The following is a 227,545-nucleotide window of genomic DNA, read 5'->3' as shown; positions in this document are numbered from 1 at the left end:
CCCGAAGAAGTCCACCTGGTGCTGCTGGACAACGGACGCAGCCAGGCGTTTGCCGACAGCGAATTGCGTCAGACGCTCAACTGCATTCGCTGCGGCGCCTGTATGAATCATTGCCCGGTGTATACCCGAATCGGTGGCCATACCTACGGCGAGGTCTACCCCGGCCCTATCGGAAAAATCATCACACCGCATATGGTCGGCCTGGCAAAAGTACCGGACCATCCCAGTGCGTCTTCGTTGTGCGGTGCTTGTGGAGAAGTGTGTCCGGTAAAAATTCCGATCCCGGCCTTGCTGCGCCGTCTGCGGGAAGAGAACGTAAAAGCGCCGGATAGCCCACACCCCGTGATGCGCGGCCAAGGCAGCAAGTATTCGCGCCAGGAGCGGTTCATCTGGAACGCCTGGGCCAAGCTCCACAGCTCACCGACGCTGTACCGCCTGTTCACATTCGCCGCCACGCGCCTGCGCGCCCTCGTACCGAACAACGTCGGGCCATGGACGCAAAACCATAGCGCGCCTAAACCCGCTGCCCGTTCGCTGCATGACCTGGCACGCGAGCATTTGGCCAAACAGGGAGCGCGTTGATGAGCGCAAAGCAAAATATCCTCGGCAAATTGCGCCACAGCCTGACGGGCACAACACCAGTGCCCGACAACTTCGATGAGACCCTGGTCACACAGATCTACACCTACCCGCCAGAGCAGCGCATCGCACAATTGCGCAAGCTGATGGAGGCGGTGCATACCGAGATCCACCTGACCCGCGGCGCCGAATGGCCAGCTTTACTCGCGCAGCTGCTGCAAAAACGCGAGCTGCCCAGCCTGCTCATCGCGCCGACAACCGAGCATGGGCGGCGCATCGCCGAACACTGGTCGAACCATCCGCAATTGCCGCAGCTCAAAGCCTACGACCGCCCTGTGGAAGAATGGAAAGCCGAGCTGTTTAATGACACACCGGCCAGCCTGACCACGACCCTCGGCGCCATCGCCGCCACCGGCAGCCTGATTCTGTGGCCCACGCGGGAAGAACCGCGACTGATGAGCCTGGTGCCGCCGGTACACTTTGCACTGCTCAAGGCCAGCGAGATTTACGACAACTTTTATCAGGTCCAGCAGCAATTCGCCTGGGCCCAAGGCATGCCCACCAATGCCCTGCTGGTGTCCGGCCCGTCGAAGACCGCTGACATCGAACAAGTTCTGGCTTATGGCGCCCACGGTCCGAAGGACCTGGTGGTGCTGATCCTGGAGGACCAATGAGTCTGCCTGCCGCTTTCCTTGCTGACGTCGCACAGCTGATCCCGAAAATTCGTCGCTTCGACGACCCACTTTCCACCTTGGCATTTGGCACAGACGCCAGCTTTTACCGACTGATCCCACAGCTGGTGATTCGCGTCGAGTCGGAAGACGAAGTCGTGGCGCTGCTGAAACTGGCCCAGCGCGATCATGTTCCGGTGACCTTCCGCGCAGCGGGCACCAGCTTGTCCGGGCAGGCCATCAGCGATTCGGTGCTGATCGTACTGGGGGACAACTGGAACGGCCGCGAAATTCGTGGGCAAGGCACGCAGATCCGCCTGCAACCCGGCGTGATCGGCGCCCAGGCCAACGCCTGGCTGGCGCCATTCGGGCGCAAGATCGGGCCGGATCCGGCGTCGATCAACGCCTGCAAAATCGGCGGCATCGTCGCCAACAATGCCAGCGGCATGTGCTGCGGTACGGCGCAAAACACCTACCACACCCTGGCCGGGATTCGCCTGGTGCTGGCCGACGGCAGCCGCCTGGACACCGAAGATGCCGCCAGCGTCGCGGCATTTCGTCAGCAGCACGGCGCGCTGCTTGAACGCCTGGCCACACTCGGGCGGGAGACGCGGGCAAACGCTGAACTGGCCGCCAAAATCCGCCACAAATACCGTCTGAAAAATACCACCGGCCTGTCACTCAACGCCCTGGTGGATTTCGATGAGCCGCTGGATATCCTCAGCCACCTGCTGGTGGGCTCCGAAGGCACCCTGGGCTTTATCAGCGCAGTGACTTACGACACCGTCATCGACCACCCGAACAAAGCCTCGGCGCTGATCGTATTCCCCGATGTCGAGACCTGCTGCAATGCGGTGACCGTCCTGAAAACCCAACCGGTCTCAGCGGTTGAGCTGCTCGACCGACGCAGCATGCGTTCGGTGCAGGACAAACCCGGCATGCCCGCCTTCGTACAACATCTATCGGAAAATGCCTGCGCACTGTTGATCGAATCCCGTGCGGCATCGCCCTCTTTGCTCCAGGAGCAACTGGCGCTGATCATGGCGTCCCTGGCGGCGTTCCCAGTGGAAAAACAGGTCGACTTCACCGAAGACCCGGTGGAAAACGCCCGCCTGTGGGCGATCCGCAAAGACACCTTCCCCGCCGTCGGCGCCGTGCGCAAAACCGGCACTACGGTGATCATCGAAGACGTGACGTTCCCGGTCGAGCAGTTGGCCATCGGCGTTAACCGTTTGATCGAGCTGTTCGACAAACACCACTACGACGAAGCCATCCTTTTCGGACACGCTCTGGAAGGCAATCTGCACTTTGTGTTCACCCAAGGCTTCAACAGCAGCGAAGAAGTCGCACGCTACCAAGCGTTCATGGACGACGTCGCCCAACTGGTGGCCGTAGAGTTTGGCGGCTCACTGAAAGCCGAGCATGGCACCGGCCGCAACATGGCGCCGTTCGTCGAGCTGGAATGGGGCAGCGACGCCTATCAACTGATGTGGCAACTCAAACGCCTGCTCGACCCCAACGGTATTCTCAACCCGGACGTGGTGCTCAGCGAAGATCCGCAGATCCACCTTAAACACCTCAAGCCGCTGCCTGCCGCCGACGAGCTTGTGGATAAGTGTATCGAGTGCGGTTTCTGCGAGCCGGTATGCCCGTCGAAAGGCCTGACCTTGAGCCCGCGCCAGCGCATCGTGATCTGGCGCGATATCCAGGCGAAGAAACGCGCCGGCATCGACACCACTGAACTGGAAACGGCCTACCACTACCAGGGCATCGACACCTGCGCCGCCACCGGGTTATGCGCCCAGCGCTGCCCTGTGGGAATCAACACCGGCGACTTGGTGAAAAAACTCCGGGCCCGCGACGCCGACCATACGAAAACCGCCGAATGGTTGGCCACCCACTTCGCCACCGCGCTGCAAGGCGCGCGCTTTACCCTGCACGTCGCCAACGGCGCACGCATGCTGTTGGGCGCGCCGCGCCTGGCCAAGTTGTCGGCCACAGTGAGCAAGTTGTCCAAGGGACAAATCCCACAATGGACCAACGCCATGCCGCAACCGGAAAAAGCCATTCGCTTCAGCCCGGCAGTGACCGATGAGCGGCCACGCGTGGTCTACCTCGCGGCATGCGTCTCACGCGCCATGGGCCCGGCGGCTGGCGATAAAGAGCAAACGTCGCTGTACGACAAAACCCGCGGCCTGCTGGAAAAAGCCGGCTACCAAGTCGTCTTCCCCGACAACCAGGACAACCTGTGCTGCGGCCAGCCTTTCGCCTCCAAGGGCTATGCCGAACAGGCCGAACACAAGCGCCAGGAACTGATCGGCGCCTTGCTCCACGCCAGCCGCGGCGGCCTCGACCCGATCTACTGCGACACCAGCCCCTGCACCCTGCGCCTGGTGCAAGACCTGGGCGAAACACGCCTGGACCTGTACGACCCGGTACGATTTATCCGCACGCACCTGATGGACCGCCTCGACTTCACACCGCAGGAAGCACCGATCGCCGTACACGTCACTTGCAGCACCCAGCACCTCGGGGAAAGCCAGGCCCTGATCGACCTGGCCCGCCGCTGCGCGAAAACCGTGGTGATCCCGGAAGGCATCCACTGCTGTGGTTTTGCCGGCGACAAAGGCTTCACCACCCCGGAACTCAACGCCCACTCCCTGCGCTCGCTGAAAGACGCCGTGCAATATTGCAGCGAAGGCATCTCCACCAGCCGCACCTGCGAGATCGGCCTGAGCCAGCATGGCGGCATCGATTACCACGGGCTGGTCTACCTCGTGGACCGCGTAACCCGACCGAGGGCGCACTAATCCTGCATAAAAACAGAACCCCAGCGCAGCGGCGTAGTCATCTGCATAGGCCTCGGCGATCGAGGCTCATCAGTGATGTCGCTGGCAGCCCTTGAACGCCAGCAGCGTCGAGCCCTTTTTCGCAAGGAGATACCCTTATGAAGCATTCCGCTCTTGCTGGCGTGTTCATTACCGCTGCGATGCTGGCCTCACCGGCGTTTGCCGCCGGAAAAACCGACCAGCTTTGTCAGATTAATCTCGACAAAATCAACAACGGCAAAGCCCTGCTCGCCACCGACACCACTGGCAAAAGCGGCGAAATCGACACCGCCGTGTCTCAAGCCAAAGCCGCCCAAGCAGCAGGTGATGACAAGAGGTGCATAGAGATCACGTCCAAAGCCCTGCAAGACCTACAGAACAGCGACAAAGGCGCCAATCAGTAACACCCCGACGCTCATGGCCAACCTTCGGGTTGGCCTTCTGTGACCGTTTGGCGTACACTGCACAGGCTTGTCACTCACTAAGAAACAACGAGTTACAAGCACGGGGCCGTTTAGGATTCGACGCCGGTCGCGAAACTTTAGGTGCATGCCGAGTTGGTAACAGAACTCGTAAATCCACTGTTGCAACTTTCTATAGTTGCCAATGACGAAACCTACGGGGAATACGCTCTCGCTGCGTAAGCAGCCTTAGCCCTTCCCTCCTGGTACCTTCGGGTCCAGCAATCATCAGGGGATGTCTGTAAACCCAAAATGATTGTCATATAGAACAGAATCGCCGTGCAGTACGTTGTGGACGAAGCGGCTAAAACTTACACAACTCGCCCAAAGCACCCTGCCCGTCGGGTCGCTGAGGGTTAACTTAATAGACACGGCTACGCATGTAGTACCGACAGCGGAGTACTGGCGGACGGGGGTTCAAATCCCCCCGGCTCCACCAATTAAAACACCAGAGAAGCCCGCCCAGTGCGGGTTTTTCTGCATCTGTAGAATGATAAGTTTGACGGTTGTTGTGGACTGATGTGGATTCTCGCAAGGTTCAGCGGCTTTTCAGCCCCCCCCCCCCCCGGCGTCCTGCCGACTGAACACAAAGCCACAAAAATATCAGCCCTGACACACCTCGCGTTCGCTTATAGAATCCGGGCCGTTATCAATTTGCCCCAGGTCACGCGGAGAAAGAGAAGTCATGCAAGTCAAAACTCAAGCCTACAGGCCTGATACTGAGTTTTGACAAGAACTCCGGTTTCATTAGAATTGCGCACCTCACAATGCCAGATCGACCAAATGGCATGCGACTTCAAGGAAGGAGCGCTATCAGATGACCGATGTCCCCACCGCGTCCCCCCCACCCGAAACGCCAACTGAGACATCGGGGCCTACTAGCTACCGGCAAGCGCTGTCTGGACTGCTTGCTGATATCAAATGGTGGTTTCCCCTCGCAGCGACATTAATTTCAATTTCACTTCTAACCAAGTATTTGTGGCTTATCCATCACCCAGAATTGATTCTGAGCTCTCTGGGAAACCCATCAAACCTCGTAGCTTGGTTGTTTTTTGCTTTACTCGTTCTAGCTTCGCTGCTGCTAATCGTATCAGTGCCGTCGCTAGCCTTCATGATGTGTATTACGCAATGTTCGCCTGGGAGGGAGTTGGAAAAAACGCTCGCCTTTCGATTTAGTCTTATTGTCGGTGTAGGGTATGGACTCCTCTCGCTTAACCTACTGGGATCAACCTTTGATATAACCTTTGCTCATGGGTACTTTTTCATATTTGTGGCATTCGCTGCCGCTTGGGCCGCGTGGCATGTCCTCAGCAGCGAAGCGTCACTCAAGAGAAAGGTACTTGAGCTGTCACCTGGGCCTCGTAAACCTTGGCATAGAAAAGTCTATTGTACCGCCAGACTTGGCTGGCTCGGTGTATTGCTCGCTTTTACCTCAATGAGCGGAGTGTTTCCGGCTCAACTGGGCATCATGGCTTGGCGCGGCGGAGAGAACGGCTGGGAAGCGCGTGGAGCGATCGGCGTTTGCTTGTTGATCATGTGTCTTTACCTAGCTCCTGTTATGTTTTTCTATTTATCGGAAGGCACCGTGCTCCAACGCACTGGTCGAGCGGCTCTTGCTCTGCTGGTATGCGTTTTTGCCAATGCCGTTTTACTTCCTGCCATCTTAGATGTGTGGGTATATTCGGCTGGCAACCTGATTAAGATCAGGGACAATACCGAGCTGAGCTATGTTTTGGACGAAAAGGACTACCCACAGGAGATCTTTAAAAAACACCTCTGGCAGCTGGAGGCTTATGGAGGGCCCAATGGCCTGTACAGCGTGAGGGCATTCCGTCAGTTTCGCTTCGGGGACATATTGTTGATTTGCCCTGGCCGCTACAGAAATGTCAGTCTGAAGGAGATCGGTAACTACGCGCATCTGTGCGTTACGTTGTCTGATGCCAAGGTGAAAGTGGCGGCGCCTGTTGTCGGCAAGGACATCGCATTGCTCCCCAAGCCGGAGTGCACTTTGGCGGTTCAAACGCCTACACGTCCTCCGCTGCTGATTAAAAACACAGGGACGTGCCTGTACAGAAGTTTTTATAGGTAAACGTATCCGCCATGCGAATCAGGTACGAGTCGGGGCTCTGGCGTCAGCTTTAATCAGTGTCTTTCGCCTGATCTCAAGCTATTTTGTTGACGCTCGCCGTATTAAATTGCTTTCTACTGGTTTAACACAACCATACATATAAACCTTTATGAACCTCGGTCGATGTACATTTTGTACGGAGGGGCATTAACCACCGAAATCCAATCTTCCCCCGTGCCACTATCAAACAAGGTACATTTACGCCCATCGAGCATGATCAGCAGTGCCGGAATGGAGCGACCAGGCCGGCTTGAAAGGGAATTGGGGTTATGGACAAAAAGTCGCTTTCCGAGCGGGATATCTGCAGCAAGTACATCGCCCCAGCCGTTCAGCAAGCTGGATGGGACATGCACAAGCAGGTGCGCGAGGAAGTCAGCTTTACCAAAGGCCGTATTATCGTCCGAGGCAAACTTCACAGCCGTGGCGAAGCACGCCGCGCGGACTTCATCCTCTACCACCAGGTCAACCTACCTATCGCTGTGATCGAGGCAAAGGACAACAAGCACTCTATTGGCTCCGGTATGCAGCAAGCCCTGGGCTATGCAGAGGCGCTGGACGTACCGTTCGTGTTCTCCAGCAATGGCGATGGTTTCCTGTTTCACGACCGCAGTGGCACAGGCAGTCAGGTAGAAACCGAACTCACCCTTGATCAATTCCCCAGTCCTGCCGAACTTTGGAACCGCTACTGCCAGTGGAAGGGGCTGGATACAACAGCCCAACACAAGATCGAAGCGCCCTACTACGACGACGGCTCCGGACGCATGCCGCGCTACTACCAGATGAATGCCATCAACCGCACCGTCGAGGCTGTAGCGCGTGGGCAAGACCGTATCCTACTGGTTATGGCCACGGGCACCGGCAAGACCTACACAGCTTTCCAAATCATCTGGCGACTGTGGAAATCGAAACAGAAGAAACGCATCCTGTTTCTGGCTGACCGCAACATCCTGGTCGACCAGACCAAGAACAACGACTTCAAGCCCTTCGGCCAGGCGATGACCAAAATCGCCAGACGCCAGATTGATACCTCCTACGAGATCTACCTGTCGCTCTATCAAGCCGTCACCGGCACTGATGAAGAGATGAACATCTACAAGCAGTTCTCCCGCGACTTCTTCGACCTGATAGTGATCGACGAATGCCACCGTGGCAGCGCCGCCGAGGATTCCGCCTGGCGTGAAATCCTCGACTACTTCTCCAGCGCTACCCATGTTGGCCTTACCGCCACACCGAAGGAGACCAAAGAGGTATCCAGCATCACCTACTTCGGTGAACCGATTTACAGCTACACCTTGAAGCAAGGCATCGAAGACGGCTTTCTCGCCCCCTACAAAGTGGTGCGCATTGACTTCGACAAAGACCTGCAAGGCTGGCGCCCGCCCAAGGGCATGCTCGACAAAAACGGCGAACTGATCGAAGACCGCATCTACAACCTCAAGGATATGGACCGCACCCTGGTTATCGAGGCGCGCACCCAACTGGTGGCGCAGAAGGTCACCGAACTCCTCAAGGCCACCGATCCGTTTCAGAAAACCATCGTCTTCTGCGACGACATCAACCACGCCGAGCGCATGCGCCAAGCCCTGGTCAACCTCAACCCCGAGCGTGTGGCCGAGAATCGCAAATACGTCATGCGTATCACCGGCGATGACCAGGAAGGCAAGGCCGAGCTGGATAACTTCATCAACCCGGAAGAGCGCTACCCGGTGATTGCCACCACCAGCAAGCTGATGACTACCGGCGTCGATGCTCAGACCTGCAAGCTGATCGTGCTCGACCAGCACATCAAATCGATGACCGAGTTCAAGCAAATCATCGGTCGAGGTACTCGCATCAACGAGGAGTACGGCAAGTACTGGTTCACAATCATGGACTTCAAAAAGGCCACCGAGCTATTTGCCGACCCGGCCTTCGATGGAGACCCTGTGGTGATCTACGCGCCAGAAGGCGATGACTCCCCCGTACCGCCTGATGACCCGCTTGCCGATGAAGATGGCATCAGCGCAGGCAACGATAACGAGGGTGATGACCTGGATTTTACCGGCGAAGATGAGGGCAAAAAACGCATCAAGTACGTCATCGACAACGTCCCGATTTATGTCATCGCCGAGCGTGTGCAGTATTACGGCCCGGATGGCCGACTGATCACAGAATCGCTCCACGACTACACCCGCGCATGTGTGCAAAAGCAGTTTGCCTCGCTGGATGACTTCCTCCGGCGTTGGAGTGATGCCGAACAGAAGAAAGCCATCATCGAGGAGATGGCCGTCCAGGGCGTGATGTGGGAAGCCTTGGCCGAAGAAGTGGAAAAGAAACAGGGCAAGCCGCTCGATCCGTTCGACCTCATCTGCCACGTCGCCTTCGATCAGCCTGCCTTATCACGGCGTGAGCGAGCCGAGCAGGTGAAAAAAAGAAACTATTTCGCCAAGTATTCTGGCGCAGCACGCCAGGTGCTGGAGGCGTTGCTGGATAAATACGCCGATACCGGGATCGAGCATATTGAGGACATCAAAATCCTCCAGCTCGACCCTTTCAGCCAGTTCGGTGCGCCCATCGAGCTGGTCAAGGCTTTCGGTGGCAAGGCTGGCTACAACAAGGCTATCCACGAGCTGGAAGACGAACTTTACGCAAGCTAACGGCCAACTGCCGACGACCTGCCAAAGCAGCCGCCCCCACTATCCTGTAGAATTTCGCCCCCCTTGCGGTACGCGTTGAGAGAACTTCATGTCCATTAGCTCCACCATCAAGTCCATTCAGGACATCATGCGCAAAGACGTTGGCGTAGACGGCGACGCCCAGCGCATTGGCCAGTTGGTTTGGCTGCTGTTCCTGAAAATCTTCGATGACCGCGAGCTGGAGTGGGAGCTGATGGACGATACCTATCGTTCGCCCATTCCCGACAGTTGCCGGTGGCGTACCTGGGCTGCCGACCCAGAAGGCATGACCGGTGATGGGCTGAAGGACTTTATCGACAACAACCTGTTCCCTCAGCTCCAGAACCTGCACGAGTACAGCAACACGCCGTCAGCCTTCGTGGTGCGCAGCGTGTTTGAAGACGCCTACAACTACATGAAGTCCGGGCAGTTGCTGCGTCAGGTGATCAACAAGATTCAGGAAGGCGTGGACTTCAATAAAGCCCAGGAACGCCACGAGTTCGGCAACCTTTATGAGCAACTGCTGCGCGACCTGCAGAATGCCGGCAACGCTGGCGAGTTTTATACCCCTCGCCCGGTCACCGAATTTATGGTGCGCATGGTCGACCCCAAGCTGGACGAGAAGGTCATGGACCCGGCCTGCGGCACGGGTGGTTTCCTCACCTGCGCCATAGAACACAAACGCAGCCGCTATGTAAAAACCGCCGAAGACGAACGCACCCTGCAGGCCAGCATTTTCGGTGTGGAGAAAAAGCCGTTACCGCACCTGCTGGCCACCACGAACATGATCCTGCACGGCATCGAGGTGCCCAGCCAGATCCGCCACGACAATACCCTGAGCAAACCGCTGATCAGTTGGGGGCCGAGCGAACGCGTGCACTGCATCGTAGCCAACCCGCCGTTCGGCGGCATGGAAGAAGACGGCATCGAGACCAACTTTCCCGCTGCCTTCCGCACCCGGGAAACCGCCGACTTATTTCTGGTGCTGATCATGCAACTGCTCAAAGACGGTGGCCGCGCCGCCGTAGTGCTGCCCGATGGCTTTCTGTTTGGCGAAGGCATCAAAAGCCGCATCAAGGAAAAGCTGCTCACCGAGTGCAACCTGCACACCATCGTTCGCCTGCCCAACGGCGTGTTCAACCCCTACACCGGCATCAAAACCAACCTGCTGTTCTTCACTAAGGGCACGCCGACCAAGCAAGTGTGGTTCTACGAGCACCAGTACCCGACCGGGGTAAAGAATTACTCCAAGACCCGCCCCATGCGTATCGAAGAGTTCGCCGTCGAGGAAGCTTGGTGGGGCAGCGAGGCCGACGGCTTTGCCGCACGAGTGGAGAATGAATTTGCCTGGAAGGTCCGCGTCGAAGACCTACAATCGCGCAACTGGAATCTGGACTGCAAAAACCCGCATATCGGCGAGCAGATCAGCCACGACCCGGATGAACTGCTGCGCAACTACGCCAGCCTGCAAGGCGAAATCAGCGACCTGCGCGACCAGCTCAAAGCGGTACTGGCCGAAGCCCTGGAGCGCGATGTATGACGGCGTTACTCACAGACAACCTGCCACTGCTGGCCGGAGCGCCCAATGGCATCAAGAAGCTGCGCGAGCTGATTCTGGAGTTGGCGGTGCGTGGCAAGTTGGTGCCGCAAGATCCGAATGAAGAGCCGGCCAGTGAGTTGCTAAAGCGGATTGCCGAAGAAAAGGCACGGCTGGTAGCTGATGGGAAGATTAAGAAGCAAAAGCCGCTGACCGAGATTTACGAGGGAGCACAGCCATTTGAATTGCCAGCAGGTTGGAAGTGGAGTTCATTAGCGCAAGTGGCATTTGTTAACCCCCGCAATGCTGCAGCAGACTCACTTGAAGTTTCGTTTGTGCCTATGACTTTTATTGGCACACGCTTCGATGATCAGCATGCGCAAGAGCCCCGATTGTGGGGTGAGGTGAAGCAAGGTTTCACGCACTTTGCCGAGGGCGATATTGGTGTGGCGAAAATCACACCTTGCTTTGAGAACAGCAAAGCATGCGTCTTTTCCAATCTCGTGAGTGGTTTGGGTGCGGGTACGACTGAGCTGCACGTTGTTCGTCCTGTTACCGAAACTCTTGATCCTAGGTACGTACTGGCCTATCTGAAATCTCCGCAGTTCTTGCTTGTTGGAGAAAAAAAGATGACAGGGACAGCAGGTCAGAAACGATTGCCCAAAGACTTTGTTGAAGCAAATCCGTTTCCACTGCCCCCACTCGCCGAACAACACCGCATCGTCGCCAAAGTCGATGAGCTTATGGCCCTGTGCGACCGCCTGGAAACCCAGCAGGCCGACGCCGAAAGCGCCCACGTCCAAGTGGTGCAAGCGCTTCTGGACAGCCTGACCCAGGCCTGCAATGCCAAGGAATTTGCGCAGAACTGGCAGCGCTTGGCCGAACACTTCCACACCCTGTTCACCACCGAGCCCAGCATTGACGCCCTCAAACAAACACTGCTGCAACTGGCAGTGATGGGAAAACTAGTTTCGCAAGATCCCAACGATGAACCGGCGATAAAACTGCTCAAGCGCATTGCCGACGAAAAAGTGCGATTGGTGGCCGAAGGCAAACTCAAAAAGCAAAAGCCGCTGATGGAGATCGTTAAGGGTGAAAAATCGTTTCCGTTACCTGAGGGCTGGGAGTGGATTCGACTAGAGGAAATAGCGCAAGTAGGAACGGGTGCAACACCACTTAGGACAAATCCTAAGTATTTTGAGCCCGCAACGATTAACTGGGTGACTAGCGGGGAGACATCACAAGACTTTATCCATCAGACAGAGCAGATGGTTTCTTCTCTCGCGCTTAAGGAAACAAACCTAACCGTTTACCCACCGTATACATTGATCATCGCTATGTATGGCCAAGGGAAAACACGAGGGCAGATTTCTGAACTTTTGATAAATGCCTGCACAAATCAGGCGTGTGCTGCAGTTCAGTTGTTTGATCAAGATGAATCTCATCGACGTTACGTGAAGTACTTCTTCGTTAAAAGCTATGACGACATTCGCTTGCTTGCGGCTGGTGGGGCGCAGCCGAACCTAAATTTAGGGAAAATTAAAGAAACTGCGCTCCCGCTTCCCCCGGCAGCCGAACAACACCGCATAGTTGCCAAGGTCGATCAGCTAATGGCCCTCTGCGACCAACTCAAAAACCGCCTGACGCAAACCCGCCAGTTAAACGAACAGCTGGCCAGCACCTTGGTCGAGGGTGCGCTAGCCAAAGATGTCCGGCAGGCGCCCATCGCCACGGATCGTCAAGCAGCCCGCACCCTCCTCGCCGCAGAAGTCACTGATCGGCTGCATAGCCAACGCACCTTCGGCCAACGCAAGCTGCAGAAAGTGATTTACCTCGCCGAGCACGCGGCCAGGCTCACCGCCATTCAAGGTGCCTACCTGCGCGACGCCGCAGGCCCTCACGATCGCCAGTTGATGAATAAGGTCGAAGGCGAGATGCAAACCCTTCGGTGGTATGAGCGCATCGACCGCGAGACGGTTGGCCACGCCTATCGCCCACTCTCCCAAGCAGGCCAGCATAGACAGGCATATAACAGCGCCTGGTCGACCACTGAGCGCGCCACCATTGAAAAGGTGATCGAGCTAATGCGAGATTGGGATACAGATCGTTGCGAGATGACCGTGACGCTCTATGCAGCCTGGAACGATTTTATTCTCGAAGGCCGCCCAGTTTCCGATGAAGCCATCGTGGAGGAAGTCATGCATAGCTGGAACGACACCAAGCTGCGCTTTAGTAAAACCGGATGGTTGGCGGTACTCGCAGAGATGAAGAAGCACAAAATCCTGATGCCCTCAGGCTTTGGCAAACGCACCACAGGCGGCATGCTGTGCTTGCCCGGTTTCGAGTAAACAGATACTCCTCTGGGTAACTGGAGAATCAGGTTAGCAAGGCTGGTTTCCGACAGAGAAAACCACTTACCCGAACACCACGCAGGGCTTGCTTGCGGTGGATGGCTAATCGTTGTCTGGCGGGATCCTTACGCGATTTCGTGCCGGCTTACGCTGTCAACCCCGAGCTTTCTTGGCGCACAAAAATCTGCCCCATTTTTCCACTTTTCAAAGCAGCGACGACACTTACGACAAGCCCAAATTATGCATGCGGTCATACAACAGCGATGGCAGCGAAACAATCCATGACCGTGACAACTAAAACATTGCTATAGCTTTTCACTGCGCATCTGAAAAACCGTTCTGATGCCAATCTGATTATTACCAACGTACTAGCCAACCAACATGGAAGCGATTACAAAAAGTCTAGAAGTGCCACTCAGACACTAAATCGCGCCTCATAATAAATTTCGGGAAGCCTAGAAAGTCACCAATTTACTTCCAAAGCAAAGCATAACTTTTACAAGAAAACTTATACGGAAGCACCCATCTAGACATCCGACATAAATCAAGTTCGACGTGGCAGTTCCTGCACTATACTTTTCACATTCCGCGCCTTACTTCTCCAATACTCAATTTATCACTTAAGAAATTTTGCTGGACATCACAAGGCCTACCGTAGAATAATTTTACGCTGTCGTCACATACTCTCTAAATACGTCCCAGAAGGCACCCCATGACTTATTGCGTCGCTTGGAGAACACAAACCGCCACTTTCATCATTACAGACAGCGCAGCAACCAGTCTTAACCCTTTCGCTTATGAGCAAATGGGCAGCCACACTTCGTTTGGCGAGTTACAAGGAAGTGTCACAAAGAAAAACGAGTACGTATCAGAAAGCGCCTTTAAAATCTACACACATGAAAGCACGGCCATTTGCCTATCGGGAAATTCAAAGTTCGGCCATACTTTTATAGTTCTTCTGATTGATCATCTAAGATATGGAGCCACTCACCAAGAAGCTCTCGATCGTACAATCAACAACTTCCAAAATATTAGAAACGAACCGCAAATCAAGATCGCCATAGCCTTCCATTTAAACACTCCACAACTGATAATATTTGACAATAAACTTGAAGACTGCATTCAAACAGATATGGCGTATGTCTCTTTCGGCTCGCCGCCCGATGATCTAAAAAACTACACCAAGAGTTTCTGGCAGAGTTTCAAAAAAACCTGGTTCCAAGAGCAGCATCTTGGCGCTGAAGCCGATGAGCGCTTCTTGATGCGAATGCTGGGATTATTGCAAGTTTATGGAATTCACAACCCCACCATTAGCGACCGTATAGGCGGGGCTTACACCGGCGTTTATGTTTCACTTGATGGACTAAATACCCAACCTGATGTTTGTTATTTAATTTCCGGTGAGACTTTGGCGTTTGAAGCTCAACGCGTAGTCTCCATATGCGTAGAAGCAGACCACTTCTGTATAATCAGCAATGGCGAGCTCAACTTAATAATCACAAATAATACATGCTGCCCCAAGCAAGACGAGCTCAAGCTATCTGAATCTTTCGCCAACGCTGTTGATAAATTTGACAACGGAAAATTTGGCTACGTTATTTTTCTCAACACTGCGCGACACTCAGCAAGCATCGTACAAATGAACGACAACATTCATCATCAGTTGCTAAGCATTGACATCCACGGCAATGATCCGGAAACTTTAGGCTTCATCATCAGTGAAGCGCTGGTTAAGATAAATAACGACTACCACCAGCCCGTTGAGACACCGAAATACGCACTCATCACCCTCACCCCATACATTTCAATTTCCGCAGACAAGCTTAGCCTTGTGGAGGCCCAGTTAGAGAGACTGCGCGTCGAAAAAATCCATGGCGAAGCGATGGATACTCTCAAGTTCATAACCTACAAAAACTCTCAACCTAAAGAGTGGTTTTTTGGTACTCCAACGACATTATTACCTTTCATAAACCATTACAAAAATTCTGAGCTAATTAGGGTGGTTGACTTATCTTCTGACTGTGTTGTTCTCGAATATAGCTCGGGGAAAATAATCTTTCCCGAGCCTGAACTAGACCTAAATAACATCTTCGAAAAAATTGTAAAAAAAACCAGAAACGAAAATCTTTATCTCTTTGAAGTATCACCAACGCAGACCATCCAAGAGAGCTACGAGCTGAGTGTATTTTCATCAACTTTTGAAGGTGCAGAAGAGAAAGCCATACAACAAGCCAGCTTTAACTTTGATCACTTCAGTCTAACATTCATCGGCGTACGATTTTATCACCCTGCCTATGTTTTCTGACTATGTTGGAGGGTGAGTTTTTCAATTTAAAGTCCCCCGCCAGGCATTAAAAATAACCTGCATGACGATCATGACGTGTGAAAACCTGACTTGGACTCTCATTTAAAAACGACAAACGCCATATCGGCGCCTGTTTTCACCTTGCGTGCTTGCCATTTGGCAATTTTTCGTACAAACACCATACACCTGTACCAATCCAGTCAACGGGGGCATTCCAAATGGTATTCCAGGAAAATATCGAACTTGCCATTCCTTTTTACTATCAGCAGGATAGATATTCGATTCAACTTACCCCGGCCCACCACTTCATCATCTAAAGACGTCCACAGACGTCTTTTTTTGCACCTTAAACCCAACAAAATCAAATCCCTATAGGCCATCAGCATCCCTAGACATCCGCCCCCCCCCACATTACCGGGTACTCCAAATAGTACCAGTGGTCATTTTTGGAACACCAATTAACGCCATGGAACACCTCATGTGCGCCCAAGCCCCCGCCTCTCTGACCGCCAGCTCAAAGCGGTGAAACCGAAAGACACGGACTATCTCTGCGCCAAGACGCAGCGCGCGGGTGATTTGGCGACCATTAGCCCAGGGCCAGAATCTTCCATTTTTAAACTCATGCACCGGTTTTCGGGGCAGTTGGGTCAAGATTATTCAGAGACTTCAAAAACGGCCTTCTGTTTCAACATGGCCAACAACCTTTCAGCGGCAACTGACAGTTGCCGACCCGCTCGGACCATCAGGTGTGCCTCGGCACTTTCGAATACTTCGCTGCGGGTCCTGAGCGCTACAAGCGTACCTTCTGCGATTTCATTGGCTACTGCGTGCGAGGACAGGAAGGTCACCCCGAGATGGGCTTTTACATAGCTCTTGAGGGTGGCGATTGAGTTGGTGACCAGATTGGATTCGAATTGAATGCGATCGTGGAATTGCGCCAGCTTAACCAGATTGCTTAAGCCAAAGCCGTTGGACATCAAGCCCACCGGATAGGGGCAAACATCACTCAATGCCAGTGGCTGCGGCTTCTCGGTAAGGGGATGGCCGGGCCAGGTGATGACGCACATTGGCTGTTTGCGCAACATCACCGTACGCACGGCGGGATCGATAGGCGGACGGTAGGCCAAGCCGATGTGAGCCTGATCACTTGCCAGCATCCGCACTGTGTCGACGGCATTGGCGAACTCCAGCGTAACCACCAGCTTGGGGTGCTGCTGGCTGAAGTCCTGAAGCACCCAGCGGACTAATTCCTCGCGGAAACCCTCGCCCGCAACAATGTGAATCTCACCTCTCTCCAGACCCTTGAGTTCGGAAATCTGAGTCAGCAGCAATGCTTCGCTTGATCGCCGCTCACGACAATGGTTGATCACCAGTTTGGCAGCTTCCGTAGGGACGATACCCCTGCCGTGGCGCTGTAGGAGTTGCACCCCCAACTCGCTTTCCAACTGGTGGATTTGCCGGCTGACAACTGAGGGCTCGATATTCAGACGATCCGCTGCGCCTCGGATCGAGCCGGCTTCTGCGACCTCTGAAAAATAGTGAAGTCGCCGTTCATTAAGGCCGATTTTTTGCAATTAGGGCTCTCCTGTCTGTTGACTTAAAGTCAACACTCGCAAGCGAAGATCGCTATTGTTTGAAGTTTCTGCGCTCCCCATACTTTCTGTCAATTGGGCGATGCCAAGCTCATTTAATAGACACAATAAAAAAATGCGGAACTTGTGAGGACTTCACTATGGCTCAGGCCGCAATACTGATTACACCGACCTCCCCCGATGACCTCGCCCTACGCAAGATGTATCGCAAAATCAGTTGGCGCCTATTGCCCTTTCTGTTGTTGTGCTACGTCCTCGCCTATTTAGATCGGGTCAATATCAGTTACGCCAAGATTGCGATGCAGCAGGAATTCGGTCTGACCGATGCAGCTTATGGATTGGCGGCAGGGATTTTCTTTATCGGTTATGTAATGTTCGAAGTGCCGAGCAATCTCTGGCTGGCGCGGGTAGGAATACGTAAGACGCTCAGTCGCATCATGTTGTTGTGGGGGGTGGCTTCAACCTCGATGCTGTTTGTCCATGACAGCACTACCTTTTATGTCCTGCGGTTTTTTCTAGGGGTGTTTGAGGCTGGATTTGCTCCGGGCATGATCCTCTATCTGACCTTCTGGTTTTCAGGTAAGCGTCGCGCTCAAGTAATGGCGTGCGTCCTGTTGGCAGGGCCAGTCTCGAACGTCATCGGTGGACCATTGTCGACCTGGATTATGGGGACTTTCGCCGACATTCATGGTTTGGCGGGATGGCAGTGGATGTTCATCCTCGAAGGGGCGCCTTGCATTCTTTTGGGTATCGCGGCGTTCTTCTTTTTGAGTGACTCGCCGGAACAGGCCCAATGGCTGAGCAAAGAAGAGAAACGGCTGCTGGCGAATGATCTGGAGCAGGTGCAGGCGTCAAAACAACATACTTTCGCTGCAGCCTTGAAAGACTGGCGAATTTACCTGATGGCCCTCATTTACTTCTGTCTGATCTGCGGTCTGTATACCGTCAGTTTCTGGCTGCCGAGCATACTGCGGGACGCTGGCGTAAAGAATATTTTCGAGATCGGGCTCTATTCAATGATCCCTTACAGCGCCGCCATTTTCGCGATGCTGATCAATGCTCGGAGTTCCGATCGCCTGGGCGAGCGCCGCTGGCACGGCGCAGTACCCGCCTTTCTGGGCGCAATCGGCTTAGTGCTGACCGGTTTCAGTTCCGGCAACCTGACGTTGGCGCTGTGCAGTATTACCCTCGCAACGCTATCCACATACTCGGCCTATGCCGTGTTCTGGGCTGTGCCCTCCAGCTACCTCAAAGGTACTGCCGCCGCTGGAGGCATAGCCCTGATCAACAGCATCGGTGCCTTCGGTGGCTTTGTCAGTCCTTCCATCATCGGTGCTCTGAAGACCTTCACCGGCTCGTTCGCTGCGGGGATGGCCGTAATGGCCGTCCTTTTAGTGATCGGCGGTCTTTGCACGTTGGCACTGCGTTTACCGGCCCAGGCTCAACCGTAGGAGCCGGGGATGCATCCCAACTGACGGCACTCCTGCACTCCATTATTCACCGCTAGGAACTCACTGTGATGAAGACTGAACCTCACTACTGCAAAGTCGATGATTTACGCCCTCAAACTGAGGAGCTGACACGTATTCGCCGCCATATTCACCAGCATCCGGAAATGGCCTACGAGGAGTTTCAAACCGCCAAACTCGTTGCAGAGCGCTTACGGGCCTGGGGGTTCAGCGTAACCGAAGGCGTTGGTGAGACCGGTGTGGTAGGCAGCCTGACGGTAGGCGCCGGCAAGAACATTGGCATACGAGCAGACATGGATGCTCTGCCGTTGACCGAGCAGACCGGCTTGCCTTACGCCAGTGTCCATCAGGGAAAAATGCATGCCTGCGGCCACGACGGCCATACCACCATGCTGCTTGGGGCCGCTGAATATCTGGCGCGCACACGAAACTTCCGCGGAACGGTGCACCTCTATTTTCAACCCGCGGAGGAGAAGGGCTTCGATAGCGGTGCGCAACGCATGGTAAATGATGGCTTGTTCGAACGCTTTCCCTGTGATGCCGTGTTCGGAATGCACAACCACCCCGGCGAGGCTCCGGGCACCTTCCTGTTTAGAAGCGGACCGTTCATGTCGGCGAGCGACAAGGTCGCGATTACCATTCATGGTCTCGGAGGCCATGCGGCTCGCCCACACCTTACGGTAGATCCGGTTGTGGTGGCGTCCAGCATTGTCATGTCGCTGCAGACCATTGTCGCGCGCAATATCAACCCTGTTGAACCCGCTGTAGTCACGGTCGGCTTGCTTCAGGCGGGGGTTGCTAACAATGTGATTTCCAGCAGTGCCTACCTTGAGCTGAGCATCCGCTCGTTCAGCAAGCGGGTCCGTAGCCAGTTGAAAGAGCGCATCGAAGCACTGGTCCACGCCCAAGCAAACAGCTATGGAGCAACGGCCACGATCGACTATATGGAAGGTTACCCGGTGATCGACAACGACCGAGCGCAAACCGAATTTGCTCTGCAAGTAGCACGGGAACTGGTGGGTGATGAGCATGTGATTGCCCATGCCGATCAGCTCATGTCCAGCGAGGACTTCGCTTACATGCTTGAGCAGCGGCCAGGTTGTTTTTTACGCCTGGGCAATGGCGTTGGCGAAGATGGTTGTATGGTTCATAACCCGGCCTACGATTTCAATGACAAAAACTTGCCAATCGGTGCTGCCTACTGGGCGCGCCTAGTGGAACGGTATCTAAACTAAAGCAAAAAACCAGCCCCTCGTCTTGGGCGATCCAGACTCGCCCAAGCCCGGTAAATCTATAGCAAGTCGCCGCGGCGGCTTAAATCACGTATTCATGCTGTTCACTCGTTGTAATGCGTTGGAAGCTTGAGCATGCAGCGCAATGCTGCCCACACATCAATGACCAGCGACCACTTGGCTGGACTGCCTGTCACCTTGCGCAAAGCCGTGGACCCGCGCTCTAGATGCGATGAACAGACTTAGGAGTAGCAGTATCAATAACACCCAGGGAAAGGAACCCACTCCCCACTGGCCGAGTAACACGCCACCCAAGAGTCCCCCGCCAGCGACAGCGCTGTTCCAGACGACGACGTTCATGGAGAGAGCAACATCGGCGCCCTTGCCTGCGGCGTCGGCAAGCGCGGTTTGTAGAAGCGTCGCGGCGCCACCAAAGGTCAGGCCCCAGATAAAGACACCTAGATAAATCGCCACGGCAGAGCCTGAAAACAAGCCGAAGAAAACCGAAACGGCTGCGAAGGTTGCGAGACTGGCCAACACTGTCTTGCGCAGATGCCGATCAACCAGCCGCCCCGTTATCCAGATGCCCGCCAAAGCGGCAACACCAAATACCAGCAGAACCAAACCAACCTCATCGGCCAACCCAGCCCTGGAAACAAACGGCGCGACGTAGGTATAAAGAATGTTGTGAGCCAGCATCCAGGTGAAGACGACCCCCAGCACCGAACGTACACCAGGTGTGAAAAAGACCTGACGCAACGCCATGCGCTGTGAGGAGGATTGGCCAGGGTAGTCCGGCACCTTGATCAGCACCCAGACAATCAACAGCAAGGTCATCCCGGACATCAATCCGAACGCCATGCGCCAGCCCATGAATCCCCCCAGCCAGGTTCCCAAAGGCACGCCCAGCGACAATGCGATGGGCGTTCCCACCATCGCGACTGCCAATGCGCGTCCCTGCAATTGTGGAGCAACCATCCGTCGCGCATAGCCCGCAATGAGGCTCCAGGCCAGTCCCGCAGAAACGCCGGCAAAAAACCGCGCAATCAAAGTAAGCCAATAGTGGGAAGACAGCGCCGTGAGGGTATTGAATACCAGGAAGCCGACAACTGTTAGCAGCAACACCGTCCTGCGGCGCCAGCTTTGCGTGGCAATAGTCAGCGGAATCGCTGCCAGCAGTGACCCCAAGGCATAAACGGTCACCATCTGCCCAGCCAAAGATGCCGAAATACCAAGCCCGCTGCTGATCTCGGGCAACAAACCCGCGGGCAATGTCTCAGTCACAATGCAAATGAAACCTGTCATCGCCAGTGCCAGTAATGCTCCAAGCGGAAGTTTCCCGCTCTGCGGCTCATCTGTAGTCATTCGATCACTCCCACTAATATACTGATCGGTATAAATATAGGGAGAGGCCGCAGGGTAGTCAATAACTTATGTATCGATTAGTATTTAAGTAACTCTGGAGGAGATCCGACATGGCACAGATGGGACGCCCGCGCACGTTTGACCGTGACCTGGCAATCACTCAGGCACTGCATTTATTTTGGGAGCATGGATACGATGCGACATCCCTGAGTCAGCTTAAGGCTAATATTGGTGGAGGCATCACCGCGCCGAGCTTTTACGCGGCGTTTGGCTCCAAGCAAGCCTTGTTCAACGAGGTAATGGAGCGCTACCTCACTACGCACGGTCGGGTCACCGACAGCCTGTTTGATACGACCCTGCCACCCAAGGAGGCGATTGAACTCACCCTTCGCCGGTCAGCGAAAATGCAATGTGAGCCCGATCATCCCAAGGGCTGTCTGGTGTCGTTGGGCCTGATGAGCGCTTGCTCGGACGAAAGCAAGGCCATTTCAGAACCTCTCGCACAGGCCAGGCGCTTAACCCGCGCAGGCATGGTTGCCTGTATTGAACGTGCTATCGCTGAGGGCGTGCTACCGGCGACCATTACCCCAGACACCCTCGCCGCGGTGTTCGACAGTTTCCTTCTGGGCTTGTCTACATTGGCGCGCGATGGTCTTCCACATGCCACACTGGATGCCGCAGTGACTCAAGTGATGGGGATATGGGATAGCCTGTGTATTGTTCCCGACGGTCAATGAGCCAGACTCTCAAACGTCAGGAACCTTCCACGTGGTGATGGGCAACTTCGCCTGCAACTGAACACTTAGGTTCTGCTGACCAGCTTCAATTCATAACCGCCTGCGCAACAGGTGTGGACGTGTCCAATTCCCGTTACGTGCGGTCCCGTCACCAGCATGTCCTCCTGCGCGAGCCGCTCCAGCAATCGAACTCTCGTGTCGAGGGCCTGGACTGGGTCCATGTCAAAACCGATGCTCCAATGCGGATAGCGCAATTGCAAGAGTGTCGAATGTATGACATCTCCCCAGATCAGCACACGCTGGCCACCGTTCTCAATCTGGATGCCACTGTGACCTGGCGTATGCCCGTGAAGTGGGATCAAGCTGACGCCAGGAATGACGTGTGCATCGGCAGGTAGTGCCTTGATACGTGGCGCATAGGCCGTCAATGCCGAGTTTGCCAATTTGAACAGGCCAGCCTGCGACATCTGAGGATGTTTTTCAGGAGCCGTCGAGTCGGTCCAGAACGCCAACTCCTCGTGCGAAAGAAAGAGCGTCGCGTTGGGATACAACGCACTACCGTCCTCTTTGATAAGACCGCCAACATGGTCCTCATGCATATGAGAAATAATAACGCCTTGAATCTGGTCAAGCGCGTAGCCAGCAGACAGCAACGCCGCCGATGCTTTTCCGAAGCGAGGTCCCAGCTCGCGACCACAACCGGCATCGATCAACCAAAGCTCGTCGTTTTTCTTCAAAAGGAATGCGTTGATCGGCTCAGGAACCGGCCCCGATGCGGGGAGACCTGCACTTTTGAATAATGCAGCCCCCTCTTCCGAGGCCGCGGCTTTAATCATGTCCGTACTGCATAGAAAAATTCCGTCCAGTAACGTGACTAGTGTGAATTCACCGATAGTGTGCTCTTCAATCATTTCTTTATTCTCCAGATTGACCAGGGTAGGTACGCCGCAAGCGTCTTTACGCTCGCGCTCCAACCTTTGAGTGGTGGGTAAATTGCACGAGCAACGCAGCTGCGGAAGCGATCAAGGCCATGGCCATCACCGCGGTCCAGCCGCCGGACTGCCAGCCGATGCTGCCTGCGGCGGAACCGATGGCGCCGAAGGCGAATTGGGAAGCCATGAAAATGGTGTTGAAGCGGCCTCGGGCGGTGCCGGCGAGTGCGAGGATTCGCGACTGGTTGTAGATAAGAGACATCTGCAAACCGGTCGTCATCAGAATGGCTCCGACGCTAAGCCCCACCAGATTCACGAACGCGATCATTACGACAAAGCTCGCCACGACAAGGCCGATACCGACGTGACCGGCGTACTGGCCAGCAAGGCGCAACCCCAGTGGGGCAAGCATCACCCCGCCGAGTGCCACCACGCCGAAGAGCCCCGCAGTCCCACTGTTCAACCCAAACCCAGGGCCTTGCAGCAGGAGCGTGAGAATTGTCCAGAACGCACTGAAGCCGAAGAAAACGAGGCTTTGCACCAGTGCGGCCTGGCGAAGTTCAGCGCCATCGCGCACGACCCCAAACAATGAAACAAGCAACTCAATGTATGAAGCGCGGGATTGCGGTTGGCTGGTTGGAAGTTTCGCCGCGAGCCCTGCAAGCATCATCAGAGAAAGCACAGCGCCCAAGAGGAACATCGCGCGCCAGCTGAAATAGGCGCCCACGAAGCCGCTGATCACCCGAGCCAGCAATACCCCAACAAGCAGCGCGCTGGTGATTGATGCGAGAACTCGTTCCCGACTGCTTGGCGGGGATAATTCAGATGCGAGCGGGATGATGTGCTGGGCAATCGTCGCGAACACTCCAATCATGATGGACGCCATTGCAAGGCTATACAGCTCGGGGGCCGCGCTCGCGCAAAGCGTCGCTACCGTGAGCCCTATGCATTGAATGAGGATGAGCCGTCGACGGTCGATCTTGTCGCCTAGTGGCACCAACAGAACCAAGCCCAACGCGTAACCAATCTGTGTCGCAATCGCGACGAGACTGACCTTGGTACCTATCCCGAAGCCGGCCGCAATCAGTCCGAGCAAAGGCTGGTTGTAATACTGGGTGCCTACTGACAAGCCGGTCGCTGCGGCAAGTAACAGTACAAGCCCCCGGCTCATGCCTGCGCCCTCAGTTTCCTGCTTGAGCTCTATAGATGGGGCGTTCATAACATGATCCTCCAGGCAGCGGGGTGCCATTACCTGAGGTAAAACTCAGGCAAGCAAAAATTCGGGGTATGTGGATTGTTGCGCTTACAGCCTTAGCGGCGGCTGAGAGGCATGCCGAACAAAACTCGTTTGTCCGCAGGATTTATCGATACATCATCAAGGCCCAGGTCAGTTCCGGTGCGCCACTCGCGCGGCCGCCCGTCGCACTGATCAGGACGCCCTGCCGCAACGCGGCCTGCCAATGGGTCCTGGAAGACTGTGATCGGCCCTCGCTGCGACTTCCGACCAATTCGTAGCGGACAGCGCGACGCCTTGGTAATCGTCAAGAATTGCTACTTTCATCACGTCACGTTCCTATATCCGATTTGGTCCGCAAGTACGCCTAAGCCAAGGCTCCATACCAACGGCTGGGTGCGATGCGTGAGATATTGACCGATCGATACATATCTGACAAATTGCTGTTCGTGATGGCATCTATCTCTGCGAGAGATGTAAATGACAACCCTTCGGACCCTCGATCTAAATCTCCTGCATGTGTTTTCCGTGCTCATGGAGGAGAAAAGTGTCAGTAAGGCCGCTGCACGACTATTTATTGGCCAACCGGGTCTTTCGGGCGCGCTGCGACGCCTGCGAGAGACGTTGGACGATGAGTTGTTTGTACGTGTTGGACGAGGTCTGCAGCCAACGCCCAGGGCACTCGCGATTGCACCGGAGATCGCCAAGGCGTTATCTACCATCGAACACGCAGTGCGGGCGCCAGGGGTGTTCGATCCCGCCACATGGGAAGGTGAATTCCGCATTGGCATGTGTGACAACTTCGAGGTAGCACTACTTGGGGCCCTCGCGGCTCGAGTCCGCGAACTCGCACCGCGCTCGCGCGTATTGGCAGTCGCTTCGACGAAGCGCGATTCGGTTCAACTTTTAGAGCAGGGCGCTTACGACGTCAGCGTTTCCGTTCACGAAAACCCACCTTCGTGGCACATGTGTGAGTTGCTATTCCAACAACGTCTTGTCTGCCTTTATGACCCCAGGCAGCTAAAACTGACATTGCCGCTGAGCATCAAAAGCTACGCGAAGGCCCAACATGTCATCGTGTCGTCGGAAGGCGACGGCGCGACAAACTTGGACAGTGTGCTCAGCACTGCCGGGGTCAGGCGCAACATCGTCGCAGGCGTGTCGAGGCACGCGTCAATTGCGCCGTTATTGCTGTCGGTACCGGCGATTGCAACTGTTCCCGAGATCACGGCTTATTGCATGGCGCCGCTTTACGGCCTTGAGGTCACCGCCGCGCCCTTCGAACTGCCTATGGAGCAAATCTCGATGTTGTATAGGCGCACTGATCAAATGGATGGCCGCTCTATTTGGTTCCGGAATATTCTTAAAGAGGTCATATCAGAGACATTAACAAGTCGCACGACGCTGGATGCAGTCGTGCGACTGTCTCGACTTGATCGTCCCCTCTGGACGTGCAAGGACGCGTATCACGATGTCTGAGCATTTTCTCCCTAAGCTCTTGCTCAAAGGTTTGTGATAGCTGCCAGCCATCCGGCGATGGTTGGAGAGTATCTAGAAAACCCGGGGCGATTCAGACCTCACCAAAACCAATACGGCAAAAACTTGGGTGTCGGCTCATTGGCCAACTCCAAATGGTAAGTAACGGAGTTAAAGAAAAACATGTCCAATATAAGGAAGGCGACAGCACCAAAAGAGAAAATCACAAATTCACAATGTGGATGCACGCTGAAACGTGTCACCATCCAAGGCTTAACGGCAACAAGGGCAATCAACCCCATGGACGCACCGAGATAGTTCGGCTGAAGTGGAGTCGTCGCATACAGACCATGAATAAACGCGAGCAGTAACACTCCCAGGCCAACCACTGGCAGGTTTAAGCAAAACCGCAGCAGTTTGTCTCGGATACTTGCAAAGAGAGCGCTGCGATCCACGAAGATGTAGGCAGCCAACAAGGAAATAGCGGGTGTAATTGAAAGTATGTAACGCGCCTTCTTGGAGCTTGGAATCGTGAACAGTACGATCACCACAAGGAGCCAGCCCGAGAGATACAAGAGCATGTTCGTGGCTGGATCAGGTGAGCGTTCAAAAAAGCACTTCCCCTTCTTGGCGATAACGCTCAAAGCGATAAGAGCTGTTACGCCATAGGTCAGCAAGCCGGCAGAGAAATAGAAGTAATAACGAGGCGCGTGGTCACTGCCAAACCGCCCCAGCCCTTGCATGATCAATACCTCTTGTAGAAACGCGTCTCCACCTTGTACGTAGGCAGCCCATGTCAGCACCGCAATGCCTGTGGCCAGGACCAAGCCTGCCAGCAAGCAAAACACAACCAGCATGCGCCATTGCTTGCTCAAAAAATAATAAGCGGCGACCACACTGGCGGGGCCGATCAGACCAATGGGGCCACGAAATGCAAAGCCCAGCGCAAGGCCTGCGAGCACAAGCAGCAAGCGGAAACGTTGTTTGTATACCTCTCCCGTGTAGGCCAGATAAAAACACACCACTGTAAAAAGCGCGGGGTATATATCCAGTGCCAAGGAGTTCACGCCGTCCAGAAATGACCAGGTGAACAGGGCAAACACAACACCATATGCGCCCCATTTTTTCTCATGCAATGCACCGAGCTTGTAAACAAACACCAGCATCAAGGCCGCGGCAACACAGAAGGGAAGGCCCATTGAAAGAATCGATACACGACCAAACGGCAAAGAAACCAGATAAACAAGGAGCGTATTGATCACCGTGTAATCGGGATATGGCCGCAGATCATCCGCAATTGGAAACAGCGTCACCCCATGCGCGAGCATATATTGAGCAAAATCGACAAAGCGCGTTGTGTAATTGAGCACAGCAGGCTTGTATTGCAGCACTGCAAACACGAGAAATGTCAATATAAAAATAAATGAGCATGGCTTTTTTACAGCCATTTCCTTTAGCACTTTCATGTGGACCTGCTATCCCAAAAAACTCGCAGGCTAGCATTTTGCTTTTTGCGCCATCCAGACAAAAACAGTGAAAACTTGTTAAACACATGCGACCTATTGACTCAACTAATCAACTAGCATGCGAGTTCTGAACATCAGCTGAACACACTCTAAAAACATGCAAACAGCCCAGCGCCGGTATTGACTCTCTCACCAATAAACTCTATGGATTCGCCAATTTCGAACTATCGAGCACGGACTAGCACGTACATCGGCGTCATGTTGCATCCAGGGAAATCCCCCGCCGTCGGGTGATATTCGTCATTGCCCGTGTTGTAACCCACCGCACGGTCTATGGCAGCGCCGACCACCGTGGGCTCCAGATCATCAAGATAGAACGGGCCCTCCAGGCCAATGCATCACCAGTTCACAATCATCGGCAACCCGGGACGGAAATCGTGTGCCTGGCCGCTGGCGCCATGATCGATTTCCAGTAAGAGCAGGTGTTCATCACCCTGAACAATTTCAAATCCTTTCAGCTGGTTTGCGCAGGTGGCAGCGGTCGAAAACGCGTGGTGGTCGGGCGTGATAACGCGCAACGATGTCATCTCGCGAAAGCCGTTGGGATGTTCAAACGGCTGCGCTCGCTCAGCAGGCGCCTCATCTGGCCTCTTGGCAAACGAAAGAAAAAACCACATCGGTATTAATTCCCTTTAATCCCAGGCGTTGATTGCCCAACCATGCGGCCACAGGTTAACAACCTCACTCGCCCGCTGCATCGGGTCAACTCATGTCCAGTTCGAGCAATTGACTGGCCATGTTCAGGAAGTTGGCAAGCGTCGGTGTCGTATCGTCGCGTCGGTAAACCAGGCCGGTTTCCAGATGTGGCGCATTTTCCTCCAAAGCGAGATAGCACACCCCCGAGCGAGCGAGATGGCGCAATGACGCCGGCACCAGCGCGATGCCCATGCCTGCCGATACCAAGCTAATGATCGTCTGCATCTGAATAGCGTGCTGGGCAATATGCAGGCTACCGCCGCACGCGGCGTAGTAGCCGGTGACCAGGTCATAGAACGCCGGTGCCGCACGCCTGGGAAAGACCACCAGCGGGCAAGATATCATCGCGTCCGAAGATAACCGGCCCTCCACATCGACCAGGCGCCCGTCCGCCATCCACGCTTGCGGCACAGCGGCAATCAGTGGCTCGACGACCAAAGACCGGTAGGCCAATTGATCGGGGATCGTGGCCCACGGGTTGGCAATGACAATGCCTGCGTGCCCCTTGCCCTCGAGCAGCGCAGCGATCTGAAGATCACTGGTAGCCTCCATCAACGAAAGCTCCACCGCCGGGTACAGGCTGCGGAACCGTTGGACCAGCACGGGAAGAATGCTGTAGTCAGCGGTACTGACAAACGACAGTTCCAACCCGCCGGCATCGCCGCGAAGGATGGCTTGCGCTGTATGACCCAGCGCATCGATAGCCCCCAGCGCGGCCCGCACCTGAGGTAGCCATTGCTCGGCGAACGGGGTCAGCGCCACGCTGCGTTTGGTCCGTACAAACAGCGAGGCACCGACTTCGCGCTCCAGCGCCATGATCGACTGGCTCAACGGCGGCTGGGTCATGCACAGGCGTTGCGCTGCCAGGCTGAAATGCAAAGTCTGGGCGACAGCGACAAAATGCCTGAGCTGGCGAACATCCATTTCTTATACCTCCAGAGACTTAATAATCATTAAATAATATATTTCACAGCCTTCCAACCGATCTTTAGCCTGAGTCCATACCGTCAGCCCAGGAGGACTCAATGCCCGCTTATCGTTCGAGAACCACTACCCATGGCCGCAACATGGCCGGTGCCCGCAGCCTGTGGCGCGCCACAGGCATGACCGATGACGACTTCGGCAAACCCATCATTGCCATCGCCAACAGCTTTACGCAGTTTGTTCCAGGCCACGTACACCTCAAGGACCTCGGCCAACTGGTTGCCGGCGAAGTGATGGCGGCCGGTGGCGTGGCGAAGGAGTTCAACACCATCGCCGTCGACGACGGTATCGCCATGGGCCATGACGGCATGCTTTATTCACTGCCCTCGCGGGAACTGATCGCCGATGCCGTTGAATACATGGTCAACGCGCATTGCGCCGATGCGCTGGTGTGCATCTCCAACTGCGACAAAATCACCCCCGGCATGTTGATGGCTGCCATGCGCCTAAACATTCCGACCGTGTTCGTTTCTGGCGGGGCGATGGAGGCTGGGAAAGCGGTAATCAAAGGCACGCGCCAGTCTCTGGACCTGATCGACGCGATGGTGATCGCCGCCGATGACGCCTATAGCGACGAGGAAGTCGCCGCGGTCGAACGCGCCGCCTGCCCCACCTGCGGTTCATGCTCCGGCATGTTCACCGCCAACTCAATGAACTGCCTGACGGAAGCGCTTGGCCTGGCATTGCCCGGCAATGGCACGGTGCTGGCGACTCATGTTGAGCGTGAGGGCTTGTTTCGCCAGAGCGGGCGGCTGATTGTCGAGTTAGCCAAACGTTGGTATGAACAGGACGACGCACGCGCGTTGCCGCGCAACATTGCCAACCGCGCGGCGTTTGCAAACGCCATGAGCCTGGACATCGCCATGGGCGGCTCGACCAACACGGTCCTTCACCTGTTGGCAGCTGCGCGCGAAGGCGGCGTGGCGTTCAACATGGCCGACATTGACCGGCTGTCTCGCCAAGTCCCGTGGCTGTGCAAAGTCGCGCCCGCCTGCAGCGATGTACACATCGAGAACGTGCATCGCGCCGGTGGCATCATGGCGATACTTGGCGAGTTGGACCGCGCAGGCTTGATCGACACAAGCCTGCCGACAATCCAAGCGCCCACCTTGAAAGATGCGCTGGATCGCTGGGACATCGCCCGTAGCCCAGACCAGCAAGTGCAGACATTTTTCCGCGCAGCGCCAGGCAATGCCCTCACCCAGCGAGCCTTCAGTCAGTCAGCGCGCTGGGATGACCTGGACACAGACCGGTCAACGGGCGCGATCCGATGCGCTGAACAGGCTTTCAGCAAGGACGGCGGCCTCGCGGTGCTGTTTGGCAACCTGGCGCCGGAGGGCTGTATCGTCAAAACAGCCAGCGTCGCCCCCTCCATGTTGGTGTTCGAAGGCAAAGCGGTGGTTTTCGAAAGTCAGGAGGCGGCGGTGGCTGGCATCCTTGGCGACCAGGTGGTGCCTGGCGATGTGGTGGTCATCCGCTACGAAGGCCCCAAGGGCGGCCCTGGCATGCAGGAAATGCTCTACCCCACCAGCTATCTCAAATCCAAAGCGCTGGCCAAGTCCTGCGCGCTTTTGACCGACGGGCGATTTTCGGGCGGCAGCTCGGGCCTGTCCATCGGCCATGTCTCACCGGAAGCGGCGGAAGGTGGACTGATAGGCCTGGTGGAAACAGGGGACGTGATCAAGATCGATATTCCCAACCGTTCCGTTGAACTGAGGGTCGATGAGGCAACGTTGAACCAGCGTTACCACTCGATGGATGCCAAGGAAGGGCAAGCCTGGCAGCCCGCCGCACGGGCGCGAAAAGTGTCGGCGGCACTTCAGGCCTACGCGGCACTGACATCGAACGCGGCTCGTGGTGCGGTCAGGGATGTGACGCAGGTTCAGCATCGAGCTGGCGGCAGGCGAGCATCCCCCCCTGCCCCACCGCGAATCGCAACACTACCGCCAACCGTTTTTCTCGACAGGGACTGAAACAACCGACGGTTCGACCGGGGGACGAATAAGCGTACAGGTGTACGCTTTCTGGCGGGCGCCTATCGTTAGTCAGCGAGATGTCCGTATCCGGCTGCACGGGTGAAGTCGGCCAAATGCCAGATATCACCGTTCGCCCCCCACGTTCCGTCGACAACCTCCTCGATCTGTATCGAGCTCAGCAACCGGCGCTGATCCCCCGCCGCCAGGTTCGATTGTAGGGCGCCATGCAGTTCACTCACGTAGCGCTGGCGCATCGGTGCATCAAGGACGCCGGCGGGCACCTTGACGATGACCATGCACGGGACAACCTGGGCATGAGGAGCAACGCCTCCGCACAGCCATTGATCGGCCTGCACTTCCTCAATCAACACCCAGCACAACATACGTTGCTGAGGGGCATCGCCCATGTGTTCATTAATCATCGCCACGTCGCTCACGCTTCGAAGCAACTGGTGGCGCTGTGGCAGGTTGAAAGCGCCGGTAGGCACCTTGATCAGGATGTTTGGCATGGCGAAACCTCGCGGTTAACTGGAGGCGCCATTGGGCCAGTTATCCCTTCCCTCGATAAGTGACCGATTCGTCTTCTTTCGGGCATAATCGGACAATGTACGATTTCACTGTCCTCGTCTTTCCCGGGGCGTTCGCCTCGAGCGTCGCAGCCACCCTGGACATCCTCGGCACCGCCGCAATACTTGCGCAGCGCCGCGGCCTTGCCGTGCCGCGCTGGCGCGTGTGTGGGCCGCAGCCAGGGTTGAGTACGCTGGGCCAAGGCATGCTGCTGCAGGTTGACGCGCTGACCACAGATGTCGAGGACAACTCCTGCTGGGTCATTCCGGGCCTCGGCATCAGCGACTTCGACGTGCTGCGGCAGCGGCTTGAGGAAGACGTGGTCCTTCAGACCCTGCCAGCGCTGAAGGCACATGTGAATCAAGGCAAGGAGATTGCCGCCTCATGCTCGGCGGTCTTTCTCCTGCATGCCGCCGGGTTGCTCACGGGGCGACGGGTGACGACTTCCTGGTGGCTCGCCCCTTGGCTGTCGAGCATGGCGCCTGACTGCATTGTCGACCCCAACGTCATGGTGCTCCGCGATCCGCCGCTGACGACCGCCGGTGCAGCCTTCGCACAAACCGACTTGATGCTGCACCTGCTGCGCAGACGTCTGTCGCCGGAACTCGCCGACGCGGTGGGCAAGGCCCTGCTGCTCGATGGCCGGCAATTGCAGTCCCCCTTCATCAACCCGGCAATCATGGCCCAGGGCAATACGCTGGTCGCCAACCTCACCGCCTACATCGAAGCACGCCTGCCCCATCCCCCCAGTGTGCCGAGCCTTGCGGCATACGTCGGCATGTCTGAGCGAACGCTGTCGCGGCACCTTCGAAAAGCAACCGGTCTTTCAACTCGCAATCTGATCCAACGCGTGCAATTGAACAGAGCCCGCGTGCTGCTGGAAACCAGCAGGCACTCCGTTGAATCTATCGCCGCGCAGGTGGGATACCAAGATGCCACGGCCCTGCGGCGACTCATGCGCCGCCTGTTGAACGCCTCGCCAAAACAACTGCGCCAGTGAGTTCTAACCGCTGGCAGCCCTTGAGTGCCGCACTCCTCCGCTGCATGGCGCCTTACTCAATCCGGTCAGCCATGCACCCAAACCGCTGACGCATGCCCGCGCTGGCCGCGGGTCCGGCCTGCACGCTGCACTGGTCCAGGGGCACAAGACGGCCATCGGCGATATCCGCCATCACCGGCAGCACCGGCCGCCCCGTCTCCCGCTCGACAATCTGCACGCTTTCCCCTTCTGGCGCGTAATGGCGATTGCCCCAGGCCACGAAGGCCATGAGCACCACGCGGAAATCTTCGCCCTTGGCCGTCGGCACGTACTGGTAGCGCAACGGGCGCTGACTGTAAGGCTGACGCTCGAGCAGGCCCGCCTCCACCAGCGAGTTCAAGCGTCTGGTGAGCATGTTCGGGGCAATATCCAGGCTGCGGGAAAACTCCTCGAAGCGTCGCAGGCCATGCAGGGCGTCGCGCATGATCAAAATGCTCCACCACTCGCCAACCCGTTCCAGGCTACGGGCGATCGGGCATTCGGCATGAATGAGGGTCTTGCGCTGCATGACAGTTCCTTACGGGGTTCGAACATTTGGTGGCCAGGCATGTTACTTTCATAATGATAGTGACGTCCATATGTCGTTACCCCTCCCTTAAGCACAAAGAACTGGATCATCATGAACAAACGCATCGTCGTTACAGGCATGGGCGCGCTGACCCCACTTGGCTGCGGAGTCGAGCAAATATGGCAACGCCTGCTGGCAGGGCAGTCGGGGATCCGCCGGTTGCCACCGGAGCTGATCGGCGATCTGTCGATCAGCATCGGTGGCCAGGTTCCCGACCGCATCCAAGACCCGGAGGCCGGCTTCGATCCGGATCTACTGCTGGCCCCCAAAGAACAGCGCAAGATGGACCGCTTCATTCTGTTCGCCCTGGCAGCGGCCCATGAAGCGTTGACACAGGCCGGCTGGGCGCCGCAAACCCCAGAGGCGCAGGAGCGCACCGCCACCATCATCGCTTCGGGCGTGGGCGGGTTTCCGGCGATTGCCGAAGCCGTGCGGACGACTGACAGCAAGGGGCCACGGCGCCTGTCACCCTTCACCATCCCGTCATTTCTCAGCAATATGGCCGCCGGTCATGTCTCCATCCGTCATGGTCTCAAGGGGCCACTGGGGGCTCCGGTGACCGCATGTGCGGCGGGCGTCCAGGCCATCGGCGACGCTGCACGGATGATTCGCGCGGGGGAAATCGACGTAGCGCTCTGCGGCGGGACGGAGGCGGCCATTCACCGAGTCAGCCTGGCTGGCTTCGCTGCCGCACGCGCCCTCTCGAGCGATTACAACGACACCCCGGAGCGCGCCTCGCGCCCCTTCGATCAGGCCCGCGATGGTTTCGTCATGGGTGAAGGCGCCGGCCTGTTGGTCATCGAAGAGTTGCAACATGCCTTGGCACGCGGCGCCACACCCATCGCCGAGCTGGTGGGCTATGGCACCAGCGCCGACGCGTACCACATGACCGCCGGGCCCGAAGATGGCGACGGCGCCCGCCGCGCCATGCAACAGGCATTGCGCCAAGCCGGCGTGGACGCATCCCAGGTTCAGCACCTGAATGCCCACGCCACCTCGACCCCGGTGGGCGACAAAGGCGAACTCGCGGCAATCAAAGCCCTGTTCGGCACAGACAGCGGCCTTGCGATCAGTTCGACCAAGTCCGCCACTGGCCACCTGCTGGGCGCTGCGGGGGGGATCGAGGCGATCTTCACCGTACTTGCGCTGCGCGATCAGGTAGTTCCGGCGACACTCAATCTGCAAACTCCGGATGCCGCTGCCGAAGGCCTGAACCTGATTCGCGGCCAGGCCCAGCACCTGCCCATGGAATATGCGCTGTCCAATGGCTTCGGTTTCGGCGGGGTCAACGCCAGCGTGCTGTTCCGACGCTGGATCTAAAACCGGATATTGCGTCCGGCTTCAGTGTGGTTGAGGTCTCGGCACCGAGAGGTCGAGACCTCAACATCGGGTGTCGCCAAGCTCCCCGCTGAGCGCTGGATGGCTATGCCGCAATGGTGAACGAAGCTCAGCTCGTGCGAAACTTCACCGACTCACGAATCACGAACGGTGTTGAAATGGTGCGTTTGCTTGCTGTCTCGGGAAGTCTGCGTCAGGCCTCTTCCAACTCAATTTTGCTACGCGCAGTTGAGCATCTATGCCCCGAAGGGGTACAGGTCGCACATTACGAAGGCATCGCTGAATTGCCTCACTTCAACCCGGACCTGCTCGAGGATCCCCCCGAGTCAGTCTTGGCGTTGCGCGCAATTATCGGGCAGGCGGATGGGCTGTTGGTTTCGTGCCCCGAGTACGCTCGAGGTATTCCCGGCGCATTCAAGAACATGCTCGATTGGCTGGTGAGCAGTGAAGAGTTTCCGGGCAAGCCTGTCGCGCTGTTCAACGCATCGCCCAGAGCCAGCCACGCGCAAGCGGCATTGCGGCTGGTCCTGGAAACGATGTCGGCGAGCATCATCGAGCAAGCGTCAATCACGGTTAACCTCCTGTCCAGCCAGTCGAGCGCCGAGGGCATTGCCGCCGACCCGGTGATGGGCCCGTTGATCACTACTGCGCTCGGCGCGTTTAAACGGCGTCTCGAAACTCAGGAGCCTTGAGGCTCCAACATCGCTTGTCGAGTGGTTGCCCGCACGCGTTGATTGCCAACGCTGGCCGCCAGTGCATTCACTGGCTGGCTCTGGCGTGAACCCACGCGTTTATCGTTTCAAGGGCGCCTGGGGCGTAGGCAAGACGACCTTCCATGAGGAACCTCATCGTGGTGAACCAGGACCACTCGCTGGTGAGTTGCGTGTTGTAAGCCGCCGCCTTGAGCAGCCCATGGGTTGCATCCGGTATGACTTCAATCCGGTTGGCGGGATGGTTGCCGCCGAGCGCCTTTCGGTAGAGGGCTGCGCTGGCTTCGGGATCGACATTCAGATCGTCCGCGCCCCACAGCGCAAGCAGTGGAATGTCGAGTTTTTCCAAGGCACCGGTTGCATCTTCGTGAAGATTGCGCCGCACAAACGCCCATCGCTCTGCACTCATGCCGTCCAGAAGGGCAACCGGCGGCACCTGTGCAGCGGCAAACAAACGCTCATCGGCGGCGGCGATCCGAGCCATCGTTGCGTCGATGTCGGGCTCGGACATCCCCGTGCGTTGCAACCGTGTCCGCGTGTAATAGTCACCTTGCCGTTGCCAGGATACCGCGCCCCCGACAAGCACCAGAAAGTCCGCATCCCCCGACGCCAGGCGGGGCAGTACCCAGCCGGCTTGTGAAAACCCAAGCGCACCGACAGGGATTGCTGGCAACTTACTGCGCAGGGCAGACAACGCGCTGCGCACGTCCACGTAGCGGTCCGTCATCGACTGGCTGAGCCAATTCCCCGGCGAATCCCCAATGCCCGGTTTATCCCACGAAACAACCGCAATGCCGGCATCGAGAAGCGCGTTGATGAGTGGATCGTAACCCTGCTGCGACGTGCGATCCTGGGGGCCATCCCCGTGAACCAGAACCACTGCCGCTGTTGCTGCGTGGTCGGGCAGCCAGAGCGTGCCGGCCAGGCGCAGTCCATTTGCGTCGAATGCAAACGGTTCGCTGGCTCTGCGATCCAGACCATAAGTGTCAAGCCGCGCGAGAACAAGCAACGCGATAGCCACGATAAGACAAACGACGGCAATCAACTTTACGCGGTAACGTTTCATCCAGATTTCTTTATGCATAGTCACTCCTTTTTTCCTTTAAAGAGTCCCGGCTGACAGGCCCGAATCTCAGTGCCAATCCCTGACGCAGTGCATGCATTTCGCAACGCCCCGTAGCGCCCTAGCGGCGCTGCTGGCTTCTCGGACGATTAACTGAACTGGCTCGCAAGCATTTCCCTGACGGCCCCGACCAAGGGCGATTCGCCAGGGCGAGGGGGCAACAGGCTAAACTCAACATCCGGCAATCCCGGTAAATGGTGCGCCGACTGGCAGACCTGCGCGCCCATCGGTACTGCGGACGCATTCAGACAAGCGACGCCCAAACCTGCCAATAACGCTGATTGCAGCCCCGCGACGCCGGACGCCGAATGCGCAACCACATAAGGCACCTCGTGAGCCTCCAAGGTCTCTCTGGCGAGGCGCTGCAGGCTGCATCCCTGCGGCAGTACCAAAAGTGGCAACGGGGTGTTTCCCTCCCGCTCAGCCTCGAACCCCGCGACCGACACCCAACGCAACGCCTCCTGTCGCACCGGCAAGCCCTCAGGCAGGCTGCGCCCGTCGAGAATTCGCATGGAAAGGCCGATATCGAAGTCGCCTGAATCTGCCCCGCTCTCGATGTGCATGCTCTTGCGTACCGACACATGCAGGCGAAGGTGCGGATAGCGCACTCGCAGTTTCTTCAACAGGTCGGCGATCGAGCTGGGCAGAAAGTAGTCGGTGATGGCCAGCCGCAACTCGCCGACAAAGGTCACGCCACGCACGCTTTCAAGGGCACGCTCACTCAAGGCAAGCATGTCGCGTGCGTGGACCAATAAGCGTTCGCCAGCCGGTGTCGGCCTGACGCCTTTTTTACCCCGCTCCAGCAACGTAACCCCGGTGAAGGCCTCGAGCTTGCGCAATTGCTCGCTTAACGCCGACTGCGACCGACACAACTTAGGCGCCGCCTGCGCGAGGCTGCCCGACTCCATCGCAACGGCGAAGGCTCGCAAAAGTTCCAGGTCAAAGGGGCGCATGCTCATCCTGCCGTTTTTCCGAAGGATACGATCATATCTTCCGGCTTTTCAGCACTCAAGCCACTCCTTACTCTGAGCCAGACATTTACTCCCGACGAGGACTCCAACATGCCCGGCATCACACTCAAAATCTCTGGCCAACCTGACCTTGCGCGAGTCCAGGGGATCGTTTCCCAGCTCACCGCGCTAACCTGCGATGTGCTGGAGAAACGCCCGGAGCAGACGCTGGTGATGGTGCATTTCGTGCCTCATGAGCAATGGTTCATCAACAGTTGCTCGCTGGCCGAACTGGGTTACAACTCGTTCCGGCTGGAGGTCACCATCACCGATGAGACAAACACCAAAGCGCAGAAGGCGCGCTTTCAGCGTGAGGCTTTCGCGCTATTGGCCGAGGAAATCGGCAACCTGCATCCACACTCCAACATCCACCTCATTGATTGCAGGGCCAGTGCGTATGGGTATGGCGGCGTGAGCCAGGAATACAAACATCACCATCCCTGAGCCCCAAACCCGCGACACCGGGAATGACGCGTGACCGAAGACGAGTCTTCCGATCGGTTGAGGCCGTTGAGCATCACGCGGTCTTTCCTCGTACTTCTAGGCAGCCCCGAACGCTCCCGGCGCCTGCCGAACTGACACGACTCAACCTCGTACAGTTCGGCAATCGCTCGTGGATCAGTGCTCAGCAATGGAGGGCGCGTTCATAGGCGGCCAACACGGCCTCATGCATGGCTTCGGACATCGTCGGGTGCGGCAGGATGCTTTCGATCAGTTCGGCCTCGGTGGTCTCCAGGCCTCGCGCGATGGTGTAGCCCTGGATCATTTCGGTGACCTCCTCGCCGACCATATGCGCGCCGAGCAACTCGCCGCTGTCTGCGTCGAACACCACTTTGACGAAGCCCTCCGTGGCGCCCATGGCAATCGCCTTGCCGTTGGCGGCGAAGGGGAACTTGCCGACCTTGAGGGTCTTGCCGGCACTGCGCGCCTGGGCTTCGGTGTAGCCGACACTGGCGACTTGCGGGTGGCTGTAGGTACAGGCCGGCACGCTGCGGGGGTCCAGTGGGTGGGGGTTCTGACCGGCGATCTTCTCGACACAGATCACGGCTTCGTGGCTGGCCTTGTGCGCCAGCCACGGCGCCCCGGCCAGATCACCAATGGCGTAGACACCCGGCTCGCCCGTGCGGCAGAACTCATCCACTAACACATGGGTGTGCTGCACCTTGACCCCTGTGCCTTCCAACCCCAGCTCCTCGACATTGCCGACAATGCCCGCGGCCACCAGCACCACGTCAGCCTGCAGCGTCTCGTTGCTGTTGCCTTCGAGGCGCAACTGCACGGCGCCCTGCTCCACCTTGCTACCTTGCAGCGCACAGCCGGTGTACAGGCAGATACCGTCGCGAACCAGGGCCTGCGCCACATGGGCGCTGACCTCGTGGTCTTCTACCGGGAGGATCCGCTCCGCCATTTCCACCACGCTGACCTGGGCGCCCAGCGCGTGATAGAAACTGGCGAACTCGATCCCGATCGCACCGCCGCCGATGATCACCAGCCGCTTGGGTACGCTGTCCGGCACCAACGCCTGACGGTAGCTCCAGAAATGCTTGCCATCCGGCTCCATGCCCGGCAGCACTCGGGCCCGGGCCCCGGTGGCGAGAATAATATGCGGCGCATTCAGGCTCAGCTCGCCTTGCTCCCCACTGACTTTCAGGCGCTGCGGCCCATCCAGCCGCGCATGCCCATTGAACACCTGGATGCGGTGCTTTTTCATCAACCCGCTGACCCCACGGTGCAACTGGGCGGCGACATCGCGGGAGCGCTTGACGATGGCCTTCAGGTCCGGCCTGGCCGGCCCGACTTCAATACCAAAACTGCCTGCGCTGCCGATCAGGCGCAACACGTCGGCACTGCGCAACAGGGCCTTCGTCGGAATGCAGCCCCAGTTCAGGCAGACCCCACCCAGTTGCGCCTTTTCCACCAACGCCGTGCGCAGCCCCAACTGGCTGGCGCGAATGGCCGCCACGTAACCGCCGGGGCCGCCACCGACGACGATCAGATCAAATTTCATTTCGCTCATGGGTACTCTCTCAAATCAGCATGCCCAGCGGGTTTTCCATCAGGCCCTTGAACACCGCCAACCATTGCGCAGCGAGTGCGCCATCCACGGCCCGATGATCCACCGACAACGTGCAACGCAGTACCGCACCGACCTTCAGCTCACCGTTTTCAACCACCGGTTTTTGCTGCGTCGCACCCACCGCCAGAATCGCGGCGTGGGGTGGATTGATGATCGCGCTGAACTGCTCGACGCCGAACATCCCCAGGTTGCTGATGGTGAAACTGCCGCCCTGGTATTCCTCGGGGCGCAGACGTCCGTCGCGGGCGCGCCCGGCCAACTCCGCCACCTGCGCGCTGATCTGCGAAAGGGCCTTGCTGTCGGCATTGCGCACCACGGGGGTGATCAGGCCGCTCTCGGTGGACACCGCCACGCAGACATCCGCCTGGTGGTAGCGGCGCAGCGCCGTCTCGGTCCAGGTCACATTCATCGCCGGTACTTGCTGGAGGGCGACAGCCGCCGCCTTGACGATGAAGTCGTTGATCGAAATCTTCCTCGCTGCGGTCCGGTTGACCTGCTCGCGCAGGGCCAGCAGAGGTTCCATCCGGCATTCCACATCAAGATAGAAATGCGGGACCGTGGCCTTGCTCTCCACCAGGCGGCGGGCAATGGTCTTGCGCATGCTGCTGTGGGGGATTTCATCAAAGTCGACGGTCGACACGGGCGTCGGTGCGGCCACCGCAGCGGCAACGGCGACCGCCTCGACGTCGCGTTTGACGATGCGCCCGTTCGGCCCGCTGCCCTTGAGGCTCGCCAGGTCAAGCCCCTTGGCCGCTGCCAGGCGGCGGGCCAGAGGGCTGGCGAAGATCCGCCCGCTGTGCGCGTCAATCGCAGGCGCCACCTCGGCCCGAGGCTGGAGCACCGGTGCGTCATCCACCACCGGCTCATTGGCCGCCGCCAGCGCACCGGCCTTGGCCAACAGCGCGGCAATATCGACATCGGTTTCGCCTCTGGCAAACAGCACCCCGATCGGCGCGCCCACTTCCACTTCGCGCCCCGGTTCGACCAGGATCTTGCCCAGCACCGCATCTTCCTCGGCGGCCAGTTCGACCAAGGCCTTTTCGGTCTCGATCTCGGCAATGCAATCACCGGCGCTGATGGTGTCGCCTTCCTTGAGGGTCCAGTTCTGGATCGCGGCGTGGGTGGCGTTGGCCGACACTTCCGGCATATGTAAGAGCTTGGCCATCAGGCGCTCCTGTCGCTGAACAGATCGGGACGGTAGGCGGCGATATCGGCGTACTCCACCAGTTCCAGCACGTTGCCCTCCGGGTCGCGGCAGAACAGCGCCTTCACATCGGGGCGCAGTTGGATCGGGGCAGCCTCGGCGCAGAAGCTCGCACCGGCATTTTTCAGGTCGTCCACCAGGCTGGCGATGTCTTCGACGATGAACGTCAGGTAACTCGCATTCTGCCGGTCGAGAATCAGCCCCGGTTCAGGCCGGACCGGCGCCCGCTCAGGCGCCAGCAACTTGATCCGTTCACCGTAAGGCGTCTGCAGGCGCACCACGCTGTAGCCGCCTTCGCTCAGGCCCACCAACTGCGCGGCGGCGGCCGGCATTTGCACCTGTGCGACAAAGGTGAAACCCAGCACGTCCTGATAGAAACGGCTGAGGGCCGGGAGATCGACGCAGCAAATCCCCACTTCCATTGGAACCAGCATCTTCACGCTCATTGGTGTGCCCCTTTTTCACGGATGACCTGTTGCAGGCCTTCGATCACTTCCTCGGTGCGGGCACAGGCGGCGCGCTCCAGGACTTTGGAAATACTCGGTGAGCCTTCGCCACCGGTCACGCGCTGGATCGGCTGGTCGAGCCAGTCGAAGCAACGGCGCTGCAGTTCATCGGCCAGCCAACCGCCATAGGACGTCCCTCGGGCGCCCTGCTCGACGATCAGCACATTATTGGTCTTGCGAATACTCGCCTCGACCGTGGCCCAGTCGAAGCTGGCGCGGTCGAGGAAACGCAGGTCAATGACTTCGGCATCGATGCCGGTCTGCTCCACGGCTTCCAGGGAGTGTCCGACCATGCTCAGGTACGTGAGGATGGTCAGGTCACGGCCTTCTCGGCGCACGGCGGCGGTCCCGAATGGAATCTGATAGTCCAAGTCGTCCACCGGCACTTCGCCGCTGTGGCTGTACAGGTCGACGTGCTCGATCACCAGTACCGGGTCCTTGCAGGCCAACGCGGTGTTCATCAGGCCGATGTAGTCGAACGGCGTGGACGCGGCAACGATGCGCCAGCCCGGGTTGGTGACGTAGATGCCGGCCGGGTCCATGGAATGCTGCGAGCCGTAGCCGGTGCCCATGGCGATCTTGGTGCGCAGCACCAGCGGCACGTCACTCTGCCCGCCGAACATGTGCCGCGCCTTGCCGATCTGGTTGAACACCTGGTCGGCGGCGACCCACATGAAGTCGGGGTACATGAACTCCACCACCGGTTTGAAACGCCCGTCCAACGCCATGCCGCCACCCAGCCCGCAGAAGGCGTTCTCGCTGATCGGGGTACCGAGGATGCGCTGCGGAAAACGCTCTTTCAGGCCGCGCGTGGCGCCGTTGGTACCGCCCTTGAGACGGTGTACGTCCTCACCCATGACCACGATGCTGTCATCGGTTTCCATGCGCCGGTTCATCACGTCGGCGATGGCATCGATGAACTTGCGTTGCTGCAGGCCGCCGCGATAGGTCGCCAGTTCACAGGTCCGGGCCGTGGCCAGTTCACTGAGGTCGCCACGAATCCCGACATCGCGAAAGTCCGGCGAAGGCCACAACTGGGGACGGATCCGTCGCTTGCCCGGTTTGCCCGCCGGGTCGGCTTCAAGCAATTCAGCCGCCGCCTGGGCCATGGCCAGCTTGATGGTTCCACGCAGATCGGCCAGGCCGGCGTCGTCGATCAGGTCGCGCTTTTTCATTTCGCGGGCCAGGCGTTCCAGCGGATCACGGGCGCGCCAGCTCTGCTCTTCTTCCTTGCTGCGGTAACCGAATGCGCTGCCGGGAAACGGACCGTTCTGATGGAAGAACCGGTACACATCGGCCTCGATGACGGTCGGTCCGTTGCCGGCGCGCATGTGCGCCAGGGCTTGCTGCATGGCCAGGTAAACCGCCAGCGGGTCCATGCCGTCGACCTTCCAGCTCGGAATATTGAAACCCAGCCCGCGTGCCGACAGGCGCGGCTCGGCAGTGGCTTCCTCAACCGTGGTGGACACCGCGTACAGGTTGTTCTCGATGAAGAAACACAGCGGCAGTTTCCAGGCCGCCGCCAGGTTCATGGTCTCCAGCACCGAACCGATGTTCACCGCGCCGTCACCGAAATAGGTGACCGCCACGGTGTCGGTCCCGGCATGCCGGTGTGCCCAGGCGGCACCGGCCGCCAGCGGCACACCACCGCCCACAATGGCGTTGGTCCCCAGGGCGCCGGCCTCGGCCCACTGCAGGTGCATCGAACCGCCCCGGCCTTTGCAGAACCCTTGGGCCAGGCCGAGAATTTCCGCCAGGGTACGTTGCAGCAGATCCTGGATGGGTGCAGTGACCGGCGCTTTCGGGTCGATACCCTCGGGCATCAGGTAGACCAGCGCCTTGGCCAGGAACTGGTGATGACCACGGTGCGAGCCGTTGACTTCATCCGCCGCGCCCAGCGCAACGATCGAACCTACCGCGCCCCCTTCCTGACCGATGCTCGAATGCGCCGGACCATGCACCAGGCCTTCTCCGGCCAGTTCCAGCACGGTCTCCTCGAAGGCGCGGATCAGGTGCAACTGGCTGAGCATCGTGCCCAGCAACGCAGGGTCGGCCTGCTTCCAGTCGGCATCGGTGGAACTGAGCTCGACCCACGGCGAGGCCGGCGACAAGGCAACACTTTTCGGCATTTCACTTCTCCACAAAGAACTCGAATCGACGGGCCACGGCGGGCCGCCACAACGAAGGCGAACTAGAAACCGTTGGCGGTCCAGCCGCCGTCCGACACGTAGATCTGCCCGGTGATGAACGTCGCGCTGCTGGACGCCAGGAACAGCGCCAGCTCGGCCATCTCGCCCGGCTCACCGAGGCGTTGCAACGGCGTGCGCTTGCGCAGGGCCTCGACGTCCAGGCGTCCGGCCCGTTGCAGTTCTTCCACCAACGGTGTGCGGGTATAGCCAGGGCCGATGGCGTTCATGCGGATGCCATGGCGGGCCCATTCCACTGCCAGGCACTTGGTCATGGAGACCACGGCGGCCTTGGTCGCGCAGTACGCCGTGCGATCGGCGGAGTGGGACACGCCCCACATCGACGAGGTGTTGATGATCACGCCCGCCTGCTGCTCGATCATGTGCCGGGCCGCCGCCTGGGCGCAGAAGAACACGCTGTTGAAGTTGATCTCGACGGCCCGACGCCATTCGGCCGGGCTGATATCGAGCGACGGTTTGTTGATCGATACGCCGGCGTTGTTAAGCAGCACGTCGATACGCCCGAAACAGGCCTTGGCGTGGGCAAAGGCCGCTTCAACCGCGTCTTCGTCAGCAACCGAAGCCTGGAAGCATTCGACTCGACTATTGGGGAAGGCTTCCTGCAACTCGCCCTTGGCGTCGGCCATGGCTTGAGCGTTGATATCGATCAGCAGCAAGTGCGCGCCGTTGCGAGCAAAACCTTTGGCGAGTGCCAAGCCGATACCGCTGCCACCACCGGTGACCACCACCACCTTGTCGTGGATGCCGGCATAGGCGCTGTGCTGGAAAACAGCCGTTTCAGGCTGTGGTTGTACGGACGCAGGTGCTGAGCTATCTGAGTAGGACATGAGGTTCTCACTTATTTTTGTAGCTGGTCATACATTTAAAACAACTTGTCTGACCAGCTCAGAAAAACTAACCCGCACTGCGGGGTCTGTCAAAGGAAATTGTTACCGGAATAGTCGGCATATCGATCAGAACAGCGCCAGGCTGTAGCTGACGATGAGTCGGTTATCGTCGACTGACGGACCGAAACTGGAACGCACCATGGCGTTTCTCCAGCGCAGGCCCAGGTTCTTCAGCGCGCCGCTCTGGATCACATAGGACACGTCAAAATCGCGCTCCCATTCCTTGCCGTCGTTGCTGCCCGCCACCAGTACGTTGTCGCCACTGACGTAACGCACGAAGGTCGTCAGCCCTGGCACCCCCATGGCGGCAAAGTTGTAGTCGTATCGCAGCTGCCAGGCTTTCTCTTGGGCGGAGGCGAAATTGCGCACCTGGATATCACTGGGCAGCACGGTGGTGGTCGGGCTTAGCCAGATGGTCCCGTCTTCGCCGTACATGCGCTGCCAGGCGGCCATCAGCGTGTGCCCGCCATGTGCCGCGCTGAGGGTGCTGTAGAACGAGCGGTTGTCGATTTTGCCGGCCTTGGCCTGGCCTTGTTCCTCGGAGTCGAGCAGGCCGACGGTGGTCCCAAGCGTCCAGGCACCGACCGGTTGCTTGTGGGCGAACTGGACTAAGCGTTGGCGATAGATATCCTCCAGTTCTGCGCCCCAGAGGCCGAGCATGGTCCGCTCCTGGTTGAAGCGGTACTCGCCACCCAGGTAGTTGTAGCGGTCGGACGTGGCGAACGAGCGGCCATCAATAAACAGGTCTTCGCGGTTACTGGAGTTGCGCTGAGTGAATGAGCGCATCTGCCCGGCATTGAGGGTCAGCCCGGTGATTTCTTTCGAAGTCAGCATCGCCCCCTGAAAGGTTTGCGGCAGCAACCGCGCATCGTTGTACTGGAGGATGGGCAGGCTCGGCAGCAGCTCCCCGACTTTCAGCTCGGTCTTCGACAGTTTCAGTTTGAGCGCAGCGCCCAGGCTGGAAAAATCATCCGCCGAGCCTTTGCCGTCCGCCGGCAACAATAGGCTGCCAGCACGCCCACTGCCGCTGTCGAGTTTGACCCCGAGACGGCCGATCAGATCGACGCCGACACCCACGGTGCCTTGGGTGTAGCCGGACTGTGCGTTAAGCAGAAAGCCCTGCGCCCACTCCTCGCTCTTGGCCTGGGCGGCACCGCTGTCGCGAAAGTCACGGTTGAAGTAGAAGTTGCGCATCAGCACGTTGGCCGTTGCGCCTTCGATAAAGCCCTGCTCCTGGGCCAGGACCAGGCCCGGCAAGACGCTGAGCAACAGCAGGGGTTGTACGGTGATGTAGTTAGGCAGGCTCATTTTTATTGTTTTTCCCGGTGGATTTAAAACGCAGAACCCCCTGGCAAGCACACGTGCTGCCACACAATCGGGGGGGAAATTGGCAGGCGAACCTGCCGGGTTGAACACGCTGGCGGTCGGTCTAGACCGCCAACCATTCCTTCATCAAATTCGCATCGTCGGTCAGCGCCTGCGGCGTGCCCTCGAAGACAATCCGCCCATGCCCCATCACGCAGACTCGCGACGAGACCTTAAGCGCGATGGTCAGCTTCTGTTCCACCAGCAGGATCGAAACCCCACGTCGGTGGATCTCGCGAATAGCCTCGGCGACGACGGCCACAATCTTCGGCGCCAGGCCTTCGGTGGGTTCATCGATCAGCAGCACTCTGGGGCAGCCCAGCAACGACCGGCACAGGGTGAGCATCTGCTGTTCGCCCCCCGAAAGGTTGCCCGCGCCAGTGTTACGGCGCTCGCGCAGCCGCGGGAAAAACTCGAACATCTGCTCGACGGTCCACGCCGTGGCGCCGTCGGTGGGCGCTTGCTGGCCCATGCGCAGGTTTTCCTCGACGCTGAGGTTGGCGAAGACCTCACGTTCCTCCGGGACGAACCCGATGCCGGCACGGCTGATGCGATAGGGGCGCAGCCCGGTCAACTCGCGCCCGGCCAACTGCACGCTGCCGGCACTGGGCGGCACCAGGCCCATGACCGCTTTCATGGTGGTCGAGCGCCCGGCGCCGTTGCGCCCGAGCAGGCTCACCACCTCGTTGTGACCGATGTGCAGATCGACCCCATGCAATACATGGCTCTTGCCGTAATGCACATGCAGGTCGCTGATCGACAGCAGGTTTTGCGAAGTAGGGTTCATGCACATTGCTCCTCACCCAGGTAGGCTTCCTGCACCCGACGATCTGCGCGGATCTGGTCCGGTGTACCGGTGGCGATGACTTCGCCGTAGACCAGCACACTGATGCGGTCGCACAGGGAGAACACCACGTCCATGTCATGTTCGACGATCAGCAGCGAACGCCCCTGGGTCACCTCGCGGATCAGGTTCAGGGCGTAATCGGTTTCTTCATGGGACATGCCCGCCATCGGCTCGTCGAGCAAGATCACCCGAGGGTCACAGGCCAGGGTCATGCCGATCTCCAAGGCGCGCTGTTCGGAGTAAGAGAGTTCGGCCGCGCACACCGTTTGCTTGTCCTGTAGCCGCACCTGTTCGAGCAATTGCTCAGTCTGCTCGCGCACCTCGGGGTAACGCTGGACGGAGCGCCAGAAGTGGTATTGCATCCGGTGCTTGCGCATCACCGCGATGCGCAGGTTTTCGAACACCGAGAGCCCGGGAAAAATGTTGGTGATCTGGAACGAGCGCGACAACCCCAGGTGATTGATGTGCTGTGGCGAGTAGCCCTGGATCGCTTCCGCGCCCAGGAGGATCTGCCCGCTACTGGGCTGCAACTGCCCGGAGATCAGATGGAACAAGGTCGATTTGCCGGCCCCGTTGGGACCGATCACCGCATGACGTTCACCGGCACGCAATTCAAGCTGCGCACCCCGAATGATGTGAGCCTCGCCAAACGACTTATGCACATCGCGTAACTGCAGGATCGCATCGCTCATGGTTGTTCTCCTTCGACCCGAGGCCTGAGTGCGGCGGCGTTGACCACCGGTTCGTCGTCCAGCAGGCGCAGCCATTGGTGCCGGGCCAGTTTCAAGACCAACAGCCCGGCCACCCCCAAGAGCAACGGCGTGGCCCAGGTCAGCAGCGCGCCCGGCAGCCATTCACGGCCGAACAGACTGATCGCCGGCCAGGCTTGGTCCGTCATCAACAGGGCCTGATAGTCCTGGCTGAATACGCGTTGCAACGTCTCGATCAAAAACACCACCGCCAGGCTCAACACCCCAGCGCCAAGCAGCGCCGAGAACGCCGCCGGGATGATCGCCAGCCAACCGCGCCGACGGATCTGCGCACTCCAGCACAGCACCAGCCCGGCCAGGCCGCTGGGCATGAACATCATCACCAGTACGAACAACAGGCCCTGATACAGCAACCAGGATTGCGTGAGGTCAGAGGCGGCGTTGCCAAAGAACGTCATCAGGGCAGCGCCGAGCACCGGCCCGAGGAACACGTTGACGCCGCCGATGTAGGTGTTGAGTACCACTTCGGCAGAAAAACGCATGTCGAACAGCACGTAGTTGGCCGACTCCAGGTTCAGTGCTTGCAAGCCACCGGCAATACCGGCAAACATCGCCGACAAGGCAAACACCAGCACTCGCAAGCGGTGAACGTTGTAGCCCAGGAACTGCAGGCGGTGGCCGTTCTCGCGCAAGGCGAACGTCAGGCGCCCCATGGGCGTCAGCGTGAAGGCGTAGAGCAAGGCAATCGACAGCACCACCCAACCCAGCGTCAGGTAATACACTTGGGTCGCGTCACCGAAATCCAGGCCCCAGGCAGGGGCGCGCATGGACGAAATACCCGCCTCGCCGCCAAACAGCGTATTCAGGTGCGGGGCCAGGGAATGCAGCAACTCGGCCAGCGCCAGGGTGATCATGGAGAAGTAGACGCCCGCCCGTTTAGTGGCGAACCAACCGGCGCAGAGGCCGCAGATAAAGCCGCCCATGGCACCGATCAGCGGCAGCAACGGTGTCGGCAGCAGGCCTTGACCATTGAGCGCACTCATCGCATGCAATGTAGCGAACGACCCCACGCCGAAGTACGCCGCATGACCGAACGAAAGCATGCCGCCCTGCCCGCACAACAGGTTGAAGGCACAGGCAAACAAGGCCGCGATAAGCATCTGGATGGCCGCGTTGACCATCGCCGCCGGCAGGATGGCGGGCAGCACCAGCAGGGCCAGCAACAGCACCGCCAGGAGGATATTCGTCAGTTTCATGGTTTACCCCTTCTCGCCCATCAACCCGGACGGCCGGATCAGCAAAATCAGCAGCATCAGCGCAAACGGAATGGTTGCCGCCACACTGGATACCTTGAGGGTCATCAACCCGCCCATCTGCTGCGCCCAGTCACCTGCCCCCAGCAAACCCAGGAGTGAAGCCAGGCTGAGGTCCACACCCACCGCGAACGAAGAAATCAGCCCGATCAGCAGCGACGCGATCATGGCCCCGGCCATCGAACCCAGGCCGCCAACCACCACCACGACAAACACGATGACCCCCAGCTCCAGGGCCATGTTCGGGTTGGTGGTGTAGAACGCCCCAGCCAGAGCCCCGGCCAGGCCGGCCAGTGCCGCGCCGATGCCGAACACGGCCATGAACACCAGCGGGACGTTGTGCCCCAGGGCCTCGGCCATTTGTGGACGATGAATCGCCGCCCGCACCACGATGCCGACCCGAGTGCGGGTCAACAGCAGGTAGATCAGGCCGAACACCAGCAGCGAGACCACGCCCATCAACAAGCGATAGAACGGATAGTCGGTGCTGAACACCTGGAAGGCGGCAAAGTTGAGGAACTCTGGAACTCGGTATTCGACGGAAAAGTTGCCGTAAAACAACTTGATCAGTTCAGCAATGATGAACGTCAGGCCGAAGGTGAGCAGCAGTTCATGAGCATGGCCATGTTTGTGTACGCGGCGCAGGAAGAAGCGCTCGACGATCACGCCGAGCAGGCCCACGAGCACGGTCGAGAGCACTACCGCAGTCGTGAAGCCGACAACCTTCTGCAGGGTGTAGGCCAGGTAGGCGCCCACCATATAGAAGGAGGCATGGGCGAAATTGAGCACGCCCATCATGCCGAAAATCAGCGTCAGGCCGGCGGAAACCATAAACAGCAGCAGGCCGTAGATCACGCCGTTAAGCAGTGAAACTGTGAGAAATTCCATAGGCGACTCCAGCGTTCGCGATGGGCAGGAAGGCGTGCCGCTCGGCACGCCAGGCGGCGTCACTCGGGTCGTTGCATCCGGCAGGCATCCTGGACAGGCGCTGCGGCTTGATCGGCACTGAACGACTTGATCGGCACAAAGCCCATGTCGGTGCCGTCAACCTTGTAGCGCGCCTCCTTCGACACCACCGACACCACGAACGGCATCAGCAGTTGGTGATCCTCGGCACGCATCCGCACGTCACCCAATGGGTTGCGGTCGCTGGCCTGTTCCAGGGCCAGGGCGAAACTGCGGGTATTGAGACGGCCATCTTCGGCCGGCAGCTTCTTCAGCACATTGCCGACCATCTGCAAGGCAAATACCGTCTGTGGCTCGATGTAGGCTGGCAGGTGCCCGGTCTTGGCCTGATACTCGCTGGCAAATTTTTCGCCCTGCTCGCCCGCCGCCTCAATGTTGAACGGGTGGGAAACGTAGTGCCCCAGCGCGACATCGCCGGCGTTGGCGAGGTTGCCCGGCTGATCGAGAAAGGCCGTGCCGAAGCGCAGCTTCAGGCCGGCGGCGCGGCTGGCTTTCATCAGCAGCAACAGGTCGTTGCCCCAGTTGCCGGTCAGCACGGTTTCTGCGCCGGAGGCCTGGATGCGAGCGATATAGGGCGAAAAATCCTGCACCTTCTGCGTGTCGTGCAGGCTTTTACCCACCAACTGATAACCGCCAGCCGCGGCGTTTTCAGTGATGGATTTTTCCATGTCCTGGCCCCAGCTGTAGTTCTGGTTCATGGAATAGACTTTGCTGCCCAGGGTGCCCGCCTCTTTCATTGCCGCGACCAGGGTCTTGACCCGGATCGGTGCGTTACCGTTGAAACGGAAGTGATAGAAGTGGCATTTGCTGCCGGTCAGTTCAAGCGCTTCACCGCCGACGTTGAGGAACACCACCTCCTTGCCCTTATTGCGCAGGTTGTACTTGCGCACGTCTTCGGTGATCTGCCCGGCAGCCACTGACGAAGCCCCTTGGACAATCATTTGCGCGCCGCTGCCAATGGCGGCCTTGAGTTTCTCGGAGGCGCCCGCGGGGGTCCCCTGGCTGTCGAACTCGAGGAGCTGGATCGGTTCGCCGTTCCAACCGCCCTCGGCATTCAGCCGTTCGATCTGAAAACGCGTGGCGGCGCGGAACATTTGCCCGGTGGCGGCCGACGGCCCCGACAGGGTCTCGACCAACGCCACTTTCAAAGGATCAGCGCAGGCGATACCGGCGAACAGGGTCGTGCCGAGGGTGAGCAGACGCAGCGTGGTCTTGGTGTGCATGGAAACCTCGAATTTTTATTGTTATTTGCAATCTGGTAGTACATCAGCAAGTACATGTCTGACCAGTTGGCGAAAATTACGTCAAGCCTGCCGCGAAGTCAAAGCACTCCTACCACGATTTATGCATTTATTTTTTATAAATGCACCTGCGGGCCTTTAAAACAGACAACTCCACCCTGGATTATTTTTTCAAACACTTGTAAGACCACAGCTCAATCCGTCACTATCAACAGCTCATCACATCAATGCCCGCACCCGTGCTGCCCCCTGGCAGAGGACCGAACCATGAAAAGCGACAACGCGCACCCCAACCAGCCCCTGCCCATGGAAATCGTTCACTGGCTCAGTGGCGAGATCCAATCCGGGCGGCTGGCCACTGGCGATCAACTGCCCAGCGAACGGCAACTGTGCGAACAGTTTTCGGTCAGCCGGGCGGTGGTGCGCGAAGCCTTGTCGCAGCTCAAGTTCGAAGAGCTGATCACCACTCAGCAAGGCAAGGGTGCCTTCGTCGCCAAGCGCGGCGAGCGCCATGCGTTTCGCTTGAAAGCAGTCTCGCTGGGTGAAGGGGACGCATTGCTGCATATCCTCGAATTCCTGATCACCATTGAAGTGGGCGCCACACGCCTGGCAGCCTTGCGCCACACCCCCGAAGACCTGAAGAAGATTCGCCAGGCACTGGTTGGTATGGAATACGCCATGGTCAATGATCAACTGGGGGACGAAGAAGACTATGCCTTCCACCAGGCGATTGTCGCGGCCACGCACAACCCGCATTTCAAATCGCTCAACGAGTACCTCGACCACAGCGTCCGGCGCCTGATTCGCGAAGCTCGCAGCAACACCGCCGAAATCTACAACGAGCTGATCCAGGACGTGCAGGACGAGCACCAGGCCATCTTCCAGGCCATCCAGGCCCGTGATCCGGTGTTGGCCGGCGAAGCCGCCGAGCGCCATCTGCGCAATGCCGCCAAGCGGATGAACATGTACCTGCAGGCCTGATTCCCGGCAGCACCCTTGACACCGAAAAGCGAAGCCTTCTACCATCCTGTCAGACAACAATAAAATATGTCAGACAGGTTACTGCTCATGAGTTCTATCAGCGCACTGTTACAAGCATTGGCTTCATTGATCCGCACCTCCGACACCCCTCCTGCCCTCGGCACGACCGCCCACCCCGCGGTATTCCAGCTTCCACTCGATCCCTTTTTCGGCCCGGCTCTTTATGAGAAGCGCCTCGGCACGACCGCCCGTACCCACTCCTACCGTTGAGGTTTCCCATGCACATCAGTGGCCAGACGCAACTGATCGGCATCGTTGCCGATCCGATCGCCCATGTAAAAACCCCGCAAGTGATCAACCACAGTGCTGCCAACCAGGGCCTCGACCTGGTCTGCGTGCCGCTGCACGTGCAAGGGTCGAACCTGCACAAGGTGCTGCTCGGCGTATCCGGCATCGCCAATTTGCACGGCCTGGTAGTGACCATCCCGTACAAGGAAAGCATCGTTGAATACTGCGACGAACTGACCGAGACCGCACGCCAGGTCGGCTCGGTCAACGCGGTGCGGATCGACCCCGAGAGCGGCCGCTTGATCGGTGGCAACTTCGACGGCGAAGGCATGCTCGCCGGGCTGCATCAGCAAGGTCATAGGCTGGAAGGCAAACGCGTGCTGCTGGTGGGCGCCGGGGGCGCCGGCAAGTCGATCGCCGCAGCGATTGCCCGGCAGGAACCGGCACGGCTAGCGATCTACAATCGCTCCCCTGCCCGCGCCGAAGCGCTGTTGGAACGCCTGAAAACGCAGTTCCCCAAGGTCGAGCTAAGCACCAGCGACGGCAATGCGCAGGACTTCGACGTGATCATCAACGCCACCTCCCTGGGCCTCAAGGACGACGATGCCCTGCCGCTGGACCCCAGCACTCTGCGGGCTGATGCCCTGGTCTGCGAAGCCGTGATGCGCGCCGGCGACACCCCCCTGTTGGCCGCGGCTCGACTGCGCGGCTGCCGCGTTCACCATGGGCAACACATGATCTATGGCCAGATCGTGCAGATCTGTCGTTTTCTCGGCGTTGACCTGCAACACGAACATCTGGCGCGCATTCTCGGCCCATGAACCCAGGCACTCTTTCGGAGACAACGACCATGTACGATTTCAACAATCGCGTCCTGCTGCTGACGGGTGCCAACGGTGGCATCGGCCGCGAAGTGGCAAGGCTGTTCTATCAGTACGGCGCCTCGATGGTGCTCGCCGACCTGGACGGCGACGGCCTGGCGGATTTCGCCCGGGAACTGGACGCCAGCGGCGAGCGCGTCGCCACCCTACGGATGAATGCGGCCGACCCTGCCGATTCGGCCAAGGCTGTGCAACTGGCCGTCGAACGCTTCGGCGGCATCGACTTCCTGGTGCCATCGGCCGGTTTGTACCAGTCGCAGCCGATTCGCCAAATGACCGATGAGCAATGGCGCCAAACGCTGGGCATCAACCTCGACGGCGTGTTCTACCTGTGCCAGCGGGCAATCCCGGTACTGCGTGCCAACAGCGCAATCGTCAACCTAACCTCGGTGGCCGCACATCGGGGGGCGTTCTCTAACGCGCACTATGGCGCCTCCAAGGGCGGCCTACTGAGCCTGACCCGCGCTCTGGCGCGGGAGTTGGGGCCGCAGACCCGGGTGAACGCGGTGTCCCCCGGGATCATCGAAACCCCGATGACCCAGCACCTGATCGCGAGCCGCGGCAGCGATTCGGTGGAGCAGACCCCGCTCAAACGCCTGGGTCAACCGAGCGAAATCGCCTCGGTGATCGCCTTTCTATGCAGCAACGGCTCAAGTTTCATGACCGGCGAAGTACTGCACGTGAACGGCGGGCTGTACATCGCCGGATGAGCCTTGCGCGCCTCGTTTTTTTGCCCGTTGAGCGGTCAAGCGAGAAATGAGCGCGCGCCCTTCAGGGGCGCGGGCTCATGGGGCCAGCGGCCGCACTTACGCGCTGGCAACCTGCAAAGAGCTACGCACCTTGCCTGGGCTGCTGCCGGTGATGCGCCGAAACCAATGACCAAAGGAATCCCCCGACGCAAATCCCAGGTGCTGCGCCAGGGTCTCGTTGGAGTGTTCGCCTGCCAGGCCTCGGTATGCCTCCACGAGGAGCAGGCGGTTGTGCCAGTCCGTGTAGCGCAATCCGGTATCCTTGCGAAACAGCCGCGCCAGCGTCCGCTCCGTAGCGCCTACCTCGTGCCCCCATTCGGTCAGGCTCTTGCGCATCCCAGGCCTGGCGATCAGTTGCTCGGCCACACGCTTGAGCCGTGCGTCGCTCGGCAAAGGCAGGACCATGTTGCTGGGCACCCGCTCTTCGATCTCCTCGAACAACAACTGCAACATGCAGGCGCGCCGTTGTTCGCAAAGCGGTCGAGTGCCCTGCTCGGCCAACCGCTCGCACAGGGCGATGATCAGCGGGGATGCATCGATCAGCTTGACGCTCGGGGAGATGTGTTTGCACAGGTCAGGGTCAAGGTACAAGACCGTGAGGTCCACCGGGTTATACGCCTCGCCCGAGTGCAAGGTCTGTGGCGGAATCCAGACCGCCATTCCCGGTTTGAGCAACCAGCGTTGCTCGATGGCGTTGCCATGAAGCACACCGTTTTTGACTAACACAAACTGCCCGAAGGGGTGTTGATGAGCATGACGCTCCGCCTCGGGCAGCTTGGTTAACTGCCGTTCAACAACCAGTGCGGTGTGATCCAGGTCGACGAAACTCATTGCGACTCTGCTTACCCTTTCTGCGGTCCACCGCGCGCAGGCAGCTTGAAGGCAAAGAGTAAACCGAGTGCCATCAAAAGACCAAGCAACAGGAACGTGTCCGGGTAGGACTGGTCTGGCGGCAGGTACAACGCAACAGCCACCAGTGCATTGACGCCAAACGCCGCGCCAAGGTTGCGCAGAAACTGCACCGTGGAGGTATAGGCTCCCAACTGATCAGGCGGGGCGCTGTTCTGTGCGAGTACCAGGGTCGTTGTGGCTGTAAAGCCCATACCCAGCCCGACCAGAATCTGACCGATGCCCATCAGCAGCCACTGCGAGCAGTGCAACCCCGCAGCCACCCCCAGACAACCGAGCATCAGCATGGCCATCCCAACGATAGCCATGGACTTGAACCCGACATTCGCCAGACGCTTGCCACAGACGGTGGCACCGCCTACCCAGCCCAACGCGGCCAGCATGATCAGCCCGCCGGTCGACAATGCGCTGCCCGGCGAATGGCTCAGGGCAATTGGCAACACGCTGACCGTGGCGTACAAGCCGATACTGGAGATCACCACCAACGCCATGACCGCTCCCAGTGCAGGCCGTTCAAAGAAACCAAACGGCACTGGGCTACCGGCAGGTACCTGACGCACGCGAGCTATCAGCGCGACCAGACTGATGAGCACCACAAACGCCAGCGTCGCTATCGGGTATGGGATCATATCCAGACGCTGACTGCTCAACATGAACAGCCCCGCACAAGCAGCAATGGCCAAAAGGCCCTGCGCTATCGGGTCTACCGTCCTGGTCGATTGACCTCGACCGATAGCAGGTGTGAAACACAACACCGCCAATGCCAAACAGCCCAGCGGCAGATTGAGCCAGAATACCCAGCGCCAACTCAGGGTGTTGCCCAGCACCGTACCGGCAACCGGGCCCAACACAGCCGCCAGCCCCCAGACACTGCTGAGCATGCCCTGCATGCTGGCACGCTTGGGCCCGTCGAAGAGCGACGCCAGCATCGAGTAGGAAAGAACGATGATGCCACCCGCCCCGACGCCTTGCAGCGCTCTGCCGGCAATCAGCATGACCATGCTCTGGCTAGCGGCAACCAGCGCCGACGCGGCGATGAAGATCAGCAGGCTGACCTTCATCATCGACGAAACCCCGAACCGATCCGCCAGTGCGCCAGCCAGCGGGGCAATGAGTGCCAGGGGTAGCAGGAAGCCTGAGACCACCCAGGGATAGAGCGTCGCGTCCTGCATTTGCGCATTGATCTGCGCCAGTACCGTGCTGACAGCAGTACTGTCCATCGCCGCGAGAAACAACACGACGAGCACCGCCAGAACGCTCAGCGAGCGTTGGCGCTGCACATGATCATTCTCATCTCGCAAAGAGGCGCGAGTAACACTCTTCATAACCGATCCCTTCACGGCATTTACCTGGGATCAGGTTACGTAACCGCCTGGATGAGCGAAATGTTCCGTCAAGACAACTCATCGACTGAAACGGACGAGAACCATCAGCGGTGCCTCTTCGCGATCCGCACTACGACGTTGTCAGCTCGCCCTTTGATGCGTGCCGACGCAGAGGACTTCGAGCAATACCTGCTCCAGAATGTCGAAGAAACATCTGATGTGCGCCTGTTTCAACGCCTGAGGCCGGGTTACCAGATAGACCTCCATCTCTGGAAGTTCCAGCTCCGGGAACAACTCCGTCAGGCCCTTCGCCAGAATACGCGGCAGTACAGCCACGCCCATGCCTTGCCGCACCGACTCCAGTTGGACGGCGAACGAGTTCACGCTGATTTGCGCACGGTCCAGGCCCGCAGCCTTTGCGGCACGCATTTGAGGCAACATATCCAGCGGAGGAAGCAAGGCGATGTTGACCGCCGTAGCCAGGGTCACCCCGGGAGATCGCTTCAGGTACCCGGCCTCAGCGAAGACGCCATAGGCGAGCTTGCCGATGGGTCGATAAATCAACGATGGCTCGCCCAGGTGCGCTGTGCGTATGGCGATATCCGCCACCCCGCGGACGATCTTGTGAAAGTCGGTGGCGACCAGTAACTCCACGGAACAGCGCGGATGCAGGGCCGTAAACCGGCTCGCGGCGTCCAGCACACAAGAAGAAAACCCCTCGCCGGCACTGACCAGCACGCTGCCACATAGCGCTGCATGTTCCCCGGACAACTCCGCCGCCGTCTGACGCCTCAAGCCCGCCTCTGCTGCCACCGCGACGTCCACCAGGGCTTGGCCCCGCGAGGTCAACCAGCAGCCTTCAACGCCGCGTTCAACGAGCGGCTCACCCAGGGCCGCTTCCAGCTGGGTCAGGCGACGGGACACGGTAGACGCCGCGATCCCCAGCAGTTGGCCGGCTTGAAGAAAACTGCCACGCCGCGAGACCGCCAACAGCAGACGAAGATCGTCCCAATTTGCCTGCAACGCCATACCTCCCATCCTCCAGGGTTTGCATATATGCAAAGCCATTATGCAGTAGTCGCTGTTTTTCAGGCGCAGCCTCAACGGTATATCTACCGGCCTTCGAAACGACTGGAATGAAATGTATGACTATGGACCCCATGCGCAACGCATTCGTCACTGGCGCAACCGGCTTGCTGGGCAACAACCTGGTGCGGGAACTGGTCGCACACGGCTACGCCGTCAAAGCCCTGGTCCGCTCACGGGCCAAGGGTGAGCAGCAGTTCAACGACCTGCCGAGCGTGGAACTGGTCGTTGGCGATATGGCCGACACCGACGCGTTCGCAACATCGTTGCAAGGCTGCGATACGGTGTTTCATACCGCAGCGTTCTTTCGCGATAACTACAAGGGCGGCAGCCACTGGGAAGCGCTCGAAAAGATCAATGTCGCCGGTACGCAAGCCCTGCTTCACCAGGCCTATCGCGCGGGGGTCCGCCGCTTCGTGCATACCTCGTCGATTGCCGTGCTCGACGGAGCCCCCGGCACCTCTATCGACGAGACATGCCTGCGGGCCGAAGCCGATGCGGATGACTACTATCGCAGCAAGATCCTCGCCGAGCGTGTCGTCTTGACGTTCCTTGAAACCCATCCCCAAATGCATGCCTGCATGGTGCTGCCCGGCTGGATGTGGGGCCCGGGCGATATGGGCCCGACTTCCTCCGGACAATTGGTCAAGGACGTGATCAACGGCAAGTTACCCGGGCTGATCCCCGGCACCTTCTCCGTGGTCGATGCCCGCGATGTGGCATGTGCCCAGATCGCCGCCGCCAAACATGGGCGGCGAGGAGAGCGCTACCTCGCGGCCGGTCGCAACTTGACCATGCGCCAGTTGGTACCTGTGCTGGGGCGTATCGCGGGCGTCAAAACCCCTGTTCGGCAACTGCCAGTACCCGCGCTGTACCTGTTGGCGGCGGTGCAGGAGGTTTACGCGCGCGTTACCGGCAAGCCTATTTTGCTGAGCATGGCGACGTTGCGCCTATTGATACGAGAGGAGCACCGTACCTGTTTTAACCACCACAAGAGCGAACAGGAGCTTGGCCTGAGTTTTCGAGTGCTGGAGCAGACTGTTTCTGACACTGTGGCGTGGTATCGGAAACATGGCGTGGTTAAGCCAAACAAGGACGAAAACACACGATGAGCAAAACCATCATCCTGATGCGTCACGGCCAGCCCAAGATGGCCGCGCGCGAAAGAATCTCGATGTTCGAGATGAAAGACTGGATCGAGCAATACAACCAATCCGAAATCATCCGCCATCCGGCTCCGGACGCCAGCCAGCAACTCGCCGCAGCCGCCACCCTGGTTGTTTCAAGCAGCGCGCCTCGTGCGCTGACCTCGGTCGAGGTGCTCGGGCTGAAGCCTGCTGTCGTCGACGCGCTTTTCTGCGAAGCGCAACTGCCTTATGGCCGTTGGCGATTGCCCCGGCTATCGCCGTTTACCTGGGCATTTATCTTCCGGGTCTTATGGCTGTGCGGTTACTCACGCAATATCGAATCCGCTGGCGCCGCAAGGTTGCGCGCCAACACGGCCGCTCAACGACTGCAGTCCCTCGCCGGTGAAGGGCCGGTTCTGCTGCTCGGTCATGGCGTGATGAATCGAATGATCGCCAAACACCTGCTCGCAGACGGTTGGACCCGCCAACAGCACAATGGCAGCCAATATTGGAGCGCGACGGTGTATCAATACGCTGGTGTATAGACGGTGATCGGCTGAGCGCACGCAACCGTCCAGGTGGCACACCGCCCTGATACAGTGTCTTTGCTACGCGTGTGAAGTGCAGTGCTTCGGCTACGGCCAAAAGGAGCCTCACTCTCAGAAGCGCGGACAACGCTCCCGTTATGCCTGGAACGTGAATAACGCGGCTTCACGCTCTATGGTGGGATGCGAACAAGGACGTCATCGAGGCGGCCGAGGGACTCAGGCACTCTTTCAAGAGGATCACGCGCATGGCATTCACCACCCTGATACTGGACGCCCCTGGCCCGCCGCTGCTATTTGAGGAAATCGACCGATTCCTTGAACTGGGGCTGGCCGTCACCCTGAACCTTCATTATTTCACCGACCAGGACAGCATCAGGAACCACTACGGCGAGCGCATTCAATACGCCCAGATCAATTGCCACGACAAGTCCGCCTTCATCGCGGCGGTAATCCAGGCCGGGGGCTACAGCGTGTTCAAGACGCGCCTGAACATCCCCCTCGATGGCGAACTGATCAGCGCCGCCGCCTCCCCTGCCTTGGCAACACCGTTGCGCGCCATCGCCCAGGCAGGCGTGGGGCTTAACCACATCGACCGGCAAGAGGCCGAGCGCACTGGCGTGACGATACTGAACACACCAGGTTCCAACGCCACGGCCGTCGCTGAATACGTGGTGGCCCAAGCGGTGTTTTTATCCAGGGACCTCAGCCACTACAACACCGAAACCCATAAAGGCCACTGGTCCAAGGGCAGCCTACCTCCCGGCCAGGAGTTCTCCGAGCTGACGCTGGGGCTGGTGGGCACTGGCGGCATTGCCCAACAGGTCGCTCGCAAGGCGCGGGCACTCGGCATCAAGGTCATCGCCACCGGTTCGGAGCGCTTTACCGATCAGGTCGCACGGGACCTTGGGCTTGATCGAAGACCAACCCTCTCGCAGTTGCTCGGCGAAGCCGATGTCGTCTCGATCCATACACCACTCACGCCGCTCACACGGGGCCTGTTCGGCAGTACAGCGTTCAGCCAGATGCGCCCGGGCTCGATCCTGATCAATACCGCCCGCGGTGGCATCGTCGACGAGGACCAACTGGCAGCGTTCATGACCCGCTTTCCCGGGCATATCAAAGCAGTCGCCATCGATACCTTTGCCCAAGAAAAGGACCGCTTCAACTCACCGCTGGCAGGCATTGCCAACGCACAACTGACGCCGCATATCGCGGGCAATACCGCAACGGCAATCAGGACGGCTTCACGCCAGATCGTCGACAAGATCCACGCGTTCAGCCTGTAGCTGTCGACGCCTAGCGCCGCGCCACACACTCCGCCAGCGCTGCCTCCAGCCAACCGGCCGCGCGCATTTTCAGGGCTGTGCTTCCGCATTTCGGACAGCTCGCGAACCAGTCGCCGGGCATCAGCGCGTCACTGCGCGGCGCAATGGTTTTCTTCCACTTGCAGTCTTCACACACAAAGGTGAAGGGTCTGGGTTTTATCGGCATGAATGGGTTCTCCTGGATGGCGATACTGCGGATTATTCTGTGACCGGGAGCAGCGCTTGCAGCAATTCCAGCTTGCGCTGCAACTGCGCGACGTGTTCTCGCTCGGCGCGCAACGCCGACCGCAGCTCGCGGTTTTCCATGTCCAAGATCTGCGCCAAACGCAGATCCTTCTGATAATGGGCAAGCATTTTCCAAAGCTCGCTCAACTTCAAACAATGCTGTACCAGCACCAGCAGGATGATCCCCATCACCGCCAATGCCCCCGTCGAAACCACTTCCGACATACTCATGTTCACATCCTTCCATCCCTTCGAGATATTCCGAAGACAGCGACACGATATGTAGTGATTTACGACAGGTCTAGAATGTAGACTTATACAGGTAAAGTATTCACGCACATGGAGCAGGTATGAAACGCAAGCAATCCATCGAACAAGTGCGCTGGGACCTGGCACTTCGCTATCGTTTGATCGAGACCGTCGCCTGGTGGGAAGGCCGCCTGACCACGGGGCACTTGATCCAGAGCTTCGGCATCAGCCGCCAGCAAGCCTCCAAGGACATCAATACCTACATCAATGAACATGCGCCCCGAAACTTGACATATGACAAGCAACGCAAGGGCTATGTACCGAGCAAACACTTCAAGCCGCTGTTCATCGATGACAGCGCCAGTGCCTACCTGCACCTGCTTTACCAGAACAATGAACGGGCGCCGCACATCGAAGGCCTGGCCCTGGCATATGCCCATACCAAGGTGCTCGAAGTGCCGGACCGGCCGATCCGGCCAGAGATCCTGCGCCCCTTGCTCGCGGCATGCCGCGACGGTCTGCGCCTGGAGACCGAGTACGTATCGCTCAATACCCCGAACGTGGAAATCCGCCTGATTGCCCCTCACACCCTGGTGTACACCGGGATGCGCTGGCATGTGCGCGCTTACTGCGAGAAGAATCGGCAGTACCGCGACTTTGTGCTGAGCCGCCTGCGCGGTGAGCCGGACCTGCTCGACGCGTCGCAGAACACACGGGAACTGGACGAAGACTGGAATACCGAAGTGCCGATCATCTTCGCCCCCGATGGCCGCTTGAACGCGGCGCAGCAGGCCATCATCGAAACCGACTTCGGCATGACCGACGGGCAACTGGTGGTGTCCAGTCGCAAGGCACTGGTGAAGTACGTCTTGCGCCGCTATCAGGTCGACCCGCGCAACCAGGCGACCAACCCCGAGGCCCAGCAGATCGTGGTCACCAATCTCAAAGAGTTGAGACCGTGGTTGATGCATGATTGAGGCGCATGTCCTGCCAGAGGCGCAGCGCACGCAGGCAATTGTCGATCTCGGCCGCGAGTAAGCGCTGTGCCAGTTCATGCTGGCCGTTGAGCAGAGCAATATTGCGCAGCGTATTGCCCTGGTGATTCTTCGCGCCCAGATCAAGACCGAACGTCATGGCGCGGTCGATGAAGTACCGCGCGGCCTTCAAGTGACCATTGAGCAGCAGCCAATGCAGTGGCGTGTTCCCCAGCCCATCGCGGTCATTGAGGCTGGCACCCAGGCGGTAGCGGGCTTGCAGGGTTTTGACATTGCCGTATCGCGCAGGCAGGTGGATGTATTTGTCGTGGGGCATGAAGCTGCCCAGGCCGGCCCAGCCGCGAATCTGCGGGTTGCCCTGGGCGCCGAGTGACTCCAGCGTGTCGATCAGGCCGCTGCGGTTCAGCCGGTAAGCCATGTCCAGCGGCGTGTCACCCGCCAGGTCGCGCTGATTCAAGCCGGACGGATCGAGAGGCGGCGCCTCATCGAACAGCACGCAGAGGTGCCAGTCGCTGAGGCCAAGCTCGGCGCGATCATCGATGCGCTCAAACAGAGTGATCGGCCGCCCCCCACACAACGTCGTGAGCGTCACGCCTCGAGCGAACATGCACCGAAGAAACGCTCGAAGAGCGGCGTAGGCAAATGCTTGTCGTCCAGCAGACCGAAGTGCTTGCCCACGTTGCGCCCCAGGGCCATCAGTGTGTTTGCGCTGTTTTTCGTGCCGGCGTACCCGGCGCTCAAGATCGACTCGACGCGCGCGTCACCGGTCGACTCTCGCTGATACGCCCGCCCCGTGATCATGACGTCTACCAGACACACGCTGACGCGCTCATCGCCCATGGTGAAAGGCTCCAGCGCCTCGCTCGCCAAGACGGCACGCAAGCCGTCCTCGCCACCGGCGACAATCCGCTCCAGCGCTTCAAGGGAGCGGTCGAAGAGGTCGAACTCCTGCATCGAAAACGCAAAACAGTAGTCCTGAGCGGTAGCCCGCGAGATCGGACGCGCGTGGTGCGGATGAGTCGACAACCAGTCAACGAACGAGGCTTTATCGCTTTTTCCACCCTGGCGACGGAACAGCAGATAGTCGTTGATGACCTGACTGAAAGGGTTCCCCGTCGGCACCCAGCCCGTGCTGTCACGTTCTTCGGGTTCCGGCAGGTCAACCACCGGCACGGCTGACTTAGGTGTCCACCCAAAGCACCGCAGGTCATAGCCAAGCACAAACAGGCTGGCCTCGAACGCATGGCACCGCGCAGGCAGCGCGCCTTGCTCGGCGAACCAGCCGGTGCGCTCGAGCACGGCGCGGATAATCCAGCCCAACCGCACTTGCCAGCGGGCCCATGTCTCATAGCTGATCGAAGAGAACTGAGGCGCGGCCAGGCCGTTCAAAAATGCTCCGGGGTTGCGGATCTGGCTGCCACGAGCGGCTCCGGACGGGAAAGCCAGCAAGGGTTTGCCGCTCCCGGTCCATTGCTGGCGAAACAGTGAATACAGCATGCCTATCGCTGCGCCGACACGGCTGTCATAGATGGGGGAGCCCGACGAATCAAACAACGCATGAATCTTGGTCAGGCCCGCATCGAAACGCTCGACGCTGATCGCATCGAGATCATCCAGGTCATTTTTGCCGTCGAGCGACATCAACCCGGCCATCTTTTGCAGATAGCTCGACAGCTTGCCGTTTGCGGCCAGCCGGTGCAAAAACGGAATGGCGCCCCGCACACCGCCCCAACGAAGAATCTGCAGGCAGGCCTGAAGCGCTTGCTGGTCATTCCCCTGATTGACCGCACTCGTCAGCCATTCGCGAAGTTGCCCGAGAGAGCGTTGGGTTTCAGCCCAGGTGCGTGAATCCACCGAGCATTGGTGAGCATCCTGCCAGCTTGCCTTCCAGCGATAGTGCCCCAGCACCTGCTCGATGCCCTGGACATCAGCCGTCAAACCGCCAGGCACGAATTTGCTCGACTTGAAGCGCAGCTTGAAGGTCAGCGTCGGCAAATTCGCTGCAAGCCATGCGATGAAGGACTCAATTTCAGGTTGCGCCAGGAACTGTTCGCGCTGCATGCAGACCACCTTGCCAGTAATATCGAATGGCCACACCCTAAGCAAAATCAGCGACCCCGTCCACGATGTTTGTCCGTACAGGTAAACAAATGGAGCAGGTTCTCAGGCCCAGGCTAGACACTTCTCGACCATCGCCAGGGTTCGGCCGAAACAGACATATGAACGGTTCAGACACCCCGCTTCTGTTTACACGCGGCCCATCGACTTATGCATCGGCGTGCCTTTGCAACGCATGCGCGAGATCGATGTGCCCGGCACCCGCAAGGATCATCAGCGGCGGTCATGCCTCGACTCCGACTTGGGCTATATGAATTATCGAATGTTGCAGATCATCTAAAACCTTCGATCTAAATCATTCTCAACAATAACAAACAATAAGTTAGCCAACTAAGCATTTAAAACAACTGTGCGAAAAGACATTCACCTGACTTCATATCGTTTTAACGACAAACCCTGGCATTCTTTTATTTTCACATATATTTTACATCCCCCTACATATGCTAATGTCATTACGACATCAGCGCTGTTCAACCAGGTTTAAGGAGTGTGTATGACCGGTGTACTGGCCTCCGTTAACAGCCGCACACAACTGGTCGGGCAGAACAGGCTTGAACTGTTGCTGTTCCGTTTCAACAACCACCAACTGTACGGGATCAACGTATTCAAAGTTCGTGAAGTTATCCGCTGCCCGAAGTTATCTTCGATACCAAAGTCGAATAGCAACATTTGTGGCGTGGCCAATATCCGAGGTGTCTGCATCCCTATTCTTGACCTGGCCATGGCAACGGGACTGCCCGGAGTCGAGGATCAGGAAAGCGCTTTTATAATACTTACGGAGTACAACAATCGCGTTCAGGGTTTCCTCGTCTACGCGGTCGAACACATCGTCAATCTGAACTGGGAAGACATCCATCCGCCGCCCAAGGGCAGTGGTGAGAACAATTACCTGACGGCCGTCACCCGCACGGACGACCGCCTGGTCGAGATCATCGATGTTGAAAAGGTGCTGACAGAAATATCGCCATCGTCCGAGGAAATATCCAGCGGCGTAATCGATCACGAAGTCACCCAGCAGGCGCGACACCTGCGGGTGTTGACCGTGGACGACTCGATGGTCGCGCGCAAACAGGTGACCCGCTGCCTGGAAACCGTGGGCGTCGAGGTGGTGGCCTTGAACGATGGCCGACAAGCGCTGGACTACCTGCGCGCCATGCTCGACGAAGGGCGCAAGCCGGATGAGGAGTTTCTGATGATGATCTCCGACATCGAGATGCCGGAGATGGATGGCTACACCTTGACCGCCGAGATCCGCAACGACCCGCGCATGGCCAACCTGCACATTGTGCTGCACACCTCGCTCTCGGGGGGCTTCAACCAGGCCATGGTCAAGAAAGTCGGGGCCGACGACTTCCTGGCCAAGTTCCGCCCCGATGACCTGGCCGGCCGCGTCGTCTCACGTATCAAAGCCGTCAACACGAACTGACGCTCTACGACAACAACACTCAAGCCAAGGAGGCTGCAAGGAAACGAATAAGAACAAAATCAACAGAGGGCAAATCATGTTGAAATGTAATGAGCTCTATCATCTGGCGCCAGACAGCAGCGAGGCCAGGCCCTTCTGGCAAGGCCGCGCACGCGACACGCAGGCGGATATCCAATGCGCCATGGGCTGCGGCGCGCAACTACCCGAGACACCCCAGTCAGCAGAGCCGTCCCCTGCGCCCGCAGCGGCGACGATCACTCCCACCTGCATGAACGACGAGCTCGTTGCCGCCCAGGAAATCTGTGCCCGCGCCAAGACCGCCGTGGTCGAGATGTTCAGCCATGTCCGCATGGGCCGCGCCCTGGAGTTGGAGAATATCAGCGCACTGGTCGACGACATTTCCGCGTCGATCGCCCGCCATCCCAACGCCTTTATCAGCCTGGCACGCCTGAAAAGCCTCGACGATTACACCTATATGCATTCGGTCGCCGTGTGTGCATTGATGATTGCCCTGGGCAACCAGTTGAACCTGCCCGCCGTGTTGATTCGCCGGGTCGGGATGGCCGGCCTGCTGCATGACATCGGCAAAATGGCCATACCGGGCGCGATCCTCAACAAGCCCGGGCGCTTGAGCGGTGACGAATTGCAACTGATACGCACGCACCCGCTGGAAGGTGAGAAAACCCTGCTGGCGACTTCGCAGATGTGCGACATGGTCGTGGATGTCTGCCTGCATCACCATGAGCGGGTGGACGGCAGCGGCTACCCCCATCAGTTGGTCGGCGACCAGATCAGTCTTTTTGCGCGAATGGCCGCCGTTTGCGATGTCTACGATGCAATCACCTCGGATCGTTCCTACAACCAAGGCTGGGACCCCGCGGTCGCCATCCAGCAAATGTCGACATGGGACGGGCATTTCGACGACGAGGTGTTCCGCGCGTTTTTGAAGTCCGTGGGTATTTATCCGGTGGGGTCTATCGTTCAGTTGAAAAGTGGCAGTATCGGCGTGGTGATCGAACAACACCCCGACTCTTTATTGACGCCAAAGATTAAGTTGTTCTTCGTGCCGGTGTTGAATATTTATATCACCCCAAAAATAATCGACCTGAGTGATCCCGAACAAACCGATCGCATCATTGCGCGCGTGCCGTCACAGCGTTATGGCTTTAAAAACACCGAACGTCTCTGGCTCGACGATGAGGCGTCCGAGCAGAACTAAGCGACGCCCCAGCTGTACTGCATTTATATGCTCAAGCAGCCCATGATCAAGCAGTAAGCCTTGCGAACAAAAAAAACTGAAATGCCGCCATCCAATTATGTCGGCAACTACTAGCGTGGGCAGGAAATACCATGAAATTCAACTCATTACAGACTCGGATTTGCTTCACCGCCGGACTCTGCCTGTTAATCTCTTGCGCAAGCCTGGTGTTATATGGGTTGTACTCCTCAACCGCCAATCAAGCCTACGTGGGCACCGAAGTTTCAACATTGATCGAAAGCGGCACCATTCGCGAAGTACAAAACCTGGCGGAGTCCCGTGCCAATGCGATCAGGGCGAAACTGCAAAATGCCTTGGACTCGGCACGCACGCTGGCCAATACGCTGGGCGCGAGTAAAAGTGCGCAAAGCCCGCTGGCACTGGGCCGCGATCAAATCAATACAATGTTGCTCAGCGTGCTCAAGGACAACCCCGACTTCAACGGCACGTATTCGTGCTGGGAGCCGGATGCGGTGGACGGCCAGGACCAAGCGTTTCGTAACAACGAAGGCGGCAACAACCCCTTGACCGGCCGCTTCACGCCCTATTGGACACGCGGCTCGGACGGCCATATCGCCGTGCAACCGCTGGTCGAATACGACTCCGATGCCCGCCACCCCAATGGCGTGCTCAAGGGCGGCTGGTACAGCGGCCCCCGGGACACCCTGAAAGAAAGCGTGCTCGACCCCCTTCCCTACGTGGTGCAAGGCAAAAATGTGTGGCTGACCACGCTCTCGGTGCCGATCACCGCCAATGGCAAGTTTTACGGCGTGGTCGGCGCAGACTTCGACATCTCGTTTATCCAGAAACTCAGCGAGCAAATGTCCGCCGACCTCTACGGCGGCAAAGGTTCGGTGTCGATCCTGAGCAACCAGGGCTTGGTGGTCGCCGACAGTAAACGGCCGGAACTGATCGGCCAGTCATTGAAGGCATTGCTACCCGACACCTGGGACAAGGTGCTGGCCAATGTGCAAAAAGGCCAGGGCGACAGTCGCCTCAACCAGGACTCCCAGGAAATCGAAGTACAGATGCCGATCATCCTGGGCCGCACCGAAAAACCCTGGGCCATCTTGATCCACCTGCCCAAGACGGTGGTCATGAGCCAGGCGATTGCCCTGGAGAAGGAACTGCAATCCCGTGGCGTCAGCAGCAGTATCTGGCAGGTCTCGGTCGGCCTGGGTATCTCGGTACTGGCATTGCTGGCGCTGTGGTTCGCCACCGCAAAAATCGTCGGGCCGATTCGTGAAGCCGCCGCCTTGGCTGCCAACATCAGCCTGGGGGATTTCTCGTGTCGCCTGGTGCAAAAATCCGACGATGAAGTCGGCCAGTTGTCCTTGGCCTTGAACGAGATGTCCGAAAGCCTGCAGCGTCAGGTCCGTGTGGCTGAACGTATCTCCGAAGGCGATCTGGACCTGGAAGTGCGTTTGTCCTCCCCCAACGACACGTTGGGCAAGTCCCTGGAAAAAATGGTCGGCAACTTGAACACCTTGATTTCCCAGGTGCAGGCCAGCGCCACGCAAATCACCGGCAGCTCCGCACAGGTCACCGAGTTGAGCCAGTCGTTGTCCGATGGTGCGTCCAACTCGGCGTCGTCCATCACTGAGATCAGTGCCGTCATGACGCAAATGGCCGCGCAGACCACCGACAACGCCGCCAACGCGAAAAAGGCCGACGAACAATCCCAGGCCTCACGCGCCGACGCCGGGGAAAGTGACAAGCTGATGAGCGAACTGATCGCCGCCATGACCGAAATCGACAACTCGGGCAAAGACATCACCGCGATCATCACCACCATCGACAACATCGCCGCCCAGACCAACCTGCTGGCCTTGAACGCGGCGATCGAGGCGGCACGCGCCGGCGAATTGGGCCGTGGCTTTGCCGTCGTCGCCGATGAAGTCAGGAGCCTCGCCGCCCGCAGTGCCGAAGCGGCCCAGCAAACCGCGGCGCTGATCGCCGACTCGTCGACCAAGACACAGCGCGGCATGGTCATCGCCGGTCGCACGGCCGACTCGTTGCGAAACATCGTCACCGGCACCAGCACCGTTTCCAGCCTGGTGTCGCTGATCTACCAAGCCTCGAGTGAACAGGCGTCCGGCTTGCAGCAAGCCAGTATCGGCCTGGAGCAGATCGACGAAGTCACCCAGCAGAATCAGGCCAACTCCCAACAATGCGCGGTGGCTGCCCGCGACCTGTCGGAACGGGCCAGCTCCATGCAACAAGGGTTGAGCCGGTTTAAAGTCAAAGCGACATAACCCCCATCCGCACTGAAGCCGGGGCGGAAATAAACCACCGCCCCGGTCCCCCTGCACAAACCTCGTACCCATTCATGAAATATTAAGAATCGCCCCCCTATACTCACCGATTGCGAGCCGTTCCCTCGAACGGCCCCCTGCCCCGGTAACCAGCCCCCATGACGCGTCCCGTTCCTCTGCTGCTCCTGCTTGCTGGCCTGTTGTTCTTCTTCGCCCTTGGTAACCATGAACTGCAAGGCTCCACTGAAGCCCGCGTCGGCGGGATCGCCATGGCCATGCACCTGGACAACGACTGGGTGGTGCCACGGCTGTTCCGTGAGCCGTTCCTGGAAAAACCGCCCCTGAGCCTGTGGCTCGACGCCGGCGCGATCCGCCTGTTTGGCGGCACGCCCGGGGCCGTGCGCCTGGCCTCGGCGTTCGCCGGGTTGTTCAGCGTGATGCTGCTTTACGGGATGCTGCGCACGTTCGGGCGGCCAAAGACACTGGCGTTCTGCGCGGCGCTGATCCTGGCGACCATGGCCAGTTACTGGAGCAATGTGCGCGGCGTCGGTGAAGATGCATTGCTCAGCCTGGGTGTGACCACCGCGCTGCTGGCGTTCTACCAGGCCATGCGGCCGGCGGCCGAGCGCCAGGGCTCAACCGCCTGGGCGTGGGCCCTGTTCACGGCCGGGATGGTGATCGCCACCCTGAGCAAAGGCGTGCTGGGCCTGGCGATGCCGGGCATCGTGATCTTTGTGTACCTGGCCTGCACCAGTTGGATGGACAAACGCCTGCGCATCGGCGACTGGCTGCGGCCGGCACTGTTTACCCTGCTGGCCTTGGTGCCACTGCTGATCTGGCTGGGGTTTCTGTTCCAGCGCGGCGGGCTGCAGGCGGTGGGCGAAGTGCTGTGGACCAACAGCGTCGGGCGGTTCAGCGGCTCGTTTGTCGAAGCCGGGCACTACGAACCCTTCTACTACTACATCGCCAAACTGCCCGAAGCCTTTTTGCCGTGGAATATCCTGGTGTACCTGGGGTTGTGGCACTTCCGTAAAAGCCTGGTGCGCAACCGCTACCGTCTGTTTTTCTGCGTCTGGCTGGTGGCGCAATTCACCCTGCTGACCCTGGCTTCCAGCAAGCGCACCGTATACCTGATGGCGCTGACGCCAGCCGCCGCCGTACTGGCTGCGGAATATGCGCAGGTGCTGCTGCACTGGCTGAAAGATCACAAACCGGCGCTGTATAAGCGGCATAAAATCGTGATTGGCGGCGTGTTCACCGTGCTCATCGCCTGCTACCTGAGCGCTGCTTTCTGGTTCGCGCCAAAAGCCGACAAAAAACAGTCCTTCGTGCCCGTGATGAGCCAGATCCAGGCGCTACAGGCCGAAGGCAAAAAGGTCGCGTTGTTCCGGCCCAACGAGCGCATCGACGGCGCCAGCGTGTTCTATCTGCAGGCCTACTTGCCGATTCTGCAAACCGAGCCCGAACTGCACAGTTACCTGGCCGCCGCCCCCGGCAACGTCGCGCTGCTGGATAACACGGAGCAACTGACCGGCAAGGTCACGGTGATCAAGGAGATGGCAATCAATCGCCAGCCTTACTACTTCATCGGGCAGTAAGGCCGGCGCGGGGGATCAGTGCTTGGTGAGCTTGTCCAGGTAACCCATGGCGAACGCCGAGACCACAAAGGTCATGTGGATGATCACGTACCACATCAAATGCTGTGGATCGACGTTCTTGGCATCCATGAAGATGCGCAGCAGGTGGATGGAGGAAATCGCCACGATGGAGGCGGCCACTTTCATCTTCAGCGAGGAAGAGTCCATGGTGCCCAGCCAGTTGAGCTTTTCCTTGTTTTCATCGATGTCCAGCTGCGAGACGAAGTTCTCGTAGCCGGAGATCATCACCATCACCAGCAGGCCGCCGACCAGTGCCATGTCGATCAACGACAACAGCAGCAGGATCACTTCCGATTCGAGCATGCTGAAGATATTGGGAACGACGTGAATGATTTCCTGGAAGAATTTCAATGCCAGGATCAACAAGCCCAGGGACAACCCCAGGTAGATCGGCGCCAGCAACCAGCGCGAGGCGTACATCGTATTTTCGATAAAGCGTTCCATTGAATCTCACACAGCGTGGTTAGAAATGACGGCGAGTATACCAGCCGCTACCCAACACCTGTGACCGCGAGAAAACTGACCTGAGTGGCATCTGTAAGAGCGTTTTTCTGCTAGTGTCGAGGCCATCAACTCGGCTCAAAGACGTCGGACAGGAAAACTCAAGATGATGGATGTGCGTTCCCCTTGGGCCAGCATCGGCCTGTGTGCGGCATTGCTGCTGGCCGGTGGCTGTTCTCCCAGCGACGAGCAAAAGCAGACCACCCTCGAAGAGAAAACCAAGCAGTTCGAACAGTCGCTCGACAGTATCCAGGACCCCAAACTGCGCGACGCCATCGCCGACCTCGGCGGTTCGCTGTTGTTGCTGGAACGGGCGCGGGTCAAGCTCGCCAGCAAGCCCATCGAAGCCGAATACGGCGAAGACAGCCTGGCCCTGCTCAAGCACTACCCCACGCCCCAGGCCCTGGTCGACACCTACATCAACGGCCTGTTCGTGCTGCGCAAGACCTCCCACTCCGACTACCTGACCGATCTGCAGCCGGTGTTCCCGTTCAACTTCAACACCCCCGACCAGTTCCCGTTCCCCCACGGCCTGGAATGGCAGTCGGTGACCTTGAGCAACAGCAAAGTCATCCCCTTCCAGCCGGAATGGTCGGAAACCGATCCCGGCATCCAGTTGAGCCCCAGCAGTTCCAACCTGACCAACCCCGATGACCTGACGGTGACCTACCCGTTCATCGACGGCATCGAGACCGACAACAAGAGCCAGCCGCAGCCCGTCAGCCTCAAAGGTACAGTCGAGGTGGTCGCGCCGGGCAAGGTGCTGACGTTCGACCTGTCGAAAAAAGACCTCGGCCACCCACGCACCGAGGGCAATATCACCCTCAACCTGCTGAGCCTGGAAAAAAACTACGCCGAGATCGAACTGACCAACCACGAACCGCTGGCGGCGGAGGTCGGCGACGAATCACCGGACCCGTTGCTGGTGCAGGCCCGCGACAGTACCGGGCAGTTCCTCACGCGCTCGGGCTCGATCAACGAAAATGCCGCGCAGGTGGCGTTCTACGAGAAACAACTGGCGCAGATGCAAAAGCAGAAAGCCTGGTCGGACGCGTTTGAGAAACAACTGACGGACGAGCAGAAAGCCTTCGAACACCAGCAAAGCAGCCATTACGCCAAGGTCTACTTCAATGGCCTGATCGACACGCTGCAGGTCGACGTGCTGGACTTTTCCAAGGCCACGCTGACCCGCAAGGACCTCGACCTGCCCGTATTGCGCTTCGACAAGAACAGCCTGCAGAAAACCGTGCAAGCCTTGCCGATGGCGGTAACGGTGTACGACGACAGCACCGCCAGTTGGCTGAAAACCGCGACGATGACCGAGGACCAGCTGAAAAACAGCGTGACCATCAGCCAGTCCGTCGAAGATGCCAGCGCCGCGCATATCGTGTTTGACCACCCCTACACCTTCAACGACGAATTGGCGGGCACCGAACGCAACAGCGACGAAGCCCCGGTGACGTTTTTCACAGCCAATGAAAAAGGCGAGCGCGGCGAGCCCATCGAGTTGCCGAGCGAAGCCTTCGAGCTGAACCCTGCACGCGGCACGCTCACCTACGACCTCAACCTGTTCCCGGAGAACCCGGCGTTTGTGGTGGGCTCGATTCCGCTGTTCCTGGCCAGCATCGACCAAGCCACGATCGACGTGGCCAAGCTGCCCAAGGGCCTGTCGCTCAAGGACAACGCGCTGATCGTCGACCAGGCGCAGTTCCCGTCCGACAGCTGGCGCTTCTATGCCAAGGACGCCAGCGGCAACTACCTCAAGGAAATCCTCGGGGTCAGCCACCACGCCGAGGAATACGGCACGGCGTTGTTTGATGTGCACTACTTCTACGGCCAGCCGACCCAGCTGGAAAGCTACCAGCGTACCAACCTGAGCACCGTGCAATACGGCTTCGAGGTCAAGCTGGACAAGCCCGAAAGCAAATAACCGGGCCTACAGGGCCAGGCATTCCTGCCCGTTATTGAGCTGGCGCAGGTGGGCCTGCAGATGCAGGCACCAGATCTGCGGCTCCTGCGCCAGCTCGTAGCCTTGCTGGGTCAGGTTTTCGACGATCGATTGCAGGAAGGTTTCGGCCACGAACGGCCCGGGAAACGGTCCCTGGGATTTGATGGTCGAAGGCTGCTCACCGGTCATTCCAGCGGCAAACAACAACGTCCACATCCCGTTATCCCCCGCAAGAGGGCGAATGGAGCATTCGATGCGAGTGCCCAGGCCCAGGCACTGGCGGGTCAGGCAAAGGTTGCGCGGCATGGCGGCGACCCTCGGTAGATCGGCGTTCAGCCTCAAGCACGGCGAGACTGTTTCTATCCTGCGACTCCGGTGGATATCCCTAGTGCTCAGAATAGAAGAAAAACGCGATAAACCAAGGTTGTAGGGACCAACGGGCGTTGGCCCCCAACCTGGAGTCAATTTAGTGGCGGGCTAACCGATCAGCTCGGTTTGGCTTCCGCCTGCGCGTGCAGCGCCAGTTCCTTTTCAGCTTCCTTCAAGTCTTCCTCGCTGATCATCTCGGCAATCGCGCGCAAACGCTCGACCACACGCGCATTCACCGTGCCTTCGGGGAATTGCCCTTCTGCGTCCGGCTCACCGGCCGGCTCGCCGACCAGCAGGCTCAACGCCTCATCCGCCTGGCGCACCGCATAGATATGGAATTGCCCGGCGCGCACGGCCTGCAACACCTTCTCATCGAGCATCAGCGTGGCGACGTTGGCCTGCGGAATGATCGCGCCTTGTTCGCCGGTCAGCCCACGCGCTTCGCAGAGGCGGAAGAAACCTTCGATCTTCTCGTTGACCCCGCCCACCGCCTGCACTTCACCAAACTGGTTGATCGAACCGGTGATGGCAAAACACTGTTTGAGCGGGGTTTTCGACAAGGCCGAAATCAAGGTACAGGCCTCGCCCAGGGACGCGCTGTCGCCGTCCACATAACCGTAGGACTGTTCCAGCGCGATACTCGCCGAGATCGCCAGCGGGAATTCCTGGGCATAACGGCTGCCCAGGTAACCGGTGAGGATCATCACGCCCTTGGAGTGAATCGGCTGGCCGAGGTTGACCTCACGCTCGATGTCGACGATGCCGCTGCCGCCCGGGTACACCGTGGCGGAAATCCGCGCCGGCACGCCGAACGCCGAATCGCCGACTTCCAGCACCGTCAGCCCGTTGCACTTGCCGACCGCCGCGCCGGCGGTGTCGATCAGGATCACCCCGGCGAGCATGTCGTCGAGAATCCGCGCCGACACCCGCCCGGTGCGCGTGGCCTTGGCCTTCAGCGCACGTTCGATGTGGCCGGCGTCGGTCATTTCGTCGCCCGCCAGGTGGCGAATGAAATCCGCCTCGCTGACCAGCTGGAACAAGTCGCCAATGCGCGCCGACAACCGCCCCTGGTGTTCGGCCAGGCGTGCGCTATAAGTGGCCAAGCGCGCCACCGCGTCCGAGGTCAGCGGCGCCATGCCCTCTTCCGAGGTGCGGGTTTTCAGCAACTGCGCGAACTGCTCGAGGCTTTCGTCGACCATCGGGATGTCTTCGTCGAAATCCACCAGCACGCGGAACATTTCCTGGAAGTCCGGATCGGCGTCCTGCAACGCGTAGTACAGCTGGCGGGAGCCGATGATGATCACCTTGACCTGCAACGCAATCATCTGCGGGTTGAGCGTCACCGTGGCCAGGCGGCCCAGTTCGCCCAGCGGCGACTCCATCTTCAGCTTGCGCGACTGCAGGGAACGCTTGAGGGCGTCCCACACAAACGGCTCGCTGAGCATCTTCTCGGCTTCGAGGATCAGGAACCCGCCGTTGGCCCGGTGCAAGGCGCCCGGACGCAACTGACGATAGGTGGTGTAGAGCGCGCCCTGATCGGTGCTGTATTCGATCCGACCGAACAGGTTGTCGTAGGTCGGGTGCGGTTCAAACACCACCGGGGCGCCGCCGTTGACCGGATGGCCGACCACCAGGCTCGGGCAGTACTGTTCTTCGAGCAGCTTGCGGGCCTGGGCGTCGGTCTTGGCGTCGTCCACCAATTGCTCGACCACGGTTTTCAGCAAGTACACCTGCATGGCTTGCAGGTAACCGCATACAGCGGCGTTTTCTGCATACTTTTCCGACAACGGTGACAGCAATGGCTGTAGGGCCAGGGTGATGGTTTCTTCGTTGAACTGACGCAGTTGGTTGTTCGACTCACGCTTCCACTGCGGCAGGCTGGCCAGCTCTTCGTTGAGGCGTTCTTCCAGTTCGGAAATATCGGGTGTGGAAGCGCTCGCGATCGACTTCCGGCAGCTGCGAGAACTCGGCCTCGTCCAGCGCCTTGCCGTCGAGCATCGGGGTGAACGCGATGTTGGAACTGTCGCGGTACAACGCCACGTCCTTTTCCAGGGCCAGGCGTTCGATCACGTCCAATGCCTTGTCGTAACGCTGGTTGAACGCGCGGTCGATGGCGCTTTTGCGTTGTTGATACGTCGGGTGTTCGAACACTGCCGGGAAGGTCGCCACCAGGTTGTCGATCAAGCCGTTGATGTCGCTGATGAACGCCGCGGCGCCGCCTGCCGGCAGTTCCAAGGCGCGGGGTTCGCGGGGCTCATCGAAATTATTCACATAGACCCAGTCCGACGGGGTCTGCAGGCGTTTGCCTTCGGCCTTCAGGTAGCGTTTGACGAACGAAAAGCGGCCGGTGCCCGGCTCGCCCATGACAAACACGTTGTAACCGGGGCGTGGCATGGCCACACCGAACTGCAAGGCTTCAACCGCACGTTCCTGGCCAAGCACACCGCGAAAGGGCTCCAAATCATTGGTGGTCGAGAAGCTGAACTGTTCAGCGGAGAAAGGGCGAGTCAGCGCTTCGGGCGCTAGACGCAAGCTGGCAGCAACAGGATCAGGCATCGGGCTTCCTTACATCAGGCGGGGCAGATGGCGGCATTCTGGCTCTCTGTTACGCGCTCTGGCAAGGCGCGCCTGAGGTAAAGCATAGACACGGGCTGCGTCCTACAAAAAAATCGAGATATCTCTGATTGTTTTATTAAAAATCACGGAACCCCTGGAACCTGCCTAAACTCCAAACTGCGCGGGCTGGACTAATAACCAGCCCCTAAGGCACGTTACTGCGCCTGAACCCTTGTCCATTGGTTTGCACACAAAGAGAACAAAGCTATGAAACGGATCCTTCTCGGTACTCTCTTCACCGTCGTTTCCCTCAACGCAATGGCTGAATCACCCGGTGGCCCGAACTGCGGTTGGGGCAACATGCTGTTCGAAGGCCAGCGCGGCACGCCGGCGCACTTCCTGGCGTCCACCACCAACGGCACCTCGGGCAACGCTACCTTCGGCATGACCTCGGGCACCAACGGTTGCAGCACCAACAGCGCCCTGACCTACGGCGGCAAATCGTGGATCGCCATGAATGGCATGATGAACGAGCTGTCCGAAGACATGGCCAAAGGCAATGGCGAGGCGCTGACCACCTACGCCGTGGTACTGGGCGTTGCACCAGAAGATCGCGAGCACTTTGCTGCCGTGACCCACGAGCACTTCCAGCAAATCTTCAGCAAGGCCGACGTGACCGCTGACGATGTCCACAACAACACCCTGGCTGTACTGAAAAGTGATGCCCGCCTGGCGAAATACGCAACCCAGGCTTAAGCTCGAGCCGCCCGCGCCCTCCAAGGCGCGGGTCTTATTTTTGGACCCGCCTCCCCGCTTGGGTCTCACTTTTTCCGACTTAAGTTGCCCCTATGCTCAAACGCCTTGCCTGGATGGCACTCTTCGCCTGCGCCCCGTTGTATGCGGCGCCGCATCTTGATGATCAACGTTTGCAGCAATTGGCCAACGATCCGTTCTGGTTGTCCTTGGGCCATTACGAAGCCGGCAAAGTCAGTGGCTGGCGCAGCTATGTCAGCGACAAAAAATTCTTCCTCGCCGCCGATGGCGCCCATCACCCGGATGCCGAACTCAAGGCCACCGTCGACGCGCTCTACGCGCCGGCCAGCCTGGGTGAAAAACACGCACAATGCGTTTACCCCGCACGTACCCGCTGGCTCAAGGACCGGTTGCAACTGACCGACCTGCCCGCCGTGGGCTGCAACGAATTCAAGCAATGGTTCAAGGACGTCGCGCCCCATAGCGCGGTGATGATCTTCCCGGCGGCCTACCTCAACAGCCCTTCATCGATGTTCGGCCACACCCTGCTGCGCATCGACCAGGCCGACGTGCAGAGCAACAACACCGCGCTGCTCAGCTATGCGATCAACTTCGGCGCGTACATCGAAGGCTCGGACAACAGCATCCTCTACGCCTGGAAAGGCCTGATGGGCGGCTACCCCGGCCTGTTCGCCCTGGTGCCCTACCAGGAAAAACTCTCCGAATACCGCAGCCTGGAGAACCGCGACCTGTGGGAATACCGCCTGAACCTGACCCAGGTCGAGACCGAGCGCATGGTCGAGCATGTGTGGGAACTCAAGCAGATCCAGTTCGACTACTTCTTCTTCGACGAAAACTGCTCCTACCGCCTGTTGGAGTTGCTGCAAGTGGCCCGCCCCGGCCTGCGCCTGACCGAGCAATTCCCGCTCACTGCGATCCCCACCGACACGGTCAAGGCCGTGAAAGACGCCGGCCTGGTCGAGAAGATCGACTATCGCCCGTCCCGTGAGCGCGAGTTGCTGGAACGCGCCAAACCGCTGGACAGCGACGAGCAGCAATGGGTGCTGAAAGTCAGCGACGACCAGAAACAATTGCAGGCGCCCGCGTTTAAAGCGTTGCCGCGCGAGCGCCAGGCGCTGATCATCGACGCCGCCTACCGCCTCGGCCGCTACCGCGCCAATGGCCTGGAGCGCGACACCGAACGCTCCCAACGCAGCTTCGAACTGCTGCGTGCAATCAACCAGAACCCCGCGCCCGACCTGAAGATCACGCCCCCAGGCCTGCCGGAAACCGGCCATGAATCACGCACCTGGCAAGCCGGCATCGGCACGCGTGGCGACAAAGCCTTCGGCGAATACGGCCTGCGCATGGCCTACCACGACCTCAACGACAACGCCGAAGGCTTCCCCCTCGGCGCGCAGATCGAGATCCTGCAAATGAAACTGCGCCAGTACGAAGGCAACCACTGGCAACTGCAGCAACTGGACCTGGCCACCATCCGCTCCCTGACTCCGCGCAACGCGTTGCTGCAACCCTGGTCATGGCAAGTCACCGGCGGCCTGGAACGCGTGCCGGGCAAACACGACGATGAAACCCTGGTCGCCCACGTCAATGGCGGCGCCGGCGGCACCTGGCAACTGCGCGACGACATGCTCGGCTTCGCCCTCGGCACCGTGCGCGTGGAACACAACAACGACTTCAGCGAAGCCATCTCCCCCGCCGCCGGTTTCAACACCGGCGTACTGTGGAAAAACCCGCTGGGCAACCTGAGCCTGGAAGCCAAGGGAGATTTCTTCACCAATGGCGAAGTACGGCGCAGCATCAGCCTGAACCAGCAGTGGGAATTGTCGCGCAACCTCGGCCTGCGCCTGAGCGCCCAACGCGAGTACAGCCACTTGTCGACGCCGGTGAATGAGGTAATGCTTGAGATGAAGTGGTATCACTACTGACCAAGCCCAACCAGAATCAGGAGTTCACTCAACATGGCCGTTACCTGCACCACCCTTGAAGAAGTTCGAAACAACATCGACCGCCTCGACCAGCAAATCGTCAGCCTGTTGGCCGAACGCGGCCACTACGTTTCCCAGGCGGCACGCTTCAAAAAAGACACCGACGGCGTCAAGGCACCACAGCGCGTCGAACAGGTGATCAGCAAAGTGCGCGACCTATCCCACACGATCGGCGCCAATCCCGACGTCACCGAACAGGTGTACCGCGCGATGATTGCGGCGTTTATCCAGCAAGAATTGGCTGAGCATGCTGCGCTGGCAGGAGTTGACAGATCATCCGCCTAGACTATCCGTCTACCTATCCAGAGTTTTCAGACTTTTTGTCCTGCACACACAAATTTGTCGCACACCTGCAACCTATTGATAAATAGATAAGAAATTTACGAACTTTTTTAGCTTTTTTTCAATTAAAGACAAACAACCTCTTACCGCATTTTCTTTATGGTTTTTTGTGTCTAGTATCAGATGGCTGTCAATTTGCCACCACATCTATACACGGAACCGAATAGGTAAGAGGTTTATATGGAATTTTTTGAAAAGCTCACCAGCCTGGCAGCCAAAGTTCGACTGCAAGGCCCCGCCATCCAAACAGAAGAAGCTACAAAAAATGCTTTTGTAATGCCTTTTATCAACACGGTGCTGGGCTACGACGTGTTTGATCCACAGGAAGTGATGCCAGAATTTGTCTGCGATGTCGGGACAAAGAAAGGTGAAAAAATCGACTACGCCATCATGAAAGACGGTGAGGTTCAGATACTTATCGAATGCAAAAAAATCGGTGAGTCATTGAGCATCAATCACGCCTCTCAGCTTTTCCGTTACTTTCATGTCACAAGCGCAAGAATATCAATTCTCACCAATGGTCAGGTCTATAGATTTTTTACTGACCTAGACGCCCCGAACAAAATGGACGAGAAACCATTTTTAGAATTGGATCTGCTAGACATTGATGAATACTCCGTGCCGGAGCTGATAAAGCTGACTAAGTCGGCCTTCGACGTCGACTCAATCATCAACGCCGCGGGAGAGCTGAAATACGTTAGCCAAATCAAGAAACTCATCGGCGCTCAAGTCAGCAAGCCAGAAGATGACTTCGTAAAATTCTTCGCATCCCGCGTTTATGAGGGAGTAATCACGCAGAAAGTGCGTGAGCAATTTTATGAGCTGACTCGAAAAGCCTTAGCCCAGTTTCTAAATGACCAGATCAACGATCGCCTGAAGTCAGCGATGAGCGGCACGATCCAACCGATAATGACATCGATGCCCGTCACAAACAGCGCAAACGCAGATACGCAGGATAGAGACGAGTCAGGAGACAAGATCCTGACTACGCTGGAAGAACTGGAGGGTTATCACATCGTTCGGGCCCTTGTCCGATCAGTAGTCGATGCCAAACGGATTGTTCAGCGAGATACCCAAAGCTATTTTGGGATATTGTTGGATGACAACAACCGCAAACCAATTTGTCGTCTTCACTTCAACCGAAGCCAGAAGTACCTCGGGATTTTTGACGAAGAAAAAAACGAGACCCGTCATGCGATCTCCTCCATTGATGAGATATACGAGTACGCAGATCAGCTGAAAAAGACCGTGGGTTATTACGCTTGATGGTTGCAGGGTGATAGCGGGAAGCCTCTTACAAGGCTATCGATAAACCTGTGGCAAGTGGGGTTACCCGCTCGCCATAGGAACAGTGTCTACCTTTAGGCTGCGGGCGTTAGCGCCTGAGTCAGATCGTCCACTACAGCCTTGCCCATCTCACATAAAAAATGCGCAGCCCAGGCATATTGTTCGCCACGGACATCCATGGCGGCTTCCATTGCAAGTTTCTTAGAGTAGTAAAGCAGGGTGGAGGCGTGCTCTAGCGCTTCATCAATGGGCATGCCGGCATTGACGCGAAACAACGGTTTTTCGTTTTCGCCGTAGTCGCCGAACGTAACGACGCCTAGGGTGGTGATTGAGGACTGTGGTGGATCGGGCACGACTTTAGTCATGATGCACCTCTAAGTGAAATAAAGGACCACCACAACACGTCGCTAAACATGAAGGGGTGGCAGCTGTACGCAGGTTAGCGAACCGGTCACCTAGACACCCGGCAGATCCGAAGATCTCCCACGCACAGCCGCCATAACACGATATCGACGAACGTAAAAACCGCCTGCCTAATGTGTACAGAGGATGCGTCTCGGTGGTTCGGGTCGCTAAACCCGGTCACTGTTTTCACAGCGAAGTCAGGAGGCTAGTGATCCAAACCCTAAGGCGCAATAGGGCAGAGATTCTCTAGGAATCGTCCTGCAATTTAAAGAGAATCGTCATTGATGGCCCTTTAACCCAACACCTTTCTCACCCCCCTTTCACATCCCCCCGACGAATCCCCTTCTAAACTTCCCCTATCAGCCGTGAAACGGCCAGGGAGCAAGTAATGTGGCGGTATGCAGTAATGCTGTGTGCGGTGCTGGGGTTGTCGGGTTGCCAATCGACCCATCAGGAGTTGCTGGCCAAGGGCTATCCACCGGCGTTTGCCGATGGTTTCGATGACGGTTGCAGCAGTGGTCGCCAGGCCGCGGGGGTGATCACCGGGGAGTTTCGCAAGAATGTGCCGCGTTATCTGAAAGACCGCGTATACGCCGAAGGCTGGGAAGATGGCTTTCGCCAGTGCAAGGCCATGCGCGAAAACGAGGAGTTACGCGATTACAAAGATCATCACTGGGACGAGCGCGAGCGCGCCTGGCAGCAGGAGAAGGATCGCGACGCAGCCAAGGCTTATCGCTCGCAATAGGTCGCTTTCAGACATTCGTCGAAACTTAAGTGCGGCGAACATGGCCCAAACGCTTATAGAGGGAGCCTGTCATGAGCCGAGCTTTTGTGAATGAAGACAGCGCCGCCGCCCAGGCCGACCCACCGGTCGAGCGTCAGGTCAGCGAGCAACCCAATCGCCTCACCGCGCGCGGGTTGGCGCAGTTACAGGCCAAGGTCGCGCAGTTGCAGCAGGAATACAGCGTCGAATCCGCCAAGGGCGAACAGGCCGACAAACAGCGCCAGGCCGACCTTGAGCGGGATTTGCGTTACTTCAACCAGCGGCTACAGAGTGCCCAGGTGGTGGCGCCGGCTGTGTCCACCGACAAGGTGCAGATCGGCAGTTGGGTGACCTTTGCCAATGAGCAGGACGAGCAACAGCGCATTCAGTTGGTCGGTGAAGACCAGGCCGATGCCGGTGCGGGCCTGATCAACTGGGGTTCGCCCCTGGGTCGGGCGCTGCTCGGGGCGCGGGTGGGCGACGAGGTGCTGTGGCAGCGCCCCGTCGGCGATCAGTTGATCGAAGTGCTGCGCATCGAGGCCGAGACCTAGACGATGCCTTGGGCCAGCATCGCGTCGGCGACTTTGACGAAGCCGGCGATATTCGCGCCTTTCACGTAGTTGATCCGGCCGTTTTCCTCACCGTAATGCACGCACGCGTGGTGGATCGACTGCATGATGTTGTGCAGTTTGCTGTCCACCTCACCGGCGGTCCACAGCAGGCGCATGGCGTTCTGCGACATTTCCAGGCCACTCACCGCCACGCCGCCAGCGTTGGACGCCTTACCCGGGGCGAACAGAATGCCTGCGTCGATAAAGATATCCACAGCCTCCAGGGTGGTCGGCATGTTGGCGCCTTCGGCCACGCAGAGGCAGCCGTTGCGCAACAGGGCGCGGGCAGCGTCGGCGTTGAGTTCGTTCTGGGTGGCGCATGGCAGCGCGATGTCGCACGCCAGTTCCCACGGGGTTTTACCGGCGCGGAACTCCAGGCCGTAACGGGCCGCCAGTTCGCTGATGCGACCGCGCTGGACGTTTTTCAGCTCCAGCAGCGCCGACCATTGCTCCTCCGTCAACCCGTTTTCGGCGTACAGGGTGCCTTCGGAGTCGGACAACGAAATCACCTTGCCGCCCAGGTCCATGACCTTGCGCGCCGCGTATTGCGCCACGTTGCCGGAGCCGGAGACCGCCACGCGCTTGCCCTCGACCCGCAGGCCATCGCGCTTGAGCATTTCTTCAGCGAAGTACACGCAACCAAAACCGGTGGCTTCGGGGCGGATCAAGCTGCCGCCGTAGGTCATGCCTTTGCCGGTCAGCACGGAGGTGAACTGGTTGCTCAGGCGCTTGTACTGGCCGAACAGGAAACCGATCTCGCGGGCGCCCACGCCGATATCGCCGGCCGGGACGTCCACGTCCGCGCCGATATGGCGGTACAACTCGCTCATGAACGCCTGGCAGAAGCGCATCACTTCGGCGTCGCTCTTGCCCTTGGGGTCGAAGTCCGAGCCGCCTTTGCCGCCGCCCATGGGCAACGAGGTCAGGGAGTTTTTGAAGGTCTGTTCGAAGGCGAGGAATTTCAATACGCCCAGGTTGACCGACGGGTGAAAGCGCAGGCCGCCCTTGTACGGGCCGATGGCACTGTTCATCTGGATACGGAAACCGCGGTTGACCTGAACCTTGCCGTGATCATCGACCCACGACACCCGGAAAGTAATCGCACGTTCCGGCTCGCAGATGCGCTCCAGGATGCCCGAGGTCAGGTAGTGAGGATTGGCTTCAAGAAACGGCCACAGGCTGCGTAGGACTTCTTCTACGGCCTGGTGGAATTCCGGCTGGTCGGGGTCGCGTTTCTTCAGGCGGGCAAGGAAGGATTCAACGGATTCGATCATGAAAAGTCTCGGCAAATTTATTGTCGTTAAGGGCGATTGAGCCGGACTTTATCAATTCATGTCGCACCGCGACAGGGCAAAATGTCGCCTTTGTGAATTTAAATGGTGCATTGGATATAAATAAACCTGAAAAACAGGCATTTATCGCACCTAAAAGGGGATTTCAAAACGGCGCCATGCACCAACTGAAAAACCGCTATCGGAGGCAAGCCTCCTCCCACATTTGATCGATGTTCGTCAGGAAGTCATGGGCAAAAAAAACGGAGCCCGAAGGCTCCGCTTTTCCAAACCGACCCGAATCAGGCCAGTTTCTTGTGACGTACACGGTGCGGCTGGGCAGCGGCTTCGCCCAGGCGTTTCTTGCGATCCGCTTCGTACTCGGTGTAGTTACCTTCGAAGAACACCGCCTGCGAGTCATCTTCATACGCGAGGATGTGGGTCGCGACGCGGTCGAGGAACCACCGATCGTGAGAGATCACAATGGCGGCGCCCGGGAAGTCCAGCAGGGCTTCTTCCAGGGAACGCAGGGTTTCAACGTCGAGGTCGTTGGACGGTTCGTCGAGCAGCAGGACGTTGCCACCCTCTTTCAGGGTCAGGGCCAGGTGCAAGCGACCACGCTCACCACCGGACAGGTCCTTGACGAACTTCTGCTGGTCGCCACCCTTGAAGTTGAAACGGCCGACGTAGGTGCGCGACGGGATTTCATAGTTGCCGATACGGATCTGGTCGGAACCGTCGGAAATCTGCTGAAACACAGTTTTGCTGCCGTCGAGGTCTTCGCGGCTTTGGTCCACGCAGGCCAGTTGCACGGTTTCACCGACTTCGATGGTGCCCGAGTCCGGGGTTTCCTTGCCCATCAGCATGCGGAACAGTGTGGATTTACCCGCACCGTTACCGCCGATAACGCCGACGATCGCGCCTTTTGGCATGGAGAACGACAGATTGTCGATCAACACGCGGTCGCCATAGCCTTTGGACACGTTCTTGAATTCGATGACCTTGTCACCCAGGCGCGGGCCGGCCGGGATGTAGATCTCGTTGGTTTCGCTGCGCTTCTGGAATTCCTGCGACTGCATTTCTTCAAAGCGTTGCAGACGTGCCTTGGATTTGGACTGGCGGGCCTTGGCGCCTTTGCGCACCCACTCCAGTTCTTCCTTCATGGCTTTTTCGTGGGCCGATTGCTGCTTGGATTCGGCAGCCAGACGGTCGGACTTGGCTTCGAGCCAACCGGAGTAGTTGCCCTCGTAAGGGATGCCGGCGCCACGGTCGAGTTCGAGAATCCAGCCGGCGACGTTGTCCAGGAAGTACCGGTCGTGCGTGATCGCAACCACGGTGCCCGGGAAGTCGTGAAGGAAATGTTCCAGCCAGGCGACGGAATCAGCGTCCAAGTGGTTGGTCGGTTCGTCGAGCAGCAGCATGTCGGGAGCCGACAGCAGCAGGCGGCACAGGGCCACACGGCGCTTCTCACCACCGGACAGGTGTTCGACCTTGGCGTCCCACGCCGGCAGGCGCAGCGCATCGGCGGCGACTTCCAGCTGGCGATCGAGGTTGTGACCGTCGCCAGCCTGCAGGATGGCTTCGAGCTTGGCCTGTTCGGCGGCCAGCTTGTCGAAGTCGGCATCCGGTTCGGCGTAGGCGGCGTAGACTTCGTCCAGCCGGGCCTGGGCGTCCTTGATCACGCTGACGGCTTCTTCGACCACTTCGCGCACGGTCTTGGCCGGGTCCAGGATCGGTTCTTGCGGCAGGTAGCCGATGTTCAGATCGGGCATCGGGCGGGCTTCGCCTTCGAACTCGGTATCGACGCCGGCCATGATTTTCAACAGGGTGGATTTACCCGAACCGTTGAGGCCGAGCACGCCGATCTTGGCGCCGGGGAAAAAAGACAGCGAAATGTTTTTCAGGATTTCCCGCTTCGGCGGAACAACTTTGCCCAGCCGATGCATGGTGAAGACGTATTGAGCCATGGTGAACCTAGCGTCAGTGACTGATGAATTGAGCGGGCGAAGCCCGTGCCAGACCATGCGCCGCGCGGGCCGTTGACCTTGATCAATGCCTGCGAGCGGAAAAAGCCTGATTGTCTGGGGCTGGAACGCCCCCGCGTAACCGGCAAAGCTACCTGAATGCGCCAGGGCAGTCCAGCCAGGCAGGACTGGCACTTTGCCACAAGTCAAGGCATGCTAGCCGCCCTCCGGGCGTCCGGCTTATAGTGCATGTCGCGCGCCAGTCCAGCCAAACCGCAGGATCACAGTTTGTCCAACGTCACGCCGCCTACTCCCCTGCGCGCCGCTCACATAGCGCCGGGAGCGCCCCTGCACGGCACCCTCAAAGGCGCATTGGCGACGCTTGTCCTCATGTTGCTCGCGTTATTGTTCTGGCAACTGCTCGACCAACTGCAGCAGAACCAGAAAAACCAGCAGCAATACACCATCGACTACAGCGCCGACCTGGCGGAACAGATCAGCCTGAACATGGCCCTGAGCGCACAGATCGCGCTGAATCTGCTGCCGATGGTCGAGCCGCCGCGCAACGACGAACAGCAACAGGCGTTGATGCTCAGCTTGCAACGCTCTCTGCCGGAACTGCGCAGCTTCGCGCTGCTCGCCCCCAGCGGCGCGATAATCCGCGACACGGCCAAAGACAGCCAGGACAGCGACTTCCTCGAGGAACTGGTCAAGCGCAGCCATTCCCAGCCCTACTACCTGAGCAACGACAACAACGGCACCATCATTTATCTGCTGCTGCATCAGCCCAGTGGTGATTCGAAAATGTACTGGGCGCTGCGCCTGGCACCGAACTACCTGGCCAACCTTACCCGCCAGGATGGCCAGGGCCAGAGGCCGATGTGGGCCGTCGAGAATCGCCTGAACCACCACGTGGTCAGCCGTGACAGCGGCATGCCGACACAATTGGCCGCAGCCCTGACCCCGGACGAGTTGAAAAAAAGCGTGCTGGTCACGCCACTGAGCAAAAGCGACTGGCAACTGCGCGGCCTCTTCGACCGTAACGCCGTGCTGGAACAATTGCTGCCGGCGTTTATCGGCAAGTGCCTGCTGGGCCTGGCCTTCTCGTTGGTGCCGGTGATCGTGCTGTTGAATATGCGCCGCCGCCAGCGCCAGGTGAACGAAGGTCGGCGGCGTTATCAGGATATTTTCGAAGGCACCGGCGTGGCCCTGTGCGTGCTTGACCTGTCGGGGCTCAACGCGTTCTTCGACAAGGCCAAGATCCGCACGCGCGAGCAATTGCACGGGTGGCTGCAGGGCAACCCCGAAGCGCGTCGCCAGTTGCTCAAGGAACTGCGCGTCACCGAGGTCAACCAGGTGGCGGTGCGCCTGTTGAACGTCAGCTCGTGCGAGCAAGCCTGGGAACGCCTGATCGATGACTGCCCACGCAACGCCACGGCCATCGGCTATCAGGTGCTCGAGGCGGTGCTGACCCAACAGAACCAGTTGGAACTGGAAATCCAGCTCAACGATGTGCTCGGCAACAACCAATACCTGTGGCTGGTGATGCGCCTGCCGGAACAGCGCGACGACTTCAAGGCGGTGATCCTCAGCATCAGCGACATCACCAGCCGCAAGCTGATCGAACTGTCGCTGGTGGAGCGCGAAAGTTTCTGGTCGGACGTGGTGCGAACCGTGCCCGATCACCTGTATGTGCAGGATGTGATCAGCCAGCGGATGATTTTCAGCAACCACCACCTGGGCCACACCCTCGGCTATAACAAGGCCGAATTGCAGCAAATGGGCGAGTACTTCTGGGAAATCCTGCTGCACCCCGAGGACGCCGAGCATTACCACGACTTGCGCCAGCAGCAGCGCCAGGCCGGTTATTCGAGCCAACTGCAATGCCAGTTGCGCTTTCGCCACCGCAACAATCAATGGCGCCGCTTCGATATCCGCGAGCAAGCCCTGGCCGGGGACAAGACCGCGCAGGTCACGCGCATCATCGGTGTGGCCAAGGACATTACCGATCAGATCGAGGCCAGCGAATCCCTGCGTGACAGCGAACAGCGCTACCGCATGCTGGCCGAAAGCATCAGCGACGTGATCTGCTCCACCGACAGCCGCCTCGCCCTCAACTACATCAGCCCCTCGGTCAACGCCGTACTGGGGTATGACGTGGACTGGGTGTTCAAGAATGGCTGGCAGTCGATCATCGCCAACCCGCAGCAATTGGCCGGCATCTACAGCCTGGTCGAGCAAGTCAGCCGGGCCTTGGGCGACGCCGAGGCGCTGGCCAAGCTGCGCGATGACATCCACACCCAACTGTACCTGTTCGACTGCCTGCGCGCCGACGGGCGTAAAGTTCCGATCGAGCTGCGCCTGGTGCTGGTGTGGGACGAGCACGGCGCCTTCGAGGGCATCCTCGGCGTCGGCCGCGATATCAGCCAGCAGCGCCGCGCCGAGAAAGACCTGCGCATGGCCGCCACGGTATTCGAGCACTCCACGTCGGCGATCCTGATCACCGACCCGGCCGGCTATATCGTGCAGGCCAACGAGGCGTTCAGCCGCGTCAGTGGCTACGCCGTGGCGGACGTGCTCGACCAGTTGCCGAACATGCTCACCGTCGACGAGCAGCAGGAAGCCCACCTGCGCTACGTGCTCAAGCAGTTGCACCAGCACAGCACCTGGGAAGGCGAAGTGTGGCTCAAGCGCCGCAACGGCGAGCATTACCCGGCCTGGGTCGGCATTACCGCCGTGTTCGACGATGAAGGCGACCTGGCCAGCTACGTCTGCTTCTTCAGCGATATCAGCGAGCGCAAGGCCAGCGAACAGCGCATCCACCGCCTGGCCTATTACGACGCCCTGACCCACCTGCCCAACCGCACGCTGTTCCAGGACCGCCTGCACACCGCGCTGCAGTCGGCCGAACGGCAGAAGTCGTGGGTGGTACTGATGTTCCTCGACCTCGACCGCTTCAAACCGATCAACGACTCCCTGGGCCACGCCGCTGGCGACCGCATGCTCAAGGAGATGGCTACCCGCCTGCTCGGTTGCGTGGCCGAAGACGACACCGTGGCGCGCATGGGCGGTGACGAGTTCACCCTGCTCCTGCAGCCGCGGATCAGCCGCGAAATGGCGCTGAACCGCGCGATTCACGTGGCCGAGCAAATCCTCGCCAGCCTGGTCAGACCGTTCGTGCTGGAAGGCCGCGAGTTTTTCGTCACCGCAAGTATCGGCATCGCCCTCAGCCCGCAGGACGGCAACGAGCTGAGCCAGTTGATGAAAAACGCCGACACTGCGATGTATCACGCCAAGGAGCGTGGCAAGAACAACTTCCAGTTCTACCAGGCCGACATGAACGCCAGCGCCCTGGAGCGCCTGGAGTTGGAAAGCGACCTGCGCCACGCCCTCGACCAGAACGAATTCGTGCTCTATTACCAGCCGCAATTCAGCGGCGACGGCAAACGCCTGACCGGCGCCGAAGCCTTGCTGCGCTGGCGCCACCCGCGCCGTGGCCTGGTGCCGCCAGGGGACTTCATTCCAGTGCTGGAAGAGTTGGGCCTGGTGGTGGATGTGGGCGACTGGGTGATCAGCGAAGCCTGCCGCCAGCTCAAGAGCTGGCACCAGAACAAGGTGCGGGTGCCGAAAGTCTCGGTGAACATCTCGGCGCGGCAATTCTCCGATGGTCAGTTGGGTGAGCGCATCGCCAGCATCCTTGAGGACACCGGCCTGCCGCCGGCGTGCCTGGAGCTGGAGCTGACCGAAAGTATCCTGATGCGCGAAGTCAACGAAGCCATGCAGATCCTCGCCAGCCTGAAAAACCTCGGCCTGAGCATTGCGGTGGACGACTTCGGCACCGGTTATTCGTCGCTCAACTACCTCAAGCAATTCCCCATCGACGTGCTCAAGATCGACCGTACCTTCGTCGACGGCCTGCCGTCCGGCGAGCAGGATGCGCAAATCGCCCGTGCGATCATCGCCATGGCCCACAGCCTCAACCTGGCGGTGATCGCCGAGGGCGTGGAGACCCATGAGCAACTGGACTTCCTGCGCGAGCATGGCTGCGATGAGGTGCAAGGTTATCTGTTCGGGCGGCCGATGCCGCCGAATCGGTTCGCGGCGCAGTTCAGCAATGATGCGCTGTTCATGTTCGACTGAGAGTTTGTGGTGAAGCCGGCGGCCTCATCGGGAGCACGTCGAATCGTCGCACCGCCCCTCCCACACTTCGATTTGTGAATACATTCAAATGTGGGAGGGAGCTTGCTCCCGATGGCGGCGGCACAGTCCCCCACGCCAGATGAACACCACTTGTCCGCGACATGACGTCCTTTCATATGCCATCTAAAACCCATTAGGTTAGAATGCCTTCCTTTTCTGCCCCCCGATCCTTGAGGACCGCCATGTTCAGCCGTGATTTGACCATTGCCAAGTACGACGCCGATCTCTTCGCCGCCATGGAGCAAGAAGCCGTGCGCCAGGAAGAGCACATTGAGCTGATCGCTTCGGAAAACTACACCAGCCCTGCGGTAATGGAGGCTCAAGGTTCGGTTCTGACCAACAAGTACGCCGAAGGCTACCCAGGCAAGCGCTACTACGGCGGCTGCGAATACGTCGACGTGGTTGAGCAACTGGCCATCGACCGCGCCAAGCAACTGTTCGGCGCCGACTACGCCAACGTCCAGCCACACGCCGGCTCCCAAGCCAACAGCGCCGTGTACCTGGCCCTGCTGCAAGGCGGCGACACCATCCTGGGCATGAGCCTGGCCCACGGCGGTCACCTGACCCACGGCGCCAGCGTTTCGTCCTCCGGCAAGCTGTACAACGCCGTTCAATACGGTATCGATGCCAACGGCCTGATCGACTACGACGAAGTCGAGCGCCTGGCGGTCGAGCACAAGCCAAAAATGATCGTGGCCGGTTTCTCTGCCTACTCGCAGATCCTCGACTTCCCACGTTTCCGCGCCATCGCCGACAAAGTGGGCGCGTACCTGTTCGTCGACATGGCCCACGTGGCCGGTCTGGTCGCCGCTGGCGTCTACCCGAACCCGGTGCCGTTCGCTGACGTGGTCACCACCACCACCCACAAGACCCTGCGCGGTCCGCGTGGCGGCCTGATCCTGGCGCGCGCCAACGCCGAGATCGAGAAGAAGCTCAACTCTGCGGTATTCCCAGGCTCCCAAGGCGGCCCGCTGGAACACGTGATCGCCGCCAAAGCGGTCTGCTTCAAAGAAGCCCTGCAGCCTGAGTTCAAGACTTACCAGCAACAAGTGGTAAAAAACGCCAAGGCCATGGCCGAAGTGTTTATCGCACGCGGTTTTGACGTGGTATCCGGCGGGACTGAAAACCACCTGTTCCTGCTGTCGCTGATCAAGCAGGACATCTCCGGTAAAGATGCTGACGCCGCCCTGGGCAAAGCCTTCATCACCGTGAACAAAAACTCCGTGCCGAACGACCCACGTTCGCCGTTCGTCACCTCGGGCCTGCGTTTTGGCACCCCGGCCGTGACCACTCGTGGCTTCAAGGAAGCAGAGTGCAAGGAACTGGCCGGCTGGATCTGCGACATCCTGGCTGACCTGAACAACGACGCCGTGATCGACGCGGTCCGTGAGAAGGTCAAGGCCATCTGCAAAAAGCTGCCGGTGTACGGCGCTTGATTGCAGTTGCTTGAATAAAAAGCCCGGCTCTTGAGCCGGGCTTTTTTATGCAGATCAGGATTTGGAATACCGGCCAATGTGGGAGGGGGCTTGCCCCCGATGGCGGTGGGTCAGTCGACACATGTATGGCTGACACACAGCTATCGGGGGCAAGCCCCCTCCCACATTTTTGATCGCATTTCCAAGTTAGGCTTGATAGACCTTCGCAAAACCCTCGCGAATCTTGTCTTCCGGCAACTCATCGGCAATAAACACGATCACACTCTCTCGCGTTTCGCCCTCGGCCCATTCGGTATCCCAATCGAAGCCGTAGAGCTTCAGCACGCCCTGGAACACCATGCGCCGGTCTTCCCCGGCGATGTTCAGCACGCCCTTGTAGCGCAGCAGTTGCTTGCCGTGGTCTTCCAACAACTCGTTCATGAACTCGCTGAGGCGGTCGATATCCAGCGGCTGTTCGGTGCGCAGCACCAGGCTGGAGATGCGGTCGATGGACGGCGCGGTGCTGACCGGGCGCAGGTTCATGCCGGCGTTGAGGTTGAAGCCGCGCACGTCGAGCAGCTCGGCCAGGTCGATGGCGCCGTGGTCGACCACGCGAATCGGCGCGCGGCGGTTGATGCGGGTCAGGCGCTGGCTGAGGGCATCGAAGCTGGCGTCGTCCACCAGGTCGCGCTTGCTCACCAGCAGGCGGTCGGCAAACCCGATCTGTGCCTGGGCGATGGTTTGGGTCAGGTGGTGCTCGGCGTGGGCCGCGTCCACCAGGGTGATGATGCCGTCGAGGATGTAGCGCTCGCGCAGCTCTTCATCGATGAAAAAGGTCTGGGCCACGGGGGCCGGGTCGGCCAGGCCGGTGCATTCGATCACCAGGCGGTCGAAGGCGATTTCGCCGCTGTCCAGGCGCTCCAGCAGCAGGTACAGGGCTTTGGTCAGGTCGGTGTGGATGGTGCAGCACACACAGCCGTTGGACAGGGTCATGACTTGCACGGGCTCGTTGCCCAATAGCTGGGTGTCGATACCGGCGTCGCTGAATTCGTTTTCGATCACGGCGATTTTCAAGCCGTGCTCGGCTTTGAGCAGGTGACGCAGCAACGTGGTCTTGCCGGCGCCGAGGAAACCGCTGAGGACGGTGACGGGAATGGGAGAGGACAAAGACAGTTCTCCTGAAAATGGGGAGGTAAAAACAACTGTAGGAGCGCGCTTGCTCGCGAAGAACGTCAACGATAACCCGTGCTATCTGGATGCACGTGGTGTCCTTGCGTTGTTCGCGAGCAAGCTCGCTCCTACAGGTAAAGCGGTTTTACCAACTTAGCAGCACTTGGGCCCACCCTTGCCGCCGTAACGGGCTTCCTGGCGTTCCCGGAAGAACGTCTTGTAGTCCATCATCGGCTTGTCCGGGTGTTTGGTTTGCATATGCTCGACGTAAGTGTCGTAGTCGGGCATGCCGACCATCAGGCGCGCGGCCTGACCGAGGTATTTACCGAGGCGACTGATGTCATTGAACATGGCTGCAATCCTCGATCATGCGTCCGGTACGGCCTGGAACGGGGCTTCTTTATCCGTGCGCTCTTTGTTGCCCCAGGCGGCGACGCCGACTTTGAGCGCATAGAACAGGATACTGAAGACCACGAACAGGAACAGCGCCGTCAGCGTTGCGTTGGTGTAGGCGTTCCAGATCACATGCTGCATCTGGTCGATGCTCTTGGCCGGGGCGAGGATCTGGCCGTTGGCCAGCGCATCGCTGTACTTCTTCGCCAGCGACAGGAAGCCGATCGCCGGGTTGGCGTCGAACAGCTTGATGAAGCCCGCCGTGGTGGTGCAGATCAGCAGCCAGACGGCCGGCAGCATGGTCACCCAGATGTAGCGTTGACGCTTCATTTTGATCAGCACGACGGTCGCCAGCATCAGCGCGATACCTGCCAGCATCTGGTTGGAGATACCGAACAGCGGCCACAAGGTGTTGATGCCGCCCAGCGGGTCGATCACGCCTTGATACAACAAGTAACCCCACATCGCCACACAACCGGCGGTCGCGATCAGGTTGGCCGTCCAGGACTCGGTGCGCTTGAGCGCCGGCACGAAGGAGCCCAGCAGGTCCTGCAGCATGAAGCGCCCGGCACGGGTACCGGCGTCGACAGCCGTCAGGATGAACAGCGCTTCGAACAGGATCGCAAAGTGGTACCAGAACGCCATGGTGTTTTCACCCGGCAGCACACTGTGCAGGATCTGCGCGATACCCACCGCGAGCGTCGGCGCACCGCCGGCACGAGCCAGCACGGTAGTTTCGCCGATGTCATGGGCAACGGCCGACAGCGCCTCAGGCGTAATCGCAAAGCCCCAGCTGCTGACGGTTTGAGCGACGGTAACCACGTCCGAGCCGACGATCGCCGCCGGGCTGTTCATGGCGAAGTACACACCCGGCTCGATCACCGAAGCGGCAACCATCGCCATGATGGCCACGAACGACTCCATCAACATGCCGCCATACCCGATGTACCGGGCGTGGCCTTCACTGGCCAGCAACTTCGGCGTGGTGCCCGAAGCGATCAGCGCGTGGAAGCCCGAGACCGCACCGCAGGCAATGGTGATGAACAGGAACGGGAACAGACCGCCCTTCCACACCGGGCCGGTGCCATCGATGAACTGGGTCAGCGCCGGCATTTTCAGGTCGGGCATGGTCACCAGGATACCGATGGCCAAGGCGACGATAGTGCCGATTTTGAGGAAGGTGGACAGGTAGTCACGCGGGGCCAGGATCAGCCACACCGGCAGTACCGCCGCGACGAAACCGTAGCCGATCAACATCCAGGTGATCTGGATGCCAGTGAAACTGAAGACCTTGGCCCAGACCGGGTCGGCGGCAATCTGCCCGCCCAGCCAGATCGAACCGAGCAACAACAGCACGCCGACGATCGAAATTTCACCGATGCGGCCCGGGCGGATGTAGCGCATGTAGATGCCCATGAACATCGCGATCGGGATGGTCGCCATCACCGTGAAGATGCCCCACGGGCTTTCGGCCAGGGCCTTGACCACGATCAGCGCCAGCACCGCGAGGATGATGATCATGATCAGGAAGCAGCCGAACAGCGCGATGGTCCCGGGAATGCGACCCATCTCTTCGCGGACCATATCCCCCAGGGAACGGCCGTTACGACGGGTAGACAGGAACAGCACCATGAAGTCCTGCACCGCACCGGCCAGTACCACGCCGGCGATCAGCCACAGGGTTCCGGGCAGATAACCCATTTGCGCCGCCAGCACCGGGCCGACCAAGGGGCCTGCACCGGCAATCGCCGCAAAGTGGTGACCGAAAAGGATGTGTTTGTTGGTCGGTACGAAGTCCAGACCGTCGTTATTGACCACTGCGGGGGTGGCCCGTCGTGGATCGAGTTGCATCACGTTGTTGGCGATGAACAGACTGTAGTAGCGATAGGCGACCAGATAGATCGCCACTGCTGCGACGACGATCCACAAGGCATTGATCGCCTCGCCGCGGCGCAAGGCCACTACGCCCAGAGCGCACGCACCTACTATGGCCAGTACCAGCCAGGGTAAGTGGCGTAGCAGGCTATTATTATTTTTCATTTTTTGTATTCCAGCCAGGGTGGACAGAAAGGACAACCAGCTCGAGTTTAGCGCTACTGGCCTTAAAGGCCAGCCCCCTACATTGGTCTAGAGCCTTCCCATGGCAAAAAAAGCAGAAATAAAGCCTCAATAATGGCGTAGGGCTACAATCCCTTCATCCACAGAGGGTTTCACCATGACCGAGCATGCGTCTGATCGTCGTCGTTTTCGCCGGATCGCCTTTGATGCCAAGACCAAACTCCGGCAGAACGGTCGGGAATGGTCGGTGCAACTGGTGGACTTATCGCTGAAGGGCTTGTTGGTGCAGAAACCGACGCCCTGGCTCGGCATCGGTACTGAGTCGTTCGATGTGGATATCCACCTGGATGCCAATACCGATGTGCAGATGCGGGTCAGGCTGACCCATGACCAGAACGGTCACCTGGGGTTTGAATGCGAGCACATCAGTCTGGAATCGATCAGCCATTTGCGCCGCTTGATCGAGTTGAACCTGGGAGATCAGGCAGAACTGGAGCGGCAGTTGGGCGCGCTGCTGGAGCACTGACCACCGGTGGGAGGGGGCTTGCTCCCTCCCACATGTGTACTGCGGTGTTGCGGGCTACTCGAAAAGTGCATCCAACGCCTGCTCCAGCCGCGTCACTGCAATCACCTGCAACCCCGGCGGCGCTTCCTTCGGCGCGTTGCCCTTGGGCACGATCGCACGCTTGAAGCCGTGTTTGGCCGCTTCTTTCAAACGCTCCTGACCGCTGGGCACCGGGCGCACCTCGCCCGACAGGCCAACTTCGCCGAACACCAGCAGGTCGTGGGGCAGCGGCCGGTTGCGCAGGCTGGACATCACCGCCGCCATCAACGCCAGGTCGGACGCGGTCTCCAGCACCTTGACCCCGCCCACCACGTTAAGGAACACGTCCTGGTCATGGGTCGGGATGCCGCCGTGCCGATGGAGTACCGCAAGCAGCATTGCCAGGCGGTTCTGGTCCAGGCCCAGGGTCACTCGACGTGGGTTGGCCAAATGGCTGTCGTCCACCAGCGCCTGGACTTCCACCAGCATCGGGCGGGTGCCTTCCCACGTTGCCATCACCACACTACCGGGGACTTCTTCCTGGGCACGGGTCAGAAAAATCGCCGAGGGGTTGGAGACTTCTTTCAGCCCGCGGTCGGTCATGGCGAATACGCCCAGCTCGTTCACCGCACCGAAGCGGTTCTTCACGGCGCGCAGCAAACGCAAACGGCCGTCGGACTCGCCTTCGAAATACAGCACGGTGTCGACCATGTGCTCCAACACCCGTGGCCCGGCCAGCGCGCCTTCCTTGGTCACGTGACCGACCAGGAAAATCGCCGTGCCGCTCTGCTTGGCATAGCGCACCAGCAGCGCCGCGCTCTCACGCACCTGGGACACGCCGCCCGGGGCCGATTGCAGTTGTTCGGTGAAAATCGTCTGGATCGAGTCGATCACCATGACCTTGGGCTTTTCGATCCGCGCGGTGGCGATGATGCTTTCGATGCAGGTTTCGGTCATCACCCGCAGTTGGTCCTGGGGCAAGCCCAGGCGGCGTGCGCGCATGGCCACTTGTTGCTGGGATTCTTCGCCGGTGACGTACAACGCCGGCATGCGGCTGGCGATGCTGCACAGGGTTTGCAACAGGATGGTCGACTTGCCGATACCGGGGTCGCCGCCGATCAGCACCACCGAACCGTCCACCAGGCCGCCGCCCAGCACCCGATCGAGCTCACCGGACGCGGTGGAGAAACGCGGGACTTCCTCGACGCTGACTTCGGCCAGGGTCTTGATCTGCGCCTGTTGCCCGGTCCAGCCGGCACGGCCGCTGGGGGCCGCGGCGCCGCCGCTTTCGATCATGGTTTCGGTGAGGGTGTTCCACGCCCCGCACTCGGTACACTGGCCGGCCCACTTGGGAAAGGTCGCGCCGCACTCGGTGCAGCCGTACATGCGCTTGGCCTTTGCCATTTGAGAAACTCCAACCGAAAAACCGCGATGATAGCTCAGCGCGGCGCCGGGGTCCGGATTTCACCGCTGGCCAATCGTGAAGCACTGTTGCCGATCGGGTCTTCGGCATTCAGGTCGGCGCCTTTGGCCTTCAATTCGTCGAGCAGTTCGAGACGCTTGAACAGCCCGGCGTACATGGCGGCGGTCTGCCCGGCGCCGTTGCGCTGGTCGGGGTTGCAGTCGGTGGCCAGCAGGCGCTGGGCAATCTTCAGCTCGCCCTTGAAAATCGCGCCCATCAACGCAGTGTTGCCGCGCTTGTCCTGCACACAGGCATCGGCGCCGGCGGCGAGCAGACGTTCAACGTAGGCGCTTTCGCCATGGTAGGCGGCGAGGATCAGTGCGGTGTAGCCCTTGTCGTCCTGGGTATTGAGGGGGAAGCCGGCGTCGATGAAGGTATCGAGCATGGGCAGGTCGCCGCGACGTGCGGCATCGAAATAGTAGCCTTGCAATTGCGCCTTGAGCGCCGCTGCGTCATTGGGCGCAGGCTGCCCGGCAACCCCGCTCAGCGACCAGCAGGCCAGCAGCGCGCCGATGAAGGTACGCATTGATTCAACTCCTCTACAAAACCCTTGTAGGAGCGAGCTTGCTCGCGAAAAACGTCAACGATGACGCGTGCATCCTGGATGCACGCGTTGCCTGGCAGATCTTCGCGAGCAAGCTCGCTCCTACAGGGGGGGTGGGGTTAGTCGGTGAGTTTTTGTGCCAGCGCTTTCACGCGGGCCAGGTCACCTTTGGCGACCTTGGTCACGCCGGCGCCGTATTCCGGGTCGGCTTTATAGAGGAAGGACAGGATGATGTGCTTGCTCTCGTCGTCGGTGGTGGCCAGGGAGCCGCCGAAGTTGTCGATCAAGTCCTGACGTTCTTTCTTGCTGTAGGAGCGATACAGATCACCGGCCTGCTTGAAGTTCTGCTCACGCTGGATCTTCGCCTGCTGGGTACTGCCCGCCAGCGGCGACTGGCTGTAGCGCGCGGTTTGCGGCTCTTCCCGTGGCAGCAGGCGGCTTGGCTGGTAGTTCACGCCGGTGCTGGTCTTGCCGGAATTCATCGCGCCGTCCTGGTTGCCGTTGTTGACGGTGACCCGTGGCGCGTTGATCGGCAGTTGCAGGGCGTTGGCGCCCAGGCGGTACATCTGCGTGTCGGCATAGGAGAACACCCGGCCTTGCAGCAGGCGGTCTTCCGACGGCTCGATGCCTGGCACCAGATTGGCCGGGGCCATGGCCACTTGCTCGGTTTCCTGGAAGACATTGGCCGGGTTGCGGTTCAACACCATCTGCCCGACTTTGCGCTCGGGTATGCCGGGCCAGATCTTGGTGGCGTCCAGCGGGTCGAAATCGAACTTGGCCAGTTCCTCAGGTTTGAGCACCTGTACGTACAAGTCCCACTTGGGGAAGTCGCCCTTGTTGATATGGGTGACCAAGTCATTCGTCATATGGCTGTAGTCACGGCCCTGTACGTCGGTGACTTGCTTGGGATCAAGATTCTTGATGCCTTGCAGGCTCTTCCAGTGGAACTTGACGTAATGCACTTCGCCCTTGGCGTTGATCAACTTGTAGGCATGTACGCCGTTGCCGTCCATTTCGCGGTAACTGGCCGGCGTGCCGGAGTCGGAGTACAGCTCGGTCAGGGTGCGGGTGGCTTCGGGAACATGGGAGAAGAAGTCGAAACGACGCGAGTCATCATCCAGGTTAGTGCGCGGGTCGGGTTTGAAGGCATGGACCATGTCCGGGAACTTGATGGCGTCTCGGATAAAGAACGTCGGGAAGTTGTTGCCGACCAAGTCCCAGTTGCCGTCGGCGGTGTAGAACTTGGTGGCGAAGCCGCGAGGGTCGCGCAGGGTTTCCGGGGAGTGATTGCCGTGTACCACCGCCGAGAACCGCACGAATACCGGGGTTGCCTCACCGGCGGCGAAGACTTTGGCCTTGGTCAGGTCGCTGAGGTTATCGGTGACGGTAAACGTGCCGTGAGCGCCGGTGCCACGGGCATGTACCACGCGCTCGGGGATGCGTTCGCGGTCGAAGCGTTGCAGCTTCTGAATCAGTTGCACGTCTTGCAGCAGCACCGGGCCGTTGGCGCCCGCGGTTTGCGAGTTCTGGTTGTCGCCGACGGCGGCACCATTGTCGCGGGTCAGGTTGGCGGCCTGCACAGACAGCGAAAGCAGACTGACGGTTGCCAGCACCAGCGCATGTCGCGCCAGAACGGGCGCGCGGCTCATTGGGTTGTTCATCGAGGTTTCCTCTGGTTTTTTTTAATGCACATTCAGTTGTGCTTGCCAGAGGCTAGTGACCCGCGAGTCAGAAGATAAATAGAAAAACCCCACCGGGTCGATTGAGAAAATAATCTGGTAACTCACTGAAGTCGCGGGTATTTCGCGCGCGATTGATGGCACTTTGCAAACTATTTGCGATTTAATGTGTCGATAAAAACCGACAGTGTTAACAGTTGTGTCAGGCAAGCCCGCTACGACTGACTTACACTGACTTCCACCCTTCTCATCTGTAACAAGGAATAACCTATGGGCGTGATCAGTGAGTTCAAGGCCTTCGCGGTCAAAGGTAATGTGGTCGACATGGCCGTCGGGATTATCATCGGCGCCGCCTTCGGCAAAATTGTTTCCTCGTTTGTAGGCGACGTGGTGATGCCACCGATCGGTCTGTTGATCGGCGGTGTGGACTTCGCTGATCTGGCGGTGACGCTCAAGGCTGCGCAGGGCGATGTCCCGGCGGTCGTGCTGGCCTACGGCAAGTTCATCCAGAGCGTGATCGACTTCCTGATCGTCGCGTTTGCGATCTTCATGGGTGTGAAGGCCATCAACCGCCTGAAACGCGAAGAAGCCGTGGCCCCCAGCCTGCCGCCGACGCCGAGCAAGGAAGAAGTGTTGCTGGGTGAGATCCGCGATCTGCTCAAGGCACAGAACGACAAACCGCAATAAGCCGTATCGGTTTGAACGAAGGCGCCTCCAGGGGCGCCTTTTTTGTTACCAGTAGTTCTCCACCGCCACCTGGCCGGGGCGCCGGGACAGGCTCAATTGCATATCGCGTTGTTTGAGCAACTGACGGGTGTCGTCGATCATCTGCGGGTTGCCGCAAATCATCACGCGCGAATGCTCTGGGGTCAGCGCGACGCCGGCTGCGCGCTCCAGCTCGCCATTCGCGATCAGGGTGGTAATGCGCCCGTGCAGGGCGCCGGGGTGCTGCTCGCGGGTGACCAGCGGCAGATAGGTCAGCTTGTGGGCGTACTCGGCCAGGTACTCACGCTGCGCCAGCCCCTGGATCAGCGACTGATAGGCCAGCTCCCTGGCTTCCCGGGCGCTGTACACGAGGATGATGCGCTCGAATTTTTCCCAGACCTCGAAGTCCTGCAGGATCGACAGGAACGGCGCCACTCCGGTGCCAGTGCCCAGCAACCATAAGTCACGACCGTCGACAAACCGGTTCAGGGTCAGGAAGCCTGTGGCCTGACGCTCGACCATCAACGTATCGCCGACGCGCAGACGGCTCAGCTCGCTGGTGAACTCGCCACCAGGCACCACGATCGAGAAAAAATCCAGGTACTCATCAAACGGCGACGACACCACGGAGTACGCGCGCCATACCGTGCTGCCATCGGCCTTGGTCACCCCCAGGCGCACGAACTGGCCGGCGGTGAACCGAAAGCCCGGGTCACGGGTGGTGCGCAGGGTGAAGAGGCTGGGGGTCAGCGATTGCACGTCGAGCAGGGTCTGGCGGGTAAATTTCTCAGCACTGGCCGTCATGGGGAGCTCCGTTCTACAGGTGCCCTAGTGTCCCCCAAAGTCACGTGCGGAAACACCCGCAGTCGGTAGTGGCATTGTGAATAGAGCAAAAAAAACCACAAGTTGATGGCTATTTAATTGCACTACTAAACATTTGGCTATTAGTCCAAGACACATCACAACATCGCCCCATAGTGCGATTGTCAGTGACGCATTACAGACGCTAAAACCCACTAAAAAAGGGCAAACCTTCGCAAAAAGTTGCGGACGGAAGTTGCACACCTGCTTAAAGAGTCTTAGAACACGACGAACAAGAACGAAAATTTCCGCTGCAAGTGTAGTCCGTGTCCTACACTAATTTGCGTGCAACATTGGGGGCCAGGACGTACCCAAGTCACAAAGAACTCCATGGAGAGCTTCCGATGGTCAACTGGCGCAATACACGACTCCCTAAACTGGAAGGCGAGGACAAGATCACCAGTGTATTTGAAATGGTCATCAACAAAACCTACGAGCTTGGCTTCCAATTCTGTTCCTTCACGATGAGTTCACAACGACCCACACACCCATGCAAACCGATTTGCCTCAACAACTACCCAAATGAATGGAACTCCCTGTACGACCAGGCCCACTTTTTCGACGTAGACCCGGTTGTCACCCACTGCAAACGTTGCGTACTACCGATTGTCTGGGAGGAAAAAGTGTTCGGCGCCGCGCCGAATTTGTGGGAACTGGCCCGGTCCTCTGGCGTGCATCTTGGATGGACCCAGGCGGTCCACGATTTCCAGGGCGTGTTCAGCATGCTGACTCTGGGACGCAGCAAGGGCGAGGTCAGCCCGGAAGAGCTGTACGAAAAGGCCGGCCAGGTATTGTGGCTCTGTCATGCGATGCATGCGGTGGTCGCACAGAAATATGCCGACAAGCCCAACGCGCCTTCGGCCTGCAAATTGACACCACGGGAGACAGAAATCCTCAAATGGTCAGCCCTGGGCAAAACGGCTGCCGATATCGCCGCCATACTGTGCCTGTCGGAACGCACCATTGGTTTTCATCTCAAAAGCATCTTCACTAAAATGGGCGTCAATAACAAAATCGCTGCGGTGCTCTGTGCCTCGAAAGCAGGCTTGTTTTAACCCGCTTTGAAACACCGCATGTAATCACTCCAAAAAAAAAGTAACATTTACGGCCAACTCTGAGTGTTGACGCAGCCCCTCGGTGCCGCCTCGCAGTTCACTCAGACGGTTCCGCCGGCCGCCACAGCGCCTGTCGAACACCCATCGATTACCCAGAGCCTCCCCCGCCATGCCCCTGCTCGAAAGCCCGTTCGCCCAGCTCGATCTGATCCGCCAACCCGAGCAGCACAATGATCCGCTGCAGGCCTTCGACGCCGCCGACGAGTATCTGCTCAGCTACCTGGCCGAACAGCAACCGAACGCCGCAACTCGCGTGCTGGTGCTTAACGATAGCTTTGGCGCATTGGCCGCCAGCCTTGAGGGCCATGTGCAGGTGACATCCAGCGGCGACTCGTTTCTCGCCGCCCAAGGCCTGGAAAAAAACCTGCTGCGCAACGGCAAGGCGTTCGATGCGGTGTCGTTCATCCCCGCCAGCCAAGTGCCTGTCGGGCCATTCGACCGGGTGCTGATCCGCGTACCGAAAACCCTGGCGCTGCTCGAAGAACAGTTGATCCGCCTGCAGGGCCAACTGGCGCCGGGCGCTGAAGTTATCGCCGCAGCGATGGTCAAGCATCTGCCACGGGCCGCCGGTGAATTGCTGGAGCAGTACATCGGGCCGATGCACGCGTCCCTCGCGATCAAAAAGGCGCGGCTGTTGATCGCCACCGTTGGGGAGCGCCCGGCCGCCGTCTCGCCCTACCCCACCCGTTACGCCTTGGACACTCCAGCCATCGCCCTGCTCAACCACGCCAACGTGTTCTGCCGCGAAAGCCTGGACATCGGCACCCGCGCCTTCCTGCCACACTTGCCCACGGGCCTTGGCAGTGCGCGAGTCGCCGACCTGGGTTGCGGCAATGGCGTACTGGCGATTGCCAGCGCCCTGCTGAACCCGGACGCGCATTACACCTTGGTGGACGAGTCCTACATGGCCGTGCAATCGGCCGCCGAGAACTGGCAAGCGGCCCTGGGTGATCGCGAGGTCATCGTCCGCGCCGACGATGGCCTGGCCGGGCAGGCACCGCAATCGTTGGATGTGGTGCTGTGCAATCCACCGTTCCACCAGCAACAGGTGGTCGGCGACTTCCTCGCCTGGCGCATGTTCCAGCAGGCGCGCGAAGCGTTGGTGGTCGGCGGCGCCCTGTATATAGTCGGCAACCGTCACCTGGGTTATCACAGCAAGTTGGCGCGGCTGTTCCGGGGCGTCGAGCAAGTGGCCGCCACGCCCAAATTCGTCATTCTCAAAGCGCGCAAATAAAAAAAGACCCCGCCCCTCCAAAGAGGGGCAGGGTCAAAAAACCGTGCCGCAAGGCAACGGGATGGGATGTCAGTGCGTGGTCAGGCCGGCCGCGCTCATGAACAGGCGCATCAGGCTGGCCACGATGAACAGGGCCAGCACGCTGCCGCTCCAGATCATCGCCAACCAACCAAGGCGCCGCCACAGCGGTTGCTTCTCAGCCTGTTCAATCTCGTGCAACGAAGGTTTGCCGGACATGAAACGACCCTCCTAGTGATAACCGTCTTCATGGGTGACCTTGCCGCGGAACACGTAGTAGCTCCAGAAGGTGTAGCCCAGGATGAACGGGATGATGAACAACGTGCCCACCAGCATGAAGCCCTGGCTTTGCGGCGGCGCGGCAGCGTCCCAGATCGATACCGACGGCGGGATGATGTTCGGCCACAGGCTGATCCCCAGGCCGCTGTAGCCGAGGAAGATCAGCACCAGCGTCAGCAGGAACGGCGTATAGTGCGCGTTGCGCGCCACGGCGCGGATCAGCCCGTACATGGTCACCAGCACCAGGATCGGCACCGGCAGGAACCAGAACAGGTTCGGCAGGGTGAACCAGCGCGAGGCGATTTCCGGGTGCGACAGCGGCGTCCAGATACTCACGATACCGATCACCGCCAGCACCACGAAGGCCAAGGGCCGCGCCAGGTCGTGCATCTGCTCTTGCAACTTGCCTTCGGTCTTCATGATCAGCCAGGTGCAACCGAGCAACGCGTAGGCCACGATCAGCGCCACGCCGCAGAACATCGTGAACGGCGTCGCCCAATCCAGTGAGCCACCGGCAAACTGGCGATCGACCACCGGGATGCCGTCGATGAACGCACCCAACGCGACGCCCTGGAAGAACGTGGCCGCCAGCGACCCGCCGATGAACGCCTTGTCCCACAGGTGACGCTTGTGGTCCTTGGCCTTGAAGCGGAATTCAAAGGCCACGCCGCGAAAGATCAGCCCGATGAGCATCAGCATCAGCGGCAGGTACAACGCCGACAGCACCACCGAATAGGCCAGCGGGAACGCGCCGAACAATGCCGCGCCGCCCAGTACCAGCCAGGTTTCGTTACCGTCCCAGACCGGGGCGACGGTGTTCATCATCACGTCACGGTCGGTCTTGCCGGGGATGAACGGAAAGAGGATGCCGATGCCCAGGTCGAAACCGTCCATGACCACGTACATCATGATGCCGAAGATGATGATCACGGCCCAGATCAGCGGAAGATCAATACCCATCTCAATGCCCCTTATGCTGGAGGTCGACGTGATCGTCATCGCTGCCGTCATCGGCCGCCGACAACGGCCGCGCCGGTGTGCGTTTCTGGCCTGGGCCACCGTGGGTTGGCTCGATGCCGTCGTGGGCCACCGGGCCTTTGCGCACCAGGCGCATCATGTAGCCCAAACCGGCGCCGAACAGCGCGAAGTACACCACCACGAACAGCACCAGGGTGATGCTCATCTGCGCCAGGCTATGCCCGGAGGACGCATCCGCAGTCCGCATCAGCCCGTAGACCACCCACGGCTGGCGGCCGATCTCGGTGGTGAACCAACCGGCGAGAATCGCGATCAAGCCGGATGGGCCCATCCACAACGCCAGGTACAGGAACGGCCGGGACGTATACATCTTGCCGCCCCGACGCAGCCAAAGGCTGAACAGGCCGGTGAAGATCATCAGGAAACCCAGGCCGACCATGACCCGGAACGACCAGAACACGATGGTCGAGTTGGGGCGGTCCTCAGGCGGGAACTCCTTGAGCGCCGGTACCTGTTTGTCCAGGGAGTGGGTCAGGATCAGGCTGCCGAGGTAGGGGATTTCCACCGCGTACTTGGTTTTTTCCGCCTTCATGTCGGGCCAGCCGAACAGGATCAGCGGCGTCGGCTCGTTGCCGATGTTTTCCCAGTGGCCTTCGATCGCGGCGATTTTCGCCGGTTGGTGCTGCAGGGTGTTGAGGCCGTGGAAGTCACCGATCACTGCCTGGATAGGCGCGACAATCAGCGCCATCCACATGGCCATCGACAGCATCTTGCGGATCGCCGGGTTGTCCTTGCCACGCAGCAAATGCCAGGCCGCCGAAGAACCGACGAAGAACGCCGTCGCCACAAACGCCGCCGTGGCCATGTGCATCAGGCGGTAGGGGAACGAGGGGTTGAAGATCACGGCCAGCCAGTCCGTGGGGATCACGCGGCCGTCGATGATTTCAAAGCCCTGGGGAGTCTGCATCCAACTGTTGGAGGCGAGAATCCAGAAGGTCGAAATCAGCGTGCCGACGGCCACCATCACGGTCGCGAAGAAGTGCAGCTTGCGCCCCACCTTGTTCCAGCCGAACAGCATCACGCCGAGGAAACCGGCCTCGAGGAAGAAGGCCGTGAGCACTTCATACGTCAGCAGCGGCCCGGTGACGGAGCCGGCGAAGTCCGAGAAGCGGCTCCAGTTGGTGCCGAACTGGTACGCCATGACCAAGCCGGAGACCACGCCCATGCCGAAGTTGACGGCAAAGACCTTCGACCAGAAATGGTAGAGGTCACGGTAGGTATCGTTATGGGTCTTGAGCCACAAGCCTTCCAGCACCGCAAGGTAACTCGCCAGGCCGATGGTGATCGCCGGGAACAGGATGTGGAACGAGATAGTAAACGCGAACTGAATTCGGGCGAGATCTAGCGCCTCCAAACCGAACATAAGTCTTCCTCTGTCAGGTAATACCGAATGCTGGCTGGAGGCCGCATCCACTGCCCCCACGGATATGGAGTGTGGCGAATTTCAATTCGTTTCTTTTTTTACCAACCACGTAGGGAGTCAGGCCTTGCGGCCGCCAGAACAAATCCTGAAATAGCTTTGATCTGGATCAATCACAGTCAAAAGAGTAGTCCCATTTTGGTAATTGGCCTGTGTGGTCTTTTGCCGCGTGACAGCTTGCCTCAGCGCAGTTTCTGCAACTGTTTGTTACAGCTTGATGCTAATCTCGGGTTTCCCTACCGCGCTGGCCCGAACTCCCGATGCCCAATGAACCCGCGTTGCTGTTGCGTCACCACCGCCCTTTCATCGCGTTCTGGCTGGCGCGGATCTTCACCGCCAGCGGCTTCCAAATGCTCACCGTGGCCATCGGCTGGAACCTCTATCAACTGACCGGCAACGTGCTGGACCTGGGCCTGGTCGGCCTAGTGGAATTCGTTCCCCGCGTGCTGTTCATGCTGCACACCGGGCATGTGGCCGACCGCTATGATCGGCGCAAGGTGGCGGCTATCTGTCAGACCGTGCAGGCGCTGATTGCCGTGTCCCTGGCCATTGGCGGCCTGACCGGCAATGTGACCCGCGAGATGATCTTTATCCTCGCCTTCCTGCTCGGCGCCGCGCGCTCCTTTGAAATGCCCACCACCCAAACGCTGCTCCCGAGCATCGTGCCCAGCACGCTGTTCCCGCGCGCCGTGGCCTCGTCGCAATCGGCCCAGCAACTGGCAACCATCGTCGCCCCGGCCCTCGGCGGTTTGCTCTATGCGTTCGGCAGCGTGTGGGTGTATGGCCCGACCGTGGTGCTGTACCTCATTGCCTGCACGCTGACCCTCAACCTGCCCGCGCGCCAGACGCCGCTGAACAAGGCCAAGGCCACGATGGACTCGCTACTGGCGGGGATTCGCTTTATCCGCAGCCGCCCGGACATCCTCGGGGCTATTTCCCTCGACCTGTTCGCCGTGCTGCTCGGCGGTGCCACCGCGTTGCTGCCGGTGTTCGCCAAGGACATCCTGCTGACCGGCGCCTGGGGCCTGGGCCTGCTGCGTTCGGCGCCGGCGGTGGGCGCGCTGTTGATGTCGTTGTGGCTGGCGCGCTTCTCGGTCGACCGACACGTGGGCCGTGTGATGTTTACCGCCGTCGGGGTGTTCGGGGTGGCGACCATCGCTTTCGGCCTGTCCACCTCGTTCTGGTTTTCCCTGGCGGTGCTGGTGGTGCTGGGCGCCGCCGACATGATCAGCATGGTGATCCGCGCATCCTTCGTGCAATTGGAAACCCCGGACGACATGCGCGGGCGGGTCAGTGCGGTCAACGGCCTGTTTATCGGCGCGTCGAATCAACTGGGCGAGTTCGAATCCGGGATCACCGCCCACTGGTTCGGCACCGTGCCCGCCGTGGTCATGGGCGGGATCGGCACGTTGGTGGTGACCGGGACGTGGATCAAACTGTTCCCGACCCTGGCTCACCGCGACCGCATGCATGTGCCGCTGGACGAAGCCAAGGGCTGAACCTCACCACCAGCCGGTGCGGATATCCGTGACGTTCAGGGCCATTGATCAGCGGATATTGAGCTGGGTATTCAAGGTATTTCGCGGCGCGTTGATCGACGTGTTGCTGTATTCGAACCAGCCTTGGGCTTCGACATTCAGGTCGAACACATAGATGTAGCCCATCAACGTGCCCGCGCCATTGCAGGCCTGGCTGACGTTGCCGACCTGGCACACCGCAGTGCGTTGCCCGTTGAGTACTGCGCCATTGAAGCGACCCATCGGGTTGTTGCCCAGGCCAACCTCCATCACCGACACCTGGGTGGGCCCACGGTGCGTACACATCTGTGTGCTCTGGGAGCGCTCCGGAATCGTTTCCACACACCCGGCCGACTCGACCTTGAACACCCGCACCTCGCTCAAGGCCGGTGCAGTCGCGCCCCACGCCGGTGCCGCGCCTAACCACGCGCTGATACAAGCGATCAGAGCTAGACTCCACGGGTTGGCTTTTTTCATGCTGTCGATGACCCTGAATTAAACATCGGCGCAGTATGCCTCAAGGCCATGATTCACAGCCATGCGCCACAAAGCCAAGCCCGTGCGCCACACGGCCTCGGCTGCTGGTATGATGCGCCGCTTTTTCCGATCCTCTCTGAAACCACAGGCGCTTGGCGCAATTTGTGCTTTGACTTAGAGGTCAACAAATAACGACGCAACATAGCGTCACAGGGAGCAGGCATGCTGGAAAAGCTGTTTCAACTCAAAGCACACAACACGAACGTGCGAACCGAGATCCTCGCGGGCATCACGACATTCCTGGCCATGGCCTACATTTTGTTCGTGAACCCGAGCATCCTCGGCGAAACCGGCATGGACAAGGGCGCAGTGTTCGTCGCCACCTGCCTGGCAGCGGCCATCGGTTCGACCGTGATGGGCTTGATCGCCAACTACCCGATCGCGCTGGCGCCGGGCATGGGCCTCAATGCCTTCTTTACCTACACCGTGGTCCTGCACATGGGCCATACCTGGCAAGTGGCGCTGGGGGCGGTGTTCATTTCGGCGGTGCTGTTCTTCATGCTGTCGATCTTCCGCATCCGTGAATGGATCATCAACAGCATCCCCCTGCCCCTGCGCTCGGCGATTGCTGCCGGTATCGGCCTGTTCCTGGCGCTGATCGCCCTGCACAACGCCGGGATCGTGGTGAGCAACTCGGCCACCATGGTCGGCCTGGGCGACCTGAAACAACCGGCGCCGATCCTCGCCGCCCTCGGTTTCGCGCTGATCGTCGCGCTGGAAGCCCTGGCGGTACGCGGCGCGGTGCTGATCGGCATCCTGGCGGTGACCATTGTCTCCATTCTGCTCGGCGTGACCCCGTTCGGCGGCGTGACCTCGATGCCACCGTCCCTGGCCCCGACCTTCCTGCAGCTGGATATCAAGGGCGCGCTGGACATCGGCCTGGTCAGCGTGATCTTCGCGTTCCTGTTCGTCGACCTGTTCGACAACTCCGGCACCCTGATCGGCGTGGCCAAGCGCGCCGGGTTGATGGACAAGGATGGCCACATGCCAAAAATGGGCCGTGCGCTGATCGCCGACAGCACCGCCGCCATGGCCGGTTCGCTGCTGGGCACCTCGACCACCACCAGCTACATCGAATCCGCCGCGGGCGTGAGTGCCGGTGGCCGCACCGGTTTGACCGCGGTCGTGGTCGCGATCCTGTTCCTGCTGGCACTGTTCTTCTCGCCACTGGCCTCCAGCGTACCGGCCTTCGCCACCGCTCCGGCGTTGCTGTTCGTGGCCGTGCTGATGACCTCGGGCCTGGCGGAAATCGACTGGGATGACATCACTGTTGCAGCGCCGGTGGTGATCACCGCCCTGGCGATGCCCTTCACTTACTCCATCGCCAACGGCATCGCCTTCGGTTTCATCGCCTGGACCGCCATCAAGCTGCTTTCGGGCCGCTACCGTGAGCTGAACCCGGCGCTGGTGATTCTGTCGATTCTGTTTGTGATCAAGCTGGGCTGGTTCAACGCATGACTTTTGACGCCGCAAGCTACACCGTTCAACTGCAAGACAAGGTCACGCGCTTGCGTGACCTGCTGGCACCGTTCGACGCGCCACAACCTCAGGTCTTCGACTCGCCCCTGCAGAACTTCCGCCTGCGCGCGGAATTCCGCCTGTGGCGCGAAGCAGGGGAACGCCACTACGCAATGTTCTCCCAGGACGACAAGCGCACGCCGATCCTGATCGACGAGTTCCCCATCGCCAGCCAGCGCATCAACCAGTTGATGCCGCAGCTCAAGGCCGCCTGGCAAGCCAGCGCCGCCCTGAGCCACAAGCTGTTCCAGGTGGAGTTCCTGACCACCCTGGCCGGCGACGCGATGATCACCCTGTGCTATCACCGCCCGCTGGATGAGCACTGGCACACCGCCGCGAACCAACTGGCCGCCGACTTGAACGTGAGCATCATCGGCCGCTCCAAGGGCAAACGCGATGTGATCGGCCATGACTATGTGGTGGAAAAACTCGACGTCGGTGGCCGCACGTTCAGCTATCGCCAACCCGAAGGCGCTTTCACCCAGCCCAACGGTACGGTGAACCAGAAGATGCTCAACTGGGCATACGACGCACTCGGCGATCGCCCGGACGATCTGCTGGAGCTGTACTGCGGCAACGGCAACTTCACCCTGCCGCTGGCCACCCGCGTGCGCAACGTGCTCGCCACCGAAATCAGCAAGACCTCGGTGAACGCAGCCCTGAGCAACCTCGATGAAAACGCAGTGGATAACGTCACCCTGGTGCGCCTCTCCGCCGAAGAACTCACCGAAGCGCTGAACGACGTGCGCCCGTTCCGACGCCTGCACGGCATCGACCTGAAAAGCTACGAATTCGGCAGCGTCTTCGTCGACCCGCCGCGCGCCGGCATGGACCCGGACACCTGCGAACTGACCCGGCGCTTCGACAACATCCTCTACATCTCCTGCAACCCGGAAACCCTGGCGGCGAACATTGCGCAACTGCATGACACGCACCGGATTACCCAATGCGCGATGTTCGACCAGTTCCCATGGACGCACCATATGGAGTCCGGGGTGCTGTTGACCCGTCGATAACCGCCCTTACGGTTCCTTGCGCGGCCGACCGCCCTTCTTGCCATTGGCTCGGGCGGCGGCGGATTTGGCCGCGCTGCTTTTACGGCCGTTGTGCGACGCCACCAGGCTCACGGCCAGATCCATCAAGGGCTGGCTGGTCGCAATCAGGCCGGTGATGGAAACATGCAGGTCGCGGGCTTCACAGCACAGCGCCTTGCCGCCAAAGCCGACCTCCAATTGCTCGAAGTCCTGCGCGGAAAACCCTTCGAACTCCGGAAGACCGGCCACCGGCAACATGATGCGACTGCCATCGCTGAAGCCGATGGAGATGCAGTCATCCTCGTAACGCACCGAGCAGGCATTGGCGTACACACGCTTCAGTTTGCGCCCCCGCACTATGGCCTTATCGATATCGGCCTCAGTGATCGGTACATCGGGCAAGCTTTTGGCTTTTACGATTTTCATAGATCAATCTCCACACAATCTGGCGCCCTGACCAGATTCAAAAGGGTTCGTTGCCCCGCCACATCGTGTCGGGCGTTTGCAATCACATAGACGCCACGCCGAATGATCAACCCCGGCACCACCTCGTCGGCATCCCAATCCCAGGAATGGTTCTCCAGGCAAACCGTTTGCAGTTTTTCCCACCAGATCCTTCGTACACGAGCCAGGACGTGTCGCTGCATCAACGTCTGGCGAATGCCCTCCAGAATCCCGGGGGGTGGCCGCCGCCGTTCGGGGTCTACATCCCAAAGCTCCACTCGCCCATCCAGAAAGCTGAAACGAAAACGCGCATCCCATTGCTTTCCCCTGACATGCACGTGAGGCGGGCAATGCTCATCCCTGAGAAACACCGCAATCACATGTCCTTTGTATGTGCCTATTTTCATCTTAACCCATCCGTTAGGTTATTTTCCGCCGGGTAACACTTTTCCATACATCACCCGACAACCGGCTCCTTGATCAGGGCGTTTTTCACAGCGTAGTAACGGCGGGCAAACCGTCGAATACGGTCTTGTAACGACTCATGGCAGCACCTGGAAATGCCCGGTCTCACTGATTAACGGTTCGATAATCGAACACATCTACCGCCATCGATTGACCAAATTAACCATTCAGTACATTTTATCCGCACAACGAACAATAACTGTGGAGATCCCCTTATGCCGCCCATCGTGCTGGTGCTCAACGGCCCCAACCTCAACCTGCTCGGCACCCGTGAGCCCGCCACCTATGGCCATGAAACCCTGGCCGACATCGCCGCGCTGTGTGGCCGCAGTGCCGAGCAACTGGGGCTGACCATCGAATTTCGCCAAACCAACCACGAAGGCGAATTGCTCGACTGGATTCACGGCGCCCGCGCCCGTTGCGCCGGTATCGTGATCAACCCGGCGGCCTGGACCCACACCTCGGTGGCGATTCGCGATGCGCTGGTGGCCAGTGAAGTGCCGGTGATCGAGGTGCATTTATCCAACGTGCATGCGCGCGAGCCGTTTCGTCATCACTCGTTCGTGTCGCCCATCGCCAAGGCGGTACTCGCCGGGTTTGGCAGCCACGGCTATCACCTGGCCCTGGAACATTTCAGCCGCACGGTGAAAGGATGAGCCCGATGAAACCGCGCGTCCTCGCCGGCCTGATCGGCGCCGGCATCCAGGCCTCCCGCACGCCCGCCCTGCATGAACAGGAAGGTGACGCCCAAGGCCTGCGCTACCTGTATCGCCTGATCGACCTGGAACCGCTGCAGCTGGACATCAATGCCCTGCCCGACCTGCTGCAGGCCGCCGAGCAGATGAACTTCACCGGGTTGAACATTACCTACCCGTGCAAGCAGGCGATCCTGCCTTTACTCGATGAATTGTCCGACGAGGCCCGGGGCATTGGGGCGGTCAACACCGTGGTGTTCAAAGCGGGCAAACGCATCGGCCATAACACCGACTGCCTGGGGTTCGCCGAAGGTTTCCGGCGCAACTTGCAGGATGTCGTTCGGCGACGCGTGGTCCAGATGGGCGCCGGCGGCGCAGGCGCGGCGGTGGCCCATGCGCTGCTGGCGGAAGGCGTTGAGCACTTGAGCATTTTCGACGTGGACGCCAGCCGTGCCCAGGGCCTGGCGGATAACCTCGCACACTGTTTCGGCCCGGGACGGGCCCAGGTCGGCACCCATCTGGAAAACGCCATGGCCGAGGCCGACGGGTTAGTGAACACCACGCCGATGGGCATGGCCAAACTGCCCGGCACGCCCGTGCCACCGGCCTTGCTGCACGCGCAATTGTGGGTCGCGGAAATCGTGTATTTCCCACTGGAAACCGAACTGCTGCGCAACGCGCGCGCCTTGGGTTGCCGCACTCTGGATGGCGGCAACATGGCAGTATTTCAGGCGGTGAAGGCGTTCGAATTGTTCAGTGGCGTGGTGCCGGATGCACACAGGATGTTGGCGCACTTCCAGAGCATGAAGAGCTGACGGCCGAAACCGCATCCCAATGTGGGAGGGTGTTTGCCCCTCCCACCGTGAATCCGCGCCAACCTCAGGTTTGCAGGTAACGCAGCACCGACTCGCAAATCATCTGTCGATGCCGCTGCTTAACGGCCTCGTCCGACAGTTCGATCTGAAAAATCTCACTGAACGTATGGCGGTTGGATACGCGATAAAAACAGAATGAGTTGATCAGCAGGTGAACGTCCAGCGGCTCCAGCCCCTCACGGAACAGCCCCATTTCGGCGCCACGGCGCAAGGTCGTGCCCAGCGCATCCAAGATGTTGCTGTTCATCGCCTTGATTGAATCGGAGCGCTTCACGTACTCGGCATTGTGGATATTTTCGATGCAGACGATACGCACGAAATCCACGTTCCGGTCGTGGTGATCGAAGGTGAATTCCACCAGCCGACTGATCGCTTCGCGCGGCTCCAGGGCCGTGAGGTTCATGCGTGATTCGGTGTTGCGGATATCGCCGTAGAGCTTCTCCAGCACCTCGACGTACAACTGCTCCTTGCTGCCGAAGTAGTAATAGATCATGCGTTTGGAGGTGTGGATACGCTCGGCGATCGCATCCACGCGAGCGCCGGACAGGCCCTGCTGAACAAACTCGACAATGGCTTCTTGCAGTATGTTTTCGCGGGTCTTTTCCGGGTTGTTCTTGCGACTCTTGCGCGGTGCGTCTGACACTGCGGAGAGATCGGGAGTCAAGGTCATGGTGCGCTCACGGCCGTTTTTTATTGTGCAGGCCGCGATTATGGGCCGCGGCGCGCCCCGAAGGAAGCACCGGCCCTGCCGTCACAACCGTGCCTGGCGTACCGCACCACTGCGCGACTTGGCCATCGCCGCCAGACGCACCGCCACATTGGCCGCACCGTAGCCGGCGTAGCCATGCTTGCGCTGGATGATCTCGAAGAAAAACCGCCCTTCGAACGGCTCGGTGTACACATGAAACAACTCACCGCCCTGAGCGTCGCGGTCGTACAGCACGTTGTAGTACGCCAGCTCGCTCAGGAACTCGTCGTCGAAATCGAAGCGCGCCGCCAGGTCGTCGTAGTAGTTGAGCGGGATATCCAGCAGCGGCACACCCGCCTCCTTGGCCCGGCGTACTTCGGCGAAAATATCCGCGCAGTCGAAGGCAATGTGATGCACACCCGAGCCGCGATAGCTCGACAGTGCGTGGGAAATCGCGGTGTTGCGGTTTTCGGAAATATTCAGCGGCAAACGAATCGAGCTGCAACGGCTGCGCAGCGCACGGCTTTTCACCAGGCCATACGGATCAGGCAGCACCACTTCGTCATCGGCCTCGAAATCCAGCAAGCTCTTGTAGAACAGCACCCAGCTGTCGAGGCTGTCGGCAGGCAAGGCCATCGCCATGTGGTCGATGCGCAAAAGCCCGCCGCTGGTGGCAGCGCCCGGTTGCAGATTGAAATCGGTGTCGTATACGCCTTCGCTTGGGTCCACCAGGTAAATCAGGCTACCGTCCGGCGCGCGCACCGCCGCCAATTCCAGTTCATTCGGCCCGACCAGGCCACGATACGGCTGGCCCTTGTAGGCCACCGCCCGTTCCAGGGCCTTGGCGCTGTCCTTGACCCGAATCGCGGTGGCGCACAGCGACGGCCCATGCGCCTCGAAAAAGTTGTGGGCGAAGGAGTAGGGCTCGCAGTTGAGGATCAGGTTGATATCGCCCTGACGCAGCAGGCTGACGCTCTTGGAGCGATGCTGGCCGGCCTTGACGAAGCCCAGGCGCTCCAGCCATTGGGTGAGCTTGGCGCCAAGGTCTTCGTCCACGGCAAACTCAAGGAACTCGATGCCGTCGTATTCGCTGGCGGGCGGGGTTTCGAAGAGAATATCCAGCGGTGCGGCAGGGCGTTCCTGCTCCAGGCGTTGGCGGGTTTTCTCTTCGAGGTAGAGCAGCGAGCGCAGGCCGTCCGCCGCGTTGGCTCGGGTTGGCGCGGCGCGGAAGCCGTCGTTGAAGATTTCCAGGGACAGCGGCCCGGTATAGCCGCTCTTGATGATCGGCGCGAGAAAACCCGCCAGGTCGAATTCGCCTTGGCCGGGGAAGCAACGGAAGTGTCGGCTCCACTCCAGCACATCCATGGCCAGGATCGGTGCGTCGGCCATCTGCACAAAGAAGATCTTGTCGCCGGGGATCTCGGCGATGGCGCTCGGGTCGCCCTTGAGCGACAGGGTGTGGAAGCTGTCGAGCAACACCCCGAGGCTAGGGTGATCGACCTGACGCACCAGGTTCCACACCTGCTGCCAGGTGTTCACATGCCGGCCCCAGGCCAGCGCTTCATAGCCGATGCGCAAGCCACGGCGGCCGGCGTGTTCGGCGAGCAGGCTGAGGTCATCGAGTAGAATACGTTCATCGCCCACGCAATCGGCCGAGGCGTTGCTGCACACCAGCACCAGGTCGGTGCCCAGCTCGTGCATCAGGTCGAATTTACGCTCGGCGCGCTCCAGGTTGCGCGCCAGACGGTCGCGGCGGCAGCCTTCAAAGTCGCGGAACGGCTGAAACAAGGTGATGGCCAGGCCCAAGTCAGTGCATATTTGCCTGACTTCCCGCGGGCTGCCGTCGTAATACAACAGGTCGTTCTCGAAGATCTCGACCCCATCAAACCCGGCGGCAGCAATGGCTTCGAGCTTTTCCGGCAGGGTGCCGCTCAAGGAAACAGTGGCGATGGAACGTTGCATGGGGCGACTCCCGGCAATTGTTATTTACAGTAAATTATTCGCCCCCTAGCCTAATGCAGCAATTGAAATGTACGAACCAGTTAGTTTTCAGGGCGATTATCGAACACAATGGGCATTGGCGAATTGACGATTTTTTAGCCACTGCGCACCATCGATTCCGTAACAAAACCCAGAACACACCATAAAAATTTCAAAAACGGGTAAACCCTCATGCCTTCGCAAAACTCAGTCCTGGCTGCGCGCCCGGCCAACCCGCACGCCGGCATCGGCGACAAGATCCGCGGTGCAATGGCCGTCGGTAAAACTCGCTGGGGCATGCTGGCCCTGGTGTTCTTCGCGACCACACTCAACTACATCGACCGCGCCGCCCTCGGCGTGATGCAACCGATCCTGGCCAAAGAAATGAGCTGGACGGCGATGGACTACGCCAACATCAACTTCTGGTTCCAGGTCGGCTACGCGATTGGCTTTGTGCTGCAAGGCCGGCTGATCGACCGCGTAGGTGTCAAGCGCGTGTTCTTCTGCGCGGTGCTGCTGTGGAGCGTGGCCACCGGCGCCCACGGCCTGGCCACCTCGGCCGTCGGCTTCATGGTTTGCCGCTTTATCCTCGGGCTGACCGAGGCCGCCAACTACCCGGCCTGCGTCAAGACCACCCGCCTGTGGTTCCCCGCCGGCGAGCGCGCAGTGGCCACCGGCATCTTCAACGCCGGTACCAACGTCGGCGCGATGATGACGCCGATGCTGCTGCCGTTGATCCTGCACGTATGGGGCTGGCAAGCGGCGTTCCTGTGCATGTCGGCACTCGGTGGGATCTGGCTGCTGTTCTGGGGCTTGAAGTACTACAACCCGGAAGAGCATCCGACGGTTAAGCAGTCCGAACTGGACTACATCCAACGGGAAGTCGAACCGGAACAGCCCCGCGTCCCCTTCAGCCGCATCCTGCGCATGCGCGGTACTTGGGCCTTCGCCATCGCCTACTCGCTGACCGCGCCGGTGTTCTGGTTCTACCTGTACTGGCTGCCGCCGTTCTTGAACCAGCAATACAACCTGGGCATCAACGTCACGCAGATGGGTATCCCGCTGATCATCATTTACCTGACCGCCGACTTCGGCAGCGTGGGCGGTGGGATTCTGTCGTCGTTCCTGATCGGCCGCGGGATGAATTCGATCAAGGCGCGGCTGCTGTCGATGCTGCTGTTCGCCTGCTGCATCATCGGGGTGATCATGGCCGCCGGCTCCAGCCAGTTGTGGGTCGCGGTGTTCGCCATCTCCCTGGCGATTGGCGCACACCAGGCCTGGACCGCCAACATCTGGAGCCTGGTGATGGACTACACGCCCAAGCACATGATGAGTACGGTATTCGGCTTCGGCGGCATGTGCGCGGCCATCGGCGGCATGTTCATGACCCAGATTGTCGGCCACATCCTGACCGTGACGAACAACAACTACACCGTGCTGTTCACCCTGATCCCGGCGATGTACTTCATCGCGCTGAGCTGGATGTACTTCATGGCACCGCGCAAGATTCCCAGGGTCGACGCCTGATTCAGCGCCGCCGCTGCTGCCAGGCAGCGGCCAACCCGCTCATGCAGATCACCCCGATGCCGACCACCGTGGTCAAGTCGGGGGTATGCGCAAACACCAGCCAGCCCAACACACCCGCAAACACGATCTGGCAATAGCCGAACGGCGCCAGCAAGGCCGGCGCCGCGAAGCGGAAGGCCTGGGTCAGCAGCAAGTGCGCGGTCATCCCGCAGGTGCCCAACGCCAGCATCAACACGCCGTGCCACAGGGTTGGCACTTGCCAGAAGAACGGCACCATCGCACTCATCACCAAGGTATTGCACAGGCCGGCGAAGAAGTTACTGGTGGTGGGCGTGTCGTATTGGCTGAGGATGCGCGTGAGCAGTTGGTAGAAGCAGAAGAACAACGCCGAGCACAGCGGCAGCAGCACCGCCGGGGTGAACAGTTCACCGCCCGGGTGGATGATCACCAGCACCCCGACAAACCCGCAGATCACCGCCAGCCATTGGCCACGCGTCACGTGTTCACCGAGCAGGGGCACCGACAGCGCCGTCACCAGGATCGGCGCGAGGAAGTTCACTGCGGTGGCTTCCGCCAGCGGGATGTAATGCAGCGCGGCGGTAAAAAACAGGCTGGTGCCCAACAGGCACAAGGCCCGCACCACCTGCATCCCCGGCCGTTTGCTGCGCAGCACGCGCAAGCCCGATTGCGGCAGGAAAATCCCGGCCATCAACAAGGTATGCACCAGGTAACGCGCCCACACCACCATCACGATCGGGTAGAACCCGGCCAGGAATTTGGACAAGGCGTCGTGGCTGGAGAACAGAAAAGTCGCCACCACAATCAGCAGAATGCCTTTGAAGGGATGGTTGACGCCGGAAAGTGGGGTGCTGACAGTCATTGAATTCTCTTGCGTGGCGGGCTGAACGCGGTGGTACTCAACCCGTTAATCTAGCAGTCGGGCATGCGTCTGCCCCAAGAGCATAACCAAACACAGTGCGAACAGCGCACTAAATCACTGCAATCGAGTCCAACGCTGCACGTTCGCCCCGGCGTTGCACACTTTTTAACCAAGGCCTTGCCGCTATGAAAAAAACTGTCTTTCTTCTGTCTACCCTTGCCCTGCTCGCCGCGTGCAACCAAGAGTCCAAGGCGCCCGCCAAACCGGCGCCGCCTTCCGTGCAAGCGACCCTGGTGCCGCAAACCCCACCCACCGACAGCTGGGTTGGCAAATGGATCGGCGTCGAAGGCTTGCACCTGACCATCGCCAAGGACGACAGCATCGGCCGTGGCCACTACCTTCTTACCATGCAATACGGCCTCGACGCCGACGACGCCGGCACCTTCAAAGGTGAAGCGGCCGAAGACGGCATCGCCTTCACCCGTCCCGATGGCCCGCAACAGCTGCGCGCCGGTGACGGTGCGGCAACCGGGTTGAAATGGCTGGCGGATAAAAAGAACTGCCTGATCGTCGCCACCGGCGAAGGCTATTGCCGTTAATCACGACCATAATCAATCACGCTTAGCACACAGAGGATTGCCCCATGCTATGGAAAAAAGGCCGACGCAGCGACAACGTGGTGGATGCCCGCGATGACAGTGGCGGTGGTGGTGGCGGCATGCGTTTTGGCGGCGGCAAGGGCCTGAGCCTGACCGCGATTGTGTTGATCGTCGGCATCGGCTGGCTGACCGGCCAGGACCCGCTGCAGAGCCTCGGCCAATTGACCGGCCAGTTGGAGCAGGCGCCCTCGGTGAGCACCCCGTCGCGCCAGGCGCCGCCGGCCAATGATGAGCAAACCGACTTTGTCCGTGCAGTGCTCGGCGATACCGAAGACACCTGGGCCCAGGTGTTCCAGGAAAACGGCTTGGCCTACAAGAACCCGAAACTGATTCTGTTCCGTGGCCGGGTCAATTCCGCCTGCGGTGGCGCCACGTCCGCCAGCGGCCCGTTCTATTGCCCGGCGGATCAGCAGGTGTACCTGGACCTGGATTTCTTCCGGGAAATGTCGCAACGCTTCCAGGCCGCCGGCGATTTTGCCCAGGCCTACGTGATCGCCCACGAAGTCGGGCACCACGTGCAGACCTTGCTCGGCATCTCGTCGAAGATCCAGGCTGCACGCCAGCAAGGCCGGCAGATGCAAGGCGACGGCGGCCTGCTGGTGCGTCAGGAGCTACAGGCCGACTGCTTTGCCGGCGTGTGGGCCAACCGCGCGCAAAAACGCCTGAACTGGCTGGAACCCGGCGATATCAAAGAAGCGCTGAATGCGGCCAACGCGATTGGCGATGACCGTTTGCAGCAACAGGGCCAGGGCCGTGTCGTGCCGGACTCGTTCACCCACGGCACCTCGGCGCAGCGCGTGCGTTGGTTCAAGACCGGCTTTGCCCAAGGCCAGATCACTCAATGCGACACCTTCGCGGCCAAGAGTCTTTAAATGCATACGCGATTGCGAATGCTGCTGGGTGTGCTGGTCGCCTGCAGCGCCTCCACCTGGGCCGCCGAGCAGGGGGTCAAGGCGGTCAGCCCCGAGCGCTTTCACCTGACGGCCGGCGACCTCAGCCTCGGCTTGAGCCAGGACTGGAGTAACCCCCTGCCCAACGTCACCCGTGCGTTGATCATCGTGCATGGTCGCCTGCGCAACGCACAGACCTACCTGCAGAGCGCTGAAGACGCCGCCGAACATGCCGGGGTTGGCGGCACGACGCTGGTGGTCGCGCCGCAGTTTCTCAATGACTCGGACGTGAAACGCCATCACCTGGCCCCGCAAGTGCTGCGCTGGAACGGCAATGACTGGATGGCCGGCGAGCCCTCCACGGGCCCCGGCCAGGTCAGTTCCTACGGCGCCCTGGACCAGATTATCGAGCACCTGGGCAACCGCACCGTGTTCCCGGCACTGAAAGAGATTGTGGTGGCCGGCCATTCCGGCGGCGGCCAGGTGGTGCAGCGCTTCGCGCTCACCGGCCATGCTCAACCGAGCCTGCAAAGCGCGGGCATCCGCCTGCGCTATGTGGTGGCCAACCCGTCGTCCTACGCCTACTTCAGCCCGCAGCGCCCGGTGCCGTTCAAGGTCGCCGACTGCCCTGGCTTCAATGACTGGAAGTACGGCATGCAACACCTGCCCGCCTATGCCGAGGGGCAAAGCGCCGAGCAACTGGAACAGGCCTATGTGTCGCGTGACATCACCTACCTGCTGGGCCGGCAAGACACCGACCCGAACCACCCGGCGCTGGATAAAAGCTGCGAAGCCGAGACCCAGGGCGCGTACCGCCTGATTCGCGGGCACAACTATTTCGACTACCTCAAGCAGCGCCACCCGCAACTGACCCAGAAGCTGGTGGAAGTGCCGGGGGTTGGGCATAACGGCGATGGGATCTTCACTTCGCCTGAAGGGCAGAAGGCACTGTTCTCTCAGTAATACCTGCAGAAACCGGCTCAACCTGTGGGAGGGGGCAAGCCCCTCCCACATTTGATCTCTATTGCCCGGGCTGGATCATCCGGCGCAGTACCGCGCAGTCTGCGGCATGCCAGTCAGCCAGCTCGGGCCACGGGTTCTCCGGCAGGTTGACCAACACCGTTCTGGTCCCCGCCGCCCGGCCGCAATCCAGGTCAAAGCGGTAATCCCCCACCATCACCATCGCACTGGGCGATACATCCCAGGCCGCCGCCAGTTTCAGCAGGCCGCCTGGGTCGGGCTTGGGCGGCGCATCATCGCGCCCCAGTACATCCTCGACGGCAAAGCAGTCCGCCAGGCCAATCGCTTCCAACGTCACATGCGCCAGCTCCCGCGCGTTGCGGGTCAGGATGCCCAGGCGACAACCCCGCCCGGCCAATTCCCGCACCAGTTCCACCGAGCCTTGCGCCGCGACCGAACCCAGCGCCAGCTCGCGCTCATGCTCCAGCAACCAGGCATGTTTGGCCGCCGCGACATCCGCCGGCAATGCTGCGAGGTGGGTGAGGATGTCATCCTCGGGCGGAATATCCAGCGCTACGCGAATGGCCGCGAAATCATGCACGGCCACCGTGAGGGTGCCGTCCATGTCGAACACCCAATGTTTAATCTGCGCCAGGCTCATGCCCAGTCCTTACGGTGGCGGATCAGGCCTTCCTGAGTGACCGAGGCCACCAGTTGCCCAGCGCGGTTGTACACGCTGCCCCGCGAAAAACCACGGGAATTGCCGGCCCACGGGCTGTCCATGGCGTAGAGCAACCAGTCATCGGCGCGCAGGTCGGCGTGGAACCACAGCGCGTGGTCGAGGCTAGCGACCTGCATGTCTTTCTGCCACACGGTCTTGCCATGGGGCAGCAGCGACGTGGTCAGCAAGCCGAAGTCCGAGGCGTAGGCCAGCAGGTACTTATGCAGCGCCGGCGTGTCGGCCAAAGCGCCGTCGGCGCGGAACCACACGTACTTGACCGGGTCGGACGGCTGCGGGTTGAACGGGTCTTTTTCGGTCACCGGGCGCACTTCGATCGGCTTGGGGCACAGCAACTTGTCGCGCATGTGCTCGGGGATCAGGTGGACGCGCTGCTTGGTCAGCTCCAGCTCCGACGGCAGGTTTTCCGGGCCGACCACCGCAGGCATGCTGGTCTGGTGCTCGAAGCCGGCTTCGTCGTACTGGAACGACGCGCTGCAGGTAAAAATCGGGTGGCCCTTCTGGATCGCCGTCACGCGGCGTGTGCTGAAGCTGCCGCCATCGCGCACGCGGTCCACCGAATACACCACCGGCAATGCGGCATCGCCGGGGCGCAGAAAATAACCGTGCAAAGAATGCACGTGCCGCTCGGCTTCTACGGTCTGGCTGGCAGCCGACAGCGACTGGCCGAGCACTTGCCCGCCGAACAGTTGGCGAAAACCCAGGTCCTGGCTGCGGCCGCGAAAGAGGTTTTCCTCGATCGGCTCCAGGGTCAGCAAGTCCACCAGATCTTCCAATACTTGGCTCATAGAGCAACTCCTACAATCTATGGGGCATTCCGGGCTGCTTATCCGTGCAGCGTGTCCAACCATTGGGCGCGGGTGATGCGGTACAAAACATGCGGGCGCAGCGGGTCATCGGCCGCGACCTTGGGGTGTTCAAAATCTGCCTGGGGATCGTAATGCATCCCGATGGCTTGCATGACTTTTTGTGATGGCAGATTGGTTTGGGTGGTGAAGGCAACGATTTCGTCCAACTGCAGGCGGTCGAAACCACAACGCAACGCGGTCCATGCCGCCTCGCTGGCATACCCCAGGCCCCAATGCTCACGCGCCAGGCGCCAGCCGATTTCCACCGCAGGGGTGAAGGCGGTTTCAAAGCTGACATTCTGCAACCCGGTCAGGCCGATGAACTCGCCGCTGTCCTTGCGCTGCAAGGCCCACAGGCCGAAGCCGTATTCGGCGAAATGCCCACGAATCCGGCCGATCAACGCGGCGCTTTCCAGGCGGTCCAATCGGGCCGGGAAATAACGCATCACCTGCGGGTCGGCGCACATGTGCGCAAACGCCGGCAGGTCGGCATCGCGCCATTGGCGCAGCACCAGGCGTGCGCTGTGCAATTCCAGTATCGGCTCCATGGGTCCCCCTCCCTTGCCATGTGCGTGAGTGTACCGCGCTGTTAAGATCCGTCGCAGGTTCCCGTCAGAAAATCCCATGCCTTTGCCATTGATCTACCACGATGATTACAGCCCCGAGTTCCCGGCGGACCACCGCTTCCCGATGGACAAGTTCCGCCTGTTGCGTGACCACTTGGTGTCCACCGGGCTGACCCAGGACAGCCAATTACTGCGCCCACCGCTGTGCCCGGCGGACATTCTGGCCCTGGCCCATGAACCTGGGTATATCGAACGCTACATGAGCGGCGAGTTGTCCCGCGAAGACCAACGGCGCCTCGGCCTGCCCTGGAGCGAAGCCCTGGCGCGGCGTACCGTGCGCGCGGTGGGCGGTTCGATCCTGGCGGCGGAGCAGGCGCTGGAGCACGGCCTGGCCTGCCACCTGGCGGGCGGCACCCATCACGCCCACTACGATTACCCGGCGGGCTTTTGCATCTTCAATGACCTGGCCGTGATCAGCCATTACCTGCTGGCCAGCGGCCGGGTCAACCGCGTGCTGATCTTCGACTGCGACGTCCACCAGGGCGACGGCACCGCGCGCATCCTCCACGACACGCCGGACGCGATCACCGTGTCGCTGCACTGCGAAAAGAACTTCCCGGCGCGCAAGGCCCAGAGCGACTGGGACATCCCGCTGCCCATGGGCATGGGCGACGCCGATTATCTCAAGGTGGTGGACGACGCGCTCAACTACCTGCTGCCGCTGTACCAGCCGGACCTGGTGCTGTACGACGCGGGCGTCGACGTGCATAAGGACGACGCCCTCGGCTACCTCAAGCTGACGGACGAAGGCGTCGCCGCCCGCGATGAGAGCGTGATGCGCCATTGCCTGGGCCGCGACATTCCGGTGATGGGCGTGATCGGCGGCGGCTACAGCAAAGACCGTGTGGCCTTGGCCCGCCGCCACGGCATCCTGCACCACAGCGCGCAACGGGTGTGGACGTCATCATGTTGTCATTGAAATATGGGCGTTACCCACAATGCCTGTGGAACGGCCTGTGGATAACTTGAGCGTAAACGTCTGAAAGCCAGTAACCGCATAGGCTGTAGGAAGCTGTACGTTTTTTGATCAGGAACTTGCGCCGTCCTCGGGTAGAATGCTCGGCCTATTCACGCGACCGTAGCCCTGCCCATGCCTCAGACCCCTGCCCAACACGTCACCATTATCGGCGGCGGCCCTGCCGGCCTGATGGCCGCTGAAATCCTGAGCCAGGCGAGCCTGCGGGTGGACGTGTACGACGGCATGCCCTCGGTGGGGCGCAAGTTCCTGCTGGCCGGCGTGGGCGGGATGAACATCACCCATTCCGAGGCTTACCCGGCGTTCCTGTCACGCTACGCCGAACGTGCGCCGCAGATGGCGCCGTTGCTGCGTGCGTTCGGTGCGCAAGCACTGTGCGAATGGATTCATGGCCTGGGCATCGACACCTTTGTCGGCACCTCCGGCCGGGTGTTTCCCACAGACATGAAAGCCGCCCCGCTGTTGCGTGCCTGGCTCAAGCGCCTGCGCGACCACGGCGTGGTTATCCACACCCGCCATCGCTGGCTGGGCTGGAGCGCGGACGGCGGTTTACTTATCCACAGCCCGGACGGCGAAAAAACCATCCACAGCGACGCCGTGCTGCTCGCCCTTGGCGGCGGCAGTTGGTCGCGCCTGGGCTCCGACGGCACCTGGCTCAAGCGGCTGGAAGCTAAAGGCGTGCCCTGCGCGCCGTTACAGCCGAGTAATTGTGGCTTCGAGGTGTCGGCCTGGAGCGAACTGATGGTCAGCAAATTCGCTGGCGCACCGTTGAAAAACGTCGCTATCGGCCTGGGAGATGACAAACCGCGCCTCGGCGAATGCGTGATCACCGCCAGCGGTATCGAGGGCAGCCTGATCTATGCGCTGTCGGCACCGATTCGTGAGGCGATAAATCGCAATGGCGCCGCCACGGTGCATATCGACCTGCTGCCGAGCAAGCCGCTGGACAAGGTCCTGGCCGCCTTGGCCAAGCCGCGTGGGTCGCGTTCGATGAGCAAGCATCTGCACAGTCAGTTGGGGTTGGATGGGGTCAAGGCGGCGTTGTTGCGTGAGCTGGCACCCGCCGAACACTTCAACGACCCGGCGCAATTGGCTGTGGCTATCAAAGCATTGCCCCTGAGCCTGGTGAAAACCCGGCCGATGGATGAAGCGATCAGTACGGCGGGCGGTGTGCCGTTTGAGGCGCTGGATGAGCGGTTGATGCTCAAGCAATTACCAGGGGTGTTTTGTGCGGGGGAGATGCTGGACTGGGAGGCGCCGACCGGCGGGTATCTGCTGACGGGGTGTTTTGCCAGTGGCAGAGCGGCCGGGCGGGGGATGTTGGAGTGGCTTAAGCGTTGAGATCTGCGGTGAATTCAAAGCCGTCATCGGGGGCAAGCCCCCTCCCACAGTTTTGATCTGTGAATACATTCAAAATGTGGGAGGGGCGGTGCGACGATTCGACTTGCCCTCGATGAGGCCATCAGCAGCGCCGCAAAATCACTTCCTCTTACGCGGCCCAGTATTGAACACCGGCACCTTGCGCACCGGCTTGATCGACGGCTCGGCAGGCGCGACCTCGCCACTGTCCACCCACTTGCCCAGGTTGCGCTTGCCGCCACCACCGGAAGCCTTGGGCTTCTTCGGCTTTTTCGGTTTCTTCACCACCTGCCCACTGGCATCGGTGTCCGGCACGCGGTGTTCCGGCTCGAAATCCTGTTCCATATGCCGGGTCAAGGTCTGACGGGTCAGCATCTCGATGGCCGACAGCATGTTCACTTCATCGGCGCACACCAGGGAAATCGCTTCGCCGGTGTTGCCCGCGCGGCCGGTGCGGCCGATACGGTGGATGTAGTCTTCAGCCACAATCGGCAGGTCGAAGTTGACCACCAGCGGCAGGTCTTCGATATCCAGGCCACGGGCCGCCACGTCGGTGGCCACCAGGATCTGCACGTCGCTCGACTTGAAGCGGTCCAGCGCACGTTGACGGGTCGCCTGCGGCTTGTCGCCGTGGATGCCATCAGCATTGATGCCCAGGCCCTGCAGCTTATCCACCAACGCGTCCACGCCGTTACGGGTCTTGGCGAACACCAGCACCTGCTTCCAGCGGCCCTTGCGCATCAGGTGGACAAACAGCTCCGGCTTGCGCTTCTTGTCCACCGGCACCACCCATTGCTTGACGGTATTGGCGGCGACGTTGCGCGGGCTGACTTCGATGCTCAGCGGGTCGTTGAGCATTTGCCCGGCGAGCGTGCGGATTTCATCGGAGAAGGTCGCGGAGAACAGCAGGGTCTGGCGCTTTTTCGGCAGCATGCGGTAAATATTCGCCAGCTCCTCGGAGAAGCCCAGGTCGAGCATGCGGTCGGCTTCGTCGAGCACCAGGGTTTGCAGCTGATTGAGTTTCAGCGCGTTCTGGCGAAACAGGTCGATCAGGCGGCCAGGCGTGGCGACCAACACGTCGACGCCTTTGCGCAGCTTCATCATCTGCGGGTTGATGCTCACGCCGCCGTACACCGCGTAGGTGGTGAGTGGCAGGTGCTGGGCATACTCAGCAACGCTGGCGTGAACCTGCTCGGCCAGCTCGCGGGTCGGGCACAAAATCAGCGCACGCGCCGAGTTGGCGGCGACTTTCGGCCCTTCCATGGTCAGCAGTTGCAGGAGCGGCACGGCGAAAGCGGCGGTCTTGCCGGTGCCGGTCTGGGCAGCGGCCATCAGGTCGCGGCCGGCCAGCACCGCCGGAATGGCTTGCGCCTGCACCGGCGTCGGGGTCTGGTAGCCGAGCGTCTCAAGGGCGCGCTGCAAGGGTTCGATCAGGCCAAGGGTGGCGAAAGTCATGTGGTTACCGTAGGGGAAATTCAGCGCCTAAGCGGGTAAAAAGGCGTTATGCGCGGCAGTTTACCTTATTTTCGGCCCAGGCTTTCGCCACTGGGGCAGGCTGATCAACAGCACGGCGCTGATGATCACCAACATGGCCAGTGCCTCTTCGATGCCGATGGACTCGCCGACAAACACGATCCCCAACAACACCGCCACCGCTGGGTTCACATAGGCATAGCTGGTCGCGGCAGCCGGACGCACGTGCTTGAGCAGGTACATATACGCGTTGAAGGCGATGATCGAACCGAACACCGTCAGGTAGGCCAGGGCCAGCCAGCCCTCCAGCGGCGGCATGGCTTGCAGGTGCTCACCGGACACCGCGCTGCCGAGCAACAGGGCCGCACCGGCCACCAGCATCTCCGCCGCACTGGCCATCGCGCCCTGGGGCAGCGGCAGTTGCCGGCTCCACACCGAACCGAACGCCCACGAAGCGGCGGCGAACAGCAGTAAAGCCGCGCCGATCGGGCTCGATTGCAAGGTGCTGCCCATGTTGAGCATGGCAATGCCGATAATGCCCAGGATCACCCCCGCCCACTCCAGACGGGTATTACGCGCGCCCCAGAAATAACCGCACAGCAAGGTGAACAGCGGCACGGTCGCCACGGCCAGCGCAGCGACACCGGACGACACCCCCGCGTGCTCCGCCAACGTGACGCCGCCATTACCGAAAGTGAGCAGCAAAATCCCGATCATCCCGGCAGACTTCCATTGCACCCACGTCGGCGCCGGCACTCCACGCCAGCGCAAAAACGCGTACATCAGCGCCCCCGCCGTACAGAACCGAATCCCCGCCAGCAACAGCGGTGGCCAGTACTCCACACCGATCCGGATCACCAGGTAGGTAGACCCCCAAATCACATACAGCGCAAAAAAGGCGGCGATCAACGGTAAGGGAAAGCGACGTGGGCCAGGCATTGGGCAGCTCTGCGGCAGAAAAAGAGAGGCTTATTCTAAAAAGACAGGTGCATAAACATAAGTTACAAAACCTGTTTAAACCGCCCATACACTTTTCAAAGCATGGTTATGAGGGCTATAAACCATGCTTTCGAAAGCCACCTGACGCTGGAGCCTTTTCATGGACAAATACGACCGCATGCTCCTCAGCGCCCTGCTCGAAGACGGCCGCGCGTCCTACGCGCAACTCGCGCGCACGGTCAACCTCTCCGCCCCCGCCGTGGCCGAGCGCGTGGCCAAGCTGGAAGCCAGCGGCGTGATCACCGGCTACCAGGCCAAGGTGGACCTGTCCAAAGTGGGTTTGCCGATCCAGTGCGTGATCGAACTGCGCCTGACCAACCATGGCAGCCAGAAGGTGTACGACGCCCTGGCCGAAATCCCCGAACTGACCGAATGCCACCGGGTCACGGGCGATCCGTGCGTGATCATGCAAGCGGCGGTAGGCACCATGCCGGAGCTGGAGAGTTTGATTAATCGGATAGCGAAGTTCGGGTTCAGCAAGACCTCGATCATTTTGTCGAGCGCGATAGAGCGGCGGGTGCCGTTGGGGCAGTTGGAGGGGAATGGGAAAAGTGGTGGCTGATCCAGCGCCATCGGGGGCAAGTCGAATCGTCGCACCGCCCTTCCCACAGTTTGCATGTATTCACACATCAAAATGTGGGAGGGGCGGTGCGACGATTCGACTTGCCCCCGATGGCGTCAGAGGCCGCACTGCAGATTTGAACGCTGAACGATCAAGTCGACAATTTGCTCAAGGGTGGTGATGTGATCCCAATCTGCCTGCGTCGCGCGCAGTTTGAATTGCCACTTGATCTGCATGACAAAGCAAGTCAAATCGTCATCGATGATCTTGAAGTCATGGATGAAATCCGTTTGTTCCGTCACCTGGCTGCGGTCGATGAAGCCGATGATATCGACGAACAGTTGAATGACCTTTTCGCTGATCTCGGCTCGGGTCAGATTACTTTCCATTTCTTGCCTCGTAGGCACACTTACCAATGCTGATTAGATCAAAGACAGCCAACCCCGCAGCCACGAAGGGAATGCCTCGCCCGATAATGCCAAATACCCTGACAGTTCCAAATGTTGCTTTCGCCATTCTGGCCACGGTTGGCTGCCTGATCAATGTACGAGGGAAGAAGCGCATTCCGATGAGGCTAGCCAGGTTCGTCGTTTTGCTGGAGCCGACTTGAACCCAAGTGCCCACGGCAATTTTGCTTATCGGTATGCCCGCCGCACCAGTGAGAACCGTTGCAGCCGTCAAGCCGTAGTGTTGCTTTGTACACTTCCAGAGTTCGTCAAAAGTAGTGCTCGGCACCGAGGATTCCGCATGAATGGGCTTGAGTAACTGATAACTGGCGCCATGGGTCCAGCCTGGCGAATTAGGCAAAGCCATGACTGCCGGGCAGCTTGTCATTGTGTTTCCCATATGAAACGCCATGCTTGAAGTTGAGCCGAAATCGATGCCCTTGCTTTCGAGCTCAAACTTGCTTCGCATGATTGCTGTATGAAGATCGCTTTCCTGCATGCCGTAGTCCCTGTACGTAAATGACAGGCGGATAGTAAGTTTCAGCAAAGGGCGATTGGTGGTTGGCGGGAAAAACCAGAAAGGTCCGACGAAGCAGTAGCGCTTAGCCTACTGACGTTTCAGAAGACCGCTAAAAGCCTCCACAAAGAACTGATGTTTTAGTGGCAAGCAAGACCAATCCCTTTCATTTGCGGGACGTTTCCTAGAGAATTCCACGGCCTTGCGCCCCTCGGATCAGGTAGCTAGTCTCGCCTCGTCATCGAATCATCGATGATCGGACGTGCAAGTCCGGTTCGCAAAGGTGCACTAGCGCCCTACATCTCAACGCCTGGTTTTTAGTGGTCGGCGTTTATCTGTTATGGCGGCTGTGCGCTGGAGACCTTCGGGGTCTGCCGGGTTTCCTTTGCCCCGGTCTTGCACACCTGCGTACAGCTGCCACCCTCATTCGCGTGCAAGCGAACGGTGACGGCCTCTTACTTCAGAGGAATTACACCATGGTCAAAGTCACCCCCGATCCACCAGACTTCTTGAGCGAAGACGCCCTGCTCAACCGCCGCGCCATCGACTACTACCTCAAAGCGTCCGCCCCGGATGCGCCCACCTTCATCCTGAATGACAACCTGAGCCTCGAAGATGCCCTCGCCCATGCGGCGGACTTGCTGCATTGCGCGGTGAAAACTGCGCACTTGCCGGGTGAGGCGATGAACGCGCAGCAACGGGCGGTGATGCATTTGGTGGAAATGGCGAAGGGAGTGGTGGATCGGGCGCTGGAGTGTGTGCAACCTCGTTGAACCACACATAACGAATGTGGGAGGGGGCTTGCCCCCGATTGCGGTGGGTCAGCTACACATAAGCTGACTGATCCACTGCTATCGGGGGCAAGCCCCCTCCCACATTTTGAACGGCGTTGTTCTATCAGAACCCGCGATGCTTCTTCAAATGCTCATTGATCTTCGCCGCCGGGACTTTCTGCAAGGTACACAGCAGGTCGTGGGACAGCTCGCGCAAGCCATGGGTTCGCCGCAGTTGCTCGGCCAGGTGCGCCGTCAGGTTAGCCGCCATCTCCGCATCGGCCATGGCCCGGTGAGCCTGGCCGGTGTGGGGCAGTTGGGCGTAGCTGTTGAGGGTGCCGAGTTTGTGGTTGGGTGCAGCAGGCATGAGGCGGCGGGCCAATAGCAGCGAGCAGGCGAATTTTTGCAGGCGGGTGCGGCGGATCAGGCCCAGTTCGAAGTCCCAGAACTTCTGGTCGAACGCGGCGTTGTGCGCCAGCAGCGGTGTGGTGCCGACGAACTCGTTGACTTCGTTCATCACCCGCTCGGCCGGCGGCGCGCTGCGCAGCATGGCGTTGCTGATGCCGGTGAGCTGTTCGATAAAGCCCGGCACGCGCACGCCGGCGTTCATCAGGCTCTGGTAGCGGTCCACGATCTGGCCACGTTCGAGGATGACCACCGCGATTTCCGTGGCCCGGCAGTGGCTGCTCGGGGTGATGCCGGTGGTTTCAAAGTCGATGACCGCTATACGTTCCAAACCTGTTCCAACTCCGTCTAAGCATTTATCTATTGAACCGCAGCGCTTATTTGAGCAGCAACGCGCCTTCGATCGGCACGTAGCGGCTGGCGGCGCGTATCAGTGAGTTGGCCGTCAGCCCCGGCACGCCGTAGGCCACGGCTTCGACACCATGCTTGTGGATGATGCGGTCGAGCAGCATGTCGAAATCACCGTCGCCGGAAGCCAACACCACTTCGTCGACGTTAGCGGCGGCGTCCATGATGTCGATGGTGATACCCACGTCCCAGTCGCCCTTGGCCGAGCCGTCGCTGCGCTGGATGTAGGGTTTGAGCTTCACGGTAAAGCCCAGGTTGCGCAGGATCTGCTGGAATTGCTGCTGCTTGCTGTCACCACGGTCGATGGCATAGGCATACGCCTCGACGATCTGCCCGCGCGAGCTGATGTCAGCCCACAAGGCGGCGTAGTTGAAATGGCAGCCATACGCCTGGCGCACGGTGTAGTAGAGGTTTTGTACATCGGCGAACACTGCAATTTTCTTCACCGCACTTCCCCATGACTGCCGCTTGGACCCCGGACGCGAAGGTCCGCAAAGGTTGCCAGTATGCCAGCCACGGGAAAGTTTCCGGGAAAAATCAGCCCGGGGCGGCAAAGCGCCCCGGCCTGGATGCGTCAGACGAAGGAATCGTCGTCGTCGAAGGAGGACGAGTTGTCGGAATAATCACTGTCCGCGAAGCTGTCGGAATTGTTGCTGCCCCAGTTGTCATTGCCAGCAAACTTCTGGTCATCGTTGCCCCAGTTGCTGTTGTCACTGGCAGGCGCGGGCACTTCACGGATGATTTCTTCCACCACTTGCGGCTGTTGCGAGTTGTGGTTGAACAGGCTGCTGATACCTTCCGCCAGCATCACACCACCGGCCACACCCGCTGCGGTTTTCAGGGCGCCACCGAGAAAGCCACTGCCGATGGGGGCGGCGGCGGGTTGTTGCGGCTGTTGGTAATTCTGCTGTGGGGCAGCGTAGTTTTGTTGCGGCGCAGGCTGTCCGAAAGACGGCCGAGCCGGTTCACGCCAACCGCCGCCGGATGAGGCCGGAGCGCTCTGTGGCGGTTGCGCGTCACGGGAACCGCCGCCGAAAATGCTCGACAGAAAGCCACCGCTGCTCGGCGCCGGTTGTGCCGCCTGGGACTTGGCCCGCTGCAACTCGTCCTGCAATTGCTGGATCTGTTGCGCCTGCTGCTTGTTCTGCGCGTCGAGGTTCTTGAGCGCGTGTTCCTGCACCAGGATCGACTGGGTCATGTAGTACCCGGCCGCCGGTTGGCGCGTCATATGCTCCTTGATCCGCGCTTCGGCCTGCGCGTCGCGGGGGGCTGAGTCCGTTTCGGCCTGTTGCAGCCGTGAAAACAGTCCATCGATCAGGGTTTGCTCTTCGCTGTTCATGGCGACCTCGTTAGATTGCCGGTAAAAATCATGGTCCGGCCTGTGATCAGGCTCGGTCCTGCTAGTTATGGGGGTGTTACCAGTTGTTTCAATGGTCTTTACTCAAGGTTTACGTTTGCTTGCTCACGGCACCTATCGGTTAAAGTGTGCCCCTGCTTTTTTTCGGCCTGTGATGACTCTGATGAATCCGTTAGATGTGCTGCGCGACTCCCTCCGTTTCACCCAGCGCAACCTGGGCGCCATCGTCCAGCTGTGCCTGCCGCTGGTGATCCTCGAAGCCCTGCTGCAACAGGTGCTCGACCACACGCTCGGCCCGGATGCCTTCCCCGGCTACAGCGTGGTGGTGGGGTTGCTGGTGTATCCGCTGTACACCGGGGCGCTGATCCTGTTTCTCGACGCCCGCACCCGTGGCGAATCGCCGCGCACCAAGGATGTGTGGGCCATGGCCCTGACGCTGTGGCCGCGCTTCGCCCTGCTGACGGCGATGAGCACCCTGCTGATACTGCTCGGGCTGTCGCTGTATTTCCTGCCGGGCCTGTGGCTGATGGTGGTGCTGGCGTTCGCCGAGTACCTGCTGGTGCTGCGCGGCATGCCTGCACTGGCGGCGATGAAGGAAAGTTTGCGCCTGACCCGCGGGCATTTCTGGCGAATCCTGGTGTGCCTGCTGTGCGTAATGACGCCACTGTGGCTGCTCAAAGGCGCCAGCATGGCGGCGTATCCCGAGCCCGCGCCGTTGCTGGGCGTGCTGATCGACAGCGCGCACAGCTTCCTGCAGCTGTTTACCAGTGTGGTGCTGTTCCGTTTATTTATGCTGATCGGTGGCGACGCCGACGTGCGGTGATATGCTCCGTGTCACCCCTGACACGCTATAAGCCGAGCCGATGACCCGTTTATTGCGCATCACCTTGCTGGGCCTGCTGATCATCGCGGGCCTGCTGACGGCCCTGATCTACAGCCTGACCTGGCGCCCCGCCGACAAGCAAACCCTGCCCGTGAGCTGCATCGCGCCCCGTGCGCCGACCCTGTTGCCCGGGCAGGCGCTCAAGGTGATGACCTGGAACGTGCAGTACCTGGCCGGCAAGAACTACGTGTTCTGGTACGACACCGCCGACGGCAGCGGCCCGGACGACCGCCCCACCGTCGAAGACATGGCCTTCAGCCTCGACGAAGTGGCCCGGGTGATTCGCGACGAACAGCCCGACATCCTGCTGTTGCAGGAACTCGACGAAGGCGCCAAGCCGTCCCACTACCAGGATCAGGTGGCGCTGCTGCAAGAGCGGCTCGTCGATCTCTACCCCTGCAGCGCCCAGGCCTTCGACTGGAAAGCCGACTTTATCCCCAACCTGCATATTTTCGGCAGCGTCGGCCGCAAGCTGGTGACCCTGAGCCGCTACCAGATCGAACACGCCGAACGCCTGCAACTGCCCGTACCGCCCGCGGATTTCATCAGCGGTCAGTTCCAACCCAAACCGGCGTTGCTGCTGACCTATCTGCCCTTGAGCGACGGCGGCCAACTGGCGGTACTCAACACTCGCCTGGAGGGCGACGCACCCGGGCGCAGTGCGGTGCAAGCACAAGTCCAGGCCACGGTGAAACTGCTGGATAAGTTCGAAAGCCGCGGTACGCCGTGGTTGATCGGCGGGGATTTCAATTTACTGCCGCTGGGGCAATTCCTGCGCCTGGATGCCGGTAAACGCGGGCAGTATTCACCGGACAGCGAACTGCATCTGCTGTGGGACAAATACCCGATGATCCCGAGCAACAGCGAATCCAGCGGGATTGATCGTGAGCAGTGGCTGACGCACTTTCCGAATGACCCGAGCCTGGACGGGCCGGATCGCACCGTCGATTACCTGTTTTACAGCTCGCGGATCAAGCGTGTAGAAGCCAAGGTGCGCCAGGCGGATACGTTGCGCATTTCCAACCATCTGCCAGTCATCGCCCGCTTCCTGCTGCCCGCCGCGCAATAACCGCCCCTCCCACATTTGAGTCGCGGTCACGCTTACTTGCGGGGTTTGATTCGGGCGGTGGCCTCGGCCACCAACGGGTCATCCGGCCAGTAATGTTTGGGATAGCGCCCTTTCAGATCTTTCTTCACCTCGGCGTAGGTACTGCGCCAGAAGTTCGCCAGATCCTGGGTCACCTGCACCGGCCGTCGCGCCGGGGACAGCAGGTGCAACTTGACCACCTGGCGCCCGCCGGCAATGCGCGGTGTATCCGCCAGGCCGAACAATTCCTGCAGGCGCACCGCCAGAATCGGCGGATGCTCGCTGTAGTCCAAGCGCACCGACGAACCCGACGGCACTTTCAAATGGTGCGGTGCCAGTTCGTCCAGGCGTTGGGGCAACGGCCAGGGCAACAGGTTGTGCAGGTAGCTGGAAATATCCAGGTTGGCGAAATGACTGAGGCGCGAGACCTTGCCCAGGTAAGGCATCAGCCAGTGCTCCAGGCTGGCGAGCAAGGCGCTGTCGCTGACGTCGGGCCATTCGCTGGTGGTGCCGGTGTCCAGCTGGCGCAGCAACATCACGCGAGCCTGCCATTGGCGCAGTTCCGGCGTCCAGGGCAACAGCTCCAGGCCTTTGCGCCGAACCAGGTTGACCAGCGCCTGGCTGCGAGCGTTTTCGTCGAGGCCGCTGAGGGGTTCGCGGCTGAGCACCAGTTCGCCGACTTTGCGCTGGCGCTCGGCGCGCAGCACGCCTTCGCGCTCGTCCCAATCCAATTGGTCGACGGTGCGTACTTGTTCGGCGAGGACCGTGTCGAACAGCGCCGGATCAAAATCCGCCGCCAGGTAGATGCGTTCTTCGCGCTGGCCCTGGCGGCTGCCCAGGTCGGCAATCACCAGCCAGGCTTGTTTCATCAGGCTATCGGCCTCGGCGAACAAGGCGGCGCGGCCATTGGCCAGGCGGTATTCGGCGCCGCCGGGGCGGCGTTGTTGGGCCACGCGGTCGGGATACGCCAACGCCAGCAGCGCGCCGAGCCAACGCGGGTGATCGGGGTCGGCCACCGGCCTGGTCGCCTGGCCGCGCAAATAGCCGCGATATTGCCGGGCCAACTGCTTGGCGCGCTGAACACCACCCTGAGTGCCCCGCGCGCGTTCTTCACCGGACAATAACGCCAGGCGACTGTGCAGATCCGCGCCGCCCCCGCGCAGGATGTCGCGCTCGCCCAGCAGCGCGGCGACATCACACGCAGTGGCCGCCAGCCCCAGATCCTGCCCGCGCAGCAGCAGATGGGCGATGCGCGGATGGGCCGGCAGCTCGGCCATCTTCTGGCCGTGGGCGGTCAGTTTGTCGTCATTCAAGGCGCCGAGGCGTTGCAGCAGGTCCTGAGCCTGGGCATACGCGGCAGCGGGCGGCATGTCGAGCCACACCAACTGCGCGGGCGCAACGCCCCAACGCGCCAGTTGCAAGGCCAGCCCGGCGAGGTCGGCGGCGAGGATTTCCGCGCTGCCATAGGCGGCCAGGCCTTCGTGCTGGTCCTCGGACCACAAGCGATAGCACACGCCCGGTTCCAGGCGCCCGGCCCGGCCGGCACGCTGGGTGGCGCTGGCGCGGGAGATGCGCTGGGTGTCGAGGCGGGTCATGCCGCTGCCGGGGTCGAAACGCGGCACACGCGCCAACCCGGCGTCGATCACCACGCGCACGCCATCGATGGTCAGGCTGGTCTCGGCGATGTTGGTGGCCAGCACCACTTTGCGCTTGCCAGCGGGCGCCGGGTCGATGGCGGCACGCTGGGCGTTCAGGTCGAGTTCGCCATGCAGCGGGCAGAGCAGCACATCGCGGCGATCACCGAGCGCGTCCGCCAGTTGCTGGTTGACCCGGCGGATCTCCGCCTGGCCGGGCAGGAACACCAGCACGCTGCCGGTTTCGTCATGCAAAGCGTCGAGGATGGTCTGCACCAGGCGCGGCTCGATGAATTCACCGGCCTGGTACGGCCGCCCCCAGCGCATCTGCACCGGGAACATACGCCCTTCGCTGCGCAGGATCGGCGCGTTGTCCAACAGCGCGGCCAGGCGCTCGCCTTCGAGGGTGGCGGACATCAGCAGGATTTTCAGCGGCTGCTCGTCGCGAAACAGGTCGCGGCCATTCAGGCTCAGGGCCAGCGCCAGGTCGGCGTCGAGGCTGCGTTCGTGGAATTCGTCGAAGATCAGCAGGCCCACGCCGTCCAGCGCCGGGTCGTCCTGCAGGCGGCGGGTGAGGATGCCTTCGGTGACCACTTCGATGCGCGTGTTGGGCCCCACTTTACTGTCGAGGCGGATGCGATAGCCGACGGTTTCACCGACCTTTTCCCCCAGCTCGCTGGCCAGGCGCTCGGCGGCGGCGCGCGCGGCCAGGCGTCGGGGTTCGAGCATCAGGATGGTCTGCCCGGCCAGCCAAGGCTCATTCAACAAGGCCAAGGGTACGCGGGTGGTTTTACCGGCGCCGGGCGGTGCTTCCAGCACGGCTTCATGGCGATTCGCCAAGGCGTCACGCAGGGCGGGTAAAACATCATCGATCGGCAACGAATTCATACTGGCTCCAAAGCAGAGCGGCGAGTATAACGGCGAACTGTCGGATACCGGTGGTGGTCTCCCGTAGGCGCGAGCCTGCTCGCGAAAAATCACAGAGCACCACGCACATTCAGGCAGCACGCGGTATCGTTAACGTCTTTCGCGAGCAAGCTCGCTCCTACAGTGACTGACAGGAGATTTTCCATGCGTATCGCTTCCCGTGTCATCGGCGGTGTCCTCGCCGTCACTCTGCTGAGCCAACTGACGGCCTGCGGTTCGATTTTCTATCCCGACCGCCGCGGCCAGATCGACGGCAAGATCGACCCGACGATTGCCGTGCTCGATGCCGTGGGCCTGCTGTTCTACGTGATCCCTGGCCTGATCGCCTTCGGCGTCGACTTCGCCACCGGCGCGATCTACTTCGAACCGGGCAAGACCGCACAAGTCGCCCCGGAGAAACTGCAGCAAGCCATCGGTGCCGACGGCAAGGTCGACACCGCCAAGCTGCAGACCATCATCCAGCAGGAAACCGGTCGCACGCTGCCGCTGGACGACCCGCGCATGATCCAGTTCAAGGGCAGCGTGCAACAACTGGCGGCCCTCGGCTTACAACCGTCCGCCTAAGGATCTGACCCGCTTATGACCAGCAGTCCCGAACACGCCCGGCTCTTGCGCCTGGCCACGCGCGCCTCGGTGGGCGTCGCCTCTGTGCTGATTGTGACCAAGGCCATCGCCTGGTGGCTCAGCGGCTCGGTGAGCATGCTCGCCGGGTTGACCGATTCGCTACTCGATGGCGTGACCTCGCTGCTCAATCTGCTGGCGGTGCATTACGCCCTGCGCCCGGCCGATGACGATCACCGTTACGGGCATGGCAAGGCCGAGTCGCTGGCCGGGATGGCGCAGGCGCTGTTTATCGCCGGCAGTGCGGTGCTGATTGCGTTGCAGGCATTCGAACGGATCAAGCATCCCGAGCCGGTGGGCGCGCCGTGGCTGAGCATTGGCGTGATTATCTTGTCCCTGGCGCTGACCGTGGCCCTGCTGGTCCTGCAACACCACGTGGTGCGGGAAACCGGCTCAAGCGCCGTGCGCGCCGACTCGCTGCACTACCGCTCGGACCTGCTGCTCAATGGCAGTATCCTGATTGCGCTGATCCTGGCCGGTTTCGGCTTCCATCAGATCGACGCCTGGTTTGGCCTGGGCATCGCGGCCTACATTCTGTGGAGCGCGATCCAGATCGCCCGGGAAAGCTTTGCCGTGCTGATGGACGAAGAACTGCCGCCGGACGTCAGCCAGCACATGCTGGAATTGGCGCGTGGTGTACCCGGCGTGCTGGGCGCACACGACTTGCGCACGCGGATTTCCGGCAACCACTGGTTTGTGCAGTTGCACCTGGAATTGCCGGGGGAATTGACGTTGTCTGTCGCCCACGGCATCAGCGACCAGGCCGCCGATGCCATTCACAAAGCCTACCCGCGGGCCGAAGTGCTGGTACACGCCGACCCGTTGGATGTGGTGAGTGGCGCCCAGGCCTAGTACTGCACCTGATAGCCGCGACTGCTCAGGCAGTTGCCCTGGGCCTGGCGGTAGGCTTGCACCACTGCCGGGGCCGGAGCGTAGGTGACCGCTTGCGGGTCAAAGCCACTTTGCTGCACGGCCCAGCGATAACAGTCGTAACCATCCTGCTGCACCTGCGCCGGTGACTGGCCGTTGGCGGGATAGGCCACCACGTCATAACCGTTACCCTGGGGCGCTGGCTGCGGTGCCGGTACGGCGGTCGGCGGTTCCACCACCACGTACTGCTGGGTACTGTTTTCGTAGGTGTAATAGGCACCCGCCGCGAGGAAAAACAGCGCACCGCCCACCCACACTTCGCGCGCGTAGTCCGGCAAGTAATGCACGCGGATGCCATACGGCGGCGCCACCACTACATAGCGCGGGCCTTGCGGGCGATACCAGTAGCCGCCGGAGAAGAAATAATCCTGGCCACGGTAAGGCACGCGGTAATTACGCTCGGGAAAACGATCCACCATATACCCTGGGCGATACTGCGGACCGGGGCCCCAGCCGTTGCCGTGCCCATCGGGGCGACCTGGCCAGCGATTATCACCGGGACGCTCATTGTGGTAACCGCCGTCGTTGCCTGGACGTGAACCGGGGCCACCGGCCTCCCAATGTTGATTGCCGTCGTTGCGGCGCGGGATATCGCGGTAGTAACCCTCACGCGGTTCCTGGGTCTGGCGCACCGTATCGGGCCGCCCCTGGATCGGCAGGCTGTTCGACGGTTGTGGCTGCGGTGCCGGGCGACCCGGCTCATTGCCCTGGGGCCGGCCTTGCCCCTGACCGCCGCCGTTCGGGCCGCCGCGATCAAAATGCGGGTTCTCCGGGCGTGGCTGATTGTTCTCAGGCCGAGGCGGCGCGATCTGCGGGCGCGGCTGATTATTCTCGGGCCGCCCGCCACCTTCAGGGCCGCGTTCATGCTGCCCGCCGCCCTGCGGCCGCTCGGGTGAATTATCGCGCTCGTCCGCTGTTACCTGCGCGCTGACGCTGACCACCAACAAACCAACACCTGCCATTCGCCAGATGCGCTTCATGCTCTTCCTCACTGCGGTTTAGGGCTTATCAATGAGACTGGAAAAGCCTCGCCCGGTTCTGGAACAGGTTATCAGTCACGAGAACTATTTTCTTAAGGCAAAAAGAAAGGGGCAGCCCGTCGGCCGCCCCTTGAGAACTTCGTCCTGGCTCAACGCTTATGACGTTGGCTCACCTCACGCCGTCTTGTGGACAGTGTGCAGCCTGGAGGCCGGCTCAACCCTGCTGGGGTGGCGGCCGCAGCGGGCCTGATTGGGCGAGCTGCAGTGGACTATGTCCAGGCGGTGATTCTGTTGGTAATCATAGGCGCAGCACCCCGGCAGATGATTGCGAAGATTGCGTCAATAAACAGTGCTTGCGCAATTTTTAACCCTTAAGGGATAATTCACCGCAATAGTTACGACAAAGGCCAGCCCCATGAGCAAACTTGACCGATACGACCTGAGTATTTTGGCGGAATTGCAGCGCGACGCGAGGATCTCCAACCAGGAGTTGGCCGAGCGTATCGGGCTGTCGCCGTCGCCCTGCTCGCGCCGGGTCAAGCAATTGGAGGACGACGGCTACATCGCCCGCCAGGTCGCGCTGCTCGACCGCAAGATGCTCGGCCTGAGCCTCACCGCCTACGTGCTGATCGGCATGGACCGCCACACCCCCGAGCGCTTCGAGAACTTCGAAGCCGCCATCCGCACCCTGCCGCAGGTGCTGGAATGCAGCCTGGTGACCGGAATGGATGCCGACTATCAGTTGAAAGTGGTGGTGCCCGACATGGATCACTACCAGAAGCTGCTGCTGGGCCACCTCACTCGGATCGAAGGCGTGACCAGCGTGCGCTCGAGCTTTGTGCTGAACCAAGTATTGAACAGCACCGAGCTGCCGCTGACCCACCTGCGTACTTGAGATCGGTGACGGTCAAAGGTGGGACGGGGCTTGCTCCCTCCCACATTCAGCCTGTGTTTCAACCGTGAAGTCTGCCTGCGACGCACCGACGCAGGTCAATGCCCAGCCCGAGCACTGCCGTATACTTGCCGCCTGCCCTGTCGGAAAAATTACCGAATGAACTCGATTGACCCCGCACTATTCGAAGAATGGATGATGACCGGCCTGGTCACGATTCTGATCATTTTCATGGGCTTCATCGTCTGGGACCTGGCGAAAAAATCCAAGGCCGGGCGTTTTGGCTCGTTCATTCTGTTTTTCGTGCTGGGCCTGGGCGTGGCCGCGTTCGTCATCAAGAGCGTGGTGATCGGCCTGATCGAGTCCGGCGCCTTATAAGCGCGCCGGTACGGCCTTCCATTGGCCCTGCTCCAGGCCGTCGATGGACCAATCGCCAATCCGCACGCGCACCAGGCGCAAGGTGGGCAACCCCACCGCCGCGGTCATGCGCCGCACCTGGCGGTTTCGCCCCTCACGAATCACCAACTCCAGCCAGTGGGTCGGCACGCTTTTGCGAAAACGCACCGGCGGGTTGCGTGGCCATAACTCAGGCTCGTCCAGTTGCCGGGCTTCGGCGGGCAAGGTCATGCCGTCGTTGAGCTCCACCCCGTCGCGCAGGCGTTGCAGTTGTTCTTCGGTGGGTTCGCCTTCCACCTGCACCCAGTAGGTTTTCGCCAGCTTGTGCTTGGGGTCGGCAATCCGCGCCTGCAATTGACCGTCGTTGGTCAACAGCAGCAGGCCTTCGCTGTCACGGTCCAGGCGGCCCGCCGGGTAGATGCCGGGGATGTCGATAAAATCCTTGAGGGTCGCCCGCCCGCCTTCGTCGCTGAACTGGGTCAGCACGTCGAACGGTTTATTGAACAGGATCAGCTTCGGCTCGGCCGGTGGCGCCTTGGCGACGCGACGGGTTGCGGAATACGGGGCTTTCACGCCAGGGCGACGCGAATCGGGACGGCTGGGACGGGACATGGCGAAAGAACATCTAACGGTCAGGACCGACAATGCTAGTGGCCTGACCGCTAAATGACCATCCCAACCGCTTAGCGGAACGGCGGCTCGTCGAAGCTGCGCAGTTTGCGCGAGTGCAGCGAGTTGAGCTCGGTGCGCAACAGGTCGACCGCCTCGATGCCGATCTTCAAGTGCTGGCTGACCGCCCGCTCATAGAACGCGTTGGCCGAGCCCGGCAGCTTGATCTCACTGTGCAACGGCTTGTCCGAGACACACAGCAACGTGCCGTAAGGCACGCGCAAACGGTAGCCTTGGGCGGCGATGGTGCCGCTCTCCATGTCCACCGCGACGGCGCGGGACAGGTTGATCAGCGGCCGTTCCTGGGCCCAGCGCAGTTCCCAGTTGCGGTCGTCGTAGGTCAGCACGGTGCCGGTGCGCAGGCGCTTTTTCAGCTCTTCGCCTTTTTCGCCGGTGACGTTGGCCGCCGCTTGCTGCAAGGCCATCTGCACTTCGGCCAGGGCCGGGATCGGGATGTTCGGCGGCACTACGCGGTCGAGAATGCCGTCACGGCGCATATAGGCGTGAGCCAGGACATAGTCGCCGATGGTCTGGGATTGGCGCAGGCCGCCGCAGTGGCCGATCATCAGCCAGCAATGCGGACGCAGCACGGCTAGGTGGTCGGTGATGTTCTTGGCGTTGGACGGGCCGACACCGATGTTGACCAGCGTCACCCCGTGGCCGTCAGTGGCCTGCAGGTGGTAGGCCGGCATCTGGTAACGGTGCCAGACCACGCCTGCGGCAATGGCGGACGCTTCGCCGTGGTCCATGCTCTTGTCGATGATCACGTTGCCCGGCAACACCATGCGGATAAAACGCGGGTCGCTGCGCAGTTGCTCCAGGCCATGCACGATGAACTGATCGACATAACGGTGGTAGTTGGTCAGCAGGATCCACGGCTGTACATGGCGCCAATCGCTGCCGGTGTAATGCACCAGGCGGCGCAGGGAAAAGTCCACGCGGGCCGCGTCGAACAGGGCCAGGGGCAGCGGGTCGGTGTTTTCCCAGTCGTACAGGCCGTCGGCGATGCCATCGGTGGCGGCCGACAGGTCGGTGCTGGGGAACACCCGCGCCAGGGTCGCGGCGGTCACGCCGGAGCCGGCCAGTTCGTCGCCCTGCTCGACCACATACGGGTAAGGAATATTCTGCTGACTGACGCCGACTTCCACCGTCACGGTGAAGTCGTGCATCAGCGGCACCAATTGCTCCAGCAGGTATTTACGGAATGCCGACGGATGGGTGACGGTGACGCTGTAAGTCCCCGGCAGTTGGACCTTGGCATACGCCCGGGTGGTCTGTGGGACTTCGCCATGGCACTGGTAAGTCAGGCGCAGCTCCGGGTAACGAAACATCGCGCGTTGTTCGGCGTCGGGCTCGACGCGGTCCTTGAGGTATTGCTTGAGGGCCTGATTGAGCGCGCCGGTAGCACGCTCATGCAGAGCCGCCAGCCGGTCCACGGCTTCTTCGGCGGTTTGAACGACAACAAAAGCTTCGGTCACGGTAAGCATCCTGTGTGCTGACTTGCAGACCTTTATCTTGCCTGTATCCCGGCCAGACGCAAACTTTGAATTGGCATGCCTACTCAAGAAGAGCTCAGTCCCTGTGGGAGGCTGGCACACCGCGATCGCAGGCAAGCCAGCTCCCACATGTTGACCGCGTGTATTCAAAGGGCCTGTGGCGTGGACCGCGCGACAATCGCCTCAACATCCACGCCACGCGGCAAGGTGCCATACACCCGTCCCGACGACTGGCCCAAACGGCTGGCGATAAACCCATCGCTGACCGCCGCGTTCCCGGCCTCCAGCAACAACTTGGCCTGCAACGCTACGGCAATGTCCTCGGTCAGTTGCCGCGCGCGGTACTGGATATCCTGGGTGTCCATGAACGCCGATTTCAGTTGCTCGACATGCCGCGCCAACTGCCTGTCGCCATGCCCGTCGCCCAGCTCGACGAACAGCGCTTCCAGCACGCCCGGTTCTTTGGACAAGGCGCGCAGCACGTCCAGGCACTGCACATTGCCGGAACCTTCCCACGTCGAATTCACCGGCGCCTCACGATACAAGCGCGGCAGGATACTGTCCTCCACATAACCGGCACCGCCCATGCACTCGGCGGCTTCGTTGATCATCGCCGGCGCGCGCTTGCAGATCCAATACTTACCCACCGCCGTCACCAGCCGGGAGAACTTGGCTTCCTGCTCATCGCCCAAATGATCGAGGGCGCGGCCCATGCGCAGGCTCAAGGCCAGCGAGGCCTCGCTTTCCAGCGCCAGGTCGGCCAGCACGTTTTGCATCAGCGGCTGCTCGCTGAGTACGCGACCGCCGACCGAACGATGGGCGCAATGATGGCTGGCCTGGGTCAGCGCCTGGCGCATCAAGGCGCTGGAGCCGACCATGCAATCGAAGCGCGTCATGGCGACCATCTCGATGATGGTCGGCACGCCACGGCCTTCTTCGCCGACCATCCAGGCCAGGGCGCCGCGGAACTCGACTTCGCTGGACGCGTTGGAGCAATTGCCGAGTTTGTTTTTCAGACGCTGGATATAGAACTGGTTGCGCGTGTCGTCCGGACGGTGCCGAGGCAGCAGGAAACAGGTGAGGCCCTTGTCGGTCTGGGCCAGGGTGAGGAACGCATCGCACATCGGCGCCGAGCAGAACCACTTGTGCCCCACCAGCTCATAGGCTTGGCCGGGACCGCCCGCGCCCACGGGGTAAGCACGGGTGGTGTTGGCGCGCACGTCGGTGCCGCCCTGTTTCTCGGTCATCGCCATGCCGATGGTGGCACCGGCCTTGTGGGCGATGCCGACGTTGCGCGGGTCGTAGTCGGTGCTGAGGATTTTCGGCAGCCAGGTCTGCGCCAGATCCGGTTGCAGGCGCAGGGCCGGGACGCAGGCAAAGGTCATGGTCAACGGACAGCCGGTGCCGGCCTCGGCCTGGCTGTGCAGGTACGTCAGGGCAGCACGGGCCACATGGGCGCCGGATTGTGGATGAGCCCACGGCAGCGACGACAGGCCATGCTCGACGGCGGTGTGCATCAGCTCATGGTAGGCCGGGTGAAACTCCACCAGGTCGACACGGTGACCATAGCGGTCATGGCTGCTGAACTGCGGCTTGTTCTGGTTCGCCAGGAACCCGGCCGCCATCAGCGGCCCACCGGCCAACGCGCCATAGGCATCGAAGCGCGGTGCTGCCCAGCCGGCACCGAAGCGGTGCGACCAGTCTTGCAGCGGCACATCGATGCGGTACAGGTTGATGCCGTCCAGGGAGGGCGGCTGGTTGGTGACGTCGTGGGTTTCGGCGAACTGGTGCAGGTTCATGACGGGCCTCCTGGAAAAAAGGCCACCTGGAGTTGCGGCCCGAATTTCAGTTAAGCACCGTCATCTCGCTTAAAAAAGTGGCATACGCGCCGAATGTCCGGCGCTTTCGCCCTCTGACGGACACAGCAGCCGACGTTCCAGCAGCGCTTGCAGCGCGTCGAAACGTACCGGCTTGACCAGGCGATCGGTGATGCCGATGCCATGGCAGCGCTCGCGTTCGGACACATTCAACGTAGTGCTCAGGGCGATCACCGGTAACTCGCCGCAGCCGGGCAACGCGCGAATCTGACAGCACAACGAGAAACCGCCTTCCGGTATATCCAGCAACACTGCGTCGAAGGTTTCCCCCTGCAACGCCGTCAACGCCGCCGGCCCGCTGTCGACGGTTTTCACCCGATAACCGAGCTTGAGCAACATGCCGCGCACCACCAACTGGCCGACGCTGTTGTCGTCCACCAGCAGCACCGCACACTGCGCAGGCGTGCGTGCGTGCGCGGGGCTTGCCGGGCGTGGCTCGGGCTGCAGCGGGGTGACCGCCAGTTCCAGCTGAAAACGACTGCCCTTGCGCGGTTCGGAATGATGGGTGAGACGCCCGCCGAGTAATTCGATCAGTTGCCGGCAGATTGCCAGACCAATCCCCAGGCCACCGTATTCGCGGGTCGTCGAGCCATCGAGCTGGAAGAACCGCTGGTACAGAGTGGCCTCGTCGAGGAACGCAAAGCCGATGCCCGTGTCGGTGACGATAAAACTCAGGCGCACGGTGCCATCGCTCAGGGGCACGCCGACCACCCGCAGACGCACGACGCCTTCGTGGGTGAACTTGAAGGCGTTGTCCAACAGGCAATCCAGGCACTGGCTGAGTTTGTCGGCATCGCCGCGCAGGCGATCGGGCAAGTCGTCGGCGATATCGATGGAAAAGGCCAGGCCTTTGCTCTGGGCGCTGGCGCTGAACTGCTGGCGCAAGGTGTCGAGCACGCCGCGCAGGCTGAACACCTTGGGCTGGGCACTCAGGCGCCCGGCCTGCAACTCGGTGAGGGTGAGGATGCCATTGACCATCCGCATCATGTCCCGCGCCGAGCCGGCGGCGGTTTGCTGGTAGTTCGCCAGGTCGTCGTCCAGGGGCACGGTCTGCATCAACTCCAGGGAGCCGATCACCCCATTCATCGGCGTGCGCAGTTCGTGGGTCAGGGTGGCGAGGAATTCGTCCTTGAGCCGGTTACTGCGGGCCAACTGCTGGTTGAGCACTTCGAGCTTCTGGCTCGCATCGTAGAGGATCTGCGCCTGTTGCTCGCGCATGGCGTTGATGCGGTCCGCCAGGGCCAGGGACAACAGCGCCACTTCGATCGCCGAGCCGATCTGGCTGGCGTACATGGTGAGGAACACATTCGGCAGGTAACCCAGCACCATCAAGGTGTTGACCACGCCGCCCAGCAGGAACGCCGACCAGGCGATGATGAAATAACGCGCCACCCGCTGGCCGCAGTACCAGGCCTTGATGGCGGCGACGAAGATAGTCACGGTGAACACCAGCGCCAGGCCGGTGGCCAGGCGCAGCGCGAGGGCGTAGCTGGTCATCAGTGAGAGCAGCATCACCACCGCGCCACAGGCCACCAGCGCCAGCAACAGGCGATTGATCCAGCGGCTGTGCTGGGCGGTGTGCAGGAAGCTGCGGGCGAACAAGCTGCCGAACAACGCCGCCGAGCCGATCATGAACGGTGTCGCGGCATTCGCCCACCAGGGGTTGTTCGGCCAGAAATACTCCACCGCCGCACCGTTCACCGACAGCTGGTACAGACCGAACGAGGCGATATAGAAGATGTAATAAAGGTAGCTGGTGTCGCGCACGCTGAGGTAGATGAACAGGTTGTACACCAGCATCCCCAGCAACACGCCATAGATCAGGCCCAATACATATAGGCGCAGCGGTTGTTGTTCCAGGTAGGCAGTGCTGGACCACAGCGTCAGCGGCGCCTGGATCGAACCTTCGCTTTGCAGGCGCAGGTAGACGGTCTTGGTTTCGCCCGGCGTGAAGTCGACCTTGAACAAGTAGTTGTTCTGGCGAATCTCGCGGCTGGAGAACGCCAAGGCATCCCCGGTGCGACCGGCCAGGCGATAGTTGCCGGTGCTGTCGGGCAAGTACAGGTCAAGGTGGTCGAGGGGCGGATAGGCCAACTCCAGCAGCCAGGTGCGCTGGGTTTCAGGCGGCTTGGGCTGGTAACGCAGGTTGACCTTGAGCCAGAACACCGAGCGCGAATAGCCGGCGTTGAGGGTGTCTTTGTCGTGGGGCTTGAACTGTGTGGCAGCGGCGGGAGCGCTCACATCAGCGATGGTCAGGGTGTTGGTCGGGTCTTCGAGCACTTGCATGGCCCGGCCCAGCGGCAGGCTTCGCGTGTCTTGGGTGAACTCAATGGCGTCGGCGAGCAGCGGTAGCCCGCACAATAATAAAATCAGCAAATAACGCATAGAGCCCCAGCGTGACCTGTCCGGTCATGTCAAAAAGCCCCCCATTCCTTTTGAGAAGACGTATACCGGCGATACAGTAAGTTGTTTCGAATCACTTTAGCATAGCTGCTAAAGGCCATTAGACACCATTGATATAATTTTTCTAAAGGCTCTAGAACAAGGCTTTCAGCGGACTTCACAACTAAAATCCGATACTAGCAAACAGCCACAACCGCCCATGGATCCGGGCAAAATTCAGCCATCGCCAGACGGCCACGCCAAAAGCGTTTGGTGGTAAGCTCGCGCACCATGAATATCTACAGCTCTCGCCCCGTTGTCCTCTGTCTCTCCGGCCATGATCCCAGTGGTGGCGCCGGCTTGCAGGCAGATATCGAAGCCCTGCTCGCCCAGGGTTGCCATGCGGCCCCGGCCGTTACCGCGCTGACGGTGCAGAACACCGTCAACGTCAGTGATTTCCGCGTGCTCGACCGCGAGTGGGTGCTGGCCCAGGCCAACGCCGTGCTCAGCGATTCGCCAGTGGCGGCGGTCAAGCTGGGCATGCTCGGCTCCACCGCGATGGTCGACACCGTGGTCGAGCTGCTGCAGGCGCACCCGCACCTGCCGGTGGTGTGCGACCCCGTGCTGCGCGCCGGTGGCGGCGGCAGCCTGGGCAAGGACGAAGTCGGTTACGCCATGCGTGAGCGGCTGTTGCCGTTGTCGCTGATCGCCACGCCCAACCTGCCTGAAGCACGCATCCTTGCCGAACTGCCTGAGGGCACGGCGGACGAATGCGCGGAAAAGCTGTTGCCGTTTATCAAGCACCTGCTGATTACCGGCGGCCATGGCGATGAGCACCAAGTCCACAACCGCCTGTACAGCCGCGACGGCACGCGCCAGACCTTTACCTGCCAGCGCCTGCCCGGCAGCTATCACGGTTCGGGGTGTACGCTGGCCAGCGCGCTGGCGGGCCGGATCGCCCAGGGTGAAGGCCTGGTCAGCGCCGTGCAATCGGCCCTCAACTACACTTGGCGCACCCTGCGTGACGCCGAACAACTCGGCCAGGGCCAGTTCGTGCCTCGCCGGCTGCCGCTGGATTTCTGCTCGTAACACCAAGAGGCCTGCCCGATGAAACTACGTGGCCTTTATGCCATTACCGACAGCCAATTATTGGCCGGCAAATTCCTCGCCTACGTCGAAGCGGCGCTGGATGGCGGCGTGACCCTGCTGCAGTACCGTGACAAAAGCAGCGACGAGGCCCGGCGCCTACGTGAAGCGGAAAAACTCCGCGAATTGTGCTCGCGCTACAAGACCCAACTGATCATCAACGATGACGCCGAACTGGCCGCGCGCCTGGGCGTCGGCGTCCACCTGGGCCAGACCGATGGCCCCCTGACCACGGCCCGTGCGCTGCTGGGCTCCAAGGCGATCATCGGCGCCACCTGCCACAGCCAGATCGAACTGGCCGAACAGGCCGCGAAAGAAGGCGCCAGCTACGTCGCCTTCGGCCGCTTCTTCAACTCCAGCACCAAGCCCGGCGCCCCCGCCGCCAGCCTCGAAATGCTGGCCCAGGCCCGCGCGCGCCTGCAGTTGCCGATCTGCGTGATCGGCGGCGTCACCCTGGAGAATGCCGAACCGCTGGTAGCCCACGGGGCCGACTTGCTCGCCGTGGTACACGGCCTGTTTGGTGCCGACAGCACCCAGGAAGTCACGCGCCGCGCCCGCGCTTTCAACGATCTTCTTAAATCTTCAGTTTAGAGAGCCCGATCATGTCCCGTTCCGAAACCCTGTTTGCCGATGCCCAGAAACACATCCCCGGCGGTGTGAACTCCCCCGTGCGTGCGTTCAAGAGCGTCGGCGGCACGCCGCTGTTCTTCAAGCATGCCGAAGGCGCCTACGTCACCGACGAAGACGACAAGCGCTATGTGGACTACGTCGGTTCCTGGGGCCCGATGATCCTCGGCCACAGCCACCCGGACGTACTCGACGCCGTGCGCCAGCAGTTGCAACACGGTCTGTCCTACGGCGCCCCGACCTCGATGGAAACCGAGATGGCCGATCTGGTCTGCTCGATCGTGCCGTCGATGGAGATGGTGCGGATGGTCAGCTCCGGCACCGAAGCCACCATGAGCGCGATTCGCCTGGCCCGCGGTTTCACCGGCCGCGACAGCATCATCAAGTTCGAAGGCTGCTACCACGGTCACTCCGACAGCCTGCTGGTCAAGGCCGGGTCCGGCGCGCTGACCCAGGGCGTGCCAAGCTCGGCCGGTGTGCCAGCAGACTTCGCCAAACACACCCTGACCCTGCCGTTCAACAACATCGCCGCCGTCGAGCAGATGCTCAATGAAGTGGGCCAGGAGGTGGCGTGCATCATCGTCGAGCCGGTCGCTGGCAACATGAACTGCGTACCGCCGACCCCGGGCTTCCTCGAAGGCCTGCGCGCACAGTGCGACAAGCATGGCGTGGTGCTGATTTTCGACGAAGTGATGACCGGCTTCCGCGTGGCCCTCGGTGGCGCCCAGGCGCATTACGGCGTAACGCCGGACCTGAGCACCTTCGGCAAGATCATCGGTGGCGGCATGCCGGTGGGCTGCTTCGGCGGCAAGCGCGAAATCATGCAATACATCGCGCCGCTGGGCCCGGTGTACCAGGCGGGCACCCTGTCCGGTAACCCGCTGGCCATGGCCGCCGGCCTGACCACTCTGCGCCTGATCAGCCGCCCGGGCTTCCATGCCGAGCTGACCGACTACACCTCCCGCCTGCTCGACGGCCTGCAACAGCGCGCCGATGCCGCTGGCATTCCGTTTGTCACCACGCAAGCAGGCGGCATGTTCGGCCTGTATTTCAGCGGCGCCGACGATATCGTCACCTTTGAGGACGTGATGGGCAGCGACGCCGGCCTGTTCAAGCGCTTCTTCCACCTGATGCTGGACGGCGGCGTGTACCTGGCACCGAGCGCCTTTGAAGCCGGCTTCACCTCGATCGCCCATGGCGACGCCGAGTTGAAACTGACCCTGGATGCTGCCGAGCGCGCCTTCGCCGCCCTGAAATAACCGGCACAGCATTCTGACGTCGCCCCCGGCGGCGTCAGATTTGCTACTTTGCTTACAGACTTTTCCTGGTTTTCTCGAGAAATCACCTGCAATCCGGCAGATAACTTGCCCAACCGGCAGAAAAACGAGTAAAGACTTTGTAAGCAGAGGTCTGCTTATTTCATAATGCGCGCTTATTGGACCCCCGAGGGTCCGCGTGCCCCGTCAGAGGTAAGTCGATTCCCATGAAACGCACCGGCCGCACCCTGGTCCTGGGCTGCCTGTTGCTCCTTCAGCCGCTGCTGGCACATGCACAAGCAGGCGGCAACTCGTTGTTAATCCCAGCGATGGGTCGTTGCACCCTCAATACCCAGCCAGACAGCCAGGCCGAAGCCCTGAGCGCGTGCCAGAAACAGGCCGACGGCGGGGATGCGCAGGCGCAATACGAGTTGGGCGAGTACTACCACGACGGCAAGAACCCCGCGCGCGACCTCAACAAAGCGTTGAACTACTTCGAAAAAGCCTCGCTGCAGGGCCACGCCCAGGCGCAATTCCAGCTGGGCACCATGTTCTTCAAAGGCGAAGGGGTGCCGGCCAATAACGTCCAGGCGTATATCGTGCTGAAAATGGCCGCGGTCAACGGCGCCGAAGACGCACTGGACACCGCCGACGAAGTTGCCGAACACATGCAGCGCGATGAGCTGGAACTGGCGACCCAGGTGCTGGGCCAGATCTTCCGCAATTATCTGCAGGAACTGCAGAGCGCGGATGGGCGCTCGCCGTTCTCGCCCCTGCCCTGATCGACCGGTGACGAGGGAGCCAGCGCCCTCGCTACAAACGCCCTACTTCTCAGGCATCGGCATCGGAAACGGCATGACATTGCTCGTGCCACGCGCTTCGCTGATCTTCGGCGTGCCCAGGCGCTCGACTTCATCGATACGCACGATCGAATGCATCGGCACAAAACTGCGCACCACGCCTTCGAACTGGGCCTTGAGTTTTTCCTCGCCCGGGTCGACGACCAGCTGTGTGCGCTCGCCAAAGACGAACTCTTCCACTTCCAGGAAGCCCCACAGATCACTTTGATAGATCTGCTTGGCGTACATTTCGAACACCTGGCCCTGGTTGAGGAAAATCACCTTATAGATTGGAGCTTCACGTTTGGTCATGGTGGGCGGGGAACACATCGGGGATATAAAAGAGGGCGCGAACTATAGCATGGCACCCGATGCACAGTGCTAGGAACCGATGGACATGACCCCTATAATGCGCGGTTCTTTACCACCAGTTGACGATTCCCATGGCCAAGAAGCTCTACATTGAAACCCACGGTTGCCAGATGAACGAGTACGACAGCTCGCGCATGGTCGATCTGCTGGGTGAACATCAGGCCCTGGAAGTCACCGCCCGCGCCGAAGATGCCGACGTGATCCTGCTCAATACCTGCTCGATCCGCGAACGGGCACAGGACCGCGTGTATTCGCAGCTGGGCCGCTGGCGTGAATTGAAACTGGCCAACCCGGAGATGGTGATTGCCGTCGGCGGCTGCGTCGCCAGCCAGGAAGGCGCAGCCATCCGCGACCGCGCGCCCTACGTGGATGTGGTCTTCGGCCCGCAAACCTTGCACCGCCTGCCGGAAATGATCGACGCCGCGCGCCTCACCAAGCTGCCCCAGGTCGACGTCTCGTTCCCGGAAATCGAAAAATTCGACCATCTGCCCGAGCCGCGCATCGATGGGCCGAGCGCCTACGTGTCGGTGATGGAAGGTTGCAGCAAGTACTGCACCTTCTGCGTGGTGCCCTACACCCGTGGTGAAGAAGTCAGCCGGCCGTTTGACGATGTAATGTCAGAAATCATCCACCTGGCCGAAAACGGCGTGCGTGAAGTGACCCTGCTGGGCCAGAACGTCAACGGCTATCGCGGCCAGACCCACGACGGGCGCCTGGCCGACCTCGCGGAGCTGATCCGGGTTGTCGCCGCGGTGGATGGCATCGAGCGCATTCGCTACACCACCTCGCACCCGCTGGAGTTCTCCGACAGCCTGATCCAGGCCCACGCCGAAGTGCCGGAGCTGGTCAAGCACCTGCACTTGCCGGTGCAATCGGGTTCGGACCGCATCCTGTCGGCGATGAAACGCAACCACACCGCCCTGGAATACAAATCCAAACTGCGCAAGTTACGCGCGGCAGTGCCGGGCATCTGCATCAGTTCGGACTTTATCGTCGGCTTCCCCGGCGAGACCGAGAAAGACTTCCAGCAGACCATGAAGCTGATTGAAGACGTCGGTTTCGACTTTTCCTACTCGTTTGTCTACAGCCAGCGCCCCGGCACGCCTGCCGCCGACCTGCTGGACGAGACCCCGGAAGAGCTGAAAAAAGAGCGCCTGAACGCCCTGCAACATCGCCTGAACCAGCAGGGGTTCGAGATCAGTCGACAAATGGTCGGGTCCACCCAGCGCATCCTGGTCACCGACTACTCGAAAAAAGACCCGGGCGAACTGCAAGGGCGCACCGAGAACAACCGCATCGTCAACTTCCGTTGCGACAACCCGACCCTGATCGGCCAGTTCGCCGATGTCCACATCGATGCGGCGCAACCGCACTCGTTGCGCGGCTCTCTGGTGTAATAAATGTGCGAGGGGGCTTGCCCCCGATTGCGGTACATCAGCAGCACATGAGCTGCCTGACACTCCGCTATCGGGGGCAAGCCCCCTCCCACACTGGATCGGGTTGGATAAGTGCTTTCGCACACTGGCGCGTGGCGTTATCCTCTCTTTCACCTCAACAGCCAAAGGGCGGCTAAAAGCGACCTTGAACGCACCCATCGAACCCCATCGTTTTCTCCTCGAGCCGTTTGAGGCTCGCCGTTTCGCCAATTTGTGCGGACAGTTCGACGAGCACCTGCGCCTGATCGAACAACGCCTGAGCATCGAGATCCGCAACCGCGGCAATCAATTCGAGCTGATTGGTGAACCCCAGCACACCACGTCTGCAGAAAACCTGCTCCGCCGCCTCTACCGCGAAACCAAGGGTAGTGAGCTGTCGCCGGAAACGGTCCACCTGTACCTGCAGGAATCGGCCGTGGAAGACCTGGCCAACAACCCGGTGGCCGAAGCCAGCGTGGCCTTGCGCACCAAAAAGGGCATGATTCGCCCACGCGGCTTGAATCAGCAGCGCTACGTCAAAGAAATCCTCGGTAACGATATCAACTTCGGCATCGGCCCCGCCGGTACCGGCAAGACCTACCTGGCCGTGGCCTGTGCCGTCGACGCCCTGGAGCGCGAGCAAGTGCGCCGCATCCTGCTGGTGCGCCCGGCGGTCGAGGCCGGCGAAAAGCTCGGCTTCCTGCCCGGCGACCTGGCACAGAAAATCGACCCGTACCTGCGCCCGCTCTACGACGCGCTCTACGAGATGCTCGGCTTTGAATACGTGGCCAAGCTCATCGAGCGCCAGGTGATCGAGATCGCCCCACTGGCCTACATGCGCGGCCGGACGCTGAACAACAGTTTCATCATTCTCGACGAAAGCCAGAACACCACCGTCGAACAGATGAAAATGTTCCTCACCCGTATCGGTTTCGGCTCCACCGCCGTGATCACCGGCGACGTCACCCAGGTCGACCTGCCCAAGGGCACCAAGTCGGGCCTGGCCCAGGTGATCGAGGTGCTCAAAGACGTGCCGGGGATCAGCTTCACGCACTTCATGCCCAAGGACGTCGTCCGCCACCCGCTGGTCCAGCGCATTGTCGAAGCCTACGAGCGCTTCGAGCACCGCGACGACGCCCCGGCCAAGGACACCCGCCGCGATGCTTGAGCTTGACCTGCAACTGGCAACCGACGCGCACGCCCCCAGTGAAGAGCAGTTCCGTCAATGGTGCGCCCTGGCCCTGCGCCAGCGCACCGCCGACTCGGAGCTGACCATCCGCCTGGTGGACGAACCCGAAGGCCGCGAACTGAATCACACCTGGCGCCAGAAGGATTACGCGACCAACGTGCTGTCCTTCCCCGCCGACGTACCCGACGAACTGCTGGATATCCCGTTGCTGGGCGACCTGGTGATCTGCGTCGAAGTCGTCGAGCGTGAGGCGCAGGAACAAGGCAAGGCCCTTGAAGCCCATTGGGCACATCTGGTCATCCACGGCTGCTTGCATCTGTTGGGTTACGACCATATAGACGATGACGAAGCCGAAGAAATGGAAGCACTGGAACGATCGTTGCTTGCAGAATTGGGTCACCCTGATCCGTATGCAGATGACGAAAACTGATCAACACTCAACTGAAACATCAAAGGATTTAGAGTAATCGCTATGAGCGAAGACCGATCGAGCAACGGGCAAAAGTCATGGCTGGGTAAACTGACCCAGGCTTTTGCCCACGAGCCGAAAAACCGCCAGGAGCTGCTGGAGCTGCTGCGCGAGGCCCATCAGAACAAGTTGCTGGACAGCGAAGCGCTGGCCATCGTCGAAGGCGCCATCCAGGTGGCTGACCTGCAAGTTCGGGACATTATGGTCCCGCGTTCGCAGATGATCAGCATCAAGGCGCCCCAGACCCCACGGGAATTCCTCCCGGCCGTGATCGACTCGGCGCACTCGCGCTACCCGGTGATCGGCGAAAGCCATGACGACGTCATGGGTGTCCTGTTGGCCAAGGACTTGCTGCCGCTGATCCTCAAGGAGAACGGCGACAGCTTCAACATCAAGGACCTGCTGCGTCCGGCCACCTTCGTCCCCGAATCCAAGCGCCTGAATGTGCTGCTGCGCGAGTTTCGCGCCAACCACAACCACATGGCCATCGTGATTGACGAATACGGCGGCGTCGCCGGCCTGGTGACCATCGAAGACGTGCTGGAACAGATCGTCGGCGATATCGAAGACGAGCACGACGTCGAAGAAGACAGCTACATCAAGCCGCTGCCGAGCGGTGATTTCCTGATCAAGGCGTTGACGCCGATCGAGAACTTCAACGAGTTCTTCGACAGCGAATTTTCCGACGACGAGTTCGACACCGTCGGCGGCCTGGTGATGAGTGCGTTCGGGCACTTGCCCAAACGTAACGAGACCACCGAGATCGGCGCTTATCGCTTCCGCATCCTGAATGCCGATAGCCGCCGGATTCATCTGATTCGCCTGACACCTATTGCCCGTTAAGGACTGACATGCGCCGTTTCATCGCTCCCGGCTGGCCCGGCAACTTGTTGGCCGTGGTGGCTGGCGCCATCACCACCCTGGCGCTGGCGCCATTCGATCTGTGGCCGCTTGCGCTGGTCGCGGCCGGATTGTTCTATATCGGGCTGCGCGAGCTGTCCCCACGCCAGGCCCTCGGCCGTGGCTGGTGTTTCGGTTTCGGCCTGTTTGGCGCCGGCACCAGCTGGATCTACTACAGCATCCACCACTTCGGCGGCGCTTCGGTGTTGCTGGCTGGCTTGCTGATGCTGGCGTTCACCGCCGCCATTGCCTTGTTCTTCGCCCTGCCCGCCTGGTTGTGGGCGCGCTGGCTGCGGCGCAATGAAGCGCCACTGGCCGATGCCCTGACGTTTGCGGCGCTGTGGGTCGGCCAGGAAGCGTTCCGGGGCTGGTTCCTGACCGGTTTTCCCTGGTTGTACTCCGGTTACAGCCAACTTGACGGCCCCCTCACCGGCCTCGCGCCGCTGGGTGGGATGTGGCTGATTTCCTTCGCCCTGGCCCTGACCGCCGCCCTGCTGTGCAACCTGCCGCGCCTGCTGGCGACCCAGCGCAACGCCTTCATCGGCGCTGGCCTGTTGCTGCTGGTGGCGCCCTGGGCCATCGGCCTGGCCCTCAAGCATCACGCCTGGACCTCACCGTCCGGCGACCCGCTGAGCGTGGCGGCGATCCAGGGTAACGTCGAGCAAAGCATGAAGTGGGACCCCGAGCAGCTCAATGCACAACTGGCGCTGTACCGCGACATGAGCTTCAGCTCCAAGCGGGTCGACCTGCTGATATGGCCGGAAACGGCCGTGCCGGTGCTCAAGGAGTCCGTCGAGGGCTACCTCGGGATGATGGGCAAGTTCGCTGCCGAACGGCACACCGCGCTGATTACCGGCGTGCCGATTCGCCAGGAAGTGCATCACCAGAAGCGCTACTACAACGGCATCACCGTCGTGGGCGAAGGTGACGGCACCTACCTCAAGCAGAAGCTGGTGCCCTTCGGCGAGTACGTGCCGCTGCAGGACATGCTGCGCGGCTTGATTGCCTTCTTCGACCTGCCCATGTCGGACTTCGCCCGCGGCCCGTCCGACCAGGCGATGCTACAGGCCAAGGGCTATCAGATTGCGCCGTTCATTTGCTATGAAGTGGTCTACCCGGAATTCGCCGCCAGCCTCTCGGCCCAGAGCGACTTGCTGCTGACCATCAGCAACGACACCTGGTTCGGCACCTCCATCGGCCCCTTGCAGCACCTGCAAATGGCGCAGATGCGTGCGCTGGAAGCCGGCCGCTGGATGATCCGCGCCACCAACAACGGCGTGACCGGGCTGATCAACCCGTATGGGCAGATCACCGCGCAGATCCCGCAGTTCGAGCGCGGCATCCTCTATGGCGAAGTGGTGCCGATGCACAACCTCACGCCGTACCTGCAATGGCGTTCGTGGCCGCTGATCGTGGTGTGCCTGGTGTTGTTTGGCTGGGCGCTGCTGGCCGGCCGAATGTCCAAAACCGTCTAACAGAATCAAATGTGGGAGGGGGCTTGCCCCCGATAGCAGTGTGTCAGTCAGTAGATTTGATACTGATACACCGCAATCGGGGGCAAGCCCCCTCCCACATTTTGATTTGCGGTGCTATCGGTAGAACAACCGATACCCCACCTGCCCCACCGCCTCATTGAGCAACTGCCCGCTCTGCCACACCGACTTGAACTCCGGCATCCAACCGCCCAGCGGCCGCGCGTTATCCTCGCCGAGGAAGCCGACCGGCGCCGGCACCACGCTGAAACCGGCTTTTTCAAAGCTCCAGACCGCACGCGGCATATGCCAGGCCTGGGTCACCACCACGACGCGCTTGACCCCCTCGGGCAACAGAATCTCGGCACTCATCTGCGCATTTTCCCAGGTGGTGCGGCTGCGCTCTTCCTTCCAGCGCACCGCCACATCGAAGTCGTCCCGCATCGACACCGCCATCAACTCAGCTTCGCTGGGCGGTGTGCCGTAATGCAAACCGCCGCTGGTCAGCACCGGCAGCCCGGAGGCCTTGGCCAATCGCGCGGCGTAGCGCTGACGCTCCAGCCCGATGCCGGTTGGCTGGTCCGAACCCCAGGCCGGGTCGCCACGCTCGCGCCCCGAACCCAGCACCACAATGGCATCGGCGCGTCGGGCCAGGCTCGACCAGTCCTCCCGGGCCAACGGCGGCGCCGTCTCCAGGGCGCGCGCGCCCCACTGCACCATGATCGGCAGGCTCATCAGCCACATCCCGCCCAGGCCGAGGGCAAAGCAGCAGCCGGCCAGGCGCGGGCGGCTGCGGCGAAACCACCAGGCAAGGGCCAGCAACAGCAAGAGAATGCCGGGCGGCAACAGCAGTTGTTTGATGAAATAACGAATAGGCATCGAGCATCTCCATAGATGCCCGAAGCCTAAGGTGTAACGGGGTTTAGCGACAATCTTTACAAGAACGAAGCAGTGTCAGCGATGATCAGGAAACTAAGGGGCATGTATTACTTGAACCGCACGGACCGATGTTTTTCCGGGCCGCGAGCGGCTGACACATCCTTGAGCCACACCACCTTGGCCGACCGCACGGGCTCGTTGGGCGGCGTGCTCGCCACGCCGGTAAAGGCCGAACGTTCGTTCCTTGCCAGGTAAGCCTTGATCAGTTCCAGCTCCGCGTGGCTCAAGCCTCGCAGTTCCAACTCGACGGGCTGCTCATCACGCAATCGACCCGCCGTACTTGCTGCATCCAATGCACGACCCAAACGGTCGATGAGCCCTTGGTACACATCCGGTTTAGATAACATTCGCTGCGATTCCACCATCCCCTCACCTCATTGAAGATAAGACTCACTCCCCAATAAACAGCGTAGCCCCCATGGCTGCGCCTGCCCGGCGCCGCGACAGACGGCCTCGACCGCGCAATCAGGGTTTCCCTCGATAGAGTGGGGTCATGTATGCTACGGCGCTTCCTGTAACTCCACTTCCCGCAGGGTTTGGGCACGGACACGGCGCTTTATGGTGTCGGCCAGCTCGGACAATGCACCGAAGAGGATTAGGCCACCCCTATTCAGTTCAAAAGTAGCCATGCACGAACAATATCAGCCCCGTGAAATAGAAAATGCCGCCCAAACCTTCTGGGACGAGCAAAAGTCCTTTGAAGTCAGTGAACAGCCGGGCAAGGAGACGTTCTATTGCCTATCGATGTTCCCTTACCCCAGCGGCAAGCTACACATGGGGCACGTGCGTAACTACACCATCGGCGACGTGATTTCCCGTTACCAGCGCATGCAAGGCAAGAATGTCCTGCAACCCATGGGTTGGGACGCCTTCGGCATGCCGGCGGAAAACGCCGCGATGAAGAACAACGTAGCGCCCGCCAAGTGGACCTACGAAAACATCGCCTACATGAAGACCCAGCTGCGCAGCCTGGGCCTGGCGGTGGACTGGTCCCGCGAAGTGACCACCTGCAAGCCGGACTACTATCGCTGGGAACAATGGCTGTTCACCCGCCTGTTCGAAAAAGGCGTGATCTACCGCAAGAACGGTACCGTGAACTGGGACCCGGTCGACCAGACCGTGCTCGCCAACGAGCAAGTGATCGACGGTCGCGGCTGGCGTTCCGGCGCGCTGATCGAAAAGCGCGAAATCCCGATGTACTACTTCAAGATCACCGCCTACGCGGATGAACTCTTGTCGAGCCTCGACGACCTGCCGGGCTGGCCTGAACAGGTCAAGACCATGCAACGCAACTGGATCGGCAAGTCCAAGGGCATGGAAGTGCAGTTCCCGTACAACGTCGATTCGATCGGCGAAGCGGGTACCCTCAAAGTCTTCACCACCCGTCCGGACACCCTGATGGGCGCGACTTACGTCGCCGTGGCCGCGGAACACCCGCTGGCCAGCCAGGCCGCACGCAACAACCCTGAGCTGCAGGCGTTCATCGCCGAATGCAAAGGCGGCAGCGTGGCGGAAGCCGACGTCGCCACCCAGGAGAAAAAAGGCCTGCCGACCGGGCTGTTCGTCGAGCACCCGCTGACCGGCGAAAAATTGCCGGTATGGGTCGCCAACTACGTGCTGATGCACTACGGCGATGGCGCAGTAATGGCTGTGCCGGCCCACGACGAACGCGATTTCGAATTCGCCACCCAGTACAACCTGCCGATCAAATCCGTGGTACGCACCAGCTCGGGCGACACCAACCCGGCCCCGTGGCAAGACGCCTACGGCGAGCACGGTGAACTGATCAACTCCGGCGAGTTCGACGGCCTGGACTTCGCCGGCGCCTTCGACGCCATCGAAGTCGCGCTGATCAAGAAAAACCTCGGCGCCTCGCGCACCCAGTTCCGCCTGCGCGACTGGGGCATCAGCCGCCAGCGTTACTGGGGCTGCCCGATCCCGATCATCCACTGCGAAACCTGCGGTGACGTGCCGGTGCCGGAAGACCAGTTGCCGGTGGTCCTGCCGGAAGACGTGGTGCCGGACGGCGCCGGTTCGCCTTTGGCGCGCATGCCTGAGTTCTATGAGTGCAGCTGCCCGAAATGCGGCCAGCCAGCCAAGCGCGAAACCGACACCATGGACACTTTCGTCGAGTCCTCGTGGTACTACGCCCGTTATGCCTCGCCGCACTACGAGGGTGGCCTGGTCGAGAAATCGGCGGCCGACCACTGGTTGCCGGTGGATCAGTACATCGGCGGTATCGAACACGCCATTCTTCACCTGCTGTACGCGCGCTTCTTCCACAAGCTGATGCGCGACGAAGGCCTGGTCAGTTCCAACGAACCGTTCAAGAACCTGCTGACCCAGGGCATGGTGATCGCCGAGACGTATTACCGTCGCGAAGCCAATGGCAGCTACACCTGGTTCAACCCGGCGGATGTCGAGCTCGAGCGCGACAGCAAAGCCAAGGTCATCAGCGCCAAGCTGATCGCCGACGGCCTGCCGGTGGAAATCGGTGGCACCGAGAAGATGGCCAAGTCGAAGAACAACGGCGTCGACCCACAGTCGATGATCGACCAGTTCGGCGCCGACACCTGCCGCCTGTTCATGATGTTCGCCTCGCCGCCGGACATGAGCGCCGAATGGTCCGACTCCGGCGTCGAAGGTTCGCACCGTTTCCTCAAGCGCGTCTGGCGCCTGGCCCATGCCCATGTCAGCCAGGGCCTGCCGGGCAAGCTGGATGTGGCCGCCTTGAGCGACGAGCAGAAAGCCATTCGCCGCAGCACCCACCTGGCCATCAAGCAAGCCAGCCAGGATGTGGGCCAGAACCACAAGTTCAACACCGCCATCGCCCAGGTGATGACACTGATGAACGTACTGGAAAAAGCCCCGCAAGCCACCGAACAGGAGCGTGCGCTGGTGCACGAAGGCCTCGAGACGGTCACCCTGCTGCTGGCCCCGATCACGCCGCACATCAGCCACGAACTGTGGCACCGCCTGGGCCACAGCGAAGCCGTCATTGACGCCCGCTGGCCGGTGCAGGATGACAGCGCGCTGGTTCAGGACACGCTGCAACTGGTAATTCAGGTCAACGGCAAACTGCGTGGCCAGATCGACATGCCGGCCAGCGCCAGCCGCGAAGACGTCGAAGCGGCCGCGCGCTGCAACGAGAACGTACTGCGCTTTACCGAAGGCCTGACGATCCGCAAAGTGATCGTCGTGCCGGGTAAACTGGTCAACATCGTCGCCAGCTAAATCGGATCGGGCGCAGGGCTTGAGCGCTGCGCCGAACTAAACCTTCAGGGCCTCGATAAGGCCCGCATGGTTTCAAGGGGAGCAATAAAATGATCAAACGCAATTTGCTGGTGATGGGCCTTGCTGTGCTGCTGAGCGCTTGCGGCTTCCAGCTGCGCGGTACCGGCACCAATGAACTGACCATCAAGGAATTGGACGTCAGCGCCCGCAACGCCTACGGCGAAACCGTTGTGCAACTGCGCGACACCCTGAAAAACAGTGGCGTACACGTCTACACCGGCGCGACCTACAAGCTGTTCCTGGCCGACGAGAAAGAAACCCAGCGTAACCTCAGCTACGCCAGCGCTGGCCGTGCGTCCGATATCGAGCTGATCACTTCGTTGACGTTTGAAATGCAGGGCCGCGACCATCTGCCGTTGATGGGTGACAAGATCGAAGTGCAAAAGGTCGTGAGCCACGATGGCAACAACCTGGTGGGCTCGGACTCGGAAATGACCCAGGTGCGCAAAGAAATGCGTCGTGAGCTGGTCCAACGTGTGATGCTGCGCCTGCAACAGCTGACGCCGGAAAAACTGGAACTGCTGCAACAGACCGCCGACAACAAGGCCAAGGCTGACGCCGACGCCCTGAAAGCCGCGCAAGAGTACGAAAACAACACGCCGAAACAATCGCCTGTTGAAGTCCCTGTAGACTAAGCCAGACGGGGCGCCCCAGGCGCCCCGTTCATCGCGCCTATGAAACTCGCCCCCGCCCAACTCGCCAAACACCTGCAAGGTGCTCTCGCGCCTGTCTATATCGTCAGCGGCGATGACCCGTTGCTGTGCCAGGAAGCGGCAGACGCCATTCGCACCGCCGCGCGCCAGCAAGGCTTCGACGAACGCCAGGTGTTCAGCGCCGACGCCAGTTTCGACTGGGGCACGCTGCTGCAAGCCGGCGCGAGCATGTCGCTGTTTGCCGAAAAACGCCTGCTGGAACTGCGCCTGCCGTCGGGCAAGCCCGGCGACAAGGGCGCGGCGGCCTTCATCGAGTACTGTTCGCGGCCTGCCGAAGACACGGTGTTGCTGATCAGCCTGCCCAAGCTCGACGGCAGCGCGCAGAAAACCAAGTGGGGCAAAGCGCTGGTGGAAGGGGCACAGACCCAGTTTATCCAGATCTGGCCGGTGGACAGCAATCAGTTGCCGCAGTGGATTCGTCAGCGCCTGTCCCAATCGGGGCTGTCGGCCACGCAGGACGCCGTGGAACTGATCGCCGCCCGGGTCGAAGGTAACCTGCTTGCCGCCGCCCAGGAGATCGAAAAACTCAAGCTGATGGCCGAAGACGGGCAGATCACCGTCGAAACCGTGCAAGGCGCGGTGGCTGACAGCGCGCGTTTTGACGTGTTCGGGCTGGTGGACGCCATCCTCAACGGCGAGCCTGCGCACGCCCTGCGCATGCTCGAAGGGTTGCGCGGTGAAGGCGTGGAACCGCCGGTGATTCTCTGGGCGCTGGCTCGCGAGTTGCGGGTACTGGCCAATATTGCGCTGCAATACAGCCAGGGCACGCCGTTGGACAAATGCTTCAGCCAAGCCAGACCGCCGGTCTGGGACAAGCGCAAACCGCTGATGAGCAAAGCCCTGCAGCGGCACTCGGCGCAACGCTGGGCGCAACTGTTGCTCGAAGCCCAGCGCATCGATGCGCAAATCAAGGGCCAGGCAGCGGGTTCGCCGTGGATGAGCCTGAGCCGTTTGTCACTGCTGATGTCTGGCCAGCGCCTGACATTACCTGCCGAATAACCCCCCCCTCTTAAAAACACCGCAAAACCAATGCGGGATGGGGCAAGCCCCCTCCCACATGTTGGCTGCATTTGTATTTCAAAAAACTTGTCGGGCTTTACAGCGGCCAGACTTCGGCAGATGATTTGCACCGCTGCATCCCACCTGAAGAGAGTAACGACCATGAGCAAAAAGCCATCTAAGCATGGCCCCAACAAGGCCAAATCCATCATCGCCCAGCCACTGTTCCGCAGCCGTCAGGAACGCGCCGGCAAGGGCAAAGGCAGCTACCGCCGCGAAGCCTTCCAGTCTAATAGCTGGGAGGCTTCTTACTTTCTGGCCGCCTGAAGGCAAGCGCCCCTCCGGCATGATAAGGTCAGCACTTGATTTGTAATCCCTGGACCTGTGCATGCCCTCTAGTCTTTCCCGTCGTTGGCACCTTCGCCAATTGATCGCTGCCTCCAGCCTCATTCTGCTTGTCGCCTGCGCGGAAAAACCTACCGCCGCAGATGCTCAACCCTTGCCGACACTGTCGACCGCACCGGTCGTAGCGCCCGCTGTCGTGGCCCCGCTGGCTGTGGATAACCTGGACATCCAGCCCACCCAGACCTTTGCCGAATGGCAGGCCGGTTTCCGTGCGCAAGCCTTGAAGGCCGGCATTACCCCAGCCGTGTTTGATATCGCCTTCGCCAACGTCACCCCGGACATGGCGGTGATCCGCGCCGACCGCAGCCAACCGGAATTTTCCCGCCCGGTGTGGGAATACCTCGACGGCGCCCTGTCGCCAGTACGTGTGCGTAATGGCCAGGCACTATTGGTCAAGTACGCCGACATCCTGCAAAGCATCGAGCAACGTTATGGCGTCGACCGCCAGGCGCTGGTCTCGGTGTGGGGCATGGAAAGTAACTTCGGTCAGTTCCAGGGAAATAACTCGGTGATCCGTTCCCTCGCGACCCTGGCCTACGAAGGCCGGCGCCCGGCCTTTGCCCAGGCGCAATTGCTTGCGGCGCTGCAAATCATCCAGCACGGCGATATCCAGGCCGACCAGATGCGCGGTTCGTGGGCCGGCGCCATGGGCCAGACCCAGTTCATCCCGACCACCTACAACACCCACGCCGTGGACTTCGACGGCGACGGTCGCCGCGATATCTGGAACAGCCCGGCCGACGCCCTCGCCTCCACCGCGCATTACCTGCAAAGCTCCGGCTGGCAGAAAGGCCAGCCGTGGGGTTTCGAAGTCAAACAACTGCCGGCCAACTTCGATTACACCCTGGCCGACGGTGGCGTGCGCAAGACCGTCGCCGACTGGCTGAAGCTGGGTATCCAGCTGCCACCGGGAGCGAGCATGCCGCCTAACGTCGACCAACTCTCCGCCGCCCTGCTGCTGCCAGCGGGTTACCGTGGCCCGGCGTTCCTGGTGCTGGATAACTTCCGCGCAATCCTCAAGTACAACAACTCGTCGTCCTACGCACTGGCCGTGGGCCTGCTGTCGGAACGGTTCGGCGGAAGTGGTGTGATTCGTGGCGATTGGCCGAAAGATGAACTGCCGCTGAGTCGTTCCCAGCGCATTGACCTGCAGACCGTACTCAGCAGCAATGGCTATGACGCGGGCAACCCGGACGGGATTATCGGCGCCAACACGCGCAAGGCGATCCGTGCGGCGCAACAGTCACTGGGCTGGCCGGCGGATGGTTATCCGACGGTGAAGTTGCTGGAGTCGTTGCAGAACCGTTAGATCGGCTTATGGCGACTACCGCTATCGGGGGCAAGCCCCCTCCCACATTTTGACCGCGTACATCCTTTGAAATGCGGTCAAAATGTGGGAGGGAGCTTGCTCCCGATAGCGGTTTAGCAGACGACAGATTCAGCGGTTGAACACCACATCCTGTTCCAGCACCAGCCGCTGCTCCCCCGCATCCAACCGCACACGCGCGCCCATCGGCAGCGTCACGTTCGGATCGCAATGCCCACTGCGCCAGCCAGACAGCACCGGAATGCACAGCGGTTCGAAGGTCTGCTTCAGCAGCCGCTCCAGCGCGGTGCTATCCACCCCCGCCACGTCCCCCACCAACACACCCGCTACCTGAGCCAGCTTGCCGGTCAGGCGCAGATGCGTCAGCAAGCGGTCGATGCGGTAGATCGGCTCATTGACGTCTTCGATAAACAGGATGATGCCCTCGGCATCGATTTCGTAGGACGTCCCCATCATGGCCGCGATCATCGATAGGTTGCCGCCGAGCAAGCGCCCACAGGCGATACCGGGCTCGATCGTGGTCAATGGGTAGGCCACCGGGTGCGCCAGCACGCTGCCTGCACCTACCTGGCCACGCAGCATGTTGAACAACGACGACTCGGTGGGTGGCTGCTTGTCGCCGAGCAGGTCGGCATTCAGCATCGGGCCGTGGAAGGTCACAAAACCGGCATAGCGGTTGATTGCCAGGTGCAACGCAGTGATATCACTGTAACCCACGAAAGGCTTGGGGTTGGCGCGCAGCAGGTCGAAGTCCAGGCGGTCCAGCAGGCGGGGCGTGCCGTAGCCGCCGCGCAGGCAGAAGATCGCATCGATATCAGGGTTGGCGAAGGCGGCGTGCAGGTCGCGCAAGCGCACGTCATCGCTGCCGGCCAGGTAGCCGTCGCGTTCATATACTCCGGGGAAGATGCGTAGCTCATAGCCACGGGCGCGCATCCACTGCCCGGCTTTTTCCACGTCCAGCGCGGCAGGGCCGGCGGGTGCGATCAGGCCGATGGTGGCTTCAGAACGCAATGCAGGTACGGCGGCGGCTAGTCGACTGGTCATCCCTGATTCTCCCTATATGACGCGGAACGAAATGTGGGAGGGGGCTTGCCCCCGATAGCGCTGAATCAGCCAGTACCTGTAGCGACTGACACACTGCCATCGGGGGCAAGCCCCCTCCCACATTGGATCTGCGGTGTTGCGCAGATCTGTATTACGAAATCAGGCTAGCCTTGACCAGCTTGGCCTGCTCATCGGCGTGGTACGAGGAACGTACCAGCGGGCCCGACGCGACGTTCTTGAAGCCCATCTTGTAACCTTCCTCGGCGAACCAGGCGAAGGTGTCCGGGTGAACGAAACGCTGTACCGGCAAGTGGCTGCGCGATGGTTGCAGGTATTGGCCGAGGGTCAGCATGTCGATGTCGTGCTCACGCATGCGCTGCATGACTTCGATCACTTCCTCGTCGGTTTCGCCCAGGCCGAGCATCAGGCCGGACTTGGTCGGGATGTGCGGCATCATCTGCTTGAATTTCTGCAGCAGGGTCAGCGACCACTGGTAGTCCGAACCTGGACGCGCCGCCTTGTACAGGCGTGGCACGGTTTCCAGGTTGTGGTTGAACACATCCGGCGGCTCGGCGGCGGTGATTTCCAGCGCGACGTCCATGCGGCCACGGTAGTCCGGCACCAGGGTTTCGAGCATCACGTCCGGCGACAGCTTGCGGATTTCGCGGATGCAGTCGGCAAAGTGCTGGGCACCGCCGTCACGCAGGTCGTCGCGGTCGACAGAAGTGATTACCACGTACTTGAGTTTCAGGTCGGCGATGGCGATGGCCAGGCTTTCCGGCTCGTTGACGTCCAGCGGCTTCGGCCGGCCGTGGCCGACGTCGCAGAACGGGCAACGACGGGTGCAGATGTCACCCATGATCATGAACGTGGCAGTGCCGCCGGAGAAGCATTCGCCCAGGTTCGGGCAGGACGCTTCTTCGCACACGCTGTGCAGCTTGTGCTTGCGCAGCAACGCCTTGATACGGTCGACTTCCGGCGAGACCGGGATACGCACGCGAATCCAGTCAGGTTTTTTCGGCAGTTCGGTGGTCGGGATGATCTTGACCGGGATGCGTGCAACCTTCTCGGCGCCGCGCAGCTTGACGCCGGCTTCCACCTTGGCACGCGGGGCCGGGGCCGAACGTTCGGTGACGTCCAGCGTCGGGATCATGGTTTGCACTGCATCAGTAGTCATAATCAGTCGATTCCGCCCGTAAGGGTCGTCTGCTCAGCATAGTCGAGGTGTTTGACGAGCTGCGCACGCAGCCGGGCACTTACCTCGGCAAATTTAATCGGTGTGGCGTGGTCGCTCAACTGGGTCATCGCCAACCCGGCATAACCGCACGGGTTGATGCGCCGGAACGGCGCCAGGTCCATGTCCACGTTCAACGCCAGACCATGAAACGAACAACCGTGGCGAATGCGCAGCCCCAGGGAAGCGATTTTCGCACCATCCACATACACACCGGGTGCATCGGGCTTGGCCACGGCGCTCACGCCGTAACTGGCCAACAGCTCGATCAGGCAAGCCTCCATACGGTTCACCAGGTCGCGCACGCCAAACCCCAGCTTGCGCACATCCAGCAGCAGATATGCCACCAGTTGACCGGGCCCATGGTAAGTCACTTGACCCCCTCGGTCGACCTGCACCACCGGAATATCACCCGGAAGTAGCAGATGCTCGGCCTTGCCGGCCTGGCCCTGGGTGAACACCGGCGGGTGTTCCACCAGCCAGATCTCATCGGGTGCCGAGGTGCCGCGCTCGTTGGTGAAGCGCTGCATTGCATGCCAGACGGGCTCGTAGTCCATCCGGCCGAGCTCGCGAAAGCCCAGGACCTGTGGCATCACAGCACCATATGTACGAAGCCGGTGGCCCGCAGTTCGCTGTTGATGTCGTAAAGCTGGTCTTGACCGGTCGCAACGATGTGCAACTGGATCGTGGTGTACTTACCGTTGGTGCTCGAACGCTCATCCACACGGTTGTCGTTGATCGTCGCGTGTTTACGCACGATGTCGAGAATCTTGTCCTTGTTGCCCACACCGGTATCGCTGATCACCTTGACGGGATAATCCGTCACCGGGAATTCGATCTTTGGCGCCTTTACTTCTTTATCGGTCATGGCGTAACGGCCTCGTAAGCGTAAGCCGTGGCGACGGGCAAAGCCCCGCGTCGGATCAACACGGGGCTTTGCAGGTGCACACTTATCAGTTGAACAAGCTGTAGAAGAACAGGCGGATGCTATCCCACACGCGGCGGAAGATACCACCCTCGTCGACGGCATCCAGGGCGATCAGGTCGGCACTGTGTACCACTTTATCGTCCAGCTTCACTTCGACCTTGCCGATCACGTCGCCCTTGGCGATTGGCGCAACCAGGTGCGGGTTCATGGTCATGCTGGCCGCGAGCTTTTTCAGCTGACCTTTAGGCATGGTCAGGGTCAGGTCTTCAGCCAGGCCGGCCTTGACTTGCGAGGTTGCGCCTTTCCATACCGGCGCGGTCGCCAGTTCAGCACCCTTCTGATAGAAGGTCTGGGTTTCGAAGAAGCGGAAACCGTAGGTCAGCAGTTTTTGCGTCTCGGCCGCACGGGCCTGCTCGCTGTTGGTGCCGAAGACCACGGCGATCAGGCGCTGGCCATCACGCACGGCGGACGACACCATGCAGTAGCCGGCTTCTTCGGTGTGGCCGGTTTTCAGACCGTCGACGGTCTTGTCGCGCCACAGCAACAGGTTGCGGTTAGGCTGCTTGATGTTGTTCCAGAAGAATTCCTTCTGGGAGTAGATCGCGTAGTGGACCGGGTCGACACGAATGATCGCGCGCGCCAGGATCGCCATGTCGTGAGCCGACGAGTAGTGCTCTGGGTTCGGCAGACCGGTCGGGTTCATGAAGTGACTGTTGGTCATGCCCAGGTCGGCCACGGTTTTGTTCATCATGTCGGCGAACGCGTCTTCGCTGCCAGCGATGTGCTCGGACAGGGCGACGCTGGCGTCGTTACCGGACTGGATGATGATGCCGTGCAGCAGGTCGCTGACCGTCACCTGCGAGCCGACCTTGATGAACATCCGCGAACCACCGGTGCGCCAGGCGTTTTCGCTGACGGTCACCGGGTCGTTTTCGCCGATCTGGCCGCGACGGATTTCCAGGGTCGCGATATAGGCTGTCATCAGCTTGGTCAAGCTGGCGGGCGGCAGGCGCTGGTCACCGTTGTTTTCCACCAGCACGTTGCCACTGGCGGCATCCATGAGGACCCAGGCCTTGGCGGCCAGTTGCGGTGAAGCCGGCACCATTTCAACCGCCCAGGCGGCCGGGGTGATGATCAGCGAGATAAGCAGGCACGTGCGTTTGGCTAAGGTGATGATGTTCATCCGTCTCTCGAAATTACGTATGGAAACTTGCCCTCGCGGGCAAAACTTATTCAGACAGCCCGTTACCGGTCTGTCGCGTGTTCGGTTGCCTGCTCACCCCTTGCCCCTGGGTTTTATTGTTCAACGAGCCAACAACCAGGGCCCAGGCCCGCGCACGGACCTGAACCATCAATCCTTTACGGTTTATTCGGCGCTGACCACGCTGGGTTGCCCCAGGTTGGCCAGGCGCACGCTGTTCTGCACTTGCGCGACCTCGCTCGGCGAACCGATCGGGCCCATACGCACACGGTGCAGAGTCTGTTGATTACGCACGATGGAACTGATGAAGACCGGCGCATTGACCATACTGCTCAGCTTGGACCTTAACAGCTCTGCCGCATCCGGGTTGGCGAAAGCGCCCACCTGCAGGTATTGCCCACCGGCAGCCGAAGCACCCGGTGCGGCGCGAGGCACCACGACCGTGTCGGGCGCGTGCTGTTGCGCGGGTGGCGTCCACTGCTCGATCTTGCCGGTCGAGGCTGTGACTTGCGGTTGCGCGGCTTGCGGTTCGTTGAGCATCAACGGCGCCGGTTTGCCACGCTGGGCCCAGTATTGCGCGGGGTCGATCCCTTCGACCTTGACCCGCGCGGTGCCGGTTTCGGCATAACCGAGTTTCTTCGCGGCGGCGTAGGACAAGTCGATGATCCGGTCCGAATAGAACGGCCCGCGATCGTTGACCCGCAGGATCACCGTGCGGTTGTTGTCCAGGTTGGTCACTCGCACATAGCTGGGCAGCGGCAGGGTCTTGTGGGCCGCGCTCATGCCGTACAGGTCGTAGACCTCGCCATTGGCGGTGTTCTGGCCATGGAACTTGGTCCCGTACCACGACGCCGTGCCCGACTGCACGTAGGTCTTGGAGTCCTGCAGCGGAAAGTAGCTCTTGCCCAGCACGGTATAGGGGTTGGCCTTGTACGGGCCTGTGTGCAGGGTCGGCGTGGCATCCGGGATTTTCGACACGTCGACGTCCCACCACGGCGCACCGTCTTTATGCGCGCGGTTGATGTCCAGCCCCGGCTGGGAACGAATAGCGGTGCCGCCGGACTTTTGCGTCGGCGCGCGACTGGTGGAGCAACTGACAACCAGCAAGGACAACGCGGCAAACGCCACCAGCTTGAGCGGTTTTTTCAACGGCGATGCCCGCATTACTTGTTGCCCCGTGCTTGGACCAGCATGTCAGACAGTTGATGCACGGCCATGGCGTACATCACACTGCGGTTATAACGCGTGATTGCGTAGAAATTCTTCAGGCCCATCCAGTATTCAGGGCCGTTTTCGCCTTCCAGGCGGAAAGCCGTGACCGGCATATCATCGCGCAGCGCATCATGACTTGACCAGCCCAGCGCCCGCAACTCCCCGACCGTCTTGGCCGGCTCGATGCCCTGGGTCAGGCCTTCATCGGCGCGCTCGCCGCTCACGTCGGCACGGCTGACGACCGGTTCGCCGCTCACCCAGCCATGGCGCTTGAAGTAGCTGGCCACGCTGCCGATGGCATCGTCCGGGTTGCTCCAGATATTGATATGGCCGTCGCCGTCAAAATCCACCGCGTAGGCGCGAAAACTGCTCGGCATGAACTGCGGCAAACCCATCGCACCGGCGTAGGAGCCTTTGAGGGTCAGCGGGTCGACCTGCTCTTCGCGGGCCAGCAGCAGGAATTCACGCAGTTCCTTACGGAAGAATTCAGCGCGGGGCGGGTAATCGAAGCTCAAGGTCGACAAGGCATCGATCACCCGGTAACTGCCGGTGTTGCGCCCGTAGAAGGTTTCAATGCCAATGATCGCGACAATCACCTGGGCAGGCACGCCGTACTCCTGCTCGGCGCGAGCCAACGCGGCTTCGTGCTGGCGCCAGAAGTCCACGCCCCGGGCCACGCGGGCGTCGGTCAGGAACATCGGGCGATAGTCCTTCCACTGCTTCACGCGCTCGGCCGGGCGGGAGATGGCATCGAGGATCGCCTGCTTGCGCTGGGCCTCGCGGAACACGCCCATCAGCTGTTCACCGGCGAAGCCATAGTCACGGGTCATCTCACCGACGAATTCGGCGACCTGAGGTGAGCCATCGTAGTCACCGGCCTGCGCTTCGTGCATGGCGCCCAGCAGCCCGATCAGGCTCATCCAGGACGCATGCCGAGTCGCCCAGCCGCGCAATACTTGCATTGACATCTTCACCTTATTCAAACCTGTGCGATCCATTTGCGATGCGTGTGAATCGACATCAAAACCCCAAACGCTGACATCAATGTCACCAGCGAAGTTCCGCCGTAGCTAATGAACGGCAACGGCACCCCAACCACCGGCAAGAGGCCACTGACCATACCGATGTTGACGAAAACGTAAACAAAAAAAGTCATGGTCAACGAGCCCGCCAGCAATTTGCCGAACAACGTCTGCGCCTGCGCGGTGATCACCAGGCCACGCCCAATCAACAGTAAATAGATCAGCAGCAACGCGCAAATGCCCACCAGGCCGAACTCTTCGCCCATCACCGCAATAATGAAGTCGGTGTGGCTCTCGGGCAAAAAGTCCAGGTGCGACTGGGTGCCCATCAGCCAGCCCTTGCCAAAGACACCGCCGGAACCGATGGCCGCCTTCGACTGGATGATGTTCCAGCCGGTGCCCAGCGGGTCGCTCTCCGGGTCGAGGAACGTGAGAATCCGCTGCTTCTGGTAGTCATGCATAAAGAAGAACCACATGGCCACGGCCACCGGCACGGCAGCGGCGAGCACGCTGAGAATCCAGCGCCAGCGCAAGCCACCCATGAACAGCACGAACGCACCGCCCGCCAGGATCAGCAGCGATGTACCGAGATCCGGCTGGCGCACGATGAGGATGAACGGCACGCCGATCAGGATCAGGCTGATCCCCACATGCTTGAGTTGCGGCGGCAAGGTGCGCTTGGACAGGTACCAGGCGATGGTCGCCGGCATCAGGATCTTCATGAATTCCGACGGCTGGAAGCGAATCACCCCCGGAATGTTGATCCAGCGGGTCGCGCCCATGGCGTTGTGGCCCATCACGTCCACCACCACCAGCAACAACACGCCGGCGACGTACCCCAGCGGCACCCAGCGCGCCATGAAACGCGGCTCCAGCTGGGCAATCACCACCATCGACAACAGACCCAGGCCGAACGACGACGCTTGCTTGATCAGCAGGTCCCAGTTCTTGCCGCTGGCCGAATACAGCACGAACAGACTGCCGGCGGCCAGGGTCAGCAGCAGAATCAACAACGGGCCATCAATGTGCATGCGCTGCAGCAATGTCGCGCGGCGACGCATCACATCCTCACTGGAGAGGATGCGGTCAAAATTACTCTTCACTGGCCGTAACCTCGGTGCTTGAAGGGGGGCCGCCATATTCGGGCTTGAGCTTGCCGTCGTCGGTCAACAGCCAGGCATCCATCACTTGACGGACCACCGGCGCGGCGACGCCCGAACCGGACTCGCCGTTCTCGACCATCACGGCGACCACGATCTTCGGGTCGTCCGCCGGAGCGAAGCCGACAAACAGGGCGTGGTCGCGGTGGCGCTCCTGGACTTTGGAACGGTCATATTTTTCGCCTTGCTTGATCGCGACCACCTGGGCCGTACCGCTCTTGCCGGCAATGCGATATTGCGCGCCGATCGCCGCCTTACGCGCCGTGCCCCGGGCGCCGTGCATCACCTGCTGCATGCCGTGGTTGACCTTGGTCCAGTCCGACGGGTCACGCAGCACAATGTCCGGGATCGGGTTTTCATCCACCGGCTTTTCGCCTTCGATGGTGCGGGCCAGGTGCGGACGGTTCCAGATGCCTTTGTTGGCCACCAACGCCGTGGCCTGGGCCAGTTGCAGCGGTGTCGCCTGCATATAGCCCTGGCCGATGCCCAGGATCAGAGTCTCGCCGGGGAACCACGCCTGGCGGCGGGTGGCACGCTTCCATTCGCGCGACGGCATCAGGCCTGGGGATTCTTCGAACATGTCCAGGGAGACTTTCTGACCCAACCCGAACTTGCCCATGTAGGCCGACAGGCGATCGATCCCCAGCTTGTGGGCCAGGTCGTAAAAATAGGTGTCGTTGGACCGCATGATCGCGGTGTCCAGATCGACATAGCCGTCACCGGTGCGGTTCCAGTTACGGTATTTGTGGTCGTAATTAGGCAGCATGTAGTAGCCGGGGTCGAACACGCGACTCGACGCCGTGACCACGCCCGCGTCCAGGCCGGCAATCGCTACCGCCGGCTTGATCGTCGAACCCGGCGGATACAGGCCGCGCAACACCCGGTTGAACAGCGGCCGGTCGATGGAATCGCGCAGCTCGGCGTAGGCCTTGAAGCTGATCCCGGTCACGAACAGGTTGGGGTCGAAACTGGGCTGGCTGACCATGGCCAGGACTTCGCCGGTACTCGGGTCCAGCGCCACCACCGCGCCACGGCGCCCGCCCAAGGCCATCTCGGCCGCTTCCTGCAACTTGATGTCCAGGCTCAGCACAATGTCCTTGCCCGGCACCGGATCGGTACGCTTGAGCACCCGCAACACGCGGCCGCGGGCGTTGGTCTCGACCTCTTCGTAACCCACCTGGCCGTGCAGCTCGGGCTCGTAGAAACGCTCGATACCGGTCTTGCCGATATGGTGGGTGCCGCTGTAATTGACCGGATCGAGGCTTTTCAGCTCTTTCTCGTTGATCCGCCCCATATAACCGACGGAGTGCGCGAAGTGCGGCCCTTGCGGGTAATGCCGCACCAACTGCGCCACCACTTCCACGCCCGGCAGGCGGAACTGGTTCACCGCGATCCGGGCGATCTGCTCTTCGGTCAGCTCGAACAGGATCGGCACCGGCTCGAACGGCCGACGCCCCTGTTTCATGCGCTTTTCGAAGATCGCCCGGTCTTCCGGGGTCAGTTGCAGCACGTCGACGATCACATCGAGAACCTGCTGCCAGTCGCCGGAGCGTTCGCGGGTCATGCTCAGGCTGAAGCTGGGCCGGTTATCCGCGACCACCACGCCGTTGCGGTCGAAAATCAGGCCACGGGTCGGCGGAATCGGCTGCACATGCACCCGGTTGTTTTCCGACAGAGTGGAGTGATAGTCGTACTGGATCACCTGCAGGAAATACAGGCGCGCGATCAACACCCCGATCAACGTCACCACCATGATCGCGCCAAAAACCACGCGCGAGCGCACCAGACGTGCGTCTTTCTCGTGGTCCTTGATGCGGATCGGCTGAGTCATCGGGAGGGGCGCAGACTATTTGTGGTAAGGGTGCCCGGACAGAACTGTCCAGGCGCGATACAGCTGTTCACCGATCAGGATCCTTACCAGCGGGTGCGGCAACGTCAGCGCCGACAGCGACCAGCGTTGGTCCGCCCGCGCGCAGACTTCCGGCGCCAGCCCCTCGGGGCCGCCGACCATGAAGTTGACGGTGCGCGAGTCCAGGCGCCAGCGATCCAGTTCCACCGCCAATTGCTCGGTGCTCCAGGGTTTGCCGTGGACTTCGAGGGTGACGATGCGCTCGTTGGGACCGACCTTGGCCAGCATGGCTTCGCCTTCCTGACGGATAAAGCGCGCCACGTCGGCGTTCTTGCCCCGGGTATTGAGCGGAATTTCCACCAGCTCAAGCGACAGCTCGGCGGGCAGACGCTTGGCATATTCATGCCAGCCTTCTTCCACCCACTTGGGCATGCGTGAACCGACAGCGATCAGACGCAGGCGCACAGCCGTTCCTTATTCCTGGTCTTTGTTGAGCTTGTCGAAGTGCGCGTGGCCCACTTCCGGGCTGTGGTGCTTGCCATCAGCGGCACGGCTCTGTTCGGCGCCTTTCCACAGACGCTCCAGGTCGTAGAACTGACGGGCGTTGGAGGTCATCATGTGAACGATCACGTCGTCCATGTCCAGCAGCACCCAGTCGCTGTCGCCCTTGCCTTCTTCACCCAGCGGCTTCACGCCCTGCGCTTTGACGGCTTCGCGCACTTTGTCGAGCATCGCGCCGATCTGGCGGTTGGAGGTACCGGTGGCGATGATCATGAAGTCGGTGATGCTCTGCTTGTCGCGCACGTCCAGCACCTGGATGTCCTGGGCCTTGACGTCTTCCAGGGCCGCCACGGCGACTTTCACCAGTTCTTCGCCAGCCAGTTCCGGGCCAACGTGGGCTTCAACCGGCAGTGGCGCGCTCTTGAAGGTGCCTTTGCGCTTAACTTTGCTTACGTCTTTGTTCGTCATATAAAACTCGTTTTGCTCGTATGTTCGGGCGCTCGCTGCACGACTGTTCGTGCGTTCAAGCGCGCCTTTTCAGTTCGACGCACGGTAAAGCCCGTGCGCATCGATGTAGGCCAGGACCGCGTCAGGCACCAGGAAACGTACCGACTTCCCGCTGGCCAGCAGTTGACGGATCTGGGTGGCGGACACCGCAAGCGGGGTCTGCCAGACGAATGCAATATTCCCGTTCGGCCCGGTCAGGGCCAAGGGGTCACTTACCGACCGCGCGGCCAGCAGGTTGCGCAAGGCATCCGGCGGTTCGCTGTCGGCATCCGGGCGTTGCAAAACCAGGATGTGGCAATGCTGGAGGAGTTCCTCCCAGCGATGCCAAGAGGGCAGGCCGCAAAATGCGTCCCAGCCCAAAAGCAGAAACAACTGGTCGTCCGCGGCCAACTCGGCACGCATCAGTTCCAGGGTGTCGACAGTGTAGGACGGTTTATCGCGCTTGAGCTCGCGGTCGTCCACCACCAGCGGCGGTATGCCAGCTACGGCAAGGCGCACCATTTCCAGGCGCTGCTGCGCTGACACCTGCGGCGTATCGCGGTGCGGCGGCCGGGCATTGGGGGTCAGGCGCAATTCATCCAGCGCGAGGGCATCCGCGACTTCCAGGGCACTGCGCAAATGGCCGATATGCACGGGGTCAAAGGTGCCGCCGAGCAACCCGATGCGTTTACCCATCAAGCGCGCACATGCCCGTCGCCGAACACTACGTACTTCTCGCTGGTCAGGCCTTCCAGGCCAACCGGGCCACGTGCGTGGAGCTTGTCGGTGGAGATACCGATCTCCGCGCCCAGGCCATACTCGAAGCCGTCGGCAAAACGCGTCGAGGCGTTGACCATCACCGAAGCGGAGTCCACTTCGGTGAGGAAACGCCGGGCATCGCTGAAATGCTCGGTAACAATGGCATCGGTGTGCTTGGAGCCGTATTTGTTGATGTGCTCGATGGCCTGATCCAGGTCGTCGACGATGCGGATCGACAGGATCGGCGCCGTGTACTCGGTGTACCAGTCTTGCTCGGTGGCTTCGATCACGTCCGCGCCGAGCAGCGCACGGGTGCGCTCGCAACCGCGCAGCTCAACGCCCTTGTCGCGGTAGATGGCAGCCAGCGGCGGCAGCACGCGATCGGCAATGCCGGCGTGCACCAGCAGGGTTTCCATGGTGTTGCACGGCGCGTAACGGTGGGTCTTGGCGTTGTCGGCGATGCGGATCGCCTTGTCGATGTCGGCGGCGATGTCGATGTAAACGTGGCAGACGCCGTCCAGGTGCTTGATCACTGGCACCTTGGCATCACGGCTGACGCGTTCGATCAGGCTCTTGCCACCGCGCGGCACGATCACGTCGACGAATTCCGGCATGGTGATCAGCGCGCCGACGGCGGCGCGGTCGGTGGTTTCCACCACTTGCACCACTTCGGCCGGCAATTCGGCCACGGCCAGGCCCTGCTGGATGCAGGCGGCAATCGCACGGTTGGAGTGAATCGCCTCGGAACCGCCGCGCAGGATGGTGGCGTTGCCAGACTTGAGGCACAGGCTCGCGGCGTCGATGGTCACGTTCGGGCGCGACTCATAGATGATGCCGATCACGCCCAGGGGCACGCGCATCTTGCCGACCTGGATGCCGGACGGCAGGTAACGCATATCGCGGATTTCACCGATGGGGTCAGGCAGCTTGGCCACCTGACGCAGGCCTTCGATCATGTCGTCGATACGTGCCGGGGTCAGCGCCAGGCGGTCGAGCAACGCCGGTTCCAGGCCATTGGCGCGGCCGTTGGCCAGGTCCAGTTCGTTGGCGGCGGTCAACTCGGAGCGCGAAGCATCCAGAGCATCGGCGGCGGCCAGCAAGGCACGGTTTTTCTGCGCGGTGCTCGCACGGGCGATCAACCGCGAGGCCTGACGGGCAGCGCGACCCAGGCGGGTCATGTAGTCAAGAACGGACTCAGTCATGGTCAGGGAGTCTTGGCAAAGAGGAAAGCGGCAGATTATAGCTGTGACGCCGCCCGACTGACAGCGGTGAGGGGCGGATGGTCGAAATGAACTGTAAAAACCTGGGGTTCAGCCGTAATTAAGGTGGGAGTTGTTATTATTCCGTCACATTTAGCCGTATTAACCCTGAAGGCCATGTCGAGTTTCACCCCCCAACTCCCTGCCAGCGCCCTGCCCGACCGCTTCTTCGACCGCGATGCACAACTGCTTGCGCGGGAATTGCTCGGCAAAATCATTCGTCATCGGGTCGGCGATCTCTGGCTTTCGGCGCGGATTATTGAAACCGAAGCGTATTACGTGGCCGAAAAAGGCAGCCATGCCTCACTGGGCTACACAGAAAAACGTAAGGCTTTGTTTCTGGATGGCGGTCATATCTATATGTACTACGCCCGTGGCGGCGATTCGCTGAACTTCAGCGCCCAGGGCCCGGGCAATGCAGTATTGATCAAATCCGCCTATCCCTGGGTCGATGAGACCTCCGGCCCGGCCAGTTTGGCGCAGATGCTGCTGAACAACCCGGACGCCAATGGCAGGCCACGCGCCTCGCAGAAGCTCTGCGCCGGCCAGACCTTATTGTGCAAGGCGCTGGGCCTGAAAGTGCCAATGTGGGATGCCAAGCGCTTCGACCAGGAGCGGCTCTATGTAGAAGACGTCGGCCAGGTGCCGACGCACATTATCCAGACCACCCGCCTGGGCATTCCCGGCGGCCGGGACGAACACTTGATGTACCGCTTCGTCGATGCAGGCTATGCGCCTTATTGCACGCGGAACCCGCTGCGCCGGGGCCAGGTCGAAGGCCGCGACTATTTTTTGATTTGAAACGGTGACGAGGGAGTGAAGAAATATGGGCCAATGGCTCGATAGCATCACCGGCTGGCTGACCCTGAACCCCCAATGGCTGGCGGCGGCGGTGTTTATCGTGGCGTGCGTGGAATGCCTGGCCATTGCCGGTTTGATCGTGCCCGGCACCGTGCTGCTGTTCGCCATTGCCGTGCTGGCCGGCAACGGTGCGCTGTCGCTGAGTGAAACCCTGCTGCTGGGTTTTCTCGGCGGCCTGGTGGGCGATGGGGTGTCCTACTTCCTGGGACGCCATTTCCACCAGAACATCCGGCGCCTGCCTGGCCTGCGGCATCACCCTGAATGGATGAACGGCGCCGAGACCTACTTCCACAAGTACGGCATCGCCAGCCTGCTGGTCGGACGTTTCATCGGCCCGTTGCGCCCCATGCTGCCGATGGTGGCTGGCATGTGCGACATGCCGTTCCCACGCTTTGCCCTGGTCAGCATTCTCGCGGCGGCCGGCTGGACAGTCGCGTACCTGCTGCCGGGCTGGGCGACCGGCGCGGCTTTCCGCCTGCCATTGCCGGCGGGGTTCTGGCCCGAGGCGGGAATTGTCGCGGCATGCCTGGCGGTGTTGCTGGGGCTGAGCTTGAACAGCAGCCTGCGCTGCCATCGCCGCGCCACAGGGTGGATAGGTTGCGCCAGCCTGACCCTGTTGATCGCCCTGTTTATCGGCTACCCGCACCTCAACGACTTCGACCAGGGGCTGAGCGCCCTGGTGCAGGAGCATCGCAGCGCCTGGCTGGACGAGACCATGGTGAGGCTCACCCAACTGGGCGAGTTCAAGAATATGTTTGTCGCCAGCGCCCTGTTCACCGGCCTGTTGTTACTCGCACGACAATGGCGTCACGCGCTGTTTGTCGGCATCACGCTGGGCATGGCCGCAGTGATCAATACCGCCACCAAGCTGTTTTTTGCCCGCGGTCGCCCGGAAGTCCTCACCGACCCACTGAGCAGCTTCAGCATGCCCAGCGGCCACGCCTCCGGCGCATTCGCGTTTTTCCTGGCGTTAGCCGTATTGGCCGGGCGCGGGCAGCCCACGCGCCTGCGCCTGACCTGGCTGCTGCTGGGCTGCATCCCCGCGGCATTCATCGCGTTGTCGCGGGTTTACTTGGGCGTCCACTGGCCCACCGACATCCTCGCCGGAATGTTGCTGGCGATGAGCGTGTGTGCATTGAGCCTGGGCGCAATCCAATACCGCAGCCCGCTGCCGCCGATGTCGCAGAAAGCCTGGTGGCTGGTATTGCCTGCCCTGGTAGCGGTGCTCGGTTTCATCGCCTTCAGCGACACCTCGCAGGCCCTGTTCAAGTATGCCTACTGACCCTTGGCCGGGCCGATCCAATCGATTGGCGCGGTTCGGCGCTCAACGCAACGTTCGCGCCGCTCCAGCAGCATTTCATCGGCAATTTCTGCGGCACGCTCGGCGATGTATTCCGGGCCGCGCTGTGCATCCTGCGCGAGCAGTTGTGAGGTAATGCTGACAAAAAAAGCGTCCCAGGCCGCCTGCTCCGATTGCGCTAGCCGAATCATGTTCATCCCCTGATCAGTGGTTGTGTGATCGGAAACTATTTCAGCCCGCGCGATGGGAGCAACGCAGAAATGTCTGAAAGCAGCACCAGACAATTCTGAAGATCAGGTGAACAGTTCACCTTGCAGTTCATCCAGCAGCCTCTGGATCGCATCCAGCCGTTGTTGCGGATCGTCGAGCTGCAGCAGGTCGATCTTGTCGGCCTCGGTGAACGGCAGCAAATACGCCAATTGATTGCCCAGGGCCTGCTGGCCGTCGGCATCGGCGCCCATGTCCAGCGAGGCCACCATCGGGTGTTCGGCCAGGGCCTGGAGCAAGGCCTGCAGGTCGGCGTCCGCCTCTTCCAGCGCGTGGTCCGGCCGCTCTTCCAGCCATTGCACCTCGGCCACCAGCAACTGGTCCTTCTGCACCTCGGCATCGCGGACACGGAAGCGCCGCCCGCCCTCGACGCGAATGCCCAGCAGGCCGTTATCCTGCTGTTTGAAGTCGCGAATCAGCGCTTCACAGCCGATCAGCGCGTAGCCATCCGGGGCCGCGCCCACCTCTTTGCCGTCGAAGATGCACACCACGCCGAAACTTTCGCCCTTTTTCATGCAGCGGCTGATCATGTCCAGGTAGCGCGCCTCGAACAATTGCAGATCGAGGGTGCAGCCAGGGAACAGCACGGTGTTGAGCGGGAACAGCGCCAGACTCATAAAGGTTTCCTTAACCCTGGTTCAAACAATCACCGACACGGCCAGCGGCAGGAACACCGCCGTCGCCACGCCCATCAGACTCATGGCCAGCGCCGCAAAGGCGCCGCACTCTTCGCTTTCCTGCAGGGCCACCGACGTGCCGACGGCGTGAGCGGTCATGCCCAGCGCCATACCGCGCGCCTCGGGGCTGTGGACGCCCAGGCGCGACAAGTACGCCGGGCCGATCATTGCGCCGATCACGCCGGTGATCAGCACGAACACCGCGGCTAACGCGGCCACGCCGCCGATCTGCTCGGCCACCAGCATGGCAATCGGCGAGGTCACCGACTTGGGTGCCATGGTCATCAACATCCTGTGTTCGGCACCGAACCACCAGCCCAGCAACACACACAGGCCGGTGGCCAACACACCACCTATCACCAGCGTAGTAAAAATCGGCCAGAACAATTGACGAATCCGACGCAGGTTCAGATAGAGCGGCACCGCCAGGGCCACGGTCGCCGGGCCCAGCAGGATGCTCATGATCTCGGTGCTCTTGCGGTACTCGGCGTAACTCAGGCCACAGGTGAGCAGCACGCCGATCACCAGCAGCATGGACACCAGCACCGGCTGCAGGAAGATCCAGCGGGTTTTCTCGAAGCCCGCGAGCACCAGCTGATAGGCGCCGAGGGTGATGCCGATGCCGAACAGCGGATGATGAATCACCGCCGCCCATGCGCCTTGCCAGTCGAAGGTCATGATTGCTCCTCCTGCTGCGCCTGGCGCTTGACCAGTTTTTGCATCAGCACGCCGACGACCCCCATGGCGATCACCAGCGACAACACCAAGGCGCCGACGATGGCCCAGAAGTCTGCGGCGATGTCCTTGGCATACACCATCACCCCGACCGCCGGCGGCACCAGCAGCAAGGGCAAGTAACGCAGCAGGCTGCTGGCCGCCAGGCTCAGCGGCTCGCCGACTTCGCCGCGCCACACCAGGTAACCCAGCATCAGCAGCAGACCGATGATCGGCCCCGGCAACACCGGCAGCAGCAAATGGTTGATCGCCGTGCCGATCAATTGAAACAGCACCAGCCATGTCAGACCGCGTAATAGCATCCGTCCTTCCCCCCTCAAGACCGACCCGCATTATAAGCATGCCCGCGCTATGCTCCGGCATTCGTCATATGCATGGTGGGTTGACCGGGCTGGTTGCCCATGATGATCTAACATGGTTCTCGCACATCAATAAAAACCGATGAACCAAGGAGAGACGCAATGCCCTATGTACCCGTAGCGCAGCTCAAAGATTATGTCGGCAAGGAACTGGGACGTTCCGACTGGCTCACCATCGACCAGGCCCGCATCAACCTGTTCGCAGAAGCCACTGGCGACCATCAGTTCATCCACGTCGACCCGGTCAAGGCCGCGCAAACCCCGTTCGGCAGCACCATCGCCCACGGTTTCCTGTCGCTGTCGCTGATGCCCAAGTTGATGGAAGACATCCTGATCATGCCCGAAGGCCTGAAAATGGCGGTCAACTACGGCTTGGACAGCGTGCGCTTTATCCAGCCGGTGAAGGTCAATTCCAAGGTCCGCCTGAACGTGACCCTCACCGACGTCACCGAGAAAAAACCCGGCCAATGGCTGTTCAAGGCCACCGCCACCCTGGAAATCGAAGGCCAGGAGAAACCCGCTTACATTGCCGAGTCGTTGTCGCTCTGCTTCGTGTAACCGCCTCCTTCCTCCCTGTAGGAGCTGGCTTGCCAGCGAAAAACCCCCAGACGCCACATTCCCCCTGAATGCCCGCGTTTTCGTTGACCACCTTCGCCGGCAAGCCGGCTCCTACAGGTCATCATTCCCCAACAGACCACTAGGTATGGCTCCTTCGCTGCGGCATACTCGGCGCTCAATTATCCGGATCCCGCTATGCGCCCACTCGCTCCCCTTGCCCTTGTCCTGTTGCTCACCGCTTGCGGAGACGGCGAATCGCTGTTGCCGCCCGATGCGCGCCTGCCCGACGGCGGCCGTTACCGGGGTGATGTGGTCAATGGCTTGCTGCAAGGCCAGGGCCGCGTGGACTACCCCAACGGCAGTTGGTACGCCGGCCAGTTCGACAAAGGCCAGTGGCACGGCCAGGGCGAATGGCATGGCAGCAACGGCGAAGTCTATAAAGGCCAGTTCCAGCAAGGCCTGTTTGACGGCCAGGGCAGCCTGACCACTGCGGGCAGCCACTACGTCGGTGGCTTCAAGCAAGGCCGGCGCAACGGCGAAGGCACCCTCAAAGAGGGGCAAATGACCTATCGCGGCGAATTCAAGGACGACCAGTATTCCGGCCTCGGGCGCCTGGAGCTGGCTGACGGCAGCCAATACCAGGGCCAGTTCGCCCACGGCAAGCCCAACGGCGAAGGCCAGCGCAACGACGACAGCGGCAACCAGTTCAGCGGCCACTTCGTCGATGGCCAGTTGGAAGGCAACGGCACCTTCAACAGCGCTGACGGCGACATCTACGTCGGCCAGTTCAAACAGAACCAATTGAACGGCAAGGGTCGCTACGAAAACGCCGACGGCGACGTGTGGATCGGCCAGTTCAAGGAAGGCGCCCTCAGCGGCAAGGGCGAGTTGATCGGCATCGATGGCAGCCACTACATTGGCCAGTTCAGCGATTGGCGCTTCAGCGGCGAAGGCCGCCTGAACCTCACCGACGGCAGCTTCTATATCGGCGGTTTCGACAGCGACAACTACCAGGGCCGCGGCACCCTGGTGCTCGCCGACGGCACCGTGCAAGCCGGCACCTGGGTCAACGGCATGCGCGTGCGCGACGCCGACGGCAAGCTGTTGCCCGACCCGTTGGAAATCGGCGTGCTGGCCCAGGGCCGCCTGCTCGATGCTGCCCTCGCCGCCGTGCCTCCTTCGACCCCCGCCGTGGAACTGTACACCCTGGTACTCGCGGGCGACGGCAAACAGAGCGTGTTCCTGCGCGAAGCCGATTACGTCAGCAATATGCTCGCCAGCCGCTTCGGTGCGCGCGGGCAGATTCGCCTGGTCAACCACCGCGACCATATCGCCGACCGCCCGCTGGCTACCCGCGAAAGCCTGCGCCGTGCCGTGCAGACCCTGGCCGAACGCAGCGGGCCGGAGGACCTGGTGTTTATCTACCTGACCAGCCACGGCACCCACGAAAGCGAACTGGTGCTCGACCAGCCGCGCATGGAGCTGGCCGACCTGCCGGCCGATGAGCTCGCCGCAGTACTCACGCCGCTGAAGAACCGCGACAAGGTCGTGGTGATTTCCGCGTGCTACTCCGGCGGTTTCATTCCCGCGCTGAAAGACGAGCACACCTTGATCATGACCGCTTCCCGCGCCGACCGCGTGTCGTTTGGCTGCTCCGAGGAAGCCGACTTCACCTACTTCGGCGATGCCCTTTTCGCCCAAGCCTTCAACCAGACCGACGACTTGCAGCAAGCCTTCAAGCTGGCGCAACTGCACGTGACCGAACGCGAACAGGCGGACAACTTCGAAGCCTCCGAACCGCAGATCTGGGCCCCCAAAGGCGTGATCGCCCATTGGCAACTATTACGCAAGCAGCAAGCACGAAAGGCGCTCGAAAGCGTCTCAATGAATAGCAAGGAAGCTAAAGGCAACTAAGCTGTAACGTGTAACAAAGGGGGAAACACCATGTACCTGACGCCTCAGCATATCTTGCTCGCAGGAGCCTCTGGCCTGACCGGCGAACACCTGCTCGATCGCCTGCTCAACGAACCCACCGTGACCCGTGTGCTGGCGCCCAGCCGCAAGCCGTTGGCCGAACATCCACGCCTGGAAAACCCAGTGGGCGACCCGGCGGTGGTCCTGCCGCAACTGCGTGGCCAGGTCGATATCGCCTTCTGCTGCCTGGGCACCACGATCAAGCAAGCCGGCTCCGAGGACGCCTTTCGCGCGATCGACCTGGACCTGGTCGTGGCCTTTGCCAAGCGCGCGCGGGAAATGGGCGCGCGGCACCTGATTGTCATCAGCGCGATTGGCGCCGACCCGAAATCCTCGATCTTCTACAACCGGATCAAAGGGCAAATGGAAGACGCCTTGAAAGCCCAGGGTTGGCCGCAACTGACCATCGTGCGGCCTTCGCTGTTGCTGGGGGAGCGCCTCGAACCGCGCCTGGCCGAGCAATTGGCCGGGCCGTTGTCACGGCTGATTCCAGGCAAGTACCACGGCATCGAAGTGTGCGAACTGGCACGCGCCATGTGGCGCCTGGCGCTGGAAGAGCAAGATGGTGTGCGTGTGGTCGAATCGGATGAGTTGCGCAAGCTGGGTAAATAAACCCGCCAACCGAGCTGCCAGCTCAACATGTGGGTTCAGATGGGGCCTGAGCGCGGAGTCACAGCCCACCCGTGGCGTTGAACCCTACCCCCAACACCGTCAACACCGACAGCGGCAACAGCAGGGTATCGAGCAACGCGCTGGCTGGCAGGTCGACGCCGGGATAGCTCGGCGCCTCGGCGCCAAAACGGTCCATCGCGCAACAGCCGCCGTTCATCGCATACAGGTCCAGCCGCGTGCCTGCGTACACCACCGGCGCGCCGGGCTTCGCCGCATCCAGCGTGCGCGCGGTGGCGCAGCCCGCCAGTTGCAACGCCAGTAACACCAACAGCGCCTTATTCATCGCTGCTCAAATGGTGCTCACCCCAACGCGGAAGCATGTCCTGGGGAATGTTCAGCAGGTTGAGAATCCGCGCCACCACAAAATCCACCAGGTCATCGATGGTCTGCGGCTGGTGATAGAAACCGGGCGACGCCGGCAAGATGGTCACGCCCATGTTCGACAACTTGAGCATGTGCTCCAGGTGAATGCTCGAATACGGCGCCTCACGCGGCACCAAAATCAGCTGGCGCCGCTCTTTCAACGTCACATCGGCGGCCCGTTCGATCAAATTGTTGCAGGCGCCCGTGGCAATCGCCGACAACGTACCGGTGGAACACGGCACCACCACCATCGCCGCCGGCGCGCCGGAGCCGGAGGCCACCGGCGACATCCAATCCTCTTTACCGTAAACCTTGATCTGCCCCGCCGCCGCACCGGTGTACTCGGTGAGGAACGCCTGCATCATCTGCACCTTGGGCGGCAGCGCGACATCGGTCTCGGTGGCCATCACCAGTTGCGCGGCCTTGGAGATCAGGAAATGAACTTCACGCTCCTCGCGCACCAGGCAGTCGAGCAGGCGCAAGCCATAGGGCGCGCCGGATGCGCCGGTCATCGCCAGCGTCACGCGCTCGGGCCCGCTCATTTCAGGGCCTCGGCCAATTTGCCGTGCAGGCCGCCGAAGCCGCCGTTGCTCATGACCACCACGTGGGTGCCGGGCGTGGCCTGTTGCTTGACGTGCTCAATGATGCCTTCGATCGAATCGCAGACCGTCGACGGCACGTGACACAGCGCCGCAATGGCGGGCAGGTCCCAGCCCAGGTTGGCCGGTGCGTACCAGACCACTTGGTCCGCATCATTGACGCTCTCCGGCAAGCCATCGCGGTGCGCGCCGAGCTTCATGGAGTTGGAGCGCGGTTCGATAATCGCAATGATCGGCGCATCACCAACCCGCTTGCGCAGGCCATCAAGGGTGGTGGCAATCGCCGTTGGGTGGTGGGCAAAGTCGTCGTAGATGGTAATCCCATTCACATCGGCAACCTTTTCCATGCGCCGTTTCACACTTTTGAACGCACTCAGGGCCGCGATGCCCATGGAAGGCACCACGCCAACATGCCGTGCCGCCGCCAAGGTGACCAGGGCGTTGGCAACGTTGTGCTGGCCGGTCATGTCCCAGTCGACCACACCCTGGGCCTCGCCTTCGAACAGCACTTCAAATGTCGAACCGTCTTCACTGAGCAACCTGACCTGCCACTGCCCGCCCGCGCCGGTGGTTTGCACCGGCGTCCAGCAGCCCATGTCGATGACGCGCTGCAAGGCCGGCTCGGTGGTCGGGTGGATCACCAGGCCCTCACTCGGGATGGTGCGTACCAAATGGTGGAACTGCCGCTCGATGGCCGCCAGATCGGGGAAGATATCCGCGTGATCGAACTCCAGGTTATTCAGGATCGCCGTGCGCGGGCGGTAGTGGACAAACTTGGAGCGTTTGTCGAAGAACGCGCTGTCGTATTCATCGGCTTCGATCACGAAGAACGGCGTATCGCCCAGGCGCGCCGACACCGAGAAGTTCTGCGGTACGCCGCCGATCAGGAAACCCGGGCTCATGCCCGCGTGCTCCAGCACCCAGGCCAGCATGCTGCTGGTGGTGGTCTTGCCGTGCGTACCAGCCACCGCCAGCACCCAGCGCCCTTGCAGCACATGGTCGGCCAGCCATTGGGGGCCGGACACATACGGCAAACCTTTGTTCAGTACGTATTCGACCGCCGGGTTGCCCCGAGACATGGCGTTGCCGATCACCACCAGGTCGGGGACCGGATCGAATTGGGATGGATCATAGCCCTGGGTCAATTCGATGCCCTGGGCTTGCAGTTGCGTACTCATGGGCGGATAGACGTTGGCATCGGAACCCGTCACATGGTGGCCCAACTCCTTGGCCAGAACCGCCATCGAGCCCATGAAAGTACCGCAAATACCGAGAATATGAATGTGCATGGTCGACCTCGTAAAACATCGAGGCAGGTTAGCGCAGGGAGGGGGAAATCGCACTCTTTTAGCGGTACACGCCAGTTCAATCGTCTGAATTCGGCCGGCAGTGCGGTCGTTGAGCCCGGTGCCGGCACCCGCCGTGACTGCACCGGACTCAGCGTATACGAGGGGTCACTATGGGGTGTCAATTAACGGCCTCCCCTGCATAACCCGCATCAGACAAACTGCATCGAGGATGGCGGCCCCTTCGGCTCCAACACCGTATTGATACGGGAGATCTGGTTTAAAACAGCCTGATTGCGTCGATCCAATGTTTCAAGGCGGCGCACAGGGTCTTTCTCGGTGGCGGCGGTATCACTTTTAAAGGGCCTGAATATAAAATCATTTTCCTTAGCGATTAATTCCAAGTTCGACTCGACGGTGTTGTATTGCTTTTCCAACATATCAAGTCGGGCAGTTGTCTCGGTTGGCCAATCGGGGCTTTTATCCAAGGCTTGACCCTCGCTCCCTTCGGTATAGGCCTGGATCGTATTACTGACCAAGAGCAGTTTTAATTCTGCATTGTCCAAGTGCAACGCCAGGTCTTGCGGCGATGAAGGACTCGGCGCCGATCCCGCCACACCGTTCTGTTGACTCGGCGCGGGCTGGTGCGCGGGAGGAAGTAAGGGGGTATTGGCGCTGAACGCCCCCTTGATCTGCTCGCCACTCCATACGGAGCCTGCGTAAGTACCAATACTCAATGGCGTACTGACCAAGCCGTTGACTGCGGCATTCACGAAAGCGTCCCGTGTCACGGTTTTCAGATCTGGCCCGGTCTTGAACACGCCAGCCTTGACCAGGCGATCGGCAGTGACGAGGTTTTGCGCCACCTCGCCAAACGTCTTGGGAACGGGGTGAGACCTGGAAGGAAGGGTAGAGCCCCCGAACCGGTTGTTATTAATCAGATCTCGAAAGGGCTTATTAGATGCATGAGTGGAAGGTGGGTTTGAGAAAAACGGTCCCTTATTAACCTGATTATATTGACCGGGCGTCCCAGACGGCACGCGGGAAGTGCTATGCGTCGGCCTGCGGAAAAAACGTCCGAAATCAATTCCCCTTTTGCTACGAACCTGCGTGTCCGAGTTCAAACGTTCAGCATCATAAGTAAGCTCGGAGCGATCATTTTGCCAAGTAGCCGAAGCGGCGTTGCGCGGGTTACCGGTCGATCCAGTATTATTGGCAGCTTGAGTAACATCAGCTGAAACGTCACTGGACGGTACTGTAGTATAAGTTGGAACACCTGTAACATTCATAATCATCACCTTAGTCAGTCAATAAAAACTTGCATTCACTGGGTGACAAAAATATCTATCTCAGTTCCACCGAAACAACATTACATGCATTTACTTCCGCGCCAGCCAGGACACACTTTCTCAACAATTAACCCACAAAAGCAAAAACAGTAAATCCCCCTACAATCAACAATTAAAAACCGCGCCCACACACTCGACAACAACTTACGAATTACAACGCCGAACGCAGTTCAATGCCATGTTTGCGTAACTTTCGATATAACGTGTTGCGGCTCACCCCCAACCGTTCAGCCACAAGGGTCATATGCCAGCGCTGCTGCGTCAGAACCTTCAACAATGCCAGGCGCTCGGCATCCTCAAGCAGCGACAGCGGGGGGACATCCGCAGCAGGCGTAGTCAAGGACGCCGGGCGGATCATCGGCGGCAAATCATCGACACCGATCAACGCGCCGTCACACAGTGCAACCAGGGTACGCAACACCGTGCGCAACTGCCGCACATTGCCCGGCCAGGCGAACGCCAGCAATGCCTGACGCGCGCCGGCATCGAGCGTTATCGTCTGCTCCCCGGCTTCCTGGGCCAGCAGAAAATCCAGCAATTGCGGCTTATCACTGCGCTCGCGCAACGGCGGCAAGCCGATTTCGAGGCCATTGAGTCGGTAGTACAAATCTTCACGAAAGCTGCCTGCCTGCACACGCTGCAACAAATCACGGTGGGTGGCGCTGATGACTCTAACGTTTACCGCCTGGGGCTCGCCGCCGATGGGCACCACCAGGCGATCCTCCAGCACCCTCAAGAGCCGGGTTTGCAAAGCCAGGGGCATGTCGCCGATTTCATCCAGGAACAACGTGCCCCCATCTGCCTGTTGCAGCTTGCCGCGCATGCCTTCCTTGCGGGCACCGGTGAAACTGCCGCCGCGATAGCCGAACAGTTCGCTTTCGATCAGGCTTTCCGGGATGGCGGCGCAGTTGAGCGCAACAAAAGCCTTGTCCGCACGCTGGCTGGCCTGGTGTACGGCCTTGGCGAAGGCCTCTTTGCCGGAACCGGTTTCACCGTTGACCAGCAGCGGCACATCACGTTCGAACACGCGCAACGCCTTGCGAAAATCGCTTTGCAACGCGGAATCGCCCAGGCAGATACCGAGCAGACGCTCGGGCTTGGCGGCAACCACCGGCTGCGGCGGTACGGGCACCGGCACACTGCGCGGCTGGCCGCGCAACGCGGCAAACAGATGTCGACCGTCCCGCGTCCGCAGCGGCCAACTCGCTGTGGCATTGGCGCTGGCGCGGCCCAGCAGTTGATCCAGGGTGCATTCGAAAAGCACTTCCACAGGCTGCCCCAGCAAGCCACCACGCATCTGCCCCAACAGGTTCAGGGCACTTTGGTTGACTGCGCAAATGCGCCCTTCGCCGTCGAACGCCAGCAGCCCTTCACTGAACAAGCCCACGGACTCCGCCTGCAAGTGAAAACGCAGCAGCCAGTGGTGTTCAAAGTGACGCAGGAAGTAACAACTCTCGATCATCTTCGCCGACAGGTTGACCAGCGCCATGGTGTGGAACTGGCTCTGACGCGACACCGCTTCCCGCGCCGACGACACGTCCAGCACCGCCAGCAACTCACCATGGGGATCGAACACCGGGCTCGCCGAACAGGTCAGCCCGGTGTGGCGCCCGCGAAAATGCTCATCGCGGTGAATGGTCAACGACTGGCGCTCCACCAGGCAGGTGCCGATGCCATTGGTGCCTTCGCAGGCCTCGCTCCAGTCGGCGCCGAGCCACAACCCGGCGCGCTCGAAAATCTTGCGCTCGGACGGCGCGGTGACGCAGTTGAGGATCACCCCGCGCGCGTCGGTGAGCAACACGGCGTGACCGGCGCCCGAAAGTTGCTGATGCAGGCTGTTCATCTCGCCGCCAGCGATGTGCAGCACTTGCTGCAGGCGCTCGCGGCTTTCCAGCAGACGGCCATGTTCGAGCACGGTGGGGGCGATGCTCAGCGCAGGGTCGAGGTGATAATCCTCCAGGCAACGCAGCCAGGAGCGGGCGATGGACGGGTCGCTGCCGGGGCCCTGGGAAAGGTCTTGCCCACGGGTCACGGTCAAGACTTGCTGGGCATGGCGACTGAAATGATCGTGATGCATGTTCTTATTATTCTCCCTGCGTGAGAACGTCCAGCATCCCCCAGCCACCCGGCCATTGCAATCCCGCGCCGACCCACCGGTCACAGGTTGTACCGTGCATGGCACAAACTGTCACACAGACTGTACCAAGGCTGGCACAGCCGCACTTTTTGGCTCTCGCCAACCCCCTGATTTAACTGGCTTGCAAGGCAGTGGCCCGACCTTTGCTCTACGCTTTATCAAGCGCTTGCCGCGCTGCACTCCAATAAACATAAAAAGCCAGGAGATACCCACCATGCGTTACGCACACCCCGGTACTGAAGGCGCCATCGTTTCGTTCAAGGCCAAGTACGGCAACTACATCGGCGGCGAATTCGTGGCGCCGATCGATGGCAACTACTTCACCAACACTTCCCCGGTCAACGGCAAGCCCATCGCCGAATTCCCGCGTTCCACCGCCAAAGACATCGACAAGGCGCTGGACGCCGCGCATGCCGCCGCCGACGCCTGGGGCAAAACCTCTGCCCAGGACCGCTCGCTGGTGCTGCTGAAGATCGCCGACCGCATCGAACAGAACCTCGAACTGCTGGCCATCACCGAAACCTGGGACAACGGCAAGGCCGTGCGTGAAACCCTCAACGCCGACATCCCGCTGGCCGCCGACCACTTCCGCTACTTCGCCGGTTGCATCCGCGCTCAGGAAGGCAGCAGCGCCGAAATCAACGAACACACCGCCGCCTATCACTTCCACGAGCCGCTGGGCGTGGTCGGGCAGATCATTCCGTGGAACTTCCCACTGCTGATGGCCGCCTGGAAACTCGCCCCGGCCCTGGCCGCCGGCAACTGCGTGGTGCTCAAGCCGGCCGAGCAAACCCCGCTGGGCATCAACGTGCTGATGGAAGTCATCGGCGACCTGCTGCCGCCGGGCGTGCTGAACGTGGTCCACGGTTTCGGCAAAGAAGCCGGCGAAGCCCTGGCCACCAGCAAGCGCATCGCCAAGATCGCCTTCACCGGCTCTACCCCGGTGGGCGCGCACATCATGCATTGCGCCGCCGAGAACATTATTCCGTCCACCGTTGAATTGGGTGGCAAGTCGCCGAACATCTTCTTCGCCGACATCATGAAAGCCGAACCGCAATTCATCGAGAAAGCCGCCGAAGGCTTGGTGCTGGCGTTCTTCAACCAGGGCGAAGTGTGTACCTGCCCATCCCGCGCGCTGGTGGAAGAGTCGATCTACGACGACTTCATGAAAGTGGTGATGAAGAAGGTCGCGTCGATCAAGCGTGGCGACCCGCTGGACACCGACACCATGGTCGGCGCCCAGGCGTCCGAGCAGCAGTTCGACAAGATCCTGTCGTACCTGGAAATCGCCAAGGGCGAAGGCGCCGAGTTGCTGGCCGGCGGCAAGGTCGAGAAGCTGACAGGTGATCTGGCCACCGGCTATTACATCCAGCCGACCCTGCTCAAGGGCACCAACAAGATGCGGGTGTTCCAGGAAGAAATCTTCGGCCCGGTGGTGAGCATTACCACCTTCAAGGATGAAGCCGAAGCTCTGGCGATCGCCAACGACACCGAGTTCGGCCTCGGCGCCGGCCTGTGGACCCGCGACATCAACCGCGCCTACCGCATGGGCCGGGCGATCAAGGCGGGCCGCGTGTGGACCAACTGCTACCACCTGTACCCGGCGCATGCCGCGTTTGGCGGTTACAAGAAGTCCGGCGTCGGTCGTGAAACCCACAAGATGATGTTGGATCACTACCAGCAGACCAAGAACCTGCTGGTGAGCTACGACATCAATCCATTGGGCTTCTTCTAACCCAACACCGCCGGGGCGATAACCGCCCCCGTAGGAGCGAGCTTGCTCGCGAAGAACCTCAACGATTACGCGGATAGCCTGGCTCTGCGCGGTGCTCTGAAGTTTTTCGCGAGCAAACTCGCTCCTACATTACCCGGCGACAACTTGTCGGGACCAAAACAATAAGAATGAAAGGTACTTTCCCATGCCTAGCGAACCCACTGGATCCTCCGTCGACTTCGAAAAAGTCGATTCCCAATACTTCCAACAACGCGAACTGAAAAAAGGCGCCGCCGGCTGGGTGCTGCTGGTCGGCCTTGGCGTTGCCTACGTGATCTCCGGCGACTACGCCGGCTGGAACTTCGGCCTGGCCCAGGGTGGCTGGGGCGGCATGTTCCTCGCCACATTGCTGATGGCCACCATGTACCTGTGCATGTGCTTTTCCCTGGCCGAACTGTCTTCCATGATCCCTACTGCCGGCGGTGGCTACGGTTTTGCCCGCAGCGCCTTTGGCCCTTGGGGCGGGTTCCTGACGGGCACCGCGATCCTGATCGAATACGCCATCGCCCCCGCCGCCATCGCGGTGTTCATCGGCGCCTATTGCGAGTCGTTGTTCGGCATCGGCGGCTGGATGATTTACCTGGCGTTCTACATCATCTTCATCGGCATCCATATCTTTGGCGTGGGTGAAGCCTTGAAGCTGATGTTTGTCATCACCGCCGTCGCCGCCATTGCACTGGGCGTGTTCCTGGTGTCGATGGTGCCGCACTTCAACGTCGCCAACCTGCTCGACATCCCGGTGACCGACGCCAAGGGCGCCAGCACCTTCCTGCCATTCGGCTACGTCGGCGTGTGGGCAGCGATTCCCTATGCGATCTGGTTCTTCCTGGCAGTCGAAGGCGTACCGTTGGCCGCCGAAGAAACCAAGAACCCGAAGCGCGACCTGCCCCGCGGCCTGATCGGCGCCATTGTGGTGCTGACCAGTTTTGCCCTGCTGATCCTGGTGATTGCACCGGGCGGCGCTGGCACCTACGCGCTGATCAAGTCCGGCAACCCGCTGGTTGAAGCGTTGGCGCTGTCGTATGGCGGCTCGACCTGGATGGGCAGCTTCGTCAACCTGGTCGGCCTGGCGGGCTTGATCGCCAGCTTTTTCTCGATTATCTACGCCTATTCGCGACAGATCTTCGCCTTGTCCCGCGCCGGCTACCTGCCGCGCAAACTGTCCCAGACCAACAAAAGCAAGGCGCCGGTCCTGGCGCTGGTGATCCCCGGCATTATCGGTTTCGGCCTGTCGCTGACCGGCCAGGGCGACCTGCTGATTCTGGTGGCGGTGTTTGGCGCGACCATTTCCTACGTGCTGATGATGGCCGCGCACATCACCCTGCGCATCCGTCGCCCCAAAATGGATCGTCCGTACCGCACGCCGGGCGGCATCTTTACCTCCGGCGTGGCCCTGGTATTGGCCTGCGTGGCCGTGGTGGCGGGCTTTCTGGTCGACCCGCGAGTGGTGATTGGCGCTGCAATCATCTATGGAGTATTAATTGCTTACTTTGCTTTCTACAGCCGGCATCACTTGGTAGCAGGCACGCCGGAAGAAGAGTTCGCGGCGATCCAGGCCGCAGAGGCCGCCTTGCACTGACTGCCGTAAACCTCGACGCGGGCGCCTTACCCATATTTGCCCGCGTCATCAAGGAGACACTGTATGGCAAGTTTTTCCCACGCGGTGGGTGCATCGACCTACCGCTTCGACAGCCTCAAGGACGTGATGGCCAAGGCCAGCCCCGCCCGTTCAGGCGACTTCCTCGCTGGCGTCGCCGCACAGAACGATGGCGAGCGGGTGGCGGCGCAAATGGCCTTGGCGAATATCCCGCTGAAGCACTTCCTGCAAGAGGCGCTGATTCCCTATGAAAGCGACGAAGTCACCCGGCTGATCATCGACACCCACGATAAACAGGCGTTTACCGCCGTCAGCCACCTGACCGTCGGCGGCCTGCGCGACTGGCTGCTCAGTGACGCAGCCGATGAACAATCCCTACGCGCCTTGGCGCCAGGGCTGACACCAGAAATGGCCGCCGCCGTGTCGAAGATCATGCGCGTGCAAGACCTGGTGCTGGTCGCGCAGAAGATCCGCGTGGTCACCCGGTTTCGCGGCACCATGGGCCTGCGCGGCCGCTTGTCGACCCGCCTGCAACCCAACCACCCCACCGACGAACCGGCGGGCATCGCGGCGAGCATTCTCGACGGCCTGTTATACGGCAACGGCGACGCCATGATCGGCATCAACCCGGCCACCGACAGCATCGCCTCGATCTGCGCCATGCTGGAGATGCTCGACGCGATCATCCAGCGTTACGAAATCCCCACCCAGGCCTGCGTGCTGACCCACGTCACCACCTCCATCGAAGCCATCAACCGTGGCGTGCCGCTGGATCTGGTGTTCCAGTCGATCGCCGGCACCGAGGCGGCCAACGCCAGTTTCGGCATCAGCCTGAGCGTGCTGCAGGAAGGCTACGAAGCAGGCCTGAGCCTGAACCGTGGCACCCTCGGGCAGAACCTGATGTATTTCGAAACCGGCCAGGGCAGCGCCTTGTCGGCCAACGCGCACTTCGGCGTCGACCAGCAAACCTGTGAAACCCGCGCCTACGCCGTGGCCCGGCACTTCAAGCCGTTCCTGGTGAACACCGTGGTCGGTTTTATCGGCCCCGAGTACCTATACAACGGCAAACAGATCATCCGCGCCGGCCTCGAAGACCACTTCTGCGGCAAGCTGCTGGGGGTGCCGATGGGTTGCGACATCTGCTACACCAACCACGCCGAAGCCGACCAGGACGACATGGACACCCTGCTGACCCTGCTGGGCGTGGCCGGGATCAACTTCATCATGGGCATTCCCGGTTCCGACGACATCATGCTCAACTACCAGACCACCTCGTTCCACGACGCTCTGTACGCCCGCCAGACATTGGGTTTAAAGCCGGCGCCGGAGTTTGAACAGTGGCTGGCGAACATGGGCATTTTCACGCAAGCCGACGGCAAAGTGCGCTTCGGCAACAGCCTGCCACCGGCGTTTCGCCACGCCTTGGCGCAATTGGGATGAAGGAGCCGCCCGTGCAACCAGACTTACCCGAAAACCCGTGGCTGGAACTGCGTCGCCTGACCCCGGCGCGCATCGCCCTGGGCCGTACTGGCACCAGCATCCCCACCAGCGCACAGTTGGACTTCCAATTCGCCCACGCCCAGGCGCGGGACGCGGTCCACCTGCCCTTCGACCACGTCGGCCTCAGCACTCAGCTCGCCGAACGCGGGCGTGACAGCCTGCTACTGCACAGCGCCGCCGTCGACCGCCACAGCTACCTGCAACGCCCGGACCTGGGGCGGCGTCTGAGCGATGAGTCGGCCCAGGCCCTGCGCGACCATGCGGCGGCTAACCCCGGCGGCGTCGACCTGGCCGTGGTGGTGGCCGATGGTCTGTCGGCGTTGGCGGTGCATAAACACACGTTGCCGTTTCTCACGCGCATGGAGGAACAGACCCACGCCGAAGGCTGGTCCTTGTCACCGGTGATCCTGGTGGAACAGGGCCGCGTCGCGGTGGCCGATGAGATTGGCCAGCTACTCGGCGCCAAGATGGTGGTGATCCTCATCGGTGAACGACCGGGGCTCAGTTCGCCGGACAGCCTGGGCCTGTATTTCACCTACAACCCCAAGGTTGGCCTCACCGACGCGTACCGCAACTGCATCTCCAACGTGCGCCTGGAGGGTTTGAGTTATGGCATGGCGGCCCATCGCCTGCTGTACTTGATGCGGGAGGCCTGCCGTCGGCAGTTGTCGGGGGTCAACCTCAAGGATGAGGCGCAGGTTCAGACCATCGAGTCAGATGACCCGGACTTGGTGAAAGGCAATTTCCTGCTCAGCCCGCCCACCGACTGATCCCCGCACGATTGCGCTTTTTCACGTCTTTAGGCAGCATCGAGTCACGGCCGCTCGCGTGGTCATATACCATCTGGAAGTTGAGGCCTGGCATGCGGATCACTCAAGCGACCCTGGAACACCTGGACCTGTTGACCCCGTTATTCGTCAAATACCGCGAGTTCTACGGGGCGCTGCCGTTCCCGGACTCTTCGCGGGCCTTCCTGGAAAAACGCCTGCGCCGCAAGGAATCGGTGATCTACCTGGCCCTGGCCGATGACGACGACAAACGCTTGCTCGGGTTCTGTCAGCTGTACCCGAGCTTTTCTTCGTTGTCGCTCAAACGGGTGTGGATCCTCAACGACATCTACGTCGCCGAAGACGCGCGCCGGCAACTGGTGGCGGACAACCTGATGCGCGCGGCGAAGAAGATGGCCAAGGAAACCCATGCAGTGCGGCTGCGGGTGTCGACCAGCAGCAACAATAACGTGGCGCAGAAGACGTATGAGTCGATGGGTTTTCGCGAAGACAGCGAGTTCAAGAACTACGTGTTGCCGATCAGCGAAGACTGACCCCATCTCCCAAGCCCGCCAAAATTCCTGTGGGAGGGGCTTGCTCCCGATAGCCGTGGCCCCGTCAGACTATTTATAACTGGCACGACCCGATCGGGGGCAAGCCCCCTCCCACATTTGGTTCTGTGGTGCTCTGGGAGCCGAGTGCCATGACATCACCCGCTACAAAACCCACACACTCTTTTCACTTCTCAATCCGTATAATGCCGACCTTTCAGGATTGTAAGAAGCGCGACAAATACTTGTAGCCTTATTACCCGAGCCTCCGCACAGGCCTGCTGAGTCGGGCCATTCACACAGGTGCCATCCATGGATTTCAACCCGCTTGACCTTATCCTGCATCTCGACGTCTACCTCGACCTGCTGGTAAAAAATTACGGTCTGTGGATCTACGCCATTCTGTTCCTTGTAATCTTTTGCGAAACCGGCCTGGTGGTCATGCCGTTCCTGCCGGGTGATTCATTACTGTTCATTGCCGGCGCGGTGGCGGCGGGTGGCGGCATGGACCCGGTCTTGCTCGCCGGTCTATTGATGTTGGCGGCGATCCTCGGCGACAGCACCAACTACGTGATCGGGCGAACAGCCGGCGAACGCCTGTTCAGCAACCCGAACTCGAAAATCTTCCGCCGCGACTACCTGCAAAAAACCCACGACTTCTACGACAAGCACGGCGGCAAAACCGTGACCCTGGCGCGCTTCCTGCCGATCCTGCGCACCTTTGCGCCGTTCGTCGCCGGTATCGCGAAAATGCCCTACCCGCGCTTCTTCGGCTTCAGCGTGCTGGGCACCGTCTTCTGGGTCGGCGGCCTGGTAACCCTGGGCTACTTCTTCGGCAACGTGCCGTTCATCAAGAAAAACCTCTCGCTGCTGGTGGTGTTCATCATCCTGCTGTCGCTGGTGCCGATGATCATCAGCGTGTTCCGCAGCCGCTTTGGTCGCACGTCTTCCGAAGCCAAGTCGCAGTAACCTGCGATGTGGTCCCTCAGCGCCTGGCGTCGCCGGCGCCTGTTGGCCAGGCACCCGATTGCCGATGACACCTGGCAGCGGGTGCGCGAGCACCTGACCTTCCTCGACGGCATCAGCGCCGAGCAAGACCAGTGGTTGCGCGAAGCCTGCGTGGTGTTTCTCGCCGAAAAACACCTCACCGCCCTGCCCGGCGTCGAGCTGCACCAGGAACAACGCCTGCTGCTCGCCGCCCAGGCGCAACTGCCACTGATGAACCTCGGCGACCTCGACTGGTATCAGGGCTTCCACGAGATCGTGCTGTACCCCGACGACTTCCTTAGCCCGCAACGTCATCGCGACGCCAGTGGCGTCGAGCACGAGTGGGACGGCGAGCACAGCGGCGAAGCCTGGCAACAAGGCCCGGTGATCCTCGCCTGGCCCGGCGTGCTGGCCAGCGGCAACTGGGAAGGCTACAACCTGGTGATCCACGAACTGGCGCACAAGCTCGACATGCTCAACGGCGACGCCAACGGCCTGCCGCCCCTGCACCACGACATGCGCGTGCAAGACTGGGCCCGCGTGATGCAAGGCGCCTACGATGAGCTTAACCGCCAGTTGGACGCCAACCCCGACGCCGAAACCGCCATCGACCCCTACGCCGCCGAAAACCCGGCGGAATTTTTCGCGGTCACCAGCGAATATTTTTTCAGCGCGCCAGATTTATTGGTGGAAAGTTATCCACAGGTGTACGCCCAACTCAGTCATTTTTACCGCCAGGACCCTCTGGCCCGCCTCGCGCAGCTGCAAGCGCACGACCCGCGTTATCAGCCACAAGACGAATGACTGTACGACGTCTGGTGCATGGCATCGGCGTCAGAATATGCCTATAATCGCCGCCACTTTTAGGCCAATCCGGCCATGTACATGGCCAACTACGGGGGCAACGCCCAATGAGCTACAGCAAGATTCCGGCTGGCAAAGACCTGCCGAACGACATCTACGTCGCCATCGAGATTCCGGCCAACCACGCGCCGATCAAATACGAAATCGACAAAGACAGCGACTGCCTGTTCGTTGACCGGTTCATGGCCACCCCGATGTTCTACCCGGCCAACTACGGTTTCATCCCCAACACCCTGGCTGACGACGGCGACCCCCTCGACGTGCTGGTCGTAACCCCTTACCCGGTTACTCCAGGCTCGGTTATCCGCGCGCGTCCAGTCGGCATCCTGAACATGACCGACGACGGCGGCGGCGATGCCAAAGTCATCGCAGTGCCCCACGACAAGCTGTCCCAGCTGTACGTGGACGTGAAGGAATACACCGATCTGCCGCCACTGCTGCTGGAACAGATCAAGCACTTCTTCGAGAACTACAAAGACCTCGAAAAAGGCAAATGGGTGAAGATCGACGGCTGGGGCAACGCAGATGCCGCCCGCGCCGAGATCATGAAGTCGGTCGCCGCCTACAAAGGCTGATACCGACTCCTCATTGCCCCGGCAATCAAAAAAGCCCCGATCATTCGGGGCTTTTTTTATGGAAAAATTTAAACACCAAGTTCAATTATTAACACTCTATGTTGAACTAAGCAGCGCCAACGAAAGATCAGGCTACAACTAAGTAAAAACCTACACCGGCAATTGAACGCATAGTTTATTTGATCTATTTTCCCGGCCAGTAAACTCAGCGTTTATGAATACATCAGGTGATCGCTTAAAAGCGCTATTACGGGAAGTTCATCTTTCCGCTTCCGACTTCGCCAAGAACCGCGGCGTCACGCCTCAGCACGTGAACAACTGGTTCAAACGCGGTGTTCCCATGGGCCGACTCAACGAAATCGCAGAACTGTTGTGCGTCTCCAGCCGCTGGCTGCACGCCGGTGTAGGCCCTAAACACCCACCGGCCAACTTCCTGTTGGACGCTCAAGATGCAAGGAAAGCATTGCCCACCCGCGAAGAAAGCGGCAAATACCTCACAGGCCCCGCCCGTTCCCCGGAAACAATCGATGTGGAGATCACCCTCCATCCGTCCTTCACCTCAACCGAACGCATCCGCCTCTCCCGTCACACCCTCGAGACCTTAAACGTAAACCCCGACCGCGCCCTCGGCGCCTACATGGTCGATAACAGCATGGTCGACATCATCCAACAAGGCGCCACGCTCGCCATCGACCGCGGCCGCACTCAAATCATCGACGGCGAAATCTACGCCGTCGAACACGACGACATGCTGCGCATCAAATACCTCTACAACCGCCCCGGCGGCGGCCTGCGCATGCGCAGCCACAACGCCGGCGAACACCCCGACGAATACCTGACCTTCGATCAACGCTTCGAACAGAACTTCCAGATCGTCGGCTGGGTGTTCTGGTGGTCCACCCTCAACAACCGCCGCCCACCCGTGCCGCTGGATGAACACCTGCTGGGCTGGGAAGGCTCTAAATCGGATACGGAGGTGGGCAACTGAGGTGAATATGGGTATCATGCGCCGCACATTTGGCAGGGGCTGGTTTTAGGCCATTCACCCTGCCAGGCGATGCGGAAAAACTCCCGCGGATGCCCCGACTATTCAGCCAGACGCGATGTTGGCTGAGCGATTTGAAGGCTGGTGAGGTTTGTCAAAAACAAGCTGAGGCGGTCCCCGAGAAGCCGGCCACAAGCCGGCTTTTTAATTGTCCGAAATAATCCTATCCATTCTGAGAAATCAACTGATAGCGTCTCTATTCAGAGGCCATAAGGTATTTCTCTGTCCAATGGGGTTTAACGCCACCTAACCTCATCCGGCGATGTGATGGGCGAGGATCAGCCTCCATCCATCTGCGCAAGCATCCGGCGAAAACGCTGCAACGAAAGTGCGAACAGCACGCTGCCGATGAGTAATAGCGCAAGAAGTTGAACCCACACCACGTCCAGCCCCGCGCCGCGGTACAGCACGCCTTCTCCCAACTGCACCAAGTGGGTGGTGGGTGCGGCCAGCATCAGGTACTGCACCAGCGTGGGCATGCTTTCGCGCGGAGTGGCGCCGCCGGAGAGCAGGATCAACGGCAACAGCACCAGCATCAGCAACAGGCCGAACTGCGGCATGCTGCGGGCCACGGTGGCCAGATAGATGCCCAGGGCGGTGTTGGCGAACAAGCTCAGCGCGGCGCCGACCAGGAACAGCCAGATCGAGCCTTCGATGGGTACGGCGAGCAACCCGCGTACCACGAACTGCAACGACAACGCCGCCGCCACCAGCACCACCGTGCCCATCGCCAGGACCTTGGCCAGCATGATCTGCGTGGGGGTGACCGGCATCACCAGCAGGTGTTCGATAGTGCCGTGCTCGCGTTCGCGGATCAGCGCGGCTCCGGTCAAAATGATCGCCAGCATGGTGATGTTGTCGATGATCTGCAGCAGGCTGCTGAACCAAGTCTTGTCCAACGCCGGGTTGAAACGTGCGCGCAGCGCCAGTTCCACCGACGGGGCCGAATTGCCGCGATAACGCTGCACGAAGGTCTTGACCTCATCGGTAACGATCTGCTCGACATAGGCGCTGCCGCTGAAGGCTTGATCCATGCGTGTGGCATCGACGTTGAGCTGCACCTGCGCGGGACGACCCGCCAGAACATCGCGCTGTAGGTTGGGCGGCATGTACAGCACGAAGGTATAGCGGCCGGAGTCCAGACCGGCGTCCATCTCGGCAACACTGATGTGCTCTGGTTGCGTGAACTGAGGCGGGTAGAAAGCGGTGGCGACGCGCTGCGACAGGGGCGAATCATCTTCGTCGACGAAGGCGATCGGTGCGTTGTTCAGGGTATCTGGAATGGCCGAGGCGGCCGTGTAGACCATCGCCGTGAAGCTGAAGACGATCAGCAGCAGCATGACCGGATCGCGCCACAGACTGCGAAGCTCCTTGACGCCCAGTTGCCAGATATTGGAAAAAGTGCGTTTCATCTCAGCGCTCCTGTTTGTGCAGCATCGCAATCGCCAGACCCATCACCAGCGGTAGGGCCACCAACAAGGCAATGAAGGACTGCTGCAGATCAGCCAGCCCCAAAGCCTTCGCGAATACGCCACGGCTGATGAGAAACATGTGGGTGGCCGGGTAGGCTTCGCCGATCAGCTTGCCGATGCCCTCCAACGAGGAAACGGGTGTAGTCAGCCCGGCGAACTGGGTGGCAGGCACCAGCGTGCCGATCAGCGCAGCGAACATCGCGGCGATCTGACTGCGCGTGACGGCCGATGCGACCAGCCCCATGCCGGTGGAGATCACCAGAAACACCAGGGTGGCCAGCGCCAGGGTGGCAAAGCTGCCCTTCATGGGCACGTCCAGTACGGTCACCGCCAGCACGCTCATCAACAGGAAGTTCAGCATTCCCAGCGCCACATAGGGCAGTTGCTTGCCAAGCAGGAACTCGGTGCGGGTGACAGGGGTGACGTAGAAGTTGATGATCGCGCCCAGTTCCTTCTCGCGCACCACGGCTAGCGCGGTCAGCATCGCCGGCAGCATCAACAGCAGCAATGGCACCACCGCCGGGACGATGGCGGGCAGGCTCTTGATGTCCGGGTTGTAGCGAAAGCGCGTCTGCACTTCGACCGGGTTGGTGTAGGTTTTGCCGTTCAATCGCTGGGATTTTTGCGTCAGCCAGAGCAGGTGCATGCCCTGCACATAGCCTTGCACGGTTTCGGCGCGGCTGGGCATGGCGCCGTTGATCCAGGCACCGACCTGGGCGTTGTGCCCCAGCGTCGCGTCGCGGGCAAAGCCGGACGGGATCTCGATGACCAGACTCAGTTCGCCGGTCTGCATGCGTCGGTCCAGCTCTGCGTAACTGTGCAACGGCGGGCGCTCAAGAAAATACGGCGAACCGGAGAGCGCCAGGGTGTAGTCATGGCTCAGGCCGGTCTGATCACGGTCAAGCACGGCGTAGCGCAGGTCATTGACGTCAGTGCTGATGCCATAGCCGATAACAAACATCAGCAGCAGCGATCCCAGTAGCGCCAGTGTGGCGCGTACCGGATCGCGCCGCAGTTCCAGCGACTCGCGCCAGGCGTAGCTGAGTAGACGCTGCAGGCTGAACGACTGAGCCTGTTCGGCTGCTGTTGCGGCCGTGCCGTGCTGTGTGGGCGCGCTCTCATCCGGCACATGCGCGGCATTGTTATCGGCCTCGATCAGATAACCGATAAAGGCCTCTTCCAGGCTGGCGGCACCGCGTTTTTCCACCAACTGCATTGGCGCATCACTGTCGAGCACCTTGCCCGCATGCATCATCGACATGCGGTCGCAGCGCTCGGCCTCGTTCATGAAGTGGGTGGAGATGAAGATGGTCACATGGTCGCGCCGCGACAGTTGCACCAACAAGCGCCAGAACTTGTCGCGCGCCACCGGATCGACGCCCGAAGTCGGCTCGTCCAGAATAAGCAGTTCGGGCTTGTGAACCATCGCCACGGCCAGCGATAGGCGCTGGCGCATGCCCATGGGGATGCTAGGCGGCAGGCTATCCATGACGTCCAGCAATTCAAAACGCCCGGCCATTTGCTGCACGCGAGCGTCGATCTCTGTGGCGGGCACATGGAATAGTTTGGCATGCAGGACCAGGTTCTGCTTTACCGTCAATTCGTTATAGAGCGAGAACGATTGCGACATGTAGCCTACGCGACTGCGTGTGGCAAGGTCGTGAGAGTCGATCTCCTTGCCGAACAGCCAGGCACGGCCTTCGCTGGCGGGTAGCAGGCCGGTGAGCATTTTCATCGTAGTGCTCTTGCCGCAGCCGTTGGAGCCGAGAAACCCGAAGATTTCTCCGCGACGGATGCGAAAGCTCACGTGATCCACAGCCGTGAAGTCGCCAAAGCGCATTGTCAGCCCCTGGGCTTGGATGGCGATATCATCCGGGTCGGTCTGCAAGGGAGGAATGACCACGGGCTCATGGTCTTGCTTTTTCTCGTCCGGCAGCAAACTGATGAAGGCCGATTCCAACGAATCGCAATGGGTGCGTGCGAGCAGTTCGGCAGGCGTGCCGGTGGCCCGCACCCGACCTTCATCCATGACTGCCAGCCAGTCAAAGCCTTGAGCTTCATCCATGTAGGCGGTGGCGACGATCACGCTCATGCCGACTCGCTGGCGACGGATACGGGCGATCAGTTCCCAGAACTGCGCGCGCGCCAGCGGATCGACACCCGTAGTGGGTTCGTCGAGGATCAGCAGGTCGGGATCATGGATCAGAGCGCAGCACAGGCTCAGTTTCTGCTTCATGCCTCCCGAAAGCTTCCCGGCGGGTCGCGCAAGAAATGGATACATGCCGGTGCTACGGGTCAAATCGTCGATGCGTCGGCGCCGTTCGCTGGCGTTTTGACTGAACAACCGTGCGATGAACTGCAGGTTTTCTTCCACTGACAGTGTGGGGTACAGGTTCTTGCCCAGGCCTTGGGGCATGTAGGCAATACGCGGGCAGATCTGGTCGCGGTGGGCCTTGCTGGCGATGTCGGCGCCCAGCACCTCTACTGTGCCTTGCTGTACCCGACGCGCGCCGGAGAGCAACGACAGCAGACTGGACTTCCCTACGCCATCCGGGCCGATCAGCCCTACCATGCAACCGCCAGGGATGTCCTGGGTGATGCCCGACAGCGCCTGGGTCTTGCCGTAGTGCAGGCTTACGTCCCGCAGGCGAACCACGGGCTCAGCGAGGCTGTTCATGGCAAGTCCCTAAGCTGCAAGGCTTCAGGCCATTGGGCCTGTGGATCGGTCCTGATCCAGGCAACGCCGGGCAGGCCGGACTTTACATAATCCTGGTACTTGCTCAGCAATGCTTTGTCGATCCGAGCCTTGACCCGGAACATCAGCTTCTGCCGCTCATTGGCAGTCTCCACGAATTTGGGGGTGAACTGGGCCTGGCGCGAGACAAAGGTGACCGTGGCGGGTATCGGCAAGTGCGGCGCGGTGTCCAGCACGACGCGCACTTCACTGCCCAGGGCCACTTGCCCGGCGGCTTCGGTGGGCAAGAAGAAGCTCATGTAGACATCTGACAGGTCGATCAGGTTAAGCACCTTGCCGCCATCGCTGAGCATTTCGCCGGGCTGGGCCAGGCGATACTGCACGCGGCCACTGCGCGGGGCCTTGAGAGTGCTGTCGTCCAACTCGGACTGGATGCGCTCGACCGTGGCCTGCGCTGCCGCGACGGTCGATGTTGCGCCGGTGACTTCGGCATCGCTGGCTTCGATGGCCGATCTGGCGGCGTTAGCCTGCGCGCGCGCGGCATTGAGCGCGGCGCCGGTATTCGCCACTCTGGCGCGGTCATCGTCCAACTCCTGGCCTGTTGTGGCGCCGTCCTTGACCAATACCTCGGTGCGTACCAGTCGACGCTGGGCGGCATTCAGTTCCGTATGGCGCTGAACCACGACAGCCTCGGCGGCGGCCTGCTCGCTGCGGCGCATGCTCACCTGCGCCTGAGTGGCCTTCACGGCATGTTCTGCCCGTTGCAATTGCGCCTGGGCCTCGCGCATCTGGGCCAGCAGCGAATCGATATGCATGTGTGCCAACACCTGCCCAGCCTGCACCTCGTCACCTTCATCGGCCAGGATCTGCGCGACGCGCCCACTAAATTTGGCGGCCACGTCCACCTCCGTGGCTTCAATGCGTCCATTGCTGACCATCAGACCGTCCGGCACAGCACGTTGATCGAACCAGTCCCAGCCGATCCAGGTCGCACCGGCAATGGCCGCCACGATGGCAACTGCGGTGATTTTCTTCTTGATGGAGGCGCTCATGGCTGGGTTATTCCTCTGCGATATCTGAAAACAGGGTGGATGACGGCTGGTCGAGTAACGGGGCGTTCGGCACATGCCGTGAGCCGCCACCCAGTGCGGCATACAGCGCCACCCGGTTGCGTAGCAGTGCGTGTTGCGCTTGTACCTCTTGTTGCTGGGCCTGCAGACGATCACGTTCGGCGTCAAGCACCTCCAGGAAACTGGAGCGGCCACGGTCATGGCTCAGGAGCGCCAGCCGACTGCGTTCCTCCTGGATCTCGACGGCTTGCTGCTGCACTGATAGTTGCTGTTGCAGCCAGTGCTGGTTGGCCAGGGCATCCGCTACGTCGCGAAAGGCGCTCTGGATGGTTTGCTCGTACTCAACGACGGCAAGGTGTTTGCGCACATTCGCCAAATCCAGGTTGGCCTGGTTCAGTCCGCCATCGAAGACCGGCAACGACAGGCTTGGCGCGAAGTTCCAGGCACGGCTGCTTGCGCTGAATAAGTCACTCAGTTCTGCGCTGGCCAGGCCGCCGAAAGCGGTCAAGCTAATGCGCGGGAAGAAGGCCGCGCGGGCCGCACCGATATGGGCGTTGGCGGCACGCAGGCGATGCTCTGCTGCGACGATGTCCGGGCGGTTGATCAGCAGGTCGGATGGCAGGCCGGCATCCAGGGGCTGGACCAGGGTCTGATCGGCGACAGGCCTGTAGTTGGCATCGACGAGGTCAACCTGTCCGACCAGCAGATTCACGGCATTGTGTTGCAGGTCACGTTGCTGTTGCAGTTGCAGCGTCAATGCCTCGGCCTGGGTCAGCAGCGTCTGCACCTGGGTCAGTTCCAGCTTGGTCACTGACCCCATCTCGAACCGACGTGTGAAGATGCGCAGCGATTCGCTCTGGTTGGCCTGAGCGACATTAGCCAGGTGCAGGCGCTTATCCAGCTCGCGAAGGCTAATCCAGGCGTCGGCCACCTGCGCCACCAGGCTGATCGTCACTGCCTGATGCCCGGCCTGGGTCGCCAGGAATTGCTGCAAGGCTTCTTCGTTCAGGCTGGTGATACGTCCCCAGAAGTCGATCTCCCAACTGCTGATACCCACACCTGCCTTGAATTCGTTGCCCGTCGAGGTCTGACCGATTTCCGTCAGATCTGCAGGCGTGCGCGAGCGTTTCGCATCGACTCCCAGGGCAACCGTGGGCGTCAGGGCGCTGCGCTCGATGCGGTAGGCCGCCTGTGCTTGCCGAACCCGCAAAGCGGCACTGCGCAGGTCGTGGTTGTGAAGCAGCGCCTGGCGGATCAAAGCCTGTAGATGAGGATCGGGAAAATAGCTCTGCCAGGTTTTATCGGCCGCCAAGGTTAGTGCGGCATCCTCGGATTTTTTACCGCTCCCTTGCTGGTAATGCGCAGGCAAGGTGCTGTTGTCGGGGGTTGTATACGGCGGTATTAGCGTAGTGCAGCCTGATAGCAGCACCACCACAAATGCTGCATTGCACTGTCGTGACATGGCGTGAAGTTTCCGATCCAGAGGAGGCATGGAGGGAAGTGTGCTCTTCACGCGTCAATCGTCTTTCAAGGTTTAATCAAGATTTCATCAAGTGCGGCCAAATACCGGTCTGCGGAACAGACGCCCACGGCGCAACCTTGCCTTGAGCGTCTGAGATTATTTTGGAGGCTGTAGCGGTGTCGTCAGCACTGAAATGGGCGGCTCGCTCATGAGCAGCCAAGCGCCCGCCACCAATAACAAGACTGCCGCCACGGTGCAGGCCAACCAAATCAGTTTCCGGCACCCTGGCCTCCGCGCCGGGATGAGCTGTCTACGTAAGCGCACGGTGGATGTCTATTCGCCTCAGAATGAATAGTGCAATGAGGCAAAACTGGTGACGCCGGTTTTTTCTTCCACCACAGGACTTTTGTTCGCCTCTTCGCGGAACTCCATGACATTCAACCCGACCAACATCGCCCAATGCTGATTGAATTTATGTTGCCAGTCCGCTGACAACGAGTAGGCATAGACGCCGGAGTCGGCATCGAAACGAGAGAACCGGGAAGCCTGGGCCTGGGCATCGCTCACCCCGAAGTAGGTGCGGTTGTAGCGCTTATCCCCGGCATGCACGTTCATGCCAAGGGTAATCACATCACCTGCCGTTTTCAGTACGGTGCTTTCCAGGCCCAACCGGTAACGATTACCACGCTTATAACCAGCAACGCGCAGCTCTGCTTCACCCTTGATCGACAGCCAGGAGGTCAGATCCTGTGCCAGCTGAAACGTGGCAGTGGTCGCGCCTGTGACTTCACCCATCCCCTGGAGTCGCTTGGAGCCCGGGCGCCAAACGCTGTCTTCATCAGTACGGCCAAAGTCGTAGCCGATTGCCACGCTGGAGTAAAACCCGCTCTGAGTCAGGTATTCCGCGCCAAGGCCGCGCATGGAATCAGCAAAGAAAATGCCGCGATAAATACTCAGTGTCGGCACCAGCATGGCTCGCGATTGTTTTGCGCCCAGATAGCGAGGGGTATAGGCGGCACCCAGTCCCACCGTGACCTCGGTTTTTTCGCCAAACAAGCGGGTGGATACGTCAGCGACTTGCTGCTGGGCCTGGCTTTTCAGCGGCATCAGCAAGCAGAGGCTGCCGGTAATGAAAACCGAGACAGCGCTGGTCATGTGTTGCTTGTGTTTGTATCGAGAAACGGGCTTGCTCATGGCGGTTCATCCTTTGAGGTTCAGTACCCCGGTAGTGAGCCGCCTTCGATTCAAGGTCGCGCCAAGAAACGGTGAAGACTTCGTCAAGGACAACGGACCAGGTTTTGCCTGCGCCCGCTTTCAGGCTGGCGCAGCCTTCGCCTTGAGTCAGCCTGGCAACTCGATATGGATGCGACCGCCGCCCTCGGCACGATTATGGACACTCAACTTGCCACTATGGGCTTGGCAGATAGCGACTGCCACCGACAGCCCCAGCCCGCTGCCGCCTGCATGGCGAGAGCGCGAATGTTCGGCACGCCAGAAACGGTCGCACGAGCGCTCGATATGCTCCGGTGCGAAGCCCGGGCCAGCATCCTCGACGTCGAGCAGCACCCGGTCTTGCCGCTTGCTGGCCCGCAGCGCCAGATACCCCCCGGATGCTGCGTAGCACAGGGCATTGTCGAGCAGGATCGACAGTACCTGGCCTAAGCGGTCGCGATCGGCGATCAACATCAAACCGTCCGGACAGTCGAGGACGATGTTCACCGGTTGCTGTTGCAAGCGTGGTGCCGCCCAAGCCACTCGCTCTTCCATCAGGGACTTGAGTGCAAAGCTTGAGGGCATCAGCTGCAACTGGTCGGCTGTGGCCAGCGACAATAAGTACAGATCATCAATGAGCCGATTGAGCTGATCAAGCTGTCGCATGATCATGACCAACTGTTGCGGCGAGGCCTCGAATACGCCATCGATCAGACCCTGTAGCCGCCCCTTGGCAGCGGTGAGGGGCGTGCGCAGCTCGTGGGCGATGGCGGCGCTGGATGCCTGTAATTCCCGCTCCTGCCGCTCCAGGCGCTCAGCCATGTGGTTGAAATCGGCCATCAGGCTATACAGCGCTGCGGGGGCATCGCGCACGTTGCCTGCTCGTGACCGGAAGTCTCCGCCAGCGATGTGCATTGCCGAGATCGCAACGGCGCTGAGTTGGCGCGACAGGCGCAACGAGACCCAGATGCCGCCGCCGATAATCAGGGGGAGCGCAATCAGCGCCAGCCCGCTGAACCACAGCAGATCCGCCCGGAGGACCTCTGGCGTGAAGTAATCGCCATAGAGGTATTGCCCATAGATTTCACGCAGGCGCTCGGCATTGGCGGCATGGTCGACTTCCAGGACCTTGAGTTCCTGGCGCACGGCCTCGGGCAGTGCGTTTCGCAGTTTGGTTTCCCACGAGAAGAAGCGTAACCACATGCCAGCCCCCACCACCAGCATGGCCGCCAGTGCCAGGCCGATCATGCGCAGGCTGATCCAGTACCAGAGTTGGCGGGAGAGTCCGTTCTTTGCCGTGCTCATGCCGGATTGCTGAAGCGATACCCCAGCCCCCGCACCGTCAGAACGACATCGTGAATGCCTACTCGCTCCAGCTTGCGTCGCAGGTTGTACAGGTGGGCATCGACCACTCGCTCCATCGCATCACTTTCGGGCAGACAGTTGGCGAGCAGCTCGGCACGTGTGTACATGCGCGATGGCGCGGCCATCATCATGGACAGTAGATTGAACTCGGTGCGCGTCAACTCCAGGGGTTGATTGGTGCCATTGATTTCAATGGTCGCCAGTGCCGCATTCAAATCAATGACCAAGTGATTATGCCGTAGCAAGGTCGACTGACCCTGGCCACCCCCACGCCAACGCCGCAGCACCGCATGCACGCGAGCAACCACTTCCCCTGGGTTGTAGGGTTTGACCACATAGTCATCAGCACCGTACAGCAGGGAGTTGATGCGGCTGGGTTCGTGCCCAACAGCGGTCACCATAATGACTGGGGTCGCTGAGTGTTGGCGAATGGCAGTCAAAACCTCGTTGCCGCTGAGTCCCGGCAACATGATGTCCAGCAGCACCAGATCCGGCCGCCAACGCGCGTGGTAGTCCAAGGCTTTATGGCCATCTGCTGCATGTCGCGTCTGGAATCCATCCCGGCCAAGATAGGCCTCCAGTACTTCAGCCCCATCGAAATCATCCTCGACGATCAGTACTCGTCCTAAACTCACAGGTCACTCCTTCATGCGATCTTGATGGCTTGTTGATCGTTACTTGATATTTCGGTGCAACGATAATTGCGCTTCTGAATGCGGCCGTAAATCGTTGAGACGACTAAACGCTACCACTTGAAACAAAATCGACAAGCTTATTTTTTGCAATTTGTCAAGTTCTATCAAGTGTTGGCAATCAGGATGAATGGAGGAGGGACATATGGAAATATCACCAAATGTGGATCGCTGGGGTTTTCAGCGCTTCGTTGAGTCGTCGGTGTCAGAAGGGTTCCTGCGCGAGCCGGTCCTGATGGAAGGAATGTCTGGTTCGCGCATCACGCGCAATGGCCTGCCGTATGTGAATTTTTCGGGGATCAACTACCTCGGCTGGCAACAGGACCCGCAAGTGCTCGATGCGTTCTGTGAGTCGGTCAAGCGCTATGGGCTTTCCACCGGCGGGTCGCGGGCGACGCAGGGTGTCTGCGAGCCACATTTCCGATTGGAAACGTTGCTCAGCGAGCATCATGGCAAAGACAAAACACTCACGTTTGCCTCAGGCATGCTAGCCAACCTTGGCTTCATCAATGCCATGACAGCGAAGTTCAATTTCTCCCCCAGCAGCGGCATTGACAACCGCGATGCCGTGCTGATCTTTGACCGTGATTGCCACTGGAGTCTCTGGAAAGCCGCCGCGCACCTTAAGTACGGCGAATCGCTGCTGTCGTTCAAGCATAACGATGTGGCCGACCTTGAGCGTGTTCTGCAAAATATCGGAGATCGAAAGGCCATTGTGGTTTTCGAAAGTGTCTACTCCTCCGACGGGAGCGTGGCGCCTATCGGTACGATCCTGGATCTGTGTGAACGATTCAATGCCCTGAGTTATATCGACGACGCCAATGGTTTCATGGTGTATGGCGAGCCGCAGCGCAATTTCTACGAAGAGTTCCAGCACCTTCGCCGCGCCGATTTCATCATGATCTCATTATCGAAATCAGTAGGCCTGGAAGGCGGCGCGATCAGCGCCAACGCGGAGTACATCGACGCCTTTGAAGTACTGAGTGGAACGTCGATCTTCACAGCCGCCATTCAACCGCCAACGGCAGACGCAGCGGCATCCATCATCGAGCGCCTCAAGCGCGACCCTTCCATCATGGATGACTTCCTGCGCAGAAGCCTGGCGTTTCGCCTGCGATTGCTTGACGGTGGCCTGCAGCTCAATAGCACACCGTCTTACATCACCTCCGTGTTGATCGGCAAGGACAGCAAGGCCGAGCAAGTTCGGGAGCAGTTGGAGCAACAAGGCTTCTGCGTGCCGATCTTCCGCTATCCGGCGGTCAAGCCCAATCAGGCACTGATACGGCTGATCCTGCACCGGCACCACACCGACGCGGAAATCGAGAGGTTTGCCCAAAGCCTGGAAAATCTGCTCGGTTGCGATGATTCATCCAGTCGATTGGGCGAGAGCCTGCTAGCGGCAGCGAACTAGGTCAGGAAGTCGCATATGACACGCATGGAACAGGTGGTGCGGGTCGGCTTGCCGGCCAGCACAAATGACACCACTTGGGCGGCGGAACATATTGAAATCAAGGACTCGATTGCGACGATTGACCGAACGTCCTGGAATCAACTGTGCAAGCCTCATCAGTTTTGCAGCCATGAGTATATGGCTGCCCTGGAGGCCAGCGGCCTGGAATGCCAGTACCTTTATGCGCTGGCCATTTCAAACGGTGAACTGGTCGGCGCTGCTGTAGCCACCCTATGGCGGATTCATCTGCCATATGGGATGTCATTGCGCGTCACAACCCTGGGAACGCCGGTCAATACGGGGTTGCCGCTGATGTTAGCGGTGACTGCGAATTCCATAAGCCTGCGATATGGTCTGGTGGCTGCGCTGGAGCGGGCGTCAATCAAGCGCGGCGTCCGACTGTTCGTCGGGCGGGATTTTCCGACAGCCGACTACCTCCACAAGCAGGCGCTCGACAAGCTCTACAGCTGCGCGCATTTGGAGCTGCCCTGGACAGACTTTGAGCAGTATCTGGAGCAGCACCCCAAGCGCAAAAGCATACGCCGTGATCTGCGGTCGCTTGAAAAGGCAGGCTACTGTCTCGACATTCGCGAGGGTCAGGCACTGTCGACTGATGAAGCGCAGCGCTTGCACGCCTTATGGTTACAGCTGTATCGCAAACATCACTCGCCTGACCAGATCATGGTCACCGAAGATTTCTTTCTGCAAATGAGCCAGCTCGACCATGCGGTGTGGTTGCTGCTGCGCAAGGAAGGACGCATTGATGCGTTCGACCTCTGTTTTGTTCTGGGCGACCATCTGGAATCCACCTATTGCGGCGTGGATCTGGAGGCAACGAGTCGCCTGTCCATCCACCGCGCAATGGGCTACCACATCGTTCGCCACGCCATCGGCAAAGGACTGCGCAGCATTAACTTTGGTATTTCCAACGAGCAGGGCAAAGTCGAAATGGGCTGTCGCCTGCAAGCCTGTTACGCCTGGATGCAAGCCAATCCCAAGTGGCTCGGACGACTGCTTCGCATGATCCTGCATCGATTTGTGCTCAAGCACGACCAGGACAAGCTCGCGCAGGAAAACCTGACCGTGGAAGACCAGCGGTGAAGCGGCTGCTACACAAACATGGCGCCGGTCTTTTGCTCTTGACCGGTCTGCAATGGGTGATTTCGGTGGCGGATTGGATGCTGATCGTACTGCTGCAGATCGTGGTATTCGATCTGACCCAGTCGGCGTTCAACATCATGTTGCTGGTCATATGCGAGTTGATCCCGATGCTGCTGTTCGGCGCATGGGCCGGTGCAGTGGCCGATCGCACCGATCTCAAACGGGTACTGGTCTGGGCCTGTGTGGCGCGTCTGTTCATCATCCTGGCACTCTTGCTGCCGGCGATGCGTGGGCAGCTTATCCCGATCCTTGCCATTGCTGCCCTGGCGGCGACATGCAACCGGTTCTTCGTGCCGGGTGCCAGTGCCTTGTTACCCAGCCTGGTTTCGGCAGATAGGCTACCCGCTGCCAACGCCATCATCATGGCCGCGCGCATGTCAGGGATGGCCATCGGTACGCTGTTGGCTGGCATGCTGGCCAGCCACTACGGGCATGTGCTGGCGGTTGTGGTAATTGGCGTGCTGCTGCTCATCGCCAGTGTCTTGTGTGTGTTGTTGCCCTCGTCCCATGTCAAGCGGGAGCAGGCCGATGAAGTAGGTATCTGGCGCGATTTGCGCACGGCGGTTTCACGCTATGGAGCCCGCCTGATACTGCCCATGACGGCCAGTATGCTGGTGATGCTGGCCCTTGGCAGTTTTGAGATTCTTGCGCTTGTCTATGTGGTCCAGGTGCTGGAGCGTCCACCGGCCGATGTCGGGTTGCTGTTCGGCGCCTATGGTGTCGGCATGCTGGCTGGACTTGCTTTGTCGTCATGGCCCCGTGTCGGGCAGCAATATGGCGCATGGATGTTGATCAGTCTGACCCTGATATGTGCCTCTATCTGGGTTGTATCGAAAGTCGACAGCCTCGGTTTGGCATTGCCGTTGGTGGCTGTGACGGGGCTGGCGGAGGGGCTGGTCATTACCCTGAGCCTGTTGCGCATCTATCAGCAGGTTGCTGGGGATTTCTATGCCCGTGTGATTGCATTGCTGGATACCGGCACAGGCGCGGCCTTTCTTGTTTCGGTCATGCTGACAGGCGTCGTGGCCGATAAGGTACCGGCAAACATCTTGCTGCAAGGGCTCGCCATGACGCTCACCGGCTTGCTGCTGTTGGGGGTCATTGTGATGAAGGTGAGTACTGCCTGGTTTCACCTGAAAAAGGTGGAGCTCGAATAGAACACCGTTAATCACGCAGAGCACTGACGTCCGCTCTTTTGAAGAACACCCTCATACCGCTCCTGGAGTTCTCTAGGAAACATCCCGCAAGTGAAAAGGACCGATACTGCGGGTAGCTCAACCAATTGTCCCTTCTAAGTTGACAGTAAGACGCCTCCCAGCCGATTTATCCCCCACGTCCCGCCCATTAATCTGTGCCCATGTTGAACGCAACGCCCAACCCACTTAAACAAAAAAGGATTCAACCATGAGCACGCCAACCTACAACCGCTTGAACAAAGACGACGCCGTAGTCCTGCTGGTCGACCACCAGACCGGTCTGATCTCCCTGGTGCAGGACTTCTCGCCCAACGAGTTCAAGAACAACGTGCTGGCCCTGGCGGACCTGGCCAAGTTCTTCAACCTGCCGACGATCCTCACCACCAGCTTCGAGCAAGGCCCTAACGGCCCGCTGGTGCCGGAGTTGAAGGAGATGTTCCCGGACGCGCCGTACATCGCTCGCCCTGGCCAGATCAATGCGTGGGACAACGAAGACTTCGTCAAGGCGATCAAGGCCACCGGGCGTAAGCAGATCATCATTGCCGGTGTGGTGACGGATGTGTGCGTGGCGTTCCCGACGTTGTCGGCGCTGGCGGAGGGGTTTGATGTATTTGTGGTGACGGATGCTTCGGGCACCTTCAATACCACGGTGCAGCAGGCCGCGTGGAGCCGGATGACGCAGGCCGGTGCGCAGATGATGAACTGGTTTTCGGTGGCGTGTGAGCTGCATCGCGACTGGCGCAACGATATCGAAGGCCTGGGCAATCTGTTGTCCCAGCGTATTCCGAACTATCGCAACTTGATGAATGGTTATGCGGCGCTGACGGCGCAGCAGAAGTAAGAAAACTGCCGTCAACGATAAGCCTGCTTGAAAAAGCAGGCTTGCTTCGTTAGGTGCTGCGATGGACGGTGCGGCGCCCGCACTTTACTCAGTAGAAATAGTTGGACTCGGCTTTTTTATCGAGCCCCACCAAAACACTCTGAGCAATTCGGCAGGCCGTCGGCGCGGCGTTGGGGCCCCAGTGCTGGCAGTAGTAACGACCTTCGTTCACCGATTTACCCTCCTCGGTGAAGACTTCGATCACTGCATTCCAGAGTGACACCCGTGGGGCGTCACTGGTGGGGTCGAGGCACAGCAGGTGGGTGATTTGTAATTCATCGTCATCGTTTGCCTGGTAACCCTGATAGCCGATAACCAGCAGCCAATGCGCCGCCAGGCCGTCGTCCCAATCGACACAGACGATCGGGATTTTGCGGTTGTCGACGGCGTCGGCAATATTGCGGATGGTCGTCTGTCGTCGCGGCGCTGCATCCAGCACTTCGGTCACAACCCCGGCGTGCTTGAACACATCAACCAGCCAGCTCACATCGAAATCGTCGGTGCCTTCCGACACCAGAGCGCCGAAGGCCAGTAGGCTTTCGCGAAAGCGACCCAGTCGGGTTCGGCCATCGTAACTGTCGAGTGATTGAGCCTGCTCGCGGGACATAACGCCCAATGCGATCAAGGTCATCGCCACGCAGTAAGGTCCACAGGCACCATCCATTTCGCCTTGGCGTAAATGAACATAGTCATGTGCGCGGGGGTGAGCACAGGTCACCGGGCCGTTGGGGGATACCGACAACCAAGGGCTTACAAACATTCGATTCATGCAGCGTCATTCCTTTGCAAAAAAAAGCAGCCGCCCAGCATGAGCGGCGTCACGATAAGAAGACAGGTTCAACTCAGGCGTTCAGGCTCGACGTAGCTCAACACGGTGGTTTCCCGAGCATCCGACACGGCGAACTGCTCGCGCGCCACGAGGGCGTTGAGCAAGGAGCTCTTGCCATGGTTGTATTTGCCGATCACCGAAACCACCGGCAGCCGTGCGTCAGCCAACAAGTACTGCAAGCGGCTTATCTCGGCCGCGTGGTCTGGCAGCACCGCATAAATCGAATCGAAGCCCATGGTTAATGCTCTTCCTTAAATAGCGCTGATGCAGCCCGTGCTTAGAAAATGCCGAACAGTTTGGGCCTGATGAAGACGCGTCCCGTTAGATGACTGGCGAAGAAGTTGTCGTCCTCGGCATATTTGACGAAGAGCCTGTCGAGTTCTGCGTGGACACGGCCAAAACCGTCATCCAGCCATTCAATCATGGTCGATTTCAACGTCAGGATGATTTTTGCCGCCTCATAGAGCGCGCCCACCTTGCGCAGGAGGCTATCGGACTCGAACCCGTCTTCGATCTCTTTGAAGCGGCCCTCCATCTCTCGCTGGAAGTCGTCAAACACACGGGTCACTGCGTTTTCCAGCTCATCGCTGGTCTCCCAGTCCCCCATGAAACCAAAGGATGAGAGGTAGTCATCGAAGCCTTTCAGATCGGAAAACACCTCATCAAAATCGGGCAACTCGATTTCCGTATCCAGATCGAGGTCCGCGATTCTAAAGATGCTGAGGTCTGCCTTTTCGATCTTGGCAACGACCGTATCGCGCATTTGGCGAAGCACACCTTTGAAGTTCAAGCAGCTCATCGCAGCCAGACGCTTGCTGAGAAAGGCATGCGACTGTTCCAGGTAGAGCGAAAGCACTTCATCGCGACCAAAGGCTTGCGTCGACTGACCACCACGCCTACGTACCGATACCGAACACAGCGGCGTCACCGATACACCCGGGCATAGTTGGTGAATTTCTCGCTCGAGGGCCTCGACCTTATCGCCCGCAACGTCGGCATTGGTCAGGATGACTTGCAGGGGAATCCTGGCATCCAGTCCGAGCCGTTTGATCAGATTCACATCCACCGGTTCCAGCCGTGCGGAGCTGGCGTTGATCACATAGAAGGCACCATGAATCCAGGTTTCCGGTTCCATCGGGCGCGCACGATGTTGCTGCATGAAACGGTCGAACTGTTGGAGCCATCGCTCATAGTTGTCAGCTTCCAGGCCAACGCTGTCGAACACATTCAACAGGTGCCCCTGGTGCTCGAAGGTGTGCGACTGAAAATTTTTCTCCCAGGAGGTGACGGGCTTGCCACTTCCCGTCTCAAACAAACCCACCTGGTCAAAAAGATAGTTGCAGAAGCTGCTTTTGCCGACGCCGCTTTTACCCAGCACGATGATGTTGATCGCGAACTGATCCATGTCTCTCTAAACCCTGAACCGCTGAAGGGGGATGAAGGCCTGCCTAGAAACAGATCTGTCTCTCGCCACGGCCTTCAGAGTGCGCCAAGTGGCTTCAAGCTTTTTGATTGCCCCATTTCCCCAGCGCAATCTTGAACGCCTGCATGAACTGCTCGTTAGAAAAGAGGCGAGCCCAGTCCGGTGACTTGCCTGTCTTCAGGTAGCCGTCCACGGCGCGTTCATAGACCTCGACCAGGGCCAAGCCCAGCGCTCCGGTGATCGCCCCGGCAACAGCGGCGTTAATGATCTGCCCAAGCACGGGGATCATCTTGGTCAGGCTGGCTGCCAACTGACGCCCCACCAGGCTGAGGATCTGGCCCTTGAGCAGGCTGACGGCCATTTCACCCATCGAGCCAAACCCGTAGAGCTTGGCCAGCGATGCCGCCATCGCCATCTGCTGAGGCACAATGAGTAACGCGTCCGACATCGGCACCGGGTTAAGTCCGGCGCTGGCGGCGGTGGTGCCGCTGTAGGTCATGATGATGGTCATCGCCTCGCTGCGTTTGGCTGGTAGCGACGCGATCTGGGCAGCCACAAAGGACTGGCGTAGCGCATCGTCCTTGAGTGATGCACTCGACCAGGCGATTAACTTTTCGAGGTCCAGTTTCAGCTCTGGATCGTGGCTGGGGTTATTTGCACAGGTCTCGAAAACCTCACAATGAATACCGTGCTCGCGCAGCACGTTGCGAAACGCCCGGGAAGTCTCACCGTTGCCGTCATCGTCAATGGGTTCGGCATCGCACTGGGTGAGTACCACAGCCACCGGAATATCCAGTTCACCGGTAATCAATCGCAAGTTGTCCAGGTCAAAATCAGTAACCCGGTGGTTGGCTACGCTGAGGCAGTACCAAATGAGATGGATCTGTTCATCCAGCGCCTTGAACTTGCGCTGTTTGATCTCCGGGATGATTTTTTCCCGAAAGTTGCCTGTCGAGGGTTTGCCTTCCGTCACCTCATAACCTTCGGTATCAAAGATGACCAAAGGGATGTTGGCGTCTTCGTAGCGATGACAACCCCGAGTGACAGGCTGCCCGGTACCGACCTTGGCAATCGTTTTGCCGAAGATATGATTGATCAGGCTGCTCTTTCCAACACCGGTGCCGCCAACAATCATCAGGTTCGGGCGTTTGACCGACGCCATTTCCTTATCGAACTGCTCTTCCAGTTGAGCTTCCATACTTGCCATTGTTCTATTCTCCGTCGCTACGCGGCGCTCAAAAGAGGGCGCGCTAAAAAAAAGGTTATCGCCCCGGACCCAAAATCCTAAAGCCTCAATCGCACTTTGCCACTATCCCTGTCAAGCGCAGCGGTTGGGAGGATAGGCTCCAACGGGTATTGTTTTTGACGCTCCTGCTCTCGTCTGAAAAGTGATCAGCGAGACATCCTTCTCTACCTATTCCTCCTGCGCAGTCACCCCCCCTTGCAAAAGCCCGACTTTCCTCTGCAACTGCTTGATATGCGCCTTCTCAGCGCGCAGCGCAGAACGCAACTCCCGGTTCTCAGCCTCATAGATCCGCCCCCAGCGCGCGTTCCGGCGGCAGGTAAGCGCCATTTTCCAGAGTTCACGCAGCCTCAAGTATTGCAGCAGGAGCACCAGCAGGATGCTCCCCAACACTACCAATGCCCCTGTCGACACTGCTTCTGCCATAGTCATGCGTACTTCCTTGCGTATACCCAATTTGTTTAAACGACAGCCACACGATATGTAGCAATAGACGACAGGTCTAGAATGTAGACTTATACAGGTAAAGTATTCGCACACGTCACGAGGGGATGGAACGCATGCATTCCATTGAACAGGTTTGCTCGGGACTGGCACTTCGCCACTGCTTGATCGAGATTGTCGCCCGGCAGGAGGGCCGGCAGACCACGGGGCACGTGATCCAGAGCGTTGGTAGCAAACGCCGGCAGGCCGCCAACGACATCAATATGCACATCACCGAACATGCGCCTCAAAACCTTACACATGACAAAAAAATAACCGGCTACGTGCCAAGCAAAACGTTCCAGCCGCTGTTCATCGGTGACGAATCTCAAGCACTTGAGACCGGGGTTTTATGAGTAACCGGGCAAAACGTGGGGCAAGCCGCATCGCGCTATTCCCCTTGACTCTCCCCTATACGGCAGCCCCTACCCTGCAACCCCGTTTCAGGACTCATCCCCATGGCTCAGCGCATTCTGGTCATCCTCGGTCATCCCTCCAGCACCAGTTTCTGTTCGGCACTGGCGGACACCTACATCCAATCGGCCAAAAACGCCGACCATGAAGTACGCGTCCTACGGCTGGGCACGCTGGCTTTCGACCCGGTGCTGCATCACGGTTACACCGACATTCAAGCCCTGGAAGCCGATTTGCTCGGTGCCCAGGCAGATATCCTGTGGGCCACCCATTTGGCGTTTGTCTTGCCGATTTGGTGGGGTGGTATTCCGGCGTTGATGAAGGGCTTTATCGATAGAGTTTTCCTACCCGGCTTCGCCTTCAAGTACCGTGCAGGCAAGGCATTTCCTGACAAGCTGCTGCATGGCCGAACCGCGCACTTGCTGGTGACGCTCGATACGCCGCCATGGTATTACCGCTGGTTCTACCGCATGCCGGGCATTCATCAGATGCGCAAGACGACGCTGGCGTTTTGCGGCATAACGGTGACCAAGACCTTGTTGCTCGGGCCGGTGCTGGGTTCCACGCCCGCGCAACGCGCTCGTTGGCTGACGCGGGCCGGCGGATTATTTGGAAAAGGGCGTTTTCATGTTCATCGGCAAAGCGGCGCAACTGTCGGGCACGACCATCAAGGCGATTCGTCACTATGAAGCGATCGGCCTGCTTCCCAGCCCGCAGAGAGCGGGGCGGTATCGGGTCTATTCGGCGCAGAGTGTCGAGCTGCTGATGTTGATCAAGTGTGCTCAGCAACTGGGTTTCAAGCTCAAGGAGCTACAGGCCATTTTGCACGGGCACCAGGGCGACGCGCTGCCCTGGGAGCGCGCGAGCCAGGCGATTGCCCGCAAGCAGGAGGAGCTGGCGCTGCAGATGGCGGCACTGCAGAAGATGCAGGCCGGGCTGGTCGAGTTTGACGCGATGCTTAAACACTCAAACCAGAATTGCACGATAAGTACAAATTAGACAATAAATACAAATCAGGTTAGTGTCGCGCTTTCGTCCCGTTGATATTCAGGAGCGCGCCATGACCACACTCTCGGACTTCAAGCTTAAAACCTGCTTTCCCCCGCAGGAGCGTGCGTGATGAGCGCGGTGCCACTGGCGGTTTACGAACTCAGTGCATTGCGCGCCGCGCTGTCGCGCCAAGACATGCTGCACGCGGTGGAACAGGCATTGATCAGTCACGCCGACGGCCGCATCGTGGCCCCGCCGCCGGGGGTGTTGTTGTTTGAAAACCCGCCGGGGGACTGTCATATCAAGTCCGGCTACGCGAAAGACGGTTCGGTGTTTGTGGTCAAGCTGGCCATGGGCTTTTATGAGAATCCTTCCCGCGGCCTGGAGACCAATAATGGCCTGGTGCTGGTGTTCGATTCTCACACCGGCAAGACCCGCGCCATCCTCAACGACGAAGGCTGGCTGACCAGTTGCCGCACTGCCGCCGCCGGTGCCTTGGCCGCACGGGCCGGGGCGCCCGCACGGGTGAGCGCGTTAGGCATTCTCGGCAGCGGGCATCAGGCGCAACTGCAGGCGCGCTGGACCTGCGAACTGCTCGGAATCGAGCGTGTGGTGATCTGGGGACGCGCTCCCGAGCGGGCACAACACCTCGCCAACGCGCTGCAGCAAGCTGGGTTGAAAGCCCAAGCAGCCGACAGCGTTGAGGCTGTTTTCGCACAGTGCAATCTGGTGATTACCTGCACGCCGTCGACCCAGGCAATCGTACCGGCCGACGTGGTGCGTAAAGGCACTCATATTGTCGCCCTGGGCGCAGACAGCCCAGGCAAACAGGAACTGGACCCGTTGCTGCTGCAGAGGGCACAGGTGCTCATGACCGATGACCGGGCCCAATGCCTGGACCATGGCGAAATGAGCCACGCAGTACGGGCCCATTTGATCAGCGACCAGGCCGACGTTTCCCTCGGCCATGTGCTGGCCGGTAAGGCACGCGGGCGTTTCCGCGACGATGACCTGACCATCGCCGACCTGACCGGCCTGGCCGCTCAGGACATCGCACTGGCGACCCTCGCGGTGCAGCGCATGCAGGCCGTGGACTGACAACTGTTCGGACGCCTGCGTACAATCACCGTTCCTTTTTCCAGTGCCCGGTTAACCCATGGTCGATATCGCATTCATCAAGGCAACCGCCAACGGCATCGCCGCCCTGCTCTATCCGGACCTGGAAGCCGTGGTACACGACCTGCACACCGGGCGTATTGCACACATCGCCAATGGCTTTTCCCGACGTCAGGTCGGGGATGAATCGCTGATCACTGACCTGGCTGAGTTGGCTGCCGGACCCGACACCGTCGGGCCGTATGAAAAGACCGGGATCAACAGCCGTCAGTTGCGTTCGATCTCCCTCGTCGCCCGTGCCGCCAACGGTGAACCCTGCGCCTTGCTGTGCCTGAACTTCGATGTGACCGCCCTGGCCCAAGTGCAGAAACTGATCAGCGGCTTTGCCGTGGGCCAGCAGTCCCAGGGGCGCCCAGAATCGCTGTTCAGCGGCGATTGGCGGGAAAAACTCAATGAGATCATCGAAACCCTCGCCGCCGAAAATCATTTGAAACCCGCCGATTTCGGCCGTAGCGAAATCATCCAGGTGCTGGTGCAGGCGCGGGAGCACGGCCTGCTGGATGTGCGTAACTTTGTCGACTACGTCGGCGACTACTTCAAGATTTCCCGGGCCAGTGTGTATAACTATTTGCGCGCCGCGGCGGCGCAGTAACAGGCGACCGCGCAATCGGCTCAGTCGCCCCGTTCATTTGCCCCCATCCCCCATGTCTGCTAGTGTCGCGCCGGTTTACCGTCTACCGGAATAGCCGCCATGGCCCGCAAAAAAGTTGCACTCGATTTCGAACAATCCCTCGCCGACCTGCAAACCCTGGTCGAGCGTCTGGAGAACGGCGAGTTGTCGCTGGAAGACTCGCTGACGGCGTTTGAACAAGGCATCGGCCTGACCCGCGACTGCCAGAGCGCGTTGGCGCAGGCGGAGCAGAAGGTCCAGGTGTTGCTCGAACGCGACGGGGAGTTGGCCGAAGAACCTTTCGATGCGGAACAGCCCGAATGATCGACGCGTATCAGGCCAGTAGCCAAGCCCGGGTCAATGCGGCGCTGGAGCCCTTGTTTGTTGCGCCAAGCCCGGAAATGAAACGGCTCTACGAGGCCATGCGCTACAGCGTGATGAATGGCGGCAAGCGGGTGCGCCCGTTGCTGGCCTATGCGGCCTGCGAAGCCCTCGGCGCGCCTGCCGAACAGGCCAACGGCGCGGCCTGCGCGGTGGAGTTGATTCACGCCTATTCCCTGGTGCATGACGATTTGCCGGCGATGGACGACGATGACCTGCGTCGCGGCCAGCCGACCACCCATAAAGCCTTTGACGAAGCCTGCGCGATCCTCGCCGGCGATGGCCTGCAAAGCCTGGCGTTCAGCGCATTGCTCGACCCGAGTTTGAGCAGCGTGAATGCCGAGATCCGCTTGCGCATGGTCACCACCCTGGCGGTGGCCGCAGGCCCCGCCGGGATGGTCGGTGGCCAGGCCATCGATCTCGGCTCGGTGGGCCAGAAGCTCGATCAACAGGCCCTCGAACACATGCATCGGCACAAGACCGGCGCCCTGATCGAAGCCGCCGTCCACCTGGGCGCCCTGGCCAGTGGGCGTGCCGAAGCCGCGCAATTGGCGGCCTTGCAGGTTTACTCCGGGGCCATCGGCCTGGCGTTCCAGGTGCAGGACGACATTCTCGACGTAGAAAGTGACACCGCCACCCTGGGCAAACGTCAGGGCGCCGATATCGCACGGGACAAACCGACTTATCCTGCGCTGCTCGGGCTGGATGCCGCCAAGGCCTATGCCCTGGAACTGCGCGACCAGGCCCTGGCCGCCCTGCGACCTTTCGACGCAGCGGCCGAGCCCCTGCGAGACCTGGCGCGGTACATCGTCGAACGTCGTCACTGATAACCGCGGCCATTACAGCCACATATCGGTCAAGTTCGGTGCTCTGCGTGGGCAGTTTGCGATGCTTGAGGTAAACTGCCGCCTCTTCTATACCTATAACGATTCGCCTGATGCCCACGACGTTTCAAGAGATTCCCCGCAAACGCCCGTCCACGCCTCTGCTCGACCGTGCTGTCACGCCGGACGGCCTGCGTCGTCTGGGTGAAGCCGAGCTGGTAACCCTGGCCGATGAATTGCGCCTGGAATTGCTCTACACGGTCGGCCAGACCGGTGGGCATTTCGGTGCCGGCCTGGGCGTCATCGAGCTGACCATCGCGCTGCATTACGTGTTCGACACCCCGGACGACCGGCTGGTGTGGGACGTAGGCCATCAGGCGTATCCGCATAAAATCCTCACCGGCCGTCGCGAGCGCATGAGCACCCTGCGCCAGAAGGACGGCATCGCCGCCTTCCCGCGTCGCTCGGAGAGCGAGTACGACACCTTTGGCGTCGGCCACTCCAGCACCTCGATCAGTGCCGCGCTGGGCATGGCGATCGCCTCGCGCCTGCAAGGCAGCGATCGCAAGGCGATTGCGGTGATCGGTGACGGCGCGCTGACCGCCGGCATGGCTTTCGAAGCGCTGAACCATGCGCCGGAAGTGGACGCCAACATGCTGGTGATCCTCAACGACAACGACATGTCGATCTCGCGCAATGTCGGCGGCCTGTCCAACTACCTGGCGAAGATCCTTTCCAGCCGGACCTACGCCAGCATGCGCGAAGGCAGTAAGAAAGTGCTGTCGCGCTTGCCCGGCGCGTGGGAAATCGCCCGCCGCACCGAAGAATATGCCAAAGGCATGCTGGTGCCCGGCACGCTGTTCGAAGAGCTGGGCTGGAACTACATCGGCCCCATCGACGGCCACGACCTGCCGACCCTGATCGCCACGCTGCGCAACATGCGTGACCTCAAAGGCCCGCAGTTCCTGCACATCGTCACCAAGAAAGGCAAAGGCTTCGCCCCGGCGGAAGTCGACCCGATCGGTTACCACGCGATCACCAAGCTCGACCCCCTCGACGCCCCCGCCGCCGTGCCGAAAAAAGCCAGCGGGCCAAAGTACTCCGGTGTGTTCGGCGAATGGCTGTGCGACATGGCCGCCGCCGACCCGCGCCTGGTGGGGATTACCCCGGCGATGAAGGAAGGTTCCGACCTGGTGGCGTTCAGCGAGCGTTTCCCGCTGCGCTACTTCGACGTCGCCATCGCTGAGCAGCACGCGGTGACATTCGCCGCAGGCATGGCCTGCGAAGGCGCCAAGCCGGTGGTGGCGATCTACTCCACCTTCCTGCAGCGCGCTTATGACCAGTTGGTGCATGACGTCGCGGTGCAGCACCTCGACGTACTGTTCGCCATCGACCGCGCCGGACTGGTCGGCGAAGACGGCCCGACCCACGCCGGCAGCTTCGACCTGTCCTACCTGCGTTGCATCCCCGGCATGCTGGTGATGACGCCGAGCGACGAAAACGAACTGCGCAAGATGCTCAGCACCGGCCACCTCTACAACGGCCCGGCCGCCGTGCGCTACCCGCGCGGCACCGGCCCGAACGCGGTGATCGAAAAAGACCTGGCGCCGATCGAAATCGGCAAGGGCATTGTGCGACGCCAAGGCAGCAAGACCGCGTTCCTGGTGTTCGGCGTGCAACTGGCCGAAGCCCTGAAAGTCGCCGAGAAGATCGACGCCACCGTGGTCGACATGCGTTTCGTCAAACCGCTGGATGAAGCACTGGTGCGCGAGATCGCCGCCGGCCATGAACTGCTGGTGACGGTCGAAGAAAACGCCATCATGGGCGGTGCCGGTGCGGCGGTCAGCGAGTTCCTGGCGCGCGAGAACATCCTCAAGTCGGTGCTGCACCTGGGCTTGCCGGATGTGTACGTCGAACACGCCAAGCCGGCGCAGATGCTCGCCGAGTGCGGGCTCGACGAGGCGGGTATCGAGGCGTCGGTCCGCGAACGCATGACACTCCTGGGTTTATAACCCCCCGAGACTTCTGTAGGAGCGAGCTTGCTCGCGAAAAACGTCAACGATGACGCGTGCACTCTGTATGCACGCGGCGTCCTCAGGTTTTTCGCGAGCAAGCTCGCTCCTACAAAAAGCTATGGACCGCTCTATGAATCACCTGCGCCTTGCCCTGCCCTTGCTGCTTCTGCCAGCCCACGACCTGCTCGCCGACAGCCGCGACGCCGCGCTGAAACTCCCCGACGTGGTCATCAGCGCCAACCGCCAGGTCCAGGCGCGCAACGACAGCAGCGCCGCCAACACCGTCTTCACCCGCGACGACATCGACCGCCTGCAACCCACCAGCCTGACCGACCTGCTCAGCCGCGTGCCCGGCGTGCAAGTGGCGCCCACCGGCGGCCGTGGTAGTTTGCCGGGCATCTACCTGCGCGGCACCAAGTCCGCGCAAAGCCTGGTGCTGGTGGATGGCCAGCGCATCGCCAACGCCACCTCCGGCGACAGCGGCCTGCAATACCTGAATGTGGACCAGATCGAGCGCGTCGAAGTGCTGCGCGGCTCGCGCTCGGTGATCTACGGCAGCGATGCGATTGGCGGGGTGATCCAGGTGTTTACCCGGCGCAACGCCGAACAGGGCCTGCAGCCGCGCCTACGGCTGGGCTTCGGCAGCCACCAGAGCTGGGAACGTAGCCTCGGGCTGTCCGGCGGCGACGAACACACGCGCTTCAACCTGGGCGCGAGCCTGGATGAAAGCGCCGGCATCAACTCGACACACACCTCGTTTCCCAGCGATGGCGACCATGATGCCTACCGCAACCAGTCCGTCAGCCTGAACCTCAGCCACAGTTTCAGTGACGCGTTGGAAGCCGGTTTCAACCTGCTGGATAGCCGCGGCAAGTCGGAGTACGACAACAGCTTCGGCCGCTACGACGTCGCCACCGGCCAGAGCGTCGGCCAGAAACCCTACACCGACTACGCCGTGAGCAGCGCCAGCGGCTATGTCGACGCCCGCCTCAGCGAACGCTGGCAATCGCGCCTGGAACTGGGCCACAGCGAGAACCGCGACACCAAGCGCGATACGCTCAGCGATGACTTCAGCGTGTTCAACACCTACCGCGACTCGCTCAACTGGCAGAACGACCTGACCCTGAATGAGCGCAACAGCCTGATCCTCGGCGGCGACTGGTACGAAGACCGTTTCCACGGCTCCACCACGTTTACCGAAAACAGCCGCTGGAACCGCGCCGCCTTTGTCCAGCATCGTTTCCGCAGCGAGTGGTTTTCCACCGAACTGGGCCTGCGCCATGACCAGAACCAACAGTTTGGCAGCCAGAACAGCTGGAGCGGCACCCTCACCGTGCCGATCAACCCCGACAACGATGTGCTGCTCAGCTACAGCGAAGGCTTCCGTGCGCCGACCTTCAATGACCTCTATTACCCGGACACGCAGTACAGCAACCCGAATCTTCAGCCCGAGACCTCCAAGAGTTACGAGCTGCAATGGCGCAGCCAGCTCGGCGACCACACGCGCCTGGAAACCTCGCTGTACCGCACCGACTTGAGCGACGCGATCATTCTCGACGGCGGCAAACCGCAGAACGTCGCAGCGGCGCGGATCAATGGTTTTGAAGCCGCGCTCAAGCACGAGCTGTTCGGCTGGCAGGGCAACCTGGGCGTTTCGCTGATCGACCCGCGCGACCGCGACAGCGGCCACACCCTCGCCCGCCGTGCGCGGCGCACCCTGAACCTGGACCTGGATCGGCAATTCGATCAACTCGGCGTCGGTGCGAGCTGGCAGGCGATCAGCAGCAGCTACGACGACGAAGCCAATCGCAATCGCCTGGGCGGTTATGCCTTGCTCGGGCTGCGCAGCAGTTGGGCGCTCAGCCGGGAAGTGGCGTTGTCGCTGAAAGTCGATAACGTGCTGGACAAGACTTACGCTCGGGCACGTTACAGCTATGACGATCCGGCGTTCCTGAACAATCAGGACTATCGGGAAGAAGGTCGGGTGTGGAGGGTTGGCGTGACCTGGACGCCGACGCTCTGATAGAAACGTCGGCGTGCCTGCGATTGCGTCAGCGGTTCGGCGCAATCACCTGACACAACCGCGCCAAGGCTTCCAACATCTGCCCGCTCGGCCGTTCCAGGCCTTTGTCCGGCACCAACAGCAAACGCCCCTGCGCCACCGCCGCCAGCTGCGGCCAGGCTTTCCAGGCATCCAACTGCGGTTGATCCGCCGCCAGAATCACCTCGGGGTTGCGCTGCAGCACCGACTCGACGCTGACCTGCGGCGCAGGCAGCGTGAGGTCGTCGAACACATTGCGCGCGCCGCACACACTCAGCGCATCGCTGATGATCTGCCCACCGCCCACGGTGTACAAAGGCGGGCTCCACACTTGGTAAAACACCCGCAAGGGTTCGGCACGCTGATAGCGCTGGCGCAACCCGGCCAGGCGCTGGCGCAACTGCGCAGACAATTGCCGGCCGGCGTCGGCGCGCCCCAGTTGCTCGGCGATGGCCTGGACCTGCTGGGTCAGTTGTTCGAGGTTATGGGGTTCGGCGACGTAGACCGGGATATTCAGGCGCTGCAACTGTTCACGCTGGGCCGGGCCGATGCTGCCGGGCCAGAGCAGGATCAGGTCGGGCTTGAGGCTGAGCAAGCGCTCGATGTTCAATTGCCCATAGCGCCCGACCGACGCGACCTTCGCCAGCGCCGCTGGCCGCTCGCCGCCATCGAGCACGCCCACCAACAGGTCGGCAGCGCCCAGTTCAACCACGATTTCCGACAGCGACGGCGCCAGGCTGACCACCCGCTCGACCGCCAGGGCCTGGGCAGCGAACGCCAGCAGCAGGAGCGCCAGCCAGCGAGGCTTCATCCCAATTGACGCGGGATGCGGTAGAGGTAAAACAACACCAGGGTCGACAACGCCAGCAGGAACAACGGCACCGCTTCCAGGCCGACGAATACCGCCAGCGCACCGATCCAGGCGGGCACGGAGGCAATCAGCAACGCCGTGCGCCGACGGGCGGCGAGGGTGATCCAGGCCGCCGGCTCTTCTGCGGTATCGAGGGCTTTAGAGGTGGCGATCAACGCATGTTTATAGCCATGAAAATAGCGCAGGCTGAGAAACATCGAGGCCACGCCCGCAATGAAGAACGGCATGGCCAGCACCGGCAACAGCGGTTCGGCCTGAGCGAACACCAGGTTGATCACGAACAATGGCAGCAACGCCAGCGCCAGGTACTGCCACCAATTGAAGGACAGTCGCCGTTTCACCTGGCCTCGAGTCACGCGCGGTCGACCTCGCCCTGGTGTTCGTTGCCCATCATGTGGTCGAGCTTGCTGGCTTTGGTCGCCAGGTAGAGCTTGTTGTGCGGGTTGTGCCCGGTGTGCAGCGGCACGCGCTCGGCGACGGTGATGCCCATCTCGGTCAAGGCTTTGACCTTGCGTGGGTTGTTGGTCATCAAGCGCAGGGATTTCACGCCCAGGTGCTCCAGCATCGGCAGGCAGATGCCGTAATCACGCTGGTCGGCGGCAAAGCCCAGGCGCTCGTTGGCTTCAACGGTGTCGGCGCCGCCGTCCTGCAACTCGTAGGCGCGGATTTTATTCAGCAGGCCAATGCCACGACCTTCCTGGCGCAAGTACAGCAAGATGCCGCGGCCTTCATGGGCAATGGCGCGCATCGCCGCTTCCAGTTGCGAACCACAGTCGCAGCGCTGGCTGAACAGCGCGTCGCCGGTCAGGCACTCGGAGTGGATGCGGCCCAGTACCGGCGCGCCATCGGCGATATCGCCCAGGCTGAGCACGACGTGCTCGCGCCCGTTGGCTTCTTCGAGGAAGCCATGCATGGTGAACATGGCAAAAGGGGTAGGCAGCTTGGAAGCAGCGACGAAAACGACGGGCACCGTGTGCTCCTGATTTCAGATTTCACAGAGGCGGGCATTGTAACAGCACGTTCCTACAGACGCTTAAGCTGAATTATCGTTGATAAAGATCAATCGGCTCGATTGGCCTTCGTCTCGGTTCTATGCAGGTCAGAATGCTGACTCAGG

210 protein-coding genes, 1 other RNA gene and 1 pseudogene (2 of these 212 only partly in view) are annotated in these 227,545 nt (G+C 60.4%); 104 read left to right on the top strand and 108 right to left on the bottom strand.

Translation table 11 applies throughout. From position 1 onward, the window contains the following. The 10 genes from ACVWZP_RS25145 to ACVWZP_RS25100 all read left to right on the top strand — a co-directional run. Nucleotides 1-582, top strand: the final stretch of a protein-coding gene (locus tag ACVWZP_RS25145) for a LutB/LldF family L-lactate oxidation iron-sulfur protein (RefSeq protein WP_017847399.1). 870 nt of this gene lie to the left of the window's left edge; 582 of the gene's 1,452 nt are visible here — the last part of the coding sequence; its start codon lies beyond the left edge, outside the window; the stop codon is at nt 580-582. Next, nucleotides 582-1,253: a LutC/YkgG family protein gene (locus ACVWZP_RS25140; protein WP_046382033.1), complete on the top strand. Its 672-nt coding sequence runs from the start codon at nt 582-584 to the stop codon at nt 1,251-1,253. The genes ACVWZP_RS25145 and ACVWZP_RS25140 overlap by 1 nt, the downstream gene beginning before the upstream one ends. Beyond that, the gene (locus ACVWZP_RS25135; protein ID WP_457370231.1) at nt 1,250-4,060 is read left to right on the top strand and encodes an FAD-binding and (Fe-S)-binding domain-containing protein; all 2,811 of its coding nucleotides are present in this window, start codon (nt 1,250-1,252) and stop codon (nt 4,058-4,060) included. Before ACVWZP_RS25140 ends, ACVWZP_RS25135 begins: the two co-directional genes overlap by 4 nt. Nucleotides 4,061-4,197: 137 nt before the next feature. Next, nucleotides 4,198-4,482, top strand: coding sequence for a hypothetical protein (locus ACVWZP_RS25130; protein ID WP_046382031.1), 285 nt, complete (start codon nt 4,198-4,200; stop codon nt 4,480-4,482). A 102-nt stretch (nt 4,483-4,584) separates the two neighbouring features. Then, nucleotides 4,585-4,978: a transfer-messenger RNA gene (gene ssrA, locus ACVWZP_RS25125) on the top strand. A 378-nt stretch (nt 4,979-5,356) separates the two neighbouring features. After that, a complete protein-coding gene (locus ACVWZP_RS25120) occupies nt 5,357-6,628 on the top strand; it encodes a hypothetical protein (protein WP_046382030.1) in 1,272 nt (423 codons plus the stop codon). Between the two features lie 308 nt (nt 6,629-6,936). Continuing rightward, the gene (gene hsdR / locus ACVWZP_RS25115) at nt 6,937-9,303 is read left to right on the top strand and encodes an EcoAI/FtnUII family type I restriction enzme subunit R (RefSeq protein WP_457370230.1); all 2,367 of its coding nucleotides are present in this window, start codon (nt 6,937-6,939) and stop codon (nt 9,301-9,303) included. 88 nt (nt 9,304-9,391) lie between these two features. Next, nucleotides 9,392-10,861: an N-6 DNA methylase gene (locus ACVWZP_RS25110; protein ID WP_457370229.1), complete on the top strand. Its 1,470-nt coding sequence runs from the start codon at nt 9,392-9,394 to the stop codon at nt 10,859-10,861. Continuing rightward, complete coding sequence (locus tag ACVWZP_RS25105; protein WP_457370228.1) at nt 10,858-13,206, top strand: restriction endonuclease subunit S; 2,349 nt, start codon at nt 10,858-10,860, stop codon at nt 13,204-13,206. Before ACVWZP_RS25110 ends, ACVWZP_RS25105 begins: the two co-directional genes overlap by 4 nt. A 715-nt stretch (nt 13,207-13,921) precedes the next feature. Next, nucleotides 13,922-15,514 carry a hypothetical protein gene (locus ACVWZP_RS25100; protein WP_457370227.1) on the top strand — a complete coding sequence of 531 codons (1,593 nt, stop codon included), beginning with the start codon at nt 13,922-13,924 and terminating at the stop codon, nt 15,512-15,514. A gap of 653 nt (nt 15,515-16,167) precedes the next feature. Here the strand turns inward: ACVWZP_RS25100 and ACVWZP_RS25095 are convergent. After that, nucleotides 16,168-17,088, bottom strand: a complete 921-nt coding sequence (locus ACVWZP_RS25095; RefSeq protein WP_256822999.1) for a LysR family transcriptional regulator — start codon at nt 17,086-17,088, stop codon at nt 16,168-16,170. A 158-nt stretch (nt 17,089-17,246) separates the two neighbouring features. Here ACVWZP_RS25095 and ACVWZP_RS25090 point away from each other — a divergent pair, with 158 nt between their 5' ends. Continuing rightward, the gene (locus tag ACVWZP_RS25090) at nt 17,247-18,557 is read left to right on the top strand and encodes an MFS transporter (RefSeq protein WP_108525467.1); all 1,311 of its coding nucleotides are present in this window, start codon (nt 17,247-17,249) and stop codon (nt 18,555-18,557) included. Nucleotides 18,558-18,625: 68 nt separating this feature from the next. After that, complete coding sequence (locus ACVWZP_RS25085) at nt 18,626-19,810, top strand: M20 aminoacylase family protein (RefSeq protein ID WP_057005087.1); 1,185 nt, start codon at nt 18,626-18,628, stop codon at nt 19,808-19,810. Nucleotides 19,811-19,966: 156 nt separating this feature from the next. Here ACVWZP_RS25085 and ACVWZP_RS25080 read toward each other — a convergent pair whose 3' ends face one another. Continuing rightward, on the bottom strand, nt 19,967-21,172 hold the full coding sequence (locus ACVWZP_RS25080; protein ID WP_057005088.1) for an MFS transporter: 1,206 nt from the start codon (nt 21,170-21,172) through the stop codon (nt 19,967-19,969). A gap of 110 nt (nt 21,173-21,282) precedes the next feature. On the opposite strand from ACVWZP_RS25080, the gene ACVWZP_RS25075 reads away from it, so the two are divergent. After that, complete coding sequence (locus tag ACVWZP_RS25075) at nt 21,283-21,909, top strand: TetR/AcrR family transcriptional regulator (protein ID WP_057005089.1); 627 nt, start codon at nt 21,283-21,285, stop codon at nt 21,907-21,909. Between the two features lie 65 nt (nt 21,910-21,974). Here ACVWZP_RS25075 and ACVWZP_RS25070 read toward each other — a convergent pair whose 3' ends face one another. Then, nucleotides 21,975-22,820: an MBL fold metallo-hydrolase gene (locus tag ACVWZP_RS25070; protein ID WP_457370226.1), complete on the bottom strand. Its 846-nt coding sequence runs from the start codon at nt 22,818-22,820 to the stop codon at nt 21,975-21,977. 46 nt (nt 22,821-22,866) lie between these two features. Next, nucleotides 22,867-24,060 (bottom strand): MFS transporter, encoded by a 1,194-nt coding sequence (locus tag ACVWZP_RS25065; RefSeq protein ID WP_457370225.1) that lies wholly within the window; start codon nt 24,058-24,060, stop codon nt 22,867-22,869. 495 nt (nt 24,061-24,555) lie between these two features. On the opposite strand from ACVWZP_RS25065, the gene ACVWZP_RS25060 reads away from it, so the two are divergent. After that, on the top strand, nt 24,556-25,554 hold the full coding sequence (locus ACVWZP_RS25060; protein ID WP_457370224.1) for a LysR family transcriptional regulator: 999 nt from the start codon (nt 24,556-24,558) through the stop codon (nt 25,552-25,554). 98 nt (nt 25,555-25,652) lie between these two features. Here ACVWZP_RS25060 and ACVWZP_RS25055 read toward each other — a convergent pair whose 3' ends face one another. From ACVWZP_RS25055 to ACVWZP_RS25045, 3 genes are all read right to left on the bottom strand, one after another. Next, nucleotides 25,653-27,017 carry a hypothetical protein gene (locus tag ACVWZP_RS25055; protein WP_457370223.1) on the bottom strand — a complete coding sequence of 455 codons (1,365 nt, stop codon included), beginning with the start codon at nt 27,015-27,017 and terminating at the stop codon, nt 25,653-25,655. A 398-nt stretch (nt 27,018-27,415) separates the two neighbouring features. Then, nucleotides 27,416-27,694, bottom strand: a complete 279-nt coding sequence (locus ACVWZP_RS25050) for a hypothetical protein (protein ID WP_197089042.1) — start codon at nt 27,692-27,694, stop codon at nt 27,416-27,418. A gap of 85 nt (nt 27,695-27,779) precedes the next feature. Beyond that, on the bottom strand, nt 27,780-28,697 hold the full coding sequence (locus ACVWZP_RS25045; RefSeq protein ID WP_046382019.1) for a LysR family transcriptional regulator: 918 nt from the start codon (nt 28,695-28,697) through the stop codon (nt 27,780-27,782). Nucleotides 28,698-28,798: 101 nt separating this feature from the next. On the opposite strand from ACVWZP_RS25045, the gene ilvD reads away from it, so the two are divergent. Further along, entirely contained in the window at nt 28,799-30,730 is a 1,932-nt protein-coding gene (gene ilvD, locus ACVWZP_RS25040; RefSeq protein WP_457370222.1) for a dihydroxy-acid dehydratase, read from the top strand. 68 nt (nt 30,731-30,798) lie between these two features. Here ilvD and ACVWZP_RS25035 read toward each other — a convergent pair whose 3' ends face one another. Further along, nucleotides 30,799-31,242: a tautomerase family protein gene (locus tag ACVWZP_RS25035; RefSeq protein WP_126588643.1), complete on the bottom strand. Its 444-nt coding sequence runs from the start codon at nt 31,240-31,242 to the stop codon at nt 30,799-30,801. Between the two features lie 95 nt (nt 31,243-31,337). Between ACVWZP_RS25035 and ACVWZP_RS25030 the strand changes: the two genes are divergently transcribed. Next, complete coding sequence (locus tag ACVWZP_RS25030) at nt 31,338-32,300, top strand: GlxA family transcriptional regulator (RefSeq protein ID WP_079444738.1); 963 nt, start codon at nt 31,338-31,340, stop codon at nt 32,298-32,300. Nucleotides 32,301-32,352: 52 nt separating this feature from the next. Here ACVWZP_RS25030 and ACVWZP_RS25025 read toward each other — a convergent pair whose 3' ends face one another. Further along, nucleotides 32,353-32,847 (bottom strand): winged helix-turn-helix transcriptional regulator, encoded by a 495-nt coding sequence (locus ACVWZP_RS25025; protein WP_046382016.1) that lies wholly within the window; start codon nt 32,845-32,847, stop codon nt 32,353-32,355. Nucleotides 32,848-32,958: 111 nt separating this feature from the next. Between ACVWZP_RS25025 and fabF the strand changes: the two genes are divergently transcribed. Together fabF and ACVWZP_RS25015 are read left to right on the top strand one after the other, a co-directional pair. Further along, nucleotides 32,959-34,227 carry a beta-ketoacyl-ACP synthase II gene (gene fabF / locus ACVWZP_RS25020; protein ID WP_046382015.1) on the top strand — a complete coding sequence of 423 codons (1,269 nt, stop codon included), beginning with the start codon at nt 32,959-32,961 and terminating at the stop codon, nt 34,225-34,227. Nucleotides 34,228-34,340: 113 nt separating this feature from the next. Then, the gene (locus ACVWZP_RS25015) at nt 34,341-34,937 is read left to right on the top strand and encodes an NADPH-dependent FMN reductase (protein WP_201021562.1); all 597 of its coding nucleotides are present in this window, start codon (nt 34,341-34,343) and stop codon (nt 34,935-34,937) included. 67 nt (nt 34,938-35,004) lie between these two features. Here ACVWZP_RS25015 and ACVWZP_RS25010 read toward each other — a convergent pair whose 3' ends face one another. Both ACVWZP_RS25010 and ACVWZP_RS25005 read right to left on the bottom strand, forming a co-directional pair. Continuing rightward, nucleotides 35,005-36,039, bottom strand: coding sequence for an alpha/beta hydrolase family protein (locus ACVWZP_RS25010; protein ID WP_457370221.1), 1,035 nt, complete (start codon nt 36,037-36,039; stop codon nt 35,005-35,007). Nucleotides 36,040-36,167: 128 nt separating this feature from the next. Then, the gene (locus ACVWZP_RS25005; RefSeq protein WP_457370220.1) at nt 36,168-37,031 is read right to left on the bottom strand and encodes a LysR family transcriptional regulator; all 864 of its coding nucleotides are present in this window, start codon (nt 37,029-37,031) and stop codon (nt 36,168-36,170) included. A 108-nt stretch (nt 37,032-37,139) separates the two neighbouring features. On the opposite strand from ACVWZP_RS25005, the gene ACVWZP_RS25000 reads away from it, so the two are divergent. Beyond that, nucleotides 37,140-37,532, top strand: a complete 393-nt coding sequence (locus ACVWZP_RS25000) for a tautomerase family protein (protein ID WP_017847336.1) — start codon at nt 37,140-37,142, stop codon at nt 37,530-37,532. Between the two features lie 181 nt (nt 37,533-37,713). Here the strand turns inward: ACVWZP_RS25000 and lpdA are convergent, their stop codons facing one another. The 11 genes from lpdA to ACVWZP_RS24945 all read right to left on the bottom strand — a co-directional run bounded on the left by lpdA (nt 37,714) and on the right by ACVWZP_RS24945 (nt 50,393). Further along, on the bottom strand, nt 37,714-39,105 hold the full coding sequence (lpdA, locus tag ACVWZP_RS24995) for a dihydrolipoyl dehydrogenase (RefSeq protein WP_457370219.1): 1,392 nt from the start codon (nt 39,103-39,105) through the stop codon (nt 37,714-37,716). 10 nt (nt 39,106-39,115) lie between these two features. After that, nucleotides 39,116-40,330, bottom strand: coding sequence for a pyruvate dehydrogenase complex dihydrolipoamide acetyltransferase (locus ACVWZP_RS24990; protein WP_079444743.1), 1,215 nt, complete (start codon nt 40,328-40,330; stop codon nt 39,116-39,118). After that, complete coding sequence (locus ACVWZP_RS24985; RefSeq protein WP_046382011.1) at nt 40,330-40,815, bottom strand: VOC family protein; 486 nt, start codon at nt 40,813-40,815, stop codon at nt 40,330-40,332. Before ACVWZP_RS24985 ends, ACVWZP_RS24990 begins: the two co-directional genes overlap by 1 nt. Further along, entirely contained in the window at nt 40,812-43,004 is a 2,193-nt protein-coding gene (locus tag ACVWZP_RS24980; RefSeq protein WP_126587244.1) for an alpha-ketoacid dehydrogenase subunit alpha/beta, read from the bottom strand. The genes ACVWZP_RS24985 and ACVWZP_RS24980 overlap by 4 nt, the downstream gene beginning before the upstream one ends. Before the next feature lie 62 nt (nt 43,005-43,066). After that, nucleotides 43,067-43,909: an SDR family NAD(P)-dependent oxidoreductase gene (locus ACVWZP_RS24975; protein ID WP_079444744.1), complete on the bottom strand. Its 843-nt coding sequence runs from the start codon at nt 43,907-43,909 to the stop codon at nt 43,067-43,069. A gap of 126 nt (nt 43,910-44,035) precedes the next feature. Further along, nucleotides 44,036-45,283, bottom strand: coding sequence for an OprD family porin (locus ACVWZP_RS24970; RefSeq protein ID WP_371928143.1), 1,248 nt, complete (start codon nt 45,281-45,283; stop codon nt 44,036-44,038). Nucleotides 45,284-45,398: 115 nt separating this feature from the next. Further along, entirely contained in the window at nt 45,399-46,121 is a 723-nt protein-coding gene (locus tag ACVWZP_RS24965; RefSeq protein WP_046382008.1) for an ABC transporter ATP-binding protein, read from the bottom strand. Next, on the bottom strand, nt 46,118-46,873 hold the full coding sequence (locus ACVWZP_RS24960; RefSeq protein ID WP_046382007.1) for an ABC transporter ATP-binding protein: 756 nt from the start codon (nt 46,871-46,873) through the stop codon (nt 46,118-46,120). The genes ACVWZP_RS24965 and ACVWZP_RS24960 overlap by 4 nt, the downstream gene beginning before the upstream one ends. Further along, nucleotides 46,870-48,147 (bottom strand): branched-chain amino acid ABC transporter permease, encoded by a 1,278-nt coding sequence (locus tag ACVWZP_RS24955; RefSeq protein WP_108525485.1) that lies wholly within the window; start codon nt 48,145-48,147, stop codon nt 46,870-46,872. The genes ACVWZP_RS24960 and ACVWZP_RS24955 overlap by 4 nt, the downstream gene beginning before the upstream one ends. Before the next feature lie 3 nt (nt 48,148-48,150). Beyond that, on the bottom strand, nt 48,151-49,092 hold the full coding sequence (locus ACVWZP_RS24950; RefSeq protein ID WP_046382005.1) for a branched-chain amino acid ABC transporter permease: 942 nt from the start codon (nt 49,090-49,092) through the stop codon (nt 48,151-48,153). Nucleotides 49,093-49,151: 59 nt separating this feature from the next. After that, on the bottom strand, nt 49,152-50,393 hold the full coding sequence (locus ACVWZP_RS24945) for a branched-chain amino acid ABC transporter substrate-binding protein (RefSeq protein ID WP_079444747.1): 1,242 nt from the start codon (nt 50,391-50,393) through the stop codon (nt 49,152-49,154). A gap of 285 nt (nt 50,394-50,678) precedes the next feature. On the opposite strand from ACVWZP_RS24945, the gene ACVWZP_RS24940 reads away from it, so the two are divergent. The 4 genes from ACVWZP_RS24940 (at nt 50,679) to ACVWZP_RS24925 (ending at nt 53,271) form a co-directional block, all read left to right on the top strand. Continuing rightward, nucleotides 50,679-51,392 (top strand): FadR/GntR family transcriptional regulator, encoded by a 714-nt coding sequence (locus tag ACVWZP_RS24940; protein WP_046382004.1) that lies wholly within the window; start codon nt 50,679-50,681, stop codon nt 51,390-51,392. Between the two features lie 87 nt (nt 51,393-51,479). Beyond that, nucleotides 51,480-51,662 carry a hypothetical protein gene (locus ACVWZP_RS24935; RefSeq protein WP_126587246.1) on the top strand — a complete coding sequence of 61 codons (183 nt, stop codon included), beginning with the start codon at nt 51,480-51,482 and terminating at the stop codon, nt 51,660-51,662. Between the two features lie 8 nt (nt 51,663-51,670). After that, complete coding sequence (locus tag ACVWZP_RS24930) at nt 51,671-52,501, top strand: shikimate dehydrogenase family protein (protein ID WP_046382003.1); 831 nt, start codon at nt 51,671-51,673, stop codon at nt 52,499-52,501. 29 nt (nt 52,502-52,530) lie between these two features. Further along, nucleotides 52,531-53,271: an SDR family NAD(P)-dependent oxidoreductase gene (locus ACVWZP_RS24925; protein ID WP_046382002.1), complete on the top strand. Its 741-nt coding sequence runs from the start codon at nt 52,531-52,533 to the stop codon at nt 53,269-53,271. A 96-nt stretch (nt 53,272-53,367) separates the two neighbouring features. On the opposite strand, the gene ACVWZP_RS24920 is transcribed toward ACVWZP_RS24925, so the two are convergent. The 3 genes from ACVWZP_RS24920 to ACVWZP_RS24910 form a co-directional block, all read right to left on the bottom strand. Next, a complete protein-coding gene (locus tag ACVWZP_RS24920; protein WP_046382001.1) occupies nt 53,368-54,141 on the bottom strand; it encodes an AraC family transcriptional regulator in 774 nt (257 codons plus the stop codon). A gap of 11 nt (nt 54,142-54,152) precedes the next feature. After that, nucleotides 54,153-55,499: an MFS transporter gene (locus ACVWZP_RS24915; RefSeq protein WP_235000067.1), complete on the bottom strand. Its 1,347-nt coding sequence runs from the start codon at nt 55,497-55,499 to the stop codon at nt 54,153-54,155. Nucleotides 55,500-55,685: 186 nt separating this feature from the next. Then, on the bottom strand, nt 55,686-56,573 hold the full coding sequence (locus ACVWZP_RS24910) for a LysR family transcriptional regulator (protein ID WP_017847335.1): 888 nt from the start codon (nt 56,571-56,573) through the stop codon (nt 55,686-55,688). A gap of 131 nt (nt 56,574-56,704) precedes the next feature. On the opposite strand from ACVWZP_RS24910, the gene ACVWZP_RS24905 reads away from it, so the two are divergent. The 3 genes from ACVWZP_RS24905 to ACVWZP_RS24895 all read left to right on the top strand — a co-directional run bounded on the left by ACVWZP_RS24905 (nt 56,705) and on the right by ACVWZP_RS24895 (nt 59,591). Next, entirely contained in the window at nt 56,705-57,742 is a 1,038-nt protein-coding gene (locus ACVWZP_RS24905; RefSeq protein ID WP_108525573.1) for an SDR family oxidoreductase, read from the top strand. Then, complete coding sequence (locus tag ACVWZP_RS24900) at nt 57,739-58,302, top strand: histidine phosphatase family protein (RefSeq protein ID WP_457370218.1); 564 nt, start codon at nt 57,739-57,741, stop codon at nt 58,300-58,302. The genes ACVWZP_RS24905 and ACVWZP_RS24900 overlap by 4 nt, the downstream gene beginning before the upstream one ends. Before the next feature lie 248 nt (nt 58,303-58,550). After that, nucleotides 58,551-59,591, top strand: a complete 1,041-nt coding sequence (locus ACVWZP_RS24895) for an NAD(P)-dependent oxidoreductase (RefSeq protein WP_108525491.1) — start codon at nt 58,551-58,553, stop codon at nt 59,589-59,591. Between the two features lie 10 nt (nt 59,592-59,601). On the opposite strand, the gene ACVWZP_RS24890 is transcribed toward ACVWZP_RS24895, so the two are convergent. Continuing rightward, nucleotides 59,602-59,796, bottom strand: a complete 195-nt coding sequence (locus ACVWZP_RS24890) for a hypothetical protein (RefSeq protein ID WP_046381997.1) — start codon at nt 59,794-59,796, stop codon at nt 59,602-59,604. Between the two features lie 32 nt (nt 59,797-59,828). Continuing rightward, nucleotides 59,829-60,086, bottom strand: coding sequence for a hypothetical protein (locus ACVWZP_RS24885; protein WP_126587249.1), 258 nt, complete (start codon nt 60,084-60,086; stop codon nt 59,829-59,831). Nucleotides 60,087-60,205: 119 nt separating this feature from the next. On the opposite strand from ACVWZP_RS24885, the gene ACVWZP_RS24880 reads away from it, so the two are divergent. Continuing rightward, entirely contained in the window at nt 60,206-61,081 is an 876-nt protein-coding gene (locus ACVWZP_RS24880) for a WYL domain-containing protein (RefSeq protein ID WP_017847330.1), read from the top strand. On the opposite strand, the gene ACVWZP_RS24875 is transcribed toward ACVWZP_RS24880, so the two are convergent. After that, entirely contained in the window at nt 61,047-61,706 is a 660-nt protein-coding gene (locus tag ACVWZP_RS24875; protein WP_256822985.1) for an ankyrin repeat domain-containing protein, read from the bottom strand. The genes ACVWZP_RS24880 and ACVWZP_RS24875 overlap by 35 nt on opposite strands. Next, complete coding sequence (locus ACVWZP_RS24870; protein ID WP_288076394.1) at nt 61,688-63,160, bottom strand: hypothetical protein; 1,473 nt, start codon at nt 63,158-63,160, stop codon at nt 61,688-61,690. Before ACVWZP_RS24870 ends, ACVWZP_RS24875 begins: the two co-directional genes overlap by 19 nt. A gap of 550 nt (nt 63,161-63,710) precedes the next feature. Here ACVWZP_RS24870 and ACVWZP_RS24865 point away from each other — a divergent pair. The 4 genes from ACVWZP_RS24865 (at nt 63,711) to ACVWZP_RS24850 (ending at nt 69,754) form a co-directional block, all read left to right on the top strand. Then, complete coding sequence (locus tag ACVWZP_RS24865) at nt 63,711-64,643, top strand: chemotaxis protein CheV (RefSeq protein WP_017847327.1); 933 nt, start codon at nt 63,711-63,713, stop codon at nt 64,641-64,643. A 76-nt stretch (nt 64,644-64,719) separates the two neighbouring features. Beyond that, nucleotides 64,720-65,862, top strand: coding sequence for an HD-GYP domain-containing protein (locus tag ACVWZP_RS24860; protein ID WP_457370217.1), 1,143 nt, complete (start codon nt 64,720-64,722; stop codon nt 65,860-65,862). A 131-nt stretch (nt 65,863-65,993) separates the two neighbouring features. Continuing rightward, the gene (locus ACVWZP_RS24855; protein ID WP_457370216.1) at nt 65,994-68,156 is read left to right on the top strand and encodes a methyl-accepting chemotaxis protein; all 2,163 of its coding nucleotides are present in this window, start codon (nt 65,994-65,996) and stop codon (nt 68,154-68,156) included. Nucleotides 68,157-68,314: 158 nt separating this feature from the next. After that, the gene (locus ACVWZP_RS24850; protein ID WP_261755456.1) at nt 68,315-69,754 is read left to right on the top strand and encodes an ArnT family glycosyltransferase; all 1,440 of its coding nucleotides are present in this window, start codon (nt 68,315-68,317) and stop codon (nt 69,752-69,754) included. 15 nt (nt 69,755-69,769) lie between these two features. Here ACVWZP_RS24850 and ACVWZP_RS24845 read toward each other — a convergent pair whose 3' ends face one another. Further along, nucleotides 69,770-70,258 (bottom strand): TIGR00645 family protein, encoded by a 489-nt coding sequence (locus ACVWZP_RS24845; RefSeq protein ID WP_017847323.1) that lies wholly within the window; start codon nt 70,256-70,258, stop codon nt 69,770-69,772. Between the two features lie 163 nt (nt 70,259-70,421). Here ACVWZP_RS24845 and ACVWZP_RS24840 point away from each other — a divergent pair, with 163 nt between their 5' ends. Further along, nucleotides 70,422-72,245 (top strand): hypothetical protein, encoded by a 1,824-nt coding sequence (locus ACVWZP_RS24840; RefSeq protein WP_079444757.1) that lies wholly within the window; start codon nt 70,422-70,424, stop codon nt 72,243-72,245. Between the two features lie 6 nt (nt 72,246-72,251). On the opposite strand, the gene ACVWZP_RS24835 is transcribed toward ACVWZP_RS24840, so the two are convergent. After that, nucleotides 72,252-72,569 carry a PA4575 family protein gene (locus tag ACVWZP_RS24835; RefSeq protein ID WP_017847321.1) on the bottom strand — a complete coding sequence of 106 codons (318 nt, stop codon included), beginning with the start codon at nt 72,567-72,569 and terminating at the stop codon, nt 72,252-72,254. A gap of 179 nt (nt 72,570-72,748) precedes the next feature. Next, a pseudogene (locus ACVWZP_RS24830) lies at nt 72,749-75,188 on the bottom strand (Lon protease family protein). 267 nt (nt 75,189-75,455) lie between these two features. Between ACVWZP_RS24830 and ACVWZP_RS24825 the strand changes: the two are divergent. From ACVWZP_RS24825 to ACVWZP_RS24810, 4 genes are all read left to right on the top strand, one after another. Continuing rightward, nucleotides 75,456-75,944, top strand: a complete 489-nt coding sequence (locus ACVWZP_RS24825) for a DUF3015 domain-containing protein (RefSeq protein WP_046381990.1) — start codon at nt 75,456-75,458, stop codon at nt 75,942-75,944. Nucleotides 75,945-76,036: 92 nt separating this feature from the next. Further along, entirely contained in the window at nt 76,037-77,890 is a 1,854-nt protein-coding gene (locus tag ACVWZP_RS24820) for an Lnb N-terminal periplasmic domain-containing protein (RefSeq protein ID WP_046381989.1), read from the top strand. A gap of 33 nt (nt 77,891-77,923) precedes the next feature. Further along, on the top strand, nt 77,924-78,235 hold the full coding sequence (locus tag ACVWZP_RS24815) for a chorismate mutase (RefSeq protein WP_457370215.1): 312 nt from the start codon (nt 77,924-77,926) through the stop codon (nt 78,233-78,235). A 237-nt stretch (nt 78,236-78,472) separates the two neighbouring features. After that, entirely contained in the window at nt 78,473-79,558 is a 1,086-nt protein-coding gene (locus ACVWZP_RS24810) for a type I restriction endonuclease (RefSeq protein WP_177031975.1), read from the top strand. Nucleotides 79,559-79,653: 95 nt separating this feature from the next. Here ACVWZP_RS24810 and ACVWZP_RS24805 read toward each other — a convergent pair whose 3' ends face one another. Beyond that, complete coding sequence (locus ACVWZP_RS24805; protein WP_017848262.1) at nt 79,654-79,944, bottom strand: DUF3077 domain-containing protein; 291 nt, start codon at nt 79,942-79,944, stop codon at nt 79,654-79,656. A 428-nt stretch (nt 79,945-80,372) separates the two neighbouring features. Between ACVWZP_RS24805 and ACVWZP_RS24800 the strand changes: the two genes are divergently transcribed. Together ACVWZP_RS24800 and ACVWZP_RS24795 are read left to right on the top strand one after the other, a co-directional pair. Beyond that, entirely contained in the window at nt 80,373-80,729 is a 357-nt protein-coding gene (locus tag ACVWZP_RS24800) for a hypothetical protein (protein WP_046381987.1), read from the top strand. A gap of 71 nt (nt 80,730-80,800) precedes the next feature. Continuing rightward, nucleotides 80,801-81,298 (top strand): GreA/GreB family elongation factor, encoded by a 498-nt coding sequence (locus tag ACVWZP_RS24795; RefSeq protein ID WP_017848264.1) that lies wholly within the window; start codon nt 80,801-80,803, stop codon nt 81,296-81,298. On the opposite strand, the gene gdhA is transcribed toward ACVWZP_RS24795, so the two are convergent. Both gdhA and ettA read right to left on the bottom strand, forming a co-directional pair. Then, on the bottom strand, nt 81,295-82,632 hold the full coding sequence (gdhA, locus tag ACVWZP_RS24790; protein WP_057005109.1) for an NADP-specific glutamate dehydrogenase: 1,338 nt from the start codon (nt 82,630-82,632) through the stop codon (nt 81,295-81,297). The two genes, ACVWZP_RS24795 and gdhA, sit on opposite strands and share 4 nt — an antisense overlap. Before the next feature lie 299 nt (nt 82,633-82,931). Further along, a complete protein-coding gene (gene ettA / locus ACVWZP_RS24785) occupies nt 82,932-84,596 on the bottom strand; it encodes an energy-dependent translational throttle protein EttA (RefSeq protein WP_017848266.1) in 1,665 nt (554 codons plus the stop codon). Nucleotides 84,597-84,881: 285 nt separating this feature from the next. Here ettA and ACVWZP_RS24780 point away from each other — a divergent pair, with 285 nt between their 5' ends. Beyond that, the gene (locus ACVWZP_RS24780) at nt 84,882-88,733 is read left to right on the top strand and encodes a sensor domain-containing protein (RefSeq protein WP_057005133.1); all 3,852 of its coding nucleotides are present in this window, start codon (nt 84,882-84,884) and stop codon (nt 88,731-88,733) included. A gap of 242 nt (nt 88,734-88,975) precedes the next feature. Beyond that, nucleotides 88,976-90,229, top strand: coding sequence for a serine hydroxymethyltransferase (gene glyA, locus ACVWZP_RS24775; RefSeq protein ID WP_017848268.1), 1,254 nt, complete (start codon nt 88,976-88,978; stop codon nt 90,227-90,229). 186 nt (nt 90,230-90,415) lie between these two features. On the opposite strand, the gene yjiA is transcribed toward glyA, so the two are convergent. The 3 genes from yjiA to ACVWZP_RS24760 form a co-directional block, all read right to left on the bottom strand. After that, the gene (yjiA, locus tag ACVWZP_RS24770) at nt 90,416-91,375 is read right to left on the bottom strand and encodes a GTPase (protein ID WP_201021572.1); all 960 of its coding nucleotides are present in this window, start codon (nt 91,373-91,375) and stop codon (nt 90,416-90,418) included. Nucleotides 91,376-91,531: 156 nt separating this feature from the next. Beyond that, nucleotides 91,532-91,729, bottom strand: coding sequence for a YbdD/YjiX family protein (locus tag ACVWZP_RS24765; protein WP_017737420.1), 198 nt, complete (start codon nt 91,727-91,729; stop codon nt 91,532-91,534). A 15-nt stretch (nt 91,730-91,744) separates the two neighbouring features. After that, nucleotides 91,745-93,811 carry a carbon starvation CstA family protein gene (locus ACVWZP_RS24760; RefSeq protein WP_057005111.1) on the bottom strand — a complete coding sequence of 689 codons (2,067 nt, stop codon included), beginning with the start codon at nt 93,809-93,811 and terminating at the stop codon, nt 91,745-91,747. A gap of 175 nt (nt 93,812-93,986) precedes the next feature. On the opposite strand from ACVWZP_RS24760, the gene ACVWZP_RS24755 reads away from it, so the two are divergent. Continuing rightward, nucleotides 93,987-94,355: a PilZ domain-containing protein gene (locus tag ACVWZP_RS24755; RefSeq protein WP_457370214.1), complete on the top strand. Its 369-nt coding sequence runs from the start codon at nt 93,987-93,989 to the stop codon at nt 94,353-94,355. A 54-nt stretch (nt 94,356-94,409) separates the two neighbouring features. Here ACVWZP_RS24755 and radA read toward each other — a convergent pair whose 3' ends face one another. The 3 genes from radA to katB all read right to left on the bottom strand — a co-directional run bounded on the left by radA (nt 94,410) and on the right by katB (nt 98,040). Continuing rightward, on the bottom strand, nt 94,410-95,777 hold the full coding sequence (gene radA / locus ACVWZP_RS24750; RefSeq protein ID WP_017848272.1) for a DNA repair protein RadA: 1,368 nt from the start codon (nt 95,775-95,777) through the stop codon (nt 94,410-94,412). Between the two features lie 35 nt (nt 95,778-95,812). After that, complete coding sequence (locus tag ACVWZP_RS24745) at nt 95,813-96,361, bottom strand: ankyrin repeat domain-containing protein (protein ID WP_046381982.1); 549 nt, start codon at nt 96,359-96,361, stop codon at nt 95,813-95,815. Between the two features lie 137 nt (nt 96,362-96,498). Continuing rightward, on the bottom strand, nt 96,499-98,040 hold the full coding sequence (gene katB / locus ACVWZP_RS24740) for a catalase KatB (RefSeq protein WP_126586223.1): 1,542 nt from the start codon (nt 98,038-98,040) through the stop codon (nt 96,499-96,501). A 288-nt stretch (nt 98,041-98,328) separates the two neighbouring features. Between katB and mscL the strand changes: the two genes are divergently transcribed. Further along, nucleotides 98,329-98,745: a large-conductance mechanosensitive channel protein MscL gene (gene mscL, locus ACVWZP_RS24735; RefSeq protein WP_017848275.1), complete on the top strand. Its 417-nt coding sequence runs from the start codon at nt 98,329-98,331 to the stop codon at nt 98,743-98,745. Between the two features lie 45 nt (nt 98,746-98,790). Here mscL and ACVWZP_RS24730 read toward each other — a convergent pair whose 3' ends face one another. Next, entirely contained in the window at nt 98,791-99,567 is a 777-nt protein-coding gene (locus ACVWZP_RS24730; protein ID WP_046381980.1) for a ferredoxin--NADP reductase, read from the bottom strand. 401 nt (nt 99,568-99,968) lie between these two features. Here ACVWZP_RS24730 and ACVWZP_RS24725 point away from each other — a divergent pair, with 401 nt between their 5' ends. Continuing rightward, the gene (locus tag ACVWZP_RS24725; protein ID WP_046381979.1) at nt 99,969-100,679 is read left to right on the top strand and encodes a helix-turn-helix transcriptional regulator; all 711 of its coding nucleotides are present in this window, start codon (nt 99,969-99,971) and stop codon (nt 100,677-100,679) included. Between the two features lie 169 nt (nt 100,680-100,848). Further along, nucleotides 100,849-101,973, top strand: a complete 1,125-nt coding sequence (locus ACVWZP_RS24720) for a methyltransferase (RefSeq protein ID WP_108525517.1) — start codon at nt 100,849-100,851, stop codon at nt 101,971-101,973. Nucleotides 101,974-102,042: 69 nt separating this feature from the next. Here ACVWZP_RS24720 and ACVWZP_RS24715 read toward each other — a convergent pair whose 3' ends face one another. The 3 genes from ACVWZP_RS24715 to ACVWZP_RS24705 are packed head-to-tail and all read right to left on the bottom strand — an operon-like array spanning nt 102,043 to nt 104,671. Beyond that, entirely contained in the window at nt 102,043-102,210 is a 168-nt protein-coding gene (locus tag ACVWZP_RS24715; RefSeq protein WP_017848279.1) for a DUF2474 domain-containing protein, read from the bottom strand. 12 nt (nt 102,211-102,222) lie between these two features. Further along, nucleotides 102,223-103,230, bottom strand: coding sequence for a cytochrome d ubiquinol oxidase subunit II (gene cydB / locus ACVWZP_RS24710; protein ID WP_046381977.1), 1,008 nt, complete (start codon nt 103,228-103,230; stop codon nt 102,223-102,225). 1 nt (nt 103,231) lies between these two features. Further along, nucleotides 103,232-104,671, bottom strand: coding sequence for a cytochrome ubiquinol oxidase subunit I (locus tag ACVWZP_RS24705; protein ID WP_017848281.1), 1,440 nt, complete (start codon nt 104,669-104,671; stop codon nt 103,232-103,234). Nucleotides 104,672-104,988: 317 nt separating this feature from the next. Between ACVWZP_RS24705 and ACVWZP_RS24700 the strand changes: the two genes are divergently transcribed. Next, on the top strand, nt 104,989-106,227 hold the full coding sequence (locus ACVWZP_RS24700) for an MFS transporter (RefSeq protein ID WP_457370213.1): 1,239 nt from the start codon (nt 104,989-104,991) through the stop codon (nt 106,225-106,227). A 48-nt stretch (nt 106,228-106,275) separates the two neighbouring features. Here the strand turns inward: ACVWZP_RS24700 and ACVWZP_RS24695 are convergent, their stop codons facing one another. After that, the gene (locus tag ACVWZP_RS24695; RefSeq protein WP_046381975.1) at nt 106,276-106,722 is read right to left on the bottom strand and encodes a DUF4879 domain-containing protein; all 447 of its coding nucleotides are present in this window, start codon (nt 106,720-106,722) and stop codon (nt 106,276-106,278) included. A gap of 222 nt (nt 106,723-106,944) precedes the next feature. Here ACVWZP_RS24695 and ACVWZP_RS24690 point away from each other — a divergent pair, with 222 nt between their 5' ends. Next, the gene (locus ACVWZP_RS24690; RefSeq protein WP_017848284.1) at nt 106,945-108,240 is read left to right on the top strand and encodes an NCS2 family permease; all 1,296 of its coding nucleotides are present in this window, start codon (nt 106,945-106,947) and stop codon (nt 108,238-108,240) included. Further along, nucleotides 108,237-109,316, top strand: a complete 1,080-nt coding sequence (gene trmA / locus ACVWZP_RS24685) for a tRNA (uridine(54)-C5)-methyltransferase TrmA (RefSeq protein WP_046381974.1) — start codon at nt 108,237-108,239, stop codon at nt 109,314-109,316. Before ACVWZP_RS24690 ends, trmA begins: the two co-directional genes overlap by 4 nt. A 6-nt stretch (nt 109,317-109,322) precedes the next feature. Here the strand turns inward: trmA and ACVWZP_RS24680 are convergent, their stop codons facing one another. Together ACVWZP_RS24680 and ACVWZP_RS24675 are read right to left on the bottom strand one after the other, a co-directional pair. Next, entirely contained in the window at nt 109,323-109,760 is a 438-nt protein-coding gene (locus ACVWZP_RS24680; protein WP_108525519.1) for a DUF2442 domain-containing protein, read from the bottom strand. Continuing rightward, the gene (locus ACVWZP_RS24675; protein ID WP_193040357.1) at nt 109,757-110,185 is read right to left on the bottom strand and encodes a DUF4160 domain-containing protein; all 429 of its coding nucleotides are present in this window, start codon (nt 110,183-110,185) and stop codon (nt 109,757-109,759) included. Before ACVWZP_RS24675 ends, ACVWZP_RS24680 begins: the two co-directional genes overlap by 4 nt. 273 nt (nt 110,186-110,458) lie before the next feature. On the opposite strand from ACVWZP_RS24675, the gene aroQ reads away from it, so the two are divergent. Both aroQ and ACVWZP_RS24665 read left to right on the top strand, forming a co-directional pair. Next, nucleotides 110,459-110,899 carry a type II 3-dehydroquinate dehydratase gene (aroQ, locus tag ACVWZP_RS24670; protein ID WP_017848288.1) on the top strand — a complete coding sequence of 147 codons (441 nt, stop codon included), beginning with the start codon at nt 110,459-110,461 and terminating at the stop codon, nt 110,897-110,899. A gap of 5 nt (nt 110,900-110,904) precedes the next feature. Then, nucleotides 110,905-111,753 carry a shikimate dehydrogenase gene (locus ACVWZP_RS24665; RefSeq protein WP_046381971.1) on the top strand — a complete coding sequence of 283 codons (849 nt, stop codon included), beginning with the start codon at nt 110,905-110,907 and terminating at the stop codon, nt 111,751-111,753. A 64-nt stretch (nt 111,754-111,817) separates the two neighbouring features. Here the strand turns inward: ACVWZP_RS24665 and ACVWZP_RS24660 are convergent, their stop codons facing one another. After that, nucleotides 111,818-112,483 carry a TetR/AcrR family transcriptional regulator gene (locus tag ACVWZP_RS24660; protein WP_017848290.1) on the bottom strand — a complete coding sequence of 222 codons (666 nt, stop codon included), beginning with the start codon at nt 112,481-112,483 and terminating at the stop codon, nt 111,818-111,820. A gap of 81 nt (nt 112,484-112,564) precedes the next feature. Continuing rightward, complete coding sequence (gene quiC / locus ACVWZP_RS24655) at nt 112,565-114,463, bottom strand: 3-dehydroshikimate dehydratase QuiC (RefSeq protein WP_457370212.1); 1,899 nt, start codon at nt 114,461-114,463, stop codon at nt 112,565-112,567. Between the two features lie 210 nt (nt 114,464-114,673). On the opposite strand from quiC, the gene ACVWZP_RS24650 reads away from it, so the two are divergent. Then, nucleotides 114,674-116,008 carry an MFS transporter gene (locus ACVWZP_RS24650; RefSeq protein ID WP_457370211.1) on the top strand — a complete coding sequence of 445 codons (1,335 nt, stop codon included), beginning with the start codon at nt 114,674-114,676 and terminating at the stop codon, nt 116,006-116,008. A gap of 1 nt (nt 116,009) precedes the next feature. Here the strand turns inward: ACVWZP_RS24650 and ACVWZP_RS24645 are convergent, their stop codons facing one another. Further along, the gene (locus tag ACVWZP_RS24645) at nt 116,010-116,888 is read right to left on the bottom strand and encodes a DMT family transporter (protein WP_017848293.1); all 879 of its coding nucleotides are present in this window, start codon (nt 116,886-116,888) and stop codon (nt 116,010-116,012) included. 185 nt (nt 116,889-117,073) lie between these two features. Between ACVWZP_RS24645 and ACVWZP_RS24640 the strand changes: the two genes are divergently transcribed. From ACVWZP_RS24640 to ACVWZP_RS24630, 3 genes are read left to right on the top strand one after another with little or no spacing between them, the layout of a single operon-like run. Next, nucleotides 117,074-117,487 carry a hypothetical protein gene (locus ACVWZP_RS24640; RefSeq protein ID WP_457370210.1) on the top strand — a complete coding sequence of 138 codons (414 nt, stop codon included), beginning with the start codon at nt 117,074-117,076 and terminating at the stop codon, nt 117,485-117,487. A 44-nt stretch (nt 117,488-117,531) separates the two neighbouring features. Continuing rightward, nucleotides 117,532-118,419 (top strand): KPN_02809 family neutral zinc metallopeptidase, encoded by an 888-nt coding sequence (gene ypfJ, locus ACVWZP_RS24635; RefSeq protein WP_457370209.1) that lies wholly within the window; start codon nt 117,532-117,534, stop codon nt 118,417-118,419. Beyond that, nucleotides 118,420-119,400 carry an alpha/beta hydrolase gene (locus ACVWZP_RS24630; protein WP_457370208.1) on the top strand — a complete coding sequence of 327 codons (981 nt, stop codon included), beginning with the start codon at nt 118,420-118,422 and terminating at the stop codon, nt 119,398-119,400. A 58-nt stretch (nt 119,401-119,458) separates the two neighbouring features. Here ACVWZP_RS24630 and ACVWZP_RS24625 read toward each other — a convergent pair whose 3' ends face one another. Genes ACVWZP_RS24625 through ACVWZP_RS24615 form a run of 3 tightly spaced genes read right to left on the bottom strand, consistent with a single transcriptional unit; the run spans nt 119,459 to nt 121,532 of the window. Next, a complete protein-coding gene (locus ACVWZP_RS24625) occupies nt 119,459-120,058 on the bottom strand; it encodes an HAD family hydrolase (protein ID WP_046381966.1) in 600 nt (199 codons plus the stop codon). Next, nucleotides 120,055-120,924, bottom strand: coding sequence for an acyl-CoA thioesterase II (gene tesB / locus ACVWZP_RS24620; protein ID WP_046381965.1), 870 nt, complete (start codon nt 120,922-120,924; stop codon nt 120,055-120,057). Before tesB ends, ACVWZP_RS24625 begins: the two co-directional genes overlap by 4 nt. Nucleotides 120,925-120,962: 38 nt before the next feature. Then, nucleotides 120,963-121,532 carry a GNAT family N-acetyltransferase gene (locus tag ACVWZP_RS24615; protein ID WP_046381964.1) on the bottom strand — a complete coding sequence of 190 codons (570 nt, stop codon included), beginning with the start codon at nt 121,530-121,532 and terminating at the stop codon, nt 120,963-120,965. 76 nt (nt 121,533-121,608) lie between these two features. On the opposite strand from ACVWZP_RS24615, the gene ACVWZP_RS24610 reads away from it, so the two are divergent. Together ACVWZP_RS24610 and ACVWZP_RS24605 are read left to right on the top strand one after the other, a co-directional pair. Then, nucleotides 121,609-122,529 (top strand): histone deacetylase family protein, encoded by a 921-nt coding sequence (locus tag ACVWZP_RS24610; RefSeq protein ID WP_457370207.1) that lies wholly within the window; start codon nt 121,609-121,611, stop codon nt 122,527-122,529. Nucleotides 122,530-122,700: 171 nt separating this feature from the next. Further along, nucleotides 122,701-123,927, top strand: coding sequence for a TIGR03862 family flavoprotein (locus tag ACVWZP_RS24605; protein ID WP_457370206.1), 1,227 nt, complete (start codon nt 122,701-122,703; stop codon nt 123,925-123,927). Between the two features lie 138 nt (nt 123,928-124,065). Here the strand turns inward: ACVWZP_RS24605 and ACVWZP_RS24600 are convergent, their stop codons facing one another. Then, nucleotides 124,066-125,400 carry a DEAD/DEAH box helicase gene (locus ACVWZP_RS24600; protein WP_457370205.1) on the bottom strand — a complete coding sequence of 445 codons (1,335 nt, stop codon included), beginning with the start codon at nt 125,398-125,400 and terminating at the stop codon, nt 124,066-124,068. A gap of 60 nt (nt 125,401-125,460) precedes the next feature. Beyond that, entirely contained in the window at nt 125,461-126,357 is an 897-nt protein-coding gene (gene yedA, locus ACVWZP_RS24595) for a drug/metabolite exporter YedA (protein ID WP_057005123.1), read from the bottom strand. Nucleotides 126,358-126,517: 160 nt separating this feature from the next. Between yedA and ACVWZP_RS24590 the strand changes: the two genes are divergently transcribed. Then, nucleotides 126,518-126,979, top strand: coding sequence for an Lrp/AsnC family transcriptional regulator (locus ACVWZP_RS24590; protein ID WP_046381959.1), 462 nt, complete (start codon nt 126,518-126,520; stop codon nt 126,977-126,979). 116 nt (nt 126,980-127,095) lie between these two features. Here ACVWZP_RS24590 and ACVWZP_RS24585 read toward each other — a convergent pair whose 3' ends face one another. Continuing rightward, on the bottom strand, nt 127,096-127,368 hold the full coding sequence (locus ACVWZP_RS24585; protein WP_017848306.1) for an acyl carrier protein: 273 nt from the start codon (nt 127,366-127,368) through the stop codon (nt 127,096-127,098). Further along, on the bottom strand, nt 127,358-127,924 hold the full coding sequence (locus ACVWZP_RS24580; protein WP_046381958.1) for a hypothetical protein: 567 nt from the start codon (nt 127,922-127,924) through the stop codon (nt 127,358-127,360). Before ACVWZP_RS24580 ends, ACVWZP_RS24585 begins: the two co-directional genes overlap by 11 nt. A 494-nt stretch (nt 127,925-128,418) precedes the next feature. On the opposite strand from ACVWZP_RS24580, the gene ACVWZP_RS24575 reads away from it, so the two are divergent. Next, complete coding sequence (locus tag ACVWZP_RS24575) at nt 128,419-128,715, top strand: DUF6124 family protein (protein ID WP_017848305.1); 297 nt, start codon at nt 128,419-128,421, stop codon at nt 128,713-128,715. A gap of 124 nt (nt 128,716-128,839) precedes the next feature. Here the strand turns inward: ACVWZP_RS24575 and ACVWZP_RS24570 are convergent, their stop codons facing one another. The 3 genes from ACVWZP_RS24570 to ACVWZP_RS24560 all read right to left on the bottom strand — a co-directional run bounded on the left by ACVWZP_RS24570 (nt 128,840) and on the right by ACVWZP_RS24560 (nt 130,867). Continuing rightward, nucleotides 128,840-129,451, bottom strand: a complete 612-nt coding sequence (locus tag ACVWZP_RS24570; protein WP_017848307.1) for a 3'-5' exonuclease — start codon at nt 129,449-129,451, stop codon at nt 128,840-128,842. A gap of 46 nt (nt 129,452-129,497) precedes the next feature. Next, nucleotides 129,498-129,974 carry a LabA-like NYN domain-containing protein gene (locus ACVWZP_RS24565; protein ID WP_017848308.1) on the bottom strand — a complete coding sequence of 159 codons (477 nt, stop codon included), beginning with the start codon at nt 129,972-129,974 and terminating at the stop codon, nt 129,498-129,500. Nucleotides 129,975-130,102: 128 nt separating this feature from the next. Next, a complete protein-coding gene (locus ACVWZP_RS24560) occupies nt 130,103-130,867 on the bottom strand; it encodes a DUF2076 domain-containing protein (RefSeq protein WP_017848309.1) in 765 nt (254 codons plus the stop codon). Nucleotides 130,868-131,048: 181 nt separating this feature from the next. Here ACVWZP_RS24560 and ACVWZP_RS24555 point away from each other — a divergent pair, with 181 nt between their 5' ends. Then, nucleotides 131,049-131,708: a YciC family protein gene (locus tag ACVWZP_RS24555; RefSeq protein ID WP_046381956.1), complete on the top strand. Its 660-nt coding sequence runs from the start codon at nt 131,049-131,051 to the stop codon at nt 131,706-131,708. Nucleotides 131,709-131,748: 40 nt separating this feature from the next. After that, nucleotides 131,749-132,837 carry an endonuclease/exonuclease/phosphatase family protein gene (locus ACVWZP_RS24550; RefSeq protein WP_457370204.1) on the top strand — a complete coding sequence of 363 codons (1,089 nt, stop codon included), beginning with the start codon at nt 131,749-131,751 and terminating at the stop codon, nt 132,835-132,837. A 32-nt stretch (nt 132,838-132,869) separates the two neighbouring features. Here ACVWZP_RS24550 and hrpB read toward each other — a convergent pair whose 3' ends face one another. Continuing rightward, nucleotides 132,870-135,377 carry an ATP-dependent helicase HrpB gene (gene hrpB, locus ACVWZP_RS24545; protein WP_108525533.1) on the bottom strand — a complete coding sequence of 836 codons (2,508 nt, stop codon included), beginning with the start codon at nt 135,375-135,377 and terminating at the stop codon, nt 132,870-132,872. 183 nt (nt 135,378-135,560) lie between these two features. On the opposite strand from hrpB, the gene ACVWZP_RS24540 reads away from it, so the two are divergent. Both ACVWZP_RS24540 and ACVWZP_RS24535 read left to right on the top strand, forming a co-directional pair. Continuing rightward, complete coding sequence (locus tag ACVWZP_RS24540; protein ID WP_017848313.1) at nt 135,561-135,980, top strand: hypothetical protein; 420 nt, start codon at nt 135,561-135,563, stop codon at nt 135,978-135,980. Between the two features lie 15 nt (nt 135,981-135,995). Then, nucleotides 135,996-136,889 (top strand): cation diffusion facilitator family transporter, encoded by an 894-nt coding sequence (locus tag ACVWZP_RS24535; RefSeq protein ID WP_017848314.1) that lies wholly within the window; start codon nt 135,996-135,998, stop codon nt 136,887-136,889. On the opposite strand, the gene ACVWZP_RS24530 is transcribed toward ACVWZP_RS24535, so the two are convergent. Then, nucleotides 136,886-137,947, bottom strand: coding sequence for a DUF6515 family protein (locus ACVWZP_RS24530; RefSeq protein WP_108525535.1), 1,062 nt, complete (start codon nt 137,945-137,947; stop codon nt 136,886-136,888). The genes ACVWZP_RS24535 and ACVWZP_RS24530 overlap by 4 nt on opposite strands. A 415-nt stretch (nt 137,948-138,362) precedes the next feature. Here ACVWZP_RS24530 and ACVWZP_RS24525 point away from each other — a divergent pair, with 415 nt between their 5' ends. Then, nucleotides 138,363-138,842, top strand: coding sequence for an Lrp/AsnC family transcriptional regulator (locus ACVWZP_RS24525; RefSeq protein WP_003194418.1), 480 nt, complete (start codon nt 138,363-138,365; stop codon nt 138,840-138,842). Nucleotides 138,843-139,007: 165 nt separating this feature from the next. Beyond that, nucleotides 139,008-139,217: a DUF2788 domain-containing protein gene (locus ACVWZP_RS24520; RefSeq protein ID WP_026140189.1), complete on the top strand. Its 210-nt coding sequence runs from the start codon at nt 139,008-139,010 to the stop codon at nt 139,215-139,217. On the opposite strand, the gene ACVWZP_RS24515 is transcribed toward ACVWZP_RS24520, so the two are convergent. The 4 genes from ACVWZP_RS24515 to ACVWZP_RS24500 all read right to left on the bottom strand — a co-directional run bounded on the left by ACVWZP_RS24515 (nt 139,212) and on the right by ACVWZP_RS24500 (nt 145,662). Beyond that, entirely contained in the window at nt 139,212-139,847 is a 636-nt protein-coding gene (locus tag ACVWZP_RS24515; RefSeq protein ID WP_104904386.1) for a pseudouridine synthase, read from the bottom strand. The two genes, ACVWZP_RS24520 and ACVWZP_RS24515, sit on opposite strands and share 6 nt — an antisense overlap. A 71-nt stretch (nt 139,848-139,918) precedes the next feature. After that, nucleotides 139,919-141,391 carry an AMP nucleosidase gene (amn, locus tag ACVWZP_RS24510; RefSeq protein ID WP_167379492.1) on the bottom strand — a complete coding sequence of 491 codons (1,473 nt, stop codon included), beginning with the start codon at nt 141,389-141,391 and terminating at the stop codon, nt 139,919-139,921. Nucleotides 141,392-141,546: 155 nt separating this feature from the next. Beyond that, on the bottom strand, nt 141,547-143,199 hold the full coding sequence (locus ACVWZP_RS24505; RefSeq protein WP_457370203.1) for an acyl-CoA dehydrogenase family protein: 1,653 nt from the start codon (nt 143,197-143,199) through the stop codon (nt 141,547-141,549). 69 nt (nt 143,200-143,268) lie between these two features. After that, nucleotides 143,269-145,662, bottom strand: coding sequence for a hybrid sensor histidine kinase/response regulator (locus ACVWZP_RS24500; RefSeq protein WP_457370202.1), 2,394 nt, complete (start codon nt 145,660-145,662; stop codon nt 143,269-143,271). A 288-nt stretch (nt 145,663-145,950) separates the two neighbouring features. Here ACVWZP_RS24500 and ACVWZP_RS24495 point away from each other — a divergent pair, with 288 nt between their 5' ends. The 4 genes from ACVWZP_RS24495 (at nt 145,951) to ACVWZP_RS24480 (ending at nt 149,470) form a co-directional block, all read left to right on the top strand. Next, on the top strand, nt 145,951-146,748 hold the full coding sequence (locus ACVWZP_RS24495; protein ID WP_026140190.1) for a hydroxymethylpyrimidine/phosphomethylpyrimidine kinase: 798 nt from the start codon (nt 145,951-145,953) through the stop codon (nt 146,746-146,748). Between the two features lie 18 nt (nt 146,749-146,766). Then, the gene (thiE, locus tag ACVWZP_RS24490) at nt 146,767-147,396 is read left to right on the top strand and encodes a thiamine phosphate synthase (RefSeq protein ID WP_017848322.1); all 630 of its coding nucleotides are present in this window, start codon (nt 146,767-146,769) and stop codon (nt 147,394-147,396) included. An 11-nt stretch (nt 147,397-147,407) separates the two neighbouring features. After that, nucleotides 147,408-148,691 carry a glutamate-1-semialdehyde 2,1-aminomutase gene (hemL, locus tag ACVWZP_RS24485; RefSeq protein ID WP_201021581.1) on the top strand — a complete coding sequence of 428 codons (1,284 nt, stop codon included), beginning with the start codon at nt 147,408-147,410 and terminating at the stop codon, nt 148,689-148,691. 224 nt (nt 148,692-148,915) lie between these two features. After that, nucleotides 148,916-149,470, top strand: coding sequence for a tetratricopeptide repeat protein (locus ACVWZP_RS24480; protein WP_017848324.1), 555 nt, complete (start codon nt 148,916-148,918; stop codon nt 149,468-149,470). A 42-nt stretch (nt 149,471-149,512) separates the two neighbouring features. Here the strand turns inward: ACVWZP_RS24480 and ACVWZP_RS24475 are convergent, their stop codons facing one another. Beyond that, nucleotides 149,513-149,839 carry a DUF1820 family protein gene (locus ACVWZP_RS24475; protein ID WP_003194436.1) on the bottom strand — a complete coding sequence of 109 codons (327 nt, stop codon included), beginning with the start codon at nt 149,837-149,839 and terminating at the stop codon, nt 149,513-149,515. Between the two features lie 131 nt (nt 149,840-149,970). Here ACVWZP_RS24475 and miaB point away from each other — a divergent pair, with 131 nt between their 5' ends. From miaB to lnt, 5 genes are all read left to right on the top strand, one after another. Beyond that, the gene (gene miaB / locus ACVWZP_RS24470; RefSeq protein ID WP_017848325.1) at nt 149,971-151,296 is read left to right on the top strand and encodes a tRNA (N6-isopentenyl adenosine(37)-C2)-methylthiotransferase MiaB; all 1,326 of its coding nucleotides are present in this window, start codon (nt 149,971-149,973) and stop codon (nt 151,294-151,296) included. A 184-nt stretch (nt 151,297-151,480) separates the two neighbouring features. Then, nucleotides 151,481-152,482, top strand: a complete 1,002-nt coding sequence (locus ACVWZP_RS24465) for a PhoH family protein (RefSeq protein ID WP_017848326.1) — start codon at nt 151,481-151,483, stop codon at nt 152,480-152,482. Next, nucleotides 152,475-152,933 carry an rRNA maturation RNase YbeY gene (ybeY, locus tag ACVWZP_RS24460; RefSeq protein ID WP_079444779.1) on the top strand — a complete coding sequence of 153 codons (459 nt, stop codon included), beginning with the start codon at nt 152,475-152,477 and terminating at the stop codon, nt 152,931-152,933. The genes ACVWZP_RS24465 and ybeY overlap by 8 nt, the downstream gene beginning before the upstream one ends. A 42-nt stretch (nt 152,934-152,975) precedes the next feature. Continuing rightward, nucleotides 152,976-153,815, top strand: coding sequence for an HlyC/CorC family transporter (locus tag ACVWZP_RS24455; RefSeq protein WP_017848328.1), 840 nt, complete (start codon nt 152,976-152,978; stop codon nt 153,813-153,815). Nucleotides 153,816-153,823: 8 nt separating this feature from the next. After that, nucleotides 153,824-155,347 (top strand): apolipoprotein N-acyltransferase, encoded by a 1,524-nt coding sequence (lnt, locus tag ACVWZP_RS24450; protein ID WP_017848329.1) that lies wholly within the window; start codon nt 153,824-153,826, stop codon nt 155,345-155,347. A gap of 114 nt (nt 155,348-155,461) precedes the next feature. On the opposite strand, the gene ACVWZP_RS24445 is transcribed toward lnt, so the two are convergent. Both ACVWZP_RS24445 and ACVWZP_RS24440 read right to left on the bottom strand, forming a co-directional pair. Continuing rightward, the gene (locus ACVWZP_RS24445; RefSeq protein ID WP_046482411.1) at nt 155,462-156,223 is read right to left on the bottom strand and encodes a YdcF family protein; all 762 of its coding nucleotides are present in this window, start codon (nt 156,221-156,223) and stop codon (nt 155,462-155,464) included. Between the two features lie 107 nt (nt 156,224-156,330). Further along, the gene (locus tag ACVWZP_RS24440) at nt 156,331-156,648 is read right to left on the bottom strand and encodes a hypothetical protein (protein ID WP_046381934.1); all 318 of its coding nucleotides are present in this window, start codon (nt 156,646-156,648) and stop codon (nt 156,331-156,333) included. Between the two features lie 262 nt (nt 156,649-156,910). On the opposite strand from ACVWZP_RS24440, the gene leuS reads away from it, so the two are divergent. The 5 genes from leuS to ACVWZP_RS24415 all read left to right on the top strand — a co-directional run bounded on the left by leuS (nt 156,911) and on the right by ACVWZP_RS24415 (nt 163,003). After that, nucleotides 156,911-159,517, top strand: coding sequence for a leucine--tRNA ligase (gene leuS, locus ACVWZP_RS24435; protein WP_177032031.1), 2,607 nt, complete (start codon nt 156,911-156,913; stop codon nt 159,515-159,517). A gap of 89 nt (nt 159,518-159,606) precedes the next feature. Continuing rightward, nucleotides 159,607-160,212, top strand: coding sequence for an LPS-assembly lipoprotein LptE (locus ACVWZP_RS24430; RefSeq protein WP_017848334.1), 606 nt, complete (start codon nt 159,607-159,609; stop codon nt 160,210-160,212). A gap of 39 nt (nt 160,213-160,251) precedes the next feature. After that, a complete protein-coding gene (gene holA, locus ACVWZP_RS24425; protein ID WP_046381932.1) occupies nt 160,252-161,289 on the top strand; it encodes a DNA polymerase III subunit delta in 1,038 nt (345 codons plus the stop codon). Between the two features lie 162 nt (nt 161,290-161,451). After that, a complete protein-coding gene (gene arfA, locus ACVWZP_RS24420) occupies nt 161,452-161,616 on the top strand; it encodes an alternative ribosome rescue factor ArfA (RefSeq protein WP_003176285.1) in 165 nt (54 codons plus the stop codon). A 61-nt stretch (nt 161,617-161,677) separates the two neighbouring features. Next, nucleotides 161,678-163,003: a lytic murein transglycosylase gene (locus ACVWZP_RS24415; RefSeq protein ID WP_046381931.1), complete on the top strand. Its 1,326-nt coding sequence runs from the start codon at nt 161,678-161,680 to the stop codon at nt 163,001-163,003. 129 nt (nt 163,004-163,132) lie between these two features. On the opposite strand, the gene ACVWZP_RS24410 is transcribed toward ACVWZP_RS24415, so the two are convergent. The 13 genes from ACVWZP_RS24410 to ACVWZP_RS24350 all read right to left on the bottom strand — a co-directional run bounded on the left by ACVWZP_RS24410 (nt 163,133) and on the right by ACVWZP_RS24350 (nt 175,619). Further along, nucleotides 163,133-164,065, bottom strand: coding sequence for a S66 peptidase family protein (locus ACVWZP_RS24410; RefSeq protein WP_017848337.1), 933 nt, complete (start codon nt 164,063-164,065; stop codon nt 163,133-163,135). A 151-nt stretch (nt 164,066-164,216) separates the two neighbouring features. After that, nucleotides 164,217-165,218 (bottom strand): lipoyl synthase, encoded by a 1,002-nt coding sequence (gene lipA, locus ACVWZP_RS24405; protein WP_167379504.1) that lies wholly within the window; start codon nt 165,216-165,218, stop codon nt 164,217-164,219. A gap of 26 nt (nt 165,219-165,244) precedes the next feature. Then, nucleotides 165,245-165,892 carry a lipoyl(octanoyl) transferase LipB gene (gene lipB, locus ACVWZP_RS24400; protein ID WP_046381930.1) on the bottom strand — a complete coding sequence of 216 codons (648 nt, stop codon included), beginning with the start codon at nt 165,890-165,892 and terminating at the stop codon, nt 165,245-165,247. Then, the gene (locus tag ACVWZP_RS24395; protein ID WP_017848340.1) at nt 165,892-166,167 is read right to left on the bottom strand and encodes a DUF493 domain-containing protein; all 276 of its coding nucleotides are present in this window, start codon (nt 166,165-166,167) and stop codon (nt 165,892-165,894) included. Before ACVWZP_RS24395 ends, lipB begins: the two co-directional genes overlap by 1 nt. A gap of 85 nt (nt 166,168-166,252) precedes the next feature. Continuing rightward, a complete protein-coding gene (locus ACVWZP_RS24390) occupies nt 166,253-167,410 on the bottom strand; it encodes a D-alanyl-D-alanine carboxypeptidase family protein (RefSeq protein WP_046381929.1) in 1,158 nt (385 codons plus the stop codon). A 183-nt stretch (nt 167,411-167,593) separates the two neighbouring features. Beyond that, nucleotides 167,594-168,592: a septal ring lytic transglycosylase RlpA family protein gene (locus ACVWZP_RS24385; protein ID WP_017848342.1), complete on the bottom strand. Its 999-nt coding sequence runs from the start codon at nt 168,590-168,592 to the stop codon at nt 167,594-167,596. After that, nucleotides 168,592-169,602 carry a lytic murein transglycosylase B gene (mltB, locus tag ACVWZP_RS24380; RefSeq protein ID WP_046381928.1) on the bottom strand — a complete coding sequence of 337 codons (1,011 nt, stop codon included), beginning with the start codon at nt 169,600-169,602 and terminating at the stop codon, nt 168,592-168,594. The genes ACVWZP_RS24385 and mltB overlap by 1 nt, the downstream gene beginning before the upstream one ends. A gap of 17 nt (nt 169,603-169,619) precedes the next feature. After that, the gene (rodA, locus tag ACVWZP_RS24375) at nt 169,620-170,723 is read right to left on the bottom strand and encodes a rod shape-determining protein RodA (protein ID WP_017848344.1); all 1,104 of its coding nucleotides are present in this window, start codon (nt 170,721-170,723) and stop codon (nt 169,620-169,622) included. Nucleotides 170,724-170,754: 31 nt separating this feature from the next. After that, nucleotides 170,755-172,653, bottom strand: coding sequence for a penicillin-binding protein 2 (gene mrdA, locus ACVWZP_RS24370; RefSeq protein WP_046381927.1), 1,899 nt, complete (start codon nt 172,651-172,653; stop codon nt 170,755-170,757). Nucleotides 172,654-172,668: 15 nt separating this feature from the next. Further along, on the bottom strand, nt 172,669-173,136 hold the full coding sequence (gene rlmH / locus ACVWZP_RS24365; protein ID WP_003176297.1) for a 23S rRNA (pseudouridine(1915)-N(3))-methyltransferase RlmH: 468 nt from the start codon (nt 173,134-173,136) through the stop codon (nt 172,669-172,671). A gap of 9 nt (nt 173,137-173,145) precedes the next feature. Beyond that, nucleotides 173,146-173,640 carry a ribosome silencing factor gene (rsfS, locus tag ACVWZP_RS24360; RefSeq protein ID WP_003176298.1) on the bottom strand — a complete coding sequence of 165 codons (495 nt, stop codon included), beginning with the start codon at nt 173,638-173,640 and terminating at the stop codon, nt 173,146-173,148. Nucleotides 173,641-173,709: 69 nt separating this feature from the next. Then, on the bottom strand, nt 173,710-174,354 hold the full coding sequence (gene nadD, locus ACVWZP_RS24355) for a nicotinate-nucleotide adenylyltransferase (protein ID WP_017848346.1): 645 nt from the start codon (nt 174,352-174,354) through the stop codon (nt 173,710-173,712). Beyond that, nucleotides 174,354-175,619, bottom strand: a complete 1,266-nt coding sequence (locus ACVWZP_RS24350) for a glutamate-5-semialdehyde dehydrogenase (RefSeq protein ID WP_046381926.1) — start codon at nt 175,617-175,619, stop codon at nt 174,354-174,356. Before ACVWZP_RS24350 ends, nadD begins: the two co-directional genes overlap by 1 nt. A gap of 174 nt (nt 175,620-175,793) precedes the next feature. Between ACVWZP_RS24350 and ACVWZP_RS24345 the strand changes: the two genes are divergently transcribed. Beyond that, nucleotides 175,794-176,477 carry a DNA-3-methyladenine glycosylase gene (locus tag ACVWZP_RS24345; RefSeq protein ID WP_046381925.1) on the top strand — a complete coding sequence of 228 codons (684 nt, stop codon included), beginning with the start codon at nt 175,794-175,796 and terminating at the stop codon, nt 176,475-176,477. Between the two features lie 25 nt (nt 176,478-176,502). Beyond that, on the top strand, nt 176,503-177,819 hold the full coding sequence (locus ACVWZP_RS24340) for a bifunctional DedA family/phosphatase PAP2 family protein (protein WP_261753770.1): 1,317 nt from the start codon (nt 176,503-176,505) through the stop codon (nt 177,817-177,819). On the opposite strand, the gene ACVWZP_RS24335 is transcribed toward ACVWZP_RS24340, so the two are convergent. The 4 genes from ACVWZP_RS24335 to ACVWZP_RS24320 form a co-directional block, all read right to left on the bottom strand. Then, nucleotides 177,813-178,028 (bottom strand): hypothetical protein, encoded by a 216-nt coding sequence (locus tag ACVWZP_RS24335; RefSeq protein WP_026140195.1) that lies wholly within the window; start codon nt 178,026-178,028, stop codon nt 177,813-177,815. The two genes, ACVWZP_RS24340 and ACVWZP_RS24335, sit on opposite strands and share 7 nt — an antisense overlap. 102 nt (nt 178,029-178,130) lie before the next feature. Next, nucleotides 178,131-178,721 (bottom strand): LON peptidase substrate-binding domain-containing protein, encoded by a 591-nt coding sequence (locus ACVWZP_RS24330; protein ID WP_017848351.1) that lies wholly within the window; start codon nt 178,719-178,721, stop codon nt 178,131-178,133. Nucleotides 178,722-178,742: 21 nt separating this feature from the next. After that, nucleotides 178,743-179,459: an LrgB family protein gene (locus ACVWZP_RS24325; protein ID WP_017848352.1), complete on the bottom strand. Its 717-nt coding sequence runs from the start codon at nt 179,457-179,459 to the stop codon at nt 178,743-178,745. Then, entirely contained in the window at nt 179,456-179,818 is a 363-nt protein-coding gene (locus ACVWZP_RS24320; protein WP_457370201.1) for a CidA/LrgA family protein, read from the bottom strand. The genes ACVWZP_RS24325 and ACVWZP_RS24320 overlap by 4 nt, the downstream gene beginning before the upstream one ends. Nucleotides 179,819-179,977: 159 nt before the next feature. On the opposite strand from ACVWZP_RS24320, the gene ACVWZP_RS24315 reads away from it, so the two are divergent. The 3 genes from ACVWZP_RS24315 (at nt 179,978) to ACVWZP_RS24305 (ending at nt 183,019) form a co-directional block, all read left to right on the top strand. Beyond that, nucleotides 179,978-180,433, top strand: a complete 456-nt coding sequence (locus ACVWZP_RS24315) for a MaoC family dehydratase (RefSeq protein ID WP_017848354.1) — start codon at nt 179,978-179,980, stop codon at nt 180,431-180,433. A 195-nt stretch (nt 180,434-180,628) separates the two neighbouring features. After that, nucleotides 180,629-182,347 (top strand): C13 family peptidase, encoded by a 1,719-nt coding sequence (locus ACVWZP_RS24310; protein WP_046381922.1) that lies wholly within the window; start codon nt 180,629-180,631, stop codon nt 182,345-182,347. A gap of 30 nt (nt 182,348-182,377) precedes the next feature. After that, nucleotides 182,378-183,019, top strand: coding sequence for an oxidoreductase (locus tag ACVWZP_RS24305; RefSeq protein WP_017848356.1), 642 nt, complete (start codon nt 182,378-182,380; stop codon nt 183,017-183,019). A gap of 58 nt (nt 183,020-183,077) precedes the next feature. Here ACVWZP_RS24305 and ACVWZP_RS24300 read toward each other — a convergent pair whose 3' ends face one another. The 5 genes from ACVWZP_RS24300 to ACVWZP_RS24280 form a co-directional block, all read right to left on the bottom strand. Next, nucleotides 183,078-183,362 carry a YceK/YidQ family lipoprotein gene (locus ACVWZP_RS24300; protein ID WP_017848357.1) on the bottom strand — a complete coding sequence of 95 codons (285 nt, stop codon included), beginning with the start codon at nt 183,360-183,362 and terminating at the stop codon, nt 183,078-183,080. Further along, entirely contained in the window at nt 183,355-183,984 is a 630-nt protein-coding gene (ubiX, locus tag ACVWZP_RS24295; protein WP_010206807.1) for a flavin prenyltransferase UbiX, read from the bottom strand. The genes ACVWZP_RS24300 and ubiX overlap by 8 nt, the downstream gene beginning before the upstream one ends. Continuing rightward, entirely contained in the window at nt 183,981-185,330 is a 1,350-nt protein-coding gene (gene mpl, locus ACVWZP_RS24290; RefSeq protein ID WP_017848358.1) for a UDP-N-acetylmuramate:L-alanyl-gamma-D-glutamyl-meso-diaminopimelate ligase, read from the bottom strand. The genes ubiX and mpl overlap by 4 nt, the downstream gene beginning before the upstream one ends. A gap of 209 nt (nt 185,331-185,539) precedes the next feature. Further along, a complete protein-coding gene (locus tag ACVWZP_RS24285; RefSeq protein ID WP_128191675.1) occupies nt 185,540-186,616 on the bottom strand; it encodes a hypothetical protein in 1,077 nt (358 codons plus the stop codon). Between the two features lie 211 nt (nt 186,617-186,827). Beyond that, a complete protein-coding gene (locus ACVWZP_RS24280; RefSeq protein WP_046381918.1) occupies nt 186,828-188,753 on the bottom strand; it encodes a sigma-54-dependent Fis family transcriptional regulator in 1,926 nt (641 codons plus the stop codon). Between the two features lie 274 nt (nt 188,754-189,027). On the opposite strand from ACVWZP_RS24280, the gene exaC reads away from it, so the two are divergent. The 9 genes from exaC (at nt 189,028) to ACVWZP_RS24235 (ending at nt 198,416) form a co-directional block, all read left to right on the top strand. Continuing rightward, complete coding sequence (gene exaC, locus ACVWZP_RS24275) at nt 189,028-190,548, top strand: acetaldehyde dehydrogenase ExaC (RefSeq protein WP_017848361.1); 1,521 nt, start codon at nt 189,028-189,030, stop codon at nt 190,546-190,548. A 184-nt stretch (nt 190,549-190,732) separates the two neighbouring features. Further along, entirely contained in the window at nt 190,733-192,166 is a 1,434-nt protein-coding gene (gene eat, locus ACVWZP_RS24270) for an ethanolamine permease (protein WP_017848362.1), read from the top strand. A 63-nt stretch (nt 192,167-192,229) separates the two neighbouring features. Next, nucleotides 192,230-193,624: an ethanolamine ammonia-lyase subunit EutB gene (locus tag ACVWZP_RS24265; protein WP_017848363.1), complete on the top strand. Its 1,395-nt coding sequence runs from the start codon at nt 192,230-192,232 to the stop codon at nt 193,622-193,624. Further along, the gene (gene eutC, locus ACVWZP_RS24260; protein WP_079444783.1) at nt 193,621-194,454 is read left to right on the top strand and encodes an ethanolamine ammonia-lyase subunit EutC; all 834 of its coding nucleotides are present in this window, start codon (nt 193,621-193,623) and stop codon (nt 194,452-194,454) included. Before ACVWZP_RS24265 ends, eutC begins: the two co-directional genes overlap by 4 nt. Before the next feature lie 92 nt (nt 194,455-194,546). Continuing rightward, nucleotides 194,547-195,005 (top strand): GNAT family N-acetyltransferase, encoded by a 459-nt coding sequence (locus tag ACVWZP_RS24255; RefSeq protein WP_017848365.1) that lies wholly within the window; start codon nt 194,547-194,549, stop codon nt 195,003-195,005. A 309-nt stretch (nt 195,006-195,314) separates the two neighbouring features. Continuing rightward, entirely contained in the window at nt 195,315-195,971 is a 657-nt protein-coding gene (locus ACVWZP_RS24250; protein WP_079444784.1) for a DedA family protein, read from the top strand. 6 nt (nt 195,972-195,977) lie between these two features. Further along, nucleotides 195,978-196,793 carry a M90 family metallopeptidase gene (locus ACVWZP_RS24245; RefSeq protein WP_079444785.1) on the top strand — a complete coding sequence of 272 codons (816 nt, stop codon included), beginning with the start codon at nt 195,978-195,980 and terminating at the stop codon, nt 196,791-196,793. Between the two features lie 107 nt (nt 196,794-196,900). Further along, the gene (gene ppa / locus ACVWZP_RS24240) at nt 196,901-197,428 is read left to right on the top strand and encodes an inorganic diphosphatase (RefSeq protein WP_003176323.1); all 528 of its coding nucleotides are present in this window, start codon (nt 196,901-196,903) and stop codon (nt 197,426-197,428) included. Nucleotides 197,429-197,642: 214 nt separating this feature from the next. Next, on the top strand, nt 197,643-198,416 hold the full coding sequence (locus tag ACVWZP_RS24235) for a LexA family transcriptional regulator (RefSeq protein ID WP_046381915.1): 774 nt from the start codon (nt 197,643-197,645) through the stop codon (nt 198,414-198,416). A gap of 335 nt (nt 198,417-198,751) precedes the next feature. Here ACVWZP_RS24235 and ACVWZP_RS24230 read toward each other — a convergent pair whose 3' ends face one another. The 7 genes from ACVWZP_RS24230 to ACVWZP_RS24200 all read right to left on the bottom strand — a co-directional run bounded on the left by ACVWZP_RS24230 (nt 198,752) and on the right by ACVWZP_RS24200 (nt 208,384). Beyond that, nucleotides 198,752-199,885 (bottom strand): ABC transporter permease, encoded by a 1,134-nt coding sequence (locus ACVWZP_RS24230; RefSeq protein ID WP_411220635.1) that lies wholly within the window; start codon nt 199,883-199,885, stop codon nt 198,752-198,754. A gap of 1 nt (nt 199,886) precedes the next feature. Next, nucleotides 199,887-202,622, bottom strand: a complete 2,736-nt coding sequence (rbbA, locus tag ACVWZP_RS24225; protein WP_057005493.1) for a ribosome-associated ATPase/putative transporter RbbA — start codon at nt 202,620-202,622, stop codon at nt 199,887-199,889. Continuing rightward, complete coding sequence (locus ACVWZP_RS24220; protein ID WP_046381912.1) at nt 202,619-203,692, bottom strand: HlyD family secretion protein; 1,074 nt, start codon at nt 203,690-203,692, stop codon at nt 202,619-202,621. Before ACVWZP_RS24220 ends, rbbA begins: the two co-directional genes overlap by 4 nt. 7 nt (nt 203,693-203,699) lie before the next feature. Continuing rightward, a complete protein-coding gene (locus ACVWZP_RS24215; RefSeq protein ID WP_457370200.1) occupies nt 203,700-205,172 on the bottom strand; it encodes an efflux transporter outer membrane subunit in 1,473 nt (490 codons plus the stop codon). 342 nt (nt 205,173-205,514) lie between these two features. Further along, nucleotides 205,515-206,366 (bottom strand): MipA/OmpV family protein, encoded by an 852-nt coding sequence (locus ACVWZP_RS24210; protein ID WP_052735746.1) that lies wholly within the window; start codon nt 206,364-206,366, stop codon nt 205,515-205,517. A 147-nt stretch (nt 206,367-206,513) separates the two neighbouring features. Further along, nucleotides 206,514-207,689 carry a sensor histidine kinase gene (locus ACVWZP_RS24205; protein WP_046381910.1) on the bottom strand — a complete coding sequence of 392 codons (1,176 nt, stop codon included), beginning with the start codon at nt 207,687-207,689 and terminating at the stop codon, nt 206,514-206,516. Beyond that, a complete protein-coding gene (locus ACVWZP_RS24200; RefSeq protein ID WP_046381909.1) occupies nt 207,686-208,384 on the bottom strand; it encodes a response regulator in 699 nt (232 codons plus the stop codon). Before ACVWZP_RS24200 ends, ACVWZP_RS24205 begins: the two co-directional genes overlap by 4 nt. 202 nt (nt 208,385-208,586) lie before the next feature. On the opposite strand from ACVWZP_RS24200, the gene ACVWZP_RS24195 reads away from it, so the two are divergent. The 4 genes from ACVWZP_RS24195 (at nt 208,587) to ycaC (ending at nt 213,089) form a co-directional block, all read left to right on the top strand. Next, entirely contained in the window at nt 208,587-209,852 is a 1,266-nt protein-coding gene (locus ACVWZP_RS24195; RefSeq protein WP_046381908.1) for an aminotransferase class I/II-fold pyridoxal phosphate-dependent enzyme, read from the top strand. Between the two features lie 15 nt (nt 209,853-209,867). Then, a complete protein-coding gene (locus ACVWZP_RS24190) occupies nt 209,868-210,992 on the top strand; it encodes a GNAT family N-acetyltransferase (RefSeq protein ID WP_079444794.1) in 1,125 nt (374 codons plus the stop codon). After that, on the top strand, nt 210,989-212,209 hold the full coding sequence (locus ACVWZP_RS24185) for an MFS transporter (protein ID WP_457370199.1): 1,221 nt from the start codon (nt 210,989-210,991) through the stop codon (nt 212,207-212,209). The genes ACVWZP_RS24190 and ACVWZP_RS24185 overlap by 4 nt, the downstream gene beginning before the upstream one ends. Before the next feature lie 247 nt (nt 212,210-212,456). Then, nucleotides 212,457-213,089, top strand: a complete 633-nt coding sequence (gene ycaC / locus ACVWZP_RS24180) for an isochorismate family cysteine hydrolase YcaC (protein WP_046381905.1) — start codon at nt 212,457-212,459, stop codon at nt 213,087-213,089. A gap of 88 nt (nt 213,090-213,177) precedes the next feature. Here the strand turns inward: ycaC and ACVWZP_RS24175 are convergent, their stop codons facing one another. The 5 genes from ACVWZP_RS24175 to ACVWZP_RS24155 all read right to left on the bottom strand — a co-directional run bounded on the left by ACVWZP_RS24175 (nt 213,178) and on the right by ACVWZP_RS24155 (nt 217,055). Then, nucleotides 213,178-213,765, bottom strand: a complete 588-nt coding sequence (locus ACVWZP_RS24175) for a hypothetical protein (protein WP_146181398.1) — start codon at nt 213,763-213,765, stop codon at nt 213,178-213,180. 200 nt (nt 213,766-213,965) lie between these two features. Further along, on the bottom strand, nt 213,966-214,193 hold the full coding sequence (locus ACVWZP_RS24170) for a GTPase (RefSeq protein ID WP_411220636.1): 228 nt from the start codon (nt 214,191-214,193) through the stop codon (nt 213,966-213,968). A gap of 41 nt (nt 214,194-214,234) precedes the next feature. Further along, nucleotides 214,235-215,362 carry a GTPase gene (locus tag ACVWZP_RS24165; protein ID WP_169881748.1) on the bottom strand — a complete coding sequence of 376 codons (1,128 nt, stop codon included), beginning with the start codon at nt 215,360-215,362 and terminating at the stop codon, nt 214,235-214,237. Between the two features lie 94 nt (nt 215,363-215,456). Then, complete coding sequence (locus tag ACVWZP_RS24160) at nt 215,457-216,587, bottom strand: YcjF family protein (RefSeq protein WP_301556640.1); 1,131 nt, start codon at nt 216,585-216,587, stop codon at nt 215,457-215,459. A 207-nt stretch (nt 216,588-216,794) separates the two neighbouring features. Beyond that, nucleotides 216,795-217,055 carry a hypothetical protein gene (locus ACVWZP_RS24155; RefSeq protein WP_046381900.1) on the bottom strand — a complete coding sequence of 87 codons (261 nt, stop codon included), beginning with the start codon at nt 217,053-217,055 and terminating at the stop codon, nt 216,795-216,797. A 128-nt stretch (nt 217,056-217,183) separates the two neighbouring features. Here ACVWZP_RS24155 and ACVWZP_RS24150 point away from each other — a divergent pair, with 128 nt between their 5' ends. The 9 genes from ACVWZP_RS24150 (at nt 217,184) to ACVWZP_RS24110 (ending at nt 225,539) form a co-directional block, all read left to right on the top strand. Beyond that, nucleotides 217,184-217,462 carry a hypothetical protein gene (locus ACVWZP_RS24150; protein ID WP_390898334.1) on the top strand — a complete coding sequence of 93 codons (279 nt, stop codon included), beginning with the start codon at nt 217,184-217,186 and terminating at the stop codon, nt 217,460-217,462. A 102-nt stretch (nt 217,463-217,564) separates the two neighbouring features. Then, nucleotides 217,565-218,209 carry an NAD(P)H-dependent oxidoreductase gene (locus tag ACVWZP_RS24145; RefSeq protein WP_046381898.1) on the top strand — a complete coding sequence of 215 codons (645 nt, stop codon included), beginning with the start codon at nt 217,565-217,567 and terminating at the stop codon, nt 218,207-218,209. After that, nucleotides 218,148-218,519: a MerR family transcriptional regulator gene (locus tag ACVWZP_RS24140; protein WP_026140359.1), complete on the top strand. Its 372-nt coding sequence runs from the start codon at nt 218,148-218,150 to the stop codon at nt 218,517-218,519. The genes ACVWZP_RS24145 and ACVWZP_RS24140 overlap by 62 nt, the downstream gene beginning before the upstream one ends. 120 nt (nt 218,520-218,639) lie before the next feature. Further along, entirely contained in the window at nt 218,640-219,608 is a 969-nt protein-coding gene (locus ACVWZP_RS24135) for an ornithine cyclodeaminase (RefSeq protein WP_457370198.1), read from the top strand. Nucleotides 219,609-219,666: 58 nt separating this feature from the next. Beyond that, the gene (locus ACVWZP_RS24130; RefSeq protein WP_457370197.1) at nt 219,667-220,278 is read left to right on the top strand and encodes a helix-turn-helix transcriptional regulator; all 612 of its coding nucleotides are present in this window, start codon (nt 219,667-219,669) and stop codon (nt 220,276-220,278) included. 99 nt (nt 220,279-220,377) lie between these two features. Further along, nucleotides 220,378-220,620 (top strand): exodeoxyribonuclease VII small subunit, encoded by a 243-nt coding sequence (locus tag ACVWZP_RS24125; protein ID WP_003176346.1) that lies wholly within the window; start codon nt 220,378-220,380, stop codon nt 220,618-220,620. Continuing rightward, entirely contained in the window at nt 220,617-221,504 is an 888-nt protein-coding gene (ispA, locus tag ACVWZP_RS24120; protein ID WP_017849569.1) for a (2E,6E)-farnesyl diphosphate synthase, read from the top strand. The genes ACVWZP_RS24125 and ispA overlap by 4 nt, the downstream gene beginning before the upstream one ends. Nucleotides 221,505-221,614: 110 nt before the next feature. Continuing rightward, on the top strand, nt 221,615-223,513 hold the full coding sequence (dxs, locus tag ACVWZP_RS24115) for a 1-deoxy-D-xylulose-5-phosphate synthase (RefSeq protein WP_177029853.1): 1,899 nt from the start codon (nt 221,615-221,617) through the stop codon (nt 223,511-223,513). Nucleotides 223,514-223,646: 133 nt separating this feature from the next. Further along, nucleotides 223,647-225,539, top strand: coding sequence for a TonB-dependent receptor domain-containing protein (locus ACVWZP_RS24110; protein WP_457370196.1), 1,893 nt, complete (start codon nt 223,647-223,649; stop codon nt 225,537-225,539). A 28-nt stretch (nt 225,540-225,567) separates the two neighbouring features. Here the strand turns inward: ACVWZP_RS24110 and ACVWZP_RS24105 are convergent, their stop codons facing one another. From ACVWZP_RS24105 to thiL, 4 genes are all read right to left on the bottom strand, one after another. Continuing rightward, nucleotides 225,568-226,368, bottom strand: a complete 801-nt coding sequence (locus tag ACVWZP_RS24105; protein ID WP_046381894.1) for a cobalamin-binding protein — start codon at nt 226,366-226,368, stop codon at nt 225,568-225,570. Further along, complete coding sequence (locus tag ACVWZP_RS24100; RefSeq protein ID WP_026140360.1) at nt 226,365-226,784, bottom strand: nuclear fragile X mental retardation-interacting protein 1; 420 nt, start codon at nt 226,782-226,784, stop codon at nt 226,365-226,367. The genes ACVWZP_RS24105 and ACVWZP_RS24100 overlap by 4 nt, the downstream gene beginning before the upstream one ends. Then, on the bottom strand, nt 226,781-227,398 hold the full coding sequence (gene ribA / locus ACVWZP_RS24095) for a GTP cyclohydrolase II (RefSeq protein WP_017849574.1): 618 nt from the start codon (nt 227,396-227,398) through the stop codon (nt 226,781-226,783). Before ribA ends, ACVWZP_RS24100 begins: the two co-directional genes overlap by 4 nt. Before the next feature lie 142 nt (nt 227,399-227,540). Then, nucleotides 227,541-227,545: the final stretch of a thiamine-phosphate kinase gene (gene thiL, locus ACVWZP_RS24090; protein WP_457370195.1), read on the bottom strand. 961 nt of this gene lie beyond the right edge of the window; 5 of the gene's 966 nt are visible here — the last part of the coding sequence; the start codon falls outside the window, past its right edge — the gene reads right to left on this strand; its stop codon occupies nt 227,541-227,543.

It is taken from the genome of Pseudomonas sp. TE36184, from assembly GCF_054060055.1.
This window is presented reverse-complemented; position numbering and strand designations above follow the sequence as displayed.

Excerpts from the sequence above, each read along its gene's own strand:
- ACVWZP_RS25140 (WP_046382033.1), top strand. The coding sequence starts at position 582 with ATGAGCGCAAAGCAAAATATCCTCGGCAAATTGCGCCACAGCCTGACG.
- ACVWZP_RS25135 (WP_457370231.1), top strand. The coding sequence starts at position 1,250 with ATGAGTCTGCCTGCCGCTTTCCTTGCTGACGTCGCACAGCTGATCCCG.
- ACVWZP_RS25130 (WP_046382031.1), top strand. The coding sequence starts at position 4,198 with ATGAAGCATTCCGCTCTTGCTGGCGTGTTCATTACCGCTGCGATGCTG.
- ACVWZP_RS25120 (WP_046382030.1), top strand. The coding sequence starts at position 5,357 with ATGACCGATGTCCCCACCGCGTCCCCCCCACCCGAAACGCCAACTGAG.
- hsdR (WP_457370230.1), top strand. The coding sequence starts at position 6,937 with ATGGACAAAAAGTCGCTTTCCGAGCGGGATATCTGCAGCAAGTACATC.
- ACVWZP_RS25110 (WP_457370229.1), top strand. The coding sequence starts at position 9,392 with ATGTCCATTAGCTCCACCATCAAGTCCATTCAGGACATCATGCGCAAA.
- ACVWZP_RS25105 (WP_457370228.1), top strand. The coding sequence starts at position 10,858 with ATGACGGCGTTACTCACAGACAACCTGCCACTGCTGGCCGGAGCGCCC.
- ACVWZP_RS25100 (WP_457370227.1), top strand. The coding sequence starts at position 13,922 with ATGACTTATTGCGTCGCTTGGAGAACACAAACCGCCACTTTCATCATT.
- ACVWZP_RS25090 (WP_108525467.1), top strand. The coding sequence starts at position 17,247 with ATGGCTCAGGCCGCAATACTGATTACACCGACCTCCCCCGATGACCTC.
- ACVWZP_RS25085 (WP_057005087.1), top strand. The coding sequence starts at position 18,626 with ATGAAGACTGAACCTCACTACTGCAAAGTCGATGATTTACGCCCTCAA.
- ACVWZP_RS25080 (WP_057005088.1), bottom strand. The coding sequence starts at position 21,172 with ATGACTACAGATGAGCCGCAGAGCGGGAAACTTCCGCTTGGAGCATTA.
- ACVWZP_RS25075 (WP_057005089.1), top strand. The coding sequence starts at position 21,283 with ATGGCACAGATGGGACGCCCGCGCACGTTTGACCGTGACCTGGCAATC.
- ACVWZP_RS25070 (WP_457370226.1), bottom strand. The coding sequence starts at position 22,820 with ATGATTGAAGAGCACACTATCGGTGAATTCACACTAGTCACGTTACTG.
- ACVWZP_RS25065 (WP_457370225.1), bottom strand. The coding sequence starts at position 24,060 with ATGAACGCCCCATCTATAGAGCTCAAGCAGGAAACTGAGGGCGCAGGC.
- ACVWZP_RS25060 (WP_457370224.1), top strand. The coding sequence starts at position 24,556 with ATGACAACCCTTCGGACCCTCGATCTAAATCTCCTGCATGTGTTTTCC.
- ACVWZP_RS25055 (WP_457370223.1), bottom strand. The coding sequence starts at position 27,017 with ATGAAAGTGCTAAAGGAAATGGCTGTAAAAAAGCCATGCTCATTTATT.
- ACVWZP_RS25050 (WP_197089042.1), bottom strand. The coding sequence starts at position 27,694 with ATGTGGTTTTTTCTTTCGTTTGCCAAGAGGCCAGATGAGGCGCCTGCT.
- ACVWZP_RS25045 (WP_046382019.1), bottom strand. The coding sequence starts at position 28,697 with ATGGATGTTCGCCAGCTCAGGCATTTTGTCGCTGTCGCCCAGACTTTG.
- ilvD (WP_457370222.1), top strand. The coding sequence starts at position 28,799 with ATGCCCGCTTATCGTTCGAGAACCACTACCCATGGCCGCAACATGGCC.
- ACVWZP_RS25035 (WP_126588643.1), bottom strand. The coding sequence starts at position 31,242 with ATGCCAAACATCCTGATCAAGGTGCCTACCGGCGCTTTCAACCTGCCA.
- ACVWZP_RS25030 (WP_079444738.1), top strand. The coding sequence starts at position 31,338 with ATGTACGATTTCACTGTCCTCGTCTTTCCCGGGGCGTTCGCCTCGAGC.
- ACVWZP_RS25025 (WP_046382016.1), bottom strand. The coding sequence starts at position 32,847 with ATGCAGCGCAAGACCCTCATTCATGCCGAATGCCCGATCGCCCGTAGC.
- fabF (WP_046382015.1), top strand. The coding sequence starts at position 32,959 with ATGAACAAACGCATCGTCGTTACAGGCATGGGCGCGCTGACCCCACTT.
- ACVWZP_RS25015 (WP_201021562.1), top strand. The coding sequence starts at position 34,341 with ATGGTGAACGAAGCTCAGCTCGTGCGAAACTTCACCGACTCACGAATC.
- ACVWZP_RS25010 (WP_457370221.1), bottom strand. The coding sequence starts at position 36,039 with ATGCATAAAGAAATCTGGATGAAACGTTACCGCGTAAAGTTGATTGCC.
- ACVWZP_RS25005 (WP_457370220.1), bottom strand. The coding sequence starts at position 37,031 with ATGCGCCCCTTTGACCTGGAACTTTTGCGAGCCTTCGCCGTTGCGATG.
- ACVWZP_RS25000 (WP_017847336.1), top strand. The coding sequence starts at position 37,140 with ATGCCCGGCATCACACTCAAAATCTCTGGCCAACCTGACCTTGCGCGA.
- lpdA (WP_457370219.1), bottom strand. The coding sequence starts at position 39,105 with ATGAGCGAAATGAAATTTGATCTGATCGTCGTCGGTGGCGGCCCCGGC.
- ACVWZP_RS24990 (WP_079444743.1), bottom strand. The coding sequence starts at position 40,330 with ATGGCCAAGCTCTTACATATGCCGGAAGTGTCGGCCAACGCCACCCAC.
- ACVWZP_RS24985 (WP_046382011.1), bottom strand. The coding sequence starts at position 40,815 with ATGAGCGTGAAGATGCTGGTTCCAATGGAAGTGGGGATTTGCTGCGTC.
- ACVWZP_RS24980 (WP_126587244.1), bottom strand. The coding sequence starts at position 43,004 with ATGCCGAAAAGTGTTGCCTTGTCGCCGGCCTCGCCGTGGGTCGAGCTC.
- ACVWZP_RS24975 (WP_079444744.1), bottom strand. The coding sequence starts at position 43,909 with ATGTCCTACTCAGATAGCTCAGCACCTGCGTCCGTACAACCACAGCCT.
- ACVWZP_RS24965 (WP_046382008.1), bottom strand. The coding sequence starts at position 46,121 with ATGAACCCTACTTCGCAAAACCTGCTGTCGATCAGCGACCTGCATGTG.
- ACVWZP_RS24960 (WP_046382007.1), bottom strand. The coding sequence starts at position 46,873 with ATGAGCGATGCGATCCTGCAGTTACGCGATGTGCATAAGTCGTTTGGC.
- ACVWZP_RS24955 (WP_108525485.1), bottom strand. The coding sequence starts at position 48,147 with ATGAAACTGACGAATATCCTCCTGGCGGTGCTGTTGCTGGCCCTGCTG.
- ACVWZP_RS24950 (WP_046382005.1), bottom strand. The coding sequence starts at position 49,092 with ATGGAATTTCTCACAGTTTCACTGCTTAACGGCGTGATCTACGGCCTG.
- ACVWZP_RS24945 (WP_079444747.1), bottom strand. The coding sequence starts at position 50,393 with ATGCACACCAAGACCACGCTGCGTCTGCTCACCCTCGGCACGACCCTG.
- ACVWZP_RS24940 (WP_046382004.1), top strand. The coding sequence starts at position 50,679 with ATGAAAAGCGACAACGCGCACCCCAACCAGCCCCTGCCCATGGAAATC.
- ACVWZP_RS24935 (WP_126587246.1), top strand. The coding sequence starts at position 51,480 with ATGAGTTCTATCAGCGCACTGTTACAAGCATTGGCTTCATTGATCCGC.
- ACVWZP_RS24930 (WP_046382003.1), top strand. The coding sequence starts at position 51,671 with ATGCACATCAGTGGCCAGACGCAACTGATCGGCATCGTTGCCGATCCG.
- ACVWZP_RS24925 (WP_046382002.1), top strand. The coding sequence starts at position 52,531 with ATGTACGATTTCAACAATCGCGTCCTGCTGCTGACGGGTGCCAACGGT.
- ACVWZP_RS24920 (WP_046382001.1), bottom strand. The coding sequence starts at position 54,141 with ATGAGTTTCGTCGACCTGGATCACACCGCACTGGTTGTTGAACGGCAG.
- ACVWZP_RS24910 (WP_017847335.1), bottom strand. The coding sequence starts at position 56,573 with ATGGCGTTGCAGGCAAATTGGGACGATCTTCGTCTGCTGTTGGCGGTC.
- ACVWZP_RS24905 (WP_108525573.1), top strand. The coding sequence starts at position 56,705 with ATGCGCAACGCATTCGTCACTGGCGCAACCGGCTTGCTGGGCAACAAC.
- ACVWZP_RS24900 (WP_457370218.1), top strand. The coding sequence starts at position 57,739 with ATGAGCAAAACCATCATCCTGATGCGTCACGGCCAGCCCAAGATGGCC.
- ACVWZP_RS24895 (WP_108525491.1), top strand. The coding sequence starts at position 58,551 with ATGGCATTCACCACCCTGATACTGGACGCCCCTGGCCCGCCGCTGCTA.
- ACVWZP_RS24890 (WP_046381997.1), bottom strand. The coding sequence starts at position 59,796 with ATGCCGATAAAACCCAGACCCTTCACCTTTGTGTGTGAAGACTGCAAG.
- ACVWZP_RS24885 (WP_126587249.1), bottom strand. The coding sequence starts at position 60,086 with ATGAGTATGTCGGAAGTGGTTTCGACGGGGGCATTGGCGGTGATGGGG.
- ACVWZP_RS24880 (WP_017847330.1), top strand. The coding sequence starts at position 60,206 with ATGAAACGCAAGCAATCCATCGAACAAGTGCGCTGGGACCTGGCACTT.
- ACVWZP_RS24875 (WP_256822985.1), bottom strand. The coding sequence starts at position 61,706 with ATGTTCGCTCGAGGCGTGACGCTCACGACGTTGTGTGGGGGGCGGCCG.
- ACVWZP_RS24870 (WP_288076394.1), bottom strand. The coding sequence starts at position 63,160 with ATGCAGCGCGAACAGTTCCTGGCGCAACCTGAAATTGAGTCCTTCATC.
- ACVWZP_RS24865 (WP_017847327.1), top strand. The coding sequence starts at position 63,711 with ATGACCGGTGTACTGGCCTCCGTTAACAGCCGCACACAACTGGTCGGG.
- ACVWZP_RS24860 (WP_457370217.1), top strand. The coding sequence starts at position 64,720 with ATGTTGAAATGTAATGAGCTCTATCATCTGGCGCCAGACAGCAGCGAG.
- ACVWZP_RS24855 (WP_457370216.1), top strand. The coding sequence starts at position 65,994 with ATGAAATTCAACTCATTACAGACTCGGATTTGCTTCACCGCCGGACTC.
- ACVWZP_RS24850 (WP_261755456.1), top strand. The coding sequence starts at position 68,315 with ATGACGCGTCCCGTTCCTCTGCTGCTCCTGCTTGCTGGCCTGTTGTTC.
- ACVWZP_RS24845 (WP_017847323.1), bottom strand. The coding sequence starts at position 70,258 with ATGGAACGCTTTATCGAAAATACGATGTACGCCTCGCGCTGGTTGCTG.
- ACVWZP_RS24840 (WP_079444757.1), top strand. The coding sequence starts at position 70,422 with ATGATGGATGTGCGTTCCCCTTGGGCCAGCATCGGCCTGTGTGCGGCA.
- ACVWZP_RS24835 (WP_017847321.1), bottom strand. The coding sequence starts at position 72,569 with ATGCCGCGCAACCTTTGCCTGACCCGCCAGTGCCTGGGCCTGGGCACT.
- ACVWZP_RS24825 (WP_046381990.1), top strand. The coding sequence starts at position 75,456 with ATGAAACGGATCCTTCTCGGTACTCTCTTCACCGTCGTTTCCCTCAAC.
- ACVWZP_RS24820 (WP_046381989.1), top strand. The coding sequence starts at position 76,037 with ATGCTCAAACGCCTTGCCTGGATGGCACTCTTCGCCTGCGCCCCGTTG.
- ACVWZP_RS24815 (WP_457370215.1), top strand. The coding sequence starts at position 77,924 with ATGGCCGTTACCTGCACCACCCTTGAAGAAGTTCGAAACAACATCGAC.
- ACVWZP_RS24810 (WP_177031975.1), top strand. The coding sequence starts at position 78,473 with ATGGAATTTTTTGAAAAGCTCACCAGCCTGGCAGCCAAAGTTCGACTG.
- ACVWZP_RS24805 (WP_017848262.1), bottom strand. The coding sequence starts at position 79,944 with ATGACTAAAGTCGTGCCCGATCCACCACAGTCCTCAATCACCACCCTA.
- ACVWZP_RS24800 (WP_046381987.1), top strand. The coding sequence starts at position 80,373 with ATGTGGCGGTATGCAGTAATGCTGTGTGCGGTGCTGGGGTTGTCGGGT.
- ACVWZP_RS24795 (WP_017848264.1), top strand. The coding sequence starts at position 80,801 with ATGAGCCGAGCTTTTGTGAATGAAGACAGCGCCGCCGCCCAGGCCGAC.
- gdhA (WP_057005109.1), bottom strand. The coding sequence starts at position 82,632 with ATGATCGAATCCGTTGAATCCTTCCTTGCCCGCCTGAAGAAACGCGAC.
- ettA (WP_017848266.1), bottom strand. The coding sequence starts at position 84,596 with ATGGCTCAATACGTCTTCACCATGCATCGGCTGGGCAAAGTTGTTCCG.
- glyA (WP_017848268.1), top strand. The coding sequence starts at position 88,976 with ATGTTCAGCCGTGATTTGACCATTGCCAAGTACGACGCCGATCTCTTC.
- ACVWZP_RS24765 (WP_017737420.1), bottom strand. The coding sequence starts at position 91,729 with ATGTTCAATGACATCAGTCGCCTCGGTAAATACCTCGGTCAGGCCGCG.
- ACVWZP_RS24760 (WP_057005111.1), bottom strand. The coding sequence starts at position 93,811 with ATGAAAAATAATAATAGCCTGCTACGCCACTTACCCTGGCTGGTACTG.
- ACVWZP_RS24755 (WP_457370214.1), top strand. The coding sequence starts at position 93,987 with ATGACCGAGCATGCGTCTGATCGTCGTCGTTTTCGCCGGATCGCCTTT.
- radA (WP_017848272.1), bottom strand. The coding sequence starts at position 95,777 with ATGGCAAAGGCCAAGCGCATGTACGGCTGCACCGAGTGCGGCGCGACC.
- ACVWZP_RS24745 (WP_046381982.1), bottom strand. The coding sequence starts at position 96,361 with ATGCGTACCTTCATCGGCGCGCTGCTGGCCTGCTGGTCGCTGAGCGGG.
- katB (WP_126586223.1), bottom strand. The coding sequence starts at position 98,040 with ATGAACAACCCAATGAGCCGCGCGCCCGTTCTGGCGCGACATGCGCTG.
- mscL (WP_017848275.1), top strand. The coding sequence starts at position 98,329 with ATGGGCGTGATCAGTGAGTTCAAGGCCTTCGCGGTCAAAGGTAATGTG.
- ACVWZP_RS24730 (WP_046381980.1), bottom strand. The coding sequence starts at position 99,567 with ATGACGGCCAGTGCTGAGAAATTTACCCGCCAGACCCTGCTCGACGTG.
- ACVWZP_RS24725 (WP_046381979.1), top strand. The coding sequence starts at position 99,969 with ATGGTCAACTGGCGCAATACACGACTCCCTAAACTGGAAGGCGAGGAC.
- ACVWZP_RS24720 (WP_108525517.1), top strand. The coding sequence starts at position 100,849 with ATGCCCCTGCTCGAAAGCCCGTTCGCCCAGCTCGATCTGATCCGCCAA.
- ACVWZP_RS24715 (WP_017848279.1), bottom strand. The coding sequence starts at position 102,210 with ATGTCCGGCAAACCTTCGTTGCACGAGATTGAACAGGCTGAGAAGCAA.
- cydB (WP_046381977.1), bottom strand. The coding sequence starts at position 103,230 with ATGGGTATTGATCTTCCGCTGATCTGGGCCGTGATCATCATCTTCGGC.
- ACVWZP_RS24705 (WP_017848281.1), bottom strand. The coding sequence starts at position 104,671 with ATGTTCGGTTTGGAGGCGCTAGATCTCGCCCGAATTCAGTTCGCGTTT.
- ACVWZP_RS24700 (WP_457370213.1), top strand. The coding sequence starts at position 104,989 with ATGCCCAATGAACCCGCGTTGCTGTTGCGTCACCACCGCCCTTTCATC.
- ACVWZP_RS24695 (WP_046381975.1), bottom strand. The coding sequence starts at position 106,722 with ATGAAAAAAGCCAACCCGTGGAGTCTAGCTCTGATCGCTTGTATCAGC.
- ACVWZP_RS24690 (WP_017848284.1), top strand. The coding sequence starts at position 106,945 with ATGCTGGAAAAGCTGTTTCAACTCAAAGCACACAACACGAACGTGCGA.
- trmA (WP_046381974.1), top strand. The coding sequence starts at position 108,237 with ATGACTTTTGACGCCGCAAGCTACACCGTTCAACTGCAAGACAAGGTC.
- ACVWZP_RS24680 (WP_108525519.1), bottom strand. The coding sequence starts at position 109,760 with ATGAAAATCGTAAAAGCCAAAAGCTTGCCCGATGTACCGATCACTGAG.
- ACVWZP_RS24675 (WP_193040357.1), bottom strand. The coding sequence starts at position 110,185 with ATGAAAATAGGCACATACAAAGGACATGTGATTGCGGTGTTTCTCAGG.
- aroQ (WP_017848288.1), top strand. The coding sequence starts at position 110,459 with ATGCCGCCCATCGTGCTGGTGCTCAACGGCCCCAACCTCAACCTGCTC.
- ACVWZP_RS24665 (WP_046381971.1), top strand. The coding sequence starts at position 110,905 with ATGAAACCGCGCGTCCTCGCCGGCCTGATCGGCGCCGGCATCCAGGCC.
- ACVWZP_RS24660 (WP_017848290.1), bottom strand. The coding sequence starts at position 112,483 with ATGACCTTGACTCCCGATCTCTCCGCAGTGTCAGACGCACCGCGCAAG.
- quiC (WP_457370212.1), bottom strand. The coding sequence starts at position 114,463 with ATGCAACGTTCCATCGCCACTGTTTCCTTGAGCGGCACCCTGCCGGAA.
- ACVWZP_RS24650 (WP_457370211.1), top strand. The coding sequence starts at position 114,674 with ATGCCTTCGCAAAACTCAGTCCTGGCTGCGCGCCCGGCCAACCCGCAC.
- ACVWZP_RS24645 (WP_017848293.1), bottom strand. The coding sequence starts at position 116,888 with ATGACTGTCAGCACCCCACTTTCCGGCGTCAACCATCCCTTCAAAGGC.
- ACVWZP_RS24640 (WP_457370210.1), top strand. The coding sequence starts at position 117,074 with ATGAAAAAAACTGTCTTTCTTCTGTCTACCCTTGCCCTGCTCGCCGCG.
- ypfJ (WP_457370209.1), top strand. The coding sequence starts at position 117,532 with ATGCTATGGAAAAAAGGCCGACGCAGCGACAACGTGGTGGATGCCCGC.
- ACVWZP_RS24630 (WP_457370208.1), top strand. The coding sequence starts at position 118,420 with ATGCATACGCGATTGCGAATGCTGCTGGGTGTGCTGGTCGCCTGCAGC.
- ACVWZP_RS24625 (WP_046381966.1), bottom strand. The coding sequence starts at position 120,058 with ATGAGCCTGGCGCAGATTAAACATTGGGTGTTCGACATGGACGGCACC.
- tesB (WP_046381965.1), bottom strand. The coding sequence starts at position 120,924 with ATGAGCCAAGTATTGGAAGATCTGGTGGACTTGCTGACCCTGGAGCCG.
- ACVWZP_RS24615 (WP_046381964.1), bottom strand. The coding sequence starts at position 121,532 with ATGGAGCCGATACTGGAATTGCACAGCGCACGCCTGGTGCTGCGCCAA.
- ACVWZP_RS24610 (WP_457370207.1), top strand. The coding sequence starts at position 121,609 with ATGCCTTTGCCATTGATCTACCACGATGATTACAGCCCCGAGTTCCCG.
- ACVWZP_RS24605 (WP_457370206.1), top strand. The coding sequence starts at position 122,701 with ATGCCTCAGACCCCTGCCCAACACGTCACCATTATCGGCGGCGGCCCT.
- ACVWZP_RS24600 (WP_457370205.1), bottom strand. The coding sequence starts at position 125,400 with ATGACTTTCGCCACCCTTGGCCTGATCGAACCCTTGCAGCGCGCCCTT.
- yedA (WP_057005123.1), bottom strand. The coding sequence starts at position 126,357 with ATGCCTGGCCCACGTCGCTTTCCCTTACCGTTGATCGCCGCCTTTTTT.
- ACVWZP_RS24590 (WP_046381959.1), top strand. The coding sequence starts at position 126,518 with ATGGACAAATACGACCGCATGCTCCTCAGCGCCCTGCTCGAAGACGGC.
- ACVWZP_RS24585 (WP_017848306.1), bottom strand. The coding sequence starts at position 127,368 with ATGGAAAGTAATCTGACCCGAGCCGAGATCAGCGAAAAGGTCATTCAA.
- ACVWZP_RS24580 (WP_046381958.1), bottom strand. The coding sequence starts at position 127,924 with ATGCAGGAAAGCGATCTTCATACAGCAATCATGCGAAGCAAGTTTGAG.
- ACVWZP_RS24575 (WP_017848305.1), top strand. The coding sequence starts at position 128,419 with ATGGTCAAAGTCACCCCCGATCCACCAGACTTCTTGAGCGAAGACGCC.
- ACVWZP_RS24560 (WP_017848309.1), bottom strand. The coding sequence starts at position 130,867 with ATGAACAGCGAAGAGCAAACCCTGATCGATGGACTGTTTTCACGGCTG.
- ACVWZP_RS24555 (WP_046381956.1), top strand. The coding sequence starts at position 131,049 with ATGAATCCGTTAGATGTGCTGCGCGACTCCCTCCGTTTCACCCAGCGC.
- ACVWZP_RS24550 (WP_457370204.1), top strand. The coding sequence starts at position 131,749 with ATGACCCGTTTATTGCGCATCACCTTGCTGGGCCTGCTGATCATCGCG.
- hrpB (WP_108525533.1), bottom strand. The coding sequence starts at position 135,377 with ATGAATTCGTTGCCGATCGATGATGTTTTACCCGCCCTGCGTGACGCC.
- ACVWZP_RS24540 (WP_017848313.1), top strand. The coding sequence starts at position 135,561 with ATGCGTATCGCTTCCCGTGTCATCGGCGGTGTCCTCGCCGTCACTCTG.
- ACVWZP_RS24535 (WP_017848314.1), top strand. The coding sequence starts at position 135,996 with ATGACCAGCAGTCCCGAACACGCCCGGCTCTTGCGCCTGGCCACGCGC.
- ACVWZP_RS24530 (WP_108525535.1), bottom strand. The coding sequence starts at position 137,947 with ATGAAGCGCATCTGGCGAATGGCAGGTGTTGGTTTGTTGGTGGTCAGC.
- ACVWZP_RS24525 (WP_003194418.1), top strand. The coding sequence starts at position 138,363 with ATGAGCAAACTTGACCGATACGACCTGAGTATTTTGGCGGAATTGCAG.
- ACVWZP_RS24515 (WP_104904386.1), bottom strand. The coding sequence starts at position 139,847 with ATGTCCCGTCCCAGCCGTCCCGATTCGCGTCGCCCTGGCGTGAAAGCC.
- amn (WP_167379492.1), bottom strand. The coding sequence starts at position 141,391 with ATGCTTACCGTGACCGAAGCTTTTGTTGTCGTTCAAACCGCCGAAGAA.
- ACVWZP_RS24505 (WP_457370203.1), bottom strand. The coding sequence starts at position 143,199 with ATGAACCTGCACCAGTTCGCCGAAACCCACGACGTCACCAACCAGCCG.
- ACVWZP_RS24500 (WP_457370202.1), bottom strand. The coding sequence starts at position 145,662 with ATGCGTTATTTGCTGATTTTATTATTGTGCGGGCTACCGCTGCTCGCC.
- ACVWZP_RS24495 (WP_026140190.1), top strand. The coding sequence starts at position 145,951 with ATGAATATCTACAGCTCTCGCCCCGTTGTCCTCTGTCTCTCCGGCCAT.
- thiE (WP_017848322.1), top strand. The coding sequence starts at position 146,767 with ATGAAACTACGTGGCCTTTATGCCATTACCGACAGCCAATTATTGGCC.
- hemL (WP_201021581.1), top strand. The coding sequence starts at position 147,408 with ATGTCCCGTTCCGAAACCCTGTTTGCCGATGCCCAGAAACACATCCCC.
- ACVWZP_RS24480 (WP_017848324.1), top strand. The coding sequence starts at position 148,916 with ATGAAACGCACCGGCCGCACCCTGGTCCTGGGCTGCCTGTTGCTCCTT.
- ACVWZP_RS24475 (WP_003194436.1), bottom strand. The coding sequence starts at position 149,839 with ATGACCAAACGTGAAGCTCCAATCTATAAGGTGATTTTCCTCAACCAG.
- miaB (WP_017848325.1), top strand. The coding sequence starts at position 149,971 with ATGGCCAAGAAGCTCTACATTGAAACCCACGGTTGCCAGATGAACGAG.
- ybeY (WP_079444779.1), top strand. The coding sequence starts at position 152,475 with ATGCTTGAGCTTGACCTGCAACTGGCAACCGACGCGCACGCCCCCAGT.
- ACVWZP_RS24455 (WP_017848328.1), top strand. The coding sequence starts at position 152,976 with ATGAGCGAAGACCGATCGAGCAACGGGCAAAAGTCATGGCTGGGTAAA.
- lnt (WP_017848329.1), top strand. The coding sequence starts at position 153,824 with ATGCGCCGTTTCATCGCTCCCGGCTGGCCCGGCAACTTGTTGGCCGTG.
- ACVWZP_RS24445 (WP_046482411.1), bottom strand. The coding sequence starts at position 156,223 with ATGCCTATTCGTTATTTCATCAAACAACTGCTGTTGCCGCCCGGCATT.
- ACVWZP_RS24440 (WP_046381934.1), bottom strand. The coding sequence starts at position 156,648 with ATGGTGGAATCGCAGCGAATGTTATCTAAACCGGATGTGTACCAAGGG.
- leuS (WP_177032031.1), top strand. The coding sequence starts at position 156,911 with ATGCACGAACAATATCAGCCCCGTGAAATAGAAAATGCCGCCCAAACC.
- ACVWZP_RS24430 (WP_017848334.1), top strand. The coding sequence starts at position 159,607 with ATGATCAAACGCAATTTGCTGGTGATGGGCCTTGCTGTGCTGCTGAGC.
- holA (WP_046381932.1), top strand. The coding sequence starts at position 160,252 with ATGAAACTCGCCCCCGCCCAACTCGCCAAACACCTGCAAGGTGCTCTC.
- arfA (WP_003176285.1), top strand. The coding sequence starts at position 161,452 with ATGAGCAAAAAGCCATCTAAGCATGGCCCCAACAAGGCCAAATCCATC.
- ACVWZP_RS24415 (WP_046381931.1), top strand. The coding sequence starts at position 161,678 with ATGCCCTCTAGTCTTTCCCGTCGTTGGCACCTTCGCCAATTGATCGCT.
- ACVWZP_RS24410 (WP_017848337.1), bottom strand. The coding sequence starts at position 164,065 with ATGACCAGTCGACTAGCCGCCGCCGTACCTGCATTGCGTTCTGAAGCC.
- lipA (WP_167379504.1), bottom strand. The coding sequence starts at position 165,218 with ATGATCCCGACGCTGGACGTCACCGAACGTTCGGCCCCGGCCCCGCGT.
- lipB (WP_046381930.1), bottom strand. The coding sequence starts at position 165,892 with ATGCCACAGGTCCTGGGCTTTCGCGAGCTCGGCCGGATGGACTACGAG.
- ACVWZP_RS24395 (WP_017848340.1), bottom strand. The coding sequence starts at position 166,167 with ATGACCGATAAAGAAGTAAAGGCGCCAAAGATCGAATTCCCGGTGACG.
- ACVWZP_RS24390 (WP_046381929.1), bottom strand. The coding sequence starts at position 167,410 with ATGAACATCATCACCTTAGCCAAACGCACGTGCCTGCTTATCTCGCTG.
- ACVWZP_RS24385 (WP_017848342.1), bottom strand. The coding sequence starts at position 168,592 with ATGCGGGCATCGCCGTTGAAAAAACCGCTCAAGCTGGTGGCGTTTGCC.
- mltB (WP_046381928.1), bottom strand. The coding sequence starts at position 169,602 with ATGCAAGTATTGCGCGGCTGGGCGACTCGGCATGCGTCCTGGATGAGC.
- rodA (WP_017848344.1), bottom strand. The coding sequence starts at position 170,723 with ATGCGTCGCCGCGCGACATTGCTGCAGCGCATGCACATTGATGGCCCG.
- mrdA (WP_046381927.1), bottom strand. The coding sequence starts at position 172,653 with ATGACTCAGCCGATCCGCATCAAGGACCACGAGAAAGACGCACGTCTG.
- rsfS (WP_003176298.1), bottom strand. The coding sequence starts at position 173,640 with ATGACGAACAAAGACGTAAGCAAAGTTAAGCGCAAAGGCACCTTCAAG.
- nadD (WP_017848346.1), bottom strand. The coding sequence starts at position 174,354 with ATGGGTAAACGCATCGGGTTGCTCGGCGGCACCTTTGACCCCGTGCAT.
- ACVWZP_RS24350 (WP_046381926.1), bottom strand. The coding sequence starts at position 175,619 with ATGACTGAGTCCGTTCTTGACTACATGACCCGCCTGGGTCGCGCTGCC.
- ACVWZP_RS24345 (WP_046381925.1), top strand. The coding sequence starts at position 175,794 with ATGTCGAGTTTCACCCCCCAACTCCCTGCCAGCGCCCTGCCCGACCGC.
- ACVWZP_RS24340 (WP_261753770.1), top strand. The coding sequence starts at position 176,503 with ATGGGCCAATGGCTCGATAGCATCACCGGCTGGCTGACCCTGAACCCC.
- ACVWZP_RS24335 (WP_026140195.1), bottom strand. The coding sequence starts at position 178,028 with ATGATTCGGCTAGCGCAATCGGAGCAGGCGGCCTGGGACGCTTTTTTT.
- ACVWZP_RS24330 (WP_017848351.1), bottom strand. The coding sequence starts at position 178,721 with ATGAGTCTGGCGCTGTTCCCGCTCAACACCGTGCTGTTCCCTGGCTGC.
- ACVWZP_RS24325 (WP_017848352.1), bottom strand. The coding sequence starts at position 179,459 with ATGACCTTCGACTGGCAAGGCGCATGGGCGGCGGTGATTCATCATCCG.
- ACVWZP_RS24320 (WP_457370201.1), bottom strand. The coding sequence starts at position 179,818 with ATGCTATTACGCGGTCTGACATGGCTGGTGCTGTTTCAATTGATCGGC.
- ACVWZP_RS24315 (WP_017848354.1), top strand. The coding sequence starts at position 179,978 with ATGCCCTATGTACCCGTAGCGCAGCTCAAAGATTATGTCGGCAAGGAA.
- ACVWZP_RS24310 (WP_046381922.1), top strand. The coding sequence starts at position 180,629 with ATGCGCCCACTCGCTCCCCTTGCCCTTGTCCTGTTGCTCACCGCTTGC.
- ACVWZP_RS24305 (WP_017848356.1), top strand. The coding sequence starts at position 182,378 with ATGTACCTGACGCCTCAGCATATCTTGCTCGCAGGAGCCTCTGGCCTG.
- ACVWZP_RS24300 (WP_017848357.1), bottom strand. The coding sequence starts at position 183,362 with ATGAATAAGGCGCTGTTGGTGTTACTGGCGTTGCAACTGGCGGGCTGC.
- ubiX (WP_010206807.1), bottom strand. The coding sequence starts at position 183,984 with ATGAGCGGGCCCGAGCGCGTGACGCTGGCGATGACCGGCGCATCCGGC.
- mpl (WP_017848358.1), bottom strand. The coding sequence starts at position 185,330 with ATGCACATTCATATTCTCGGTATTTGCGGTACTTTCATGGGCTCGATG.
- ACVWZP_RS24285 (WP_128191675.1), bottom strand. The coding sequence starts at position 186,616 with ATGAATGTTACAGGTGTTCCAACTTATACTACAGTACCGTCCAGTGAC.
- ACVWZP_RS24280 (WP_046381918.1), bottom strand. The coding sequence starts at position 188,753 with ATGCATCACGATCATTTCAGTCGCCATGCCCAGCAAGTCTTGACCGTG.
- exaC (WP_017848361.1), top strand. The coding sequence starts at position 189,028 with ATGCGTTACGCACACCCCGGTACTGAAGGCGCCATCGTTTCGTTCAAG.
- eat (WP_017848362.1), top strand. The coding sequence starts at position 190,733 with ATGCCTAGCGAACCCACTGGATCCTCCGTCGACTTCGAAAAAGTCGAT.
- ACVWZP_RS24265 (WP_017848363.1), top strand. The coding sequence starts at position 192,230 with ATGGCAAGTTTTTCCCACGCGGTGGGTGCATCGACCTACCGCTTCGAC.
- eutC (WP_079444783.1), top strand. The coding sequence starts at position 193,621 with ATGAAGGAGCCGCCCGTGCAACCAGACTTACCCGAAAACCCGTGGCTG.
- ACVWZP_RS24255 (WP_017848365.1), top strand. The coding sequence starts at position 194,547 with ATGCGGATCACTCAAGCGACCCTGGAACACCTGGACCTGTTGACCCCG.
- ACVWZP_RS24250 (WP_079444784.1), top strand. The coding sequence starts at position 195,315 with ATGGATTTCAACCCGCTTGACCTTATCCTGCATCTCGACGTCTACCTC.
- ACVWZP_RS24245 (WP_079444785.1), top strand. The coding sequence starts at position 195,978 with ATGTGGTCCCTCAGCGCCTGGCGTCGCCGGCGCCTGTTGGCCAGGCAC.
- ppa (WP_003176323.1), top strand. The coding sequence starts at position 196,901 with ATGAGCTACAGCAAGATTCCGGCTGGCAAAGACCTGCCGAACGACATC.
- ACVWZP_RS24235 (WP_046381915.1), top strand. The coding sequence starts at position 197,643 with ATGAATACATCAGGTGATCGCTTAAAAGCGCTATTACGGGAAGTTCAT.
- ACVWZP_RS24230 (WP_411220635.1), bottom strand. The coding sequence starts at position 199,885 with ATGAAACGCACTTTTTCCAATATCTGGCAACTGGGCGTCAAGGAGCTT.
- rbbA (WP_057005493.1), bottom strand. The coding sequence starts at position 202,622 with ATGAACAGCCTCGCTGAGCCCGTGGTTCGCCTGCGGGACGTAAGCCTG.
- ACVWZP_RS24220 (WP_046381912.1), bottom strand. The coding sequence starts at position 203,692 with ATGAGCGCCTCCATCAAGAAGAAAATCACCGCAGTTGCCATCGTGGCG.
- ACVWZP_RS24215 (WP_457370200.1), bottom strand. The coding sequence starts at position 205,172 with ATGTCACGACAGTGCAATGCAGCATTTGTGGTGGTGCTGCTATCAGGC.
- ACVWZP_RS24210 (WP_052735746.1), bottom strand. The coding sequence starts at position 206,366 with ATGAGCAAGCCCGTTTCTCGATACAAACACAAGCAACACATGACCAGC.
- ACVWZP_RS24205 (WP_046381910.1), bottom strand. The coding sequence starts at position 207,689 with ATGAGCACGGCAAAGAACGGACTCTCCCGCCAACTCTGGTACTGGATC.
- ACVWZP_RS24195 (WP_046381908.1), top strand. The coding sequence starts at position 208,587 with ATGGAAATATCACCAAATGTGGATCGCTGGGGTTTTCAGCGCTTCGTT.
- ACVWZP_RS24190 (WP_079444794.1), top strand. The coding sequence starts at position 209,868 with ATGACACGCATGGAACAGGTGGTGCGGGTCGGCTTGCCGGCCAGCACA.
- ycaC (WP_046381905.1), top strand. The coding sequence starts at position 212,457 with ATGAGCACGCCAACCTACAACCGCTTGAACAAAGACGACGCCGTAGTC.
- ACVWZP_RS24170 (WP_411220636.1), bottom strand. The coding sequence starts at position 214,193 with ATGGGCTTCGATTCGATTTATGCGGTGCTGCCAGACCACGCGGCCGAG.
- ACVWZP_RS24165 (WP_169881748.1), bottom strand. The coding sequence starts at position 215,362 with ATGGATCAGTTCGCGATCAACATCATCGTGCTGGGTAAAAGCGGCGTC.
- ACVWZP_RS24160 (WP_301556640.1), bottom strand. The coding sequence starts at position 216,587 with ATGGCAAGTATGGAAGCTCAACTGGAAGAGCAGTTCGATAAGGAAATG.
- ACVWZP_RS24155 (WP_046381900.1), bottom strand. The coding sequence starts at position 217,055 with ATGACTATGGCAGAAGCAGTGTCGACAGGGGCATTGGTAGTGTTGGGG.
- ACVWZP_RS24150 (WP_390898334.1), top strand. The coding sequence starts at position 217,184 with ATGCATTCCATTGAACAGGTTTGCTCGGGACTGGCACTTCGCCACTGC.
- ACVWZP_RS24145 (WP_046381898.1), top strand. The coding sequence starts at position 217,565 with ATGGCTCAGCGCATTCTGGTCATCCTCGGTCATCCCTCCAGCACCAGT.
- ACVWZP_RS24140 (WP_026140359.1), top strand. The coding sequence starts at position 218,148 with ATGTTCATCGGCAAAGCGGCGCAACTGTCGGGCACGACCATCAAGGCG.
- ACVWZP_RS24135 (WP_457370198.1), top strand. The coding sequence starts at position 218,640 with ATGAGCGCGGTGCCACTGGCGGTTTACGAACTCAGTGCATTGCGCGCC.
- ACVWZP_RS24130 (WP_457370197.1), top strand. The coding sequence starts at position 219,667 with ATGGTCGATATCGCATTCATCAAGGCAACCGCCAACGGCATCGCCGCC.
- ACVWZP_RS24125 (WP_003176346.1), top strand. The coding sequence starts at position 220,378 with ATGGCCCGCAAAAAAGTTGCACTCGATTTCGAACAATCCCTCGCCGAC.
- ispA (WP_017849569.1), top strand. The coding sequence starts at position 220,617 with ATGATCGACGCGTATCAGGCCAGTAGCCAAGCCCGGGTCAATGCGGCG.
- dxs (WP_177029853.1), top strand. The coding sequence starts at position 221,615 with ATGCCCACGACGTTTCAAGAGATTCCCCGCAAACGCCCGTCCACGCCT.
- ACVWZP_RS24110 (WP_457370196.1), top strand. The coding sequence starts at position 223,647 with ATGAATCACCTGCGCCTTGCCCTGCCCTTGCTGCTTCTGCCAGCCCAC.
- ACVWZP_RS24105 (WP_046381894.1), bottom strand. The coding sequence starts at position 226,368 with ATGAAGCCTCGCTGGCTGGCGCTCCTGCTGCTGGCGTTCGCTGCCCAG.